Source organism: Lysobacter sp. A421 (genome assembly GCF_054052145.1).
In genome coordinates this window covers 1-229,806 of sequence record NZ_JBSVRL010000004.1, presented here as the reverse complement: position 1 = coordinate 229,806, position 229,806 = coordinate 1, and the positions used below count along the sequence as shown (strand labels likewise).

The window sequence follows — 229,806 nt, the reverse complement described above, 5'->3', positions numbered from 1 at the left end:
CTCGGCCCAGGCCGCGTACGACGCCTCGCAGGTCGGCCTGGAGGTCGGCACCCGCACCGTCCTGGACGTGTTGAACAACCAGCAGAACCTGTTCCAGGCACAACAGGCGTATGCACTGGCACGCTACAACTACCTGCAGCAGCGCCTGACCCTGGAACAGGCCGCCGGCACCCTGGACATCGACGACGTGCAGGACATCAACCGCCTGCTCACCGCCGACGCCGAGGCGCAGGTCCAGTCTCCAATCCGGCAATAGCCGACGCGGGCCGATCCTCGGCCGGATCGTCCCGCTCCGACGCGACCGGCGCCAGCGTCGGCTGCAGCAATGCCATCGTCCGTGCCAACGCGCCGCGCCCGGTCTCTACCAGCTTGCGACCATTGTCGGCCATGGCGCGACGCAATGACGGGTCATCCAGCAGCATCGACAGCGCCTGTTGCACGCCATCGACATCTGCACCGATACGCAAGGCGCCGGCGTTATCGAGTTGGCGGGAAATTTCGGCAAAGTTGTGCAGGTGCGGGCCCGTCACCACCGGGGTGCCCACCGCAGCTGGCTCCAGCAGGTTGTGGCCACCAATGGGCTGCAGGCTGCCGCCGACGAAGGCGACGTCGGCGCAGGCATAAAAGTGCACCAGCTCACCCATGGTGTCGACCACGAACACCACATCGTCCGCTCCTGGCAGCACTCCGCGCGAGCGTGTCGATACCTTCCAGCCGGCGGCGCGCGCATGATCGGCGACCACCCGGAATCGCTCCGGATGCCGCGGCCCCCACACCAGCAGCAGATCCGGAAACCGCTCGCGCAAGTGACGATGGATGGTGATCACCGCGGCCTCCTCGGCCTCGTGGGTACTCGCCGCGATCCACACCGGGCGATCCCCGCACTGCTCGCGGAACCCGGCCGCAAACTCGTCCAGCCCCTCCGGCACGGTCACGTCGAACTTCAGGTTTCCGACCTCGACCACCTGCTCGCTTCGCGCGCCCAGTCGCACGAAGCGCACCGCATCGGCCAATGACTGCGTCGCCACCATGGTCACCGTTCGCAGTGCCCGCCCCACCAGTGGTGCCAAAACCCGATAGCCGCGCAACGAGCGCTCCGACAGCCGCGCATTGAGGACGTAGACCGGTACGCCATGGTCACGGCAGCCGAACAGCAGGTTCGGCCACAGCTCGGTTTCCATGATCAAGCCCGCGCGCGGCCGATGGTGGCCGATGAACCGTGTCACCGCACCGGGCAGGTCATACGGCAGGTAGACATGCTCGACATCGTGGCCCCACAACGCGCGTACCCGCTCCGAGCCGGTCGGGGTAATGGTAGTCACCAGCAGATGCAGATCGGGGCGGCCACGACGCAGCGCATTGACCAGCGGTACCGCCGCGTTGACCTCGCCGACCGACACCGCATGCACCCACAATGTTTCCCGGTGGGGATCATCGTGGTAACGCGCATAGCGTTCGTTCCAGCGCAGCAGATAGCTGGGCTGGCGGAAACCACGCCAGATCAGGTGGTACACGGTGAGCGGCACCAACAAGTACAGCACGGCCGAGTACAGGCCGCGCAACAGGCGCTCGGTCAGCTCGCTTCGCATCGGCTCAGGATACTGCACAGGCAGCCTGATCCGGGCTGCGCCGGTAGAATCGGGCCATGCCCTCCTCCACTCCCATCAGTTCTCCCGTTTCCCCGGGCGCCGCCCCGCTCGGTCCGCGCCACTGGCCAACGTGGTTGCTGCTGGGCGGCCTGTGGCTCGTGGCGCGCATGCCGTGGACAGTGCAACGCGTCCTGGGTGCCGGCATCGGGGCCATTGCGTTGCGGCTGGCAACCGAGCGCCGGCGCGCGGCGGCCATCAATCTGCAGCTGTGCTTTCCCGAGCTCGATGCAGCCAGCCGCGACGTGCTGCTGCGTGAGGCCTTTCGCGACCTGGGCATCGGGTTGTTCGAATTTGCCCGTGCCTGGTGGGGGTCGGCGAGGCCGATGCGAAGTACCGTCCGGATCGAAGGCGTCGAATCCATCCAGGCGCTGCGCGCACAGGGACGCGGCGTGTTGCTGGTATCGGGCCACTTCCTGACCCTGGAAATGTGCGGCCGGTTGATGTGCGATCACCTGCCGCTGGCCGGTATGTACCGCCCCCATCGAAACCCGGTGATGGAATGGGCGGTAAAGCGCGGGCGGTTGCGCTATGCCAGTGCCATGTTCGCCAATGGCGAGTTGCGTCCGGCGATGCGCCATCTCAAGCAGGGCGGGATCCTGTGGTACGCACCCGATCAGGACATGCGCGGGAAGGACACCGTGTTCGCGCCGTTCTTCGGCGTGCCGGCAGCGACGATCACCGCGACCCACCAGTTCGCCCGCCTGACCGGCTGCGCCGTGGTGCCGTTCTTCCATCGTCGCGAGGGTGGCGACTATGTGTTGCGGCTGGGTGCGCCGCTGGAGGATTTTCCATCGGCCGATCCGGCCGCCGACAGTACCCGGGTCAATGCCGCGATCGAGGCCATGGTCCGCGAAGCACCCACCCAGTATTTGTGGATCCATCGACGGTTCAAGCGGCGCCCGCCCGGAATGCGGTCACCGTACCTGCCGCCGCAAACCAGCGAATCGCCTTGAGCCCGGACGCGGCCGCGCGCGACAGCCCAATCAGGGTCGTACAATCAGCGTCGTAGCGATCGATCGTGCTGGTCACCCACCGACAGCAAGCTGCCGGCGTACAAGGCGGCCAGCAGCAGGGTCAACCCGCCCCAGAAGGTCGAGTAGAACGCCAGGTGGGTGTTGATCGGGAACACGGTCACCACCAACGCCAGCATCGCCGGCCGGGCACGCTCGCGCGCAGCCGCATCGGCAAAGCTCCACGCGCGCCAGGCCAAGGCGACGCCGGCCAGCCATAACAGCAGGCCCAGACCACCGGTCTCGCTGAGTATCTCAAGCACGATCTGGTGCGCATGCAGCGCCGGACCCTCGCCCCATTGCGCGACCTCGCCGCTTTGCGGGTCGCAGGCCGGGAACGCCTCGCGAAAACCACGGGCGCCCACGCCGTTGACCGGATGGCGGCCGGCCATGCACACCGCCGCACCCCAGATCCGGGTACGTCCCGACAAGGCACGGTCAACGCCCTCCTGGTCGGCGGCAAATACGTGGGTGGTCCGCACCACCCGCTGTCGCACATCCGGTGACGCAATCCCCAACACCACCAGCATGAGCGCACCGAAGGCGAAGACGCCGAAGAGTTTCTTCCACCCAAGCAGGCGCCAGCCCGAGAGCACCAGTACCAACGCGTAGGTGAGCCACGACGCGCGCGAGCCAGCCAGTACCACCACCACCCCAACCGCTGCCGCCGTGACCAGCCAGCCACCAGTGCCGAACCGGCGACCGGCGGCGTACAAAAGAAACGGCGACAAACTGGCGATGACCAGGCCGAGCTTCAGGTTGCATGGCCCCAGGACGCCGCTCAGGCGATCCAGCCCCGCGACCTCCTTCGCGCTGCACATGCCGTAACCGCTGATGGCGTGCTTGATGGTGTCGATCCCAAAGAACAGCGGGCTGGTACCCGTCAGCGCCTGTGCCAGCGCATCCACGGTCCAGACTCCGATGATGATTGCCAAGCCACCAAAGGTGATCCGGCGGCCGCGCTCGTTGGCCACCGCCGACGCCACCAGCCACAGGAACGGCAAGTAGCGAAGATCGACAGCGGCTTCACGCATCGCGCGTCCCGGGTCGACCGCATCGAACGCGGAAAACAATTCCGGCAACCAGTAGGCGAAGAACAGCACACTGGTCAGCGCCCAGGCATGTCCGCTCAACAACGCGCTGCCGCCACGGAACCGGGAACCTACCAGCTTGATGATCGCGACCAGGGCGCCCAGCACCAGCACCCCTTCGGCATAGCCAGGCGCGGGCCACAAGATGACATAGGCCAGGATCCACGCGGGCGCCCAGCGCCAGCCCTGGACGGGCCCTTGAGCGGGGCCGGAATGACCGGCGCGACCGGATTGGGACGGCGTATCGATGGGGGTGTCAGTCAATGAGTTCGGCATAGACGGCCAAGGTGGCTTGCTGCATCGCGCGCAGCGTGTAGTGCGACAGGTCGTCCATCGTAACCGCTGGCATCGCGGCGGCTGTTGCCGGCGACCGCGCAAGCTGACACCGGGCCCGCTGAAACAGCTCGCGCTCATCGAACGCCGGGACCGCGCCCCCCGGTTGCAGTTGCTGCAGCAACTCGCCAACGCCGCCATGTGCCCAACCCAGCACAGGCCTACCGATCGACAGTGCTTCGATCACGGTGCGGCCGAAGGCTTCGGGCTTGCGCGACAGCTGCAACACCAGGTCACTGGCCGCGTACGCACGCGCGATGGCATCGGTGGGAGCGGTAAAGGCGATCGCTGCGCCGATACCCAGCGCAACGGCCTTTGCTTCCAGTTCCGCGATGTAGGCCTCCCGTCCCGGCTGACGTGCGCCGGCACACCACAGCCGCGCGTCCAGACCGTTACCACGCAGCTGCGCCAATAGCGCCAGTGCGTCCGCGTGGCCCTTCAACCGGGTACCGCGGCCGGGTAGCAACAGCAGCGGGCCCTCGCCCGCCAATGCCGGATGTTGCTTGGCCACCCACTCACGCGATGCCGGATCGAGTTGCGGCGCGCGCGGGAACCGGGCCGGGTCGATCCCGCGCGGGATTACCCGCAACCTGTCCGGATCGGTACCCGGATAATGCCGCAACACGTGCTTGCGCACCGTATCGGAGACGCAGATGACACGCTCGCCCCGGGTCATCACCTGGCTGTAGCGCGACGGCGAGTTGAGGCCATGCACGGTGCTGACCAGATGTGGCCGGCGGTCTGGCGGCATGCGGCGCAGCGCGAGCCGGGCCACCCAGCCCGGCAGGCGCGAACGCACATGGACAATATCCACATGCTGCCGGCTCAACAATGCCCGCAGCGGGCGCACCTGGCCCAGGGTCGATAATGATTTCCGCCCGATATCCAGGCTCACGTGTTCCGCCCCCAGCGCCTGCAAACGCGGCACCAGGCGCCCGCCAGCGGAGACGACTATCGCCCGGTGGCCCGCGTCTACCAGCGCGCCGGCAACTTCCAGCGCCGACAACTCGACCCCACCCGATTCCAGCGCCGGCAACAGCTGGACGACGGTCAACGGGCGCATGGGAGGATCAGTCGACCAGGACGAAGTGCGCGCCGCAGTAGGGACAATCGGTCTCCAGCTCTTCCTCGATCGGCATGTAGACCCGGGGGTGCGAGTTCCACAGCGCCATGGACGGCAACGGGCAACTCAACGGCAGGTCGGCCCGGGTGACGTTGTAAAGCCGCTCGGCGTTGGCCTGTGTGGGGTGGTCCTGGACTGCAGTCATGGCGGATTCAAGCCGATGCGAAATGGAAGGCCAGTTTACCAGTCAGCTGCGCCGGGCAAGTCGAACAGCAGCACATCGGCCGTCCGTGCGCCGCTCCCGACCAGTTGCAACAGCACCGATTCCTGGCTGAAACCCAGGGCATCCCCCGGGCCGAGTTCGCGACCATTCGCCACCACCTCGCCGCTGGCCACATGCAGCCAATAGCGACGTTTGGGATCAAGCGCATGCGACGCCGCCAGGCCTGGCTCAAGCTCGATCTTGTACAGTCGAGCGTCCTGGCGGATCGCGATACTGCCACTCGCACCATCGGGCGAGGCCAGCAGTTGCCAGCCTTCGCCGCTGGTCTCTTCCCGCAACGCGTGGCCCGGTGCCGCGTTGACCCGGTCAGGCTGCAGCCATATCTGCAGGAAATGCACCGGCTCGGTCGAGGAGTGGTTGTACTCACTGTGATCCACCCCGTGGCCGGCACCCATCCACTGCAAGCCACCTGCCGGGACCACGCCCTCGGCGCCGCTGCTGTCGCGGTGCGCCAGCGAGCCCGACAACACGTAACTTAGGATCTCCATGTTGCCGTGGTGATGGGTCGGGAAACCCGCACCGGGCGCGACGCGATCCTCGTTGATGACCCGCAGGACACCGAAGCCCATCCACTCAGGGTCGTAATAACTGCCGAATGAGAAGGTGTGCCGGCTGTCCAGCCAATCCACCTGCTCCGGCCCGTGGCCACGACTGTCGGAAGGGCGTTCGATGATCATGCGCGGAGGTTACTCCGCTGTTTCGATTTTGGGCACCGACGCCTCGGTGGTGATGCGGATGCGCACCTCATCGCTGACCGCCGGGGCGTACATGCCGACACCGAAATCGGTGCGCTTGATCACGGTGGTGGCATCAAAACCAATCGCCTGTTGCCCGCCCATGTTCTCGCCGGCCTTGTTGAGGGTCACATCCAGCACCACCGGCTTGGTGATGTCCTTGATGGTCAGCTCACCGGTGACCTTCAGTTTGCCTTCGCCGGCGGCTTCGACCTTGGTGCTCTTGAAAGTGGCCGCCGGGAAGGCCGCCATATCGAAGAAATCGGCGCTGCGCAGGTGCTCGTCGAAGTCGGCGGTGAAGCTGTCCAGGCCCGACATCGGCAGGGTCACCTGCACGCTGGATGCGGCAACGTTGTCGGCGTCATACACCAGCACGCCATCGGCCTGGCCGAAGTGCATGCTCGGATTGGAGAAGCCGAAATGGCTCCATTGCGCGATCACGTCGGTATGCGCGGGATCGAGCTGGTAGGTCACAGGAGCGGCAAAGACGGCGGTGCTGGCGGTGGCCAGGGCGGCAACAAGGATCAGTCGCTTGAACATGATGTAATTCCTCAAAATATCGGGTGGTATTGGGGGGGTATTGAAGCTATCGGCGCGCAGGACGTGCCGACTCACAGAATCCGCGCCGCCTCATCGAAGGGCAGTCGCGGCGAACGGGGAAACAACGCGTCGGTGTCGCCATGGCCAAGGTTGACCAGGAAGTTGGACTTGATCGCCGTGCCCTTGAAGAATGCCTCGTCGACCTTCGCGTTGTCGAAACCCGACATCGGGCCGGTGTCCAGGCCCAGCGCGCGCGCGGCAAGTATCAAGTAGGCGCCCTGCAAGCTGCCGTTGCGGAACGCCGCCGGGCTGCGGTTCTCGCGCGGGCCGTCGAACCAGCCCTTGGCGTCGGTATGCGGGAACAGGTACGGCAGCTTCTCGTGGAAGTCCTCGTCAAAGGCGACGATCACCGTGACCGGCGCGGCCATGGTCTTGGCGTGATTGCCCTCATCCAGCGCCGGGCCAAGCTTGGCCTTGGCCTCGGTCGATTTCACGAACACGAAACGCGCCGGACTCATGTTGGCACTGGTCGGACCCCACTTCACCAGCTCATACAGTTGGCGCAAGGTCGCGTCGCTGACCTCCCCTCCCAGCTCGTTGTGGGTGCGGGCGGTGCGGAACAACTGGTCAAGTGCCGGCTGGTCGAGCGCGTCGTGTCGGGTCTGGGGCATTTATGATCTCCATGGGATCGGACAAGTCTGAGTGGGAAAGCGGCGCCTGCCGTCATTGCCGCCGGTCGGTGGCCGCACTGCGGGATTGCCGCGTACCCGACAAGTGTATGGTCTCGATTATGCATTGCCATTGAGCGTTTTAAAACGGATTACGTACAAAAATGGAACGATTGAACCCCCAGGGATCCACCTGGGTCCTGACCGATGGTCACTCCGGCAACCTGCGCCAGGCCCACGCATTGGCGGCGGCACTGTCCCGGTCGGCGCGCGACTGGACGCTGCACGCCCGCGTACCCTGGCGGTGGACGGCACCACGTGGATCCATCCTGGCGCGCCGGGCATTCGGGCCGGACTTCGCCCAAGCCTTGTCCAAGCCACCGGAGCTGGCCATCGGCTGCGGCCGTCAAGCCGCACTGGCGACCCGGTTGCTGCGTCGGCTCGGGTCGCGCAGCGTGCAGATACTGGATCCACGGATCGCGACCCGCCATTGGGATCTGGTGATCGCCCCGGAGCATGACCAGTTGGAAGGCGACAACGTGATTCCGTTGCTGGGCAGCCTGCATCCGGTCGATGAGCAATGGCTGGCCGCCGCGCGACGCCGGTTCAGCGCGTTGGCGACCCTGCCGCAACCGCGGACCGCGCTGTTGCTGGGCGGGAGCAGTGCGCACGCACGATACGAGCCGGCGATGCTGGAGGCCATTGCCACCCGCGTGCAACGCTGCACGGAAGCCGAAGACGGTTGCCTGCTGGTTACGACTTCCCGGCGGACACCGGCGGAGTTGGCAGGCCGGCTTCGTCACCATGTCGCCGGCCGCAGCGGCATGGTCTGGAGCGGGCCCGGCGATGGTGCCAATCCCTATCCGGGCCTGCTGGCGTGCGCGGACCGCATCGTGTGCACCGCCGATTCGGTCAACATGCTGTCGGAGGCATGCGCAACCAATGTGCCGGTGTTCGTCGCCGGACTGGAGCAACTGAAGGGCCGGCCCCGGCGCTTCCTCGATACCCTGCTCGGCTCGGGCCGGGTGCGCCCGGTCGACGACACGATGGCGCCCTTTGCGGTGACCCCTCTGCGCGAGACGGCGCGCGTGGCCGCCGAAGTGCAGCGTCGGCTCAATCAGGATTAAATTCCGGCAGGATTAAATTCCAGCAGGATTGAATTCCAGGCCATGGCGCTGCACCGCGGCGCGGATCGCGCTGCGCGCCAGCTGGATGGATTCGTCCAGTGGCAGCCGACGCGCCCGGCGATCCAGGCTGCATTCCAGGCCGCGCGCCAGCAACGTGGCATGGGCCGCCTGGAGCGACGCCCGGGTCGGGTCGTCGAACACCGCGGCATCGTGCATCGCCTCGATCAAGCCCGACGTGTCGCGCGGCTGCATCAACCCGGGCGCCCCGTCGGCATGGTCCAGCACCAGCGCTTGCAACAGGAACTCCAGGTCCACCAGACCGGCCTCGCCCTGCTTGAGATCAAAACGTGCGCCGGGCGACCCGGGGCTCTCGCTGCGGTCGAGCTCGGCGCGCATCCGCACGCGCATTTTCGATACATCGGCGCGCACGGTCGCCGGATCACGCGGGCGCGCGAGGATGTCGCGACGAAGCTTGCCGAAGCTGGCACACAGGCCGGGATCGCCGGTCACGCATCGTGCGCGGACCAGCGCCTGGTGCTCCCAGTTCCACGCACGCTGGCTTTGGTACTCGGAGAAACTCGCCAGGCTGGACACCAGCAGTCCCTTGGCACCGTCGGGCCGCAGGCGCACGTCGACCTCGTACAGGCGACCGGCGACCGACGGGGTATCGAGCAATGCGACTACCTTCTGCGCCAGCCTGGCAAACCAGCGCGACGCGTCCAGCGGGCGCTTGCCATCGGACATCACGTCCTTGCCATGACCATCGCGGACATCGCCATCGCGCCCGCCGGGCTCGCTGCTGGTGTCGATGTCGTACAGGAACACCAGGTCCAGGTCGGACCCGAAACCCAGCTCCTCCCCGCCGAGGGAACCGTAGCCCAGCACCGCAAAACGGGCGCCCGGCAAGCGGCCGTGGGCACGATTGATCTCACCCTCCGCCAATGCCACTACCCGCCGTATGACACCGTCGGCCAGCCACGCCAGCTGGCCCGCGCTGGCACCGGCGGGTTGCCGGCCATCACGATGCGCCATGGCAATGCGGAAGCTCAGCGCCTGGCGCACTTCGTTCAACTTGTTGAGCACCGCCTCCGGCGCATCGACGGCGCTATCGTTGACGTGGTTGGCGACCGCGGTACAGGCGGCGATCAACGCCTCGCGGTCCGGCAACGGGCCGCCAATGCGGGCATCCAACAACTCATCAAGCAATAGTGGGTACGACGCCAGTCGCTCGGCCAGCAGCGCACTCTGGCTGACCACCTCGACCAGGCGCGCCAATGCGGCGGGCTGCTCATCCAGCAAGGCCAGGTAGGCGCTACGGCGCAGGATGTTGTGCAGCAGTGCCAGCATCCGGCGCAGACCAAGCAGCGGCTGGCTGGAGGTCGCAGCGCCCTGGACCAATGCGGGCAAAACCCGGTCCAGGCGCCCACGGGTAATGTCCGACAACCCCCGCACACCCAGGCTACGCGCGAAATCACGCAGCAATCCGTCCGCCTGCGCAGCATCGTCAAACCCGGCATCGGCCAACACCTGGGCATCGCCGGCTGTGGGCAAAGCCAGCCAGTAGTCGGCCAGCGCGCCCGGCGCCTGTTTGCGTTCACGTGGCGCCAGCAGCGCGTTGAACTCCTCGTTGATCACCGCGCGGTGACCGTCCAGCGCTTCATGCAAGCCATTCCAGTCCGCATAGCCCAGGCCCACCGCGATCCGGGCCCGGTCGCTCGCGTCGTCGGGCAACGCGTGGGTTTGCTGGTCGCACAGCATCTGCAGGCGGTTCTCAAGCCGGCGCAGGAACCGGTAGGCCTGGGCCAATGCGGCACCGGCCTCCGGTTCTATCTGGTGGGCTTCCACCAGCGCCGCCAACGCCGGTTGCAGCGCGCGCTGGCGCAATGCCGGCTCCCGCCCGCCACGGATCAGCTGCAGTGCCTGGACCAGGAACTCGACCTCGCGGATACCGCCGGGGCCGCGCTTGATGTCATCGGCCAGCTCCTTTCGCGCCACCTCGGCGGCGATGGTCGCCTTCATCGCGCGCAGGCCGTCGAGCGCTCCGTAATCGAGATAACGGCGATACACGAACGGGCGCAGCGTTTCCAGTAAGAGCCTGCCTGCCTCGATATCGCCGGCCACGGGCCGCGCCTTCTGCCAGGCGTAACGCTCCCAGTCACGCCCCTCGCGCTGGAAGTACTGTTCCATCGCCGGGAACGACCACGCGACCCGTCCGGCGTTGCCATACGGGCGCAGCCGCAGGTCGACGCGGTGGCAGAAACCGTCGGCGGTGACCTCGTCCAGCAACTTGGCCAATTGCTGGCCCAGGCGGGAAAACCAGGTTTCCGCCGCGAGCCCGCGCGCTCCGTCACTGGCCGCCAGCGTCCCCTCGCCGGGCTGGTCGTAGCCATAGACCAGGTCGACGTCGGAGCTGAAGTTCAACTCGCCGCCTCCCAGTTTTCCCAATGCGAACACGACCAGCCGCTGCACGCTGCCGTCCGTGTCGCGCACCACCCCGTGGTGGACGGAGAATTCCTGTTCCAGCGCATCCAAGGCGATTCTCAGGCAGGTTTCGGCCAGGGCTGTGCTGCCGGCCAATGTGGCATCGACGTCATCCATCCCGTGCACGTCACGCCAGATCAGCCGGGTCGACTCGGCGGTGCGATAGCGCCGCAGCAACGAGGGCCACTGGTCACGATTGTCGGCCAGCAGTTCCGGTACCGGCAACGGCACATCGCCATCGTCCGCCAACAGCCGGGCCAGCAGCGCGGGTTGTTTTGCCAGGGTGGCGATCGCAAAGTCGCTGGCGATCGCCACTCGCTGGCAACGCTGCGCCGCGCGCTCGTCCCACGTCCGGCCAATCGCCGCCTGGCTTGCCTGCAACTGCGCCAACGCACGTTCGACGGCCGGCTGGACGAGCTCGGCAACAGAAAGGGATATGGGACTCATGCCGGAATGATGGCATGCCGTCGGTCGACCTCCGCGCGCCATCACGGCAGACGCCACCTTCGCGACATCGACAGAGCGGCGCAACGCAGCGGAGCCGGCAGGGCGCTCATATCGACATAAGCAAACGTCATAAGAAATTACATCCATCCGCATAGACAGATATAAACCCAGCCTGCAAAGTCGGTCCGTCGGAAATCATGACGCACCGCAACACGCGTCACGGGGACTTCCGACCGTCACCCCACCTGCTGGAACTCACGATGAACTCCCATTCCAAAGCGACGCGTCACGCGTTGCGACCGGCACTTCTCACCCTGCTGATCGGCCAAGCGCTGGTGATGACCGCCTGGGCGCAGGAAGCTCCCGGCAGCGACAGCGCTGCCCTTCCCGACGCATCCAACGCCACCGTCAGCAACTCGTCGCCCATCGCCAGCGCGCCGTCCACCGCGTCATTGGCGACCCAACTGGATGCGGTGGTGGTCACCGGGTCACGCATCACGCGTCCGGATTACGAGGCCAGCAGCCCCACCACCACCGTCAGCCGCGAGGCGCTCAACCACACCGGCACCGTCACCATCGAAGCCGCCCTGAACCAGTTGCCGCAACTGGGCATCGGCGCCAACCAGACCAACGCGGCCTGGGGCGGGACCGGCCGCGCCAGCTTGAACCTCCGCGGTCTGGGTGCCCGCCGCAATCTGGTGCTGCTGGATGGCCGCCGCTTGCAGCCTTCCGACACGCTGCAAGTGGTCGACATCAACACCATCCCCAAGGCGCTGATCCGGGACATCGAGATCATCTCCGGCGGCGCATCGGCGGCCTACGGGTCGGATGCGATCAGCGGCGTGGTCAACGTCAAGCTCGACGAGCACTTCGAAGGCGTCGAACTGGACAGCCAGTACTCGGTCTACGAGCCCGGCGATGGCGCGACCAGGGACGTGTCGCTCACTGTGGGCGGCAACTTCGCCGACGGGCGCGGCAACGCGACGCTGTCGTTGTCCCATACCGAGCGCGACGGCGTGGACTACATGTCCCGCGCGTTCTTCCGCCAATCCCAGGGCGGCAGCGACTTCCGCCTGCCTACCGGAATCTACCGGCCCAGCATCAATCCACCCTCGCAGGCCGCAGTGGATGCGGTGTTCGACGGCTACGGGATCGATCCGGGCCGGGTGCCGGCGCAGTCGGTGCTGGGCTACAACGATGACGGCAGCCTGTTCTCCGCCAACAACGGCCCGCTGAACTACCGTGGCCCGGACGGGCTGCTGTTCAACACCGGCACCCAGCTCAACAACCTCAACCAGTTCGTGCAACTGCAGGTGCCGCTGGAGCGCCAGAGCGCGTTCGGCCGCCTGCGTTTCTCGATCAACGAGGACATCACTGCCTACGGCCAGTTCATCTACACCACCACCTCGGCCTGGGTCGGCGCCGAAGCGGGCAACGACGCCTTTTCGGTGCCGGTGAGCAACCCGTTCATTTCTGCCGACCTGCAGGCGATCCTCGCGTCGCGGGCAGATCCCGACGCACCCTTCCGGTTCGAGAAGCGCTTCCAGGCGGAAGCCGGGCCGCGAACCTTCGAGCGCGATTTCGATGTCCACCAGTTCCTGGCAGGCGTGAAGGGCACGCTGCCGGCGGTCGATGGCAGTTGGGACGTATACGCCTCCCGCGGCCGAACCCGGCTGCTGGAGGCGAACCGCGGCGCGGTGGTGGTTTCCGCGCTCACCTCACTGCTGAATGCACCCGATGGCGGCAAGAGCCTGTGCACGGGAGGCTACAACCCGTTCGGGCTGAGCGTGCTCTCGGACAGCTGCCGCGATTTCCTGGTCGCCACACCCCTCAGCCACACGGTGCTGGAGCAGGACGTGGTCGAGGCCAACCTGGAAGGCCGGCTGCTGTCGCTGCCCGCTGGCGATGCGCGCTTCGCCGCCGGACTGGGGTACCGCAACGATGCCTACGCCTACCAGCCCGATCGGCTGCTGCAGCGCGGCGACATCGTCGGCGTGTTCCGCACCGGGCCCAGCGCCGGCAGCAGCCGGGTCCACGAGATCTACGCCGAGACCCTGCTGCCCTTGCTAAGCGGACGGACGTTCGCCGAATCCCTCGACGTCGGCCTGGGCTGGCGCTACTCGGACTACCAGCATGCCGGCGGCGTGAACACCTACAAGGCCGACATCAACTGGGGCATCAACGAGCCGTTGCGGCTGCGTGGCAGCTACCAGCGCGCCGTGCGCGCACCCAGCGTGGGCGAGTTGTTCGTCGCGCCCAGTGTGTCGATTCCCAACATCGGGACGATGGCCAGCGGCGCCGGCGACCAGTGCCATGCCTTGAGCCAGGCGCGCACCGGGACCGATGCGGCGGCGGTACGTGAACTCTGCCTGCAACAGGGTGTCCCGGCCGGGTTGGTCGACACCTTCGACAACCTGCAGGACGAAGTGCTGGCCACCAGCTCCGGCAATGTTCTGTTGAAGCCGGAAACCGCCGACACCTACACCGTCGGCGCGGTCTGGAACTCGACCTCCTCCCGGCCACTGTGGTCCGGGCTGTCGGCGGCGGTGGACTACTACGACATCCGGATCAAGGACGTGATCGGCACCATCGACGCCACCCGGATCCTGGCGCGCTGCTTCAACCAGGACGGCGTCTCCAACCCCGCCTTGTCGCAGGCCAACGACAACTGCCGCCAGATCACCCGCGATCCGGTCACCGGCCTGATCACCAGCGTGGGCCTGCCCACCCTCAACCTGGGCGGCTACCGGACATCGGGCGTGGACGTGCAGTTCGACTGGCACGCCAAGCTGGACGCTTTGGGCTTCGACCGCGCCAACGGACGCCTGAGCGCGGGCTCGATCGTCAGCTACGTCGAGAAATTCGAACAGCAACTGGAACCGGGCGGGCCCGTATACGACTACGCCGGAACGATCGGCACGCTACCGCGCTGGAAGTCCGTCAGCCACCTGGAATACGACGACAGCGCGTTCACCGCCGGCTTGCGTTGGCGCCACCTCGGCTCGCAACAGCACGCATCGCGGGTGACAAATCCCGCCTCGACCACACCGGGCGTGGCCGCGCATGACTACTTCGACCTGTACGGCACCTGGCGCATCGACGGTACCTGGTCGATCCGTGGAGGCATCAACAACCTCGCCGACAAGGGGCCGCCACAGGTCGGGAGTTCATCGGGTTCCACCAACGCAAGCGTCTACGACATCTACGGGCGCCAGTACTACCTCAGCCTCAACGTCCGGCTGTAACCCCACCTCAACCACCACCACGAGAGAACAGGAAAAATGAGCATCGCCACCGCAAGAAAAACCCTCGTCATCGCCGCCGTACTGGGCTTCATCGGCACCTTCGGCCTGGGCGAGGCATCCGCCCAGGCCCAGAACGGCCGCGGCGTCGGCAAGAACCAGGTCAGCCTCTCCTACTACAAGACCCCGCCCGGCAAGCAGGATGAATGGCTGGCGCTGTACAAGCAGTACCACAAGCCGATCGTGCAATACGGCGTCGACCACGGCAACACCATCAGCTCGACCATCTACGCGGCCGGCAATCACTCGCCGGGCCAGCCCTGGGATATCGCGATCATCAGCATCAGCGACCCGACGAAGCAGCCGGCCGACATCTCGCGCGCCGAACTGATCAAGAAGCTCTACCCCAACCTGAAGGACTACGTCCGGGCCGAGAAGGAGCGCTGGTCGCTCACCATCGACCACTGGGACGAGCGTCTGGTGGAACTGGACCCCAACGAGGAGCCGTTCTCGGTCTACTTGCCGTTGACCACCACGCCACGCAAATAACCCCGTACAGCAAGCCGGACGCGCTCAGGAAGGGAGCGTCCGGCCCGCTGTCCGCGCCTTGCACCACGCCTGCCAATACAGCGGTTCGTGCGCCGGCACCTCGCCATCATTCAACGCACGCCGGAGTTCGTTGCCGGGGACATGCGGCATCAGGCTTGCGATCAACGCGTGGCTGTAGTCGCGCAGCAAGTGGTCACGCCGCAACAGGAGCCAGGTGGTGCAGGAAGGCCACAGTCCGTTTCCGGGCAGAGCCACCAGATCCCGGTCGTCGACCGTGACGGCCATCTCGGCCACGATGCCGACGCCCACTCCTTCGCGCACATAGGTTTTGATCAGATCGCCATCGCGGGCGGTCAGGGCGATCTGCGGCTCCAGGCCCACCGTACCGAAGGCACGACGCAACGAAGAGCCGGGTTCGCGGCTGGACTCGTAGCTCACCAGGGGATGCCGCGCCAGATCGGCCACCGCAAGACTCCGCTGCCGTGCAAGCGGATGGCCTGCCGGAACCAGCACCGCCCGGTCCCAACGATAGAGCGGCAGCGCCAGGTGGGCTTCCGGCGCCGCACCACCGGTGCTGATGATCGCCATGTCGGCCTCACCCCGAGCCAGGCGCGCCAACGATTCGGCATCGCCACCCGGGGCCAGGTGGACGGCAACACCGGGAAAGCGCTTTTTCAATCGCGACAACAGGTAGGGCAAGGCATAACGCGCCTGCGTGTGGGTCGTGGCGATACGCAGCTCGCCCTGCTCGTCGCGACGCAGGTTGGCCGCCAGCGCGTGGATGTTGGCGGCCTCGGCCAACACCCTGCGGGCGTGATCCAGCACACGCTCGCCGGCCGGCGTCAACGCCGCCAGGCTGCGGCCACTGCGCGTGAACAACTGGAAGCCCAACCCGTCCTCGAACTGCCTGAGCTGCTTCGACAGCCCGGACTGGGTTGCATGCATCCGCAACGCAGCCGCCGTAATGTTCAACCGGCAGTCGACGATCGCGACAAACTGGTGCAACTGGACCAACGTCATCAGCGCCTTCCTGGCATCCCGCCTTGATCGGCAGACAGCGATGATCCATCACCACACGGAGGCCATTGCCGCAGATGCTGCAACGCTGGGACGACGGCTTTGGCACGATCCCGTTCATCGTTGCTTCGCGGACACGACGCGGCATCCGACGACACGATGCGCTTGGCTGGATCACGCTCGACTGGATCAGCGGTTCCCCGGCTTTCGAAGAACCACTAAAAAGCCCGCCCCGGACGAACCGGTAACGGGCCTGCTCCCTCCCCCACGTCGGGATGCGGCCCAACTGTGAAGGAGTTGTTAGTCGGGTTGCACGCTGCAGTGCAAAACAGAACCAGCGGGTTCTGTATTACGACCGTCTGGAAACAAAAAGGCCCCACATCGCTGCGGGGCCTCTTGTCTTGCAGGCAGTGCCGGTGGAAAGGCTTAGAAGCCCATGCCGCCCATGCCGCCCATCCCACCCATGTCGCCGCCGCCACCCATCGCGGGCTCGTCCTTCTTCGGCAGCTCGCCCACCATCGCTTCGGTGGTGATCATCAGACCGGCGATCGACGCGGCATTCTGCAGCGCGGTGCGGGTGACTTTGGTCGGGTCCAGGATGCCGAACTCGAGCATGTCGCCATACTCGCCGTTGGCGGCGTTGTAGCCGTAGCTACCCTTGCCTTCCATGACCTTGTTGAGGATCACCGAGGCTTCTTCACCAGCGTTGATGACGATCTCGCGCAACGGCGCTTCCATCGCCCGCAGGGCAATGGCGATACCGTGGTTCTGGTCTTCGTTGTCACCCTTCAAACCGGTGATCGCGGCCAGCGCACGGATCAGGGCGACGCCGCCGCCCGGGACCACGCCTTCTTCCACTGCAGCGCGCGTGGCGTGCAGGGCATCTTCGACGCGGGCCTTCTTTTCCTTCATTTCCATCTCGGTCGAGGCACCGACCTTGATCACCGCCACGCCACCGGCCAGCTTGGCCACGCGCTCCTGCAGCTTCTCGCGGTCGTAGTCCGAAGAGGTCTCTTCGATCTGCGCCTTGATCTGCTTGATGCGCGCCTCGATGCCACCGGTCTCGCCGGCGCCGTCGATCACGGTGGTGTTCTCCTTGGAGATCTGCACCTTCTTGGCACGGCCCAGGTCGGCGATGGTCGCCTTCTCGAGCTGCAGGCCGACTTCCTCGGAGATCACGGTGCCGCCGGTGAGCACGGCCATGTCTTCCAGCATCGCCTTGCGACGGTCGCCGAAGCCCGGAGCCTTGACGGCGCAGACCTTGACGATGCCGCGGATGGTGTTGACCACCAGAGTCGCCAGCGCTTCGCCTTCCACGTCCTCGGCGACGATCAGCAACGGCTTGCCCGCCTTCGCCACGCCTTCCAGGACCGGGAGCAGGTCACGCACGTTGGAGATCTTCTTGTCGTAAAGCAGGATGAACGGGTCTTCCAGGTCGGCCTGCATCGACTGCTGGTTGTTGATGAAGTACGGCGACAGGTAGCCACGGTCGAACTGCATGCCCTCGACCACGTCCAGCTCGTTGTCCAGGCCCGAACCGTCTTCAACGGTGATCACGCCTTCCTTGCCGACCTTGTCCATCGCCTTGGCGATCAGGTCACCGATGTTGGCATCGGAGTTGGCCGAGATGGTACCGACCTGGGCGATTTCCTTGCTGGTCGAGGACGGCTTGGAAAGCTTCTTCAGCTCGGCGACGGCCTCGGTCACGGCCTTGTCGATGCCGCGCTTGAGGTCCATCGGGTTCATGCCGGCGGCGACCGCCTTCATGCCCTCGCGGATGAACGCCTGGGCCAGCACGGTCGCGGTGGTGGTGCCGTCACCGGCATCATCGGAAGTGCGCGAGGCGACTTCCTTGACCATCTGCGCGCCCATGTTCTCGAACTTGTCGGCCAGCTCGATCTCCTTGGCGACGGACACGCCGTCCTTGGTGATCGTCGGGGCGCCATAGCTCTTGTCGAGCACGACGTTGCGGCCCTTCGGGCCCAGAGTTGCCTTGACGGCATTGGCGAGCGTGTTGACACCGCGCAACATCTTGGAGCGCGCGTCTTCGCCGAAACGAATTTCCTTGGCAGCCATTGTCTAAAACCTCAAAAAACTAAAATTAGGGAAAAAGTAGTTGGCCGATATGGCCGGCAACACTCGGATCAGTCGAGGATCGCGAAGATGTCGTCTTCCTTCACCACCAGCAGGTCGGTGCCGTCCAGCTTGACCTCGGTGCCGCTGTACTTGCCGAACAGCACCTTGTCGCCGGCCTTGACCTTCGGGGCGCGCACGCTGCCATTGTCCAGGGTCTTGCCTTCGCCAACGGCGACAACCTCGCCCTTGATCGGCTTCTCGGTGGCGGAGTCCGGGATCACGATGCCGCCAGCGGACATCTTTTCTTCTTCCATGCGTTTGATGACCACGCGGTCGAACAGCGGCTTGATATTCATTTGCAGCAACCTCGTAGATGGTTGAAAAAATCGTAAAACGGTGGGATTTCGACGCTCGCGCCGACCCGACCGATACCGGATCAACTGCCAGCGCGCCCGACAAGCCGGGACTGCACACGAAGATGGGGCGTGCGGCAGGGCTTTCAAGGGCTCGTCCGCGGATTAATTGCCCACGGCGGCGGCAAGCTCCAAGCCGGCTTAATCCGATAAAGAAAAAGCGCGCCTCCCATGGGAAACGCGCTCTCCTGGTTCGGGAATGGCATCCAGCTCGGCGCATCCCTGCGCCCCTCCCTGACCTGACCCCCTCGTCAAAGCCAACTCCTTGTCGGCCAGCGGCAATATTGGCCGATTTTCGTCACTTTTGCCATAGGCAAACACTATCGGTGCTGCCGCCCGAGCACTATCCCGGGTCGTGACGGCGGGCAAAGGCCACCGCCGTCACGGACAGCCCGCATCAGTACAATCGTCCGCATGTCGGTCGTGATCGTTTATTGCTTAAGAACTCCTGGAGTTGATCGCGGTCGAAGCCGTCGGCGGACACGCCCCGTACCTGGCGTGGATCGCCGAACAGATAAATGATGACGATGACTGAACCGAACCCTTCGCCGCGCTGCATTCGACGCATGGGCAGGTGGACGACATGGGTCAGCGCCCTTGTCGTACTGGCGGCGCTGGCATTGCCCGCAGGTGCGGCGATCAATCCCGATGACCTGTTGCCGGTCGACGAGGCATTCGCGGTCAGCGCACGCGCCGGAAGCGCCGATGCGGTCGCCATCCAGTGGAAGATCGCCGATGGCTACTACCTCTACCGCCATCGCATCTCGGTGACCACCGACGCCGGTTTCGAGGCAAGGCCGCTGCAGCTGCCCAAGGGCCAGGCCCACGAAGACGAGTTCTTCGGCGAGGTCGAAACCTATCGTGACCGGCTCAGCGCCAGGCTGCCGGGCACGGCGGCGGCGGCCAGCACGACGTTGACGGTCAAGTACCAGGGCTGTGCGGACCTGGGCATCTGCTACCCGCCCCAGACCCGTACGCTGACGGTAGCGTTGCCGGCGCAGCCAGCGACACTGGACCCATCCGCCGCGAGCCCGGCAAACGCGGGCCCGGCAAACGTGGTGTCGCAGCGTTCCGGGAGCGGCCTGTCGAACACGATCAGTGCCAATCCGCTGCTGTCTGGCTCCCGATCATCGGGCTCGTTGCTTGGCGGCTGGACGAATAGCGGCACCGACCCGTTGCCACTACCGCCCGAGCAGGCGTTCGGCTTCGAGGCCATTGCCGGCGACGGGGACTCGTTGTTACTGCGCTTCACTCCTGCGAGCGGGTATTACCTGTATCGCGACAACACCACGCTGGCGTTGGCCGCAAACGACGCTGGCATCCGCCTGGGCAAACCTCAATGGCCGCGCGGGACGGACCACAGCGACGAACATTTCGGCGATGTCGTGGTGTATTTCGACCAGATCGACGTACCCCTGCCACTGATACGCCAACGCGCGGATGCGACCACGGTCGCGCTGACCGCAACCTTCCAGGGTTGCCAGAACGATGGCATCTGTTATCCACCGATGACGCGAACGGTCGAGGTGGCGTTGCCGACCGGCACGGTGGCCATCGCAACGGCTGCGGTAAAAGGGGCGAGCACCCCTGCCGACGCGCCTACCGTCAACGAAGTGGCCGCCGATATTCCGGATTCGCCGGTAGCGAGCAGTGCCGACCAGGACTCCAGGGCCGCGATCGGGACAGCCACCCCCGAGGCCGCCACGGCGGACGCCAATGGGTTTGATTCCCCCGGCAACACCGACGGTGCCGGTGCACCAGCAACCAACCAGCTACCGCAAGCGCAGGACAGCCTGCTGGCCGACGCTTTGTCGGGACCGAGCCGCTGGTGGGCGCTGCTGAGCTTCTTCGGATTCGGCCTGTTGTTGGCATTTACGCCTTGCGTGCTGCCGATGATCCCGATCCTGTCGGGACTGATTGCCGGCGCGTCCGCCGGCCACGACAAGGGTCTGGGGGCCGGGCGCGCATTCGGGCTGTCCTTCGTTTACGTGTTCGCCAGTGCGCTGGTGTTCACGGTCGCCGGCGTGGTGGCGGGGCTGGTGGGCGCGAACGTGCAGATTGCCTTCCAGAACCCGTGGGCATTGGGCACGTTCGCCCTGCTGTTTGTCGCACTGGCACTGTCCAGCTTCGGCCTGTACGAGTTGCAGTTGCCGTCGGGCCTGCGCAATCGGCTGGGCTCGCTGGCCGACCATCAGCGCGGTGGCTCACTGGCCGGCGTGGCCGTGATGGGCGCGCTGTCGGCGCTGATCGTCGGCCCCTGCGTGGCACCGCCACTGGCCGCGGCCGTGCTCTACATCGGCCAGACCCAGGACCCGGTATTTGGTGGTGCCGCGTTGTTCCTGCTGGCGATGGGCATGGGCGTGCCGCTACTGGCGTTCGGCGTCGCCGCCGGCAAGGGACTGCCGACCAGCGGGCCGTGGATGGTCGCGGTGCAGCGCGCGTTCGGCTTCGTGTTCCTGGGTCTGGCGATATGGATGTTGTCGCGGGTGCTACCCGACTCCTGGACCCTGGCGCTGTGGGGCTTGCTGTTGATTGCAGCGGCGGCGTCGCTGGCACTGGCGGCCACCAGACCCGCCGCCCGCGACGTGCTGCGAGTGCTGGGCTGGACCGCCGCCATCGCACTCGGCGTGGTCGGGGCGAGCCAGCTGGTCGGCTCGCTGGCCGGCAGCAGCGACCCGCTGCGTCCGCTCGACGGTCTGGCCTCGGGCACGGCGACGGAATCGCGCGAGCTGCCGTTCCGATTCATCAAGTCGGTGGCCGACCTGGAGCGCGAAGTCGCTGCCGCGCACGACGCCGGCCAACCGCTGCTGCTGGATTTCTATGCCGATTGGTGCGTGGCCTGCAAGGAGATGGAGAAATACACCTTCCCCGAGCCGCAAGTGCACACAGCGCTGGATGGTTTCGTCCTGCTCAAGGCCGATGTCACCGCCAACGACTCCACGGACCAGGCACTGATGAAGGCACTCGGCATCATCGGCCCGCCGGCCACGTTGTACTACGTCGACGGTGCCGAGAAACGCGAACTGCGGCTGTTCGGCTTCGAAAAAGCAGGCAAGTTCGCCGAACGCGCGCAAGTCGCACGTAGCTCGATGGGAGCTGGAACATGAAGTCCGGCACCCGGATCGTGTTGGTCGCGGTGGCCGCCGGCATCGTGGGCGCCGTTGCCGGGTTGTGGTTCAACGGTTCCGATCCGTTGCTGCGCAGTGATCTCGGCCAGCGCACCCTGCAGCAGGCGATCTCGGCCACGGCGCCGCCCGCGCCGGCCGGGCTTGCAGTCGCCAAGCGCGGCGAGACGATACCGACCTTGCAGCTGCCGGACCTGGACGGCCGCATCATCGAATTGCCAGCGGCGCACCTCGGCCGTCCCCAGTTGATCAACTTCTGGGCCAGCTGGTGTGGCCCGTGCATCGAGGAGATGCCGGAGTTGGACCGCTTTGCCGCCAGCCAAGCCGCGGATGGGACCCAGGTGGTCGGCATCGCGCTGGACGAAGCGGCCGCCGTGGCCGCGTTTTTGCAGAAGGTTCCAGTCAATTATCCGATCCTGATCGATGCCGCCGGACCGGCCGATTCCGGCGTGCAACTGGGCAATCTGCGAGGCGTGCTGCCGTATACGGTCCTGCTGGATGGCCAGGGCCGGCTCGTCAAGCAGAAGATCGGCCCCTTTCGGCCCGGCGAGATTGATCATTGGGTGCGCCAATAACCGCCGGGACAGCGGTATTCCCGAACCTTGGCATTTTTCAAACAGCCGCTTAATTTGCGACAACTTCGGCGAAACAACTGCGAACTTCTGGACAGCTGACCCGCGCTCCGCCACACTGCCGACCTTTCCGATAGCCGGCCCAACATGGCAAAATTGCTGCTCCTGCATGGTCCCAACCTCAATTTGCTTGGCGAGCGCGAGCCGGCCATCTATGGCAGTGCCACCCTGGCCGAGATCGATTCCCGCTTGCGTGCCACCGCCGTCGCCGCGGGGCATCAACTCGACAGCCTGCAGTCCAATGCCGAGCACGAACTGGTGGAACGGGTGCATGTGGCGCGCAGTGATGGCACCACGCTGATCCTGCTCAACCCGGCCGCCTTCACGCATACCAGCGTGGCCCTGCGCGATGCGCTCGCCGCCGTTGGGATACCGTTTTACGAAATTCACTTGTCCAACCCGCACGCCCGCGAGCCGTTCCGCTCCTACAGTTACTTCAGCGACCTGGCACTGGGCGTGGTCGCCGGCTTCGGTGCCGACAGCTACCGTTACGCCCTCGATGCCGCCTTGTTGCGGCTGGCGACCGCCTGAACCCCAGGCACACCGACCATTTATTCCGTCGCCTCGGCGGCACCCGATCAAACATCAAGAGGGCCCACCATGGACCTGCGAAAAATAAAGAAACTGATCGACCTGCTGGAAGAGTCCAACCTGGCCGAGATCGAGATCAAGGAAGGTGAGGAATCCGTCCGCCTGGCGCGCACGCCGCGCGGCGGCTTTCCGGCGGTTGCACCAGCGTATGCGCCGATGGCGGCTCCCCTGCCGCCGATGCCGATGGCCTCGCCAGTGGATGCCGCCACCGGCGGCAGCAAACCGGCCGACAGCGGCGCCGGATCGACTCCGGGGCAGGCGTTGCCCGAGGGCCACGTCGTGCGCGCACCGATGGTCGGTACGTTCTACTCGTCCCCGGCGCCGGACAAGCCGCCGTTCGTCACTGTTGGCCAGACCGTGGCCGCCGGCGACACCATCGGCATCATCGAGGCGATGAAGATGTTCAACCCGATCGAGGCCGACGCCTCCGGGACCGTGCTCAAGGTCGTGGCCGAGAGCGGCCAGCCGGTCGAGTTCGACCAGCCCCTGTTCGTGATCGGCTGAGGCCGGGTCGATGCTGGACAAAGTCGTCATCGCCAACCGGGGCGAAATCGCGCTGCGTATCCTGCGTGCCTGCCACGCACTGGGCATCCACACGGTCGCGGTGCATTCCACTGTCGATCGCAACCTAAAGCACGTGGCCATGGCCGACGAGTCGGTCTGCATCGGCCCGGCGCCGTCGACCGACAGCTACCTCAACATGGCTTCGCTGATCTCCGCGGCCGAAGTCACCGACGCCCAGGCGATCCACCCCGGCTACGGCTTCCTGGCCGAGAACGCCGATTTTGCCGAGCGCGTGGAGGAGTCGGGTTTCATCTTCATCGGCCCCAAGGCCGAGACCATCCGCCTGATGGGCGACAAGGTCGAAGCGATCCGCGCGATGAAAGAAGCCGGCGTGCCGTGCGTGCCGGGCAGTGGCGGCCCGCTGGGCGATGAGCCTCAGGCCAACATCAAGATCGGCCGCGAGATCGGCTACCCGGTGATCGTCAAGGCCTCCGGCGGCGGCGGCGGGCGCGGCATGCGCGTCGTCCACACCGAGGCCGCGCTGGTCACCGCGATCCAGACCACCAAGGCCGAGGCCAAGGCCGCGTTCGGCAACGACATGGTCTACATGGAGAAGTTCCTGGAGAACCCGCGCCACGTCGAGATCCAGGTCCTTGCCGACGGCCAGGGCGGCGCGATCCACCTGGGCGAGCGCGACTGCTCGATGCAGCGCCGTCACCAGAAGGTGGTCGAGGAAGCGCCGGCGCCCGGCATCAGCGACCAGCAGCGCGCCGACATCGGCCAGGTCTGCGTCGATGCCTGCATCCGCATCGGCTACCGCGGCGCGGGCACGTTCGAGTTCCTGTACGAGGACGGCCGGTTCTATTTCATCGAGATGAACACCCGCATCCAGGTCGAGCACCCGGTCACCGAGATGATCACCGGCATCGACCTGATCCGCGAGCAGCTGATGATCGCCAGCGGTCAAAAATTGAGCATCAAGCAGGAAGACATCGTGATCAACGGCCACTCGATCGAGTGCCGGATCAATGCCGAGGATCCGGAAACCTTCATGCCCAGTCCGGGCCTGATCCAGGAGTTCCACGCGCCGGGCGGCCCGGGCGTGCGCGTGGATAGCCACATCTATGCCGGTTACCGCGTGCCACCGAACTACGACTCGATGATCGGCAAGCTGATCGTGCACGGCCCCGACCGCGAAACCGCGATCGCCCGCATGCGCGTGGCGCTCAGCGAGATGGTGATCGACGGCATCAAGACCAACATCCCCCTGCACCAGCGCATTCTGGCCGACGTCGGCTTCCAGCAGGGTGGGCAGAACATCCATTACCTGGAAAAGCGGCTGAAGGAGCAGAAGGAAAAGTCGCTCTCGATCGTCTGATCGGGCTGTCGGGCTGTCGGCCCAGCGGGCTATCGCGGCTCGGCGGCCACTCCCGGTGCCGGCCGCTGCGTCCCCTCGACCGGCTTCACGCCGTCGCTCGAGGACACACTTACCACGGTCACGTATTCGCTTGAACCGTCGGGCCAGACCACCTTGAAGGTGCTGCCGGTCGGCAGCGCGGAGAACGGCGCGCCGCTGCTGGCCCGGTAAGCAGCGGCCACCTGCGCGGCTCCCGCCATCCGTTTATCCAGCGACGAATGCACCGAGGTTACCGCCACGGCCGACATCTCGCGGTAATCCTGTCCCAACACGTCGATCATGACCCCGGTGGCAGCGACGGAATACGCCGCGAGCAACAACGTCCAGAACATCATCTTGATCCTGCGCACGGTGGCTTCCTTCTTCATTTCGGCACCTTCTCCTCGCCTGTCAGCGAGTTGACCATTTCATTCACCACGTCCGCCCCCTGTCGCGGAACTGCAGCATCGAAGACAAAACTACGGAAATCCTGACCGGAATTCCGCGAACAGATCCCACCATTGGCGCACAGCGACGTCATCAACGTGCTGTCGGCGCTGCAATCCATTCCCAGCTCGCACGCGGCGACCTTCCAGGCCACCTCCGCCAGCTGGGTGCCCGCCACCTGCCCGGCGAAAGCCTGCTGGCCGCTGGCACGGATGCCCATCGCCGGCGACAGCGCAGCAAACGATTCCGGGTCACCGGAGCGCTGCACCCGCTCGACCAGGTCATGCCTGTACGCGTCGCTCGTTTCGAGCGGCTCGCCGATCGCCAACAGAGCCGCCTCTGCGGCGAGGCTGCCGGCCTCGGCCGCCTCGGTTGTCCCCACGAGGATCGCCGTATAGGACAGGTCATCGCGCGGCACGAACCGGGCACAACGCTTACCTGTTCGGGTTCGGGCGGCGACCATCGCCTCGGAGGTCCTCAGCTGCATCTCGCCGATCGCCTGCGTGTCACGGGCATAGTCGGCCGGAGCCATCGCATAAGCGGAACAGTATTCGTGTACCCGGCTCAGCATCCAGGCCGCTTCCGGATCCCCGGCCCGTACGGCGGGAGCCAGGGTGTTGGCATAGGCATACAGGTCCGGCGCGCTTTCAAGTTCCGCGCGGCGGCTGGACTTGCCGGGTAACGTGGCTCGGTGCGCCTGGCGACGCGGGTCGAGGGGGGCGTGATCGACGGGGGCTCGCTGCGCATTCGCGGGAACCGGAACCGGAACCGGAACCGCGATATCGGCCTCGACCGGTCCCGCGCCGGTGGAGGCGACCGTGCCTTCCCCACCTGGATACGCCAGGACCGCCGCCAGCAACAGCAACGACGCCAGGCAGAGCAGAAGCAGTTGGCGAGGCATTGCTGGCAATGGAACGGCGACTCCCTGGGTTCGGACCCGGCGTCATCTTAAATCAAACACCGATCGGCCGGTTGCCTGCGGCCGCACTACGCCCCAACATGCAATGTCCCACACCCACCCCGCCGGTATGCCTTTCCTCGAACTTACCCTGCCCTGCACCGAGGCCGACCAGCCCCGCCATGAGCGCGCGCTGGAAAACGTCGGTGCACTCGCGGTCACCTTGACCGATGCCAACGCCGACGCGCCCGACGAGCAGGCGATCTTCGAACCGGGCGTCGGCAAGACTCCCCTTTGGGGCGAATTGTCGCTGACGGCGTTGTTCCAAGGCGACGCCTTGCCGGAGTTGTTGCTGCATGCGTTGTCGGCCGCCGACGAAGGCATCGACTGGTCGCGCGCAACGTTCCGCGAGGTCGCCGACCAGGACTGGGAGCGCGCGTGGATGGACCAGTACGAGCCGCTGAAGTTCGGTCTACGTACCTGGATCGTGCCGTGGAACCACGATCTCCCCGATGGCGCGGATGCGGCCGACGCTGCGGTGGTGCGGCTTGATCCCGGCCTGGCATTCGGCTCCGGCACCCACCCGACCACCGCGCTTTGCCTGCAATGGCTGGACGGGCTCGCCAGCGACGGCGTGTTGCCCGGCGCGAGTGTCCTGGACTTCGGTTGCGGCTCCGGCATCCTCGCTCTTGCCGCACTGAAGCTCGGCGCTTCGCAGGCGACCGGGGTCGACAACGATCCCCAGGCGCTGACGGCCACCGCCGACAATGCCCACCGCAACGGGGTGGAAGCACGCCTGGCGGTGTACCTGCCCGAAGATGAGCCTGCCGGGACCCGCTATCCGGTGGTGGTCGCCAATATCCTCGCCACCGCGCTGATCGCCCTCGCCGACGTGCTCGCCGCGCGGGTCGCGCCGGGTGGCCGGATCGCACTGTCAGGCATCCTCGCCGGACAAGAGAACGAGGTCCTGGCCCGCTATGAGGCGGACTTCGAGCAACTGCAGGTTGCACAACACGAAGACTGGATCCGGATCAGCGGCGTCCGGCGCCGCTGATCCGACGGACAGCCCATGGCCATGGTCATAGTGATGCACCGGTCTCGCCGTTCGCCAGACCGTCCGCAAGCCAGTGCGGAAGCCGGCTTGCCAGTCGGTGTCGGCTAGACTGCGCCGATGTTCGTTCCGTGCCCACACTGTGGCTTCCTGGTTGCACTGATCGTCTCTGGCGCCGGTGCGCCGCAGCGTTGTCCACGTTGCCAGACTGAATTGCGAAGTGAAGCCCACTCGACCCGCCCCCCTCCAAGCGGCCCTGTCGCGCCGGCAACCAAAGCCTCCTCCCCGACCGCATCGAAAGCGCCAGCCGACACCGCTTCGATGCGCACTGGGCGCGGTCGCACAAAGCGGGGCATTCCCAGCTTTGCCCGCATCGCCTCACGGTCCCGGACGACTGGTCCTCATTGGCCAAAAATGCTGGGCGTGTCCGCGCTGGGCCTGTTGCTGGTGGCGCAACTGGTACTGGCGCAACGCAATGAGCTCGCCGCCAACGAGCGCTGGCGCCCGGTGATCGGCGCCATCTGTACCGCGCTGTGGTGTGATTTGCCCGCCTGGCACGAGCCGGGCGCATACACCATGCTGGCCCGCAGCGTGCAGCCGGCCCCCGGCAAGACCGGCGTACTCCGCGTCCGGGCCAGCTTCCGCAACGACGCGCGCTGGCCACAACCATGGCCCGCACTGGTGCTGAACCTGTCGGACATCAACGGGCAGCCCGTCGCCGCGCGCGTGTTCGACGCGTCGGAGTACCCGCATCCGGGTTCAGGCGATGCCCGCAGCGAGCTGGCGCCGGGCCAGAGCGCCAGCGTCGAATTGGAGATCATCGAACCGGCCGTGCCGGTCGTCGCGTTTGCATTCGACTTCCGCTGATGCGGAGAAAATCGATATGTTGCAGGGCAATCGCACGTTAGACTCCTAGGCCGTCGTCGTCTCGCGCCTCGCGATGGAAACACACGATGACGGACGCCACAGGATTTGGGGGACACCATTGAACGCTGCAAGCCGTACCGACTCTTCCCGTCCCGGGCCACGGGTGCCGCTGCGTGATCACGTTGCCACGTCGATCCGGCGCTACCTGGGAGACCTGGACGGTTGCGACAACGGCGATCTGTACGAGATCGCCCTGCGCGAGCTGGAAATCCCGCTGTTCGCCGAAGTGCTCGGCCATTGCGACGGCAACCAGAGCCGCGCGGCGGCGATGCTGGGTATCCATCGCGCGACCCTGCGCAAGAAACTGCGTGAGTACGGGCTGGCCTGATACCCGCTGACGCAAAGCGCGCTGACCCGTCGCCCGGCACTGCCGCCGGCAAGAGCGCTGCCGGCCGGACCAGTCGGGTGCCGGCCGGTATAATTAACGGCTTTCCCGACCAAAGCCTGCCGCCATGACCGCAACCTCCACGCCCGGCCCGGTGACCCACCATCCGGTCAAGATTCGCCGTGCCCTGTTGTCTGTTTCCGACAAGACCGGGCTGATCGAGCTGGCTCGCGCCCTCGTCGGCCATGGTGTCGAATTGCTGTCGACCGGTGGCACCGCGAAGGCGATCCGCGACGCCGGCCTGACGGTCAGGGACGTCAGCGATGCCACCGGTTTCCCGGAGATGATGGATGGCCGGGTCAAGACGCTGCACCCGGTCGTGCATGGCGGCCTGCTGGGCCGCGCCGGGACCGATGATGCGGTGATGGCCGAACACGGCATCGACGCGATCGACCTGCTGGTGCTGAACCTGTATCCGTTCGAGCGGGTCTCGGCCGACCCGGACAGCTCGATGGAACAGATCATCGAGAACATCGACATCGGTGGTCCGGCGATGTTGCGCTCGGCGGCGAAAAACTTCGCCCGCGTCGCAGTGGCGACTGATCCTGCCCAGTACGCAGCACTGGCCGATGAGCTGGAGATCAACGACGGCGCACTGTCGGCACGGACGCGCTTCGCGCTCTCGGTCACCGCGTTCAACCGCGTCGCCTTCTACGACGCCTGCATCAGCAACTACCTGTCATCGATCAACGACGACGGCAGCCGCGCCTTGTTCCCGGCGCAGAGCAACAGCAGCTTTGTCAAAGTCATGGACCTGCGCTACGGCGAGAACCCCCACCAGTCGGGCGCGTTCTACCGCGACCTGTGGCCGGTGCCGGGCACGCTGGCCACTTTCACCCAGTTGCAGGGCAAGGCGCTGAGCTACAACAACCTCGCCGATGCCGATGCCGCGTGGGAATGCGTGCGCCAGTTCGACGCCCCGGCCTGCGTGATCGTGAAGCACGCCAACCCCTGCGGCGTGGCGGTGGCGGCAAACAACGGCGACGCCTATGAGGCCGCCTTCGCGACCGATCCAACTTCCGCGTTCGGCGGCATCATCGCCTTCAACCAGACGCTCGACGAGGCCACCGCGAAGTCCATCCTGGACCGCCAGTTTGTCGAAGTCCTGATCGCCCCCGACTACGAGCCGGCCGCGCTGGATTACTGCAACAAGAAGGCCAACGTCCGCGTATTGAAGATTCCCCACGGCGACGGTCGCAACAACATCGACGTCAAGCGTGTCGGTTCGGGCTTGCTGATGCAGACCAGCGACATCCGCGAGGTGACGCACGACGAGCTCAAGGTGGTCACTCAGCTTGCCCCGACCGACGCCCAGTTGGCCGACCTGATGTTTGCCTGGCGGATCGCCAAGTTCGTCAAATCCAACGCCATCGTCTACGCCCGCGACCAGCGCAGCATCGGCATCGGCGCCGGCCAGATGAGCCGCGTGGTATCGGCAAAGATCGCCGGATTGAAAGCCGAAGAAGCCGGTTTGAGCGTGCCCGGCTCGGTAATGGCCAGCGACGCCTTCTTCCCCTTCCGCGACGGCATCGACGCCGCCGCGGCCGCCGGTATCAAAGCGGTGATCCAGCCCGGCGGCTCGATGCGCGACAAGGAAACCATCGCCGCCGCCGACGAGCACGGCATTGCCATGGTGTTCACCGGCGTGCGGCACTTCCGGCACTGATAGAGCTTTGCTGCGGAAGTTGGCGGAGGCCGACATAACGCTGCCTCAAGCGCAGCCAGCAGCTGTGGCTGGCGCCGCCGAGGCCGACCGCCCCACCAGAGCGCTCGGATGGCCCGCGAACAGCGCCATCAGATGATCATCAGTGGTTCGTCGGCCGCCCCGATGCGCCAGAGATCAGCCAATCACGCCACTTGGGAGTTCGACTCCACTCCTGTACGCCGAGTCAGCCGGGTGTCGTTGCCACGGTAATGCACGCGCCAGCGCAAGTAACCTTCCGGCTCCCATGAGCCCGGCGGGTTGATGCCCATGATCTCATTATCGAAGGGCCGGAACCCTGCGAACGAGTCATGGGCGTAATCGGCATAGAGGGTCGCCGAGGCCGGCGGCGTAGGAGGTGCCGCCTTGATCCGCTGAAGAACCGCCGGCGCCTCGGGCGCCAGGCAGTCATAGTCACGGGCAATGACGTGGCGTGCCAGGATGCCAAAGCCTGGAATGGTCCCCAACAAGGATTCAGCCGCGCGTGTTCCTGCTGATGGTGGGTTTTCCAGCGCATGGATGTCGGCAAGCAAGGTGGCATTGGCGCCACGTAGGTCATCGCAATCCCTCGCCGATGCGCGCTCAAACGCGGGCAGCCGCCCGTAATGGTGGCGCGCCTGATACCGCCAGACCAGGTACGGCAGCAGCCATTCGCGCAACGGCTTGCTGCCGCTGCTCTCGGCTCGCCAGCCGTCGTAGGCCGCCTGCAGCTCCGGCGCGATTTGGTAGGGGTCGTACAGTCCCTGCACGGCCAGTGTCTTGTCCAGCGGCACGCGTGCCGCGCGCGCGGCGGCATACATGTGATTGAGCGGTATCTGCGCCAGCTTCTCGGCATTGTCCGACCGCGGGCCGCGTCCCTGCTCCTGCGGCGTGTAACCGCCGCCGACATCCGAATGCATGCCCGGAAATACGAACTGGCGACAATTGGACGGCAACGCGCCCGATGGCGCACGCACCTCGTCCACCGGGAACGAGCCGCGGTTCTCGTGGGCGGCAATGTAGTGTTCGCAATGCCCGGCACGCCGGGGTATCCGCAGGTGCTCGTCGTCGGCCCAGTCCATGTGCCCATCGGTGAACGGCGTCGCCGAGGTCGGCACACCGACCGAGGCGACGGTATCGAACAGACCGACGAAGCGGATATGCGCCTGGACCCCGAACAGCCGGTTGCCCTGGAACAGCTCGTCCAGCCAATGGCAGAACACCCGTGCCTCGGCGGCACCGCGCGAGAAGCCGAAGACGTCGATGAAGACCTCGACCAGCTTGGGCTTGTCGGCCCGGGCAATTTTGTCTGCCAGCAGTGCACCCTGGGTTTGAAGGAATGGGCGACGCGCGCCGAGCCCGCTGGGCCAGTCGCTGAGCAGGCCGCCGCTGGTCATGCCCAATGGCCGCAGCACAAGGCGATGACGCTCAAGCATGCTGGGCTCCCGCCCTAGACCGCACAGGGCTTCGACGGCGGCGGGTTGGAACATGGGGCGGTCACGCTCGATGACTCGGTGCATCGCATTCAAGACCTGCAGCAGGCCGAACACAATGCGGCCCTCGCCGCCACCACCGAAACCCATCCCGAGATCCGCCGGCTCATGCTCACCGATCTCCGGAAACGGGGTGCCGACGCCGGGCACGTAGCTTCGGAAGAGGCCAGCCGTTGGATTTTCCGGATAAGCCGCCCAGAGCCGGAACACATTACTGTCTTTCCGTCGTGATTCCTGGGTACCGACGGTGCCGGGTTCCATCCAGCGGGCGTTGTTGCCCGTACCGTCAAAGAACAGCCCGATGTTGATCCGGACCTCGCATTGGTCGGCGCGGCAATCGCGTACCGGGCGCAATGCTCGGATGCCACCGACATCGCCCGGGTGCGTAGCGTTAGTCGACATAGTCCACGTCTCCTTCCTTGTGCCGCGTGGGGGCCACGCTGCGATCCTTGCCTTGGCAGGTTTGCTCCAACGGGTACTCGTGCCACGGATCCTTCTGCGGGATCGGAATCTTGATCGGGTAGGCCGATTCCGGATGCAGCGCTCCTGCAGGACCATAGGTGGAAGACACGACCCGGACGGAGCCATCAGCAAAAAAATGCACATAGAGCGCTCCGACCTCCTCGTAACGCTCCACCGGCACATGCGCGACGTACTCGTCGGCTTCGCAGTCGCGGAAGTTGGTCACGCCCCAGTTGATCCGCACCATCATGTCCGGACGCCACTTGCCGGGCAGTCGCGTGCAGCACATCATGCTGCCCCCTTTCCCGGCACTGCCACCGCCCTGACCATCGACAGCGAAAGATTGCACCGCGAGATGGCCGGGCAAATGGTCGATGCCGGTCAGGGTCGTCGCCACGGTGTAACTCTCTTCCTCGGCCTGCCCGGGCATGGCATCGCAGGCACCCAGCGTCAGGCAGAGCAGCGCACCCAGGATGGCGCGAACACGATATCGACGATCCGGAGCGTGGCGTGGCGTCATGGTGCAGTCTCCATCGGGCTCTCCCAGTTGTATAACGCGTCGGTATCGCCACCGCGCGAGAAGGTTTGGTCCACAAGATCGGCAAACGACGGATCGTCCAGTGCTTTTCCGCTGCTACGCACGGCCGCGTTGGCCACGGCCAGGCGCCATGGGAACGAGCGCATCCTGCGTTGCTCCAGGAAATTCAGTGCGCCGGCAACCCAGCCATGTCGCTGGCTGTCGTCGCCGCGCGCGGTCAAGGCGGGGTCGTCGGCGAGTACCTCGGCAAGCAGCTGATCGGGTGCGGCCAGGCGGAATAGCTGCCGCTGTTGCGCCTGGTCCAGGTAAAGCGGCGTTTGACCCGGCGCTACGTCCGGCCTCTGGAGTACGCGTGACCGCCCACGGCGGTCGCTGTAGCTCCACTGCTCAACCGGACCAAACAGCGCTGAAAGTTGCGCCGCGCTCAACACCTGCACCACCATCGAGAACGCGCGGGTGTCGGCGTAACGCAGGAAGTGTTGCGAGTACTCGTTGAGGTGCAGGTAACGCATCGCCACCAAGTGCCTGCCGAGCCACTCCAACGAGGCGGGCGACGTAAGCTCTGCAAGGGCATGGCGCGGTTTGCGAGCGTCGTTGAGCGCCGCGACCAGCGACGGCTCGATCGCGCCGTGCTCGACCAGCATCGGTCCGGTCCGGGCTGCCGTTTCGCCGAGATCGGCGTAAACCCGTACCGCGGAGGCACCTTCAAGCTGGGTGTGCTCGTCGTCGCGCAACTGCACACCGTCGAACAGGTAGTAGTGGCTCATGGCGTCAACGCTGCCCATCGGCAGGAACCAGTGGAGCACCCGTCGCAGCGGCCCGCAAGAAGCAACTGAGACAAAACTCGGACTCGCCGAACGCCGGCAACGGATAGTTGATGTTGGCCGGCCCCACAAACGATTTCTTCCCCGCATGCACGACGATATTGCCGGGGCAGGTGACGCTGATGTTGCCGCCTTCGATGGTGATGCTGGCGCCGCCTTCGGTGGCCAGGTGGATGGTCTTGCCGGCGGCCAGTTCGACTTCGGCGTTGGCGCTGATGACCTTGAGCTGGTCTTTCGACTGCAACTTGAGCTGGTCGTGCTGGGCTTGCAGGTGCAGCTCACCTTCGGCGGTGACCAAGGTCAGAGCCTGCCCCTGACTTGAGTCGGGTGGGGCCGCGCTGGGCTCCTTTGACTCCACTGCGCCGGCCAGCCAGCCGATGGCCTGGCCTGCGTGGATGCGCAGGTCGCCGGCAATGGCTGCATTGGTGGCCTGGCCGCTGGCGATGGTCAGGGTCTCACCGACGCTCCAGTGCAGGCTCTGACCGGCGACCAGGCCGATCCCGGCCGGGGCGGTCAGGCCGAGGATCGCGTCACCGCTGTGCGGGACGCGGTCTTTGCCGGCATTGGGCTTGCGGTTGCGGGCGTCGGCTTCGCCGGCGGCCAACCCGCTGCCATCGACGACGGTCTTGGCACTGGTCAGCAACGCCTTGAGCGGCGACTGGTCATCGATCAGTCGCGACTGACCGGGCTTGGCCTCGCCCTGATGAGCCGCCAGCCGGACGGTCTGGTGGGTGCCGGCGATGTCGCTGAAGGCGTGACCCAGCTGTTCGGCCTGCCGGAGCAAGGCGGTGGCGGCCACTTGCTCGCCGGCCGGGGCGTCGGGGTCGTTGGCGTAGGCGCTGACCCACAGGCCGCGCTGGCCGCGGATCGCGCCCCACTGGTCGGTGCGCAGCTCGAACCCTTCGCCGCGGAAGCTGCCGCGGTAGTTGTCGGCCTGGTGGATCAGGTGGCCGAGGTTGAGCTCGGTCGCACCATGGGTGGTTGCCAGCTGGAACCGCAGTTGGCCGTCGCTGTCGTCAAACACCAGGCGGTTGTGGCCGCTACCCCCAAACTCTTTGGACTTGAACCCCGACAGCGCCGCCGGGTTGCGGTGACCGTCCTTGTCGCCGCTCATGCCGTGCCAGGCCGGGGCGTTGCCACCGGCAAGGTTGGATTGGGCGCTGGGGCGATGGTCGCGGGCGTCGGCGTAAGTGTCGGTGTTGGACTCGGCCTCTTGACCGCCCGGCGTCGCCGGGATGCCGGCCTCACCCTGGCCGTTGTAGAGGCTGCCGACGATCACCGGGCGGTCGATGTCGCCGTCCAGGAAGCCGACCAGCACTTCCTGGCCGATCCGTGGCAGGAATTGGCTGCCGACACCCGGGCCGGCATAACGCTGACTCACGCGCAGCCAGCAGCTGTGGCTGGCGCTGGCGCCGTCGGCATCCTGCTGCCAGTGGAAACGCACCTTGATCCGGCCCAGCGAGTCGCTGTGCAACTCGCCGGCGCTGGCACCATCTGCGCCAACCACGATTGCGCTCTGGTAGCCCGGCGCGGTCGGCCGCGGGTTCAAGCGGGCACCGGTGTCGTCGGTCAGGATCGGCCGCCACGACAGGTCGCGCGGCACTGCGGTGAAGGCGTTGCCATAGCCGACGGCTTCGGCCCGCGCTTGCACCGCGGCCCAGGTGATGCGGGACAGGTCGGCGACCGGGCTGGCACCGGCGTCGCCGAACAGGCGGGCGGCGCTGTCGCGGACGGTGTCGGGCAGGTTATTGATGCCAGCCTGGTGGACGGCGACCAGCAGCAGCTCGTCGGGCGTCGTCTCGCCGTCGGTAGGTGCGTCGATGACGGCGAACCACTGGCCGGCGCGAAAGCTGCGCACGCTGGACTGGCCGAACCACTGGGTGGTCTGGGCGGCGCGGGCCTGGCCGATCAGTTCGGCGTAGCGGCTGGCCTCGGTCTGGTTGGCAAAGGCGTAAGCGCCGGACGGGTCGTAGTCCTCCAACATTGCCGCGCTATCGGTTGCCGCGCCCAGTGGCAGGCTGGCACTGAGACAGTGGCTCTTGTAGTCGTCGCTGAGCAGGGTCAGTACGGTCGACTCAACGCCGTGCGCAGTCCCGAGCGCCTGGATGGTATCGCTCGATTCAGTGGCATCGCTGCGGTGGAAACGGATGCCGTTGCCGGCCTCGGCAGTGGCGTCCTGCAAACCCTGCCCGCTGGCCGCGAACAGCACCATGGCGTGGCCACCGGGAGCGTCGACGGATTCTTCCAGCCGCCAACCGAGACCTTCCTCGGCCAGCAGACGGCTGATGAAGTCGAAGTCGCTTTCGCGGTACTGGCAGCAATAGCTGCGGGGGCGTACCTCGTTGAGGAACGGGCTGACCTCATCGCCGACCTGCCACGTTGCCAGCGGCGCGTAGTCGGTGAACACCGTCTCGACGATCTCGATCACGGTCTTGTCCTGGAACACCCTGCTGTGCCGACCCTGGCTCAGCAACCACGTCCATGGGACCAGGCACAGGCGGTAGCGGGCGAGGCCGCCGTCGGAACCGACGCACGTGGCCTCGCGGACCAGCCCGCTGCGCGGCACACGAGTGCCATCGGCACAGCGGGTCAGCAGGGTTGCGCGCTTGCCGAGCAGATCATCCAGCGGCAACTGGGCGTCGGTCGACAACAGGTCGATCCACCATTCATAACTCGAAGACAGCGACTCCCAACCCTGCCAGCGCTCGACGGTGAGCACGCCGGCGGACAGGCCGTCGAGTTCAAATGCATATAGCCGGTCTGCATCGGTGTACCGGGCCAACCCCGCCAGTACCGATTGCACCGCATCCATGATGTTCACGCCCGTCGCTCCTTGACCGGGGCACTGCCCCGACACGTCCTGTGTGGATGCGCAATCCTACCTCATGGACGGGACGGAGATTCTGTTATCTGGCTATGCGGTCCCGGCACGCATCGCTACCCGCGGTCCTTCCAGATCTCATGATCCACGCCATCACCGAGTTCGGGATAGTCGGCGATGTGGAATACCGGCGACTTGCCCGCGTTGAGCTGCCGGTCGTAGTCGCGGGTCAACTTGACCACCACGCCCGACAGCCCCAGCAGCGCGACCAGGTTGAGCGTCGCCATCATCGCCATCGCCGCGTCGGCCGCGTTCCAGACCAGTTGTACCTTTGAGTACACGCCCCACACGATCACCCCGAGCGCGGCGACCCGCAGCACGAACAGCCCGCGATCACCGCCACCGAGATACAGCAGGCCGCTTTCCGCATACGCGTAGTTGCCCAGGATGGTGGTGAACGCGAAGAAAAACAGCGCGATCGCCGCGAACCAGCTGCCCCACTGGCCGAAGAACACCACCAGCGCGTTCTGGGTGATCACCACCCCGTCGCCGCCGTCGGCCAGCACGCCCGACAACAGGATCATCAGCCCGGTCGCGGTGCAGATCAGCAAGGTGTCGATGAACACCCCGAGCGACTGCACCAGCCCCTGGCTGGCCGGATGGTGCGGCACCGGCGTGGCCGCTGCGGCGATGTTGGGCGCGCTGCCCATGCCGGCTTCGTTCGAGTACAGCCCGCGCTTGACGCCGTTGAGCATCGCCGCGGCCAGCCCACCCATCAGGCCGCCGGCCGCTGGCTCCAGGCCGAACGCGCTGCGCACCACCAGCGCCAACACCGCCGGCACCTCGGTGATGTGGGTGATCACCACCCACCCCGCCAGGCCGAGGTAGGCGACCGCCATGAACGGCACCACCCATTCGGCCACCCGCGCGACCGAGCGCACGCCACCGAAGATGATCAGCGCGGTCAGCAGCACCAGCCCGGTCGCGATCTGCGCCTGGCTGAAGCCAAACGCGAGATTCAGCGACTGCGCCATCGCGTTGGCGTGTACGCCACTGAAGATCAGCCCGTAGGAAAACACCAGGCAGACCGAGAACGCCACACCCAGCCACGGCATTTTCAGCCCCCGTGACATGTAATACCCCGGCCCGCCGCGGTACTGGCCGTCCTCGTCGCGGACCTTGTACAGCTGCGCCAGCGCGCTCTCGGCATACGCCGTGGCCATGCCGACCACGGCCACCATCCACATCCAGAACAATGCCCCGGGCCCGCCCAGGCTCAGCGCGATCGCGACCCCGGCGAGGTTGCCGGTGCCGACCCGCGAGGCCAGGCTGGTGCACAGCGCCTGGAACGGCGAGATGCCGGCGGCGTCGCCATCGGTACCACGGCCGATCACATGCAGCATGTGCGGGAACCGGCGCAGCTGCAGGAACTTCAGCCGCACGGTGAAATACACCCCGACTGCGAGCAGGCCGTACACCAGCACGTAGTTCCACAGCACCAGGTTGATCAGCTCGATCACCGGCGCCAGCAGCGCCTCGATGCCGCCGAGGATGAACTCCATCGCGATTTCCATTGTTGTCACCGAAGCGAGGGATGCTAGCAGCCGGCAATCCTCCCGCTCCGGTAAAATCTGACAAATCATCGAACCAGCCGATCGACAGACCCATCTACAAGGACCACGCAATGAAAATCCTCGTCATCGGTGCCGGCGGCCGCGAACACGCGCTGGCGTGGAAGCTCGCGCAATCACCCCGTGTCACCGAGATACTGGTCGCCCCCGGCAACGCCGGCACCGCGACCGAGGGCAAGTGCCGCAATGTGGATGTCGCAGCGACCGATATCGATGGCTTGCTGGCATTGGTCGAGCGCGAGGGCGTTGCAGTGACGGTCGTCGGCCCCGAGGCACCGCTGGTAGCCGGCGTGGTCGACCGTTTCCGCGCGGCCGGCCGCCGGATCTTTGGCCCCAGCGCCGCAGCCGCGCAGTTGGAGGGCAGCAAGGCGTTTGCCAAGGACTTCCTCGCCCGCCACGGCATTCCGACGGCGTATTACGCGGTGCATACCGACGTCGATGCCGCGCTGGCCTACGTCCGCGGGAAGGGCGCCCCGATCGTGGTCAAGGCCGACGGCCTGGCCGCCGGCAAGGGCGTGATCGTGGCGATGACACTGGCCGAAGCCGAGGCCGCCGTGCGCGACATGCTTGCGGACAATGCATTTGGTGCAGCCGGCGCGCGGGTGGTGATCGAGGAGTTCCTGGACGGAGAGGAGGCCAGCTTCATCTCGATCGTCGATGGCACCACCGCCTTGCCAATGGCCACCAGCCAGGACCACAAGCGCGTCGGTGATGGCGACACCGGCCCCAACACCGGTGGCATGGGCGCGTATTCGCCGGCGCCGGTAGTGACCGACGAGATCCACGCGCGCGTGATGCGCGAGGTGGTCGAGCCCACCGTGCGAGGCATGGCTGCCGACGGCATCGCGTTCACCGGCTTCCTGTACGCCGGGCTGATGATCGACCAGACCGGCGCCCCCAAGGTGATCGAGTTCAACGTCCGCTTCGGCGACCCGGAAACCCAGCCGATCCTGATGCGCCTGCAATCCGACCTGCTCGACATGCTCGAGGCCGCGATCGACGAGCGCCTGCACGAGGTCACCGCGCAATGGGACCCACGCCCGTCGCTGGGCGTGGTGATGGCCGCCGAGAACTACCCCGACACCCCGCGCACCGGCGACCCGATCAGCGAAGGGGATGTGCCCGATATCGCCGACACAAAAGTCTTCCACGCCGGCACAAAACTTGTCGACGGCCAAGTAGTAACCGCCGGCGGCCGCGTGCTGTGCGTGTGCGCGCTCGGCGACACCGTGGCCGCCGCGCAGGAACACGCCTACGAAGCGGTTGCGAAAATCTCCTGGGAGGGCGAGTTCCATCGCAGCGACATCGGCTGGCGCGCGATCAAACGGGGCGCAGCCAAGAGCTGAGCCCATTGTCCGACGGGTCATGCGCAGGAACGCGGCGCGCAGGGGTCACTCGGACCGCATCGCACTAGTTAGAGCCGGGTGTCCATCCGTCGCTTAATTACCCTACTTGCCAAACTCTTCCGGGCGAATTATCCTGCCGGCAATGGAGAAAAGGACGCCCCATTGCCGGCTGCCGGTGGTTAAAGCGCTGCTCGACGCCGGCAAAGTGCGCGCCACGTTCTCGGCCTTGTCCGGCGCCGCGGCGTTGGGACTGGACTTCGACGACATGCTTGCCATCGTGCATGAGCTTGCCCCAATGGATTTTTTCAAGAGTATGACGACGCATGCTGACCATAGGATCTGGCAGGACGTGTATCGACCCGCCACCCCGGTTCATGGTTTACCTGAAGCTGACGGTGATGGAGGACTTGTTGATCGTGTCCTTCAAGGAGTTATGAGCATGAAATGTCCATCGTGCGCTGCCAAACTGGTGCAGGACACCCGCGACCTGCCTTACATCTACAAGGGCGAATCAACCGTCATCGCAGCGGTGACGGGCGGGTTCTGCCCGGCCTGCGGCGAGTCGGTACTCGATGCGACGCAGTCGACTCGGGTCAACTTGGCGATGCTCGCGTTCAACAAGCAGGTCAACGCCGCGATTGTGGACCCGATGTTCATCGTCAACGTCCGCAAGAAGCTCGCGCTCGACCAGCGTGAGGCCGCCGAGATCTTCGGCGGTGGCGCAAACGCCTTTTCACGCTATGAGAACGGCAAGACCAAGCCGCCGCTCGCATTGGTCAAGCTGCTCAGGGTGCTGGATCGCCATCCCGAATTGCTGAGCGAAGTCCGGAAGGTTTGATCGTGTTCTCCCATCGTGGCACCTCCCAGCGGTACCACTGACTGTTCCGGAAAACCCGCATGTCGAACAACCAGTACGCATTGCTTGGACAACGCCGTTTCCTGCCGTTCTTCGCGACCCAGTCGCTGGGGGCTTTCAACGACAATGTCTACCGCCAGGCGATCATTGGCCTGCTGTTCTGGTTGGGGGTCAGCAGCGAGCAGAAGACGCTGTATACCAACCTGGCGCCGGCGCTGTTCATCCTTCCGTATTTCCTGTTCTCGGCATTGGCCGGACAGATCGCCGAGAAGACCGAGAAGTCGACCCTGATCCGCATCACCACGGCGATGGAGATCGGCATCATGTCGCTGGCGGCGGTCGGCTTCGTCTTGCAAAACATGACCGTGTTGCTGGTCGCGTTGTTCTGTACCGGCTTGCAGTCGACCCTGTTCGGGCCGGTGAAGTATTCGATCCTGCCGGCGGTGCTGCACCCGCGTGAGTTGACCGGCGGCAACGGGCTGGTCGAGATGGGCACTTCGTTCTCGATCCTGTTGGGGATGATCCTGGGTGGCTCGATCTTCGCCATGGCCGGCGCCAGCGGTCCGTGGGTCGCCGGCGCGGCCGTGATCACGCTGGCGATCATCGGCCACCTGGTCAGCCGGGCGATCCCCAAGGCCGGTGCCGGCGCGCCCGGGCTGAAGATCAACTGGAACCCGATCCCCGAATCCATTGCCGTGTTGCGCCTGGCCAAGAAGCAGTTGGCGGTGCGCAATGCGGTGCTGGGGGTGTCGTGGTTCTGGTTTGTCGGCACCGTGCTGACCTCGCAACTGCCGACCTACGCCGAGGTCAACCTGGGCGGCTCGGCGACGTTGTACATCTTCGCCCTGGCGTTGTTTTCGGTCGGTACCGGCGTGGGTTCGCTGCTGTGCGAGCGGCTGTCGGCACGGACGGTGGAGATCGGTCTGGTACCGCTGGGCGCATTCGGCATGACGGCCTTCATGCTCGACCTGTACTTCGCCCGTCCCGGCGCGGCGACGGTCAGCGGGCTGGATGTGCTCGGCTTCATGCAGCAACCGGGCAGCTGGCGGATCGTGGTCGACCTGCTCGGCATCGGCCTGTTCACCGGCTTCTTCGTGGTGCCGCTGTTCGCGTTGATCCAGAGCCGCACGCCAAAGTCGGAGATGTCGCGGGTGTTCGCCGGGCTCAACATCCAGAACTCGGGTTTCATCGTGTTGGCCGCGGTGCTCGGGCTGGCGCTGCAGCTACCGCCGTTCGAACTGGCCGGCATGCGCGTGCCGATGCCCGACCTGGACATCCCGCAGGTATTCCTGGCCTTGGCGATCGCCAATGCGCTGGTCGCGATCTGGATCTTCACGATCGTGCCCGAGTTCCTGATGCGCTTCCTGAGCTGGGTACTGGTGCGCACCTTGTACCGGCTTCGGGTGCAGGGGATCGACCACATTCCCGACGAGGGCGCGGCGCTGGTGGTGTGCAACCACGTCAGCTACATGGACGCGTTGCTGCTGGCCGCCTGCATCCCGCGGCCGGTGCGTTTCGTCATGTACTACAAGATCTTCAACGTGCCCGTCATGCGCTGGATCTTCCGCACCGCCAAGGCGATCCCGATCGCCGGCGCGAAAGAGAACCCCGAGTTGATGCAGCGCGCGTTCGACGAGATCGACGCGGCGCTTGCGGACGGCCAGGTGGTGGGAATATTTCCCGAAGGCCGGCTGACCAGCGATGGCGAAATTGCCGCGTTCAAGTCGGGGGTGGAGAAGATACTGGAACGACGACAGGTGCCGGTGATCCCGATGGCATTGCGCGGAATGTGGACCAGCATGTGGAGCCGGCGCGAAACACGTTTGGGCCGTATGCGTGTGCCGCGGCGCTTCCGCGCGCAGGTCGAAGTGGTGGTCGCTAGCCCGCTGGAAGGCGCCCACGTGGATGCGGGAGTGCTGGAGGCGAAGGTGCGTGCGCTACGTGGGGATGCCGCTTAGGACCCCCGGGTCCTTGCCCCGGCTTTGTCGCAAGCTCTAGCTCACGAAGCCGGCAATCACGAACAGCGCCAGCGCAGCGAGCCAGACCAGCAGGCAGCGCCAAACCAGGCTCATCGCGTCGTGCAATTCGGGCAGGGCCGCCACGCCCGGCCCGGCCTCATCGGCGTCATCGTCGATGCCGGCGGCGGGACAACCCAAAGCCGCTCCGTCGGCTACCTCTTCGGCCAGCTCACTTCGCACGCTGGCGCGCGCCGCGGCCCCGAGGAATCGGTTATCGATCCGCGCCGAGGCCCCTCCGCCGGAACGCCATGCGTCCAGCACGCTGTCAAAGTTTCCAACCAGCGCCAATGACAGGGTCACCAACTGTGCCACCGGCCATTCCAGCACGGCCAACCAGGTTCGCGCTCCACGCCGGGTCTGATCCGGCACCCGGGCGGCGACATCGCCGGCCGCCGACAGCACGCTCAAGCGATACAGCACCGCGCCAAACGGACCCAACACCAGGAACCAGAACAGTACGCCGAACCAGCGTCGCACCGCGCTGCGGAATACCGGCTCGACCAAACCCGCTCCATCCACCGGTGCATCGGCTTCCATGCCTGTCAGATTCGCAATGGCATCCCGACGGGCGGTCGAATCGGTCGCATCCAGGACTGCGCCGACATCGCGGTCCAGGTCACGTGGCCCCCATGCGTAGAACAGCATGGCAACGCCGAACAGCAGTTCGGCAGTACCCGCCAAGCGGCCTTCGAGCGAGAGTTGCAACAGCCCCACGATCAACAGCCCAGGCACCAGCGCCAACACGATGCCCCAGCGGCTGCGCCAGGAGCTCTGCTCGCCGAAGCGCCCGTTGAGCCAGCCAACCAGGTCGCCATACCAGGCGTGCTGACGTACCGCAGCCGCAAACGACGGCGCCAGGTGGCCGAGTACGAGCGCAACGACCGTGGCGATCAGGGCGATGGACATGTTGGCTTCCCTCCCAGCGTCGCTATGGCTGCGACCGAGTGCATTGATGCCTGATTCTAACGGGGAAACTCCAACGGCGAACCCGCTATCGGGATTGGCGACCGGGTGCAGGGTGGCGCATCCCGATCGGCGCGGGTACCGGTATCCGCGTCAGTCGCCCGACGCCGCTTCATCCATGGCGGCCAGCCAGTAATCCATCAGCCAGCGCGAGATCGAGATCGATGGCGATAACCGCAACCCTTCGCCGGTATCGTCATCGCCCGCCACCACGGCGGCCCGGATCTCCTCGACACTGAACCAGCGCGCATCCTCCAGCTCGTCATCAACCCGGGGCTCATCGGGATGGGCCAGCGCGATGAACCCCAGCATCAGTTGACCGGGGAACGGCCACGGTTGAGACGCCAGATAGCGCGACGCCCGCACGCGGACCGCGGATTCCTCCAGGACCTCGCGCGCAACGGTTTGCTCGAGTGATTCCCCCGGCTCCACGAACCCGGCCAGGACCGAGTAGCGCCGCGGCGCCCAACCCGCCTGCCGACCGAGCAGCAAGCGGGTGCCATCGGTCACCGCGACGATCACCGCCGGGTCGGTGCGTGGGTAGTGTTCCAGGCCACAGCCGCCGCAGCGGCCCAGCCAGCCGCCACGCGAAAAGCCGATCTCACCGCCGCATACGCCGCAATAGCGGTGTCGGGTGCGCCAGTGTTGCAACGCCCGGGCCTGGGCAAACACGCAAGCGTCGAACGCCGGCCACTGGGCGGCCGCGGTGCGCAGATCGATGCAATTGGCTGCGTTGGCGGCGGTCAACGCGGCATCGAGCGCAAACCAGCCGCGACCCTCTCCGTCCTTGCCCAGGAAAATCGCCGCACCAGTGCCTCCCGGGCCCTGGCTGAGGTCTTTGCCCAACGGGGCGTATAGCACGCCGTCGGCATCGGCCAGGGCCTGGCCATCATCGGTGAGCAAAATTACCCGTGCGTGCGCCCATAGCGCAGACAACGCTTCGGGATCATCACGCAGGTGATCAGCGCGGTCGAGCGCACCAGATGAGGACGGGTCGTCCCGCGTGGGGATGGCTTTTGCCTGGTTCCCGGTGGCGTCACCGGTGGCGAATGCACCCGCCTCGACGAATGCGAAAGGCGTGCGGGCGGCACTCACGCGGCGAACGAGGAACCGCAGCCGCAGGTGGTCTTCGCGTTCGGATTGCGGATCACGAACTGGGCGCCATGCAGGCTTTCGGTGTAATCGACCACCGCGCCCATCAGGTACTGCAGGCTCAGTGGATCCACCAGCAGCGTGGTTCCGTCGGTTTGCACGGCCAGGTCGTCTCCGGCCTGCTCCTCGTCGAACTCGAACCCATACTGGAAGCCCGAGCAACCACCGCCCTGGATGAACACCCGCAATTTCAGTGCCGGGTTGCCTTCTTCGGCCACCAGCTCGGTGACCTTGGCTGCTGCGGCGGAGGTGAATTGCAACGGGCGATCCAGCGATTGATAGTCCGGCGCGCTGTCGATGCCGGGTAACGGGATGATCTGGCTTTCCATGTGCTCAGGATGGGGGGTTCGACGGGTGCATTCAAGCCGGCGGCGCGAAAAGGTTCATTCCACCGTTGGCGCCTTCGCCGGTGGCACTGCCCCGGTCGCCTCCGCCCAGGTAAATGACTTCTCGACCTGCGCACCGGAACGGGGTTGCAACCGCACTGTTACCCGCACCGGCGTGAAACCTTCGGGCAGGAACACATCGCCCTGGACCTGCTGGAAATACTTGAAGGAAAATTCCACATCGTCGGCATCGGGCTGCTGGCGCAAGGCATCCCAGTCGACGGTCTGCAGCTTGTCATTGCGCGAGCCTTCGATGGACAGGCTCAGTTGCCCGCTGCTGACCGCGCCGCGGTTCAGGTTCTGGGTCAGGGTGGTCTGGAAGTGCCAGACGCTGTCGCTTTGCGGCTCCACCTTCAACGCGTGCACGCTCAGCCCACGACGTTGTGCGGTGGCACCTACCAGACGCTCGTAGAAGGCGACATCGGCGCGCAAACCGGCAATCTCCTCGTCGCGCTCGGCCAGGGTGCCTTGCAAGTCCCGGTTGGCGTCGCGGCTGATCTGGTCGGAACGGCCCAGCGTTGCGACCCGCTGTTGCAACCCCTCGACGCGCCCCTGCAGTTGCTCGGCAACATCCTCACTCACGGCCAGCCTGGTGCGCACGTCGGCGGATCCGGGCGCGAGTACCCGCCACAGCCCCCAGCCGCCAAATGCCAAGGCGAGCACGAACGCCACCATCGCGCCTATCCGCAAGCGGCGGCGCCAATCCGGGCGCGCTTGCACCTTGGTATCGGCGCCGGCTTCATCAGGGATCTGGGCAGATTCAGGCTCGGTCATGGGGGTCGCCGGCAGTTGCACGGCGACCAGATTACAACGTCACCCCGTGCCGGTCAGCCGCCGACCACCGCGAAATCGGCGGCTGTTTCGGTTTCATGCAGTTGGCCCCCATGCGGCTCGGTTGCCTGGGCTGCCGCCGCTTCCACGTGCAACAGCCGACCGGTGAGCACCGAGCCAGCAGTCATCTCGACCACCTTGTAGTACACATTGCCCTCCACCCGCGCCTTCGCGCCCAGCTCAATCCGCTCGCTGGCGTGGACATCGCCATCGATCCGACCGTTGACCACCATGACCGGCGCACGCACCTCGCCCTCGATGCTGCCGCTGTCGGCCAGGGTAAGCACGGCCTCCTTGCCCTCTTCGGCGATCACCTTGCCGACGACCCGACCTTCGATATACAAGCCACCACTGAAATGAAACTCGCCGTGGATCACCACGTGCGCGCCAATCAACGTGTCGATCTGGGCTGCTGGCACGGATTTGTTCTTGAACATGTCAGATGTCTCCGGTTTGCGCGGGCTGCACCCATGCCAGTGCCTGGTCGAACGAGGCATTCTCGCCCCGCAACGACACCCGCACCCGCTGAGGCGTGAAGCCCACGGGCAACATCACGCTGCCCTTGATCTGCTGGAAGTAACGGAATGAATACCCATGCGCGGGGGCGTCCTCGCGCTGGTGAAGCTCGTCCCAGGCGATCGACGTGAGTTTCCCGTCACGCACGCCATCGACGGAAAAACGCAATTTACCGGCACTGACCGTGCCACGCTCCAGACTCTGGGTCAGCACGATCTGGTAACGCCAGGTGCCGCCGCGCTCGGCAGTGAACTCGGCCGAATGCACACTCAGCCCCTTGGGCTTGCCGGTTGCCCCGGCCAGCCGCTCGTAAAAAGCCAGATTGGCCTGTAGGTCGGCGATATCTTCCTCGCGCTCGGCCAGCGATTGCTGGAGTTTGCGGTTGGCCGCGCGACTGATCTGGTCGGATCGCTCCAGCGTGGCCTGTTGCTGGCGCGACGCCTGCAACTGCTCCTGGACCTGGTGCAAATGCCCGCGACTCGACGTGAGCTCCGAGCTCAGGCCCGGCAGTATCGGCGTGGCATTCCAGCTGGTGGCCGCCCATAGCGCCGCCAGCGACAGCAGCCACGCCAACCCCAGCGCAGCCCACAGCTGCGTGCGGTGGCCGGGCCGATGCGGCACGATCACGTAACGAGAGTTGATTTTTTTCCCCATGGTGCAAAGGCGAGGATATCGCCGAAGTTCCCTATACTCGACCCGATTCTAGCGAGATTGCCCGATGACGGATGCGCACCTGTTCGCAGTTGGCATAGTTCTGGCCTGGTTGGCCGGCATTCGGGCCTACATGACCGTGTTCGGAGTCGGCCTGGCGGGGTTCTTTGGCTGGCTCGACCTGCCACAGGCGCTGGAAGTCACCACCTCGCCCTGGGTGATCGGCGTGTCCGGGCTGCTGGCGGCGGTTGAGTTTTTTGCCGACAAGATCCCTGGCGTCGATTCCGTCTGGGACCTGCTGCACACCCTGATGCGGGTGCCTGCCGGCGCGTTCCTTGCGGCGGCCACGCTGTCGCCGGACGGCAATCTCGGCGTCGGCGCGCTGGCCGCCGGTGCCAGCGTCGCATTGGCCAGCCACGCGCTGAAATCGGGTTCTCGCGCCCTGCTCAATACCTCGCCCGAACCGGTGACCAACTGGACCGCCAGCCTCACCGAGGACCTGACCGCCGTCGGCGGATTGGCGCTGGTGTTCAGTTACCCGTGGGTTGCGCTGTCGATCGTGGTGCTGGTCAGCGTGACCATGGCCACCGTGTTGTGGTGGCTATGGCGGACGCTGTTCCGGCGCCGGCCGAAAGGCCCGGTCGGGCCGGCGACGTAAGTCCATGGATCCCCGCCTTCGCGGGGATGACGAGCAAAAGCCGCCGGTCTGGCCGTTATCACTGGTGCTACGGCGCGATGATCAACTTTCGGTGCGCGTCAACAGGTAGTTCTGCTCGCCCAGGCGATCCATCAGGCTGAGGTGGGTTTCAATCCAGTCGACGTGCTCTTCCTCCGACTCCAGGATGTCGGCGAACAACTTGCGGCTGACGTAATCGCTGACGCTTTCGCAATACGCAATCGCCTCGCGCAGCACCGGCAGTCCGTCCATCTCCAGCGCCAAATCGCACTCCAGGACCTCGCGTGGGCCCTGACCGATGCGCAATTTCCCCAGTGACTGGAAGTTCGGCAAGCCGTCCAGGAACAAGATCCGCTCCGACAACAAGTCGGCATGCTTCATCTCGTCGATCGACTCGTGGTACTCGTGCTCGGCAAGTTCCTTCAAGCCCCAGTTCTTCAGCATCTTGGCATGCAGGAAGTACTGGTTGATCGCAATCAGCTCGTTGTAGAGCGCCTTGTTGAGAAACTCGATGACCTTGGCGTCGCCTTTCATGGGCCCGCTCCGTTGTGGGGATGCGACCACTGTAGACGCTTCAGACAGACGCTGACGGAATGCGAATCGAGTGCGCCCGCAGGCGAGAATCATTGCTCTGAGGGTGATATTGCAAAGCGCGTGGCGGCGTCAGGCGGCCCGGCGCAAGACCGGCAATGGCAGTTCACGTACGGCGTGGGCTTCTTCCAACAGACTCGTCGCCATCTCTACGCAACTGCCGCAGCAGGCACCCGCCCCGGTGCGCATGGTCAGCTCGGCCAGCGAGCTGCAACCTGCCTGCGCAGCCTCGCGGATGTCGTGGTCGGTAATTCCGTTGCAGATGCATACGTACATGCGGGCAAGGCCGCGCGGCGGCGGCAGGTTGGCAACCGGACTGGCTGCAATCCAATTCAACTACGAATGAGAATGATTGTCAATTCGACGGAGTTCCGCCGCCGCTATCGCCCCGCAAAGGGGATCTCAGGGGGCGGGTCCGCGGCCGTTGCCGATTCCACCCGCCATGCCCCGGACCCGGCAGCGGCACCGCCTGTGCGCCAGCCACATGCCGGGCAAATGGAGCCAGATGTTGCAATGCGCTGGCATACACGCCGCGCTTGAACATCACGACATGCTCCAACGGGTACCAGAAGTCGACCCAGCGCCAATGATCGAACTCCGGCTTGCTGGTCGCGTCCAACTGCAGATCGGTTTCCTGACCGGTCAACCGCAGCAGGAACCAGACCTGTTTCTGGCCAATGCAGACCAATCGATCGTTGCGGCGGATCGATCGTTGCGGCAGGCGGTAGCGCAACCAGCCCGGGGTCGCACCCAGCACTTCAACGTGCCGTGGCCGCAGCCCGGTCTCCTCGCGCAGTTCACGGTACATCGCCTCGATCGGCGTCTCGTCGGTGTTCATCCCGCCTTGCGGGAACTGCCAACCGTCGCGATGCACCCGGCGCGCCCAGAACAGGCGTCCGTCGGAATGCATCAGCACGATGCCTACATTGGGTCGATAACCGTCCGGATCGATCACGACGCGGACTCCTGATTTTATTTGACTTGCGTCACTGGTTCCGACTCTGCCACGGGGTTCGCGGTACGACAAGGGTGGAGTGGATGCGACCCTGCCCTCGTGCACGCCTGCGTATCTAGGGCTGCATCGACTGGCCCCAGCGCGGGTCATGGGTCTGTGTGGGGTCCAGGCCGCGGGGCATAGTCGACGCCTGCCCGTGGGAGAAACGCAATCCAAAGCTGTTGGCGGAGCCGACTCCCGATGACTGTTCGCGTCGCAGCAGGAACGACAGGCTCCATCCCGAGTCCAGATCGATATCCAGTCCGGCCCCAAAGGCCAGGGTGTCGTCGTTGTAGCTGCGCATGCCCAGCAGATAGTCCTGCGCCACCGGCAGCAGCACGTAGTTCAGCCGTGCGTCGCCACGGTTTTCCAGCGCCTGTCGGTACTCGACCGACCAGAACGGTCGCAGCGATCCTGCGGCGGTCTTGAACTGATGGCTGCCCTCCACGCCCAGCGCCAGCGTGCTGTTGTCAATCGTTTGCCGGTCGTAGGAAAGGTCGTAGATGCCCAGCCCGCGTTCACGGTAGGCGTCGAGCGTGGTGTGGCTCGCGTCGTAGCGGCCGTATCCGGCCAGGCGGCCGTGCTCGCCGGCGTGTTCGTAGCCAAAGGTCAGCCCGCCAAACAGCTGGTCGCCATCGCGCCTCGCCCGGGCGGTGGCATCGGCTACTGTGCTCCAGCGCCAGAGGTCGAAGTCCAGGCGTCCCAGTCCCAACTGACCGTCGACGAACAGGGGACCGTCGCCACGCCACAGACCGTAGAACGCCACGCTGCGCTGGCGCGCCTCCTGCTGCGAGGGTGAGTCATCGAAGTCGGTGTCGTTCCAGCCCAGGCCACCGGCCACGCCCAGCACCAGTTGTTCGCCGAACAGGCGGTCCACGCCGAGAGTCACGCCGTCGCTGCGGAAATCGAAGCCGTTGGCCCCGCCGCGGGTGTCGCGCTCGCCCAGCGATATCGTGCCGGCCATCCATAGGCCCCAGCCGTGCGCCAGGGCGGGCATGCCACCGGCTACTTGCTCCGCACCCAGCGACAGCCCCGAACCGTGGCCCGCACTCGCACTGAACGTCACGTTGTTGGCCGAAGGGTTACCGCGCCCGTCGCGCAGCTGACGCAGGCGGCCACGGACGTTGTCCTGCTGCGCATTGGCAAAGCGCACGCTGGCGTCCACCTGCGCCTGCAGGCCGCCCACCACTTCCGGGTCGAGCGTCGGGTCCGGGCGCGTCATCACGGCAAGGATCAGGCTCACGGTGCCCTTGGTGTAGTTGCCTTTCGCCGCCTGCGTGGCCACCAGCATGGTCGTACCGGTACCAACGATCGTCACCGTGGACCCGCTCACCGTCGCCACCTCCGCGTTGCTGCTCTCGAAGCTGAAGGCGCCGGTGCTGTCGCTGTCCGGATCGGGCAGGTCGAATGCGGGCTCGCCCAGGACCTTCTGCAGGTCCTCGATCCAGGCCAAAGTAGGCGTAGCTGCGGCGATCGCTACCTCGAGCGTGGCCTGCGCCGCCGGGGCGTAATCGTCGTTGCCGGCCTGGTCGGCGGTCAGCGCGCAGGTGCCGGCCGATTGCATCGTCACCGTGCTGCCGCTGACGACGCAGACCTGCGACGAAGTACTGGTGAAGACCACCGGATTGGCGGAGTCGCCACCGGTCGCCGATACCGCGAACGTGCCGCCCGATGCGAAGGTTGGCGCCTCCGGATTGGCGACGAATCCGGTAATCGCCTGCGCGGCCTTGCCGATCGCGATGGCCCGGGTCACGGTCGCCGCGGCCGCGTAGTCGTCGCTGCCCGCCTGGTCGGCGGCGATGGTGCAGGTGCCAGCCGACTGCATCGTCACCGTGCTGCCGCTGATGGTGCATACGGCCGCGCTCTGCGTGGTGTAGCTCACCGGCAACCCGCTGCTGGCGGTCGCCACCGGGTCGAGTGCAAATGTGCCACCGCCGACGAACGTCCTCTCCTCCTGCGCGTCGAAGGTGATCGTCTGGCTGCCCGCGCCAATGACGACATCCAGGCTCGCCTGCGGTGCCGGACTGTAGTTGGTATCACCGGCCTGGTCGGCGGTCAGGGCACAGGTCCCTGCCGATTGCATCGTCACCGTGTTGCCGCTGACGGCGCAGACGGTTGGCGTCGCCGTACCGAACAGCAGCGGATTGCCCGACGCGCCACCGGTCGCCGACACCGTGAACGTGCCCTCGGGCACGAATGCGGGCGCCGCGGGATCGGCGACGAACGCAGTGATCGCCTGCGCCGCCTGGCCGATCGCGATGTCCCGCGTCACCGTCGGCGCAGCGGCGTAGCTGGCATCGCCCGCCTGGTCAGCGGCGATGGTGCAGGTGCCGGCCGACTGCATCGCCACCGTGGTGCCGCTGATGGTGCATACGCCGGCGGTCTGGCTGCCGTAGCTCACCGGCAGCCCGCTGCTGGCCGTGGCCACCGGATCCAGCACGAACGTGCCGCCCGCAACGAACGCCTGCGCCGCCTGCGCGCCGAAGGTGATCGCCTGGCTGCCCGCGCCGATGACGACATCCAGGCTCGCCTGCGGTGCCGCGCTGTAGTTGGCATCGCCGGCCTGGTCGGCGGTCAGGGCGCAGGTGCCGGCCGACTGCATCGTCACCGTGCTGCCGCTGACGGCGCAGACGGTTGGCGTCGCCGTACCGAACAGCACCGGATTGCCTGATGCGCCACCGGTCGCCGACACCGTGAACGTGCCCTCGGGCACGAATGCGGGCGCCGCCGGATCGGCGACGAACGCGGTGATTGCCTGCGCCGCCTGGCCGATCGCGATGTCCTGCGTCACCGTCGGCGCGGCTTCGTAGTTCGCATCGCCCACCTGGTCTGCGGCAATCGTGCAGGTGCCGGCCGACTGCATCGTCACCATGGTGCCGCTGATGGTGCATACGGCCGCGGTCTGCGTGGTGTAACTCACCGGCAGGCCACTGCTGGCCGTCGCCACCGGGTCGAGTGCGAACGTACCGCCGGACACGAACGACTGTGCAGCTTGCGTGCCGAAATCGATGGTCTGCGCGCTATTCCCGACCAGCACGCCGCTCGTGTCGCCCACGGCATTGAGTGCCGGTGCAGCATCGTTCCCGACGGCGTCGCGCAGAGTCCCTCCGTTGGTCTCGATGGACGCACCCAACACCACGCCATCGTCGTCGCGGTCACCGGACTGAACGGTGTAACGAAAGAGAAGCGCGCTGGTCCCGGAGCCCGTCAGATAGCTCGCATATCGCGTGCCGGCACCCAGCGTCAATGCCAGGCGCGGGGTTCCTCCAGCCGTGTTGACGGTGAGGCTTTCGCTCATGTGGACGGTAAAGTCGAGATTGTCGTTCTCGAAGTAGCGGCCATTGGCCGGCACGGAAACCGACGTCACCGTCGGCGCCGTGTTGTCCACGGCATACGCCTGCCCGCCGGTAAAGCCGGCCGCGGCGTTGCCCGCGTCATCGATGATGCCCGTGCCGCTGCCATTGAGATCCAGCCGCAGGCTGCCGTCACCGGCAACGCCGTTGACGGTGACGGTGTAATCGCTGGAATCGGTGGTCGTGACGGAAGCGACGGTGCCTGCCGCCGTGCCGCTAGCGGCCAACGCGAAATCGGCCGCGTCCACGCCGGTGACGGCCTCGGAGAAGGACACCGCGTAACGCACGCTGCCGGCGTTGGTGGGGGAGGCATCGAGGCGGTCAATCGCCGTGACCACGGGCGGAGTGTTGTCGGCAGCCACAACAGTGAATGCGCCCGGCAGCGAGGAATTACCGGCATCGGTGGTGACGCTCACGTCGTAAGTGCCGGCGGCGAGACTGGCGGGCACGGTCACGGTGACCGTATCGCCCTTGTTCTCGGTGATGGTGGCCGCAACGCCACCGATGGTGATCGACAATTCAGTGTCGAAGCCATAGAGCGCCTGCCCGCTCAGCGTGACGCTGGTGCCGACCTCACCGCTGTCGGGACTCACGCTGGCCAGCACCGGCAGCGCCGATGCACAACTGATGGTGTAGTCGAACCCTCCCGTGTCGGAACTGAGCGAGATGCTGCCGGCACCTCCCGAGTAGTAGTTCCCGACTGTTTCCTGGAATGCGCCGGCATCGTCGAAGCTGGTGGAGATATCGGCGCCTGAAAAGTATCCGGTTGAACCCGCGGTGATATTGGAGATCTCGAACGAGACCGTGTCCCCGACGTTCGATGCCCACGAGACGTCATTGAGGTCGACACTGCCGCCATCGGCAACGCTGCCGCTGCGCGGCGTGCCGTCGGGATTGTTGATCACCTGGCAGAACGAGGATGCCGACGCCTGCGGAGCCCAGCAGGCAAGCCCAAGCAACCCCGGGATCAGTGCACTACGCAGCCATCCGGCCAGATCACGATTCATCGCATTCCCCTCCCCCAGTTGGTCCCTTAACCGTGGAGACGGTACCGACCCTGCCTGAGTCACGACTCCATCCGCGGTGCCGGCACAGCGGGCCGACGGTGGCTTTGCAATTTGCGTCGCATCACGCCTGTACCCGATGCGATGCGACGGAAATTGTAGCGTGGCGGGTTTGCTTGAACATGGGCGCAACGCACGGTTGCGGCAATTGACACACGGGCCGGAATCAGGAAGAATTCCCGGTTCTCCGCGCGGCTATGTAGCTCAGCCGGTTAGAGCACAGCACTCATAATGCTGGGGTCGGTGGTTCGAGTCCACCCATAGCCACCACGTGATGATCACCCTGGAGCGAGACCAGGGCACAGCCAACCCCGCGTAATTGCGGGGTTTTTTGTTTCCGCAAACCGAGACAAACGGCTGCCTCACCAGCCGCTGCATAGCGGCCGGGTGTGGGCGAGGCATGCATCCATGCCTCGCGATACGGGTGACTCCCGTCAGTAGCTACCCACCAAGTTGATGAACCAGCCCTTGTGGTCGTAATCAAAATTGGTCAGGTCATCGCTGAAGTCGGTGAAGTTGTAGCCGACGCCCAGCCGGAAGTGCCGATTCAGATCCCGGTCCAGACCGACCAACCAGCCTTGTCTGGTGCCGCCATTGTCGACATCCAGCCAGCGGTACTCCGCCAGTCCATGCCACTGCTGGATCAACTCGTAACGGATCTGTCCGGCAGCAAACGTGGTTGCCGAATCCGCCCAGGCACCGGTGCCGCGGCCGTAGCGCACTTCGCCTTCGCGACGGGCCAGCTTGGCGGCGAATTCCCAGTGCTGGTCGCGCTTGTACACGCCTTCCAGCGACAGCACCTGCGAGCGCTGGTCGTAGTCCGCCCCACCGACCTGGCCCAATGTGGACAGGTCGTAGAGGTAGGTGTAACGGCCGAACAGGCCCCAGCGGGTGCTGTTCCACGGACGGTAGGCAAAGCCCAGGTTGCCTTCCGCGAACCTGGCGCCGGCCTGCACGTCCAGCTTGTCGGTGGTCTCGGAGTAGTTCACGCGTGCCGCCAGGCTCAAGCTGTCGTTGACCTTGTGCATCAGCCGGTTGGTGGTAACCCACTGTTCGCGCTGCTCCGCACCGGTGTCACGCCGCCATTCCAGCTTGGTCTGCCAATCCGTGCCCGGCGAGCTCCGGCCACCGCTGACACTGACCGCACGACGATCGACATTGTCTCCATCGGCATTGGTCAGGTCGCCATCCTGCAGCGTGAAACCAAGGTTCCAGCCTTGCGCCGGATAGAAATCCATGCCGAACGTGTGGGCAAGACCCGAGGCGCTGGGCGTCTTCAGGAACTGGCTCTCGTTGAACATGTTGACCTGATTGGACAGGCGCCAACGCTGCCCCAGGGTCCAGCCATTCTGGCGATTGGCATTGAACAACGGGTCGTATTCGGTTCGATCGGTCGAATGGGTGTATGCGCCGTAAAGGCTGTGGTCCGGATCGATCCGATACTCGGCGTTGACCTGCGCGGCGTCGCCACGGTCACCGGTGCTGACCTCGGCCCCCACGGTGGACAAGTCCCCGAACAGGTACTTGCCGCCCACGATCAGCGCGTCGTTTGCCGCGTACTTGCCGCCATCATCGTCCAGCGTGAGTTGGCCGGTGCCATACAACTCCAGTGCGGTGCCGACACGTTGGCTGTACTTCAGTGCGCCCAGCACACCACTGATGTCACCCGTCACGCGATCCTCGTTGACTCGGCGGACTTCGCCGCTCAAGGTGCTGTCGTCGTTGATCCGCCACTCCGCGGTGAGCTGCGCCTGGGTCAAGGCTTCTGCACCGCGCTCGGCACGGCTGGCACGGGTGTAGATACCCAGGCTCGGATTGATTTGGCCAATCAGTTCCGCGCCGTACTCTTCGATCTGGCTACCGATGTCATGGCGCGACACCGAATAGCCGGCATCCACGCGACGCCACCAGGCACCCGTACTCCAGTCCTGTTCGGTGATACCCAGCTCCTTGAAGTTCAACCGCGCTTCGGCAGCACTGGCCTCGCCCTCGCGCGGACCTACCGGGTTGAGCTGGGTAAAGGTGAAGCCACCATTGTCGGAGAAGAAAACCGGCGCGCCGGTGGCTTCGGTCTGGCTGTGCTCCAGCTTCAGGTAGGTACCCTTTCCTGCCTGCAAGGTCAGGTCGACACCGGCCAAGGTGTAATCATCCCCGGCGCGATTCTCGTCGACGTGTGTCGCGCCGATTGCGACATGATCGCCGAACCAGTGCTTGCCACGGAAGCCGGCAGTGACCTGATCCGAATCGAATCCCGACGGCACCCATTCGTAGTCCACCATCAGGCGCTGCTCCAGGCCGTCCAGAGGCGCGTCACGCGTGAGGGTAGGACTGTTTTCAAGCGTGACCTGTGCCAAGGGTCGCGTCAGCAACAGTCGGCCCTGCAATTCGTCGATCTCGTAATCGGCGCCGCGCACCAGGTCGATGCGGTTCTCGACCCGACCGGTGGTCAGGTCGCGTACTTCCAGCACCACCACGTCCGAGCCGGGCAGCACATCGGTGTGCTTGAGGTAGTACAAGCTGCCGCCGGTACCGATGAATTCGCTGTGCCCCGGCGAAGTCTGCGCCTCGGACGCAAATACCCGCAGCTGGCTACCGGGGTCGCCCCAGGCGTTGTTACCCATCGATCGCCAATCCAGCGCCGCGCCGTACAGCGAACGCACGTACTGGGCGTACTCGGTCCCGGTGAAGCCGACACCGTAGTTGCCCCATAGCGCCTGGTTCTTGTCCCAGTCCGCACGCAGGTAGAAGCGTCCCATCGTGTCCACGTCACGATAGGTGGTGGAGTCATCACCGTAGACCGGGTAGTACATGTCCGGATCCAGACGACGGAAAATATCCTGCGGGTCGGCGTTGGTGAATCCACTGAACAGATGCTTCAGGTCACGCTGGGTGGTGTCGGCCTGGGCAGTGACCAGGTACTTTCCCGCAAACTTGCCCTTGCCATAAAACGCCAGGCGGCCATCACTGAGAATGTCGTCCTGGTAGCGGCGGTCATTGTCGAATGGCGTGGTGGACCCGCTGATGTTGTTCTCGGAGACGGTGATGTCCGCCAACGCCACCGCAAACAGGTACTTGCCTGACACCTCGACATCCAGCGTCTGCTTCAGCGTGTTGTCGGTTCCCTTCTGCAACTCCAATGCGAACGGGTGATTGCCTACCGGAGCCAAAAATTCGGCTACGAACTTGCGCTCCATATCGACCGGATAGGTATCGCCATTGATCTTCAGCGCGTAACCGTCGGGGAGGTCGCGCCCCTGGATGCGGATACGTGAGCCGTGGATCGGGATGTTCTGCTGGCGGAGCCCATTGGCGGCAAATACGCTGTCAACCAGACTCTGCATCTGCGCCTGTTCGGTCGTCATCGCGCTTCCCAGCGACTTCTCCACGTTGTCGCGGATCATGCTGGCACCACGCGCCGCTTCTTCCGGCGTGACCAGTTGCAGGGTGCGTGGCTGGGTCTCGTCGAAGCGCCCATCCTTGTCATAGGCACGCAAGACGTACACCAGCTCGTCGCCAGCACGGTGCTTGAACCGGGATGGAAGTTCGCCATTCCAGTCCATGTTGGACACGGCGGCGACATCGATCGGCAGTTGCGCAATCGGGTCGATCAGATCGCCATCGGCGGCGCGGTAGAGCGTCAGCTCGTAACGCTCGATGAAACTCGGGTAGTTGCTGCGGACGAAGAACGCCACCGGCTCGGTGATGCGGCGGCCATCAAAAGCCACCATCGATGGCGCCGATATCGACAGCTCGGGTTGGCCCAGCGTGGGATCTTCGGTCGCCCAGATAATGCCGCCATTGGGCAGCGTCATCGTGAACTTTCCCGCTACGGTGGCTTTGCCCGGCTGCTGCAGGCCGATCTCCACCCGGCGGTCCGGCTCCAGCGCATTCGACGAGGAGTGCAGGTCGGTACCGTGGGTCGCTGGCTCATCCAGGCCGCGGGTACGCAACTGGAACAACAGGACATCATCATCGCCGCGGCAGCTTTCATCACCGCATACAACGGTGCCTGCCGCAACATCGCTGTCGACAACCCCCGCTTCCTGCGCGGAAACCGATCCGGCCATGCCGGCCAGCAGGGTGATGAGAGCGCAATCCAACAGTTTCATTTTAATTTTCATGACTCGCCCCTCAGTTCTTGCCAGCAGCAGGGGCTGCCGAATCGTTGCTGGATTCCACACGCAACGTGGCGCGGACCTGGGGACTCAATCGCTCGGCTATGGCTTCGTAAACTGCTCTGGACCGACGCAAACCCAGGGCGGCGTTGTACTCAGCTGACGCACGCACGTCGGTGTGGCCTACCAGCACCACCGTCCCGCCCTCGCGGCGTTCAAGCTCCGCGGCAACCTGCGCAATCAGTGCGTTGAATTCCGGCCGGATCGTGGACTTGTCGGTATCAAACAACACCGTCCCCAGCAGGGTGTCATCGCCGTCAAAGCCAACCAGCCGGGTGCTGGCATCGTCCACATCGGCACGCACGCTGATCGATGTTTTTCCAGCCACCTGCTCGGGCAGTAGCTGCATCAGCGCCGCTTTCACCGTAGAAGCGCGTTCGAACGCCAGAGCCTCGCCACCGTTCGCATCAATCACCACTTCGCCGCCGTCGTATTGGACCAACTTGGTAGCCAACTCTCCGATTGCGGGCAGGTAGATATCCCGGAGTTGTGCGCTGCCGGGGCTGAACAACATCTCCTCCAGCATCATCTCGACCTGCTCTTCACCGCCAGGGATCTCCTCCACCGGCAGCTTCACACCGAAGTCGAAGCGCACTGGCAAACCCGGAGTGATACGCCGTACCAGCGGGTTGTCGGTGGTGAACTCCGCTCCCGGCGGCAACGTCGACGGATCAACCTTGAGGATAAAATTGCGGCCACGTGCCCAGTCGCCACCGGCGATTCCGGCCAGGTGATAACGACCGAACTGGTCAGTCTCGATCAACAGGCCTTCCACCGAAGCGATCCGGACTCCCGGGACCCCGCGCTCGTCGATACCGGTGTTGGTGATTACGTAATCCACCGCATAGCCAGCGTCGACCTGCGCGACACGACGCTCCACTACAGGCGCCGCGGCCGTCAGGCCCTTGGCGGCATCCCCGCGTTGCTCGACCGTAGTCTTGCCACCCGCATCCATCCGTACGGTGACGCCCTGCGCGCTGGTCATTACGAAGTCATTCGTGAAGCTCAGCTTGTCCAGTCGTTGGCTGATCACCACCCGATGGCTATCCACCGGGTCAGCCAGCGATCCACGCCCGCTGATCTCACCCACCCGGATGCCGTGAAGCATCGGCGAGCTGGCATCAGGCTCCGCTACCGGCCCCTGGCCACGGTCGACCGTGGTCGAGCCCGCGATATAGGCAGCCGGCGAGAAACCACCCTGCACATGCAACTTGGTCAGCGCGGCACCGTCCTGCCAGCCATCGCCGTCACGGTCATCAAACACCGTGCCCAGCAACAGGCTGTCATCCAGCACCGCGTCGGCGGTCAATGCGACTTCCGCGGTGGCGATGTTGGACAGCGGCTGTTCGCCATCGCCGGAATATGCCTGGGCCTGGTTGATGTGGCTGCCCGGACGGACACCCGCACCGACCCGCATCAGGTACACCAGCGTGGCGCGCTGGCCGATCGCGATATCCAGTCCCTCGAAGCGCAGCGGACTCTGACCGACGACCGTGCCGGCGTTGTCGCCATCAGCGACCGTCAGCGAACCCTCGACATAGCTGAATCCGGCCGGTGCCGTATCCAGCACCATCGCGTTGGCGACATCCACCACACCCGTGTTCTCCACGTTCAAGGTGTAACGGACCAGGTCACCAATCTTCACTTCCCGCACGCTGGCGGCCTTGCTCAGGCGCAAGGAAGCTTCACCCGTCACCGTGATCGTGACCGTCGCCTCGTCGCACACCGGAGTCGGTGTCGAGGCATCGCAGATGCGATAGACAAAACTGTCCTCGCCGGCAAAGCCCGGAGTTGGCACATAGCTGATGCTGCCATCCGGGTTGATGGTGATACTGCCATGGGACGGCGGGCTGACCTGGGTCACCGAGCCCGGATCCAGCGGGGCTCCGATGCTGGTGTCGTTGCCGGGCACCATGATCTTGACCGGCGTGCCCGATTTGGTGGTTTCGGCATCGTCGATCGCTTCCACCACGTTCGGCAAAATGGTGATTGTCACCGTCGCGATGGCGCAGTTTGACGGGTTGGCCGCCTCACAGATCTCGTACTGGTAGGTATCAGTGCCGGAGTACCCCGGTACAGGCGTGTAGGTAATCGTCCCGTCCGGGTTGACCACAACTTCACCGTGCTCAGGTTGAGCGATTACGGTTACCGACACGTCCTGCGGATTCTCGATCGGGGAACCGTTGAGGCTGTCGTTGACCAGCACTGACGTAGTCACCGGAGTGTTCTGCGGCGTGATGTCGCTGTTGTCGTCCGCGCTGATTTCCGGCACCACCACAGGCACTTCGATGGTTGGCTGGCAGGCCTCGGCGGTGGAGCCCACCGGGCAGGCTTTGCCATCGGTAATCACCGCGGTATTGACCACTACACCGGCAAGGGCATCCTCTACGGTCACCACATAGGCGCCAGTGAGTACGCATGCCGCACCCGGCTCCAATGTGCCGCAGGTGATCGTGGCGGGGACGATCTTGCTGTCCGCCACCGTCACGTCCGTCAACGTCACGTTGCCGGTGTTGGTCGCCGTCACGGCGTAGGTGATCGTGTCGCCAACGGTCACCGTGCCGCTGCCGTCCTCGTCGGCATTGCCGGACATCACCTTGTTCGACGTGATGGTCGGGTCGGCGTCAATCGGCGTGTTGGTCGTCGACGGCGGGCTATCCACCGGCGGCGGCGCGGGGTTGCCTGGCGTGACCGGCGGGGTGCCGGTCGCGGTCGCGGTGTTCACCACTTCACCCGCGTTCACGTCGGCCTGTGTCAGCACGTAGCTGCCGGTACAGGTCGTTTCCGCGCCCGGGGCCAGCGTCGTCACCGGGCACACCGCCGGCGTCGTCAGCTGGTCATCGTTGATCACCAGGGCGTCGATCGTCACGTTGCCGGTGTTGGTCACCAGGAAGCTGTAATCAATCGTGTCGCCCACGGCGTTGCCGCTCGGGGCGGCCGCGCTCTTCACCACCGTCATCGACGGGGTGCTGGCAATCGGCGTGTTCGTCGTCGACGGCGGACTATCCACCGGCGGCGGCGTCGGGTTGGACGGCGTGGTGGGCGGGGTTGCCTCGGCAGTCGCGCTGTTCACCACCTGACCTGCGTTCACGTCCGCCTGCGTCAGCACATAGGTGCCGGTGCAGGTCGTCGTGTCGCCCGGAACCAGCGTCGTCACCGGGCACACCGCCGGCGTCGTCAGTTGGTCATCGTTGATCACCAGGGCGTCGATCGTCACGTTGCCGGTGTTGGTCACCAGGAAGCTGTAATCGATGGTGTCGCCCACGGCGTTGCCGCTCGGGGCGGCCGCGCTCTTCACCACCGTCATCGACGGGGTGCTGGCGATCGGCGTGTTCGTCGTCGACGGCGGACTATCCACCGGCGGCGGCGTCGGGTTGCCAGGCGTGACCGGCGGCGTGCCGGCCGCAGTCGCGGTGTTCACCACCTGACCCGCGTTCACGTCCGCCTGCGTCAGCACATAGGTGCCGGTGCAGGTCGTCGTGTCGCCCGGAGCCAGCGTCGTCACCGGGCACACGGCCGGCGTCGTCAGCTGGTCATCGTTGATCACCAGGGCGTCGATCGTCACGTTGCCGGTGTTGGTCACCAGGAAGCTGTAATCAATCGTGTCGCCCACGGCGTTGCCGCTCGGGGCGGCCGCGCTCTTCACCACCGTCATCGACGGGGTGCTGGCAATCGGCGTGTTCGTCGTCGACGGCGGACTATCCACCGGCGGCGGCGTCGGGTTGGACGGCGTGGTGGGCGGGGTTGCCTCGGCAGTCGCGCTGTTCATCACCTGACCCGCGTTAACGTCCGCCTGCGTCAGCACGTACACACCCGTACACGTTGTGCTCTCTGCCGGCTCCAGGATCGTTGCCAAGCAGATCGGCTCCACGTCAAGCTTGTCGTCGATAACGACCAGATCAGTAAGCCGGGTATTCCCGGTATTGGTCACCAGGAAGCTGTACTCGATGCTGTCGCCCACGGCGTTGCCGCTCGGGGTGCCCGCGCTCTTGACCAAAGTAAGACTACTAACCGGTGTGGCTTCCGTCGGGGTGTCCACCGGCGGGCTGCTCGGCGTCGGCGGCGGGATCGCCCCCGGCGTGCCTGGCGGCACACCGGTCGCGGTCGCGGTGTTGGTCACGGTGCCGGCGGTCACATCGGCCGCGGTGATCGTGTAGGTGTTGTTGCTCGGCGCGCACGCAATGTCCGTATCACCGACTGCCAGGGTCGGGATCGTGCACACCAGGCCCGGCAGCATCGGATCGCTGACCACCACATCCGTCAGGTCCACCGTGCCGGTGTTGGTCACGGCAAACGTGTAGGTGATCACGTCACCTTCGTCACCGGCCACCGTGTTGCCATTGGTGTCCGCCACGCTCGCCGACTTACCCAGCGTGAAGTCCGCCACTGGCGCCCCCCCCGTCGGGGTGTCCACCGGCGGGCTGCTCGGCGTCGGCGGCGGGATCGCCCCCGGCGTGCCTGGCGGCACACCGGTCGCGGTCGCGGTGTTGGTCACCTTAGTCGCGGTCACATCGGCCGCGGTGATCGTGTAGGTGTTGTTGCTCGGCGCGCACGCAATTTCCGTCGCGCCCACCGGCAGGCTGGCGATGGTGCACACCAGGCCTGGCAGGTTTACGTCGCTGACGACCACATCCGTCAGGTCCACCGTGCCGGTGTTGGTCGCGGTAAATGTGTAGGTGATCACGTCACCTTCGTCACCGGTCACCGTGTTGCCATTGGTGTCCGCCACGCTCGCCGACTTGGCCAGCGTAAAGTCCGCCACCGGCGGACCCACCGTCGGGGTGTCCACCGGCGGGCTGCTCGGCGTCGGCGGCGGGATCGCCCCCGGCGTACCTGGCGGCACACCGGTCGCGGCCGCGGTGTTGGTCACGGTGCCGGCGGTCACATCGGCCGCGGTGATCGTGTAGGTGTTGTTGCTCGGCGCGCACGCAATGTCCGTCGCGCCCACCGGCAGGCTGGCGATGGTGCACACCAAGCCTGGCAGGTTTACGTCGCTGACGACCACATCCGTCAGGTCCACCGTGCCGGTGTTGGTCGCGGTAAATGTGTAGGTGATCACGTCACCTTCGTCACCGGTCACCGTGTTGCCATTGGTGTCCGCCACGCTCGCACTCTTGGCCAGCGTGAAGTCCGCCACCGGCGGACCCGCCGTCGGGGTGTCCACCGGCGGGCTGCTCGGCGTCGGAGGCGGGATCGCCCCCGGCGCGCCTGGCGGCACACCGGTACCGGTCGCGGTGTTCACCACCTCACCGGCGGCCACATCGGCCGCGGTGATCGTGTAGGTGTTGTTGCTCGGGGCGCAGCTCTGTGTATCACCGACCGCCAGGGTCGGGATCGCGCACACCAGAGTCGGCAGCATCACGTCGCTGACGACCACGTCGGTCAGGTCCACCGTGCCGGTGTTGGTCGCGGTAAACGTGTAGGTGATCACGTCACCTTCGTCTCCGATCACCGTGTTGCCATTGGTGTCCGCCACGCTCGCCGCCTTACCCAGCGTGAAGTCCGCCACTGGCGCCCCCCCCGTCGGGGTGTCCACCGGCGGGCTGCTCGGCGTCGGCGGCGGGATCGCCCCCGGCGTGCCTGGCGGCACACCGGTCGCGGTCGCGGTGTTGGTCACCTTAGTCGCGGTCACATCGGCCGCGGTGATCGTGTAGGTGTTGTTGCTCGGCGCGCACGCAATTTCCGTCGCGCCCACCGGCAGGCTGGCGATGGTGCACACCAGGCCTGGCAGGTTTACGTCGCTGACGACCACATCCGTCAGGTCCACCGTGCCGGTGTTGGTCACCGCAAATGTGTAGGTGATCACATCACCTTCGTCACCGGTCACCGTGTTGCCATTGGTGTCCGCCACGCTCGCCGACTTGGCCAGCGTGAAGTCCGCCACTGGCGGACCCGCCGTCGGGGTGTCCACCGGCGGGCTGCTCGGCGTCGGCGGCGGGATCGCCCCCGGCGTGCCTGGCGGCACACCGGTCGCGGTCGCGGTGTTGGTCACCTGACCCGCGGTCACATCGGCCGCGGTGATCGTGTGGGTGTTGTTGCTCGGCGTGCAGCTCTGCGTGTCACCGACCGCCAAGGCCGGGATCGTGCACACCAGTCCCGGCAGCATCGCGTCGCTGATCACGACGTCGGTCAGGTCCACCGTGCCGGTGTTGGTCACCGCAAATGTGTAGGTGATCACATCACCTTCGTCACCGGTCACCGTGTTGCCATTGGTATCCGCCACGCTCGCCGACTTGGCCAGCGTGAAGTCCGCCACTGGCGGACCCGCCGTCGGGGTGTCCACCGGCGGGCTGCTCGGCGTCGGCGGCGGGATCGCCCCCGGCGTGCCTGGCGGCACACCGGTCGCGGTCGCGGTGTTGGTCACCTGACCCGCGGTCACATCGGCCGCGGTGATCGTGTGGGTGTTGTTGCTCGGCGCGCACGCAATGTCCGTCGCGCCCACCGGCAGGCTGGCGATCGTGCACACCAGACCCGGCAGGTTTACGTCGCTGACGACCACATCTGTCAGGTCCATCGTGCCGGTGTTGGTCACGGCAAACGTGTAGGTGATCACGTCACCTTCGTCACCGGTCACCGTGTTGCCATTGGTGTCCGCCACGCTCGCCGCCTTGGCCAGCGTAAAGTCCGCCAATGCGACCTCGGTGATGACCGAGTCGCTGTTATCCCCACGCCTGTCCGTGGGTTCGCCAACCGTTGTATCGAGCACGGAATCGACTTCCACGACGGCGCTATTTTCTATATCCCCAGCCACTGTTGGTGCGATTGCACGAATGGTTATGACAACCGAGCTTCCCGCCGGCAGGCTCTGGATTGATCCCGTCACGACAGAGCCGGCGACCGCAGTACCCAGTACGCCGCAAACAGCGCCATTGAGGGCGCTGCCGCAAGTGAGATCGGCCGCGTCAATGGTCATTCCGGCAGGCAAGTTGTCAGTGAACTTCGCACCGGTGGCGGTGTGGGTACCGTTGTTGCTGATGGTCAGGGTGTAATCGAACTCCTCCCCAGCCCCCACCATTGCCGGCGCCGTCTTGACTACCTTCAGGTCGACGACACGGGGGATATTGATAATGTCGCAGGCAACGTTGTCGCCTTTGTTCGCCAGGTCGATGGTTGGCGGACTGGCCGGGTTATAGGGCCCGCTGGGCAACGCCGTGCTGGAAGCACCGCTATTGGTACAGCTGATCGTGCTGTCGTATTGCTCCAGCCTCGACGGGCTTCCGGCAACCATCACCTCTTGCAGCGTAATGGTGTTGCCGGGCATGACCGCTTGTCCGGTTACGTAGGGGTACTCGGTTGCCGCACCCGAGGTGACATTGCCATCCATCCGAACCATGTTGACGTTGGCAACGCTGTAGTCGAATTGATCCTGCGGCTCCATGCGGCCTTCCGGCAGCAGCTTGCGTACTTTCACGCCGCCCCAGCGCACCCCGAAGGCGAAGCCTTGATTGCCGCTAACGGCATGCAACTGGCCCACCACTGAGAATGGAGTGCCGGTTCGAGTCGTGGAAAAAACGGCCGCATTGGCGGTTCCGCCCTTTCCGATCAGGCGCTTGCAGTCGACAGCTCCTACGCCGCCACACCCAGTAGGCACCGTATTGATGGTCAAGTGGTTGCTGGGACTAGCTCCCAACCATTCGAGAAGTTGCAGGGGGGTTCCGCCCGCGACGACGCCAAAATCCAGCGACTCTCCGGTGTTGGTGCTCTCGCCGTCAGCGAGGATCAGCTCGAACGCATTGGTCTCCTCGACGCCCACCGGATTGAACAGCCGGATATCCTGCAGCGTCACGCTCGTATTGTTATTTCCATTGCCCTGCAAAACCGCCCTATTGGGCGTATAGATGGTGTAAAAATCGGTGTTTCCGCTGAATTGCGAACCGGTCCAACTCGGGGCCTGGACGGCAGCCAAGCCGTTCCCGCTCAGGTTGGCAACAACGACCGTGACCTGCATGGTCGAGCCATCCGGGAGATCGAATGTCAGCGGTGTCGAGCCATTGGCACCCAACGTGACACCGTCCAACTGCAGCCAGCAAATTTCGCTGACATGCTCACCATTCGAGTTGGGATCGGCCATACGGCATTCGTTGGCTGCGGTCGCCGGGGCCGCCAACCCCAGCCACAACAGCGTCCCAACCCAGGCGAGCGTCCAGCTGCGGCGTGCGGTCGACGGGGCGCTCCGCCGTAAAGCAGGCCTGCTCACTTGGAGTAACTTCCACGCTGCCGCGCGACAACTGGCAAAAAATCCACCGCCACAAAGAGACTTCCGAGCCATCACGCTTCACCCTGTTCCATCATTTTCGTTTGCTGCGCTCGCGCAACGTTATTTCGGCGGGCCAATTGGCCCGCCGAAAGAGGCTTTCCAGGGTTTGTCGAACCGCCCGACAGGCGCGAACTTCCATTTAGCACCACGATTCGTGGTGATTGCTTCCCGATTTGGGCCGGATATTAACCTAACTCGTCAGACAATGCCCTCGTCAGTCAGGCTGGTGTATCTGAAACGCCACCTATGGAAGCTTCAAAGCGCGTACGCCGTCCCTAAAGCTACGATCGTCCGACGCAAGCGATAGACCCATGCACCAGCCGACGCCGGGGTGAAAAGATCCGCGGCCAGCCCGATTCCCTGCGGGCGCGAGGATCGTGAGCTATACCCCACTGCCGAGTTGGTCTGACCAAACCCGCATCCGCAAGCCGAAGACGCTCTTTCCCGCAGTCATTTGACGCCGATCAAGGCGCGCGGCGAGGCCGCTGGATAGCCTGACCCGCATGTCCAGCCCCCTGCTCTTCGATGCGGCGCTCCTGCAGCGCTACGACCGGCCCGGGCCGCGGTACACCTCGTACCCGACCGCGCCGCAGTTCTCCTCCACCTTCGGTGAGGAGGCGCTGCGCGAGGCGGTGATGGCCAGCAATGGCGACCCGATCCCGCGCCGGCTGTCGCTGTACGTGCACGTGCCGTTCTGCATGAGCCCGTGCTTCTACTGCGGCTGCAACCGGATCATCACCCGCGACCTGGCTCGCGGCGAAACCTACCTGGTACGCCTCTACCGCGAAATCGCGATGACCGCGGCGCTGTTCGACCGCGACCGCGAGGTGATCCAGTTGCACTTCGGTGGCGGCACCCCGAACTTCCTGTCGCCGACGCAACTGGGCGAGGTGGTGGACTCGCTGCGCAGCCATTTCCATTTCTCCGACTCGCCCAAGCGCGACCTGTCGATCGAGCTGGACCCACGCTTCATCTCGCCGGCGGATGTCGGCGAACTGGCCGCGATCGGCTTCAACCGCGCCAGCTTGGGCGTGCAGGACTTCGACCCCACGGTGCAGGAGGCGGTCAACCGCATCCAGTCGGTCGCCGAGACGGTGGCGATCATCGAGGCCTGCCGAAAGCACGGGATGCGCTCGGTCAATGTCGACCTGATCTACGGACTGCCCAAGCAGAGTCTCTCCGGTTTCTCACGCACGCTGGACACGGTGATCCAAGCGCGGCCGGACCGGCTGGCGGTATACAGCTACGCGCACCTGCCCGACCTGTTCAAGGCCCAGGGACAGATCAACGAAGCCGACCTGCCCTCGGCCGACGTCAAGCTGGGGCTGCTGCAGTTGGCGATCGAGAAACTCACCGACGCCGGCTACTGCTATGTCGGCATGGACCATTTCGCCCTGCCCGACGACGATCTCGCCACGGCGCAGGATCGCGGCGGCCTGCATCGCAACTTCATGGGTTACACCACCCATTCCGACACCGACCTGGTCGGCCTGGGCGTCAGTGCCATCAGCCATGTCGGCGACAGCTTCAGCCAGAACCCGCGCGACCTGCCGAGCTGGCAGGTCGCGCTCGACGAAGGCCGGCTGCCGGTGTTCCGCGGCATGCGCCTGAGCGAGGACGACCAATTGCGTGCCGACGTGATCCAGCGCCTGATGTGCCAGGGCGAGATCCCGATCGACGCGCTGGAGCGGCGGTATTTGATCGACTTCCACGAATACTTCGCCGACGCATTTGAACAGCTGCAGCCACTGATCGACGATGGCTTGGTGCGGATCGAGCCACGACGCATCGTCGCAACGTCGCGCGGCCGGCTTTTGCTGCGTAACATAGCCATGTGCTTCGACCATTACCTGACCCAGCCCACCGCCTCGCCCCGCTTCTCCCGCGCCATCTGAGCGCAGCATGGAGGCGCGGGTGAGCCCGATCGCATTTCCGCGGCAGGATGCGAGCACGCTGGCCGATGACGGCGACGAGCTGACATTCTGCTCGACCTGCGCATTCTCCCAGGCGTGCCTTTCCGAGGGCATGGACAAGCGCTCGCTAGAAGACCTGCACGTACTGGTCGAGCATGTCGGCCCGTACCACGCCGGGGACCACATCTTCCGCGAGGGCGACCCGTTCGAGGCCATCGCGGCGGTGCGGGCGGGCACGGTCAAGACCTACATGATCGACCGCGACGGGCGCGAACACGTGCTGGGCTTCTACTTGCCCGGCGAGGTGATCGGCCTGGACGCGATCGATGGCGAGACCTATCCGTGCAATGCGGTCGCACTGGACACGGCGATGCTGTGCCGGTTCTCGTTCCCCAAGATCGCGGTATTGGCAACCAAGCTGCCCGGCCTGCAACACCACCTGTTCCGGCTGCTCAGCCGCGACATCGGCCGTGCAGCGATGCTGGCCGGCGACTGGACGGCCGACCAGCGCATGGCCGCGTTCCTGATCGGGCTGTCGCGACGACTGGCCGCGCGTGGCTTCTCGGCCAACCGGTTCCAGTTGACGATGGCGCGTACCGATATCGCCAACTACCTGCGCCTGGCGCCGGAAACGGTGAGCCGGGTGTTGCGTCGGTTCCAGAAGGATGGCCTGTTGCTGGTTGATCGACGCGAACTGGAATTGCTTGATCGCGACCGGCTCGAAGCGCTGGCCGATCCCATACTGCATCGCTGAGCTGCGTTGCCTTTGCCGCCGGTGATGTCCGGCGACGCAGCAACAAACTGCCGCCGGACTGGTATAAGCAAGACACGCCGAAGGGAATGGCGCTCCAAGCTTGACTCAAATCAACGTGCCCGCGCCGGCAACCGGCGAAGATGCGGCATCTGTCCGGAGAACGAGTGCTATGGAACCAAAAAGCGTGCTAATCACCAGGCGACTCTGGTGGGGCCTGGGGGCCCTGTTGGTCGTCAGCTTCGGCATCATGTTGTGGATCGGCAAGGACCTGTACCAGACGGCACCGCCGATGCCGGAACAGGTCGTGACCGAAAGTGGCGAGGTGGTTTACACCCGCGACGGGATCTTGACCGGCCGTCACGTGTGGCAAAGCATAGGTGGGCAGCAGAACGGTTCGATCTGGGGCCACGGCGCGTTGATTGCTCCGGACTGGTCGGCCGAATGGCTGCACCTGGAGGTCGTGGCCTGGCTGGATTTGCGCGCACAGTCCGAGTTCGGAAAACCCTACGAGGAGCTCGACGACAGCACCCAAGCCAAGCTGCAGGCGGAGATCAAACCGGAGATCCGTCGCAATACCTACGATCCCGAGACCGGCACCATCGTCATCTCCGACGAGCGTGCGCAGGCAATCTCGCAGGTCGCGGCGCACTACATCAGCGTGTTTTCCGCAGATCCGGCAACCGCGCATCTGCGCGAAGCCTACGCGCTGCGCGAGAACCCGGTGCCCGATGAGGAGCACCGGCGCCTGATGACCGGGTTCTTCTTCTGGGCGTCGTGGGCGACGGTGACCAACCGCCCCGACGACGTGAAGTCGTACACCAACAACTTCCCGCACGAGCCGCTGGTGGGCAACAAGCCGACCTCCAGCAGCTTCATGTGGTCGATGTTCTCGATCCTGTTCATGATTGCCGGCATCGCGTTGTTGGCCTGGCATTACGCGGCTTATCACGGCAAGGAAAAGCCACTGGTGCCGCCCGTCGAGGATCCGGTCGCCAAGATCGTGGTCACCCCATCAATGCGGGCCACGGCCAAGTACTTCTGGCTGGTGATGGCGTTGTTCCTGTTCCAGATCCTGATGGGCGCGACCACCGCGCATTACCAGATTGAAGGCCAGCAGGCCTACGGCTTCGAACTGGCGAACTACCTGCCTTACGCGGTGACCCGCAGCTGGCACACGCAACTGGCCATCCTGTGGATCGCAACCGCGTGGCTGGCCACCGGCCTGTACCTCGGCCCGGCGATCTCGGGGCATGAGCCCAAGTACCAGAAATTCGGGGTGAACTTCCTGTTCATCAGCCTGATCATCATCGTGGTGGGCGCCTTTGCCGGCCAGTGGTTCGCGGTGATGCAGAAGTTGGGGCTCGCCAACAACTTCTGGTTCGGCCACCAGGGCTGGGAATACACCGATATCGGCCGCTTCTGGCAGATCTACCTGTTCATCGGGCTGATGTTGTGGGTGGTCCTGCTGGGCCGCGCGCTGTGGCCGGCGATGCGTCGCAAGGACCAGACGTCCTCGATTGCCGGCTTGCTGTTCCTGTCCACGGTGGCAATCGGCCTGTTGTACGCCGCCGGCCTGATGTGGCGCGAGGACACCCATATCTCGATCGTCACCTACTGGCGTTTCTGGATCGTCCACCTGTGGGTGGAAGGGTTCTTCGAGGTGTTCGCGGTCGCGGTGATCAGCTTCATCTTCGTCAAGCTGGGGCTGGTGCGCGGCAAGTCGGCGACGATCAACGTGCTGTTCGCCACCATCGTGTTCATGTCCGGCGGCGTGCTGGGCATGTTCCACCATCTGTACTTCGCCGGCGTCACTACCGGCGTCATCGCACTGGGCGCCAGCATCTCGGCGCTGGAGGTGGTGCCGCTGGCGTTGATCGGACTGGAGGCCCACGAGACCTGGAGGAACAGCCGCGCCACGCCATGGATGCAACGCTACAAGTGGCCGATCATGTTCTTCCTCGCGGTCAGCTTCTGGAACCTGATCGGTGCCGGACTGCTGGGCTTCCTGATCAACACCCCGCTGGCGCTGTTCTACATGCAGGGCACCAACATCACCGCCGCCCACGGCCACACCGCGTTGTTTGGCGTGTACGGCATGCTGGGTATCGGCTTGATGCTGTACTGCCTGCGCGGACTGAGGCCCGAGCGGGTGTGGATGGAAGGACTGATCCGCAGCGGCTTCTGGTCGCTGAATATCGGACTGGCCCTGATGACCCTCCTGACCCTGCTGCCGATGGGCGTGCTGCAACTGGAAGCCAATCTGGAACACGGCTACTGGTATGCACGCTCGGCGGAGTTCATGAACCGCCCGATCATCGACCTGCTGGTATGGCTGCGGGTGCCGGGTGACACGGTGTTCGCGATCGGTGCATTCCTGATCGCACTGTTCGTGGTCTCGCTGTGGCTGGGCCCGCGTCCGGTCAACAAGCCCGCTCCGGCAGTGTTGGAGGCGGAGCGCAGCAGCTGATCCATAGCGGCAACGGGTAACACCAAGGGGCGACTTCGGTCGCCCTTTTTTTGGTTCTTCTCCCAACTGAGGGGAGAGGCAGCTCCGTCTCAGTAGGTCACCGACCAGGTCGCCATTGCGCCGGTCAACGTCTCGCCGTGTTCGCGACGCGCATCCAGGTTCAAGCCGAGTCTGCCACGACGACCGAACCGCGCGTCGAAGCCCAATCCGAACACACCCACGTCGCGGCCCAGTCCCTCGCCGCCGATCGGTGCCCACGCATCCACTGCGGAAAATCGCGCTTGGATATCCTCGCCCACCTGCGACAGCAGGTGCTGCCATTCTATCCGCGCACGCAGTGTCCACGCACTCCAGCCGAAGTTGACGTCCTGATCGAAGCGCGCGCCAAGCAGTGCCTGACTGGCGCGCAACGTCGAGTCGGCCGTGCTCAGGCCGAAACCCGCGGCACCCGACTCTTCGAAGCCGTCGCGATCCAGTTGCACGCTCTGCACGCCGGCGTACGGCGTTGCCCGGCCCGTGTTCCAGGAAAAGGTCAGACCCGCCTGTACGCCGGCCGTGAAGTAATGTTGGGTGTGGTCGGAATCGAGCCGGAATGCGTTCGTACCGATCAGCACGTCGCGCTGTGTCCAGCGCTGCATCTGCCCGAACGACGCAGCACCGAGCAGGTAGCCTCGGCCCAGGCCCCGGGTGGCATAGAGTTGACCCTCGGTCTGGCGGTTCTGCTCGCGGTCGCGGCGCTGCGCGTGGTACCCGGTACCGTCGCTCTGCGACAACGCCGCACCGATGGTGAAGCGATCGTCGCGCTGGACATCCACGCCCATCGCCCACCCTTGGGACTGCATGCTGAAACGTCCGAACTGGCGATGCGATTGCTGCGTGTCTGACCAGACGCCGGCACGGCCGTTGGCCAGTTCATCCACGCGCGACTCCAGTTTGCGACGGTTGCCGTCGATGGCCATCATCGCAAAGGTCATGTCGGCCCCATGGAGTTCGCCGGACAGACTGTCCAGCGAGTCCTGCAACACCTGCCGGCTGTCGATGCGCTGGAGCACGCCGGCCGCATCGGCAAACGTGTCGACCGGATGGTAACCCGCCGCTCCTGCCGGTATGGCGGCCATTCCGTTGAGCGTGTCGAGCGCATTGTCCACGCGCTGCGCGGCACTGAAGCTGGCGGGCGTGAAGTTCATGCCGCTCAGCGCCGTCGCCTGTACCTGCGTGACATCGAGCCAGACCCGGTTGGCGTCGTAACCGATGGTCGCTTGCAGCATCAAGCTCATGGGCGCATGGAGGCTGGAGAACACGCCGTGCACGCCGCCGTCGGCGACCAGTACCTCAGTGTTGCTTCGCGCCACATAGCCCGGTGCCGTGGCCGCGACGTACAGCTCGCCGTCGATGTTAGCCCGGCCTTTCACGTGCAGCGGCGCATTGCCCAGGTAGATCGAGTACCGGCCTGGCACGCGCAGTTCTAGGTTGCCTTCCAGCGTCGTGCTCGGCATCGGCCCGTTGTAGAGCACGCCATCGCTAACAACGTTGCCCTTGAATGTCGTTGGCTGTTTGGGGTTGTTGTTGGTGTTGATTGACAGATTGCCGTGGTTTTCCACATCGCCTTCGACTGTCACGTCCCAGGCATACAATTGCGTGCCCGCGTCGATGGTCACGTCCGCGCCCATGCGGCCGTTGATGGTCACCACGGAACCGTTGGTCAAGTGCAACGGACCGGTGAACGTGTTGTTGCCGCTCAGGCTGAGCCAGCCGTCGCCCGAGGTGCTGATGCCGCCGCCGCCAGAGATGTCGTTCCACCAGGTCATCTGTTCGCCATAGGGCAGCCACACATCCATGTCGCCCCAGTCGAGCCGGCCGGGACCGCGCAGCGCTTTCTCGACGTTGATCAGTCCCTGGCCGAATATCGGATCCGGCCCCGGCACGCCCAGATCAGTCGCCGTGCCCAACAAGATATCGCGGACCTGTTCGCCGCTGATCAGCGGGAACGCCTGCCACACCATCGCCGCCGCACCGAGCACCAGCGGTGACGCTGCCTGTGTACTGGTCATTGACCAGTAGCTGGGGTTGCCTGCCGTATCGGCGTTGCCGACCAGCGTCACGTCGCCCGGTGCCACCACGCAGTAGTCCATCGCCACGCCGCAGCCGTTGGAGTATGCAGCCAGACGATCGGGACGCGCCGTTTCCACAGCGGCGACGGTGATCCAGTGCTCCGAAAGCGATGCCGGCGCACCGGGTAGGCTCGGCAGGCTCGCCATCTGAGTCGGATCAGCGTTGCCACCATCACCTGCGGCGAACACCACCAGACCGTCGTACGACGGCGAATCGGCCGACCAGTCGACGTAGGCCTCGAACGCATCGAACAGGCGCTGCGTGATGGCCGGGGCCTGCCATCGGAAATTGCCGTCCCAAGTGAAGCCCGCTGCGCGGGTGAATGCACTCTTGCTGGCTAGCCCGCGTTCGAGCGCGCTGATTCCGTCTTCCACGGTGGGCTGGCCGAACGGATTTCCGTCGGTGGGACGATCGGGGATGATCCGCATCACGTGCAGGTTCGCGTCGGGCGCGGCACCGCCAGCCCAGTCACCCTGTGGGCTGCCGATGGCGACCAGGGCGGTTGATGTGCCGTGGCCGTTGGCATCGTCCTGTTTGTAGTCATTGGTGGACCAGTCGACCAGGTCAGAACCGTTCCCCCACCACAGGTGCTGGTCGAGGGCCGGGTGGCCGCCCCGTGCGCCCGAGTCGTACAGGGCGATGAACTGCCCGTTGCCGCGATTGCCGTTCAGATGCGCGGAGACGGCATTGATGACCTGCAGATGGGCGGCACCATTCATCGGAGGCTCCTGTAACCGCGTGGGCATCACCAGTTCGCCCGCCGGCAACAACGGAGCGGGGGCAGGCGGCACCGGCGGCTCAACGGGGGGCGTAGGCGTCACCGGCGGCTCAACGGGGGACGTAGGCGGCAGCACGTCGGGTGGCGTGGGAAGCTGTCCCGCGGGCGGCGGATCGCTGCGCACACCCCCACCGCCACCGCCACACCCGGCCATCGTCAGCGCAAGGCTCAGCATCACCGCCCGAGCCATCGGCTCGCGCAAAAATTTCTTTTTCATGTCGCCCCCGAACGGCCCACCCCCACTCCCCAGCAGGATCCTTGAGCCGTCGAACGCGTGATTTAACCATGGGCCAAGCGCTACGTCCATGCGCCGTTGGCGCGCGGCCCACGCCACTCATAAGATGCAACGCATGCCACGTTGGCCCCGTCCCTCATCGCGTGGATGGCCTACAGTCAACCGCTTTGGAGAATGTCGACCTGCCAGAACATCACGAAAGGTGGCTACCTGCTCACATATGGGCGTCAACAAGAAGAGTCATGGCACTCCAATTGCTTCGTAATGGTCGCCCTGCGACGTCGCGACAGCGATACCAGGCATCTGGCGCACGGTCGCCGCAGTAAGTCCAACTCGTACGCAGCTACTGGCTGCTCGATCGATGCACCAGCGGCGCACAACTCGGTGCTCCCCAGCCGCGGGCTGACCTGGATCAATGCCCCGCCGTCGCCGACGCGCCAGACTCCGCCCATGAACACCCGAGCGCATCGCCTTTCGCCCCGCCTGCTGGGCACCGCCCCGCACCGGCTGATGTTCTTCATTGGTGCGACCAACGTGCTGATCGCAATGGCGTGGTGGGCCGCATGGCTGCTGGCGGCGCGCTGGCCGGCCTGGACGATGCCGCAGTCGCAGCCGTATGCCGGCTGGGTCCATGCCTTCGTCATGCAATACCAGGTGCTGCCGAGCTTTTTCTTCGGCTTCCTGCTGACCACCTTCCCAAAATGGCTCGGCCTGCCGGAGATTGATCGCTGGCGATATATCCCGGTAGGCCTGGGTCTCTTCGGTGGCCAGATCGCGACGCTGCTGGGCGCACTGGGCTGGGAGGCCGGCGTCGTCATCGGCATGTGGATGACCGCAGCTGGCTGGCTGGTTGGCCTGCTGACCCTGGGGCTGCTGTTGTGGCGGGAAAAGGGGGTCACCTGGCATGCACGGTCATGCTTCGCGGCTTTGCTACTGGGCTTTATCGGCGTACTGGCGTGGGGCGCATTCCTGCTTGGCGCATCATCGGCATGGCTGTTCGCCAGCATCAAGATCGGCAGTTTCGGATTGCTGCTGCCGGTGTACCTGACCGTTGCCCACCGGATGTTCCCGTTCTTTGCCAGCCGCGTCGTGCCGGGCTACCAGCCGTGGCGACCGATGTGGCTGCTGGGAGTGTTCTGGCCGCTGGTGCTGGGTCATCTGGCGCTGGACCTGCTGCACGCCTACAGCTGGTTATGGCTGGTCGACCTGCCCCTGCTGGCCTTGACCACCATGATGCTGTGGCGCTGGTGGCCGCGTGGCAAGCAACCGGGCCTGCTGTCGGTGCTGTTCATTGGCCTGGCGTGGCTGCCAATCGCCTTCGCACTGTATTCGGCGCAGAGCATCATCCACGCGATGACCGACGTCTACTGGCTTGGGCGCGGTCCGGCGCACGCGCTGTTCGTCGGCTTCTTCGGCAGTGTCCTCATTGCGATGGTGACCCGGGTCACCCAGGGCCATGCCGGCCGCGCGCTGGAAATGTCGGGCGTGGCATGGTTCGCATTCATCGCCATCCAGGTCGTGACTGTCATGCGGGTCGGCGCCGAGGTGTTGCCCGATGCCGGCGCATGGCAGGCTGTGGCCGGGCTGGGCTGGCTGGTCGCTTTCGTGCCCTGGGTGGCGCGGATCGGACGCATCTACCTGAGTCCCCGCGCAGATGGCAGGCCGGGTTGACGGCCAGCAGCCACCGTCACCACGACCGTCGAGGATTCCCCGTGATCGAGTTCTACCCGCAAATCAAGAGCATCCACGTCGCCATGGCGCTGATCAGTGGCGCGATCTTTGCGCTGCGCGGCGCTGGCGTACTGGCCGGGATGCGCTGGCCGCACTGGCTGGTCGTGCGCTGGACCAGCTATACCGTGGATACCGCGCTGCTGACCGCGGCGCTGATGTTGTTGACGATCCTGCCCGGCGCGCTGTTCGCCAATGGCTGGCTGACAGCGAAGTTGCTGCTGTTGGTGGTCTACATCGTGTTGGGCGTCATGGCGATCAAACGCGGACGCACGCGGATGGCCAAGGCCGGGTTCTACGTAGCCGCGCTGCTGACCTTCGCGATGGTGTATTCGATTGCCCGCGCGCATAGCCCCTGGGGATTCCTGTATGGAATTATCGGCTGACCTCCTGGCAATCAGCGGCAGAGGTGACGACGGTATTCCCGTCGCGACAGCTCTGCCCGTTGGCGACCTGCCTGCGGACAGGTCGGTCGCAGCAGTCCCCGCCGGCACCGACCCGGACCGGCCACTGCTGGATGCGCTGTTCCTCGGCCCGTATGGCGAGAACGACGCCTTGCTGGAAAAACTCATGGTCGAGTTCCTGCGCGACCATGTGTACTGGCGGCGCAACTTCCACCCCGAGGATCCACCGGCGATCCCGACCCACGCGGCCCAACATCCGGACTATCAGGCCTTCGAGGCACGGCTGCGACGCGAGCTGCACCAGTTGTCGGCATCGTTGAAGCGCTCGGTGCCGTTCCACAGTCCACGCTATATCGGCCACATGGCCTCCGACCTGCTGCTGCCGGGACTGGCTGCGCAGATGCTGACCCTGCCCTACAACCCCAACAATGTCAGCGAGGATGCCGCCCCGGTCACCATCGACCTGGAGGTCCAGGTCGGCCTGCAACTGGCGCGGATGCTGGGCTATCCGGACGACACCACGCGCCCGGACTGCGCGTTCGGGCACCTGACCTCCGGCGGCACCGTCGCCAACTACCAGGCGCTGCGACTGGCGTTGGCGCTGAAGGCGTTTCCGGTCGCGTTGCGTGCCGCCGGCGTGCCGGATCTGTCACTGCCGGCCACCGACTGGGCCGCCTTCAACCTCGGCCCGGCGGCGGGTATCGAGCTGCTCGAACAATGGCAGGCGTGGCTGGCCGCACAGCCGTCACGCGAGCGTCGTCACTGGCGCGACGCGGTGCAGACGCAGCGACTGGAGCACCTGGGTCTGGTCGAATTCTTCGCCCGTCACCGCGATTTACGCGTGCCGGTGGTGCTCGCCCCGGTCACCGCGCATTACTCGTGGAGCAAGGGGCTGAAGCTGCTCGGCCTGGGTCGCGACCAACTACAACTGTTGCCCGAGCGCGGCATGCGGTTGGACGCGGACGCGCTGGAAGACGCATTGCAACGCTGCGAACGCGAGCGCCAGCCGGTGTTGATGACAGTCGCCGTACTTGGCACCACCGAGTACGGCACGGTCGATCCAGTGGATGCCGTGGTTGCCGCGCGCGATCGCGCACAGGCGCGAGGACTGGGCTTCAGCGTGCATGTCGATGCCGCCTGGGGTGGCTATCTGGCGACCCTGTTTCGCAATCCGGACGGCAGTCTGCGCAGCCTGGCCGAGGTGCGCACTGGCTTCAGGCAATTTCCGCTGCCGGAAGTACACGCCGCGTTCGCCGCGCTCGGACAGACCGACTCGGTCACCGTGGATCCCCACAAGCTGGGCTACCTGCCCTATGGCGCGGGCGCCTTTATCTGCCGCGACCACCGCGCGACGGCGTTACTGGCCGAAGCTGCCGACTACGTGTTCCACGACACCCGCGCCACCGATTACCTGAGCCGCTACCGCCGGCTGGGCCAGTTCGTGCCGGAGGGCTCCAAATCCGGTGCCGCGGCCGCTGCGGTTTACGTCACCCACAAAGTGTTGCCGCTGGACCACGCCAACTTCGGCCGGTTGCCGCGCCAGACCGTGCTGGCCGCCGAGGCATTCCATGCCCGCACGCACCATCTGGCTACCGAGCTGGAAGGCATCGCCCACGTGCTGGTGCCGTTCGCGCCCGACAGCAACCTGGTCTGCGTGGCGATCAACCCCGCCGGCAACCGCGACATCGCCCGCGCCAATGCCTTCGTACGTCGGATCCATGACGAATTGCGCGCCGATTCCAGCCAGCCGCTGCAGCTCAAGCAGTTCTTCGGCTCGATGACCACCCTGCAGCCCGAGGCGGTGGGCACGGCGGAGATGCACCGCATCCTGTCGGCACTGCGCATCGACCCGGACACGCTGGGCGACGGCGCCAATGACGCCGATGACGACCGCCTGGTGATCCTGCGCCACACGTTGATGAACCCGTACCTGATCGACCACGAGAACGGCATCAGTTACATCGACCTGTACCTGGCCCACCTGGGCCGGCGCATCGGTGCGTTGCTGGCGGAGGCGTCACCATGAGTCCGGACTCCTTCCACCCCGGCCCGGCGTTCGGCTCCAGCGACGAGCCGCCCGGGCGCCACTACGACACCGACGCACAGCGCTCATGGACCGGCCAGGCCCTGTCGCGGTTGCGGCAGGAAGCTGCTCGTTCGGCCGATACCCACCTGTTACGGCTGGAGTTCCCGGGCTTTCCGGGCATCGAGTTCTACTTCAAGGACGAGGCGGCACACCCGACCGGCAGCCTGAAGCACCGCCTCGCACGTTCGCTGTACCTGTATGCCCTGTGCAACGGGCGGCTGCATCCGGGCCAGCCGGTGGTGGATGCGTCCTCGGGCAGCACCGCCATCTCCGAGGCGTGGTTCGCGCGATTGCTCGGCTTGCCGTTCACCGCGGTGATGCCGGCGGCCACCGCGCCGCGCAAGATCGCCGATGTGCAGGTGCTGGGTGGCCATTGCGACCTGGTCGACGACCCTTCGCAGGTCTACGAGCGCGCCGCCTGGCATGCTGCCAACGGTGCCTGCCATCTCGACCAGTTCGGACTCGCCGAACGTGCGACGGACTGGCGCGGCAACAACAACATCGCCGAGTCGATCATCGGCCAGCTGGCCCGGGAGCCGCATCCCGAGCCGGCATGGATCGTCTGCGGCGTCGGCACCGGCGGCACCTCGGCGACGATCGGCCGCTACCTGCGCTACCGCGCCCTGCCAACCCGTCTGTGCGTGGCCGAGCCAACCGGAAGTGCATTCGTACACGGCTGGCATGCGCGCGACCGCACGGTCGTTGGCAGCCAGCCGACCGTCATCGAAGGCATCGGCCGACCGCGGGTGGAGCCGGGCTTTCTGTTCGAAGTCGTCGACGACGTGGTCGAAGTGCCCGACGTCGCCTCGATCGCCGCAATGAGCCTGCTGGAAGAACACATCGGCCGACGCTACGGCGGCTCATCGGGTACCAACCTGGTTGCCTGCCTGCAGTTGGCCACCCGGATGCGTGCCGCAGGCGAGTGCGGCAGCATCGTCAGTCTGTTGTGCGATCCGGGCGAGCGTTACGACCAGACCCTCTACGACCCGGACTGGCTGTCGCGTAGCGGGCTGGACCCAAGCGCTGCGGAAGCGGCCTTGCGCGCGACGCTGGCCACCGGCGAGTGGCACCCGACGGTCTGAACAACGCAGTGGAGCGGTTGCAGACCCCAGCCCGAAGACGATGGCACTTGATCCGCATCAGGGCACGACGCTGACGCAGCGACGAGGCTGTCGCCACCCCTGCTTGCGGTGCCCTCATGGCCGACCACGATCTGCGTACGTTCCTGTCCCGGCTGGAGCGCTCCGGCCAGTTGCACCGGGTATCGGCATCTGTCGATCCGGACCTTGAGTCCACCTCGCTGTGCCTGCGCGCGCTGCGCGAAGGCGGGCCGGCGCTGTTGATGGAACACCCCGTCGGCAGCGCGCATCCGCTGCTGGGCAACCTGTTCGGGCACCGCGACCGGATCGAGGCCGCGCTGGCCGGGCGACCGCTGGCAAGCCTGCGCGAACTGGGCCAGCTACTGGCGGCGATCAAGGAACCACGCTGGCCGTCGAGCCTGAAACAGGCGCTGTCCACCTGGCCCGAACTGGCCCAGTTGGCCCACGTCGCCCCGCAGCGCGTTCGCGAAGCCGCATTCGAGCACGAGACGCTGGAGGGCGAAGACATCGATCTGTCGCGACTGCCGGTCCAGCGCTGTTGGCCGGACGATGCGGCGCGCCTGATCACCCTGGGCCTGGTGATTACCCGCGGCACCCGCAAACCGCGCCAGAACGTGGCGATCTACCGCATGCAGGTGATCGGCCCGGACCGGGTGATCATGCGCTGGCTGCCACACCGCGGCGGCGCGCTGGATTACGCGGACTGGCAAGCGGCGCATCCCGACAAGCCCTTTCCGGTGCTGGTCGCGATTGGCGCGGACCCGGCGACCACGCTGGCCGCAGTCGCGCCGGTACCGGACACGCTGTCGGAATACGAATTCGCCGGCCTGCTGCGCGGCCAACGCACGCGCATCTGGCACAGCCAGCGCACCGGACTGGACGCTCCGGCCGGCGCGGAGATGCTGATCGAAGGCGTCATCCATCCCGGCGACACGGCACTGGAAGGCCCGTTCGGCGACCACACCGGCTACTACAACGCCGCCGACCACTTCCCGGTGCTCACCATCGAGCGCCTGCACCTGCGCAGGGATGCGATCTACCAAGGCAGTTACATGGGCCGCGCACCGTTCGATGAACCCTCGGTGCTGGCGATTGCGCTCAACGATGTCTTCGTGCCGATCCTGCAGAAAGTGTTCCCGGAGATCGTCGACTTCTTCCTGCCGCCCGAAGCCTGCTCGTACCGCATCGCGGTGGTCAGCATCCGCAAGCAGTACGCGGGTCACGCGCGCCGGATCATGATGGGCGTGTGGTCGTACCTGCGCCAGTTCACCTACACCAAGTTCGTGATCGTCACCGACGAGGACATCGACGTGCGCGACTGGTCGCAAGTGGTCTGGGCGATGTCCACCCGGGTCGACCCGGCGCGCGACACGATGCTGGTGGAGAACACGCCCATCGACTACCTCGACTTCGCCAGTCCGGCACCGGGACTGGGCTCCAAACTCGGCTTCGACGCCACCAACAAATGGCCCGGCGAGACCACTCGCAAATGGAGCCAGCCGATCCGCCTCGACCCTGACATCGAGCAGCGGGTCGACGCGCTGTGGTCCGGGATTCGTGGTTGATCACTACTGCGACCGACCTACCCGGCCACCACCTGACCCAGATCAACGACGCCCCCGTCACAAGGGGCGACGATCCCGGCGATCTCGACGACCGCGGAGTGCCCATGCAACTCGTATGTCCCGCCGGCAACCTGCCGGCCCTGCAGGCCGCGGTCGATGCCGGTGCCAACGCCGTCTACGCCGGCTTCCGCGACCAGACCAACGCCCGCGCCTTTCCCGGCCTGAACTTCTCCGACGAGGAATTGCGCTGCGGCATCCGTTACGCCCACGCCAAGGGCGCGAAGGTCTACCTCGCCCTCAACACCTATCCCGACAGCGTGCGCCTGGGGCAATGGCATGCCGCGGTCGAAAAGGCAGCCGAGTTCGGTTGCGACGCGATCATCGCCGCCGAAATGGGCGTGCTGGATTACGCCGCGCGCACCCACCCCGACCTGGCGCGGCACCTGTCGGTGCAGGGATCGGCCACCACCGAACCGGCGCTGCGTTACGCCTACGAGCGCTTCGGCATCGCCCGCGCTGTGTTGCCGAGGGTGCTGTCGATCCAGCAGGTGGAGCGCCTGTGCGAGCGTTCGCCAGTGGCCATCGAGGTGTTCGCGTTCGGCAGCCTGTGCATCATGGTCGAAGGCCGTTGCCAACTCTCCAGTTATGTCACCGGCGCATCGCCCAACCGGCACGGCGTGTGCTCGCCGGCGAAGTTCGTGCGCTGGGACGAGTTCGACGACGGCAGCCGTACCGCGCGGCTCAACAACGTGTTGATCGACCGCTTCCAGCCCGAGGAGCCGGCCGGATACCCGACCGTGTGCAAGGGTCGGTTTGATGTCGGCGGCGAGACCTTCCACGCGTTGGAAGAGCCGACCAGCCTCAACACCTTGGAGCTGCTGCCGCGGCTGGCGAAAGGCGGTGTGGTGGCGCTGAAGATCGAGGGTCGCCAGCGCGGCGTCGCGTACGTCGGCTCGGTCACCCGCACCTGGCGGTCGGCACTGGACCGGTACCGCGCGAACCCCGATGCCTGGGCGTTGCAGCCGGACTGGCAACGCACGCTGTCGGGCCACGCCGAAGGCCACCAGACCACGCTCGGCCCGTATCACCGTGCCTGGCACTAGTGCAGGACTGAGCACGCATGTTCTTGAGGCAACCCGGATGGCGAAACACATGAAGCTGAGCCTGGCACCGCTGCAGTATTTCTGGCCCCGCGAGCGCACGCTGGCGTTCTATCGCGAGGTTGCCGGCTGGCCACTGGAGGTGATCTATCTGGGCGAGACGGTCTGCAGCAAGCGCCGCGAGCTGGGCACGCGCGACTGGATTGCGCTGGCCGAGGAGCTGGCCGTCAGTGGCAAGCAGATCGTGCTGTCGAGCCTGGCGTTGATCGAGGCCGAGTCCGAGCTCAGCGTGCTGTCGCGACTGGTCGAGCACGGCGGCTTCTGGGTCGAGGCCAACGACCTGTCCGCTGTACAGATGTGCCGCACCGCCGGCCTGCCGTTCGTCGCCGGGCCGACGCTCAACATCTACAACCACCGCGCACTGGCGATGCTGATGGAGGACGGCCTGCGTCGCTGGGTACCGGGCGTCGAGCAGGGCGAGCAGTTGATCGGCGAACTCAAGGACGCCCTGCTCGCTGACGGCATCGCGATGCCCGAGCTGGAAGTCACCGTCTGGGGCCGGTTGCCGTTGTCGTACTCCGCGCGCTGCTTCACCGCGCGTGCGCTGGACGTGCCCAAGGACCAGTGCGGCTTCCGCTGCATCGACTACCCCGACGGCATGCCACTGGACACCCGCGAGGGCAACGCCTTCCTGCGCATCAACGGCATCCAGATCCAGGGCGAGGAAACCGTCGACCTCGGCCCGGAACTGCCCTCCCTGCGCGCACTCGGCGTCGACCTGCTGCGGATCTACCCGCAAGCCGAAGGCTGCCGCGAGGTGGTCGAACATTTCGACCTCGCCCGGCAATCGATGACGCCGCCACCCCGCAGGGGAGCGCGCAACGGCTTCTGGCATGGGGAGCCGGGAATGCGGCCGGAGCATATGGAGATTGCGGCCGGGTAGCGGGTAGTAGGCGGCTTTATCAAAAGGGGATGTCTGCTTTTGGCGGCGGTTTCAACAGGTCACATCAACCTGCTTTTCTCCCCAAACACCCGCGCGCCCAACCGCGGGCGACGGGCTGCGGGGGAATTGCGTAGAGCGGCCATGGATGGCCGCGGCCGCGAGTCAGCCATGAATGGCTGACCGAGCGGAAGAGCAATCCCCCGCAGGCCGGCGCACGCAGCCCGCGCCCTCATCAAAGCTAAGCCGTTCTCACAGCGCCAGGAAACCCGGCCTCCAGAAAGCAAAACGCGCCGCCCTCCCGGGCGGCGCGCTTGAATCACCTGTCAGTCGCAGCCGCCGCAGCGGCTCTTCCTCACACCCGCGCGAACACCAGGCTGCCATTGGTGCCGCCAAAGCCGAAGCTGTTGGACATCACCGTGTCCAGCGTCGCGGCGCGGCTTTCGCGCACGATCGGGAAGCCTTCGACCTTGGGGTCCAGGCTCTCGATGTTGGCGGAGCCGGCCATGAAGCCGCCCTGCATCATCAACAGGCAGTAGATCGCCTCGTGCACACTGGCCGCACCGAGTGAGTGGCCACTGAGCGCCTTGGTCGACGACAACGGCGGCACCTTGTCGCCAAAGACATTGCGCACCGACTGCAGCTCGACCACATCGCCCAGCGGGGTCGAGGTGCCGTGCGTGTTGAGGTAGTCGATCGTGCCAACCTCACGGCCGCCGAAGCCGGCCAGCGCCATCTGCATGCAGCGCACCGCGCCTTCGCCGGACGGGGCCACCATGTCGACGCCGTCAGAGGTCACGCCGTAACCGACCAGCTCAGCGAGGATGTTCGCGCCGCGCGCCTTGGCGTGCTCGTACTCCTCCAGCACCAGCATGCCGCCACCGCCGGCGATGACGAAGCCGTCGCGGCCGATGTCGTACGGGCGTGATGCGGTCAGCGGAGTGTCGTTGTGCTTGGTCGACAGTGCGCCCATCGCGTCGAACTGGGCGGTCATGCCCCAATGCAGCTCCTCACCGCCGCCGGCAATGATCACGTCCTGCGCGCCATGGCGGATCAGGTCGGCGCCGGCGCCGATGCAATGGGCCGAGGTCGCGCAGGCGGCGGAAATCGAATAGCTCAGGCCACGGATGCCGAATGCGGTCGACAACGTCGCCGACACGGTCGAACCCATCGTGCGCGGCACCATGTACGGGCCGACTTTGCGCACGCCGCGGTTGCGCAGCAGATCGCCGGTTTCAATCTGCCATTGCGGCGAGCCGCCACCGGAACCGGCAATCAGCCCGGTGCGCACGTCGTGTACCTGTTCGTCGCTCAGACCGGCCTGGGCAATCGCATCGCGCATCGCGACATAGGCAAAACCGGCGGCATCGCCCATGAAGCGCTTGAGTTTGCGGTCGATCTGTTCGGTCAGGTCGATCTGCGGCTCGCCAGCCACCTGGCTGCGCAACCCCAGCTCGGCATATTCGGGGATGAAACGGATGCCCGGACGGCTGTCGCGCAGCGAATCGGAAACGCTGGCCAAGTCATTGCCCAGGCACGAAACCACGCCCATCCCGGTGACGACTACGCGTCGGTCGGATGCATGCGCCATGCTCAGAAACCCTCCGTTGAGGTAAACAATCCAACCCGCAGGTCGGACGCATTATAGATCTCGCGGCCGTCGACCAGCGTTCGTCCGTCGGCGATGACCAGCTCCAGCTTACCGCGCATGACCCGGCGGATATCCAGCTCGTACGTCACCAGTTTTGCGTCCGGCAGCACCTGGCCACTGAACTTGACCTGGCCCACGCCCAGCGCACGGCCGCGGCCCGGCGCACCCAGCCACGGCAGGTAGAAACCGCACAGTTGCCACATCGCGTCCAGACCGAGGCAGCCGGGCATGACCGGATCGTTCTCGAAATGGCAGGGGAAAAACCACAGGTCGGGGCGAATATCCATCTCGGCGCGGACGAAGCCCTTGCCGTACTTGCCGCCGTCGGTGGTGATCTGGGTGATGCGATCGAACATGAGCATCGGCGGAGCAGGCAGGCGCGCGTTGCCGGGGCCGAACATCTCGCCGCGGCCGCAGGCCAGCAACTGCTCGTAGTCGAAGGAAGAAGGTCGAGTCATGTGTTCACGCAACGGGGGAAACCTTGGATTTTGCAGGTTTGGCGCGAAAATTGTATTGACGCGCATCAACATCACACTTCCATACTAATGCGTATGTAGGCGTGAATCCTTGCTCCGGGTAGATTCTGGCGGTATCCGTCCGTCTCAGGCGGCTTGGCTGGTGGATGCAGTTGCGGCGCAATCACTGCGCCAATGCGCGCCCACGCTGGATTGTCGATCCAGCGCCGCCCTCAGGATCGCGTTGGCCAGCCGCGCCTGCCAACCGGCTGTTTCCAGAGCTTCCATCCGGGTAATGGCCTCACGCAACCGGTCGGCCGAACGCGCTGGGCCGGCCGCATGCCACATCAACGCGCGCAGCCCATGCAGGCCATCGGCAGCCAGACCCGGCCCGCGCTCGATTGACACGGCCTTTGCGACGACGCCCCTGCTTGCACCCACCGCGCTGGCATCCGCCGCACGACCGGAGGCCAGATGCGCGCCGAGGCGGCGGCCGAACACCACGCCCTCCAGCAGCGAATTGCTGGCCAGCCGGTTGGCGCCGTGGACGCCGGTGCAGGCCACCTCGCCCACCGCATGCAGGCCCGGCAGGCTGGTCCGGCTGAGATCGTCAACCGCCAGGCCACCCATGTGGAAATGCGCGGCCGGGGTAACCGGGATCGGGCTGACCCGCGGGTCAATACCGTGGGCGATACAGGCCGCCAGAACGGTCGGGAACTCGCATTGCCAGCAGATCCCCAGCCGACGCGCGTCCAGCCTGACCAGTCCGCCATCGCGCCGGGCCTGCCAGACCCGGCGCGCCACCACGTCGCGTGGGGCGAGATCGCCCAGCGGGTGCACGCCATCCATCAACGGCTGGCCCGATGCATCCAGCAACCGTGCGCCGGCGCCGCGCAGCGCCTCGGTGATGAGCGGCAGCGACTTGGCGCGCACGTCCAGCGCGGTGGGATGGAACTGGATGAACTCCAGGTCGCGCGGCTGTGCGCCCGCGGCCAGCGCCAGTGCCAATCCCGCGCCATCGGAGCCGGCAGGGTTGGTGGTCCGCGCAAACAGGCTGCCGATGCCACCGGTCGCCAGCACCACGGCGTCGGTGTCCACCCACGCGCTGTGGTCTCCGTCCCGCAGTCGCACGCCGCCCACGCGGCCTGCGCCTAGCCGCAACGCGTCCACATCCACGCCCCCACGCCACTGGATGTGTGGTGCACGCGAGGCCGCCGCCGACAATGCGGCCATCACACCGGCGCCGGTTGCATCGCCGCCAGCGTGCACGATGCGGGCACTCGTGTGCCCGCCTTCCCTCCCCAACATCAGTCCGGCGCCATCGCAGTCGAACGCCACGCCCAGCGTCGCCAGCCACGCCACCGCATCGGCCGCGCCGGCGGCGAGCGTGCGGACCTGCGCCGTCTCATTGCATGACGCCCCAGCCGCCAGCGTGTCCCGGACGTGCGACTCGACACTGTCACCCGCCCCGAGCGCGGCGGCGATACCGCCCTGGGCCAGCATGCTGGCACTGTCTTCGACGCGTGCGCCGCGACCCAGCAGCAACACCGGTCGTGGTGCGGCGGCCAGCGCGGCGCACAGGCCGGCGATCCCGGCACCAACGACCACTACCGGCGCGCGCTTCCTCATCAGATGCGCTCGCGCCGGCCCACGACCAGCATCCGGTCCAGCGCGGCGCGGGCGCGGGCGGCCACCTCGGGCGCGATCACGATTTCGTGCTTGAGATCGCGCAGGCAGGCATGGATGTTCTGCAGCGTGATCCGCTTCATGTGCGGGCACAGGTTGCAGGGCTTGATGAACTCGACCTGCGGAAACCGGTCGCGCAGGTTGTCGGCCATCGAGCATTCGGTGACCATCGCCACCCGTGCCGGTTTGACCTTTTCCAGCCACTGGCCCATCGCGCTGGTGGAGCCGACGAAATCCGCCTCGGCCAGCACCTCCGGCGAGCACTCCGGGTGGGCGACCACCAGGGTGTCGAACTGTTCGCGGGTGTGCCGCACCTGCTGCGAGGTGAACTGGTCGTGCACCTCGCAGGTGCCGTGCCAGAGCACCAGCTCGACGTCGGTCTGGCCGGCCACCCATTTCCCCAGGTACTGGTCGGGCAGGAAGATCACCTTGTCGGCGCGCATCGACTCGACCACCTGCACGGCGTTGGCCGAGGTGCAGATCGCATCGGACTCGGCTTTGACCGCCGCGGAGGTGTTGGCGTAACTGACCACCGGCGCGCCGGGATGGCGCAACCGCAATGCGCGCACGTCAGCGGCGGTGATCGACGACGCCAGCGAACAGCCCGCGTCCATGTCCGGCAGCAGCACGGTCTTGTCGGGCGCCAGGATCTTCGCGCTCTCGGCCATGAAGTGCACCCCGCACATGACGATCAGGTCCCCGTCGCAATCGGCCGCCGCCTGGGCCAGCGCCAGCGAGTCGCCGGTGATGTCGGCCACGCCGTGGAAGATCTCCGGCGACTGGTAGCTGTGCGCCATGATCACCGCGCCGCGCTCGCGCTTGAGCGTGTTGATCGCGTCGACCCACGGCAGGTGGATGGGCACTTCCAGACAGGGGATCAGGCGTTCCAGTTTTTCCACCAGCGGCGCGTACTCGGTTTCGAGTTCGGGCCGCCAGCGCGGGTTGGCGAGGGCTGCGGCGTGGTTCATGGCATCCAGAAGTGAAAAGTGGTCAGGCGGCGCGACCGGCCGCATGCGCGGTCCGGGCTGCACGGGCGAAGCGGGCGCCGCGATTGAGGCCGATGCGCAGTCCCAGCGGCACCGATTCCCACGGCAGCCGCTCCAGCAGGTTTCGCGCGGTCAGGCCCAGCTCGGTATCGCCGGTCAGTACCAGCCGACGCTGGAAGAACAGCGTGTCCGCGTCCTCCAGCCGACTGGCGAGCAGCAGCAGGTCGGTGGCGGTGCCACGCACGCTGGCCTCGGGCGCGTCGTCGGTGACCACCAGCTGGGTACCGCGCTGTTCGATCACCCAGAGCAGTCCCAGATCGACAACCTGGATGCCCAGCCGGCGACCCTGCATGAAATCCAGCGTGCCGTCGGCCAGCGGCACCGCCAGCACGCGCTGCATCGCCCGTTCCAGCAGCCACCGCTGGGTGCGCTGCGGCACCACGCGCAACAACGGAGCCATCCGCGACGGCGGCGGAATCAACCGCAGCAGCATCGGATGGCGAGGGGAGGAAGTGTTGTGTGCGGAGGTGTCGTGCATGGCAGGGGCGATGATGCGGTCAATGCCCGGTTGCGGGCCTTGATCCAGATCAGCTGCAAGGCCTTGTTGCCGGCAGGCGTGATTGATCGCGACGGAAGTCATCGCCTGCGCGGTCGCAGCGGGCAGCCCGATCCGCGGCGCCAGCCACTGCGCACGCGCATGCACCCGCGCCTCGCGGCCCGCGTCGCGTCCGGGCACGCCGGCGCGCCGCTTGATTCGCGCGGCATGGCACGCCAGCCGGCCGCGACCGGCCAGCAACACGAGCATCGCGTCATCAATGCCGTCAATGGCCCGGCGCACCCATGCCAAGGGCGCCGGGTGGAGGTCGCCGGCCTGACCCGTCCCTACCGGCCTATCGTTGCACTCGATCATTTGGCTGGCTCCCGTTGTCAGTGGCGGCGCAAACGGACGACCGCTCCACGACGGCCAGCAGAACATGCACGGCCAGCGGCGCTCCTGACCTACGTCAAGTCATCTACGTCAACCCGCCGTCAACCCGTGCTCGCATCCCAAAGCACCGCGCCGGACACCGCCAATCGCGCACTTGCCGGCGCGCGCCTAATGCGCCAGTCGCCCCAACGTCGCCAGCGCCGAGCGCACGCGCGCATCCAGCGGATGTCCGCAATTGAGGCGCAGGCAGTGGCCGAAGCCGCGGCTGGCGGAAAACATCGGCCCCGGTGCGATGCTGATGCCCAGTGCGGCGGCGCGTTGCTGGATCGCCAGCGCGTCCGCGCCCTGGGGCAATTCCAGCCACAGGAAATATCCGCCAGCCGGCCGTGGCACCCGCGTGCCGCGCGGGAAATGTCGCGCTATCGCTTCCAGGTAATCCGCCTGTTGCTCCGCCAGGGTCTTGCGCAGGCGCCGCAGGTGGCGATCAAAACCACCGCGTTGCAGATACTGAGCCAGCGCGACCTGGGTGGGCACGTTGGTGTTCAAGGTGGTGGTCAGCTTGCGACGGGCGACACGCCGGGCAAACCGGCCCGGCGCGGCCCAGCCGATCCGGTAACCCGGCGCCAGGCTCTTGGAGAACGAGGAGCAATGCAGCACCAGGCCTTCCCGGTCGAAGGCCTTGGCCGGCAGCGGTCGCTGCGGGTCGAAGTACAACTCGGCGTAGACGTCATCCTCGACCAGCGGGATCCGGTGACGCGCCAGCAATGCGACCAGCGCGCGCTTGTGATCCTCCGGCATGCTTGCCCCAAGCGGGTTCTGGAAGCTGCTCATCAGGCAGCATGCGCTCGGCGAGTGGCGGGCGATCGCCACCTCCATCGCCGCCAGGTCGATGCCTTCACGCGGGTGGGTCGGCACCTCGATCGCGCGCAGGCGCATCCGCTGCAGCATCTGCAAAGTGGCGTAGAAACACGGTGATTCCACCAGCACCGCGTCGCCGGGTTCGGTCACCGCGCCGATGCAGAGGTTCAGCGCTTCCATCGCGCCGTTGGTGATCACGATCTCGTCGGCGCCCACGTGCATGTCGGCCAGCAGGTAGCGCAACGCGATCTGCCGCCGCAGCTCGGCGTTGCCCGGGGTCAGGTCGTCGACCGTGCTCCACGGGTCCAGGTGGGTCGCGGCGGACGCCAGCAACCGGCCAATGCGGTCCAGCGGAAACAACAGTGGACTGGGGAACGCCGACCCCAGCGGCACCACGTCGCGCGACATCGAGGATTCCAGCACCTGGAACACCAGGTCGCTGACGTCCACCGCGCGCGACTCGCCATCAGGCTGCGAAAGCAGGTCCGCCTCCGGCGGCCGCATGACGGCGGCGCGAGTGACGTAGTAGCCCGAACGCGGCCGCGACTCCACCAGGCCACGGGCTTCGAGCAGGTAATAGGCCTGGAAAACGGTCGCTGGACTGACCTTGCGCGCCGCACTGGCCTGGCGCACCGACTGCAGCCGGTCGCCAGGTTTCAGCAGGCCCTGGTGGATCGATTCGGCAATGTCGTCAGCAAGCGCCTGATACAGCGTCATCGCAACTCCCGATGTCCCTGGCCAAAATTCCGGCAAAGCTCGCGGAACTGAACGGAGCCATCTGATACGGTCATTTGGTCGATTTTTGAGTCTACGCCAACTGATCCGGTCGCCCTATCCTGACCCGTTGAACTGGATGTCCCATGACTGGAGCCCCGACGGGGGACGACCGCCGATGAACCCGCTAGTCGAACTCAACCTTGCCTTGATCCTGTTCGTGCCGTGGTTTTCGATCCTCGCGGTGCTGTTCTGGATCTACCCCCGGCAGCCGCGTACCCGGGCGCGAAAACTGTTCGATGTCACCAGCCTGGTAATCGCCACCGGCCTGGCCGCGTACGGCATGTATTGGGGCTTCAACGACGCCACTGCGATTCACGGCGGCATGTGGAAGCAGGTGGTCGCCACCATGTGCGCCTACACCATGTTCCTGCTGGTGATGACCGTCGCGGTATGGCTGCGCCATCGCTGGCTGCGGCGCATTCGCCTCGGCGGGTCGCGGCAGCCAGAACCGGCACCTGCGCAGGCAGCCGTGCGGGAGCCGACGCCATGAAACGCGCCCGCATCCTCGGCTTCCTCCGGTGTGATCATCTACAATCGCGGTGCCAACCCCTGGCTCGATCCCGTCTGAACCGGACGGCAAACACATGGCCAACGCGCCGACAGGCATTCCCGTTATCGATCCACACGGATCGCACGTGATCGCCTGCACGGCCATGACCGTGGTCCCGCTTCACCCAATTGACCCAGATCAACTATCCACACGCTGATCCCGGGGAAAATACGTGCTTACAAAATGGAAGGTCTCCTGAATGTCTGTGCATGACGATGCCGTGGCAATGCCGGCTGACACCGGTGATTCCGCGCTGGCCGCGCCCCGCGGTTACTACAACGACAAGGTGGTCCACCAGTTCGTGGTCGCGACCATGTTCTGGGCCATCGTCGGCATGGCGGTCGGCGTGTTCATCGCCGCCCAGCTGTATTGGCCGGCGCTGAACTTCGACACCCCCTGGTTGAGTTACGGACGGTTGCGGCCGCTGCATACCAACGGGGTGATCTTCGCCTTCGGCGGCTCGGTGCTGTTCGCCACCAGCCTGTACGTCGTCCAGCGCACCTGCCATGTCCGGCTGGTCTCCGACAAGCTGGCCAGCTTCGTGTTCTGGGGCTGGCAGGCGGCGATGGTTGGCGCGGTGATCACCCTGCCGCTGGGCATCACCCAGAGCAAGGAATACGCCGAGCTGGAATGGCCGCTGGACATCCTGATCGCACTGGTCTGGGTCGCTTACGGCTGGCTGTTCTTCCGCACCATCGCCAAGCGCCGGGTCAAGCACATCTATGTCGCCAACTGGTTCTACGGCGCCTACATCATCGGCGTGGGCTTCCTGCACGTGGTCAACAACCTGGTGCTGCCGGCCAGCCTGACCAAGTCCTACCCCATCTACAGCGGCGCGGTGGATGCGATGGCGCAGTGGTGGTACGGCCACAACGCGGTCGCGTTCCTGCTGACTGTCGGCTACCTGGCAATGATGTATTACTTCGTGCCCAAGCAGGCGCAGCGGCCGATCTACTCCTACCGGCTGTCGATCGTGCATTTCTGGGCACTGATTTCGGTCTATATGTGGGCAGGCCCGCACCATCTGCATTACACCGCCCTGCCCGACTGGGCACAGTCGGTCGGCATGGTGTTCTCGGTGATCCTGCTCGCCCCCAGCTGGGGCGGCGCGATGAACGGCCTGCTGACCATGTCGGGGGTATGGCACAAACTGCGTACCGACCCGATCCTGAAATTCCTGATCGTCGCCATCAGTTTCTACATGATCGCGACCTTCGAAGGCCCGTTGCTGTCAATCAAGACCGTCAACTCGCTCAGCCACTACACCGACTGGACCATCGGCCACGTCCACGCCGGCACCCTGGGCTGGGTGGCGATGATCTCGTTCGGCTCGGTGTACTGCCTGTACCCGAGATTGATCGGGGCGGCAAAGATGTACTCGACCAAGATGATCGACTACCACTTCTGGCTGCATACCATGGGCGTGGTGTTCTACATCGCCTCGATGTGGATCGCCGGCATTACCCAGGGCCTGATGTGGCGCGCCACCAACGCCGATGGCACCTTGACCTACAGCTTCGTGGAAGCGCTCAGCGCGACCTACCCGTACTACCTGGGCCGCCTGCTGGGCGGACTGATGATCCTGGCCGGCACCTGCCTGATGGCCTGGAACCTGTGGCGCACCCATCAGAGCGTGCGTGCGTTGGCAAACCATCCGGTGCTGGCACCGCACCCGACTGCGGCGCGCGGCTGAGGACGAAGAAATGAGTTTTGGTCACGAGAAAATAGAAAAAAACATCGCCGTGCTGGCTATCCTGACCGCGATTGCGGTGTCATTGGGCGGCCTGGCCGAGATCGTGCCGATGATGTATCAGGCCGAAGCGATCGAACCGCTGCCCGGGGTCGAGCCGTATCCCGCGCTGGCACTGGCCGGACGCGATGTCTATGTCCGCGAAGGTTGCTACAACTGCCACTCGCAGATGATCCGTACACTGCGCTTCGAGACCGAACGCTACGGCCACTATTCGCTGGCCGGCGAGTCGGTTTACGACCGCCCGTTCCAATGGGGGTCCAAGCGTACCGGTCCGGACCTGGCCCGGATCGGCGGGCGTTATTCCGACGACTGGCATCGCGTTCACCTGACTGACCCGCGTGCGGTGGTACCCGAGTCCAACATGCCGGCGTTCCCGTGGCTGGAGGAAACCGCCGTGGATGGCGCGGAGATCGCCGGCCGCATGAAGACCCTGCAGCGTCTGGGCGATCCCTACACCGATGAGCAGATCGAGCAGGCCGCGGCAGACGTCGCCGGCAAGAACGAGCTGGACGCAGTGGTGGCCTATCTGCAAGGCCTGGGCATCCACGGCCCGAAGGGAGGCTGAGCCATGCTTTCTGGAATCATCACCGTCGCCCTGATGCTGCTGTTCCTGGCCATCTGCTATTGGGCGTGGCTACCGGAACACAAGCAGGCATTCGACGCCACCGCACGTCTGGCCCTGGACGACACGCCCACAGATACCAGGCACGACGCTGACGGCGACAACAAAAACGAAAACGAAAACCCAGTGGAGCCACGCCCATGAGCACTGGCTGGTCGTGGTACCTCATCGCCCTTACGGCGCTCAACATCCTTGGCGTGGCCTGGTTGCTGTGGTGGACGTCCAAGCGCCGGCCCGGCGACCCCAAGCCGGAGGAGACCAGTCATTACTGGGACGAGGACATCACCGAATACAACAAGCCGATGCCACGTTGGTGGATCCAGGGCTTTTTCATCTCCATCGCCTTCGGCATCGGTTATCTGATCTGGTACGGCGGTCTGGGCAACTACGAGGGCATCAGCGGCTGGAGCTCGCAGGGCGAGCATGCCCAGGACAAGAAGGTCTGGGATGCGACGCTTGATGAGACTTTCCGTCCCTACAACGGTCTGCCGATCGACCAACTCGCCGCCGACCCGGTCGCGCGTGAGCTCGGCCGTTCGATCTTCGCCAACACCTGCGCCACCTGCCACGGTTCGTCCGCGCGGGGCGCCATCGGCTACCCCAACCTGAGTGACGACATCTGGCACTGGGGCGGAGCGCCGGAGCAGGTCCTGCAGACCGTGCTGGATGGTCGCGACGGGGTGATGCCGCCATGGGGCAAGGTATTGACCGGCATGGGCGGGGACAACGCGGTCGACTACGTGATCGCCTACGTGCGCGTACTTGGCACGCCCGAGCAGTCGGTGCAGAACAACTACCTCGCCGCGCAAGGCAAGAAGCTCTACGACGGCGTCTGTGTCGCCTGCCATGGGGTGGAAGGCAAGGGCAATAGCGAGCTGGGCGCCCCGGACCTGACCGACAACTACTGGATGTACGGCGACAGCAACGCCAGCCTGCGCGAGACCATCGTCAACGGACGCCATGGCGTCATGCCGGCGCACCGCGACTTGCTGGGTGAAACCCGCACGCGTCTGGTAGCCAGCTATGTCTGGTCGTTGTCCAACCCGCCCGCCGCCGATGCCGCGCCGGCGACCGACGAGGCGTCATTGTGAACCTGTCGACGACGCCCCCAATCGACCATCCGCCGCGTCCGATGGTGCAGCGGATCGGCGCCATTCTCTGGCCCAGCTTCTTTGCCGCCTGCGTGGCGACGATGGTGTTTTTCGCCTTCGTCGACCCGTTGGAACTGTGCGAGATGACCTTCCCGAACCTGACGATCAACCGCGGGCTCGGCTATACGGTCGGCGGCCTGATGTTCTGGTTGGCGACGGCGTCGTCCAGCCTGTTCACCTGGCTGCTGCTGCGTCCACCGAGCCGCTTCAACAGATCATTACCCCGGGAGTAGAAGTTTCGCGGTGAGCAGAAAAATTGACATCGATTTGCTCGATGGCGGAGAGTCGCTCTACGTCAAGGAACGCAAGGTGTACCCGCGGGATGTATCGGGTCGACTCGACCGGTTGCGCAAGATCTCGGTGTTCTGGCTGCTGGGAATGTATTACGTCTTTCCGTGGCTGCAATGGGACGACCGCCAGGCCGTGCTGTTCGACCTACCCGCGCGCCAGTTCCACATCTTCGGGCTGACCTTCTGGCCGCAGGACTTCACTTTCCTGGCGATGCTGCTGATCATCCTGGCGCTGGTGTTGTTCTTCGTCACCGCGCTCGCCGGCCGGGTGTGGTGCGGCTATGCGTGCCCGCAGACCGTGTGGACCGAGGTGTTCCTGTGGATGGAGCGCTGGACCGAGGGTGACCGCGCCAAACGGATGAAGCTCGATGCCGGCCCGTGGAACCGCGACAAAATCCTGCGCAAGGGATCCAAGCACGTGCTGTGGGTGGTTTTCGCACTCTGGACCGGCTTCACCTTCGTCGGCTTCTTCACCCCGATCGTCAGTCTGGCTGAACGCACCTGGCCGCTCGACTGGAATGGCTGGGAGACCTTCTGGGTGCTGTTCTACGGGGCAGCGACGCTGGGCAACGCTGGCTTCCTGCGCGAACAGGTCTGCAAGTACATGTGCCCGTACGCGCGCTTCCAGAGCGCGATGTTCGATCGCGACACCCTGATCATCGCCTACGACCCGATGCGCGGCGAGCCGCGTGGCCCACGCCGGCGCGGCCTGGGCGACGTCATCTCCCGCGGCCGCGGCCTGCTCGACAAGGCGCTTGCCTATGAACTGGTATTCCGCGCCAGTGGCCACGACGCGGCCGGAAACGCCATGGTGGAGGCGCGCGAAGACGCAGGCCTGGCCAACGACGCCACATTTACCGCCAGCCTGGATCACCCGCTGACCCGGCCGGAGATCGACACCGCCGGCGACTGCATCGACTGCACCATGTGCGTGCAGGTCTGCCCGACCGGCATCGACATCCGCAACGGCCTGCAATACGACTGCATCGCCTGCGGTGCGTGCATCGACGCCTGCGACGACGTCATGGACAAGATGGGCTACCCGCGCGGCCTGATCCGCTACTCCACCCAGAACGCCATCGATGGCAAGCCGACCCGGATCCTGCGCCCGCGGATGTTCGTGTATGCGGCGCTGTTGCTGGTACTGGTGGTCGGCTGGGGCTGGGGCGTTGCCGCCCGCAGCCCCTTGATCGCCGACGTGCTGCGTGACCGCAACGCCTTGTACCGCGAGGTCAGCGATGGCATCGAGAATGGCTACACGCTCAAACTGGTCAACAAGACCAACCAGCCGCAGGAGTACCGTGTGAGCCTGGACGCGGCCACCGACGGGATGGTCTTGCGCACCGGCCCGCAGAGCGTGAAAGCCGGGGCCGCCGCGGTGGTATCACTGCCGTTGGCCGTTACCGCGCCGGCCACCATCACCGGCCGCCACGATCTGCGATTCGTCATCGAATCGGCCGACGGCAGCACCCGCGAAACCGTAGACAGCAGTTTCTTTGGACCCCAGTAATGAGCACTCCCGATTTCCAACCGAATAAGCCTCCCCGCAACAAACCTGCCACCGACGAACCAACCGGGGGCAGCCGATCGCCTTGGCGCCAACCGATCGTCTGGTTGGTGATTGCCTTGCCAACCGTGGTCGTGGTGGCCAGCGTGGTGATGATTTTCATCGCCAGTGGCGAGGGCTACAGCGACCAGGTCATCGATACCGTATCGCGTACCGCGCAAATCCAGACCGCCGACCTGGGACCGGATGCGATCGCGCAACAGGAGAAGCTCAGCGCGATCGTGCGCATCGATACCGAGCAGGCATTCATCGAGGTACTGCCGGTCAGTGGCGACTTCGACCGTGCCGCACCGCTGCAGCTGACCCTGATCCACCCCACGCGTGCCGCCGTCGACCAGGTGCTGCTGCTGCAACCGGGCGAGCTGGGCTGGCGCCTCCCGACCACCATTGATGCCAGTCACGACTGGAAACTCCAGTTGGAGCCCCAGGACGCACGCTGGCGGTTGAAGGGCCGGCTGCCCAAGGGCCAACTGGCCGCGAACCTGCACCCGTCGTTGCAGGCGCCCTAGGTCATGCAATGGCGGTGGCATTGACCCGCGCCGTGCCGGCTCGCAACGAAGCGTTACTCGCCGATACCGACGGCTGCTACCACTGTGGCGAAGTCTTGCCTGCCAGCCCGGCACGGGTCGATCTGGACGGGGCAACGCGCAGGTTCTGCTGCGACGGCTGCGCCGCCGCCGCGCAGTGGATCCGCGAAGCCGACCTGGGCGACTACTACCGGCTGCGCAGCGAACACGCCGGCCGGGTCGGTGTCGAACCGGTCGACCTGTCGGTGTGGGACCGCGACGAGCTGCTGTCCGAGCATGCCCACGACATCGACGGCGGCCGCGAGATCACCCTGCTTACCGACGGCATGCGCTGCGCGGCTTGCGCGTGGTTGATCGACCGCGTGCTGGCGCGCGAGCCGGGCGTGCTGGAGGCCGGCGCCAACGCCGTCACCGGTCGTATCCGGTTGGCCTGGGATCCACGGCTCACCAACCTGTCGCAACCGTTGCAACGCCTGGTCACCCTGGGCTACCGGCCCTACCTGGCCAGCGGCGAGGCGCGCGAGCGTGCCCAGCGGGCACAACGCAACCGTGACTTGATCCGGATTGGCGTCGCCGGACTGGGCTCGATGCAGGCCATGATGCTGGCCGGCTCGCTGTACCTGGACACCAACGGCAGCATGCCGCTGCCGACCCGCGACTTCTTCCGTTGGCTGACCTTCCTGGTGTCCACCCCGGTGGTGTTCTACGCCGGCTGGCCGTTCATCGCCGGCGCCTGGCGCGAGTTGCGCCATCGCCAGCTGGGCATGGACACACTGATCGCCGGCTCCACCCTGCTGGCCTACTTCGCCAGCGTGGTCGGCACCATCCGCGGCAGCGAGCATGTCTGGTACGACGCGGCGGTGATGTTCGTATTCCTGTTGCTGGTCGCGCGGATGCTGGAGCAGCGTGCGCGCCGGATTGCCAGTGCCCAGGTCGATGCATTGGCGCGGGCACGCCCCGCATTCGCGACCCGCGAGTTGGCCGACGGCAGTCGCGAATCGATTCCACTGGCCGCGCTGGCGGTCGATGATGTCGCCTGCGTGGCGGCCGGCGAAGTGGTGCCGGCCGATGGCGAATTGCTTGATGGCCACGCCCGCTTCGAGGAAGCGCTGCTGACTGGCGAATCCAGCCCGGTCGACAAACAGGCCGGCGCAACCGTGTACGCGGGCACCGTCTGCCGCGAACGGCCGGCGCGGTTGCGGGTGACCCGGACCGGCAGCGCCACCCGCCTGTCGCAACTGGCGCGGCTGGTCGAGCAGGCCCAGTCGCAACGGCCGGCACTCGCACGTGCCGCCGAGCGCATCGCCCACTATTTCGTCGCCGCGCTGCTGGTCGCTGCGGTGATGGTCTACTTCGGCTGGCGCGCCTACGACCCCTCTCGCGCGTTCGAAGTCACCCTCGCCCTGCTGGTGATCAGCTGCCCGTGCGCGTTGTCGCTCGCGGTGCCAACGGCACTGACCGCCGCCCATGGCGCGCTGGCCCGGATCGGCGTGCTGGCGGTGCGCGAGAACGCCCTGGATCGACTCGCCAAGGTCACCGACATAGTGTTCGACAAGACCGGCACGCTCAGCGATGGGCGCCCGGTGCTGGCGGGCATCGAGACCTTCGGCGGCATCGACCGTGATCACGCCCTGCGCATCGCCGCCGCGCTGGAACGCGACAGCGGCCATCCGATCGCATTGGCGTTTGCCGCGGTCGCCGATGCGCCGCATGCCCGCGACGTGCAGGCGGTCCCGGGCCAGGGCATCGAAGGCGTCGTCGATGGCGAACGCTGGCGGCTGGGCCAGGCCGGCTTTGCCGCCAGCACCGAGGATGACGGACGGCTGTGGCTCGGCAACGGCAAACGTGCGGCGGCACGGTTCCAGCTGGCGGAGTCGGAGCGCACCGATGCGCGCGCCGCCGTGTCGCTGCTGGGCAACCAGGGACTCACGGTGCACCTGTCCAGCGGCGACGCCGCCGAGCCGGTGCGGGGTTTCGCACAACGGGTGGGGATCGACCAGGCGCATGCGCGGCAGTCCCCGGAGGACAAACTCGCCTTCGTTCGCGAGCTGCAACAACGTGGCCGCGCGGTGGCGATGGTCGGCGACGGGCTCAACGACGCACCGGTACTGGCCGGTGCGGATGTATCGCTGGCGATCGGAGAAGGCGCGGCACTCGCCCAGCGCGCCGCCGACCTGGTGCTGACGGGGCACTCGCTGACACGTGTGCCCGAGGCAATCGCGATTGCCCGCCGCACCCGTCGGGTCATCCGCCAGAACATCAGCTGGGCATTGGGCTATAACCTGCTGGCACTGCCCTTGGCCGCCGCCGGCATGGTCACGCCGTGGATCGCCGCGCTGGGGATGGCGGTGTCATCACTGATCGTCACCGCCAACGCGTTGCGGCTGACCCGGTCGCCTGCACCGGGCGACGCGCCGACACCTGCCCTGGCCACCGCGGACCTGCACCCATGAACATCCTGCTGTTCCTGATCCCCGTCAGCATGTTGGCCCTGGGCGTGGCGCTGTGGGCGTTCATCTGGGCGGTCAAGCGTGGCCAGTTCGAGGACCTGGATACCCCGGCACTGGATATCCTGCGCGAGGACGAGCACGACCGCGTCGCACCCTTGCCACCTCCGGCCACTGGCACCGCTGATGATATCGATATCGATGCTGTCGCGCCGGCAGACGGCCGCCGTACCGGCGACGGCCGGCAAGCTGACTGACCATGCCGATTGACTGGCTCACCCTCGGCGCCGCCCTGCTCACCGGACTCATGGGCGGCGTGCATTGCGCGGCGATGTGCGGCGGCATTGCCACCGGGTTCTCGGCGATGGGGCCGAAGGCCAGCTGGAAGTATGCGATCGAACCAAACCTGGGCCGGGTGCTTGGCTACACTGCGGCCGGCGCGATTGCGGGCGGCATCGGTCACGGCATCGTCGACCTGGCCCGGCTGGATTGGCTGGCGTGGGGGTTGCGCGCTGCGGTCGGACTGGTCCTGATCGTGGTCGCGGCGCGGCTGCTGGATCGCAAGGGCCGGCTGGCGTTCCTGTCCGGGCCGGGCACCGGCGCGCTGTGGTCGAAACTGCGACCGTTGCAACGGCGGCTGCTGCCCGCCAACACCAGCGCAAAACGGATCGGGCTGGGCATGTTGTGGGGCTGGATGCCATGCGGCCTGAGCACCACCATGCTGGCCGCAGCGTGGCTGCAGGCCGATGCTCGCAACGGTGCGTTGACGATGGCCGCGTTTGGCCTTGGCACACTGCCGTTGATGGTGTCGCTGACCTGGTCCGGGGCGCGGTTGGGCCAGCGCCTGCAGCGTGGCGGCTGGCGGCTGGGCGCGGGCTTGCTGGTACTGGCGGCGGGCCTGTTGACGCTGGCCTCGCCGTGGCTGATGCAGGTGCCGGCGATGCATGGCCTGCTGTCTGCGCTGGGCTGCCTGCCGCGCGCGACCTGAGTCCGTCCCCGCCGCACCAATACCGCCCGAGCACCAACCGCGGCGATACAATGACGCATGGATATCTTCAAGATTTTTACCCTGGAGGCTGCGCATCACCTGCCCAACGTTCCCGAAGGACACAAGTGCGCGCGCCTGCACGGCCACTCCTTCCGGGTCGAAATCCACCTGGAAGGCGAGCCTGGTGCGGAAACCGGCTGGGTGGTCGACTTTGCCGACGTCAAAGCCGCCTTCCAGCCGCTGTACGACCAGCTCGACCACAACTACCTCAACGACATCGAGGGTCTCGACAACCCGACCAGCGAGCGCATCGCGATATGGATCTGGGATCGGCTCAAACCCGCCTTGCCATTGTTGAGTGAAGTGGTGGTGCACGAGACCTGCACGTCGGGCTGCCGGTACCGGGGGTAAAAGCTGAACGATATTCAGCTTGCGGATTGATCGATGTTGCATCGCAACATATGGGCAGTTATGCTGCAACGCACAAATCGACAAATCTCTTGTCGACGCCAGCAGGAGCCTCCCGCCATGTACCAGCAATTCAACGAGCAGTTCGCCGCCGCCACGCGTCAGTTCGCGGATGCCGCGGCCCAGGTCAACCGCCTCGCGATCGAAAATGTCGAAGCCGTATTCGGCCTGCAGATGGCCGCGATCGAAGACCGCGCCAATGCCACCTTTGCGTTCCTCGGTGAAGCCGCCGAAGTGCGCGACGCCGACGGCCTCAAGAAGATCTGGCCGAAGGGCGTGCAGGTCGCCCGCGAGAACGTCGAGCGCGGCGTCGCCATTGGCCAGGAAGTGATCGGCCGCACCACCAAGGCCAATGAGCAGATCAGCGACATCACCAAGTCGCAGCTCGAAGCCACCGCCAAGACCACCCAGGCCAATGCCGAGAAAGTCGCCAAGGCCGTGACCGAGAAGGCCGAGTCGTTCACCAAGGGTGCGACCAAGGCTTCCAAGTCCAAGTAAGTCTCTCTCTCCAGCTACGGCCGGAACACGAAACCCGGAAGCGCAGGCTTCCGGGTTTTTTGTTGCCCGCCGATCAGGCCGGGAGCACGGTATCGGGCAGTTGCAGGTGCCCGGCCAGGGCAGCGGGATCAGGCTGGGGTCGATGGGGCAATCGTCCCCAGCACGGCATTGGCAGGCGATCGCACAGCGTCTGGAAGTTGTCGTCGATGCGCGCCATCGCCGGATCCACTTCATTGGCGATCCAGCCCAGCAATGGCACGCCATCGGCCTGGATCGCCCGCACGCTCAGCCGCGCATGGTTGATGCAACCCAGCCGCAGACCCACGACCAGCACGACCGGCAGGTCCAGCGCGCGGACCAGGTCGAGCTGATCCAGCCGTGCCGACAACGGCGCGGCCCAGCCGCCGACGCCTTCGACCACCACCGTGTCGGCCTGCGCCGCCAGCCGCGCATGGGCGTCCAGCAACGGTGCCAGTTGCAACTCGACGCCCTCATCGCGCAACGCCAGTTCGGGCGCAATCGGCGATTGCAGTGCAAACGGATTGATGTCGGCATACGCCGGTCGCGGGTCACTGGCGGCCTGTAACAACAAGGCGTCCTCGTTGCGCCAGGCACCGTCAATGAACCCACAACCGCTGGCCACCGGTTTCATCCCGACCGCGCGCCGGCCGCGTGCGCGCAAGGCGTGCAGCAAACTCGCGCTGGCGACGGATTTTCCCACCCCGGTGTCGGTACCGGTGACATAGAAACTACGGATATCCATGGCCACATGGTAGTCCCGGCCCACCGACATCACCGCTGCTAGACTGGAACCATGTTCAATCCCACCTCTCTGTCCGGCAGCAAGCCGGAACAATATGCCGACCTTGCGGCCCAGGTCCGCGCCCTGCTCGCTGGCGAGCGCGACCGGATCGCCAATGCGGCCAATTTGTCGGCGCTGGTGTATCACGCACTGCCGGCGCTGAACTGGGTCGGATTTTATTTTTTCGATGGTCGCGAACTGGTGGTCGGGCCATTCCAGGGCCAGCCGGCCTGCGTGCGCATCGCGCTCGACAGGGGCGTGTGTGGCGCGGCGGCATCCACTCGCAAGACCCAACGCGTTGCCGACGTCAATGAATTCGAAGGCCATGTGGCCTGCGACTCGGCCTCGCGATCGGAACTGGTGGTCCCGCTGTTTCGCGGCGATGAGCTGATCGGCGTGTTCGATATCGACAGCCCGCAGACGAACCGCTTCGACGCGGACGACCAAGTCGGGATGGAAGCCATTGCACGGATATTCCTGGAGTCGCTGGAATGAAGGAGAAGCTGCGCAATATCGGGCCCAAATCCAGTGCCTGGTTGCGGCAGGTCGGCCTGCACAGCCGCGACGAGCTGGTCGAACTCGGTCCGGTCGAGGCATTCATGCGGGTCAAGCGCGCGGGTTTCAAACCGACCCTCAACCTGCTCTATTCCCTCGAGGGCGCGCTGCTGGATTGCCATTGGCAGGATATTCCCGAACAACGCCGCGACCAGTTGGTCGCCGCCGCCGAAGCGGCCACCGGCCAGTTGCCGCCGCCCCGGCACAGTCCACCGGCCGGCCCGGTCACCACGACCGTGTTGACCGCCGACACTGTGCCCGCCAGGCCCGACCCGGACGCGCCCTATCGGCGCAACTACTGAGCCGCCGCGTTGCCGCCACCCTTTGCGCTGGCCACCGCCGATCGCTTAGACTGCGCACGCTTCGAGGTGACCCGGCGGCGTCCTGCCAAGGGGTTGAAACGGGAAGCCGGTGACACCGCCAACGCGGTCACCCCGGCACTGCCCCCGCAACGGTAAGCGAGCCCAGCCGCGGCTCACCGCCACTGTGTGGCAAGTCTCCTGGGACTTGCAGGCATTCATCAAGAATGCTGCATGGGAAGGCGCCACGGCCGGTGTCGACAACGACACCACTCGCGAGTCCGGAGACCGGCCTGGATGCAGGGTTTCGACCCACTATTGGTTGCGATGCGGCGGGCATTGCGGCGACAACGCCGGTGCCCGTCCGACCGTTTTCGCAACAACTCCCCTCCAAGCAGCTTCCCCAAGCCCGGCACGGCGATTTCCGTGCGCGTTGGAGAACCATCGATGCAGTCCCGTTCGCTGTCCCTGGCCGTTGCGGCCGTTCTTGTCCTGCCTGTTGCCGCCTTGACGGGGCCGGCCCACGCCGCCGGCGCGCCCCTGCTCGAAGCCGCTCCGCAATCGGCCACCGATCTCGATGGCGTGGTGGTCACCGCCACCCGTACCGCGATCGACGTCGACACCGCACTTGCTCCGGTCGAGGTGATCGACCGCGCCGAGATCGAGCGCAGCCAGGCCCGTTCGCTGCCGGACCTGCTGCGCGGCCGCGCCGGCGTGTCGATGTCCAACCAGGGTGGCGCCGGCAAGCTGACGACGCTGTTCCTGCGCGGCAGCGAGTCCGACCACGTCGTGGTGCTGGTCGACGGCATCCGGATCGGGTCTGCCACCTCCGGCCTGGTGTCGCTGCAGAACCTGCCGCTGGCGCTGGTCGAACGGGTCGAGATCGTCCGCGGGCCGCGCTCCAGCCTGTACGGCAGCGAGGCGATCGGCGGAGTGATCCAGATCTTTACCCGTCGCGTTGGCGATGCCCCGGGCTACGCGCCGCGCCTGCACGTCGGCGGCGGCAGCCACGGCGCGCATGAGTACGGCGTCGGTTTCGGCGGACGCAACGAGCGCACCTGGTTCGGTGTCGATTACCAGTTCCAGCGTACCGAGGGCTTCAACGCGTGCAGCGTCGCCGCCCCGGACCCGTTCGCTGCTGGATGCTTCATCGCCGCGCCGGAACCCGACCTGGACGGCTACATCCAGAACGCACTGGCATTGCGCGGCGGCATCGACCTCAACGACGCCTGGCAACTCAGCGCGGTGGCCTTGCGCAGCGAGGGGGAGAACGACTTCGATGGCGACTTCACCAACCGCTCCGAGACCGTGCAGCAGGTGGTCGGGGGCAGCGTGCGCTGGCGACCGTCCGACACCCTGCAGTTGAAGCTGACTGCCGGCCGCAACGTCGATGCCTCCGAGCAGTTCAAGGACAGCGTCAACCTCGGCAATTTCGACACCGACCGCGACAGTGCCAGCCTGCAGGGCGACTTTGGCATCGGCGAGCAGCAGGCCATCACCGCCGGCGTCGACTGGCTGCGCGACCGGGTCGCCGGCAGCACCACCTATGACGAGAGCGAGCGCGGCAACCGTGCCGCGTTCGCGCAGTACCAGGGACGCTTCGGCGCGCAGTCGCTGCAGGCCAGCGTGCGCCGCGACGACAACGACCAGTTCGGCGGCCACACCACCGGCAGCGCGGCCTGGGGCATCGATTTCTCCGATAACTGGCGGCTCAGTGCCGGCTACGGCACCGCGTTCAAGGCGCCTACCTTCAACGAGTTGTACTACCCGTTTTTCGGCAATGCCGAGCTGCGTCCAGAAGAATCGAAGAGCGCCGAACTCGGCCTGGGCTGGAGTGGCGACCGCTTCGATGTCCGCCTCGACGCGTTCCAGACCACCGTCGACGACCTGATCGCGTTCGATGCCGCTATCGGCTTGCCCAACAACATTGATCGCGCACGCATGCGCGGCGCCGAACTCGGCATCGACACCGAGCTCGCACAGTGGCAGGTGGCCGCCAGCGTCAGCTTCCTGGACACCGAGAGCCTGACCGGCTTCCAGGCCGGCAACGACCTGCCACGCCGCGCCCGCGAGAGTGCCCGTCTCGACCTCGACCGCGCGTTCGGCGACTTCCGCATCGGCCTGACCGGCATCGCCGAAGGCGCGCGTTTCGACGACGTCGCCAACACCCGCCGCCTGCCCGGCTACGCGACTCTCGACCTGCGCGCCGAATACGCGTTGACCAATGTGCTGACCCTGCAGGGCCGGCTGGCCAACGTGTTCGACCGCGACTACGAGACCACCTCGTTCTACAACCAGCCGGGGCGCGAGTGGTTCGTGACCTTGCGTTACGCGCCCGCGCAGTAGGTCCAGGGAAAGCCTGAACACCCCCGCTGTCGCCGGTCATCCCCGCGAAGGCGGTCGTCCCCGCTTTCGCCGGTCGTCCCCGCTTTCGCCGGTCATTCCCGCTATCGCCCGTCATCCCCGCGAAGGCGGGGATCCATGGACCTGGATTCTCAAGCACTTAACGTCCATGAATGACCAGCCCTTTGGGCTGTTGTGGAGCGCTTCCCGCCTTCGCGGGAATGACGGCGGTTGTTACTCCACCGTCACCGACTTGGCCAGGTTTCTCGGCTTGTCCACGTCGGTACCGCGTGCCAATGCCACGTGGTAAGCGAGCAGTTGCACAGGGATGGTGTGGATCACCGGCGAGAGCACGCCGACGTGGCGGGGGGCGCGGATGACGTGGACACCCTCGGAGGGGCCGAACTGGCTTTCCTCGTCGGTGAACACGAACAGCTCGCCGCCGCGGGCGCGGACTTCCTGCATGTTGGACTTCACCTTCTCCAGCAGGCTGTCGTTGGGGGCGATCACCACCACCGGCATGTCCGCGGTCACCAGTGCCAGCGGGCCGTGCTTGAGCTCGCCGGCGGGGTAGGCCTCGGCGTGGATGTAGGAGATTTCCTTGAGCTTGAGCGCGCCTTCCAGGGCGATCGGGTAGTGCACGCCGCGGCCGAGGAACAGTGCATGTTCCTTGGGGGCAAACCGCTCGGACCAGGCGATGATCTGCGGCTCCAGGTTGAGCGCGTGCTGGACACTGCCGGGCAGGTGGCGCAAGGCGTCGAGGTACCCGGCCTCGCGGGCCTCGTCGAGGCGCCCCTGCAGCTTGGCCAGGGTCGCGGTCAAGGTGAACAGCGCGACCAGCTGGGTGGTGAAGGCCTTGGTCGAGGCGACGCCGATCTCGGCGCCGGCGCGGGTGTAGTAGACCAGCCGGCTGGCGCGCGGAATGGCGCTCTCAGGCACGTTGCAGATCGACAGGGTCTTATCGTGGCCGAGCGACTTGGCGTATTTCAGCGCCTCCATCGTGTCCAGCGTCTCGCCCGACTGCGACAGGGTGATGATCAGGTGCTTCGGGTTGGCTACCGCGTCGCGGTAGCGGTACTCGCTGGCAATCTCCACCGAGCACGGCAGCCCGGCGATCGCCTCGATCCAGTAACGCGCGGTCAGGCCGGCGTAGTAGCTGGTGCCGCAGGCGAGGATCTGCACGCCTTCGACGCCGGCCAGCACTTCCGCCGCGTCCGCACCGAACAACTCCGGCGAGAAGCCGTCGGCGTCGATTACCCCTTCGATGGTGTCGGCGATCGCGCGCGGCTGTTCGTGGATCTCCTTCTGCATGAAGTGGCTGTAGGGGCCGAGCTCCAGCGACGCCAGCGACACGTCCGACAAGTGCACCTCACGCTCGACCGGTGCGTGGTCGGGGCCAAATACCTGCACCGCATCGCGGGTGATCTCGGCGGTGTCGCCTTCTTCCAGGAAGATGACCTTGCGGGTCGCCTGCAGGATCGCGGAGACGTCGCTGGCGATGAAGTTCTCGCCCTCGCCCACCCCGATCAGCAGCGGGCAACCCATGCGTGCGGCGATCAGGCGGTGCGGTTCCTTGCGGCTGACCACGGCCAACGCGTAAGCACCGTGCAACTCCTGCACCGCGGCCTGCACCGCGTGCAGCAGATCCTTGCCTTGGGTGAGGAAGGAATGGATCAAATGGGCGATGACCTCGGTGTCGGTCTGGGACTCGAACTCGTAGCCCATCGCGATGAGTTTTTCGCGCTGCTGGTCGTGGTTCTCGATGATGCCGTTGTGCACCAGCGCGACGCCGTGGCTGACATGCGGATGCGCGTTGGCTTCGGTCACTCCGCCATGGGTCGCCCATCGGGTGTGGCCGATGCCGAGCTGGGCGTGGAAGCCCTCGGCCAGGGCGGCACCTTCCATCTGTGCGACCCGGCCGGTACGGCGCACCCGGCGCACATCCTGACCGTCGATCACGGCAATGCCGGCCGAGTCGTAGCCGCGGTACTCCAACCGCTTCAGGCCTTCGATCAGGACCGGAACCACATCACGATCCGCGATCGCACCGACAATTCCACACATGGCTAGAACTCCTGCAGGTAGCGGCACAGTTTAGCCGGGACCGGGCCGGAATATTGGCCGGGGCTTTATCACCCCACGGTCGTCCGGCCGGACGCGGAAGACCGTCCGCCGGACGCCAAGCGACGATGCATTTCGTTTTGATATCAATTGGTTACGCGTTGGCATGGAACCTGCGTGAGTGTTGGTAATCACCCAAGGCGAATCCATGAGCATCCGCGACACCTCCGCGCAGGACCAACCCGTTTCCAGTGCTTCCGGACAGGCGCGCAAGCGTCGCAACCGGTTGCTGGCCGTCGTCGCCGCAATTGCCGTCGTGTTGCTGGTTGTCTGGCTGGTATCGAGCTGGAGCGCGGGCAGCCGGTCGTACGACGCTGGCCGCGTGCGTATTGCCGAGGTCACCCGCGGCGACCTGGTGCGTGACATCTCCGCCGACGGCCGGGTGATCGCCGCCAACAGCCCGACCCTGTACGCGATCGCCGGCGGCACCGTCACCCTGGACGTGGTTGCCGGCGATGTGGTGAAGAAGGGCGCCGTGCTGGCGGTGATCGACAGCCCCGAGCTGCTCAGCGAGTTGGCCCAGGAGGAGGCGACACTGGCCAGTCTGGAGGCCGAGGCCAGCCGCGCCACGCTGGATGCGCAGATCGCACGCTCCGCCGCACGCCAGAACCTTGATCAGGCCGGCATTGATCGCCAGGCCGCCGAGCGTGACCTGCAGCGCAACCAGCACGGCTACGACGGCGGTGCGGTCGCGCAGATCGATGTCGCCCGGGCGCAGGACGACCTCAAGAAGGCCGAGATTGGCCTGGACCATGCGCGCCGCGAGTTCACCCTGCAAGGCAAGGGCGCCGGGCTGGACAGCCGCAACAAGCAACTGCTTGCCGACCGCCAGCGCGCGGTCGTGTCCGAGTTGCAACGCCAGGTGGATCTGCTGACCTTGCGGGCGCCGTTCGATGGCCAGGTCGGGCAGGTGCTGGTGGACCAGCGTGCCAACGTCGCCGCAAATGCTCCGGTGCTGGGTGTGGTCGACCTGACCCGGTTCGAAGTGGAGATCAAGGTGCCGGAAAGCTTCGCCCGCGATCTGGCCATCGGCATGCCGGCACAACTGTCCGGCGGTCGCGGCGAGTACCCGGCCAAGGTGTCATCGGTGTCGCCTGAAGTGGTCAATGGCGAGGTCACCGGCCGCCTGCGCTTCACCGACGAGCAGCCACCGGGCCTGCGCCAGAACCAGCGCATGCGCGCACGGATCCTGCTCGACACCCGCGACAACGTGCTGCAGGTCGAACGCGGACCGTTCCTTGAGCAGGGCGGCGGCACCCGCGCCTACGTGATGGACGGCGACATCGCGGTGCTGACCCAGATCCGCACCGGCGTCAGCAGCCTCGGTGCGGTCGAGATACTCGAAGGCGTACAGCCTGGCGACCGCATCGTGGTCTCCGGCGCCGACCAGTTCGGCGACGCCGAGCGCGTCGTCATCAACTAACCAATTATCACCTGCAAGGAACAATCCCATGCTCGACATGCGCCAGGTCACCAAGGTCTACCGCACCGAACTCGTCGAAACCCACGCGCTGCGATCGCTCGACCTGCACGTACGCGAAGGCGAGTTCGTCGCCGTCACCGGTCCGTCGGGCTCGGGCAAGACCACGTTCCTCAACATCGCCGGGTTGCTGGAAACCTTCAGTGCCGGCGTCTACAAGCTCGATGGCGAGGACGTAAGCACCCTGTCCGATGATGCCCGCAGCAAACTGCGCAACCAGAAAATCGGCTTCATCTTCCAGAGCTTCAACCTGATCCCGGACCTCAACCTGTTCGACAACGCCGACGTGCCATTGCGCTACCGCGGCATGCCGGCGGCCGAGCGCAAGCAGCGCATCGAGGCGGCGCTGGCGCGGGTCGGCCTGGGCTCGCGGATGAAGCACTACCCGGCTGAGTTGTCCGGCGGCCAACAGCAACGCGCCGCGATCGCACGCGCCCTGGCCGGCAGCCCGCGCCTGCTGCTGGCCGATGAGCCCACCGGCAACCTGGACTCGCAGATGGCCCGCGGCGTGCTCGAGATGCTCGAGGAAATCAACGCCGAAGGCACCACCATCGTGATGGTGACCCACGACCCGGAGCTGGCGGCACGCGCACAACGCAACGTGCATATCGTCGATGGCATGGCGACCGATATCTCGACCAACCACGGCCTGGCACGGCCGGTCGAGACAGCTCCTGCCACTGCGGGCGACTGAGGCAAGCCAATGTTCGGCTACTACCTGAATCTGGCCCTGCGCAGCTTCCGCCGCAACAAAATGATGACCGCACTGATGGTGCTGGCAATCGGTTTGGGCATTGGCGCCAGCATGACCATGCTGACCGTGTTGCACGTGATGTCCGGTGATCCGTTACCGCAACGAAGCGCGCAGCTGTATTACCCGCACATCGATCCGCTGCCTCTGGTTTTTCCTCCCAACGGTGGTTGGAATCCGGCGGACAACTTCACCTGGCCCGACGCGATGGCCCTGCTCAAGGCGGATCGCGCGCAGCATCAGGCGGCGATGTCCGGCGGCCGGGTGCTGGTACATCCTGCACAGGCCGATGCACGGCCGTTCTTCGCCGCGGGTCGATACGCCACTACAGATTTCTTCGCCATGTTCGGCGTGCCGTTCCTCCACGGACGCGGCTGGTCACAGAGCGGAGACGATGACCGCGCGCGCGTCGTGGTGCTGACGCAATCGCTGGCCCACACCCTGTTCGGCGAGACCGACGGTGTCGGCCGACTGGTGCGCCTTGGCGAAAACGACTTTCGAGTGATCGGCGTGACCACCGACTGGCAGCCGCAGCCAAAATTCTATGCCGACGCCAGCGCCAGCGCGTTCGGCCAGGCCGACCAGTTTTTCCTGCCGCTATCGACCGCACTCGATATGGATCTAGACGTGAACGGAAACATCTCCACCTGGGTCGAAGGCGATGCCGACCGCAGCGGCCCGGCGACTTCGTGGCTGCAGGTGTGGGTGCAACTTGATACGCCGGCGCAGGTCGCGGCCTACGGGCGCTTCCTGGTGGATTATTCTGCGCAACAGAAAGAGCTGGGCCGTTTCGAGCGCCCGGCAAGCAACGCCAAGCTGTACAGCCTGGTGCAATGGCTGGATCACCAGAACCTGGTGCCCAGCGACGTGCGCTTGCAGATGTGGCTGGCGCTGGGATTCCTGTTGGTGTGCCTGATCAACATCGTCGCCCTGTTGCTGGCCAAGTTCCTGCGGCGCAGCGGTGAGATCAGCGTGCGCCGCGCGCTGGGCGCGAGGCGGCGCGACATTTTTATGCAATTCGGAATGGAGTCCGCAGTGATCGGTGTGGCCGGCGGCGTGCTCGGTCTGGGGATCGCACAACTCGGGCTGTGGAGCGTGCGCCAGCGTCCGGACGACTACGCCCAGCTTGCACAAATGGATCCGGCCCTGTTACTGGGCACCGTCGGACTGGCCGTCACCGCCAGTGTTCTGGCTGGCTTGCTGCCCGCCTGGCGCGCGTGCCGCATTGCGCCGGCGCTGCAACTGAAAACCCTGTGAGGCACGCCACGATGCAACTTCGCCCCCTCGTTTCCAGTCTGCGACACCACAAACTCACCGCGAGCCTGTTGGTGCTGCAGGTGGCGTTGACCTGCGCCATCGTCTGCAACGTGGCGTTCATGATCGCCGACCGCGCCGGCCAAATGCTGCTGCCGTCCGGTGTCGCCGAGAGTGAGCTGTCGATGCTCGGCAGCACCAACATCGACCCCAATGCCAATCTGCAAGCTGCGCACAGCGCCGATCTGGCCGCGTTGCGCACCATTGCCGGCGTGCACAACGTGGTCGCGGTCAACTCGTTGCCATTGAGCGGCAGCATCGACAGTTACGGTGTCTGCGCCGACACGGACGCGATGAAGCGCGCGATGGCGACGCGTGGGATAGTCGCCGGCTGCTTCCAGGTCAGCGAATACAATGGCAGCCCCGGCGAAATTGACGCGCTTGGTCTGCAACTGGTGGCCGGGCGCGACTTCCTACCCGATGAATACGTCATCGGCGACGAGGTGCCAAGCGCCGTCGTCAGCCGCAGTCTCGCCGATGCCATGTATCCGGACGCGCAAGCCGTCGGCCAGACGATGTACACAGGCCCGAACCGCAGCGTGCGTATCGTTGGTGTGGTCGACACGTTGCTGGCACCGCGGTTGGGTAAGCCGGCGACGGATCAGCACACCATGCTGTGGCCGAAACTGCCCAATCGCAGCCGCGTAACCTACGTATTGCGCAGTGCGCCGGAAGACCGCGAACGCGTGCTGGACGAAGCGGTGAAGACCCTGACCCGAGTCAACCCGCAACGCCTGATCGACGACGACTCCGTGCGCACGTTCACGCAGATACGGGCCGACTACTTCCGCCGCGACACCGCCATGATCGGCCTGCTGCTCGCCGCGGCGCTCGGCTTGTTGTTCGTTACTGCGCTGGGGATCACCGGCCTCGCCAGCTTCTGGGTGCAGCAACGCACTCGCAACATTGGCATACGTCGCGCCGTCGGTGCCACGCGCGGGGATATCCGGCGCTATTTCCAGATCGAGAACTTCCTGATCGTCGGTGGTGGTGTTTTGGTCGGACTGGCCTTGGCCGTGCTGTTGAACCTGACCTTGATGCGCTACTACGAACTGTCACGGCTACCGCTGTACTACCTGCCAATCAGCGCAGCGATGTTGTGGGCGCTCGGCCAGCTGGCGGTGCTGTCCCCGGCCCGGCGCGCGGCGTCGGTGCCGCCGGCGATAGCGACACGCTCGGTGTTGTAAGGCGCTACCCCTTCACCCACAACCTTCCTTTCACGCACTGCCCGAGGCCACCACGATGTTCCGCAACAGCATGTTCGGCTACTACTTCGACCTCGCCTTGCGCAGCTTCCGCCGCAACAAGGTCCTCACCGCGCTGATGGTGCTGGCCATCGCGCTCGGCATCGGTGCCAGCATGACCACGCTGACGGTGTTCCATGTGTTGTCGGGCGATCCGCTGCCGGGCAAGAGCCATACGGTGTTCTATCCGCAGATCGAACCGCGCTCGATGGGCGGCTACGTCGCGGGCGAGGAGCCGTCGGATCAATGGACCCGTTTCGACGCGGAGGCGTTGCTGCGTGACGCCAAGGGTGATCGCCAGGCGATGATGTCCGGCGGCGCGGTGGCCGTCGAGCCGCAAGTCGAGGGGCTGGCGCCGTTCTACGCCAACGCGCGCTACACCTCGGCTGACTTCTTCTCCATGTTCGAGTTGCCGTTCGCCCAGGGCAAGGGCTGGGGCGCCGCCGAGGATGCCGCCGATGCGCGGGTCGTGGTGATCTCCGGGCCTCTCAACGAGAAGTTGTTCGGCGGCGGCAACAGCGTCGGCAAGACCATCCAGTTGGACCAGCTGACGTTCCAGGTGATCGGCGTCCTCGACGAATGGCGACCGACGCCGCGCTACTACGACCTGACCAATGCCCGCTATGGCGAGGCCGAGCAGGTGTTCCTCCCCTTCTCCACCTCGCGCGCGCTGGAATTGATCACCCGCGGCAATATGAACTGTTGGGACCCCGCCGGCGGTGCCGCCCAGGATGGCGACAATTACTCGATCAACGCCCCGTGCGCCTGGATCCAGTACTGGGTCGAACTGGAGACCCCGGAGAAGGTCGAAGCGTACCAGCGCTACTTGACGAATTATTCCGATCAGCAGCGCGCCGCGGGCCGCTTCGAGCGCCCGACCAACGTGCGCCTGCGCGACGTGATGGGCTGGCTGGACTACAACGGCGTCGTGCCCGGCGACGTGCGCCTGCAGGTGTGGCTGGCGATGGGCTTCCTGCTGGTGTGCCTGGTCAATACCGTCGGCCTGCTGCTGGCCAAGTTCCTGCGCCGCTCCACCGAGATCGGCGTGCGCCGGGCGCTGGGGGCCTCGCGTCGCGCGATCTTCGCCCAGTGTCTGGTCGAGGCCGGGACGATTGGCCTGGCCGGCGGCGTGCTCGGTCTGGGGCTCGCGCTGCTGGGGTTGTGGGCGGTTCGCCAGCAACCGACCGGTTACGCCGAGCTCGCCCAATTGGACCCGGCCATGCTGCTGCTCACGTTCGTCATCGCGGTCGTCGCGAGCCTGCTGGCCGGCATGTTGCCGGCCTGGCGCGCCTGCCAGATCGCCCCCGCCATCCAGCTCAAGAGTCAGTGAGGCACACCATGGCCGATATCCGCCCCATCCTGTCGACCCTGCGTCGGCACAAGACCGCCGCCGCGCTGATCGTGCTCGAGGTCGCGCTCAGCTGCGCGATCATCTGCAACGCGGTATTCCTGATCAACGACCGGCTGCAGCGCATGGACCAGCCGAGCGGACTGGTCGAGTCCGAGATCGTCCGGCTGCAGCTGGCCGGTATCGGCCGCGACGACAACGCCGAGGCACTCAGCCGCGCGGACGTCACCGCATTGAGCGCCATTCCCGGGGTCAAGTCCGCCGCGCTGACCAACCAGCTGCCATTCGGCAACTCCTCGTGGAACAGCTCGGTCAACCTGATGGCGGACCAGCAGGTCCCAACCCTCAATGCCGCAACCTACCTGGGTGACGAGCAATTGCTGGAAACGCTCGGCCTGCGCCTGGTGGCCGGCCGCGACTTCAACCCCGACGAGTACATCGACTGGGAGGCGTTCAACACGCCGAACTCGGGCATCCAGGCGCACTCGGTAATCCTCTCCCGCGCGGTCGCCGAGCGGCTGTACCCGGGGGAGAACGCCATCGGCAAGCGGCTCTATACCTGGGGCAAGGATCCGATCCGGGTAGTCGGCGTGGTCGATTATCTGATCAGGCCCAATGAACAGGGCGGCTCATCGGAGGTCCAGCTGTCGCTGATCCTGCCGATCCGTGTGCCGTTCACGCTGGGCAGCAACTACGTGCTGCGCACCGATCCGGATCGACGCGAAGAAGTGCTCAAGGCCGCGGTGGCGACGCTCGAACAGGCCAATCCGAACCGGATCCTGATGGACCACGAGACCATGGAAAAGAGCCGCGCCGACTATTACGCGGCCGACCGTGCCATGGCCTGGTTACTGGCCGCCGTCATCATCGGCCTGCTGGTGGTGACCGCACTGGGCATCGTCGGGCTGGCCAGTTTCTGGGTGCAGCAGCGCACCAAGCAGATCGGCGTGCGCCGTGCACTGGGCGCAACCCGCGGCCAGATCCTGCGCTACTTCCAGACCGAGAACTTCATCCTTGCCACGGTCGGCATCGTGATCGGAATGGCGCTGGCCTACGGCATCAACCTGATGCTGATGGAGCGTTACGAGCTGGCGCGGCTACCGGCGATCTACCTGCCGGTCGGCGCGATCGCGCTATGGCTGCTGGGGCAGATCGCGGTGTTCGGGCCGGCCCGGCGCGCGGCCGCGGTGCCGCCGGCGGTGGCCACGCGCAGCGTTTGACTGCGGCCTCCAGTACGCTTGCCCGATGCCCACCATCCTCGTCATCGATGACAACCCCGCCGTCGCCACCGCGCTGGAGGTGCTGTTTTCGCTGCACGAGATCGACACCTGCGCGGCAACCAGCCCCGAAGACGGGCTCGCCTTGCTCGACCGGTCCCCGGTCGACCTGGTCGTGCAGGACATGAACTTCCGCGCCGACACCACCTCTGGCGAAGAAGGCATGGCGCTGTTCGGCCAGATCCGCGAGCGTCACCCGGACTTGCCGGTGATCCTGCTGACCGCGTGGACGCACCTGGAATCGGCCGTCGACCTGGTCAAGGCCGGCGCCGCCGACTACCTCGCCAAGCCGTGGGACGACCGCAAGCTGCTGGCCACGGTAAACAACCTGCTGGAGTTGTCGGAGGCGCGGCGTGAGCTGCGGCACCACCGCCAGGGTGAGCGCCGTCGCCGCGATGCACTGGCACGCGACTATGATCTGTGTGGGCTGGTCTACGCCGATCCCGCCAGCGAGAACGTGCTGTCGCTGGCCTGCCAGGTCGCACGCTCCGACCTGCCGGTGCTGATCACCGGCCCCAACGGCACCGGCAAGGAGAAGTTTGCCGAGATCGTGCACGCCAATTCAGCGGTGCGCGACGGCCCATTCGTCGCGCTTAATTGCGGTGCGCTACCGGGCGAGTTGATCGAGGCGGAGTTGTTCGGCGCCGAAGCGGGCGCCTACACCGGCGCGAACCGTGCCCGCGAGGGCAAGTTCGAGGCCGCCGACCGCGGCACGCTGTTTCTCGACGAGATCGGCACGCTGTCCCCGGCTGGCCAGGTCAAGTTGCTGCGGGTGCTGGAAACCGGCCGCTTCGAGCGCTTGGGCGGCAACCGCGAGCGCAGCGTCAAGGTGCGCATCATCAGTGCGACCAACGCCGACCTGCCGGCACTGATCACCGACGGCCGCTTCCGCGAGGACCTGTACTACCGGCTCAACGCGATCGAGCTGAAACTGCCGGCGCTGGCGGACCGGCCTGACGACATCCTGCCGCTGGCGCGCCATTTCCTGCCGCCAGGCAAGCAACTCGATACCGGCGCCGAGCATGCCCTGCTGGCCCACGCCTGGCCGGGCAACGTGCGCGAACTGCGCAACACCCTGCAACGTGCCGCGCTGCTGGGTCGCGGCCAGCGCATTGTCGCCAACGACCTCGGCCTGCCCCCACCTGCGGCCGGCAGCCCCACGCGCGGCGCTGCAGCCATCGTGAACGATGAACCCGACCGCAGCCAGATCGAAGCCGCGCTGGAGCGCAATGGCGGTGTACTGGCGCAGGCGGCGAGCGAGCTGGGACTGTCGAGGCAGGCGCTGTATCGCCGCCTCGACCGGCTCGGCATCAAGCGCGACTGAACCGCCATGAGCTGGCTACGGCGACTACCGATCAGCCTTGTCTTCACCTTGTTGGCGCTATTGCATGCCGCCGGCGTCACCGCGCTTGCGCTGTGGTTCACGCACTGGCTGCCGCAGCCGTGGATGGCCTGGGCGCTGTCGCTCGCCATTGATCTGCCGTTGCTGGCGTACCACGTGCGGCGTGTCTTCGCGCCGATGAAGTCGCTGTTCCGGGCCCTGGCCGGGACCGTCGCCAGCTACCGCGACGGCGACTACAACTTCAGCCTGGTATCGAACGTGCATGGCGAACTGGGCGAACTGGTGCAGGCCCACAACCACCTCGGCGACACCCTGCGTGACCAGCGGCTGGCGCTGGTGGAGCGCGAGCTGTTGCTGGACACGATGGTGCAGAACACGCCGGTGGCGATGCTGCTGGTCGACCCGTCGCGCCGGATCGTCCACGCCAATCTCGCCGCCCGCACGCTGCTCGGCGAAGGTCACAAGCTGGAAGGGCAGTCGTTCGACGCGTTGGTATCGCGAATGCCCGACGCACTGCGCGACGCCCTGGAACGCGGCGGCGACGGGATATTCACCGTCAGCGATGACCCGGGCGACATCAACCAGGGCAGCGACAACGGCAACGAGGAGATCTATCACCTGAGCCGGCGTGAGTTCCGCCTCAACGGCCGCCGCCACGAGCTGGTGCTGTTGCGTGCGCTGACCGCCGAGCTGCGCCGTCAGGAAGTGCAGACCTGGAAGAAGGTGATCCGGGTCATCAGCCACGAGCTCAACAACTCGTTGGCACCCATCGCTTCGCTCGCCCACTCGGGCGCCGAGCTGCTGCGACGTGGCCAGTACGAACGGCTGCCGACCGCCTTCGCCACGATCGAGGAGCGGGCCCGGCACCTGGAAGGCTTCATCCGCGATTACGCCCACTTCGCCAAGCTGCCCGCGCCCCGACGCGAGCCGGTGGCGTGGTCGCGCTTCATCGAGCAATTGCGCAGCCAGGTGGATTTCGCCACCGACGAAGGCGGCATCGACGGCATCGCCCGCCTGGACGCGGCGCAGCTGGAACAGTGCCTGCTGAACTTGCTGAAGAACGCCCACGAGTCCGGCTCGGCACCCGAAGATGTCCGCCTGTCGCTACGCCGCATGCCCCAGGCGTGGCGCATCGACGTGCTTGACCGCGGCAGTGGCATGAACGAGGCGGTGCTGGCCAACGCGCTGTTGCCGTTCTATTCGACCAAACGCCATGGCACCGGTCTGGGATTGGCCCTGGCACGCGAAATCGCCGAAGCCCATGGTGGCCGCGTCGCGCTGCTGAACCGAGAAGGTGGCGGGCTGTGCGTGACGTTGCTGATCCCGGACGCAAGGAGTCCGTAGCTGCCCATCTGCGTATGGCCACAGGGAGCGGTCAACCCGCGAGGGGCAACTCTACTTTTTCTTCGGCCGCTGCCAGCCCTCGACCACCGACTGCCGCGAACGCGCGACGCTGAGCTTGCCCGCGGGTGCCGTGCGCGTGATCACCGAACCGGCGGCAATCGTCGCCTGCTTGCCGACCGTCACCGGCGCGACCAGCGAGGTGTTGGAGCCGATGAAGGCGCCGTCCTCGATCACCGTGCGCGATTTGTTCACCCCATCGTAGTTGCAGGTGATGGTACCCGCGCCAACATTGACGCCGCTGCCGATCACCGCATCACCGAGGTAACTCAGGTGGTTGGCCTTGCTGGACACGCCCATGGAGGTGTTCTTGATCTCCACGAAATTGCCGACGTGGGCGCCGTCAGCCAGTACCGTGCCGGGGCGCAGCCGGGCGAACGGTCCAATCGTCGCCGCCCCTTCGACCACCACGCCGTCAAGGTCGCAATGCGCACGCACCTCGGTACCCGGGCCGAGCTTGACGTTGCGCAGGCGACAGAACGGCCCGATGCGCACGTCATCGGCCAGCTCGACCGTCCCCTCGAACACCACGTCGACGTCGATCTCGACGTCACGACCCACGCTGACCTCCCCGCGCACGTCGACCCGCGCCGGGTCGGCCAGTCGCGCACCGGCCACGCACAGCGAGCGGGCGGCACGCAGTTGGTAGGCGCGTTCAAGTTGCGCCAGCTGCCACGGATCGTTGGCACCCTCGACCTCGATAGGATCGTGGACGTGGACCATCTCGGCGGCGCTGAACTCCTCGGCCGCCGCGGCAAACACGTCGGTCAGGTAGTACTCGCCCTGTGCATTGTCGTTGTCCAGGTGCTCCAGCCAGCGACGCAGCGGCTCGCCATCGGCCACAAGGATGCCGCTGTTCACGGTGCGGATCTCGCGCTGCTCCTGGTCCGCATCTTTCTGCTCCACGACCCGGGCCACGTTGCCCTCGGCATCGCGGATGACCCGCCCATATCCGTTCGGCTCCTCGAGCTCGGCCACCAGGACCGCGAGCCTACCGGACACCGCAAGCAAACGACGCAGGGTCGTCAGCGTGATCAGCGGCACGTCGCCGTACAGGACCAGCACCCGCGCATCCATCGGCACCGCCGGCATCGCCTGCTGCAATGCATGCCCGGTGCCCAGGCGCAGGGACTGCTCTGACCAGGTCAGGTCCGACTGCAGGGCGAAAGCATCACGCAGCTGCTGCCCGCCGTGCCCAAACACCACATGGATGCCTTCCGCGTTCAACGCCCGGGCGGTATCGATGACGTGACCCAGCATCGGCTTGCCGGCGACCTGCTGCAGCACCTTGGGCCGTGCCGACTTCATGCGTTTGCCTTCGCCGGCAGCGAGGATAACGACGTGCAATGGGGGGGACATGCGGACTCCAGGTTGCAACGTGGTTTGCAGCCGCAATTCTATCCGGCCGGAGCGATCCAGGGCGAGTGACGCTCCTGCTAGGATGCCGCGGTGCCCAACCTGTCATCGCTCCCTGCTCGTCGCACCCCGCCTGCCGCGCGCCAATGCGGGGTCGTGGCTGTGCCCCGTGCGGTCATTGCTCCATGAGCCTGTCGCGCGAAGGCAGGCACTACCTGATGATCGGCATCGTCCAATGGCTGCTCGATTGGGCGGTAATGGTGGCGCTGAGCCATTACGGGATGCCGGTGGAGCCGGCGAACGTCGCCGGCCGGATCAGCGGCGCGCTGCTGGGCTTCTGGCTCAACGGCCGGATCACCTTTGCCGGCGACCACACCACCGTCGGCAAGCGGCAGTTCTTCCGGTTCCTGCTGATGTGGATGTTGACCACCGCGATCAGCACCTGGTCGCTTGGCGCGATCAACCAGATGGCCGGACTGAAATGGGCGTGGTTGGCTAAGCCGGGGGTGGAAGTCGTGCTCGGCGGCGTCGGCTTTTTGCTTTCCCGGCATTGGGTGTATCGACGCTGACGCGGCTGGTTGGCGCATTGTTAATGCGCCCTACCGTCCCGGACACGACGACGCCGGCACGGGGCCGGCGTCGGGCATTGCTGTCGCGGGAATCGCTGCCTAGTGCTTCATGTTCTTGCGCAGCCGCTCCAGTGCCTGCAACTGGACGGTAACCTCGGCCAGTCGCGCCTGCGCCTCGGCAATCTCCATCGGTTCGCCACGGCCGGAAAGAATCCGCTCGGCCTCTTCCTTGGCGGCGCGAACGGCGGCTTCGTCGATGTCCTGGGCGCGCACGGCGGTGTCGGCCAGCACGGTGACCACTTGCGGCTGCACTTCCAGGATCCCGCCGGTGACGGCGAAGTCCAGTTGCTCACCGCTCGGCAGGGTCACCACCACCTTGCCCGGCTTCAACCGGGTGATCAGCGGGGCGTGCCTGGGCGCGATGCCGAGCTCGCCGAGCTCGCCGGTCGCCACCAGCATGGTGGCTTCGCCGCGGAAGATCTCTTCCTCGGCGCTGACGATGTCACAACGGAACGTGCTGCTCATGGACATTCTCTTTGTTCAATGAATCAGGCTGCTTCGCCGATGATCTTCTTGCCCTTCTCGACCGCGTCCTCGATGCTGCCGACCATGTAGAACGCCTGCTCCGGCAGGTGGTCGTACTCGCCATCGACGATGCCCTTGAAGCCACGGATGGTGTCCTTCAGCGGCACGTACTTGCCGGGCGAGCCGGTGAACACTTCGGCGACGTGGAATGGCTGGCTGAAGAAGCGCTCGATCTTGCGCGCGCGCGATACCGCCTGCTTGTCTTCTTCGGACAGCTCGTCCATGCCCAGGATCGCGATGATGTCCTTCAGTTCCTTGTATTTCTGCAGGGTCTGCTGGACGCGCTGGGCGGTGTCGTAATGCTCGTTGCCGATCACGTTCGGATCCATCATGCGCGACGTCGAGTCGAGCGGATCAACCGCCGGGTAGATACCCAGCGAGGCGATGCTGCGCGACAGCGCGACGGTGGAGTCAAGGTGGGCGAAGGTGGTCGCCGGCGACGGATCGGTGTAGTCATCGGCAGGCACGTAGACGGCCTGGATCGAGGTGATCGAGCCGGTCTTGGTCGAGGTGATGCGCTCCTGCAGCACGCCCATCTCCTCGGCCAGGGTCGGCTGGTAGCCCACCGCCGACGGCATGCGGCCGAGCAGCGCGGATACTTCGGTACCGGCCAGGGTGTAGCGGTAGATGTTGTCGACGAAGAACAGCACGTCGCGGCCCTTGCCCGACTCGTCCTTCTCGTCGCGGAAGTACTCGGCCATGGTCAGCCCGGTCAGCGCGACGCGCAGGCGGTTGCCCGGCGGCTCGTTCATCTGGCCGTAGACCATCGCGACCTTGTCCAGGACGTTGGAGTCCTTCATCTCGTGGTAGAAGTCGTTGCCCTCGCGGGTACGCTCACCCACGCCGGCGAACACCGACAGGCCCTCGTGCGCCTTGGCGATGTTGTTGATCAGCTCCATCATGTTGACGGTCTTGCCGACGCCGGCGCCGCCGAACAGGCCGACCTTGCCGCCCTTGGCGAACGGGCACATCAGGTCGATGACCTTGATGCCGGTTTCCAGCAGGTCGTTGGCCGCGGCCTGCTCTTCGTAACTCGGTGCCTCGCGATGGATTTCCCAGTTCGCGGTCGCCTCGACCGGACCGGCTTCATCGATCGGCCGACCCAGCACGTCCATGATGCGGCCCAGCGTACCCAGACCGACCGGCACCGAGATGCCCTTGCCGGTGTTGGTCGCGATCAGGTTGCGCTTCAGTCCGTCGGTTGAGCCCAGCGCGATCGCACGCACCACGCCGTCACCCAGCTGCTGCTGCACTTCCAGCGTGATCTCGGTGTTGTCGACCTTCAACGCGTCGTAGACGCGCGGAACGGATTCGCGTGGGAACTCGACGTCGACGACGGCACCGATGATCTGAACGATCTTGCCCTGGCTCATGATGTTTCCTCGTATCTCTGAATGCTGCTTGCGGATCGCAGGTCGCGGCCGCGGGATGTTGGATTGGAACCGTTGTGATGCCGGTCAGACCGCTGCCGCACCACTGACGATTTCGGAAATTTCCTGGGTGATCGCCGCTTGCCGTGCCTTGTTGTAGACCAGTTGCAACTCGTCCATCAGCTTGTTCGCGTTGTCGGAGGCGGACTTCATCGCGACCATGCGAGCGGCGTGCTCGGAGGCCACGTTCTCCAACACCGCCTGATACACCAGCGACTCGATGTAACGGGTCAACACGTGATCCAGCACGGTCTGCGCATCGGGCTCGTAGATGTAGTCCCAATCGTGCCGGGACACCGGCGCGTCCGATGGCGGCAGCGGCAACAGCTGCTCGAACGTCGCCTGCTGGGTCATGGTGTTGACGAAATCGTTGTAGCAGACGAACACGCGGTCGATGTCGCCGCCGCTGTACCCGTCCAGCACCACCTTGACCACGCCGATCAGCTGCTCCAGCTTGGGCTGGTCGCCCAGATGGGTGACGGTGGCAAGCATGTTGACCTTGACCCGGCGGAAAAACACCGAAGCCTTCTGGCCGATGGTGACCACGTCGACCTCGACGCCCTGCTGCTGCCAGTTGCGGATCTCGCCCAGCAGCTTGCGGAACAGGTTGTTGTTCAGCCCACCGGCCAGTCCGCGGTCGGACGACACGATGATGTAACCGACGCGCTTGGGATCTGCGCGCTCGGTCATGTACGGATGCTGATAATCGGAGTTGGCCTGGGCCAGGTGCCCGATCACCTGCTTCATCACCCGCGCATACGGCCGCGATACCTTCATCCGCTCCTGCGCCTTGCGGATCTTGGAAGCCGAGACCATCTCGAGCGCGCGCGTCACCTTGCGGGTGTTCTGCACGCTCTTGATCTTGGTTTTGATTTCACGTCCGCCTGCCATCGTCTTGTCCGCCTTACCAGGTGCCGGTTTTCTTGAACTCTTCGATGCCCTGCTTGAAGGCCGCCTCGATCTCGTCGTTCCACGCGCCGCTGGTGTTGATCTTGCCGATCAGCTCGCCCTGGGTGTTGGCAAAGTGCGCGTGCAGGCCTTCCTCGAACGCCAGCAGCTTGTTCACCGCGACGTCGTCAAGGTAACCCTCGTTGACCGAGTAGATCGACAATGCCTGGTTGGCGATCGACATCGGCAGGTACTGCTTCTGCTTCATCAGCTCGGTCACGCGCTGGCCGCGCTCAAGCTGCTTGCGGGTCGCCTCGTCCAGATCGGAAGCGAACTGTGCAAACGCCGCCAGCTCACGGTACTGGGCAAGCGCGATGCGGATGCCGCCCGAGAGCTTCTTGATGATCTTGGTCTGCGCCGAGCCACCCACGCGCGACACCGAGATGCCGGCGTTCACGGCCGGACGGATACCGGCGTTGAACAGGTCGGTCTCCAGGAAGATCTGGCCGTCGGTGATCGAGATCACGTTGGTCGGCACGAACGCGGACACGTCGCCGGCCTGGGTCTCGATGATCGGCAGCGCGGTCAGCGAACCGGTCTTGCCCGTCACTTCACCGTTGGTGAACTTCTCCACGTATTCCTCGGACACGCGCGCGGCGCGCTCCAGCAGGCGCGAGTGCAGGTAGAACACGTCACCCGGATACGCTTCGCGGCCCGGTGGGCGCTTCAGCAGCAGCGAGATCTGGCGGTACGCCACGGCCTGCTTGGACAGGTCGTCGTACACGATCAGCGCGTCTTCGCCGCGGTCCATGAAGTACTCGCCCATGGTGCAACCCGAGTAGGCGCTGATGTACTGCATCGCCGCCGACTCGGACGCGGTCGCGGCGACCACGATGGTGTGGTCCATCGCGCCCTGCTCTTCCAGCTTGCGCACGACGTTGGCGACCGAGCTGGCCTTCTGGCCGATCGCGACGTACACGCACTTGATGCCGGTACCCTTCTGGTTGATGATCGCGTCGATCGCCATCGCGGTCTTGCCGGTCTGGCGGTCGCCGATGACCAGCTCGCGCTGGCCGCGGCCGATCGGGATCATCGAGTCGACCGACTTGTAGCCGGTCTGAACCGGCTGATCGACCGACTTGCGCCAGATCACGCCCGGGGCGACGCGCTCCACCGGCGCGGTCAGCTTGGCGTCGACCGGACCCTTGCCGTCGATCGGCTCGCCCAGCGCATTGACCACCCGGCCCAGCAACTCGGTGCCGATTGGCACTTCCAGGATACGGCCGGTGGTCTTGGCCACGTCGCCTTCGCGCAGGTTCTCGTAGCCGCCCAGCACCACGGCGCCGACAGAGTCGCGCTCCAGGTTAAGGGCCAGCGCGAAGATGTTGTTCGGCAACTCGATCATTTCGCCCTGCATCACGTCGGCCAGGCCGTGGATGCGCACGATGCCGTCGGCCACCGAGGTGACCGAGCCTTCGTTGCGCGACTCCGCGGACAGCTTGACCTTCTCGATGCGGGTCTTGATCAGTTCACTGATTTCGGACGGGTTGAGCGTGGTTTGCATGGGTGTTTCCCTTGTGCCCGGCGCGCGCGCCGGAAGTAAACGATGATTCGTGGATGCGACTGGGGTCGGTCAGTGGGCCAGGGCCGATTGCAGCCGCGACAGCTTGCCTTTCAGCGATCCGTCGATGACCACGTCGCCGGCGTCGATCACCGCGCCGCCAATCAGCGACTCGTCGATCGCGGTTTCCAGCTCGACCTCGCAGTCGAAACGTTTCTTGAGCGCGACCCGGATCAACTCCAACTCGCCTGCCGGCATTTCGCTGGCCGAGGTGATCCGCGCCTTGACGAGGTTCTCCGACTGCGCGCGCAACTGCTCGAACAGCCCGGCGATCTCGGCCAGCAACGGCAAGCGGTTGTTGTCGGCAAGCAGCCCGATGAACTGCCGGAACTCCTGGTTCGCGCCGTCATCGGCCAGCAACGCGATCGCGTCGCCGGTCGACAAGCGTGGGTGCTTCAACAATGCCTCTACCGTCGGGTCGGCGGCGACACGGGCGGCGAGCCCGAGCGCTTGCGACCAATCGGCGGCGTGGCCGTCATTGCTCGCCGCCGCGAAGGCGGCACGCGCATAAGGGCGGGCGAGGGTCACGTTCTGGCTCATCGCTTGTGGCCTCTGGTCAGTGGCTGGCTCAAAGCTGGCTGGCTCAAAGCTGGGCTGCGAGTTCGTCGAGCAACGCCTTGTGGGCATTGGCGTCGATTTCGCGATGCAGCAGCTTCTCGGCACCGCTGATCGCCAGCGACGAGACCTGCTTGCGCAAGTCTTCGCGGGCACGGTTCTGCGCCGCAAGGATCTCCGCGTCCGCCAGCGCTTTCTGGCGCGTGGCTTCGACCATCGCATCGGTCCTGGCCTGCTCGATGATCTGGTTGGCGCGATGGTGCGCCTGCTCGATCACCTCGTTGGCCTTGGTCCGGGCTTCGCGCATGGCAGCGTCGACGCTGTGCTGCGCTTCGGCCAGGTCGTGTTGGCTGCGCTCGGCAGCCGCAAGGCCTTCGGCGATTTTTTTCTGGCGTTCTTCGATCGCCCGGTTCAGGGGCGGCCAGATGAACTTCATGGTGAACCAGATGAGCAACGCGAACGAGAGCATCTGGCCCAGGAAGGTCATGTTGATATTCATGACAGCTCCGTAGGGACGCTGCGGGCACGAAGGCCCGGGAGAGCCGCCCGGAAACCCGGACGGCTCAGGGAGTCAAAACCGTGGATCAGGCAGCACCGACCGCGCTCAGCAGCGGGTTGCCGAAGGCAAACAGCAAGCCAACCGCCAACGCGATGATGAACGGGGCGTCGATCAGGCCGGCCAACAGGATCATGCGGCCCTGCAGCATCGGCACCAACTCGGGCTGGCGCGCGGCCGACTCGAGGAACTTGCCACCCATGAGCGCGATGCCGAGGCATGCGCCGATGGAGCCCAGACCGACCATCATGCCGATCGCGATCGCGGTCATGCCCTGCAAACTGGCGATAAATTCCATGGTTTTCTCCTACTTGTATGTGTGATTCGAACTGGCGGAAGGATGAAGCAATGAGGAACTGGGAAATCGGGAACTGAAAAACGGGAGTTGCCGGATCAATGACTCTCGTAGGCGCTGGCGATATAGACCACCGAGAGAATCATGAAGATGAAGGCCTGCAGCAGCACGATCAGGACGTGGAACACCGCCCAGGCGAAGTTGAACAGTACGCCCGGCACGAACATCAGCAGGCTCCCGCCGAGCATGCCGGCGATCAGCATGAACACCAGCTCGCCACCGTACATGTTGCCGAACAGTCGCATGGCCAGCGATACCGGCTTGACCGCGTACTCGATGACGTTCATGCCCAGGTTGACCGGCAGCAGGATCGCCCGGGTGACCTTGCCCTCGGCATGGAATGGCGAGGTCAGCAGTTCCTTGCCGAAACCGAAGCCACCCTTGGCCTTGATCGAGTGGTAGAAAATCAGGAAGAACACGACCAGCGAGATACCCACGGTGGTGTTCAGGTCGGCAGTCGGCACCCAGCGGAAGTAGGTGTGGCTGGCCACTTCGGCACCGGCGACCACCTGGATGGCCATGCCGGGGGTATCCAGCGGCAGCAGGTCCATCGCGTTCATCAACACGACCCACATGAAGATGGTCAGCGCCAATGGCGTCAGCGAGCTGCGATCACCGTGGAAGTTGTCTTTGACCTGGTTGTCGACGAACTCCAGGATGATCTCGACGAAAGCTTGCCCCTTGGAGGGCACGCCGGAGGTCGCCTTGCGTGCGAAATAGCCGAACCATGCAATGAATATCAGCCCCAGCACCAACGACACGGCCCACGTGTCGATGTTGAAGCCGCCGCCTACCAACTCGATCGTGTTCTGCTCGAGATGGTGCTGGATGTATTCGTTCAGGCCGCCAGAGCCGGTCTGTTCACTCACGAAGGACACCTTTCCGTTTCAGGATTTGGGCCGGCACGAAGGCCAGCGTCGCCGCTACTACGCCGGCCAACATCGGCAGCGGCGGTAACTTCAACCCGGCCAAGCCGAGCGTGAATACTGCAAACACCACCAACCACTTCAACAAAACGCCTGCCAGCAACCGTCCCATGACCGCGCCAGCCGGTTGAACCCCGCCGCCCAGCGCAACCAGTGCCGCCACCACGCTGCCGACCGCAACAGCACCACCACCGACAAGGGCGCCGAACGCCGATGGCGCACCCTGCATCAGGAAAATCAGCGCAACCAACACCGTCACGCCAGCCTGGAAGGCGATGACGCGCGATGCCAGTCGGCGACCTGCGAACATTGGATCTTGCACGCTTGCCTGTCGTCCGGGGAGTGGGCATGAAGAACGCCCGATGAAGCCGCCGAATTATAGAGGGCGCGGATGGTTGCGGCAACTGCTAGCGGTCACCGTCCCCCAACAAGACCCGGATCCGCATTCAGCTTCGAAGGTCGGGCGTCGTGGAATCCACCTGAATGGGGACCGGGATATGGTGGAAAGCGGGGCAACTGCGCGGCTGCGGAACCTTTGTCGCGGGCGCGGGTCAGTATCTCTGCCCGACCCCGTCGTCTCTCTCTCCTCGTCAAGGCAAAAAAGTAGCGACGGGCTCGAAGCCCCGGCCTGATCCGCCGGGGCTTCATCTTTTTCACCGGGCTGGACGACGAGCGCCGGTCGGCTCAGCCTTTCTTCGACGCGCCCTTCTTCGGGATATACAGATCGGTGATGGTGCCGTCGAACACCTCGCTGGCCATCGCCACCGACTCCGACAGGGTTGGATGCGGATGGATGGTGTGGCCGATGTCGCCGACTTCGCAACCCATCTCGATCGCCAGCGCGATCTCGGCGATCAGCTCACCTGCGTGTACCCCGACGATGCCGCCGCCGACCACGCGCTGGGTCGCCTCATCGAACAGCAACTTGGTGAATCCCTCGGTACGACCGATGCCGATCGCGCGCCCGGACGCCGCCCACGGGAACTTGCCGACACCGATCTTCAGGCTCTTGTCCTTGGCCTCGGTTTCGGTCAGGCCGACCCAAGCGATTTCCGGGTCGGTATACGCCACCGATGGGATCACACGCGCCACCCACTCCTTCTTTTCGCCCGCGGCCACTTCCGCGGCCAGCTTGGCCTCGTGGGTGGCCTTGTGGGCGAGCATCGGGTTGCCGACCAAGTCACCGATGGCAAAAATGTGCGGCGCACTGCTGCGCATCTGGCGGTCGACGGGAATGAACCCTCGATCGGTCACCTCCACCCCGGCCTTCTGCGCATCGAGCTTGCCGCCATTGGGCGCGCGGCCGACGGCGACCAGCACCCGGTCGTAGAGACCGGGATCGGGCACGCTGCCACCTTCCGCTGCCGGCTCGAAGCCGACCTTCAGGCCCTTCTTCTGCGCCTCGACCTTGGCCGCCTTGGTCTTCAGGTGGACCGTTACGCCCTGTTTCTTCAGCCGGTCGGCCAGTGGCTTGACCAGGTCCTTGTCGGTGCCGGGCATCAACTGGTCCATGAACTCGACCACGGTGACTTCGCTGCCCAGCGCGCGATAGACCGTTGCCATTTCCAGTCCGATGATGCCGCCACCCACCACCAGCAGCTGTTTCGGGATATCGGCCAACTCCAGCGCGTCGGTTGAATCCATCACCCGCGGGTCGTCCCACGGGAAGCCCGGCAGCTTCACCGCCTGGCTGCCGGCGGCAATGATGCATTGCTTGAAGCTGACCAGCTGCGGCTTGCCATCCTCGCCCTGGATCTCCAACTCGTTGGCGGAAATGAAGGTGCCGACGCCCGTGATCACGCGCACCTTTCGCTGCTTGGCCATGCCGGCCAGACCCTTGGTCAGCTGACCGACGACGTTTTGCTTGTAGCCGCGCAACTTGTCCAGCGCGATCTTCGGCTTGCCGAAGTCGATCCCGAAATCACCCGCATGCGCGGCCTCGTCGACCACTGCAGCGGCGTGGAGCAGGGCCTTGGACGGGATGCAACCCACGTTGAGGCAGACGCCGCCCAATTGCGCGTAACGCTCGACCAGCACGGTATCCAGGCCCAGGTCAGCGGCCCGAAACGCCGCGGTGTACCCCCCCGGTCCCGCGCCAAGCACCAGCATCGCGCATTCGACATCGGCTTTACGGCCAGACGCGGGCGCGGCTGGCGGCGCGGTCGGTGACGCTTTTGGAGCGCCCTCACCCGCCGCGCTGCGCGCGTCGACCTCTCCCGCGGGCGGGAGAGGTGACTTGTCGCCGGTGTCGGCGGCCGCCGCTTTCGCATCCTTCGGTGATGCGTCTGCCTTGGCATCTTCGCCCTTGCCGTTGCTCCCGGCCTCGCTCCCACCTTCGGCCTCGGTTTCAATCACCGCGATTACGGCGCCGTCGGCCACGGTATCGTCGACCTTGACCCGCAGCTCCTTGACCACCCCGGCGACGCTGGATGGCACCTCCATGGTGGCTTTCTCCGACTCCAGCGTGACCAGACCCTGATCGACGGCCACCGTGTCGCCGACCGCGACCAGCACCTCGATCACCGGCACGCCGTCGTAATCACCGATGTCGGGAACCTTCACTTCAATCTGTGCCATGGCTGTGTCTCCTTATTGGCCGCGCGAGGGGTCGGGCGCAGCGGGATGTTGATTGGATTCGGGAAAGATCGAGTCGCGTGCGTCGTTGTTCGCCAGCGTCACGCGCTCGGCCGCCGTCAGGACGGTCTCCGCTGCCTGGGGGTCCGGGCTCGAAATCCGCTGACCTCGCAGCAGGGCAATAGCGTCCTCGCCGCTGAGGCCGAACACGCTGCGCAGGTGGAGGTCGCGCTGCGGCAATGGAATCTCGATCCCGTGGCGCTTGAATGCGGTGTCCAGCTCCCACAGGTAGGCGGCCTTGATCGCGGCGTTGCGCTTGGTCGCCTCCTCGGTCAACCACACCGCCAGCAGGTATTCGACCGCGCCATCGCCGAAATCGGCCAGCCACACCTGCGGCCGGTGCCGGCCCTCCATCGCCAAGGTGAACGGCACCTTGGCGGCGGCTTCCAGAGCGGCCTTCTTGACCAGTTCCTTGTCGACCCCGTAGGCGACCTTGAACGGCACGCGCATGCGGCGCAGGACGTCGCGGTGGGTCCAGTTGACCACGCGCCCGGTCATGAACTCGGCGTTCGGCACCAGGATGTCGATGTTGTCGTTGGTGATGATGCGGGTCGCGCGCATGTTGATGTCGCGCACGGTGCCGCGCACGTCGGCATCGAGCTCGATGAAATCGCCGACCTTCAGTGACTGATCGAACAGCAGCACCAGCCCGCCGATGAAGTTGGCGAAGATCTCGCGCAGCCCGAACCCCAGGCCGATACCGAGCGCGCCGGCAAACACCGCGAACTCGCCGATTGGCACGCCGGCCAGTTGCAGCGCCAGCATTACCCCAATCAGCAACAGCAGGTAGTGGGCGACCCGCGCGACCGTGTACAGCGCCGCGTGGTTGACGTTCTGGCGCTGCTTGCCATAACGGACCAGCGTGCGTCGCAACAGCATCGACACCAGCAGCGCGCCCAGCACCGCCAGCACCGCCGCGACCAAGCCGCCAACGGTCAGCTGGAAGCTCGACAGACTGATCAGCTGATACTCAAGAATGGGTTGCAGGCCCAGCCAGCCCTCCCGCGTGGCCGCATCAACCGAGTCGACCACGCGGCCACCGGCGTGCTCGATCCGCTCCGCGGGCGTGCTGGCTTGCACGGCCTGGCTCAGCCAGCCTCGCGCACGGATCGCCCGGGCCCGGTCACAGCAGCATCCGGCGCATGTCGGCGAGGATCTTCGCCATATAGCTGGTGAAACGTGCGGCAGCGGCGCCGTCGATCACGCGGTGGTCGTAGCTCAGCGACAGCGGCAGGGTCAGGCGGGGGACGAACTCCTTGCCGTTCCAGACCGGTTTCATGTCCGAGCGCGAGACACCGAGAATCGCCACTTCCGGGGCGTTGACGATCGGGGTGAATGCAGTGCCGCCGATGCCGCCCAGCGAGCTGATGGTGAAGCAGCCGCCGCTCATCTGGGCCGGACCAAGCTTGCCATCGCGCGCCTTGGCGGCGAGCTCGCCGGTCTCGGCGGCGATCTGCATCACGCCCTTGGTGTCGCAGTCGCGCACCACCGGTACCACCAGTCCGTTGGGGGTGTCGGCGGCAAAGCCAATGTTGAAGTACTGCTTCAACACCAGGTTCTCGCCGCTGGCGTCAAGGGAGGCATTGAAGTCGGGGAACTTCTTCAGTGCACTGACGCTGGCCTTCATCAGGAACGCGAGCATGGTCAGCTTGGTCGCGCCGCCCTTGGCAATGGCTTTCTCGTTTTCCTTGTTGAGGCTGACGCGCAGCGCTTCCAGCTCGGTGATATCGGCATCGTCGAACTGGGTGACGTGCGGGATCATCGCCCAGTTGCGCGACAGGTTCGCGCCGGACAACTTCTGGATGCGGGTCAGCGCACGGGTTTCGGTCGCGCCGAACTTGCTGAAGTCGACCTTCGGCCACGGCAACAGGTCCAGGCCGCCACCACCCGCCGCCACACCACCGGCACGGCCTCCCTGCATCGCGCCCTTGACGAACTGCTGCACGTCCTGCTTGCCGATCCGCCCGCCCCGCTGGCTACCGGTCACCTGCATCAGGTCGACGCCCAGCTCGCGTGCAAACAGGCGCACCGCCGGGCTCGCGTACGCGACTTTGTCCGGCAGCAACTCATCGGCATCAAACACCACCGGCGGGGAGCGCTGCGTCGTGCCCTGGCCAGCCGCTTCAGTGTCGCGCGCGTCGGCGATCTCGCGTTGCGCCAGCTTGTTGGGCGTGCCCACCTCGGTGGGCGGTACGCTGGTCGCCGTCTCCGCCGCCTTGGTGCGCTGCTCCGGTGCGGCAGGCTCGGCACGGGGCGGCTCGTTGTTGGCGGCGGTTTGATCGGGTTCTTTGGCGCTGTCGGCAGCTGCCTCGGCAACTGGTTCGATCAGCGCCACCACGGCCCCTTCGGTGACTTCGTCGTCCAACTTGACCTTCAGCTCACGGATGACCCCGGCAAAGGGAGAGGGCACTTCCATCGTCGCCTTGTCCGATTCCAGCGTGACCAGACCCTGGTCGACTTCCACCGTATCGCCGACGGCAACCAGCACCTCGATCACCGGCACGCCGTCGTAACCACCGATATCGGGGACCCGTGCTTCCTTCAACTCAGCCATGTTCGGCTCCGCCATGCGCGAAAGCCATATTGTGGCTGTTGCGGGCCGTACGCGCCAATGTTTGGCCCACCGCGCGCGACACTTCACCGCACTACCCGAGCCACTCCGACGCCCGGGCCGAACGGCTGCCGCGCAGACGCCAGCACGCGGTGCAGCGGCGGTTCAGGACCAAAAACATTGCTGTGCCAATGGGTTGCCGCAGGGTTTCAAGAAAGTTCCCCGGCCCTGGCACGGCAAGCCAAGTGATGTTCATTCCCGGCTGGCTAGGGTGGCGCGGCCTGGCCAGACAAACGGCCGGGCTCCCCCACAAGTCACAAGAACTTGGAGAACCACATGATTCGTTTTCGCCATTTGAGCATCGCCCTGTTGGGCACCATGGCCGTCGCTCCAGCCGTCGCTTTCGCGCAGGACGTGGACCAGCAAACTGTCCAGGACAGTTACGCCACCCAGACCACCAATACCGACGCGAAGCCTTGGGCGATCGTGGGCGGTTTCGCGCTGAGCGAGCCGACCAGCAACCCGACCATCGCCGGCGAGCGCAGCAAGCTCGACGGCGGCACGGCAGCCACCCTCAGCGCCAGCTACTACGTCACCGACAACATCGCGGTTGAAGCCTGGGGCGCGGCGGACAAGTTCGACCACCGCGTACGCAACGCCAACGGCGGCAAGATCGGCAGCGTGGAATCGCAGCCCTACGCGGTCAGCGGCCAGTATCACTTCGGTACCAGCGAGCAGGTGGTGCGCCCGTTCGTCGGCCTGGGCTACTACGAGGCCAATTACGACGGTGAAACCGCCGAGCCGACCGGTGCCCTGGCGGGCCAGCGCATCGGCGTGGAAACCGCCAAGGGCGCCATGGCGACCGCCGGTGTCGACGTCAAGTTGAGCCCGCGCTGGTTTGCCCGTGCCGACGTGCGCTACCTGCACGGCGATTCGGACGTGATGCTCGATGGCCAGAAGGTCGGCAATGCCGAACTGAACCCGGTCGTGGCAGGACTTGGTCTGGGCGTGCGCTTCTAATTAGTCGGTCAGCCGACACTCTGCGTCTCCGGTCGCGGCCCTACCAGGCCGTGACCGGATTGGCGTGCTGCAGCACTGATGCGCCGTCTGCCAGCCAAGGTCGCACCGCATTCACGGCGCCTTACCGTCGGATCGCTACGGTAAGCCACAGGCGGTCCCATCCACACTCCGCCAGGAGCCCCCATGACCACCAAACTCGAAAAGCCCGTCCGCCGGGAGATCATCGTGGATGATCGCGCCTACACCCTGACCATCGACCCATTGGGTCTGAAGTTGGTCGAGAAGGGCCATCGCAAGGGCCAGGAGCTGCTCTGGACGGATCTCGTCAATGGCGATGCCGCCATTGCCGCTGCGTTGCAGGGAAGTCTCGCCGGCAACTGAGGCATCGTTCGATGTGGCGGTTTGCAACGCGATTTTACGTTGCCATGACAAGGCCGGACTGAATTGTCGCGGCACGGAGAAAGCCGTGCAGAACCCACCCCCTATCGCGTCCCCTCAACCCCGTTCGTCCCTGGCTTGCTGCCAGGCCGGCATTGGATCGATGGCAGCGTTGACCTTCTCGCTGCTGGCGATATCCATGGCGATTGGTTGCAAACCGGCGCCGGCACCGCACCCCGACACGTCGGCGGCGACGCCCAGCCGCCCGGTCCCCACGCTGGGTCCGGACGATGCCGTGCCGCGAGTTCCCGGAAACGCGAACTCCGCCCCGCCCGGCTCCAGCCACCCCGAGGTACCGGCCGAGATCTCGGCCAGCAACCCGACCGACCCCTTGCCGCTGACGGGTACCAAGACGGCCCCCGCGGAGCAACCGAAGCCCGACGAGCACTGAGCTGACTGGCGCATTGTCAATGGCGCCCTACGGGTGCTCGGCTTCGGCGTGCACCCGCTCGCGGCGCAGCATGTACAGCCCGCTGGCGACGATGATGCCCGCGCCCAGCCAGGTCACCGCGTCAGGCAGCACGCCCCAGATGCTCACGTCGAGCAGCACGCCCCAGACCAGCGCGGTGTATTCCAGCGGCGCCAGCAACGACGCCGATCCAGTCCGGAATGCCTCGGTGATCGCATACTGGCCAATCGCGCCGGCCAATCCGACCCCAGCGATCACCCAGCCATCTTCCAGCCGCAGCGGCACCCAGTTTGGCCATGCCAGCGCGCCGGCGCCCAGGGCCAGCATCACCAGCAGCCAGACGATCATCGACGCGCTTGAATCGGTCCGCGCCAGCACCCGCACGGTGATCGCGCTGACCGCATAGCCGGTGGCCGCGAACAGCACCGCCAACGCCGCCCAGCTGAGCATGCCCTCGCCGCTGGGGCGCAGCAGCACCAGCATGCCCAGCAGCCCGATCGCGATCGCGGTCCAGCGGCGCGGGCCGACGTGCTCGCCCAGTATCGGCACCGACAAGGCCGTGATCAGCAGCGGCGCGACGAAGAAGATCGAGTACGCGGTGGTCAGCGGCAGGCTGCGCAAGGCGAACGCGAACGACGCCATCATCGCGATGCCGATCGCGCCACGCAGCAGGTGCAGCGACCAGCGCACCCGCAGCAGCGGCGCCAGGCCGGTAGTCGCCAATACCCAGACCAGGATGAACGGCAGTGATGAGGCACCACGCAACGAGGCCACCTGCATCGCGGGATAGATCCCGGCCAGCTGCTTCAAGCCCGCATCCATCAGCGCGAACGCTGCAACGGCCACCAGCATCATCAACGGCGCCGGCAGGCGGGGCGGCAAGGCAGTCATGGGGGACGTTCATCGGACGGCGGGCCGCCAGCATAACCGGCCGAGACCCGTCGCCCGGCAAGTTTTCCTACCCTGCGCTACCCTTCCTCATCATCCATTCCCGGAGCCCGCCATGCCCTCCTTCGACATCATTTCCGAAGTCGACAGCCACGAACTCACCAACGCCGTCGACCAGGCCAGCCGCGAGCTCACCACGCGCTTCGACTTCAAGGGCGTGGATGCCAGTTTCAGCCTTGACGACGAGGTGGTCAGCCTCACCGCGCCCAGCGAGTTCCAGCTCCAGCAGATGACCGACATCCTGCGCGCGCGCCTGATCGCCCGCGGCATCGACGCCCGCTGCCTCGAGTTCGGCGACGTGGAAACCAACCTGGCCGCCGCGCGGCAGAAGGTCACCGTCAAGCAGGGCATCGAGCGCGAGTTGGCGAAGAAGATCCAGGCCACCCTGAAGGACGCCAAGCTCAAGGTCGACAGCCAGATCAATGGCGAGAAACTGCGCGTCAACGGCAAGAAGCGCGACGACCTGCAGGCGGCGATGGCGCTGCTGAAGGGGACCGAGTTCGAACGCCCGCTGCAGTTCGACAACTTCCGCGACTGACGTGACCGGCGACGTCGCCCTTGCTGACCCGCCCCCCATTGACGTTGCCCGCCGCCAACCATGTCCGCCGACATCCCTGCGATGACTCATGAAGACCCGATCACCGCGACCCGCAACTGGCTGCAACGTGCGGTGATCGGTCTGAACCTGTGTCCGTTCGCCAAGGCGGTGCAGGTCAAGGACCAGATCCGTTACGTGCTCAGTGAGGCGGACACGCCCGATGCGTTGCTGGAGGAGTTGGCGGCGGAGCTGAACTGGCTCAACGATACCGATCCTGATGTGGTCGACACGACTCTGTTGATCCACCCGCGGGTGCTGGCTGACTTCTACGACTACAACGACTTCCTCGACCAGGTCGACGTCGCCATCGACGCGCTCGGTCTGGAAGGTGAGATCCAGGTCGCCAGCTTCCATCCCGATTACCAGTTCGCCGGCAGCGACATCGACGATCCTGCGAACTGCACCAACCGTTCCCCTTACCCGATGCTGCACCTGCTGCGCGAGGCCAGCGTGGAGCGCGCGGTGGACGCATTCCCGGATCCGGATGCGATTGTCGAGCGCAATATCGACACGCTGGAAAAGCTGGGTGTCGACGGCTATTGGCGGCTGCTGGAGGCGTAGGGTTTCGTCTTGTGGTGTGGTGCCGCCGCCGCCCGAAAAGCATCGCCGCCGCTCGATTGTGAATCGGGGGAACTGCTGCATCCTTGAAAAGCTCGCTTCGGGGGGAGCGCCGCCCTGGATGGGTATTGCTCCTCGGCTCGGTCGGCCATCCATGGCCGACTCGCCGCCGCGGACATCCATGTCCGCTCTACGCAATACCCATCCAGGACGCCGCATCGGCCAGTGATTGGCGTGGGGTTTGTCGTCATCCCCGCGAAAGCGGGGATCCGAGGACTTTAGGTGGGTTGATTGCAACGTTCCCGGGTTGCTCGCTTTGCTCGACCGCAGCACTTGCTTCTTCACCCCAAGCCATCGACCGATCAGCGGGAGGCGGGGTGTGGGGGTATTGCGGAAAGCAGGCCATGGGTGAGCGGGGCCCGTTTGCGCGGCATTGCCGCGCGGGCCACGTGAACGCCCGGCGCGCTGCGCCGGGCCGGACCGCGAAGCGGGCCTGCGACCCCGAGTCAGGGTAGGACGCCCTGACCGAGGGGTGGAGCAATTGCCCCCACGGCCCGCCTCCCGCAGCGCGAAGACAACCGAAGCCGCTCTTTTGGCTTTTGTCGCTAATCAAGTCGTCAGAAGCAATGGCTCTGGATTCCCGCCTTCGCGGGAATGACGAGCAAGATCCGGGTTGTTTCAGATCTTTCCCAGCGCTGTTCTGACGCCTATCCGTACCGCATCGATATCAACCAGCAGCGCCAAACAACCGGTCCAGATCGTCCGCTCCCAGCACCCGCCACTCCCCCGCAGGCAGCCCGTCCAACTCCAGGCCGCCGACGCGGCTGCGGTGCAACGCCTCGACGTGGTTGCCGACCGCAGCGAACATCCGCCGCACCTGGTGGTAGCGGCCTTCGGTCAGGGTCAGGTGTGCGGCGCGCGGGCCGGTCACTTCCAGAAGCGCGGGTGCGAGCGTTGTGGTTTCCGATTCCAGCAGCAAATCGCCGCTGGCGAACACCGCCGCTTCATCGCCACGCAGGTCCTCGGCCAAGGTCGCATCGTAGACTTTGGCGAGCCGGGCCTTGGGCGAGACGATCCGATGCAGCAACTGGCCGTCATCGGTCATCAGCAGCAGTCCGCTGGTGTCGCGGTCCAGCCGGCCTACCGACGACAACGATGGCGCACGCAGCCGGAAGCGCGGCGGCAGCAGGTCGTAGATGACCCGGCCGCGGTCCTTGGTCGAGCAGGTGTAACCAACCGGCTTGTGCAGCATCAGCGCCAGACCAGCAGGCGGGTCCAGCGGCTCATCATCGACCCGGATCGTGTCCCGCTCGACCTTGTCGTCCGCGTACAGCACCTCGCCGGCCGCATCGGTGATGCGTCCCTCGCGGAACATCAGCGAAACCTGCTTGCGGCTGCCGTAACCCAGGTTCGCGATCAGCTTGACCAGTTTCACCGGGACTGCCTGCGCAACTCGCCGCGATTGAATGGCCTCGGCTTCGGTTCCGGCTTGGCGGGCAGCGCTTTTACCGCCTCGATGATCTTGAAACCGTCGTTCTGGGCCACCGTGCGCACGCTGCCGAAGCTGTCGTTCAACACTGATTCGTATGGCAGGTGGCGGTTGGCAACCAGCCACAGCCGGCCCCCGGGCTTCAGCGCCTCGGCCGCGACGACGATGAAACGACGACCGATGTCCGGCCGGTCGGCCCGGCCCTGGGTGTGGAACGGTGGATTGCTGACGATCACGTCGTACTGCTTCGGCAGGCCGGCGGTGACGTCGTGCCAATGGAAGCCAAGGGCGGCTGTCGTTTCCACTGCGGTGAGGTTGGTGCGGGCCAAGTCCAGCGCGCGCCCCTCGGCCTCATACAGGTCGATTGCGGTGATCCCCGGGCAACGTGCAAGCAGCTCTGCCGACAGGTAGCCGAACCCCGCGCCCAGATCGGCGGCAACACCGGTCAGGTTGCCCGGCAACTGCCCGGCGAGCAAGGCCGAGGCCGGGTCGATGCGATCCCAGGCGAATACCCCCGGACGACTGGTGAAGCGGTCGTCGGCGATCCGGCGTGGTGCATCCAGGCCCTGCCATTGCGCCAGCAGCGTGGTGTCGAGCGACGCCGCGCTGTCGTCCACGTGCAGCGGCGCGGTCCAGAACACCCGGCACTTGTTTTTGGTCAGGTTGCCCAGCGCGCCCGCCAACTTGCCCAGGTCGTCCTGGGCGGAGCGCGCACCCTCGTTGTTGCTGGCGCAGGCAACCACCCGCCCGCCGGGGGCGACATGCTGGACCGCGCGCGCATACAGCGCGCGGGCCTCGTCTCGCTGGCGCGGTGGCAGCACCAGCACCAACGGGTAGCGCGTGTCATCGTCGGGCTCGACCAGTGCCAGGCCCGCGTGCTGCAGTGCGTCGGCGTCGGGCTTGAAGCTCTGTTCGCACACCAGGCCGGGCAACGGCCGCTGATGCAAGGGCTGGCCATCCCGGGCGCGCAGGAACAAGACGCCACCGCTGTCCGGCCACGACAACAGGCCTTGCGCGAACGGCAACAACAGGGTTTCCAGTGCGGGATCGTCGCTAGCCACGTCGCTTATTCACTACTTGGGGAAGGCGCGCAGTCTAGCGCGGCCCAACCATCACGATCCTCCCAGTCAGGCAGCGGTGCGCGCCACACCCCCATTTTTCGCCACGGCAACGGAGTGTTCATTGCCACGCAACACTCGTCCAGCCATTCTGGGGTCTGGATCCACACCGGAGCAGCACGTATGCGCGCACTTTTCGTTGGCGGCACCATCGACAACAGCGAGTTGGACATCGACGGCGAGCCGCCGATCCATTACCCGGAAAATACCGGTGCCGGTCGGCCACGCTACCGGCTGCATCAGATCGGAAAGCGCGATGGCGCTGTGGCTTATGCGGTCTACGCCGCGCCCGAGATGGCCGCCGATGAGGTGAAGCGCATCATCGACGAACGCGACTACGCAAGGCGCTTTTCCGCCACCGAGCAGATATCGCAGCAGTAGCCTCGGCGGCCACCCCGGAGCGTCATTTCCACCGTGCCCGGCCAGCGGAGGCCGGGACCGGGCCAGTCCGACACCAACATCACCCTTGCAGTTCGCGCAAGGTCACCGAAGGCGGCGCGTCCAGCACCTTGCGGGTGGCAAACATGCCGGCCGCCAGCGCCGCCAGCATGCCCAACAGGGCGCCCACGGCCGCCATGCCCCAGTTGGCCTGCCACGGCAGGTCAAACACGCGCACGGCGATCACGCCGGCCAGCACCGAGGCGGCCACCGCAGCCACCACGCCTGCCAGCAAACCGATCGCGGCAAACTCGGACGCCTGCGCCAGCCGCAGCTGACGCCGGCTGCCGCCCAGCACCCGCATCACCCCGCCCTCGAGCAGGCGCTCATCCTGGCTGGCGCTGACCGCTGCCATCAGTACCAGCAGCCCCGCCAGCACCGAGAACCAGAACACCACCTCGACCACGGTCGAGACCTGATCGGCGATATCCCGGACCTGGGCCAGCACCGCATCGATATCGATCACGCTCAGATTGGGAAACCGGGCAACCAGATCCGCGGTAAAGCGCGGGTGCGCCGGCGATACGCTGACCGCGGTGATGTGGCTGGCGGGAAACCCGTCCAGCGCGCCGGGCGAGGCGATCACGAAGAAATTGGGCCGGAAGCTCTCCCAGTCGACCTCGCGAAAGCTGGTGATGGTGGCGCCCAAGCGCTGGCCGGCAATGTCAAAGACCACCTGGTCGCCGATCTGCCAGCCCAGCGATTCGGCATAACCCTGCTCCACCGACAACTCCGGCGCGGCAGTAGGCGTGGCGCCCCAGAAGCTGCCGGCGACGACGCGGTTGTCATCGCGCAACGTGGCGGCGGTAGACAGGTTGAACTCGCGATCAGCGCGGCGGCGTGAGCGCCCGCGGTCACCGTCAGCGGCTTCGCTGGTGTCGGGGCCTGCATCGTCGCTCGACCTGTCGGCAAGGTAATCCTCCCCGGAGACCGGTTCGCCGTTGTGCGTAAGCAGGCGCCCGCGAACCATCGGGTACAGCGTCGGTGCGGCAAGGCCCTGGTCGGTGATAAATGCGCGCACCGGATCGACCTGGCTGTCCTGCACGTTGATGATGAAGCGATTGGGCGCCTCGGCGGCCAGTTGCAGTTGCCAGCGGTCGAGCAAGTCGGTACGCACGAAGGTCAGCAGCAACAGCGCCATCAACCCGAGCCCGAGCGAGGCGATCTGGGCGATGCTGGTGGCGGGGCGACGGCTGACGTTGGCTAGCCCATAGCGAAAGCTCCCGCGCAAGCGCGAACGCAGCCGCCGCAGCAGCACGATCAGCCCCCAGGCCAGGATCGCCAGCACCGCGAAAGTGACCACGATGCCGACCAGCATCGCGGTGCCGAGTACGGCCGAACCGGCTTTCCACCACAGCAGCGCGCCCAGGCCGATCAACCCGGCCAATGCCACCAGCCAGGCACTGGGCTCGGTCGGGTCGAGGTCGCGACGCAGCACCCGCAGCGCCGGCACCCGGCGCAAGGCGAGCACCGGCGGCGCGCCGAACGCGAGCAGCACTAACAAGCCGACCCCGTAACCCTGCAACGCCGGCAGCCAGCTGGCGGGCGGAATGGTCATGCCGAGCACCGGCGCCAGCCACAAGCCGACACCCCATTGAAGTGCGAATGCCACGGCAACGCCGATGGTACTGGCGAGCAGCCCGAGCAGCACCAGTTCGCCGATGTGGACGCCGGCCAGGACGCTCTGGCTGGCACCGAGACAGCGCATCACCGCGGTGCCCGACAAATGCCGTTCACTGTGCTGGCGTGCGGCCATCGCCACCGCAACGGCGGCCAACACCACCGACACCAACGTCGCCAAGCCGAAGAAGCGGCTGGCGCGATCCAGCGCGGAGCGGATCTCCGGTCGTGCATCGCCGGCGGTTTCGAGTCGCTGGCCACGGGCCAGCGCCGGTTTGGCCTCGCGTACGAAGCGCTCGACCTCGCCCGCCTCGCCGGCCACCACCAGGCGGTAGCCGATCCGGCTGCCTTCCTGCACCAGGCCGGTCGCCGCCAGGTCATCAAGATTGAGGAACACCTTGGGCGCAACGTTGAAGTAGTCCAGCGCCGCGTCCGGCTCGGCGACTACCAGTGCCGACAGGGTCAGTTGCAGTTCGCCGAGGCTGACCCGGTCGCCGATATCTGCGTCGAGGACGTTGGCGCCGGCGCGACTCAGCCAGACCGTGCCCCGCGCGGGCACTGCCGCTGCATCCCGCTCGATGCCATCGGCCGCGACGATGCGGAACGTCCCGCGCAACGGAAAACCGTCGCCGAGCGCACGCAAGTCACCCAGCCGCAGCCGCGCCTCATTGCCGTCGCCGACACCGACACCGATCATGGTGTTGAGCTCGACCGTGTGGGTGCGCTGCAATCCGGCCGCCGCCTGTTCGATTGCCGCACCGATCGGCGCATCGCCACGCACCACGGCGTCACCACCGAGCATCCGGTTGGCCTCGATCGCCATGGCACGGTCCGCGCGATCGGTGATGAAACCGACCGCGGTCACCGCCAGTACCGCCAGCACCAACGCGGCCAGCAGGATGCGCACATTCCCCGACCTGAGGTCACGGCGCATCTGTCGCCAGGCCATCGCCAGCAGCTTGACCGGTCCCAGACCGGGTCGGGCATTGATTGAGGCGCCGTTGCGAGGCCGGCTCACGCGACGACGCGCTCGTCGGCGACCAACCCGCCGCCATCCAGCCGCAGCCGGCGGCTGCAACGTGCAGCCAGGTGGTCGTCGTGGGTGACCAGCACCAGCGTGGTGCCGGCCTCGGCGTTGAGCGCAAACAGCAGGTCGATGATCGACTGCCCGGTGTGGCTGTCGAGATTGCCGGTCGGTTCGTCGGCAAACAGCAACGAGGGCTCGGTCACGAACGCGCGCGCCAGTGCCACGCGCTGCTGCTCGCCGCCTGACAGTTGCCGGGGGTAGTGGTCCAGCCGCTCGCCCAGGCCGACCTTGCGCAAGATGGTCTGCGCCGGCACTTCGACCTCGGCATCGCCGCGCAACTCCAGCGGCAGCATCACGTTCTCCAATGCCGTCAGGGACGGCAGCAGCTGGAAGTTCTGGAACACGAAACCGACCTTCTCGCCCCGCACCCTTGCCCGTCCATCCTCATCCAGCGTCGACAGCGACTCGCCGTCGAGGGTGACGCTGCCGCTGCTGGGGATGTCGAGACCCGCCATCAACGACAGCAGGGTGCTCTTGCCGGAGCCCGACGCGCCGACAATGGCGACCGTGTCGCCTTGGGCGATGGTGAAACCGATGCCATCGAGGATCGTCAGTGGCCCGGAGGGCAATTGCACCCGCTTGCCGAGCCCGATAACGTCGAGCGCGGCGGGTACGGAAGTGGCAGGCATTGATACGCTGGCAAGCTGCGAAACGCGGTGATCGGCCATGATGGATCCTGTGGCGGCGCCCTTGCCGCGCGCATGGCGGCAGCGACAGGAGACGGATGGATGAATGGTTTGGCGAGCAACGTGACGTGCCACCCGAGGCACAGATATGCGGCATGGCGGGGTTTGATTCAATGTGCCATCGGTTTGGCCGCGATATTGCTGGCCGCGGTGGTACTTGCCAACAGTCTTCCCGCTCATGCTGCGCCGGCCGCTCCAGTTGGTACTGCGGGGGCGGATGACAGCCGTACGGTGCTGGTGATGGGCGACTCCCTGTCGGCCGCCCATGGCCTGTCCGCCGCCGAGGGCTGGGTCGCCCTGACCGCCGACCGCATCGCCGAGCGCAAACCCGGCTGGCGGGTGGTCAACGCCAGCATCAGCGGCGAAACCACCGCAGGCGGCGCGGCGCGGATCGTCGATGCGCTGGTACGCCATCGTCCCGAGGTTGTCGTGATCGCGCTGGGTGCCAATGATGGCCTGCGCGGGCTGCCGACCGACCTCACCGCAGCCAACCTCGCCCGCATGATCGGTGCCGCCCACGGCGCCGGCGCGAAAGTGCTGCTGATCGGCATGCAGATGCCGCCGAACCTGGGGGCGACCTATACCAAGGCATTCGAGCAGAACTACCGCACCCTGGCCGAGCGCTTCGATGTCGCCCTGCTGCCGTTCCTGCTGGAGCCGATTGCCCTTGATCGCGACGCCTACCAGGCCGACAACCTGCACCCGGTGGCCGCCGTGCAGCCCCAGTTGCGCGACCACGTGTGGACGAAGTTGGCGCCGTTGCTCGACTAGCGTCGCGATGTGACCGTCCCCTTGACGATTACAGGGACTGCTTGCCGGTGAGGATGGGATAGGGGTTGATCGCGGTGCCTTCCCACCAGCGTTTCTCGGGGCCGAGCACGAAGATCGCGAAGTGCAGGTGCGGGGCGTCCTCGCTGGCGTTGCCGGTGCTGCCGACGTAGCCGATCACGTCGCCGCGCTTCAGCACCTTGCCTTCCTCCAGACCGGCGGCGTAGCGGTCCAGGTGGGCGTAGTAATAGGCGTAACGGCCACTGGGTTCGAACTGGTAGATCGTCAGCCCACCCGGGACGCTGGTAAACAGTTTTTCCACCTTGCCAGCGGCCGCCGCCAGCACTGGCGTGCCGCGCGGCGCCATGATGTCGATTGCCTCATGCACCCGGGCCTGCCCGCGGGCGTCGTCGAAAGTGTTGTCGAGCTGGGTCGGTTTGATGCCCTGCACCGGCACAACCAGTTCCGCGCCGGTGGTGGCCTCCGGTGGCGTCGGTGTTGATGTCGATGTCGATGTCGATGTTGTGGGTGTGGTTGGAGTTGCGGTTGGGAGTGATGCCGCGGCGGAGAGCGTCGGCGACAACGGCGGTGCATCGAGCCGTGACGCCGGCGGCGCGACCGGTTGCCGCACGGGCGCGGTCGACGACGACGCGGTGGCCAGCGCGGATGGCGTTTGCGTGGCGGGTGCGGGCTCAGCATGCTGGCTGCGTTCGCGCTCGAACATCACCGCTGCGTCCGTATCGGCGTCGTCCCAGGTCATCACGAAATACACGGCGTTGGCCCCAATCAGCAGCCCGGCGAGGAACACCAGCAGCGCTTTCATCGGCCACCCCTGCGCTTGGTGACCAACCGCATCGTCGTGGTCATTCGCGCAACACCGCCTGCGTCCCCGGGGCCACCGCCTCGGCCAGCGCGCGGGCGCTCCAGTTGGTCATGCGGATGCAGCCGTGCGACTGGGTCTTGCCGATCGTCGACGGCACCGGGGTGCCGTGGATGCCGTAGTGCTCCTTCGACAGGTCGATCCAGACCACGCCGACCGGGTTATTCGGGCCGGGTGCGATCTCGGCCTTCTGGTGGCTCGGATCGGCATCCCAGAACAGGTCGGGGTTGTAGTGGAACGGCGGGTCCTTGGCGACGCCCTTGATCGTCCACTCGCCGATCGGCAGCGGGTCGTGCGAGCTGCCCATCGTGGCCGGCCATTGTGCGAGCGTCTTTCCGGCGTCGTCGACCAGCATCACCACCGCGTCGGACTTGTCGACCACGACCTTGCCGCCTTCCGGCAACGCGGTCGTGGCGACATTCGGCACCAGCCAAGTGGCGCCCGCTTCAGCCGCGGCGCCCGGGTTGAGCCGCTGCAGCAGCGCCGGGCTGGCGTGGAAGCGTTCGCCCAGCGCCTCGAGCGCGGAACCGTAACCGAGATGGTCGAGCGCGGCCTTGGCTTCCATGTCGGTCGGGATATCCACGAACGGTCCAGCGACATCGGCGGCGGTCACGGTGTACTGCATCAGCGCATCGTTGCCGTCACCGTTGAGCGCGGCCCAGGTTTCGGTATCGATCGTGCCGGTTGGATCGAGCTCGCGGCTGCGCTGGAAGCCTTCGATCGCGCGGCGGGTGTTGGAACCGAACGCGCCATCGATCTCGCCCGGCGAGAAGTGCGCGCGGTCGAGCAGGATCTGCGCACGCAGCACTGCCGCGCTGGCGGCGTCGACGTCGGATCCCACGGGGGCCTGGATGGTGGCGTCGTTGACACTGGCGGCATCCAGCCGATCGGTTTCGGTGACCCGCGTTGTCGATGCCACTGCCGGCGCCTTGGTGTCCTGCGTGTCCTGCGCGCTTGCGACCAGCGGAGACAGGGCCAGCGCACAGGTCAGCACCCACCATCGGCGTGGGTGGACATGGATGGAGGTGGACGGATGCGGGTCTGAAGTCACGGCAATCTTCCGTTATCGATTGCCTTCGATCCTGCTGGAGCCTTGTTCGCGGTTGCGTGAAAACCGATCGCCAGCCTTGCTCGCAACTGAAGCGATCGCCCCGTCCGGCTCACCCTCACCCGCACAGCCGAGGAAGCGCGAGCCCTTGAGCCACTGCATGTCGGGGTAGTAGGCGAACAGCAACTGGCCGCCCTTGAGGCTGTCGATCACCTCGCGGACGACGCCGCTGCGCACCGCCGGACAACCGAAGCTGCGACCCAGCCGTCCCTGCCGCAGCGCCTGCGCCGGGTCGACGTAATCGGCGCCGTGGATCACGATCAAACGCTCGCGCGCATGGTCGTTGATGCCGGGCTCCAGGCCATCCATCCGCAGCGAGTAGCCGTGGCCGCCGATGTAGGTCTCCGCGGTGCTGAACAAGCCCAGGCTTGATTGCAGGCTGCCCTCGATGTTGGAGAACTCGGTCGCGAGGTTGGCCCCGCTGTGCTTGCCGTGGGCGACGTGCTCGACGTACAGCAGGCGCGCATCGGCCAGCGCGAACACCCACAGCCGCGGCTCGGTCGATGGCCGCGAATAGTCGATCACCGCCAGCCGCTGGACCGGGTCCACCGTGCCACTGCCGACCGCGCACTGCTGCGCCTGCACCGCGAGTGCCAGCACCCCCGGATCGGCCTCCGGCGCGGCGCGCGCGAGGCGTTCGGCGAGCGTGGGTTGCGGCGGCACGGGCACCGGCGGCGGCACCACGGTGGACGTCACCGCGGGCTCGACCGGTGGGGCGCTGGTGCAGCCGGGCAACAATGCCACCAGCAGCACCGTGGACAGCCATGACACGCGGCGGACCACCGGGCGCGGCGACGCCAGCTTTGTCGAGCGCGAATACATGCTTCACATTTTATCGACACGGGCATTTACGCGACTGAACAGCGCTGAACGAAGTCAGTCCAGCGAAACCAGCTTCTGACCGGCCGCCTTTTCCCAGCCTTCCCAGGGGTCCCTGCGCAGGCTTTCCGCACGCCGCAGGGCGCGCGCCATGGTGTAGTCGGCCCCCGATTGAGCGCGGCCGAGTTCCTCCCAGCGCAATGGCATCGCCACCCCCGCGCCGGGGCGCGCGCGCAGCGACCAGCTGGCGACACTGGTCGCGCCACGCCCGTTGCGCAGCCAGTCGATGAAGATCACCCCGCGCCGCTTGGCCTTGGACGCGGTGGCGACGTACTTGCCTGGCGCGCGGGTGGCCATCGCATCGGCGAACGCCCCGCAGAACGCCTTGACCCCGGCCCAGTCCGGCCCCGGCGCGATCGGCACCACCACGTGCACGCCCTTGCCTCCCGTCAACCGCAGGAAGCTGGCCATGCCGATCTCCGCCAACCGGTCGCGCACGTCGCGCGCACCGACGCGGACCTCGCTCCACGCCACGCTCTCGCCGGGATCGAGGTCGAACACCAGCCGGTCGGGGCGTTCGATATCGTCGATCAGCGCCCCCCACGGATGCAGCTCCAGCGTGTTCATCTGCACCAGGTCGAGCAGACCGTCGGCGTCCTCGATGTAGACGTAGTCCTCGTGACCGCCGCCCTTTTCCCTGATCGCCACCGCGTGCACCGCGTCACCCAGGGCGTTGGCATGGTGCTTCTGGAAAAAGCACTGGCCGCTCAGACCTTCGGGGCAGCGCAATAGTGAAAGCGGACGTCGCGCGACCTCGGGCAACAGCCGTGCGGCGACGGCGCGGTAATAGTCGGCGACCTGCTGCTTGGTGATCTTCTCCGCCGGGTAGACCAGTTTATCCGGGCTGCTCAGCCCGCCAGTGCCCTTGGTTTCCACTTGCTTTTCCACGTCCTTCACCTCTTTGTCCTCGCGCAGGCGCAGGAAGCTGGCCTGGCGCAGCAGACCCTCCTTGCCCCATCCGCGGAATGCCAGTTCGGCCACCAGTTGCGGCGCGACCCAGGTCACCTCGCGCGGTGAAAACGGGATGTGGCCGGGCAAGGTCACCGTCGGCTCCTTGCGTGCCAGCTTGCGCAGGCGTGCGGTCATCGCGCGCAACTGCGCATCGGTGAAGCCGCTGCCCACCCGGCCGACGTACTTCAGCTGCCCCGACTCGCGGGTCGCCATCAGCAACGAACCAAAACCCACCCGCGACTGCTTGGGCGCAGTGAAGCCGACGATGACGAACTCGTCGGTCTGCGCGTGCTTGGCCTTGAGCCAGCTGCGCGAGCGTCCCGGCGTGTAATGCGCATCGATCGCCTTGCTGATGATGCCTTCCATCCGCTGGGCCTTGCTGGCGGCGAACACCTCGGCGCCATGGCCGACGATGTGCCGGCTGTAGGCGAGCGTTCCGTCCGCCCCGATGCTGGCCAGCAGCTTTTCCAGCAACGCCTTGCGATCCTCCAGGCGGGTGCCGGCAAGGTCGACCCCGGCCAGCGTCGGCAGGTCGAACAGCACATAGCGCAGGGTCGCGTTGGCGGTGCCCTCGATCGTGTGTTGCAGCGCGCTGAAACTGTTGCACCCTTTCGCATCGAGCGCGATCAACTCGCCATCAAGGCTGGCTTCCGTCATGCCGAGCGACTCCAGCGCGGCGACGATATCGGGATAGTCGGCGGTCCAGTCCAGGCCGTTGCGCGAGCGCAGACTGGCCTTGCCGGCGTCGATCCGGGCCAACAGCCGATAACCGTCCCATTTCAGCTCGTGCAGCCAGTCATCGCCGGCCGGAGGCGACTCGCGCAGGGTCGCCAATTGCGGGGCGACCTTGGTGTCGCCGTGCAGCGGCCTGGCGCCGGCCAGCGCGGTGGCGCGCGCGCTCCAGTCGATCTTGCGTCGGCGGGGCGAATTCTTCGCGGACTTCTTCGCGGGCTTCGCCGGAGCCGAAGGTCGCCGTCCCTTCCAGCCCGGCGGGGTCGCGCCCTCGACCAGGTCATCGGATTCCAGGTCGGCCGCGTGCTCGTCGTTGCGCTTGATCAGCAGCCACTGCGGCTTGCTCGCCGGCTTGGCGGTGCGCACCAGCTTCCAGCCGCCGCCGAGCTTGCCACCATGCAGGACGAAGTCGATCTTGCCGGCCGCCAGCGCCTCCAGCGGGTTGCCATCGCAACTCCAGACGCCGTGGTCGAACACGTCGACGTGGCCCGCACCGTAATGACCCTCGGGGATGTCGCCCTCGAACGAGGCGTACTCCAGCGGGTGGTCCTCGACCTCCACCGCCAGCCGCTTCTCGCCGACCCGCAGCGATGGCCCCTTCGGCACCGCCCAACTTTTCAACGCGCCGTCCATCTCCAGCCGGAAGTCGTAGTGGCGGACGCTGGCATGGTGCAGCTGGACGACGAAGATCGGCCGCTTGCCGCGCCGGCGCCGGGCGTCATCAGCCGGCTCGGGCGTGGCGTCGAGTCGGCGCTTGCGGGCGTAGTCGCGCAGGCTCATGCGGACGGCGGCCTAGGCGGCCTGGTTGCGTTTTTTCACCGTCTTCTTCGCCGCCTTCTTCGCCGCTTTCTTCGCGGCCTTTTTTGCCGGGTTCTTCACGGCGGATTTTTTGGCGGTCTTGCCGGTGGCCTTCTTCGCCACCGACTTCTTCGCCGGGGTGCGTTTGTTCCTGGCGATGCTTTGCTGCAGCAACTCCATGAAGTCGACCACGTTGGTGGCGGCGTGCTCCTCGACCTCCGGTTCCTCGTCGCCGTGGTGGACGACGCCCTTGTCCTTCATCCGCTTGGCGATGACCTCGTGCAGGCGATGGCGGAATTCGTCCTGATAGCTTTCGGGCTCCCAGTCGCCCGACATGGTCTCGATCAACTGCTCGGAGAACTTCAGCTCCTTGGGCGTGATCCGGTAATCCCCGGCCTTGCCTTCGGGGATGCGGTACTCGTCGATGTCGACCAGTTCCTGCGGGTAGCGCATCATCAGCAACAGCAAGGCATTGCCCTGCGGCATCACCGCGCACAGGCTCTCGCGGGTGCGGATCACGACCCGCGCAATACCGATCCTGCCGGTGCTGGCCAGCGCTTCGCGCAGCAGCACGTAGCCCTTCTCGGCCTTCTTCGCCGGCACCAGCACATACGGTTTCTCGAAGTACTGCGGGCCGACCGAGGCGACATCGACGAACGCCTCCACCTCGATCGCATCATGGCTTTCCGGTGCCGCCGACTTGATGTCGCCCGGGTCCAGCACGACGTAGTTGCCCTTGTCGTATTCGAACGCCTTGACGATGTCCTTCCAGGCGACCTCCTCGCCGCTGTCCGCATTGACCCGCTCGTACCGGATCGGGGTGTTGTCCCGCGCGTCGAGCATGCGGAACGAGATGTCGGTCTTGCGTTCACCCGACATCAGCGACACCGGGATGTTGAGCAAGCCGAACGACAACGTTCCAGACCAGATGGGGCGGGCCATGACGGGCTCCTGCGTGGCGACGGACGGTGGGCCATGGAGTATTGAAAGTCCGGCGTGACGCGCGTGTCGAGTCCGCCAGGCGCAGGCAATCGCTTCGTGCGGCCCCGTTCACTACGACGTTGCGCTGTCGAAGCTAGGGTTGGACTGGAACCCCACTCGAGCTATCAACATGTCCCGCATCGCCTATCGGGTCCACACCGCACCTGACGAAATCACCCGCCTTCAACAACTCATCGCGCAGCTGACCGGCGGCTCACAGGTCGCATTGCAGATGGAAGACGGCACCGAGGTCCTGGGTATCGTGGTGGTGCAGCCCAGCGCCCAGGCGTTCTTCGATCACGATGGCACCGAAGGCACCAACGCCATGGTCCGCCTGGTCCAGCCCGCGATGTACCAGCCCGAGCGCGCCGGCTGGCGTGACGTCTGGGTGGACCGGATCCAGTCCATCAACCGGATCGACCCATGCCCGATCGAACCATGCCCGGTGTTGCCAGGCTGATCAGTGCGACCTGCGAGGTTTCCGGACGGGTCGGGGCGCGGCCGCACCCAGCAACATCCGGGTAACGCCATTGGTCCAGCCAAACCCGTCCTGCAACGGGTACTCGCCGCCACCGCCGCCGTGAATGCCATCGGGAGTGGCGGTAATCATGTATTTCTCGACCAGCTTGCCTTCGCGCCGGTACAGACCGGTGACGGTCGCCAGCCAGCGCCGGCTGATCTCGCGCGACAACCGGGTCTCGCCATAATCGGCCAGTCCGCGGATCGCCAGCCACTGCAGCGGTGCCCAGCCGTTGGGCCGGTCCCATTGCTCGCCGCTGAAGTTGCGGGTGGTGGCCAGCCCCCCGCTTTCCAGCAGGTGCTGGCGCAGGCTCAGCGCCACGCGGCGGGCTTGGCCGGGGTTGGCGATGCCGACAAACAACGGCGTGGCCATGGCCGCGCTCAGCAGCTGGCGCGGCACGCCGTCGGCCCAGTCATAGTCCAGGTAGGTGCCGTGCAGGTCGCTCCACAACCAGCGATCAATCGCATGGCGCCGCGCCCGGGCATGGTCGTCGAACTCGGCGGCACCGGCCTCATCGCCCGCCGCCGCACTGAGCTCGGCAATCTGCTCCTCCAGCTTGTGCAGGAAGGCGTTGAGATCCACCGGAACGATCGCGGTGGTGCGGATGCTGCTCAGCGCACCATCCGCGCCGCACCAGCGTGAGCTGAAGTCCCAACCCGAGGCCGCCGCCGCGCGCAGCTCCCGATAAACCTCGTGAGCCGGACGCACGCACGTACGCACGGTGCTGACGTCTTCCAGCCATGACTCCTCGCGCGGCGTATCGCGGTCATCCCAATACCGATTGAGCAGCGTGCCGTCTTCCAGCCGCACGCAATGACGATGCGCTTCCCCGGGGCGCAGGTCCTCGCAGCCGCTCATCCAGTACGCATGCTCGCGGCGCAACCGCGGCAGGTAGGCCAGCGCCGAGCGCACGCCCTGCTCCTCGAACAATTCGGTCATCAAGGCAAAAACCGGCGGTTGCGAGCGGCTGAGATAGTAGCTGCGGTTGCCGTTGGGTACGTGGCCGTAGCTGTCGATCAGGAAGGCGAAGTTGTCAGCCATGTGCCGCAACAGGTCGCGGCGCCCGCTGGCCGCCAGCCCGAGCATGATGAAATAGGAATCCCAGTAATACATCTCCGCGAACCGCCCGCCCGGCACCACATAGGGGTTGGGCAGCGGCAGCAGCGAGGAGCGCACCGGGTGCTCGCGCGGCTGCCGGTTCAGCACGTCCCACAGGCCGTCGATATGCTCCAGCAGCGGGCGCTCGGGATCGGCGACGTACTCGCTGTGGTGCGGAGGCTCGGGGGTGAAGTATTCACCGACGAAGTCGGACAGATCAAAATCCGGCGTTCCCTGGCGCGCCCGATAGGCTTCCAGGATGGTCTCGGGTGCATCACGCGGCGCGCAGTCGACGAAGGTCTTGCTGTCGGCAAATACCCGTCCGCCCTGCACCGCCACGAACAGTTCCTGGTACCGATCAGCCGGGGTCAGGGTATCGGCCGGAGCGATCTGCGCGACCCGGGCCTGGCTGCGTTGCTCATCATCGATCGCCGCTTGCGGCGGCGGGGAAGCGTGATCCTGCGGTCGCATGCATGCTCCGTCCGGCGAGGAGTCCCCCAGCCTAGGGCGGTAACCGTCAATGCAGTGCGACAGACACGTAAAGAAAAACCCGGCCGAGGCCGGGGGCACTCCCAAAAGAAAACCCGGCCGAGGCCGGGTTTTCCTTGTATCTCGTGTGGTCGCCGAGGCGACAACAGTTGATCGACGCTTAGACAGCTTCTACCGCGTCAGCCTGCAGGCCCTTCTGGCCCTGGGTGACGGTGAAGGTGACCTGCTGGCCTTCCTGCAAGGACTTGAAGCCCTGACCCTGGATCGCGCGGAAGTGAACAAACACGTCCTCGCCATTCTCACGGGAAATGAAGCCAAAGCCCTTGGCATCGTTGAACCACTTGACGGTACCGGTTTCACGGTTCGACATTTTCTTGCTCCTTGGAACAGTTTTTTTGAAATACCGCTTGCGCGGCGGTTGTGCTGATTGCAAGGAGTAAGCGAGGTGCAACGATGTAGCGGATCAAGGATCTACAGCATCGGGCCACGATTCACGGTGACCCTGACAAACAGCAAGCGCACCGTAGCGGCACTGGCGATGGATTGCAATACCCCTGTCCGGCTCGGGCGCGTTTCGTTCACAATGGCATCCCAGTGATCACTCCCGAACCACGCTTGGCCGCCATTTTGGCCGTCAGCCCGCCCATCCAGAGCCATCCTCATGACTGACCCGCAGACCCCACCCGACCGCCTTGCCGCCAACCCGCGCAGCCCGTACTACGACGCAGAGCCGTTCGAGCGCGGCATCGGCATCCGCTTCAACGGCGAGGAAAAAACCAACGTCGAGGAGTACTGCGTCAGCGAAGGCTGGGTGCGCTTGCCGGTCGGCAAATCGCTGGACCGCCGCGGCAATGCGATGACGATGAAGTTCAAGGGGACGGTTGAGCCGTATTTCATGGATGCCGAAACCCCGCCAGCGGAATGACATGCCCGGGGCGGCGGCCGATCAGGCTTCCGGCCCCGACCCAGCGCTCAAGCCATCGCGGTGTCCAGCACCATCATCAACACGAAGCCCACCATCAATCCGGTGGTGGCGAAGTTCTCGTGACCCTGCCGGTGTGATTCAGGGATGATCTCGTGGCTGACCACGAACAGCATCGCGCCAGCGGCGAAACCCAGCCCCACCGGCAGCAGCAACGGCATGCTCATCAGCAGGCTGGCTCCCAATACCGCGCCAACCGGTTCGATCAAGCCGGACGCCATGCCGACCCACACCGCACGCTTGCGGTCGTAACCCGCCGCAATCAGCGCGATCGCCACCACCAGCCCCTCCGGAATATCCTGCAACGCGATGCCGGTTGTCAGCGCCAGCCCATGCTGGAACTCAGACGCATAAGCGGCGCCGATGGCCAGGCCTTCGGGCAGGTTGTGCAGGCAGATAGCGAACACGAACAGCCAGGTACGCTTGAGCCGCGTTGATGCCGGCCCTTCCGGACCCTTGATGAAGTGCTCATGGGGGATCAGCCGCTCCAACGCCATGATCAGCGCGGCGCCCAGCAAGATCGCCGCGCCCACCATCCATCCGGCGCTCCAACGGCCCGCGCCGGCGTCACGCGCGGCCTCAATCCCCGGCAGCACCAGCGAGAACGCACTGGCGGCCAGCATTACCCCGGCGCCAAAGCCCAACAAGGCATCTTGGGTGCGCTGCTCGATGCGGCTGGCGAACCACGCCGGCAACGTGCCGACCGCCGTCGCGGCCGCGGCCACCGTGCCGCCAGCCAACGCTGCGAGTACCGGATTTGCCTCAAGCGTGGACAGGAGCATCGTCGCCTCGTTGGTTCATTCCCGACCGCCTTGCGGATGAGCCGACAACGGATGGCGGCGACGATGGTTGCCGGAGCCTGCCAGCGAGCTTGCAGCGTACGACGGTTCACGGGTTGGATAAAGTTCACATTGCCAGCTTCCGGGGCCCGGGTCCTTTACGCTGGCAGTCCTGCCCCCAAGGCTTGACCCATCCGATGCAGCTGCGAACCGTCAACACGACCCGCTATGTCACCCCGTTGCGCGAGGGCGGCTCGCTGCCGGCCGTAATCGAAGCCGACGACGAGGGCATGTATGTGCTCAAGTTCCGCGGCGCCGGCCAGGGCCCCAAGGCATTGGTGGCCGAACTGGTGGCCGGCGGCATCGCCCAACTGCTGTCGTTGCCGATCCCCGAGATCGTGCTGGTGGACCTGGACCCCGAACTGGCTCGCACTGAACCCGATCCCGAGATCCAGCACCTGATCCGCGCCAGCGCAGGCCTCAACCTGGCACTGGACTACCTGCCGGGCGCGATCAACTTCGATCCGGTCGCCGACCAGCCGGCAGCCGACCTGGCCTCGCGCATCGTCTGGTTCGATGCCTTCACCAGCAACGTCGACCGCACCTGGCGCAACACCAACCTGATGACCTGGCACGATCGGCTGTGGCTGATCGACCACGGCGCGGCGCTGTACTTCCACCACGGGTGGGACGGCTCCACCGCCAATGCCGGCAGCGCCTTCCCGATGATCAAGGAGCACGTGCTGCTGCCGCTGGCCGACTCGATCGCCCATGCCGATCACGAGCTCGCGCCCCACATCACCCGCGAGGTGCTGGAGGCGATCCTGGCCGCCGTCCCGGACAGCTGGCTGATCGGCGACGGCCGGCTGGCCGAGCCGGATGCGCACCGGGCCGCCTACGTCGAGCACTTCCTCCAGCGGCTGGCGCAACGCCAGCGCTTCGTCGAGGAGGCCATCCGTGCACGACGCTGAACATGCAGCAATGGACCCGCGGCCCCTGCACACCTACGACTACGCGGTGATCCGGGTAGTGCCGCGGGTGGAGCGCGAGGAGTTCATCAATGTCGGCGTGGTCCTGTCGTGCCCGGCGACCGCGTTCCTGCAGGCCCGCATCGAATTGGACGAGTCCCGACTGCTCGCGCTGGCCCCGTCGATCGAACTGGCCTCGGTGCAGCGCCACCTGTCAGCGTTCACCACGATCTGCAGCGGTGGGCCAGGCAGCGGTCCAATCGGGGCGCTGCCGGCGCGCGCACGCTTCCACTGGCTCACCGCACGGCGCAGCTCGATGATCCAGACTTCACCGGTGCACCTGGGCCGCTGCACCGATGCCGCGGTCGCGATCGAGCACCTGCTGGCGCAGATGGTGCGGGTGTTGCCGAAGCCGCCGGTCAGGCCTTGAGCTTCCAGCCGGTCTTGAATATCCACCACACCGCGACCAGACACGCCGCCAGGAACCCCAGGATCACCGCGACACTGATCCCGACATCGACGTCCCCCGCTCCGTAGAAGCTCCAGCGAAAACCACTGACCAGGTACACCACCGGGTTGAACAGAGTGATCGTCTGCCACACCGGTGGCAGCATCTTGATCGAGTAGAACGCACCGCCCAGGAAGGTCAGCGGCATCACCACCATCAGCGGGATCACCTGCAGCTTCTGGAAGTCGTCGGCCCACAGCCCGATGATGAAACCGAACAGGCTGAAGGTAACCGAGGTCAGCAGCAGGAAACCCACCATCCAGAACGGATGGGCAATCTCGTAGGGCACGAACACCCGTGCAGTGATCAGGATCAGGATGCCGACCAGCACCGACTTGGTCGCCGCCGCGCCGACATAGCCCAGCACCACCTCGACATAGGACACCGGCGCCGACAGCAGCTCGTAGATGGTGCCGGCCCATTTGGGCATGTAGATCCCGAACGAGGCGTTGGAGATGCTCTCGTTGAGCAGTGACAGCATCAGCAAGCCGGGAATGATGAAGGCGCCGTAGCTGACCCCGTCAATGTCACCCATGCGCGAGCCGATCGCCGCGCCGAACACCACGAAATACAGCGAGGTCGACAGCACCGGCGAGGCGATCGACTGGGTGATGGTGCGGAAGGTACGCGCCATCTCGAAGCGGTAGATCGCGCGGACACCGTGGATATTCATGCGCGCGCCTCCGCGGTTTCCACTGACCGGCCCGCATTGGAACGCACCAGGTGGACGAAGATTTCCTCCAGCGAGCTCTCGCTGGAGTGCAGGTCCTTGAAGTCGATGCCCTGCTCTGCCAGCTGCCGCAGCACGCTGGCGATGCCGGTGCGCTCGGACTGCACATCGAAGGTGTAGACCAGCGACGCGCCATCGGCCGCCAGTTCCAGCGGCAGCGCCGACAGGCCCTCGGGGATGCGTTGCAGCGGCTCCTGCAGGGTCAACGTCAGCTGCTTCTTGCCGAGCTTGCGCATCAGCGCGGCCTTGTCCTCGACCAGGATCAACTCGCCCTTGAGGATCACCCCGATGCGGTCCGCCATCTGCTCGGCCTCCTCGATGTAATGGGTGGTCAGGATGATGGTGACGCCCTGCTCGCGCAGGCGGTGGACCATCTGCCACATGTCGTGGCGCAGCTCGACATCGACGCCGGCGGTGGGCTCGTCGAGGAACAGGATCTGCGGCTCGTGCGCCAGCGCCTTGGCGATCAGCACGCGGCGTTTCATGCCGCCCGACAGCGCCAGGATCTTGCTGTCCTTCTTGTCCCACAGCGACAGTTCGCGCAGCACCTTCTCCAGGTGCGCCGGGTCGGGCGCCTTGCCAAACAGGCCGCGGCTGAAACGCACCGTCGACCACACACTCTCGAACGCATCGGTCGACAGCTCCTGCGGGACCAGGCCGATCTTGCCGCGTGCCGCGCGGTAGTCGGCGACCACGTCGTGGCCATCGGCCAGCACCGTACCGCTCGTCGGGTTGACGATGCCGCAGATGATGCTGATCAAGGTGGTCTTGCCGGCACCGTTGGGGCCAAGCAACGCGAAGATCTCGCCCTTGCGGATGTCGAGGTTGATGCCCTTCAGCGCCTGGAAACCGGAGGCGTAGGTCTTGTCGAGGTTGCGGACGGAGATGATTGGTTGCACGCGTGTTCCCGTGGCGGCGCCAGTGACGGTGATCGTAGCGCCATGTGGAGTGCAGGTTAGCGGGCTGCGGGCTGCGGTTAAACCCCGGCCCGGAGGAAGCAACATCCCGCCCACGGGACACTCGGCGTCGCCCGGCTCAAACCGCGGTTCAAACTGCGGCTCAGACCGTCGGCTCAGACCAGATCCTGGCCCTTGCGTCGCGCCGCCCGCGCATCGCGATACACGCCAACGCCCATCACCACCATCGTCACCAGCACGATCAGCGGCCACACCAATACGTAGGCCGTCATCAGGATGTCACGCATGCAGCACCTCCGTTGTTGTCCATGTCGTCATGCCTGCGCGCCGCCGTCATCGGTCTGGAATGCGGTAACGCGCTGCTTGATGAGCTCGAAATCAAACTCGTGCGGGTTGCGCATGCTGATCACCGTGCATACCAGCGTGCTGACGCCATAGGCGTTCAACGAACTCAGCAGCACCGTGTAGTCGCGCAGGAAGCCCAGCATGAACGGCATCAGTCCCAGCGCCGCAAGCCCGCCGACCGCAAGGCCGATGCGTTTGCCGAAGAATCCGAACGCCATCAACCCCAACACTACGCCGGCCCCCAGCGCAGCGAAGACCTCCAGGACCAGCGCGACCACGCCTTCAATCGGTACCAGCTCGAAGCGCGACACGATGAAGAACACCAGCGACACCGCCACGGCGGTGGTAAACGCACGATTGGTGACCCGCTTCCAGTAGAAACTGGCGATCACCGGGAACACGATCGACCCCCACAACGCGCCGACAAACACCAGCAGGTCGAGGATGTCGATCCGGAAGCTGGCGAAGGCCAGGCCGGCGGTGGTCGCCACGACCATGGTGATCCGGCCGACCCACAGCATCGTGGCCGGGTTGACCTTGCCACGTGCGAGGTTCTTGCCGTAGATGTCGGTCATCATGATCGACGACAATGCCGCCAGGTCGGAGTCGGCCGTGGACGACAGCGAGCCGATCACCATGATGAAGAAGATGCCGATCATGAACGGCGACAGATAGGTCGACGCCATCTGCGGGATCAGGTTGTTGTGGTCGCCGTCGGCGGGCCCCATGCCGATCATCAGCGCGATCACGCCGATCATTCCCAGACCGATCACCGTCGCACCGTAGCTGACAGTGGCCATCAGGAAGGTCGGTTTGATCAGGTCCTCGCGGACCGCGAACAACCGCTGGGCAATGGTCTGGTTGCCAATCGCGTACGCAAGCACGGCGACGAAGTACGGCGCACCCTGCTCCAGGAATGCCTGGCGCGAGAAGAAGCTGCCCTGCTCGGCACTGATCCGGTCCCAGCCCTGGGTGAACACTTCCGTCCCGCCGGCGCTGAAGAACACCAGCGGGATGATCAGTGCCGCCGCGCCCAGCATCGCCGCGACCTGGATCACATCGGTCAGCAACGAGGCGCGGAAGCCCGACCACAGCGTGTATGACAAAGTGCCGATCCCGGCAATGAGCACGCCATGCACGAAATCCAGCGGCGACAGTATCGCCACCAGCGCGCCGGCGGCGGTGAAGTTGGCCATCAGGCTGATGATGCTGCCGACGATGTTGGAACCGGCCAGGATCAACTGGCTGGAGCGGCCGTGCCGGGCATGCATGATCTCGGCGAGGGTGTGCGCTTCGGGCGCGACCTCACGGAAACGGCGTCCGAACGGGTAGATGAAGAGAATCATCAACGCGCCCCACAAACCGTAGTGGATCGGCCCGGAAATACCGTACTTGTAGCCCGACGTGGCCGCCGCATAGAACGATGCCGCCCAGATCCAGGTCGCGGTCATGCTGGCCGCCGAAACACCGAAACCGACCGAACTGCTCGATGTCATGTAACCGTCGACGTTCTCCTTCTTGTGCCCGATCCGGGTGGAAATCAGGAACGTGCCGCCGTAGAAGGCCAGCATCAACAACAACACGGTGGACGTTTGCAACTGATGGAACTCGAACGCGGGAACGGCCAATGCTTCCTCCGATGACAGCAGGCCGAGGGCCGCTGGGTGAGACGCAGGAGCCAAACCAAAACCGAACCACACAAGCGCCGCAAAGGCGCACGTGGGATTGGAATCAAGTCCGTGATGACAGGGAATGACCACCTGTCCAGCTGCGTCATTGAGCAACCCGGCCCTGCCGCAGCGGGCAGTCATGTGCGCGGATCGCAACGATGTGAAAGGCAAACCTTAACAGAGCGCGGCAGCGAACTCGAACCCGGTGGCATTGCCCGGAGCCCACGCAGCCATGTGCAACGATAGCCGCATGATTTCCTTCATCGTCCCGGCCCATGACGAAGAGCGGTTGATTGCTGCCACCCTGGACGCGATTCGCAGCAGCGCGAGCGCCATGGGTGGGCGGTTCGAGGTCATCGTCGTCGACGACGCCTCCAGCGACCAGACCGCCAACATCGCCACCGAGCATGGCGCGCGGGTGATCCACGTCTCTCATCGACAGATCGCCGCTACCCGCAACGCCGGTGCAGCCGAGGCGCGCGGCGAATGGCTGTTCTTTATCGACGCCGACACGTTGATCAACCCCGACTACCTGGCTGCCGCGCTCGCCGCGATGCGGCGCGGAGCGGTCGGCGGTGGCGCGGGCGTGAAGCTGCTCGGCAAGGCGGCGCTGCACGAGCGGGTCGGGCAGGTGATGCTGATCCATATATTCCGCTGGGTGGGCGTTACCCCGGGCTGCAGCCTGTTCTGCACCCGCGCCGCGTTCGATACGGTCGGCGGTTTCGATGAGACGTACTACGCCGGCGAGGATGTCGCGATGGGCCGTGCACTGGCCCGACACGGACGTCTGGTGATCCTGAAGGAGGTGGTGATGACCTCGGCGCGCAAGTTGCGCACCCATACCCTGGGCGAACAGTTGCGACTGCTGGCGCGGTTCCTGTGGCGTGGCCGGAAGATGCTCCGGTCACGCCACGAACTGGGCATGTGGTACGGCAAGCGGCGGGACGAGCCTTGAATGCGACCGGCGGAAAACTTTATGTAAAGCATGCTTGACATATGCGATGCCCGCTCCTACTGTCAGTGTCAAGCACCCTTTACACAAACGGAGCCGCCCATGCACCCGCTGATCCCACTTGCATTGCTTTCCCTGTTGGCGTTGCCCGCAGTCGCCCGGCCGGCCGCCGAAATGGCGGTGTCGACCGATCGGGTGGCGGTGTCGGCTGATCAAACCTTCACCATCGGCACCTTGCGCGTGCAACAACACGGCGCCAGCGGCCAGCCAGTGGTCCTGATTCCGGGCTTGGCCAGCGGAGCATGGGTCTGGGACGACACCATCGCCCACCTGCGCGACTCCCACGTGGTCTACGCAGTGACCCTGGCGGGCTTTGACGGTGTGCCCGCGCCGCAGGGTGATGAAAGCTATTTTGATCGCGCTGCCGAATCACTGGTCGAGCTGATTGACTCGCGCAACCTCGAGCAGCCGGTGCTGATCGGCCACAGCCTCGGCGGCACGCTGGCGCTGGATATAGCAACCCGCCACGCCGACCAGCTGGCCGGCGTCGTTGCCGTCGACGGCCTACCCGTGTTCCCCGGGTTCGAGCAGCTGGCTGCCAGCGACCGACAGGCCCATGCGAAACAAATCGGCGCGCAGATGGCGGAGGCCAATGCCGAGCAGTTCCAGGCCATGCAACTGGGCTACATGCAGACCATCGGGGTGATTGATCCGGCCCTGGCGATGAAAACCGCGGCCTTGTCTGCGCGCAGCGATCCTGCCGCGACTGGGCGCTACGCCGCCGAAGACCTGGCGCTCGACCTGCGCGACCGGCTATCGGCCGCGACGGTGCCCATCCTGGAGATATCGCCCTACAACGCACCGGACTTCAGCGCCCCGCCAATGGTGATGAGCGAGACCGAGAAGGTCGATTACTACCGGCAACTGCTCGCCGGCGCGCCGCAGGTGGACGTGGTGTCCATCTCCCCGTCCCGGCACTTCGTGATGCTCGACCAGCCACGGAAGTTCCTCGAGACCGTGGATGACTTCCTCGCCACACTGGTGTCGCCATGACTGTATGGAACAAGCTGACCAATCGCCGCTTCATGCTGGCTCTCGGCCTGGCTGCGACCAGCGTAGGCATGGCACTGATCCTAGGTGGATGGCTGATCGACAGTCAGACACTGCTCCACGGGGGGTTGATCTGTGCCGGCACCGGCGCAATCTGGCTGGTGTGCGCACGCTGGACCACCACCGACCGCATGCGCACTGTTGATCGGCGCTATGCGCGTGAGTTCTTCCTCGCCATGGGAAGCTACATGGCCATCATGCTGCTGGTCTGGCCAATGCTCGAATACGTGCAGGGCACAGCGGCGCGGACCCTGATCGCCCTGTCTCCGATCCTTCCAGTGGTGTTCATCGGTCGGTCGGTGATGCGTCGGGTTCGCGACGGCGATGAGCTGGAGCAGCGGGTATTCCTGGAGGCTGCGGCCATCGCCGGGTTGACGGTCGGCGTACTGAGCATGGCCGCCGCTTTCCTGCAGACCGCGGGTCTCGTTCAAATTCACGCCGGCTTGATGTGGGTACTTCCCGGCCTGTTTGTCGTATTCGGCATTGCGCTGTGGTGGACCAAACGACGGTATCGCGAAGAATGAAAAACCACCTGCGCACGTTGCGTAATCAACAAGGGTGGTCGCAAGCCCACCTGGGCGAGCAACTGGATGTGTCGCGACAGACCATCATCGCGATCGAGACCGGCAAGTACGATCCCAGCCTGCCGCTGGCGTTCAAGATTGCGCAGTTGTTCGACTTGCCGATCGAATCGATCTTTATTCCCGGGCCGTGACCGGATCAACCACGGCAGCGATCAGCCAAACGGATCGCTGCCCGGACGCAGTTCGATGTCCAGCGCGTGCGCCAGTTCCTGCATCGCCTCGTCGTCGCTGCTCAGGGTGATCCAGCCCGCGTGCATGTCGTCTTCGCCGGACGGCCCGCTGGCGGCGTTCCAGGTCCACAGGCTGTAGCCGTATTCACGCAGCCGGTCATAGGCCACCGCCATCAGTGATGGCACGTCGGCGTCGGCCAGGAAGTCCTCGTCACTGGCATCCTCCACGCCCCAGTCGACGCTGAGGTTCCAGCGCGCGGCCAGCTCGGTGATGGTATCGATGAACGACACCGCATCGGCTTCATCGACGTAGAACCCGGCCTTCCAGTCGACCACGTCCTTGAGCAGCCAGACCGGCTCGGCCTGGTCCGGGTCGGCCTCGTCCAGCGCTTCGCGGTACTCGGCGAACTGCTGCAAGGCCGAGTCCTCGTCGCCGGGGTTGATCAACAGCAGCAGTTGCCAGACCAGCGCCTCGGGTGTGTCGTCGGCATCCGGGTCGATGCCGGCGCTGGCCCGGGAGCTGTTGGCGAAGTTGTCGTCGGGGTCGTATTCGGGGTCGTTGGCATTCATTGGAGTGTTCCGCGAGGGGGCCGGGGGAATCGTGACACGCCCGGTGGTGGACGCAACGTCATCTCGCTAGTCGCCGCCACCCGGGGGATCCGCGCAAACGGCCGCGCGCGCCAGCAACAGCACGCGTTCGCGCTGGTTGCGAGTGAGCGAAGCAGCACGCTCGAACTGGTGGCGCGCCTCGTCGTGGCGACCAAGTTTCCACAGCAGGTCACCACGCACGGCCGGAAACAGGTGGTAGCGAGCGAGCAGTGGCTCGCTGTCCAGTGCATCGGTCACCGCCAACCCCGCCGCCGGGCCGTAGGCCATCCCCACTGCCACCGCGCGGTTGAGTTCAACCACCGGCGACGGCGCCACCACGGCGAGTGTTGCGTACAACCCGGCGATGCGTTCCCAGTCGGTGTCGGGGGCGGTCGGTGCCCGCGCATGGCACGCCGCAATGGCGGCCTGTAGCGCATAGACGCCGTGCTCGCCGCCGATTCTTTCGGCGAGCTCCAGCGACGCGAAGCCACGGCCGATCGCCAGCCGATCCCAGCGGGCACGGTCCTGCTCCAACAACACGATCGGCTCACCCGATGGTCCCAGCCGCGCTTTGGCACGCGAAGCCTGGATCTCCATCAAGGCCAACAAGCCGTGCACTTCCGGCTCACCCGGCGCCAGCCCGGCCAGCACCCGGCCCAGCCGCAGGGCCTCGTCGCACAGCGCCGGTCGCATCCAGTCATCGCCGGCGGTCGCCGAATAGCCCTCGTTGAAGATCAGGTAGATGACCCCGAGTACCGATGCCAGGCGTTCGGGCAACTGGTCCTTGCGCGGGACCTCGAACGGCACCTGCTTGGCGGTCAGGGTGCGCTTGGCGCGCACGATGCGCTGGGCGATGGTCGCCTCCGGCAGCAGGAAGGCACGCGCGATCTCATCGGTGCCCAGCCCGCCAAGCAGGCGCAGCGTCAGCGCGACCTGGGCATCGGTGGACAGCACCGGGTGGCAGGCCGTGAACACCAGCCGCAGCAGGTTATCGCCAATGTCGTCGTCCAGGCGTCGGTCGCTGTCCGGGCGGTCCATGTCGCGGCCCTCCAACTCGTGGCCGAGCTGCTCATGCTTGCGCTGCTGCAGCTGGTGGCGGCGCAGGCGGTCGATAGCGCGGTGCTTCGCGGTCGCCATCAGCCAGGCACCGGGGTTGTCGGGCACACTCGATTCCGGCCAGCGCTCAAGCGCAGCTACCAAGGCGTCCTGCGCCAGCTCCTCCGCTATCCCGACATCGCGCACCATCCGCGCGAGGGCCGCGATGATCCGCGGCGCCTCGATCCGCCAGACTGCCTCAATCGCGCGGTGGGCGTTACGTCGTGGGTCGTGATCGGTCATGACAACCGATCAGAGCACCGCCGCCGCCATGCCACAAGTGCGGACCGCGAACCCACCAGGCCGGACTGGTCAGGAATCGCTATGAAGGATCTCCCAGAGAAGGTCGTTTACCGGATTCCTGCAAGCCTGGTTACACCGCCAATCGTTCACGCAGCCTTTGCTCCTGCTCGCGCAATCCGGGAGTGAACTCGGCGCCAAAATCTTCCGCCTCGAAGACCTGGCGGATCTCGATCTCGCAATCTCCCTCGTGCGGATTCGGGCAGCGCTTGACCCATTCGATCGCCTCCTGCAACGAGTGCACCTGCCACAGCCAGAATCCGGCAACCAGCTCCTTGGTCTCCGCGAACGGACCATCAATGACCCGCCGCGAACTACCGGAAAACCGTACTCGTGCGCCCGTGCTGCTGGGCTGCAAGCCCTCGCCGGCAAGGAGAATGCCCGCCTTCGCCAACTCCTCGTTGTAGCGGCCCATCTCGGCCAGCCGTTGCTCGTCCGGCATGACGCCGGCCTCGGACTGCCGGCTCGCCTTGACCATTACCATCACTTTCATGTCGTTTTTCCTCACTCGTGGATGAGGCACCCAATGGAGCCGCGGCTCGGTCACCAGGTGCGCTCTTGCAAATACGACGAACCGGAAGGCGGGGAATCGACAGGAGGGCAAAACTTTAAACTGGAGACCCAGCCACGGCGCACACGCCTGATCTCCGGCATGATGCAGCCGACTCCCCACAGGACGAATTCATGCAATTCCTGCTGCTTGTCTACAACGACGATACCGAGATCGACGCATTGCCCGAGGGCGAGTTCGATACCCGGATGCGCGACTGTTTCGTCCACGCCGACGCGTTGCGCGCCCGTGGCCAACTGATCGAATCGCAGCAACTCGAGTCCGCCAGGAAGGCCCGGTCGGTGCGTATCCGCAATGGCCGCACCACCGTCGTCGATGGTCCTTTCGCCGAAACCAAGGAAGTCCTGGCAGGCTTCAACCTGATCGAAGCAGACAGCTTGGACGAGGCCGTCCGCATCGCGGCGGAGCTTCCCTGGGCACGCACCGGGTGCATCGAGGTTCGCCCAATACGCGACATGGCTGCCGTGAGCCGGCAGGTCGGCGCCTGAGGCTGCGCGCTATGGCCGCAGCAAGGCCCGCTCGCTGCACCAAAGCTCGCTCGCGCTGGCGACCAACGCCTGGTACTTGCGTGGCGGCACGGTCTCGGTAATCGCGTACGCGGACAGCGCCGTGTCGCGTTGCGCGGCAAGTGCAGCCAGGGTGCCGTTGGCGTTGATCAGCCGCGCGACGATCGGCTGCGTGGCGCCTTGGCCTCGACGCAGCACCACCCCGACTTCCCGGTTCGCCAGCCGCACCGGGGTTCCCGGCGGAAATACACCGATCTCCCGAACCAGCAGGATTGCCAACCCTTCATCAACGGCCTTGCCACGCTCCAGGAACAGGCTGCGCAGGGCGTGCCGCGCATGCACCGCTTCGCGATAGGCACGTGGGCGCACCATCGCCGAATAGATATCCACAATCGCCAGCTTTCGCGCGCCACGGCTGATCGCGTCGCCCGACAGGTGGTTGGGATAGCCACTGCCATCAATGCGCTCGTGGTGTTGCAACACAGCGGCCAGCCAGACCGGATCCTCCACCCCGGCCGCTTGCAACAGCTCAACGCCGGCCTGCGGATGGCCGGCAATCACCAGGCGTTGGTCAACTGACAGCTCCGATTCCTGTCGGTTCATGGCGGCGGCAAACGGACCCATCGCGACGTCATAGCTCAATGCGGCAGCGACGACCGGCAGGCTCTCATCCTCATCCCAACCACGCGCGCGCACCAGCAACTCGCACAGGGTCGCCGCATGCAACAGCCGCGCCACATGGCCGTCATCGCCGACTTCCAGCTGCATCGCTGCCAGAGCCGCATCGGCGTCGCGCGCGACCAGGCCGCGCAGGCGCCGCGCAAGCTCAAGCAACTGCTCGCCCAAAGCGTCGCCCTCACGCATTGCCAGGTGCCGGTGCAGCACTTTCAGCTCATGGCGCAGCACTTGCATTTCGCGAAACACCGGAGGCTCCGGCTCGGCCGGGGGGCCCGCCGGCGCAATCTCGTCGAGTTGCAACGCCTCATCGGCCTGGTCGGCGGCGTGATCGAACTCCGCCACCAGCACGCCTGCGTTGGTCTCGGTGTCGGGCACCAACATGCCGCGCTCCAACACCACACTCAGCTGGTCCGGGCTTGCCAGCACCATCCCCTGCACGAACAACAGCTTGCCCTCGCGGTCGTATACCGACCACGGCAATGGCAAACCAAGCTCCACTTCATCTGCAACGACCGGACGCACGTGCACCCCCAACGGCCCGCCGGATCGCCGGGCTTCGGTACGTTATCGGTCGTCTTGGCCGGAGCTTTAACTTCCGCTCGGCGCAAGGGTTGCTGGCCGCACCCGGGCCGCCAGCAGTAATCCGAGCACGGCCAGGCTGCCGGTTATCGCAAATCCCGACAGATACGCCGCAATCGGCGAACGTGCCAGCAAGGCGGCGAACAGGGACCCGCCCACGGCCAACATGGTGGCGGTGAACAAGGCGTCGCACAGCTGCAACGCCGAGGCATTGGCGCCCTGTCGCTCCGGCGGCGACAGTTCCAGCGTCAGTATCGACAGGCTGGGATACACCGTGCCCATGCCCAGCCCGGCAACCACCCAGCCGGCCATCGCGACCTGGAGCGGCACCGCCGGCATCACGGCCAGTGCGACGCAAGCCACGCCCAATGCGATCAACCCCATGCCGACCTGCAACAGGCGCGCTGGCGAAGGATCGATCAGCCGTCCACGATTCCACGAGCCCAGCGACCAGCCAATCGCGCCGATGGTCAATGCCAGCCCGGCCCAGGTCGGCGACAGGCCGCGCTCGCGGGTCAGCAACAACGGCAGGAATATCTCGGTGCCAAAGAAGGCCGCCGAGGCAATCCCGCGCAAGGCGATGACGGACGGAAGCCCGCGGCCGGCGCGCAAGGTGCCGGCGGGGAGCAGCTTGACCATGCTGGCCAGCAACCCGACACCGGCAGCACCCAACAAGACGATCGCCAGCCAGTCACGTCGTTGGCCGGCGTAATGCAGCAGCAACGCGCTCACCGCCGCGACCACCGCCCAGGCGATCCGTTGCCGGTTGCCGCTGGCGTCAATGGACGTTTGCTGCGGCAATGGACCCATGCCACGCAAGGCCGGCAACACCATGGCAGCGGCCAGTGCGGCAACAAAAGGGACCAGCAGGAATACCCAGCGCCAACCCAGGTGCTCGACTATCAGGCCGCTGATGGTCGGCCCGATGATCGCCGGCAGCACCCACGCCGCCGCGAACGCGGCGAAGATTGGCGCGCGCATTTGCGGTGGATAGGCCCGTCCCACCACCACGTACAAGGCGACCGACATCAGCCCGCCGCCAAAGCCCTGGATCACCCGCCCCACCAACAGCACCCACATCGTCGGCGCCAGGCCAGCGATCACCAGACCGATGCCAAACCACACGATGCCGTGTTTGAGCGGCGCGCGCGGGCCGCTGCGATCTGCCCAGGGGCCGCTGGCAACCATCCCGACCACCGCCGCGGCCAGCGTGCCGGCAAAGGCCATCGCGTACAGCGACAAGCCATCCAGCGCCTGTGCCACCACCGGCATTGCGGTGGCCACGGCCAGCGCCTCGAACGCATAAAGCGCGACCAGCGATACCGCGCCCAGCGTCAGCGCCCGATAGCGCGGGGCAAACAAGCTCTCCGGAGCTGTAGTCACCGGTCGCCGGTGTGCGTGGCGGCTCCACGGAATGCGGTGTCGGCAGGGAATTGGGCCCGCGCAGGCAGCGACGACGGGACCACCGTATTCGGCGACTTCGGCGTCGACTGGTCCATCGCCTCGGCAGCGCCACGTTGTGCGGCCTTGTGCGGGATCCGCCACAGCTCGGCGGGGTCGTAATACGACGAGCCCCGGGTCCAGCGCGAATTCCCCGACTTGCCCTCTTCGGCAATCTCCAGGCGATTGTCACCGCGGGTAGCGTGGAGCGGCGTCCACAAGCCTTCCGTTGCGTTCGCGGACAGACACACGAAGTAGGTTTGCGCATCGACGGCATCGGCCGGCTCAACGGTGTGGCTGGCACCAAACTTGAGCAGGGTGTCCGGAAACATGTGGAGTGCCAGTCCGGGGGAGTGGATATGGGCCATGGTGCTGGGTCCTGGTAACAAGGCGATCATCGGATCGCGGGGGCTCGTGGCACGCACCACTGGTGAGGGTCGTGGTCGACAACCGATGGTAATGGTTCCGTTCCCGCTCGGCACACTCCGCACAATCACTGCCGGCGGGCGCTCCTATAATGACGGGCTCGACGGCACGGCCGCCCTCGCCCCTTGCAGGCGCCCATGACTCCCCCTACCCCGCGCGAGCACGCACCTGACGTTCGCCTGCCGCTATGGCGCGGTCGCGGCCTGATACTGCTCGGCATCGCGCTGTCGGCGCTGAACTTGCGCACCGCAGTCACCTCGCTGACCCCGCTGCTGGACAGCCTGGGGCAGACGCTGGATTTCGGCCCGACCATGACCGGGGTGTTCGGCATCGTGCCCACCGCGGCGTTTGCGGTGTTCGGCGTCGCCACCCCGGCCATCGCCCACCGTCTGGGTCTGGAGCGCACCGCCTTGCTGGCGATGCTGCTTGCCGCCGCCGGGTTGCTGGCGCGTGGTTTTGTCGGCGGGACCGGTCAGTTGCTGCTGACATCGGCGATCGCCCTGTCGGGCATGGGCATTGGCAACGTGGTGTTGCCGCCGCTGGTCAAGCGCTACTTCGCCGATCGCGTTGGCTGCGTCAGCGCGATGTACATCACGATGCTGCAGATGGGCACCATCCTGCCTGCGCTGACCGCGGTACCGGCCGCCAATGCGCTGGGTTGGCGCGTGTCGCTGGGCGCGTGGTCGCTGGTCGCGGTCGCCGCTGCGTTGCCCTGGGCGATCACCTTGTACCAGGAGCGCCACGGCCGCTCCGCCAAAGCCCATGCGCTGGCATCGGTCCGCGACCAGGCGATCACGGCAGACGATGCGGCGCCGGAACTCGCCGCTCCCCCGGCGTCCGGCCGCGTCTGGCGGTCACCGGTGGCATGGGGAATGGCTTTGATGTTCGGCATGACGTCGCTCAACAGCTATTCGATATTCACCTGGTTGCCGGCCGTGCTGGTGGATGCCGGCGGCAGTCCATTACTGGGCGGCACGATGGTCGGGCTGTACTCCGCGTTCGGCCTGGTCAGCGGCTTCGCGATGCCGGTCATCGCGGTGCGGGTGCGCAACCCCTTCCCCATCGTGATCCTGTGTTGCCTGCTGCACCTGTCCGCGTTCGCCGGGCTGCTGCTGGCGCCGATGACCTTGACCCTGCTGTGGGTCGCATTGCTGGGGCTGGGGCCGAGCACGTTTCCGCTGGCATTGACACTGATCAACCTGCGCACCCGCACCCCCGCGGGCTCGGCCGCGCTGTCGGGTTTCACCCAGGGCGTGGGTTACGCGTTGAGCTGCGCCGGTCCGCTGCTGTTCGGCCTGTTGCACGATGTGTCCGGTGGCTGGCTATGGCCTTTTGCGTTCCTGAGCACGAGCCTGCTGGCGCTGGCCGCTGGCGGCTACCTGGCGTGCAAGCCGCGGATGCTGGAAGACAGCTGGTAGGCGCGGCAAACCCGTCACCAGGGCAGTTCACTGCCATTGGCATGCCAAAACGTGCCGGTCTGCTCCAGGCCGAGCGTGTCCAGCCGTTCGACCAGCTGCCCGGCCGCATGCTCCGGACTGACCTCACCACTGCCGCCCACCATCTCGGTGGCGACGAAGCCAGGATGCAGCAGGAACACGGCGATGCCGCGCGGGGCAAGGTCCACGGCCAGGGATTTACCGATCGCGTTGACCGCCGACTTGGACGCGCGATAACCGTAGCGACCGCCTGAGCCGTTGTCGGCCACCGAGCCCATGCGGCTGGTGATGATGCCGATCTTCGCGCCTTCGCCCAGATGGCCCAGCAACGCCTGCGTTACCCGCAACGGCCCCATCGCATTGACCTCGAACTGCCGGCGCATGTCTTCCCATCCGGCCGCGTCGATGTCGCCCAGTGCCTCGCGGGTCATGATGCCGGCGTTGAGCACCAGCACGTCGATGCGCGTGTCGCCCAGTCGCTGCGCCAATGCGGTCAGGGCCGCATCATCGGTCACATCGACCCCGGCCTCGACCTGCGCACCGGTCGCCTGCAGCGCATCGCTGGTTTGGCGGCAGGCCGCAATCACACGATCGCCACGGGCAGTGTAATGACGGGCGAACGCAAGACCGATGCCGCGATTGGCACCGGTGATCAGGACGGTTTTCATGTCGGACTCCTTGTTGTCATGCCACAGCCATGGTGGCGCTGCTGCCGACAATCAAGGCGGACACGCTGGCGGCCGCGCGACCACGGCGCTCCATGGCGGGCTCAACCGCGCTTGAGCAGCAATTCCAGCATCCGGCGGAAGCGCGCCCCGTACGGCGGATTGAGCAACCCGCCACCGTTGAAGCGGGCCTGATGGAACACCGGCTTGAGGTGGGAAAACCGCAGGAACCCGGCTTCACCGTGATAGCTGCCCATGCCGGAGGCTCCCACGCCGCCAAACGGCAGGCCGTGCTGGGCGATGTGGAACAGCGTGTCATTGACGGTAACGCCGCCGGCCTGGGTTCGGGTCAGCACCTGGTCGACACGGGAGCGATCCTGGTCGAACACATACAGTGCCAGCGGGTGCGGCCGCGCGCCGATGTAGGCAATCGCTTCGTCCAGCGAGTCATACGGCACCAATGGCAGCAGCGGACCGAAGATCTCCTCACGCATCACCGCCATGTCGTCGATGACCCCACTCAGCACCAGGGGCGGCAACAGCCGGCGGGCGGGATCCGCCGGCACCGCGCTCAACGGATGGACCCGCGCGCCGGCCGCCACCGCACCGTCGCGCAATGCGGTCAGGCGCTGGTACTGGCCGTCGGAGATGATGCTGGCGTACTGCCCATTACGCTCCAGCTGCGGATACATCCGCGCCATCACGTCACTGGCAATGTCGATAAACTCGCCAATGCGCGCGCGCGGCAGCAGCACGTAATCGGGCGCGATGCAGGTCTGGCCGGCGTTGACCACCTTGCCGAACACGATGCGCTCGACCGCATGCTCGAAGCGCGCACCGGGGCCAATGATCGCGGGCGACTTGCCACCCAGCTCCAACGTTACCGGGGTCAGGTTGGCACCCGCCGCACGCATCACGTGACGGCCAACCGTGGTCGAACCGGTGAACAACAGGTGATCGAACGGCAAGGCGGAAAACGCTTGCCCTACCGACGCATCACCGTTCACCACCGCCACCTCGTCGTGCTTGAAATAGCGGCCAACCTGCTCGGCGAACAGCGCCGAGAAGTGCGGCGTGGCTTCGCTCATCTTCAACATCACCCGGTTGCCCGCTGCCAGCGCATCCAGCAACGGTCCAACGGCGAGGTACAAAGGGTAGTTCCACGGCACGATAATCCCGATCACGCCCAACGGCTGCGGCCGCAGCTCGGTACGCGCCGGCAGGAACGCCAGGCCGGCCCAGCCACGCCGCGGCCGCATCCAGCGGCGGCCATGGCGCAAGGCGTGGCGGATGCCCGACAAGCCGGGGTAGATCTCCAGCAGGTCGGTCTCCTGTCCCGGACGCTGCCCGAAATCGGCATCGATGGCATCGGAAAAAGCTTGCCGCTGGTCCTGCAGCATCGACTGCAACGCTCGCAGACGCCCGGCGCGAACCGGCCACAAGGGCAACGGATCAACCGCTTGCGCCGCTCGCATTCGCTGCAATATCCCGTTCATGGCCGGCGCCTGCTCGCTCATGGCTGATCAGAAGCTGGCCCGGAACTCCACGCCCCACATGCGCGGCAAGGTGATGGACGCGTACGGAGTGCCGAACACCGCGGTGCTCATGTTGCTTACGCCGGTGACGTAGCGTTTTTCAAACAGGTTGTTGACGTACAGCGCGACACCCCAGTGATCGCTCGGGGAGTTCCACTCAACGCGTGCATCGGTGCGCTGCTGGCTGGCGCCGACATCGAAGTTCGGACTGACCTGGCAAGTGCCTTGCAACTGGGAGTCGCGGTTGCAACGCGAGTCGCCCCGGAATGCGTGGTTGACACTGGCCTCGACGGTACCTCCCGCCACCTCGCTCCACGTATAGCCGAGCCCCGCGGCGAAGGAGAACTTCGGCTCACCGGTGGGTTGGCCCGACAAGTCGATACCAGACGGTGCCACCGCGTCGCTGTAGGTCGCATCGATATAGGCACCGGTGAAGCTCATTCGCAGCGCTTCCACCGGCTTCCATTGCATCTCGACCTCAAACCCCTGGGCCTGCTGGTCGGTGCTGTTGACCAGGTAACGCGGCACGCCGGAGCCGGCGGTATTGGGGTCGAGCGTCAGCGACTGGCGATTGCTGTACTTGTAGTAGTACGCCGTGCCGTTGAGCAGCAGGTTGTAGTCGGGAAAGACGGTCTTCATGCCAGCCTCGTAGTTCCATACCTCCTCTGGTTCGAACCGAGAACCCACCTGCACCGCGTTGTAACCACCAGCCTTGTAGCCCTTGGTCACCGAGACGTAGCCCATCACGTCCGGGCTGAACCGGTAGTCCAGCACCACGCGCGGGCTGAGGTCACTCCAGCGGTTACTGAGCTGGACCGGCACCCCGACCGCGTCGGTGAAGATGATGTTGTTGCCAAACATCGCCAGCGCGTACTGCGCTTCCGGTGGCAGCATGGCCAGCACCCCGGCATCCGCCAGCCCCTGGACCGTGGCATCGAACGCATCCGCCCGACGCGGCATGTTGTACCAGGAGAAGTCTTTCTCATCGCGCGTGTAACGCAGGCCGGTGGTCAGGTTGAGACGGTCGCTCAGGTGCCAGATCACGTCTCCGTACGCGGCGTAGGCCTTGAACTCACCGGCATTGCTGATTGCCTCCGCCCATGAATGACCCAGCAGCGAAAACGGCAACCCCATTGCGGCCAGTCCATCGCTGATGTCGGCCAGCGGATGGCCCGCGCCCATGACGTTGCCGGCCAGGGTGTCGATGCCATCGGTGAAAACGTTGGTCTGGCTCGTTTGGCGCGCATCCTCGGTGTAATAGCTCGCACCAGCGACCCAATCCATCAGCCCGGTATTGCCGCTCAGCTTGAACTCCTGGTACCAGCTGCGGTTGCTCTCCAGGTTGGCGGTATCCAGGTAACTGACGATGTGGTTGGTACCGTCGTAATCGCCACGATTCTCGGTATCGAACTGCCGCCACGCCGTGGTCGACTCCAGGTGCCCCCACATGAAGGAATGGTCGACCTTCAGTGTGACGCCGTCGTACACCCGGTTCTCGGTTGCCCCCACGGCATCGTTGTAAAGCGGAGCGTGCAACGGGTTCACGTAGTCCACCGGATTGGGCGGATAGGGCGGACGCTCATACGGGTCATCCGACAGCGCAACAAGGCCGATCGCCGGCTTGGGCAGCTGGTCGAGCTCCTCGTGATCCCATGACAGCAGCGCGCGGGTGTTGTCAGTCAGGTTCCAGCGAAACGTCGCGCGGGTGCCGAAGTCATCATCGGCGCCATAGCGTTGCCCGCTGGCGGCATCGGTGATCCAGCCATCGCTGGTGTTGCTGTAGGCGCTGACGCGCAGCGCCATGTCGTCATTGATCGGCGCGTTCAACAGCCCATCGAAATACTGTCGGCCGAAGTTGCCAAATCGCGCGCGTGCACGGCCCTCGAACTTGTTGCCCGGTGGGTTGGTGATGATGGAAATTGCGCCAGCAGCCGCATTGCGACCAAACAATGTGCCTTGCGGCCCCTTCAGCACCTCGATCCGCTTCACGTCGTTGAACGCGAGCAGGGCGGCGCCGGAGCGGGCGGAGTAGACGCCATCCACATACACGCCGACCGCCGACTCGGTACCGATGCCAAAGTCGTCGGTGGAAATGCCGCGCAACTGATAGCCCGGCTGGGTTGGCTGATCACCGCTGACCACCAGGCCCGGTACGAACAGGCTCATCTTGCTCAGGTCGGTCGCCGCCAGCGCATCGACCTGTTCGGCAGTGATGATCTGCAATGGGATCGGTACCGATTGCATGACCTGTTCGCGACCCTGCGCAGTCACCACCACCGTATCGAGCAACGTGGCCTGCGATTCCCGCGGTGCGGCATCGACCGTCTGGTCAGCAGCCACTGGATCGTTCTGTGCCGGTAATGGCTCGGCGGCCACGGCGCTGGTGCAGACCAGCACGCCGCCAAGTCCCGCGAGCACATGGCCGAGACCGACCGTCAACAGGCGCTGGCGCAATGGCCGTCCGTCGCTCCGTGATTTGTGTGTCATGAGCCTGCGTGCAGCACGTGGTTGTGTGGTCATTGCGGTGATCTCCCCAACATCATGTGGTGGCGTCGATGCGCCGTTTTCCGCGTCATGCCGACGCTGATACGCCGCGTCAGGGCTGCGTCTGGCAGTTCCCGGGTTGTGCGGCAATCCATGCCCGGATCAGCGCCACGCCTTCTTCGTGTGAGGTGCTTCGCCCCAACTCCGGCATCATCACGCTCGGTTCGGTGGCCACCATGCGGTAGGTCAGGATCGACTCATCCGGCTTGCCCGGCACGATGTCGAACCGGTGGTTGCCGGTGCCACGACCGGCGGCGACCGGTGGCTTGCAGATACCGATATGGCGGTCATTGGGTTGGTCGATACCCAGCGACAAGCCCGTGGTGTTGGCCGACCCTTCCGGGTTGTGGCAATGGCTGCAGTTGATATCCAGATAAGCGCGCGCACGCGCGTCCAGAGGCGCCGCGGGATCGGACCAGTCCGCATTGCGCGGCGCCTGCGTGGCATCCGGTGCCCCCGTCAGGTAGCCGACCCTGGTCAGGTATTCCAACTGGTTTGCCGCCCCGTCGACGTAATCGAAATCACGATTGAGGTGCCGTGCCCTGGGCCCAATCGGATGGATCTGCCGATCCACCCAGTCCTGCGCATGGCAGCTGGCGCACTGGCTTTCGTCGGGCACCACGTAGGTAAAGTCCTCGTGCGCGCCCTGCCCACTCACCAGGGTCAGCGGCACCAACGCGCCGGTACGGGCCAAGTTGGCGTCAGTCTGCGCGTCGTTCCAGACATAGGGGATCGCATCCCAGCCATCCGGGCGACGCACCAGGATGCGCGTCTCGATCATGCGCACCTGATCCAGCTCCAGGCCACTGGCGTTGGCCGGCGTGTCGTGGGTGCGGGCGACATCACTGAACCCGCCCCCCACCGAGCGCGGGTAGTAGAACGTCTTGCTGATCACGGTGCCGACCGGAAAGTCGAAACTGTCGCTTGGCTCGTACGTGGCCTGGACGCCCTCGGGCATCCAGATCGTTCGCAGCTTGTGTGCGTAGTCGGTGAACAGCGGCGTATTGAGGTCGTATGGCACCACGCCATCGTTGAGCTGCAGCCGGTCGCCGCGCACCTCCACCACATGCCACTGGCTCAGCAGCTCCGGCTGTCCGTCAGCGTGATAGGTCACTGGCGCCATGCCGCGCTGGCAGGCCGCCAACATCAACAGTCCGCCCAGCAACACGACACGATTCAACCAACCATCTGGGCACAAACGGTTTCGCATTGTCGGCGCCCTATGCCGTCGGCATCGGGTCGAGCACCACCGCCGGCAGTTTCGGCAGGGTGCAATCGTACGGCGTGGTGTCGGTACTGGGGCTCTTGTATCCGTTCGGCCCATCGGCATTGATCACGCCGACATCGCCGTTCTGTACACAGAACCGGTCGTCTGGCGGCGGCAGCCCGTCCACCAATGTCGCTGTATCGACGTAGCCATCCCACAGGATGTCGGGGAAGTGCCCGTTGATGCCATATACGGCGGTCTTCAATGCCTTGAACTCGAGCCCGTCCGGCGACTCGCCACCACCCTTGAAGGTGTTGTCGTAGATGTAGATGCCCTTCGGATACGGGTTGTAGTCATCCGCCACGCCACGGTCAGTGTAGTAATTGGTGGAGAAATAGCTGGAGATGATGACGTTCGCTGTCCGGTGGTCGGCAATGTAGTTGTCGAATATCTCCACCTTGTCGTTGGAGTTCACCACCACCCCCGAACCGGCCGGGACACTCGCCACCGCGGCACCCTTGGCGGCGAAGTTGCCCAGGTTGTTCTCGAAGATCTTGTTGTTGAACACGCGGGTGCTGTGACCGGACTGCTCGATATTGGGCATGTTGAACACCAGCACGCCGCCGGTGTTGTTGGTGGCGACGTTCTCGTAGACATCGGCGGCGATCGAGTTCTCGATCTCGATGCCGGCCACGTTCTGCTCGGCACGGTTGCGCCGGACGATGATGTTCTCCGACTGACCGACATAGATGCCCGCATCGGAGGCGGCGATCGCCACGGAATCCTCGATCAGTACGTTTTGCGTCTTGACCGGGTACAGGCCGTACGCGCCGTTGGTGGTCTTGGGACCGCCCGTCCATTCCACCCGCACGCCACGGATGGTGATGTTGCGGCCCTGGTTGATCTTCACCGCATCGCCCTTGGTGTCCTCGAACGCGATGTTTTCCAGGGTGAAGTCACTGGCATTGACCAGCAGGCCTTCCGGGCCAACCACCTGGCCCTTGAACGACAGCACGGTCTTGTCCATGCCGGCACCGCGGATGGTCACGCCATCGGTACGGAGGCTGAGACCGCGCGTGAGCGAGTAGTGACCGGCCGGAATGTCGATCACGGTGCCGGGCGTGGCATCCATCAATTGCTTCTGCAGGTCCGCCTGGAAACTGGCATCGGCGGCGCTGGGTGGTGGCGCTTCCGGTTCGCTGCCGCATCCGGCGAGCGCCGTGCACATGGCGATGGTGACAAGCAAATGGCGCATGGTCGCTGTACTCCCCGTTCAAACGATATGTCGGCCGTGCCGCCGAGATCGCGGCGCATACCCGACTGTCCCGCAATCGCCACCACGGGGGGAGGGCCGGACAGCCGCATAACGGGGGGCAAATCGGCCAACACGGCCGAAATGATGCCGGCTTCAGGCCGCCTGGCGGGCCTGCTGCGGCGCGAGCCCGGTCCAGCGCTTGAAGGCACGGCGGAATTCACGCGGGTCCTCGAAGCCCACCTCGGCACCGATCTCGGCCACGCTGAGCGTGCCGGCCTGGAGCAATTGCAACGCACGCTCGGCGCGCACGCGGTCGTGGATCTCGCGGAACATGCGCCCGCTTTCCGCTAACTTGCGCCGCAGGGCGCGTTCACTGAGATTGAGTGTGCGTGCCACGTCGGTGAGCTTGGGCGGCTGACGCAACTGGCTGCGCAACAAGCGCTCCACCGCAGCGACGACTTCCTGATGCGGCTCGCCGCCGTCGGGCGTACGTTGCTGCTCGCACAGCGCCAGCGCCTGTTTCGCCGTCAGCGGGTTGTAGCCGGGCAACGGGTACCCCAGCCAGTCGATGCCGAGCACCAGACGGTTGCGCTCGGCACCAAACTCCAGGTCGCACTGGAACACGTTGGCGTAGCCGGCAACATGATCCGGTTCCGGATAGCTGAACTCCACACGTAGCGGCCGCAGCTGCGGACTGACCAGCTCGCGCGAGATCATCACCGAACTGGCAAACAACTCCTCACAGAAAAATGGCAGCAATTCCAGGTCGCCAAACAGCGGCGTGGCGACCAGCGCCACCGCTTCCTCGCTGACCGCCTCGAAGGACAGGTCGAGCAAACAACCGCAGATCTTGTGATAACGAATGCCCGACTGCATCGCCTCGCCGAACGTGCGCGAGGTCATCATCGCCAGCCCGAGCAGCCCGAAGCCCCCGATGGTGCCGTCACCGCCAATGCGCAAGCCGGCGTCAGGCACGTCCAGCGCCTGCAATGCGCGTCGTATGAAAGTGCTGGCCTGCCGGTACGACACGCGCAGGGCGGGGTCGGCAATCTGCGCTCGGTCCAACGCCAATCCGGCAAACCACGGCGCACTGTCAACGCCATGGGTGTCGGCCAGCTGGGCCAGGAACAGCAGCTTGTTGGATGGGAATTCTGCGGCGGTATACCGGGCTTCCTCATTCGGATGAAAGCCGATGCCGAGATTCGGGAGGCCGATCATGTCGGCAGGTCGTGCCATCGTGTACTCCCTCCAGCGCATGCGCCCGACCGTAACCGGCCGGCTGTGACCAGTATCAATCCCCTTTCTACCACGGACGTGCCAGCAGCTGTCAGCATTCACTGCCGCGTCGCCGTCGCCGCCTGCCATGTCCCAGTCCTGGCGCCACCGGCAACGACAATCAAGGCGCTTGGCTGGTGGTCCGACGGGCATCGCATGTTTTGGGTTCGCGGTGCTAACACCAAACTGCCGGACTGCATGTCCGTTCGGCAATCATTTCCACAGCGAGCAAGGCTTCAGTATTCTCTGTCTGACAGGTCATTCGTCTTCTCGTCAAAGATCAACGAAGGATCGCCAGCGGCCTGCTGCTCTTCAGCGGTGCCGGCCAAAGTGCAGAGGGAATATGCACCAACTTGAGGGGAGATTTCCGGATGACTGGGACATCGAAGCGGAAGGTATTGAAGCGCACCGGCTGGACGCTGCTGGGTCTTGCAGCAGTCTTTATGGCAGCGGCATTCGTGGCACTGTCATGTGCGCGGGTCGAGATGACTGCCGGTGGTGCTCACACCCGATTACTGGTGCCTGTCGTGCGCGGCGCCATTGGTGTACGCGTGTACTCGGGTACCGGAGAGAACGTCGCTATCCCCGGCTTTCTGGCCGGCCCGGTGGTTCGCCGCGGCATTGATGGAACCTGGTCGGCGACCTGGTTCTGCGAGAACGCGATACAGCACGCGAAAGGCCACGAGGATGCATTGCAGGTCGCATGCGCCGGCAAGACGCATGACTTTCCGCTGGCTACCGCTCCCGTAGCGGACGCTGTCGCGCCGATGCCAGGCGAGCTGGTGGTGCTCAGCGATATCGAGGGCAACAGCGAGTTCCTTGAGGCTGCGCTACGCAAGCTTGGCGTAGTCGATGCATCCGGCGAGTGGGGCTTCGGCGCCGGTCATCTGGTGATACTCGGCGATTCGGTGGATCGCGGGCGCGAAGTCTTCGCGGTCCTGTGGCGCCTGCACGGGCTTGCGGCGCAAGCGCATGCGGCAAGCGGCGCGGTGCATGTGCTGCTTGGCAACCATGAGCAATACCTGCTGCGTGGCAATATCTCGCGGGCCCACCCCGAGTACCGCTACGCCCTGCAACAACTTGGCGGCTATGCACAGGCGTTTGCCGATGACAACGTGCTTGGTGAATGGTTGCGCGACCAACCGGTAGCTCTGAAGCTCGGCCGCGTGTTGTTCACCCACGCAGGCATTTCGCCGGAGGTGGTGAATTCCGGCCTTTCGGTCGACGCACTGAACCATGCGATGCGCGATTACTGGCGTACCGCCGGCTCGGCTGCCGAAAACCATTCCGCTGCACTGGACGCAGTACTGGGGCTCGAAGGCGTCACCCAGTATCGGGGTTATTTCCGCGCATCCAAGGACAAGTACCCGGCCGCGACACAGGCGGAGGTGGAGCAGATGCTCACGCACTACGATGCCGAACGGATTGTCGTCGGCCACACCCTGGTCGAAAAGGTCACGTACCCGTACGACGGACGGGTTGTCGCCGTCGATGTCAATGATCCGGATGCGCAATCCGAAGTACTGGTGTTCAGCCATGGCGAGCCGCGCGCCGTCGACATCGGCATCCCGCGTGGGTTGCAACCGGACGCCTCCAGGCGACTGCGCGGGTTCAGCCTGTTCGACGCAGGCGATCGCCACCTGCTGGCATCGATATATCGCGCCAACCGTGCACTGTCGCGCATCCCTTATCCGTATTGACGCGTGTAGCGAGCACGCCTCAATCCGGTAACAATGGCTCGATACCCCCACAGGAAGCACTCCATGATCCAGCGTTTCGATACCGGTCCCCGCATGTCCAAAATAATCATCCACAACGGCGTGGCCTATCTCTCCGGGCAGGTGCCCAAGGACGCCAGCGCCGACATCACCGGGCAGACCGAACAGGTGCTGCAGGCCATCGATGATCTGTTGCAGCAGGCTGCGACCGACAAGGCGCACATACTGCGTGCGGACATCTACTTGGCGGACATGGCCGATTTCGGTGCCATGAACGAAGCCTGGGAGAAGTGGGTACCGCAAGGCGCGACGCCAGCGCGTGCCACGGTGCAAGCCGGGCTCGCCAGGCCGAACCTGAAAATCGAGATCGTGATCATCGCCGCGGTGCCGTGATCAAGCGGATCCACACTGTCATTATTCACGGCCGCGTCGCGGTCGCGCCGCCACCAACCCAGGGCAACTCCAATGGCCATGTCGGAAAGTGATATCCAGGCAGGCTGGATCTACCAGACCAGCCACCAACAGCAACGATTGGTGCTCGGCTGGGACCGTGACGGTCGCGTCGTCTACTGCTCCAAGGGCAAGGACGCGGAGGCGCCGTTCCAGAACTGCCACGTCCGCATCACCACCCGGAAGTTCGCCCAGCGCGCCATTGGAAAGCTGCGCCAGGTCGACGACGTGCAGCCTTATATCGTGGCCAACAAGGCGACCACCGTGGTGGTGCCGCCCGCGCGCCCACGCCCCGGCAACGTCAACCCGGGCGTGTGAACAGGCGTTCGGCGCTATAACAGGACATCGCAAGCATGGATAGAACGCCTGCCGAGTGTATGTAAAAATTACTTGACATGCTTTCGAGGCAAGCCTAGGCTCTCGCATGTAATGTTTCTTTGACATTACGCGATCGCCTCACTGGAGCCTAGTCATGAGCATCACGTTCCGCGAAAAGAGCCTGTGGCTCTTGCTGGTCAGCCTTTGCGCCGCGTTTGGCATCTACTTCGCATTCGCTCTGCCGAATGCGTCGCCGCAGGTCAAGCCCACGGAGATTGCGGCGTTCATTGGCATAATTGTTGTGCTCGTTGTCGTTCAAATCATTGGCCACGCCCTGCTCGGAATTGCGAGCCGTCGCGAACTCGCAGCGAACATACAGACCGACGAAAGGGACGCATGGGTTCGTCTCAAGGGTACCCAGCTGGGTTCCTACGTGTTGGCGGTTGGCGTTTTCTTCTCGCTCTGCGTGGGGGTGTTCGTAAGGGGCAACTTCGCCTTCGTCCATGTGTTGCTGGCGTTCTGGGTCCTGGCACAAGCTACGGAGTACGCGACCCAGCTGGTTTTGTACCGGCGGAGCTGACCCATGGGAAAAAAGACACGCAAGCTCAGCAACAAACTGCGCGAGCTGCGGCAGAGTCATGACGATATGACGCAATTGGACCTCGCAAACCGCGTAGGCATCACGCGCCAGACGGTCATCTCCATTGAGGCAAATCGCTACTCACCGTCCTTGGAGGTGGCATTCATGATCGCTCGAACTTTGGGGCTAGGAATCGAAGATGTGTTTCAGTTTGACGGCGATGCGGGCCAACATTTCGCTGCAGCCGACCGCCATCCCACTACGCGGGCTCCCGGCGGCTGAGGCCAGGCGTTAGGCCTCATCTCACTTTGGTAGCAACCATGAAAAACAATCAGTTTTCTATCATTGGCTTAGTTTGTTTTGCTGCCGTAGCAACAGCATGCTCGGCCTCTGAGCCGAAATCTATTTCTGAATGGACTGTTCGACCTTCTTCTGAATTATCAATACCTCGTGCAGCCCATCAAACCACAGCCATATCCCCGACTCTAGTGCTGGTGACTGGCGGATGCAGCGGTAGTGGATGCACTCCGGTTGAACGGTCTGCCGAACTGGTTCATATCGAGACTGGGCGTTCTGAAGTTACGCAACCTATGAACGAAGCCCGAGTTGCACACGCTGCAGCGTTACTCAAGGATGGCAGAGTCTTGGTTGCCGGAGGATGGACTGGCGACATGGCAACCGCTTCCGCCGAAGTGTTCGATCCACAACATCGTTCTTTCTCGCCCGTTCAAGCAATGGCGACAGCAAGAATGGACGCTACTGCGACACCGCTACTCAACGGGTCCGTACTGGTCACCGGCGGCGCAAGCGCTACCAATCTTCCTATTTCTCATGCAGAGGTTTTTGACCATACACAAAACCGATTTGTCGCAGTAGGCGCCATGCATGAGGCCAGAGCGCATCATGCTGCTGTCCGCATGCAAGACGGACGCGTGTTGGTTGTTGGCGGTCAACGTGGACGCAACCTCGCGACCAACTCGGCTGAGATCTACGACCCGGCCACAGAAGCATTCACTCTGTCAGGATCCATGCGACTGCCAAGGTGCAAACATGCAGCTGTTCTACTTAAAGATAGCCGTGTGATGGTAATCGCGGGATCCAGTGATTGCGATGATCGCCGCCGCCTCGCACAAACGGAAATCTATGACCCAAGCACAGGGCAGTTCACCGCCGGGCCACCCCTATTGAACCCTCGGTACAAGATAGTTGATGCCACCACTGTACTGCCTTCCGGGGAAGTTGTTGTAGCGGGCGATGCAACCGACGTTGAGATATGGACACCTGGAACACCCGCATTCATAAAGGCAGGCGAAAGTATCGACAATGGTCTTGCCTTCAGTACCGCAACCCATTTACCCAATGGGAGTGTGCTCATACTAGGTGGCTACGACAACGACATTCGCCCGACCGCACAGGCATGGGTCATCAGCCGCACCAGAGCAGCGGATAATCCCAATTGATGCTTAACAATTCATTCAAGCCGAAACCGCTTCGCGGTTCGGCTTAACTCAGGCGCTAGGTAGCAGGGGAAAGCATGTCGCGAACTGATGCACGACGCAGGCTGATATTTGCTTTTTCACCACTCGCACTTGTCGCTATCTGTGCTTCCATCCAGCTCATAGCGGGACGCTACGTCGGTGTATGGGCATGGGTTCCAACCATGCTTGGCTTCTGGCTGGTCATTGCGTTTCTGCTGCACAATTACCCAGGCTCGCGGCCGCGGCAGAGATTTCAGCGCGCTTCTGGTTCACGGTTTTGGTCAATTCTCGCACTGTTGGCTGGCTTGCTCTCCTTGCATGGCTTTCTAGGCAGCTGGACCCTACTGGACAACACCCAGCTAATTGCCGCATGGCTTGTATTCGCTTTAATCAATCCGTGGTTCGAGGAGTCATACTGGCGTGGTCTGCTCATTGACTCCACGGCTTCGTGGGGCAAACTCGCTAGCTTGCTGTATTCATCGGTATGGTTCGCTGCGAGTCACCCGCTCGTCTGGGGGATCTACTCACTCCCACTTCGCAAGCCCGAGGCAGTTGGGGCACTCTTGCTCGTTGGGCTAATCTGGGGCTTGGCGTATCAGCGCACTGGCAGTTTGCGTTGGTGCGTGGCCGGGCACATCCTAGCCAACCTGCTCGGGCTTGCCGCCCTCGTTCTGCTCAATATATATGATCCAACCATTAGGTAGCGAGCTGCTGCCTAACAATTCGTTCAAGTCGGGTTAACTCAGTTAGGGCTTATCGGGGGCGCCGCTGGTGTTGCACTTACTTTTTTAACCCGCGGTGCCTAACGCCTGAGTTAAGCCATAGACGGAACTCTACGTTACTGCGTGTGTGCCGACGCTGACGCAATCCCGACTGGCATCCATTGCGGGTCAAATGTCCACCGAAGAGCAATCGGGGTTGCCAGCTCCGCATTATTTCCATGCACAGCTCCCAAGGTTAGCTGAGAGCGCCAACGTAGCGCGGGCGGCGCGTGGATTTTCAATACTTCTACCGCGCGTCGGAACGCATCCTTCATCTTGTCGTTCTCGTTGCTGCCGAGGCTGAGGAACAGATCGTTCTTCAACGATGGGCTTTCCTGCAAGAAGTGATCGAGCCGTATCACCATTTCACTATCATCGCGCCACAAGGCCGGACTATTTGCAAAGTATGCATTGAATAGCGGTGGATTTTCTGTAAGCGCGTACACGACGAAAAGGCCACCCCGCGAGTTTCCCGCAAGTATCCGTGTGGATGAGGTGCGATAGCTTCTGTCGATTTCCGGTATAAGCTCGCCCCTCACAAATGCAAGGAATTTATCAGCGCGTCCTTCGGGGCTATTTTTGTCATCAAGGTCTTGCTGCATTCCAGGAGGCGTGTAGTCGCGCTGCCGTCCTTTGCCGCTGATGTTTGGAATGCCGACAACGATAACTTCCGGTGTTACGCCAATCCGTGCCATCAAGGCGGCCGATGCTGCGGTGTGCAGATCCTCCGAGGATCCATCGAGAACATAGATCACCGGGTAACGCTGTTTGGGCGCGTGATTATAAGATTCTGGCAAGTGCACCAAGTATTGGCGCTGCTCTCCAAGCGTATCCGATGAGATGGTCTCTTGCTCAACCGACGCATCAAATACTGGGCGTTCAAATACATACAAACTCGCAAACCAAGTGATGACCGCGGTAAGAACCGCCGTTAACGGCAAGGCCGCAAATATCCATTTCTTCATGAGCTTGTGTCTCGATATTGCGAATGACGGACCAAGCCTAGTGCCGGCTAAAGTTAGTTGGCTACCAGCGTGCGACAAAATGGCCGAGCGGATGGATAAAGCGGTGAATACGGCGACGAAGGGTCGTGCTGCCTAACAAATCATCCAAGCCGACGCCGCTTCGCGCCGCGGCTTAATTCAGCAACTGTCTTGTGATTAGTCGGGTCAAGCCTAATCAGACCCTCCGCACGCCGCTCCAGCGATAGCCCGTGGCTGCAGCCGACGGTCGGCGCAATGGCTTGTGCACTTTGCGTCCAGCCCTCGTCGACCCTAGGCTGGCAGGAATCCCCCTGCCGGTTTGCCTGCCATGTCCCACCAGCCCACTCCCACGTTGCTCTCGTTGGCCCTGTCCGCACTGCTCGCCGTCGGCCTTCCCGGCTGCTCGGCCGAGCAACCGGCAACCGACGCCACCACAGACGCTGCCAACACGGACACCGCAGGTGCCGGGGCAGCCGCCCAGACCGATGCCAAGGCCCCGGTGTTGGGCCGCTTCGGCTTTGATGCCGCTGGCATGGACCGCGAGGTAGCGCCGGGCGACGACTTCTTCGAGTTCGCCAACGGCACCTGGGTCGACACCACCGAAATCCCGGCCGACCGTTCCAGCTTCAACAGTTTCACCCGCATCCTGATCGACAACGAGAAGAACGTCCGCAAGATCATCGAGGACGCCGCCGCCGACACCGCGGCCACGGGTGAAACCCGCAAGATCGGCGACACCTACACCGCGTTCATGGACCAGGCCGGAATCGAGGCCAAGGGCGTCTCGGCGATCCAGCCCCGGTTGGACGCGATCGCCGCGATCAGCGACAAGCTCGCGCTTGCGACCGAGTTGGGCAGCCAGCTGCGCGCCGATGTCGACCTGCTCAACGCCACCGATTACTACACCGACCGGTTGTTCGGCCTGTGGGTCTCGCAGGACATTCACCAGCCCGACCGCACCGCGCCCTACCTGGTACAGGGCGGACTGGGCATGCCCGACCGCAGCTTCTATCTGGGCGATGGCCGCATGATCGAACTGCGCAAGGCGTACCAGGCGCACGTCGCCAAGGTGCTGGAGCTCGCCGGGATGGATGAGGCCGCCGCCAAGGCCGAGCGCATCGTTGCACTGGAGACCGCGATTGCCCGCGCGCACGCCACCCGGGAGCAATCCAACGACGTCGAGGCCGGCGCCAATGCCTGGACCGCTGCCGACTTCACTGCCAAGGCGCCGGGTCTGGATTGGGAGGCGTTCCTGCAGGCGGCCGACCTGGGCGAGCAACACGATTTCATCGTCTGGCAGCCGGACGCGGTTGCCGGCATCTCGGCGCTGGTGGCCTCGCAGCCGCTGGACACCTGGAAGGACTACCTCGCGTTCCATGCGCTCGACCGGAATGCCGCTTACCTGCCCAAGGCCTTCGGCGACGCGCACTTCGCGTTCCACGGCAAAACCCTCAATGGCACGCCGGAGCAACGCGCGCGCTGGAAGCGCGGCATCAGCGTCACCAACGATGCACTCGGCGAGGCGGTCGGCAAGCAGTATGTCGAACGCCATGTCAGCGCCGCGACCAAGACCCGCGCCGAGGCGATGGTCGCCAACATCATCGCCGCGTTCGGCAAGCGCATCGACGCGCTGGAATGGATGAGCCCGCAGACCAAGGCCGAAGCCCGCGCCAAGGTCGCCGGCCTCACCGTCGCAGTCGGCTACCCGGACACCTGGCGCGACTACACCGCGCTGGAGGTGAAGCCCGACGACGCGCTGGGCAACGCACAACGCGCAGGCCAGTTCGAGTACCAACGCAACCTGGCCAAGCTCGGCCAAGCGGTCAACCACGACGAGTGGTACATGCTGCCGCAGACGGTCAATGCGCTGAACGTGCCGCTTGAAAACCGGCTGATCTTCCCAGCCGCGATCCTACAGCCGCCGTTCTTCGATCCCAATGCCGACGACGCGGTGAACTACGGCGCAATCGGTGCGGTCATCGGCCATGAGATCAGCCACAGCTTCGACAATCTTGGCGCGCTGTTCGACAAGGACGGCAAGCTGCACAACTGGTGGACTCCGGACGACCTGGCCCGCTTCGACGACGCCGGGCAGGCACTGGCGCAGCAGTTCAGCCAGTACCAGGCGTTCGACGATCTGTCGGTCAATGGCAAGCTGACCCTGGGCGAGAACATCGCCGATGTCGCCGGCCTGGCCACCGCCTACGACGCTTACCACCTGTCACTGGATGGCAAGCCGCCGCAGACGCTGGAAGGCTTCAGCCCCGACCAGCGGTTCTTCCTCGGCTTCGCGCAGGCGTGGCGCGGCAAGTACCGCGAGCCGGCGTTGCGCAACGCCATCCTCACCGACGTCCACGCCCCCGGCCGATTCCGCACCCAGACCGTGCGCAACCTGGATGCGTGGTACCCGGCGTTCGAGGTCGAACCAGGCCAGGCGCTGTATCTGGCGCCGCGGGACCGGGTAAAGATCTGGTGATCGGAAGAAACCAGATGAACTTCGCCAGAAAACTGCTTGCCCGTTTCAAGGGCAATGCGCGTGCGGCCTTCGTCGCCGGACACGCTGCCCAGGCTTCCCGCGCGGGCAGCGTCGAGCCAGCCGCCGCCCGCGCATCGGTCACCCCCGGGCTGGCAGGGACATTCACCAGCCACTCGTTCACCAGCGACGCCGGCACCCTTGACTACAAGTTGTACATCCCCAGTGGTCACCTCGGCGCCAATGGTCCACCGGCGCCGCTGGTGGTGATGCTGCATGGTTGCAGCCAGTCGCCCGATGATTTCGCGGCAGGCACACAGATGAACCGGCTCGCCGATGTGCATGGCTTCCTGGTCGCCTATCCGGAACAGTCGGCCGCGGCGAACATGAACCGGTGCTGGAACTGGTTCCAGCCCGAGCACCAGAAATACGGCCGCGGCGAACCGTCACTGATCGTCGGCATCACCGAACAGGTCGCATCAGACCATCACGTCGATCCGGAACGGATCTTCGTCGCCGGCCTGTCCGCGGGCGGCGCCATGGCCGTGATCCTGGGCGAGTGCTATCCCGACATCTTCGCCGCGGTTGGCGTGCATTCCGGCCTGGCGTTCGGCGCCGCCGATGGCTTGATGTCCGCGTTGTCTGCGATGAAGTCCGGCGCCAGCGGGTCGCGCAGCGGTTCAGCCGTGCAACGCGATGCGCACCGACCGGTACCGACGATCGTGTTCCAGGGCGACGCCGACCACACCGTGGCCCCAAGCAACGCCGATCTGATCGTCCGCGACGCGACCGCATCCGCCATCGAGCCGCTGACCGCGACCACCGAGAAAGCCCTGATTCCCACTGGGCGCTCCTACACCCGCGAGGTGTTCAGCGATCCCGCCGGGCATCCACAGGTCGAGTACTGGCGCATACACGACGCCGACCATGCATGGAGTGGCGGCAGTCCGCAGGGTAGCTATACCGATCCCGCCGGGCCCGATGCCTCGGCGGAGATGGTGCGGTTCTTCCTCCAGCAGGGCTGAGATGGCCTGAATAAATAGATTCGGAAGAACACGCTTTTCACGTCGTCAAACCTATGGATGGGAGACTGGGTTGCGCTCCCTAGATCTTGAAATCGTCATAGGCGACTTGCTCCTCGGCAATGCCCAAACGGGTCAGCAGGCTTCGGGTGGCAGCAAGCATCGCCGGGGGCCCGCAAAGGTAGAACTCGCAGGACTTCAGATCAGGATGCTTTTGCAACAGCCCTTCATCGGTGGCTTCGTGCACCAACCCCCTGATCAAGCCTGCGCCATGCTCTGCGGCTTCGGACAGCACCAGGTGCCATGTGAAGTTTGCATGCTTCCTGGCCAGCGTCTCCATCTCCTCGACATAAGGCGCCTCCCGCATGTTGCGCGCGCCGTACCAGAAATGGATGCGCTCTTCCGCGCCGGCTTCAAGCAGCGAGTGCACCATCGCCCGCAGGGGCGCCATCCCGGCCCCGCCGCCAATGAATACCTTCTCCTTGGCGCCGGGCTTTATCGCGAAGTCGCCGAATGGACCGCTGAAGCAGACATGGTCGCCCGGCTTCAGTGAGTAGAGATAGGTCGATCCCTTACCGGCGGGCTGTCGCCTCTTGTCCTGTCGCCCGGGGCTGAACCGCGCAAGCAGAGTCACATTCCCGGCCGTCTTTTCCATTGGAAGAGACAGTGAATACGAACGGCGAACCGGTTCCTTGCAGACCAGATTTTCGGGCAGGTTCAAACCGGACCAGTCCTCACGATGGTGCTCCGGATGATCCAGGTTGTTCCGTTGCAGGCGGTAACCGGGAACATGGACCTGCAGATACGCGCCAGGCTGGAACTCCGGTCCCAGCGGCACCTCCGGCGCCAGTACGAACTCACGCAGGAAGGGAGTCACTGCCGTGACGCTGACCACCTTGGCGACGCGTTCGGTCCATAGTGCGGCGCCCCCGGCCACCTCGATCTGGCCGTCCGATTTCACCGGCAGGTTGCAGGCCAGCCGATAGCCAGACCTGAGACGGCTCTCATCAATATGCATTCGATCGGCACTGGTCGGAGGCGGTGCATGGCCACGCACACGCACCACGCACAGCCCGCAACTCTGGCCACCCCCACAGTTGGAGGGCAGCTGCAGTCCGTTGCGTCCCAGCGCGAGGTACACCGTGTCACCGGAGTGCGATTCCACGGAGCGCAACTTGCTCCCGTCGGCGCCGTACACCGTCAGCTCGCGCCGTGGCCGCCAACGGGCCGGAATGAACTCGCCAAGACGGAAGCTGGCGATGAACAGCCAGATGCCGGACAACGCAAGCCACAGCCCGCCCGCACCAGCCATCACGATGAGCGGGTTATTGAAATCCTGCTGCCTCGTGTAATCCATGAAGTGCAGCATCATGGCGAAATCAAACAATCGCCACGTGTCATTCCGTCGCTCCAGGATGGCTCCGTCCTGGCCTGACAGATACAACGTGGTCGCATCATCATCGGTGAACGCAACGCGCCATATGGGCCTGGTGTGACCACGGACCTCCCAGGTGACTTCCGGCATGAGTTCCGGCAACGCGGCGTGTCCATCACCCACGTAATCCCGGGCGGCAATGGCGGCGACATCCGCCGCCGTCACCGGCACCGGGCTTCCGTCCCGGATATCCGCAAGCCAGCTGCTGGTGCCGTCGCTCAGGCGATAGACCGGCTGCGCGGCCAGCCAGTGGGACTCGACCACCTGGACCGGACGATTTTCCCCGGCGACGATGATTGCCGGGGAGATCGCCGCTTCCGGCCACGGTCGCGACTGGGCCGCGGGTGCCAGATGGTGCAGGTTGTTCACGGTCGCGGTGTCCAGCAGGCTCATGACCAGCGCGCTTGCGGTCCAGATCACGAATTGCAGACCGATGATCAGGCCGACCCACTTATGCAGTTTCTGGATCCAGGGAGTCATGCCGCCGACCTCCTGCGAAAACTGTAGAACAGCAACCACACACCGCTGAGCATGAACAGGAGCCCCACGGATGCAGCAACGCGAAGCAACGTGTTGTTGACGTCCGAGCGCTGCTCATAGTCCATGATGTGGAGCATCCAGAGGAAGTCGAACACCCGCCAATAGGTGTGCCGGGTGGCCAGCAGTTCTCCCGTCTGTGGCGAGAAGTACAAAGCGGTATTGCCGCTGTCTCCGAACTTCGCCTGCCACATCGGCACCGGTCGAGTACCCACCTCTTGCGGCGCCTTGTCGAGCAACTGCAGCGATTCCAGCAATCCATCGCCCTGATAGGTCGACAGCGCCAGTTGCCGCGCCTTTTCCTCGTCAATCGGACCGAGCAACCGGCCAGTGCCTGCATCGACCAGGTCCACGCCTCCGGCATGGTTGACCTCGTAGACCGACTCGCCAAAAAGCTGCTTGAGACGAAAGCCGTTCATCGCCGGGTACCGCGCGGCAATGACGGCGGGATCGATCAGGGTGCTCTGTTTCGGGAGCGGCTGGACCGCCACGTGATTGAGGTGGTCGCCATGGATGAAGTCGATCGACATGGCGGTCATGTACAGCCCGCCTATCGACCACAGCAGCGCCTGCACGCCGATGACCAAGGCGATCCACTTGTGGGCCCGACGGGCCCAGAATGCGGGTTTCATAGTTGATTCCTGACGGATGCCGCGAAGAAGGGAACGTCACCCTCTCCGGCTTGTTCGCCGGAGAGGGTTGAGCTGATCACCAGCGGTAGGTGAACTTCGCGTTCCAGCGACGACCGAGCAGGTCGTAGCTCATCGTGTCGGTGTTCGCATCGGTGTAGCTCTGGATGAACGGAGCCTGCTTGTCCCAGAGATTGTCGACGCCAAAAACGATGTCGGAAGACTTGTTGAACGAATACTTTGCCTGCGCGTTGTGATAGCTCACGCTCGGCGCATGGTCTCCGATATCTCCCTTCGAGGCGTTGATGTCATCCGCCTTGCCGATGTACTGGATGCTGTAGGAACCCGACCACGGCCCCTGCTCCAGGGTCAGCGAGCCGAACGAGCGCCACTGGGTATAGCTGCCGCGACCCCCGGTGATTTTTCCGGCGTACTGGATCTCTTCCGCGGAGGGAAACGGACGCACGTCGTAATTCTTCAGGTAGGACGTATCCAGGCTGAAGCTCGCCCGCAAACCCGCCAGGTCGAACTGGTAAAGGGCCCCCATATCGATGCCTGAGACACGCTCACTGGCCGCGTTCACCGGCTGGGCAGACAGGTAGTTGATCTCGCCGGTGAGCGGATTGCGGGTGAAGTTGGACGCGCTGCAAAACTGATGGGCAAGCCCGGGCGTGTTGTAACAAACTGCCAATTTGGTGGATCCGGGAATTCCCTGGATCGCGTTGTCAATCTTGATGTTGAAGTAGTCCAGCGTAAGGGTGAGGTCGTCCACGAATGTGGGCATCCAGACCGCACCAACCGTCAGCGTTTCCGCATCCTCCGGTTTCAGATTGGGATTGCCGCCAACCGTGGTCTGGATCGCTTTGCCCAGTTGCGTATAGCCCGCTGGCACGCCCGATGCTTGGCAATTTTGATAAACCACCGAGGAGGAAGGCAGGCTGGCCCATCCGCTGCAGGGATCGGTGGTAGTCAGGCCCCCTTCCGAAACGCCGCCAAACAGCTCCGGCACATTGGGAATTCGAAACGCCGTTGAATAGTTCGCGCGCATTTTCAGCGATGGCACGAGCTCCCAGTCCAGACCGACCTTGTAGTTGGTGTCTGCTCCGAAGATGTCGTAATCGGAGTAGCGAAACGCCGTGTTCAACGTCACAGACTGCGCGAGGAACTTGTCCTGGAGGAGCGGGATCGCGATCTCCACGAATGCCTCTTTCGCGGTGTACTCACCAGCGATTGGATCCTGCCGGTTGGTGTTGGCCATGCCAAGCACGGTCAGCGGATCCGGGTCGCGCCACCCGCTTTCGCGGCGGACTTCCACGCCAGTCGCCATGCCCACCCAACCGGCAGGCAGCTCGAACAGCTGGCCGCTCACGTTCGCGGTGAAGCTCTTCTGCTCGTTTCCACCTACGTCGCGCGAGGTGTACAGAATGTAGTCGAGCACCTCTTGGGAGACATCGCCGTACCCCAGGTAATCACCGCACGGGACGGCTGCACCCGGTGCATTGCTGCACAAGGACGTGTCCATGGTGTTGTCGAAGCGATCCAGGTTGGCGACGCCGGTGGAACCGTCGTCGCCCGTGTTGCGGCCCCAGTTGATCGCCATCGACCAGTCCCAGTAGGTCCCGATGCCACCCTCCACGCCGAGTACCGTGCGAAACGTGTTCACGTCCTGATAGAACTCGCGGTTGCCGCCTTCTTTCAGGCTGCGCCGCTGCAACAGGATGTCCTGTCCGGTGGGGTTGGTCGGATGATTTGCTGAGATATTGATTGGGCGGTAGATCCCGAGCGTGCCGGGCGTCGCCAACTGATCTGACTGGCGGTTGGTGTACATCAGCTCGGCAAAGCCCCGGACATTGTCCGTAAGTGCGTAGTCGCCGAACGCGCTGAAGCTCAGGCGCTTGATCGGATTGACGGCATTGAGCGCCGGATAGGAGTTCTGGTTGTGCTTCTCCGGCGAATAGGCCTCGTAGAAGTCACCGTCACCGTTGGGGTCCTGGTTGAAGTTGATACGCGTGCCATCGGGCAACAGCGCACGACCACCGATGGTGCTCGAGCTGCCCACGCATTCGAGCTTCCCGTTGACTTCGCCCAAGCCGCACGGGGCGCGGTCGGCCATGTTGACCGCGCCACTCTCGGAATAGTTGATAGCAGCCATCAACGAGCCTCGATCCGAGTTCACACCCCACGCCACATCCACGGCGCCTTCTTCGCCGTCCTGCTGGAACGTTTGGCCATAGCTGACGGATGCTTCGACTCCTTCGAAATTCTTCTTGGTAATGATGTTCACCACGCCAGCCACGGCGTCGGCACCGTAAATGGCGGACGCGCCGTCCTTGAGCACTTCGATGCGCTCGATCAGCGCCACCGGAATAATGTTGAGGTCGACCGAGCTGTTGGCTCCGGTGCCGCCATTCACGATCCGGCGGCCGTTCAACAGGACCAGCGTGCGGTTAATGCCCAATCCACGCAGATTGACCTGCGTCGTCCCGTAACCGTTGCCGGCCCAGTACGCGTTGGTCTGGCTGCCGGCAAATCCGGCCGATGCAGGCAAACGCTGCAACAGGGTTTCGACGGAAATGGCACCCGAGCGCTCGATGGTCTCGGCATCGATGACTGTTACCGGGCCGACGCCCGAAATCGCCGCACGCTTGATGTGGCTACCGGTGACCGTGACGGCATCCAGTGTGGTCGCTGATGATGGCTTCCCTTCGTCTGCGGACTGGGCGGATGCGGTGGCGACGATGCCGGCGGACAGCAACGCGCCGACCGCCAGCGCGAGATGATTGCGCTTACAGAACATGGTGAACTCCCAAACGGTAATTTTCAGAACTTGTCGGCAAAAGGTTGGGGCGGCGTTGAGAACCAGGACCCGCAACAAAGAGGCCGCCACGAAGGCAGCCGGACAAGATCAACCAATGGGAGGTCGAAAGAGCGAGGACGATGCACCTTGAGCGACCGTTGTCAGGTTGCCAGAGACCTGCACGAAACCGATCCAGAAGGCGTCGGTCGAGATACCTCTGGCCAGTGCCAGGGTAACGAAGCCGCAAGCACACTCACACCCGTTATCGCTGCAACCGCAGTCTTCGTGCGAAGCGTCGGAAGGAGTGGTCGAGGTGCTGTCTTCACAGTCCGACACGGCAACCGCGTCCGGTGCGTGATCTGCCCCTTCATGCCCCGCGCTGGGGACATAAGTGTCGGCATGGTGGACAGCAGCGACCGCCATCGTGCTCTTTTGCCACGCCATTGCACTGCCGTCGAGGCAGAACGCCAGGACGACCATGCAACGAAGCAGTAGCGAAAAATTGCGCATCGGAAGTAGCGGAACCTCAGTTGTCTATACCACCAAGTACCACGACCCAAGAGAGGGTGTCAACCAAACTCCACATGAAGTCTCCAAATCCGTGCGATTGGTTTCTACGTGTCTTCCACAAGATGTATAGACATGCCATGCTGAGTTCATGGAAAAGCCACAACCCGAATACGCAAAGCTGAAGCAGTACATCCTCGGCCAGATAACGAGCGGTGTCTGGCCACCACACAGTCGGATCCCGAGCGAAAACGACCTGGTGCTCCAGTTCGGTGTTTCACGGATGACCGTGAACCGCGCGATCCGCGAGCTCAGCGATTCCGATGTGGTCATCCGGGTGCAGGGAGTCGGGACGTTTGTCGCCGTCCCGAAAGTCGAGTCGCCGATGTTCGAAGTCCGGTCGATCCGCGACGAGATCCGCGCGCGCGGGCAGCTCCATGTGGTCAGCGTTCTGGTGCGCGAAACCATCGAAGCACGGGCACCGTTGGCGCGGGAATTTTCCTTGCCGGCAAGCACTGAACTGTTTCATTCGCGGCTACTTCACCTCGCGGACGGCAAGCCCCTCCAGCTCGAGGATCGCTTCGTCAATCCCGCCAGCGCGCCGGAGTACCTGGAGGTCGATTTCACGCTCGAGACCCCGCACGAATACCTGACCCGCACGGCACCGCTGGAGCGGACCGAACACACGATCGAAGCCGAGCTGGCCAACAAGGGCACCGCCAAATTGCTGCAGATCAGCGCGGGCGATCCGCTGCTGACCTTGAGCCGGCGGACCTGGTCGCGCGGGCGGGTGGCCAGTTTCGTACGTCTTGCGCATCCCGCTGCCAACTACCGCTTCGTTGGCACTTTCCACGTGGGCAACGCGCCCCATTCGTGATGGAGTTATCGATGGATACTGGTCTCAGCCCGGCTGTCTCGGGCCCGCGCACTGTGCGCAGTCCCCGGGGCACCACGCTGTCCTGCAAGTCATGGTTGACGGAAGCGGCCTACCGGATGCTCCAGAACAACCTGGACCCTGAAGTCGCCGAGCGTCCCGACGAGCTCGTGGTCTACGGCGGCATCGGCAAGGCGGCACGTGATTGGCCCAGCTTCGACCGCATCCTGTCCTCTCTGCGGGCACTGGAAGCCGACGAGACCCTGCTGGTCCAGTCGGGCAAACCGGTAGGCGTATTCCGGACCCATTCCGACGCGCCACGAGTCCTGCTGGCCAACTCCAACCTGGTCCCGTATTGGGCGAACTGGGACCACTTCAATGAGCTCGATCGCAAGGGACTGATGATGTACGGCCAGATGACGGCCGGCTCGTGGATCTACATCGGGTCCCAGGGAATCGTGCAGGGAACCTACGAGACTTTTGTCGAACTGGGACGTCAGCACTACGAAGGAGACTGGTCGGGAAAATGGATCCTCACCGCTGGCTTGGGGGGGATGGGCGGTGCCCAACCACTGGCGGCGACCCTGGCCGGCGCGAGCTGCATCGTGATCGAGTGCGAGGAGGCGCGGATCGATTTTCGATTGCGCACCCGTTACCTGGACCGAAAGGCCCATTCCATCGAGGAGGCGCTGGAGATCGTCGAAAACGCCACGTCGCCGGTGTCGGTGGGTCTGCTCGGCAACGCAGCGGAACTGCTGCCCCGCTTTGTCGAACTTGCCCGGCTAGGGCGAGCCACACCGGCGGCGGTCACGGACCAGACCTCGGCGCACGATCTGATCAACGGATACCTTCCCTCCAACTGGTCGACGGCGCAGTGGCAGGCCGCACGCACCGATGCTTCCGCGCACAAGGCATTGCAATCAGCCGCCGCCGCTTCGTGCGCCGAACACGTGCGCGCAATGCTCGATTTCCACCGCATGGGCGTGCCGACGATCGACTACGGCAACAACATCCGCCAGGTCGCCCTGGAGCAAGGGGTCTCGGACGCGTTCGACTTCCCGGGCTTCGTCCCGGCCTGCATCCGGCCGCTGTTTTGCCAAGGCAAGGGACCCTTTCGCTGGGTGGCGTTGTCGGGGGACCCCGAAGACATCTATCGCACGGATGCCAAGGTCAAGGAGTTGTTCCCCGACGATGCCCACCTGCACCACTGGCTCGACCAGGCGCGTGAGCGCATCGCATTCCAGGGCTTGCCGGCACGCATCTGCTGGCTCGGCCTGGGACAGCGCCATATCGCCGCCCTGGCGTTCAACGAGATGGTGCGCACCGGCGAGTTGAAGGCTCCCGTGGTGATCGGCCGGGACCATCTCGACTGCGGCTCGGTGGCCAGTCCGAACCGGGAAACCGAAGCGATGCGCGATGGCTCCGACGCGGTCTCCGACTGGCCGCTGCTCAACGCGATGCTGGCGGTTTCGGGAGGCGCTACATGGGTGAGCCTGCACCATGGCGGCGGCGTCGGCATGGGCTTTTCCCAGCACTCCGGCGTGGTGATCGTCTGCGACGGGACCGAGGAGGCCGACAAGCGGCTGGCCCGTGTGTTGTGGAACGACCCCGCCACCGGCGTCATGCGCCATGCCGATGCCGGCTACGACGAGGCACTGACGTGCGCCCGGGACAACCACCTCAACCTGCCATCGATCACGGGATGACCAACGCATGCCCATGCTGACCCCCGGACAGATTCCGCTGTCCCAGTTGCGTTCCATCGCCCTGCAGTTTGCTCCGGTTTCCCTTCCGCCGACGGCAAAGAGCCGGGTCGACGAGGCGGCCCGCACGGTCGCGGCCATCGTCGCCGCCGGCGCGCCGGCCTACGGGATCAATACCGGATTTGGCCTGCTTGCCAGCATCCACATTCCGCCCGACCAGCTGGAACAACTGCAGACCAACCTCGTGCGCTCGCATGCCGTCGGCGTCGGGCGCTTGCTTGACGACGACACCGTCCGCCTGATCCTCGCGCTGAAAATCGCCTCGCTGGCGCGCGGGCATTCCGGGGTGCGCTGGGAACTGCTGGAAAGCATGGTTGGGCTGTACAACGCGCAGGTCTGGCCATGCATCCCGGCCCAGGGCTCGGTCGGCGCCTCCGGGGATCTGGCCCCGCTGGCCCATCTGACCCTGGCCCTGATGGGCGAGGGATCGGTCCGCATCGACGGCGAAGTCGTGCCCGCCGATGAGGGTTTGCGCCGCGCCGGTTTGACACCGATCCGGCTGGGCGCCAAAGAGGGCCTGGCGCTTCTCAACGGCACCCAGGTTTCCACCGCCATCGCGTTGGTCGCCCTGTTCCAGGCGGAACAGGCGTTCGCCGCCGCGGTGCTGGCCGGCGCCTTGACGGTCGATGCCGCCCGCGGCTCGGACACGCCATTCGATGAGCGCATCCACGCGTTGCGCGGCCAGCCCGGTCAGATCCACGTCGCCCGCCTGTACCGCGACCTGCTCCATGACAGCGCCATCCGTGAGTCCCATCGAACCGGTGACTCCCGCGTGCAGGATCCTTACAGCCTGCGCTGCCAGCCGCAGGTGATGGGCGCGTGCTGGGATCTGTTGAAGCAATCGGCGAACACCTTGTTGATCGAGGCCAATGCGGTTTCCGACAATCCGCTGCTGTTTCCGGACACCGGCGAAGTCCTGTCCGGCGGAAATTTCCACGCCGAGCCGGTCGCCTTTGCGGCCGATCAGATCGCCATCGCGACTTCCGAGATCGGCGCGCTTTCAGAGCGCCGCATCGCACTTCTGGTTGACGCCCACCTGTCGGGCCTGCCGGCATTTCTGGTCGAAAACCCGGGCATCAACTCCGGTTTCATGATTGCCCATGTGACCGCGGCAGCACTGGCCAGCGAAAACAAGACCCTGGCGCACCCCGCCAGCATCGACTCGATCCCGACATCGGCCAATCAGGAAGACCACGTCAGCATGGCCACGTTCGCGGCCCGCAAGGCGGGCGATGTGGCGATCAACGCGCGCCGCATCGTCGCCATCGAACTGCTGGCGGCATGCCAGGGAATCGACTTCCTGCGCCCGCTGCGCTCCTCTGTCCGGCTAGAACAGGCGTTCGACCTGATACGCACGGTCGTCCCCCGGTATGACGAGGACCGCTACTTCGCCCCCGAGATCGCGGCGGCGGACACGCTGATTGCCAGCGGCCAGCTCGCTGAGCTGGTACGCACCGAGTTTCCGGACGAGCTGGGCTGATGGACTTATGAACTGATGGAAAGCTGGCACGGTCGCATCGATGACGAAGCGGACCCCGAGACCTTCCGCTGGCACCAAGTCGTGCGTCCAGTGGAACGCCACGCCGCCCCGGGCGTCGCTCTGCTGGGATTTGCCAGCGACGAAGGCGTGCGCAGGAACAACGGCCGGATCGGCGCGGCACAAGGCCCATCGGCATTGCGACAGGCCCTGACCAACCTGCCTGTCACCCACTCGCGCCCTCTGTATGACGCAGGTGACATCGCCTGCACCGACGGCGATCTCGAAAGCGCGCAACAGCGCTACGCCGACCGCATGACTGAACTGCTCGCGGATGGCCACTTCCCGGTCGGCATGGGCGGTGGGCACGAGATCGCTTTCGCCAGCTATCTGGGATTGGCGAACAGCCGCGATCCCGGTCGCATCGCCATCGTCAACCTGGATGCGCACTTCGACTTGCGCGACAGCCCGATCGCCACCTCCGGAACCCCGTTCCGCCAGGCCATCCAGCACGCCGAAAAGCATGGCATCGCGCTGGATTACTTCTGCCTCGGGGTCAGCAACGCCGCCAACACACGTCGCCTGTTCCACACCGCACGGGAGACCGGCACGCGGTTCCTGATGGATCAGGACATGACAGCGGCCAACTCCGCCGCGCAGGTCGAACAACTCCTGCAGTGGCTACAACCGGCCGACTCGATCTATCTGACCCTTTGCCTCGATGTCCTCCCGCACGCGGTGGCGCCCGGCGTCAGCGCTTCCAACGCCCGGGGCGTGGCCATGGAGGTGCTGGAACCGTTCATCGCCGCCATTGTGGGAACGGGCCGGGTGAAGGTCTGCGATATCGCGGAACTGTGCCCGCCACTGGACCGGGACAATGCCACGGCCCGGGTCGCTGCCCGCCTGATACACGGACTGGTGCAGTGAATACCCATTCACCGGCGGCTTCGCTGAGTGTTCTGCGATCCTCCCAGACCGCCGTCGACCGGCGGTTCATGAAATACCCAGCAACGCCAGCGTGTTCTGGTTAAAGTAACCGACCATGTCGCTCCAGCACCTACTACTGCGTGTCCTGCTCTGCATCGCCCTGATCCTCAATGGATCGGGACTCGCGGTGGCGGCGACACAGATGCAGGTGCAACATGCGGCCACGGTCGCTTCGACGACGCCGGATTCAGCGTCCACTCCGGACGAGCACACGACCTGCGCAGAGCACTCGGCACCGGCAACTGCTGCGACCGAGGCACCGCTTGGAGACCACCCTGCCACGGCGGATTGCTGCACAGGTACGGCATGCGATGTCGCTTGCCCGGCAGGGTTGCTGGCGACGCTGACGGTACCGGTGCAGGAGTGGCGAATGGCGCCGCACGTCCTGGCAGCTCGGCCGGCCCTGGCCGACCATCCGGCCCCCGCGCTTCACAACCGATACCGACCTCCGATCCGTTGAGTCCGGGTGCCCTTGTCCGGCGCCCGCTTCTGCCTGCCTGACGACGCGCTATCTATCGATGCCGACGCGGCAGATGCGGAGATGTTCCGCCCTCCAGCGGAGCTCCGACTTCCCCGAATTCACGGAGTGTTTCCATGTCCACCGATTCTTCCGGGCTCCCCCCGGCGGCGCCCTCCCGACGTCGTTTTGTCACCGGGCTGGCCGCTGGCGGCCTCGCTGCCGGCATGGGGCTTTGGCGCTTGCCGGCGCTTGCCGCCAGCGGCGCTGCCCAGACCCTGCAGACCCTGAGCGGCACCGACTTCGACCTGTCCATTGGCGGCTCGATGGTCGATTTCACCGGCCGCGCCCGCCCGGCCGTCACCGTCAATGGCACGTTGCCGGCGCCGCTGCTGCGCTGGCGCGAAGGCGACACCGTGACCGTACGCGTGGCCAACCGCCTGCGCGATGCGTATTCGTCGATCCACTGGCACGGCATTTTGCTGCCGGCCAACATGGACGGCGTGCCCGGCCTGAGCTTCGACGGCATCGCGCCGGGCGAAACGTTCACCTACCAATTCCAGCTGCAGCAGTCCGGCACCTACTGGTACCACAGCCACTCGATGTTCCAGGAGCAGGCCGGGCTGTACGGCCCGATCATCGTCGAGCCGCGCGCGCCGGCCCCCTACCACTACGACCGCGAGCACGTGGTGCTGCTGTCGGACTGGACCGACATGGATCCGACCGCGCTGTTCCGGCGCATGAAGAAGAACGCCAGCTACGACAACTACTACCAGCCCACCGTCGGCGACTTCGTGCGTGATGCGCGCAGTGAAGGTCTGTCGGCCACGCTGCGGGACCGGATGATGTGGGGGCAGATGCGGATGACGCCGTCCGACATTTCCGACATCAACGGCCACACCTACACCTTCCTGATGAACGGCACCGCGCCGGCCGGCAACTGGACCGGCCTGTTCCGTCCGGGCGAGAAGGTCCTGCTGCGCTTCATCAACGGCTCGGCAATGACCTATTTCGACGTGCGCATCCCGGGCCTGAAGATGACCGTGGTCGCCGCCGACGGGCAGTACATCCACCCCGTCACCGTCGACGAGTTCCGCATCGCTGTGGCCGAGACTTTCGATGTACTGGTCGAGCCTTCGGGGGCGGATGCCTTTGCGATCTTCGCCCAGGACATGGGCCGTACCGGCTACGCGCGCGGCACCCTCGCAGTGCGCCAGGGCCTGCAACCACCGGTGCCGCCGCTGGACCCGCGCCCGTTGCTGACCATGGACGACATGGGGCATGGCGGCATGGACCACGGCAGCATGGGTCACGGCAGCGCGGGTGATGCCGACACAGGGCATGCGGCCATGGGGCACGCCGGCCACGACATGCAGGCGATGTCCGGCATGGACCACTCGGCGGGCGGCATGCAGCAACACCCCGCCAGTGAAACCGGCAACCCGCTGGTCGACATGCAGGCGATGTCACTGGCACCGAAACTGGACGACCCCGGCATGGGGCTGCGCGACAACGGCCGCACGGTACTGACCTACGCCGCGATGAAGAGCCTGTTCGACGATCCGGACGGCCGCGAGCCCAGCCGCGAGGTCGAGCTGCACCTGACCGGCCACATGGAGAAGTTCGCCTGGTCGTTCAACGGCCAGAAATTCGCCGATGTCGAACCGCTCCGCCTCAACTACGGCGAGCGCATGCGCATCGTGCTGGTCAACGACACCATGATGGGCCACCCGATCCACCTGCACGGCATGTGGAGCGACCTGGAGGACGAGAACGGCGACTTCCATCTGCGCAAGCACACCGTCGATATCCCGCCGGGCACCAAACGCAGCTATCGCGTCCGCGCCGACGCCCTCGGCCGCTGGGCCTTCCACTGCCACCTGCTGTACCACATGGAAGCGGGAATGATGCGCGAAGTGAGGGTCGAGGAATGAGTCGGTCTCTTTTCACCTCCACCACGGTGATGGCGCTCGCGCTGGGTCTGGCTCTGCATGGCACTGCCGCTGCCCAGGATCATCACGACCACGCCGAGCCGACGCCGGTTGACCATTCGGCAATGAACCACGGCGACGATGCCAGTCAAAAGGACATCGACCACGCGGCCATGGATCATGCCGCGATGGGGCATGGCAGCACGGATCAATCCCCACATCACCCGGCCACTGCATCACCTGCCAAGACTTCCGATCACTCGGGCATGGACCATGGCGCGATGGACCACTCGACCATGGATCACGCCGCGATGGGGCATGGCGCGCCACCACAGACGGAACCGATCACGCCGATTCCCACGGTAACCGATGCCGACCGTGCGGCCGCATTCCCGGTGCTGACGCTGCCGATGAATCATGCGCCCGAGATCAACCGCTACGTGGCGTTCAACCGTCTGGAAGCCTGGGATGCCCAGCCAGGCACGGGACAACTCTGGGAAGCTCAGGTCTGGGTGGGCAGCGACCTCAACCGGCTGTGGCTGCGCACCGAGGGCGAGCGCATCGGCGGCAAGACCGAAGCGGCCGAACTGGAAGCCTTCTACGGACGCAGCGTGTCGACCTGGTGGGACGTCCTGGCGGGCATCAAGCACGATTTCAACCCGGGTGGCTCGCAGACCTGGGCGGCCTTCGGAGTGCAGGGCCTGGCACCCTACAGGTTCGAGGTCTCGGCCACCGCCTACGTCGGCGAGTCGGGCCAGACGGCGGCCAACGTGGAGGTCGAGTACGAACTGCTGCTGACCAACCGGCTGATCCTCCAGCCGCTGGTCGAGGTAACGGCCTTCGGCAAGGATGACCCGGCACGAGGAACCGGTTCCGGGTTGAGCTCTGTGGAGGCCGGTATACGCCTGCGTTACGAGATCGACCGGAAATTCGCCCCGTATATCGGCGTGGTCCACGAACGTGTGTTCGGCAACACGGCGGACTTCCGTCGCAGCGAGGGCGAGGACTCCCGCGATACCCGCCTGGTCGCAGGCGTGCGGATCTGGTTCTAGCCGCGGCGAACAACCACTGCAGCCTCCACCCACGAGCCTTCACCTATCACGATACAAGTGAGAAACACGCATGAAACGCAACCAACTCGTATTGACCATCATCGCGCTAGCCTCTGCGCATGCTCTCACCGCCTGCGCGCAAGCGCCCGACAACAACACTGCGCCGGCATCGTCGCCGACACTGTTCACCCACTCCGCATCGGACGTCTCCGCGCAAAGTCCGGTGCCCGCCCAGTCAGCCCTGCCGTTGATGGTCGTCAGCAAGAGCCCCAATTGCGGCTGTTGCCAGTTGTGGGTGGAGCACATGGAACACGCCGGATTCACGGTCCAGGTCGTGAATACCCACAACGTGAATGCGATCAAGGAGCGGGTGGGCGTTCCGTATGGCAAGGGCTCCTGCCATACCGCGGAAGTGGACGGCTATTTCGTCGAAGGCCATGTCCCGGCGGATGACATCAAGCGGCTGCTGACGGAGCGGCCGGAAGGCAAGGGGCTGGTCGTGCCCGGCATGCCGGCCGGCTCACCGGGAATGGAGCTGCCCGACGGCCGCGTCCAGCCCTATGTCGTCGAACTCGTCGCCCACGACGGCAGCACGTCCGCGTTCGCCCACCACGCGGATTGACACGCTCAGTCGATTGCAGCGCGCTGCCTCGGCGGTCCCTGACCGGAGTCCGCCGCAGGCTCGTGCTTGCGGTCGAAACAATGGCGACCGGCCGCGTGATTCCACTCGACCCCGCCCCGTGGCTGACCGACTGCAGTGCGGGCGGTGTCGGTGCTGAAGTTCGCGCAGAGACGATAACCGCGCTCACCGGTGACCTGGTAGTCGTACGTCGCGCCGTCCACCGGGTCGCGCGGGACCTGCTGCCCCGGCAGGCTTGCCAGGGTAGCGATATCCGGTGGCAGTGCGTCGTGCTGCCGTGCATACAAATCGACCAGTTGGACGATTTGCTGCAGGTCCTGCACCCGCTTGCTGTCCAGAGTCACCTCGCGCTGCGCCGAGGGTGAGCGCATCACCGTGATCGCCGCCCCCACGGTCAACACAACGACGACGGTGGCGACGATCGCCAACCAGCGACCCGCCCGCGGCTGCCCGCTACCCACTTGCTGGCCCGCACTCATGACGGCTTCTCCTCGCGGCGCAGATCCAGCAGGTAATAGCCGAAGATGGTGCCGGAAATCACGCCCACCACCAGCACCTTGAGCACGAAGCGCACCGACAGCTCTCCGCTCAGCAGGCTGTAGACCAGGGTGATCAGGTCGCCGATCAGGATCCCGGCCGCGAGAAACAAGGTCAGGTAGGTCAGCCAGCGACGCACCAGCGACTGCCGGTTAACCGGGCTGCGCGCCAGCTCCTTGCCCAGGTGGCGCGCGACAAACAGGAACACCGGGAACGCGATCACCAGCGATGCCACCGACCAGCGCATGGACTGGTCAATCTGGCGAACCGCGTAGCCCGAATCGGCCGGATCCGGGAACGCCCGGTTGATAAAGTCGAACAGCAGCCCACCCAAGTGATACGCCGACACGTACAGCGTCGCGAACAGGACCAGGTAGAGGAACGCTTCGCGCGCCGAGAGATACGGTCGCGGCCGCGGTACCGGCACCGGAAACTCGACATCGGCATACGCAGCCAATGCGCTGTGCGACTGCTCCGGCGGCCATCCGGCCGAAGTGAGGGCGGCCTCGATCGCATCCCTGGACTCCCCCTTGGCGAGGGCGTCGCGTACGAACAGCTCCAGATCGTGCGTTGCGTTGGCCAAGGTGATCTCCTGAAGTCAGTGGTGTCCAGCCGTGCAAACTAGCAGGGTAGTCCGCGCGGAGTCGACAACCAGACACGATTACCCCCGCTTCGTCGCCGTAGTTCCGGTTTCGTCGCAATCCTTGTCGCTCCCACAGCCGGGCTCGCTATGCTCCGACCCAGTCCAAAGCCGTGCGGGAATCACCGTGATCAGAAGCACCTTCTTCGTCCTCCGCCTTGCCATCGTCTGGATGCTGGCGATCTTCCTGTTCGCAGGACTGTGGTCCGAACTGCCGCTGATTGGCTGGCTGGAGTGGCCGATCGTGCTGGGCGGCATGGTCATCATGGCGTTGGTGGTCACCGGCGCGATCTCGCACCTGGGGCGGGTACGGCTGATCGCCGGGCACATCGACAAGGCCACGCTCGGCAACCGCCAGCGACGGCAGGTCGAGATCCCGCTGGAAGCCGGAGAAGCCTTTGACCTGGTCGATGCGGCGATCCGGGAGTTGCCGCGCATCCAGAGCGTCGAAAGCGCGCGCGACAGCCTGCAGGTCCGGGCCAAGGTCAAACGTCCCGACATCTACGGCGAACGTCCACTGGGACGCTGGAATCCGATGTTGTGGTTCGGCATCCCACGCAACCAGATCCTTGCGACCGTCACCCCTGGCGACGACAGCGGCAGCGTGACCCTGATCTGCGAGCCGGAAAGTCCCGCCTGGAGCGACTGGTTCCTGGTCGACGACGGCACCAACTTCGAAAACGCCGAGGCGATCACCCGCGCCATCACCCGCCGCATCGCCGAGGGCCGTCGCAACGAGCAGGCCGCCGCCGCCCAGACCTCGACCGAGAAGGAACTGACCGTCGCCAAGCTCAGCCTGTTGCATGCACAGGTCGAGCCGCACTTCCTCTACAACACGCTGGCCAGCGCGCAGTTGCTGACCCGCAGCGACCCGCCGGCGGCAGACGACATGCTGGGCCATCTCATCCAGTACCTGCGTCATTCGCTGCCGCGCACCGATGACGAGCTGTCGACCCTGGGTGCGGAGCTGGAACGCGCATTGGCCTACCTGGAGATCCTCAGGATCCGCATGGGCGCGCGCCTGTCGGTGCAGGTCGATGTACCCGAGAACCTGCGCGCCACGCCATTGCCACCGATGATGCTGCAAACCCTGGTGGAGAACGCCATCAAGCACGGGCTGGAGCCACGGACCGGCGGCGGCACGGTGTGGATCCGCGCACGCCGCAGCGAGGAATCGGTGGCGGTGACCGTGGCCGACGACGGCGACGGTTTCAACACCAAAACCAGTGGCACCGGCATCGGCCTGAAGAACGTGCGCGAACGCCTGCGCCTGATCTACGACACCAACGCAGCGTTGACGGTGATTGCCAACTTCCCCGCCGGCGTCGCCGCTACCCTGACCGTCCCTGCCGGCACCGCACAGGACTCCCGCCATGTCTGATCCGGGCAACACCGGTACCTGCATCGTTGCCGAAGACGAAGCGCTGCTGCGCCAGTCACTGCTCGACCAGCTCCGCCACGCATGGCCGCAACTGCAGGTGCTGGCCGAATGCGAGGACGGCGCCAGCGCGCTGGAGGCCCTGGCAGAGCACCGGCCCGACGTCGCCTTTCTCGACATCCGCATGCCGGGTCTCAGCGGCCTGGAGGTCGCGACGGCCGCCGCGGAAGTCAGCCCTGACACCCAGATCGTGTTTGTCACTGCATACGACCAGTACGCCATCGACGCCTTCGAGCGCGGGGCGATTGACTACCTGCTCAAACCCATCACCCCGGCGCGGCTGGCCGCCACCGTCACCCGCTTGCAGGCGCGCACCGGCAACAACGACGCCGCCACGCTGGCCGCACTGGTGGAACGGCTGGGCCCGGTCCGCCCGCGCGACGACCTGCCCCCGCCATTGACCTGGATCACCGCCAGCGCCGGCCGCGAGACCCGTCTGATCCTGGTCGATGACGTCGCCTACTTCCGCGCCGACCACAAGTACACGACGGTGATGACGGCCGAGGGCGAAGCCCTGTTGCGCACGCCGATCAAGGAACTGCTCACGGTGCTGGACACGACCACGTTCAAGCAGATCCACCGCTCCACCATCGTCAACCTGAAGGCCATCGCCGGGATCGTCCGCGATGACAGCGGCCGCGGCGTCGTCCGCCTCAAATCGCGGCCCGAGACCCTGGCCGTCAGCGCACCGTTCATGACCCTGTTCCGGCATATGTAATCGAGGTGATTTATGAAATTCATGGCCCTGGTCTATTTCGTGCTGTCGTTGTTCGGCTGCGACATCGGCGGCAGTACGTATGTCACCCGCGCCACCGTCGACGGCACCGACACTCTCTATAGCCAGGCCACCACTCAGGCCGGCGTGGCGCGTTTCGAATGCCTGCGCAGCGCCAGCGGTGCGTGCCACTACACCGTGTTCCCGCGGGAGTGTCCGCCAGCGTCCGGGCCGACGAGTCCGCAGCTCGAGCGCTGCGAATCCAAGCCAATCGAGCGCTTCACCGTCGCAAAAGGCGAGAGCCGCCAGATCGCAGGCCTGCAGGGTTTCCGGTTGTGCGTGAGTGCCGGAGACGAAGTCCCCGAGCTGGGTTGCGACCCGCCCAAAGCGATCGCGAAGCAATGACCGGACAACGAAACCTCGTCCCTTTGGTCATGCCTTCACCGGAGGCCGCACCATCCAATCCGGCCAACGATCGCATCACGTCATTCCATGACATCAGCTTCTGGCGATTGTGCTGGTGTTCCCTGTTACTGCTCATCGTGCCATTCGGGTTGTTCGCCCAGGAAGCAACGGGGGTCGGTCTGGCACCATTCCACGCACCCGACCCGGTCAACGGCGTCCAGATGCCCGGCTTCGTGTTCTACCCTTCGGAACAGCCGGTCGAAACAACCACGGCTGTCGGTCCCTACAACGTCGCCGCCGCGTTCGATGCACCGCCATTGTCAGGGGCGAAGCCGCTGGTAGTGATTTCGCACGGCAACGGGGGATCCAACCTCGGGCATCACGATCTTGCGAGCTACCTGGCCGGCCACGGCTTCATCGTCGCCACCCTTGAACACCCCAAGGACAACTTCCACGACCAGAGCGGAGTCGGCACCTCGTCGGTGCTGGTCGGCCGGCCGATCCAGATAGCGGCATTGATCACCGTGCTGCTGGAAGACCCGCGCTGGGGCCAGCTGATCGACACCGATCGCATCGGGGTGGCGGGGTTCTCGGCAGGCGGCTACACCAGCTTGCTGATGGTGGGCGCCGTACCGCGATTCGAGCGTTTCATCAGCTATTGCAACAGACACCCCACCGACCGCGCCATATGCGATGCGGCAGATCGGATCAAGGCAAAGACCGCCAGTAAATCACGGACCATCGCCGACTTCATGCAAACCCAGCAAAACGACCTGAAGCGATGGGGCGACACCAAGGATCCGCGCGTCAAGGCGGCTTTCGTCATGGCGCCGTTGAGCCTGATCTTCGACAATTCCGGGATCGCGGCGATTGACCGTCCGGTATTCCTCTACTACGCCCAGAACGACCGCGTGCTGCTGCCATCGGAGAACGCGCTGCACATCAAACCGCTGATCCGCACGCTGACTGACAGCTCCATGGTGCCGGGGGCGGATCATTGGGTGTTCATGTCGCCCTGCTCGCCCGAACTGGCCAGGGATGCCGCCGAAATCTGTAGCGACCCTCCGGGCGTCGACCGCGACAAGGTGCATCGGCAAACCAACGCCGACGCGCTGGCGTTCTTCCGGCTGACCCTCAATGCCGGCAGTGACTGAGGGTCGTTGCCCATCGCGAACGGGCTATCGCGTCCGAATCCGGCGCGCAACGCCCCGGCCGCTCCACTAACCTGCCCGTCCACCCTCACCTGGACGCCGCCATGGCTTACCGCATTATCGGGCTCTCGCCCGCCCCGTTTGAACACCTGTTCGGACTGCCCGACCTGCAGTTGGCAGAGCATGGCGCCCAACGCTGGATCGCGGACGCGGACTCCCGTCTACCCGACCGGGTGGAGATCCGCGATGCCGCGCAGGGCGAATCGCTGATCCTGGTCAACTACGAACATCAGCCCGCTGCCACCCCGTACCGCGCGGCTCACGCGATCTTCGTGCGTGAAGGCGCCTCGACCGCTTACGACCGTACCAACGTCGTTCCCGACGCTCTGCTTACGCGGATGCTGTCGCTGCGCGCGTTCGACGCGGCCCACATGATGGTGGCGGCCGAATTGGTCGATGGGCGGGACACCGAGTCCTCCATAGCGCGGCTGTTCGCTGACCCACAGGTGAGCTATCTCCAGGCCCATTACGCCACCCGGGGATGCTATGCCGCCCGGATCGAGCGAGTACCCGCCGTTGCCTGATAGCCCTGCCCGTTCCAGCGCGCCGCAGCCCATGCCTCGCGGCGGGCCGCGTCGTGGAACGTCCAGGCGACGAACCGGTTGATCCTATTAGCGCGTCACCTGCTGACCACCATGGTTCTCCTTCATTCGCCGCTCAACAGGCTTCATTAATCCGAATTGATGACATAGGATTACCCCAGGATCAGGAAGACGATGGGTGGCATCTTTCCGGGGAGGGAAATGCGCCTGCGCCGATAGCGGCAACTCATCCGTGTCCGACTGTGCGATCGCCAATACATCACCAGGGGAAATCACGCGATGAAACTGCGCTCGGTACTGCTGGCCGCTCTGGCCTTGGCTGCAACTGTTGTATTCCAGGCGCAGGGCGCTGCGGAAGAAAACCCGATTGGTGAACTTCCGTGGCAACTCGGCCCCGCCAAGGCGACCATCGCCAATCGCGCAACCATCGCCTTACCCGATAGGTATGCCTTCCTTGGCGCAGGAGACACCAGAAAACTCAACGTCCTGCTGGAGAACCCAGCAAGCGGAGTCGACGAGTACACCATCGCGCCGGACGACCTGAGCTGGATTGCATTCTTCAATTTCAGCGAAACCGGCTATATCGAAGACAACGAATCGCTGGATCCCGACGAGATTCTGATCTCGATCCGCGAGGGAACCAAACACGGGAATATTGAGCGTCGCAAGAATGGCTGGGACACGATGCAGATTCTCGGCTGGAGCTTCAAACCCCAGTACGACGAACAGCTCAAGACGCTCGAATGGGCCGTTCTGGCCGAAATGGAAGGGTCTGGCAACCAGATCGTGAACTACAACACCCGGCTGCTGGGTCGTCGCGGCGTCATGGAGGTCGTGTTGGTTGCCAGTCCCGACGACCTGCACGCCTCGATTGCCGAGTTCAAACAGCTCCTGCCTGGCTATCACTACAACGCCGGCGAGAGGTATGCGGAGTACCAGCCCGGCGACCGGGTGGCTGCCTACGGCCTCGCTGCCCTCATCACCGGAGGCGCTGCCGCAGTCGCATCAAAGAAAGGTTTTTTCGCCGCTATTGCCGTGTTTCTTGCCAAGGCCTGGAAGCTGGTGATTGTGGCCTTCATCGGGATCGGCGCCGCTCTGCGCAAGATTTTCGCCGGCAAGTCGGACAAGCAGTCGTAAAGGCCCATCGCCTTGGAGGTCATTCTCGTGCTGGGCGCCTTCGCGCTCTACCTGCAGGACTCGATGATGCTCCTGCATTACGACGAGGCGACCTTCCTGCAGACAAGGAAAGGCTGGACCACCTCGATCGGGGCTGATGCGCAGCTGGTCGGCCGCCACCTGTTTGTACCCAATCCGCTGACGCCTACGCGTGCGGTATTCCGTACCAGCTGGCTGGACCAGGCTCACGCCCAAGACAAGGAGCACTGGCCGGCCTTGCGTCATTTCCTCGCGGCACTCGAATCATTAAAACCGGTGTGCCACGCCATGTTCACGCTGCTCTTCGTCGTGCTGCCGTTGCTGCTGTGGTGGTATCCCCACCCACTGGCACTGCTCGCCTTGTTGGCCCTGATGTACCTATGCGCCAGTTTGCTGGCCTGGCAGATGTGGCGCTATCGTAGGGTGTTGGGACTGGACCGGCGGAGCGTACTGGCGTGGGGATTCGAGGCTCTGGCGTGCCCGCCGCTTGCCATCAACCTGGTGCGCAAGATCTGCCTGCATCGCGGCCTCCATGCGGACCCGATCCGGGCGGAAACGCACCTGTGCTCGCCGATCGAATCACGCCTCCTGCGTAACCAGATCGACAAACGCCTGACCGACGCCCTCTCACTGAGCAGCGAGGACGATCCGCACTACCCCGCATTGCACACCTATCGTCAACGGTTTGAAGGAAAGCAGTCATGACTGGTGCCGAAAGCGTGGTGATCATCCTGGCCGGCATACTGGGCTACTGGCTGGTTGCCGTACTCGTCCCATACCTGCGACGGGACGCGTCGCCCGATGAGCCGGTGATCCCGGCCGAGCCGGACAATGACCCAACCCGTCCTTGGCATGAAGTCCTCGGCGTCGATCTGCAGGCCGACCGGCAAGAGATTTCTGAGGCCTACAAAAGACAGATGAGCCAATACCATCCGGACAAAGTCCAACAACTCGCCCCTGAAATCCGAGCTCTTGCCGAGCAACGATCGAAAGAGATCAATCAAGCGTTCGACACGGCAATCAGACTGCGGAAGTGACTGCCTGATACAGATCCACGCCAATCGAGCGCTTCGCTATCGCAAAAGGCGAGAGCTGCCAGAGGCGATGGTTAAGCTATGACGTCTCGCCTCGCTGCTTGCAGGGACCTGATAGGGTCTTGACCCTTCGAATCACCAAGGACGACAGCCCGATGAAACCCCTCATGATGATTTGTGCCGGCACGGTGCTGGCGCTTGCGGGTTGCGCAGCAACTCCCTCAAACAACGCGGCGGTCTTGGAGATCGGCGACGAGGAAATCCAGAACTACTGGATCCCGACAAGCGAAATCGTCTCGACACGGCTGGAAATGGCGGACGTCAGGGTCAGGGCACGTTCCGGTGCACCGCGCGCGATGGCGCATACCGTCGAGGTCACCTACGTCATCGGCGCCGATGGCAAGGTTCGGGGCGCACGCGTGGTTTCCACCGAGCCGGCAAGCGCCAACGGGCAATGGGCGGTCGCCGGAGTGTCTGCCAGCTCATACGAACCCGCGCCCGGCAACAGCGCTCGCGTCCCCGTCCGCATGACCCACACGATGACGATGACCCTGCTGGACGCGCCGCCCGCCACCCATTGAGCGCAAGTGCCTAACCGCGCGGCGCTTTCCAGCGCGCCGCCGCCCATGCCTCGCGGCGGGCCGCGTCGTGGAACGTCCAGGCGACGAACCGGCTTTGCTTGCTGCCCTGCGCCATCGCTACCTCACGCACTTCCTGTGCGCCCGCCTTCCGGAGTTGGCGGCGCACGTCGGCCAGATGCTCGGACTTCGCCACCAGGCTGCTGAACCACAACACCTGCTGCGCGATGGCGGCGCTCTCGCGGATCATCCGACGGATGAAGGAGGCTTCGCCGCCGGTGCACCACAACTCGGTCGCCTGGCCGCCGAAGTTCAAGGACGGGCCGTCGCGTCCCGGCGCCGGTTTGCCGAGCTGCTGCCACTTGCGCCGGCTGCCGCTCGCGGCCTCCTTCGCGGAGGCGTGGAATGGCGGGTTGCACAGGGTCAGATCGAACCACTCATCGGGACGCAACAAGCCGGCGAATACCTCACCTCGCCCGGGCTGGTGACGCAACTCGATGGCCTCGTCCAGACCGGGATTCGCCTGCACGATGGCGGCGGCCGAGCGCAATGCGATGGCATCGACCTCCGAGCCGACAAACCGCCAGCCGTACTCGCCATGGCCCAGCAGCGGGTAGATGCAGTTGGCGCCCACGCCGATGTCCAGCGCGTATACCGCCGAGCCGCGCGGGACGACGCCGCCATTGGCCTCGGCCAGCAGATCCGCCAACCCGTGCAGGTAATCGGCCCTGCCCGGGATTGGCGGACACAGGTAGCCGTCGGGGATGTCCCAGTGCGCGATGCCGTACTGGGTCTTCAGCAGGGCGCGGTTCAAGGCGCGCACCGCTTGCGGATTGCCGAAGTCCAGGCTCGTCTCGCCCGCGGGCGTGGTGATCAGGAAGGCTGACAACTCCGGGCAACCGGCCGTCAACAGCGCGAAATCGTAGCGGCCTTGATGGCGATTGCGCGGGTGCAGCCCGACAGGCGCCGAGCCGGATCGTGGCGGCGGCATCAACCGTCGGCCCTGCGATAGCATTCCCGGCAGCCTTGGTACCCAACGTCACCGATTGCAGCGCTCACTGGTCGTGATCCCCGGAAGCCGTGTCGTGCTCCACCGCGGCGCCGAGCCGGAAGCGACAGGCGTCGCCGCCACGCACCAGGCATTCCAGGTGCTGCACCTGGTGCCCACTGGCTGCCTCCATGAAAGCGATGTCGAAACGGCACACCTCCGGATGATTGCGGGCCAGTTCGTGGAATACGCAGTTGTAGGCTTCGACCTGCATTTCGCCGTCGCGGCGGATTGCCTGCGCCTCGTAGCCCAGCGCGTCCAGTTGCTGCGCCAACGTCTTCGCAGCGTCACCCGTGTCGTTGGCGGTGTCGGTAGCCGCAGCCTGGTGACCCAGCTCGCGTCCCATCTCCACCAGCATCGTTTGCACCTGCGCGGGCCCGGCGTCGGTGTACAACCGTTCCAGCACTTTGGTTGCGATCAAACCGTAATTGCGCGGGAACAACTCGCGCCCCGCCATCGTCAGAAGGTACCGCGCCTGAGGGCGGCCGCCGCTCGCCCGCGCCACGCCGTGACACACGAATCCACCCGCCAGCAACGCAGTGAGGTGCTGCCTCACTGCGTTGTGACTGATGCGCAGCGGTTTGCACAGCTCTTCGACCCCGAGGCCCTGCCCGGCCGGCAACAGCGCGCGCAACAGCTTTTGCTGGGTGGCGCCGAACCGGTGCAGGCCGCTCATGACTCAGCTCACCTTGTCCGGGAACTGTTTGGCAATCGCGCCCGCCAGCGCATCGGCGATTACGTCCATGTGCGCCTGCATGGCGACCCAGGTCTGTGCTTCGGCATCCATGTCGCCGGCCATGATCTCCCGGGTCTGCGCGTCGTGATGGGCGGCGTGGGCGAGCAGCAGCCCGTTAACCGCGTCGACCGGCAGGTTCGGATTGGCGCCGGCCAGGAACGTGGCGATCTCGCCAGCGTTGGCGACCAGGTCATCCATCGCCGCGCTCGCCCCGGCGGTATCACCTTGGAGGTTGGCGTCGGTCAGCGCCTTGACGCCACCCCAGTGGCCACCGAGCAGGCGCAGCATTTCTTCACCGGCGGCGGCCCCATAGAAACCCGCCACCGCGTCGGAGAGTGCCTTGGCGTTGTCGACGACCGCATTCGCAGCGAGGTCTGCGGCGGCGGCATCATCGGCTTTCACGGCGAGCGCATAGTTGCGCGTCGCGACCACGTGGCCGTGCCACAACCCGCGCAGGGCCGCTTGCAGCTGCGGCGCTGCGGGCGCGGCCTCGGCCTGCGTCGCGGTGGTTGCCGCCAACGCGGCGGGTGTCGTCGTTGCGTGCTCGTGCGCCTGGACAGGTGAACCGGCGCACGCGAAGCCGGCCAAGGCGAGGGAAACAACGGTCGAGAGCAGTAAGGGTTTCATGGTCAAGGCTTCCAGTGTCTGGCCGCAGGAGTACGGCAACACAAAGCGTGCCCGGTTTTCACAGTAACTCAATTTGAATATGTGTAAAGCTCATGCAGCGTCGAAATTGCTGCATCTTGCTGGGGTGAAACGGCTGGCACCACACCTGCAAGAGGCAGCGAACGTAGCAACGTGTCTTCAGGCGTCGCGGCGCGGAAGCGTCCAGTCCGGCCGGATGAAGTGGCAGGTGTAGCCCTCGGGATAACGCTCCAGGTAGTCCTGATGCTCGGGTTCGGCTTCCCAGAAGTCGCCTACCGGCTCGACCTTGGTGACCACCTTGCCGGGCCACAGGCCGGAAGCATCGACGTCGGCGATGGTGTCCTCGGCAACCCGCCGCTGCTCGTCGGAGGTGGTGAAGATCGCCGAGCGGTAGGAACTGCCCAGGTCATTGCCCTGCCGGTCCGTCGTGGACGGGTCGTGGATCTGGAAGAAGAACTCCAGCACCTCGCGATAGCTCAGCTTCGACGGGTCGAAGGTGATCTCGATCGATTCGGCATGGCTGCCGTGGTTGCGATAGGTCGCGTTGGGCACATCGCCGCCGCTGTAACCGACCCGCGTGGAGATCACGCCGTCATAGCTGCGAATCAGATCCTGCATGCCCCAGAAGCAGCCGCCCGCCAGGACGGCACGTTCGGTACTCATTTCACGTCCTCCACCTGGTCCAGCCAGGCCTCGTAGCCCGCCGCCGCCATGTCATCGCGGTGGATGAACCGCAGCGATGCGGAGTTGATGCAGTAACGCAGCCCGCCATGGTCCGACGGGCCATCGGGGAACACGTGCCCCAGGTGGCTGTCGCCGTGCTTGGAGCGCACTTCGACGCGCGTCATGCCGTGGCTGTCGTCGTGCACCTCGTTGACGTGGGCCGGCTCGATCGGCTTGGTGAAGCTGGGCCAGCCACAATCGGAGTGGAACTTGTCGGACGAGGCGAATAGTGGCTCGCCAGACACGATATCGACGTAGATGCCCGGCGCCCGGTTGTCCAGGTACTCGCCCGTACCGGGCCGCTCGGTGCCACTTTGCTGGGTGACCCGGAATTGCTCCGGCGAAAGCTTCGACAGGGCATCGGGGTTCTTGCTGTACACACTCATGGGCTTCTCCTGCAAGCAACTCCCGGGCGCAGGCCGACAGGCGCGTCGGTTGCGGGGGAACCCTACCTAGATGGTGGCATCCGCATCAATTCCAACACCCGACTTGATCAGCCGATTTGCGTAGGCACAGTATGACGGCACGCCGTGCAGGCGCCACTCAACGGCCGTCAAGCCCCTTGCGGCCTTTACAGCAACCACTCGATCGGCAGCACCGACATCACCGCCACCGCGGCACGATCGAGAAAATTGGTGCCCGGCTCCTCGTCGTGCACGATTTGGTGACCGTCGCGCATTTCCACCCACTGCAACTCGCCATCGTCGCCAATGCGGAGACGATAGGCATTGGCCGGAACCTGCCGCGAAAACAGGTCCTCGATCTGGCCGGCCAGCACCGGACTGTCGATCACGAAACCCATCTCGGTGTTGAGTCGATCCGAGCGCGGATCGAAGTTGAACGAACCGATGAACGCGTGCAAACCATCCAGCGAAAATGTCTTGGCATGCAGGCTGGAGGCGGAACTGCCCGGCAGACCGCGATCCCTGAGCTGGGATGACACCGTCTTGCGCTTCATCTCCCACACGGTGACCCCGGCCTCCAGCAGCGGCTTGCGGCGCTTGGCATAACCGGAGTGCACCGCGGCGACGTCCGTGGCCTCCAGTGAGTTGGTGAAGATGCTGACCTCGACACCCCGCCCGACCAGACCGGCGAAATAATCGACCCCGTCCGCACCGGGGACAAAATACGGCGACACCAGGTACATCTCACTCATCGGCGTGCCGATCGCCTCACGCAGGCGCGTGGTCAGCAGGCCATCATCTCCGGCGCGCCCGAGTCCCTTGGCCGGGTCGTCACTGACCAGCCGCGTCGGCGCCCATTCGATCGGCAAACGTGCGGCCAGCAAGTCACTCACGAACGCAGACGAGGTGATTGCCTCCAGGTACTCCTGCGCCGCCGGATCGCGCGCCACCGCCACGGCATCCTGGCTGAGCTTGTCGAGCAAGGCCGGATCGGCCGGCGCGAGGATGCGATCGGCCGGGTAGGACGAGGCACTGGCCCAGTAACGATCGAAATCACGCGATACGTCGTCGACCACCGGCCCGACCGCAAGCACGTCCAGGTCGGCGAACAGCAGCTCGCCGTCCACATCGAAGTACTCGTCGCCCACGTTGCGGCCGCCGATGATCGTGGCCTGGTTGTCGGCAGTGAACGACTTGTTGTGCATGCGCCGGTTCAGCCGTGCGAAATCAGTGAGGTAACCCAGCCAGCGCAAATCCCGGTTGACGAACGGATTGAACAACCGCACCTCGATGTGCGGATGCGCGTCCAGCGCGGCCAGCCGCCGGTCCAGACCAACGGTGTTGTTGTCGTCCAGCAACAGGCGCACGCGCACGCCACGGTCGGCAGCGCGATGGACAGACTCGAACAGCAACGTGCCCGACAGGTCGTCATGCCAGATGTAGTACTGGATATCGAGCGTGCGCTCGGCCGCATCCGCCAGCAGGAAGCGCGCGGCGAACGCATCGCGCCCCTCGATCAACGGCACGACGCCGGAAGTCCCGGGATGGGCCGCGACGCGGGAGGCGATGGCACGCCCCAACCGGGTATCGGCCGTGTCCGTCAACGTGGTCGAGACGCTGCGCCCGCCGAGATCGGGAAGCTCTTCGTGGCCCCACAATAGGATGCTGATGGCCAGAAGCACCGCCGCCAGCAGGATCCAGCGCGCGATGGGCTTTCGCGAAGGCCGCTTAGTCCCGGCCTGTGGGTTTGATATAAATTTCTCCATCATTTACATCAAATTTACAGGACGACAGAAGATCGGCTCACGCTGCCTGCTTGTTCTGCATTTCAGGCAGGAGTCTTGTCGGCGCGTGACGTGAGGAACGCTAGAAATCCAGCCGCCAGCAACACGGCGGCGCTCACCACGAACGTGGTCGCATAACCACTCGTGTCGAACAGCACGCCGCCGACCGTCGAGCCCAGCGCAATGGACAGCTGGATCACCGCCACCATCAGCCCGCCACCGGCCTCGGCGTCGTCCGGCAGTGTCCTGGCCACCCATGACCACCAACCAACCGGCGCAGCCGTGGCCAGTAGACCCCAGAGACCGAACAGCACCGCCACGCCAACGAGCCAGCCGCCGAACGCGACCAGCGCCCCGGCGATCACCGCCATCAGCAGTGGAATCACCACCAGCGTGCCGTAGAAATTCATCTTCAGCGCGGTACCGATGACCGCCGTGCCGATGAGTCCCGCGACACCGATGATCAACAGGATGAAGGACAGCGTGGTCACGTCCACCAGCGTCACCATCTCGAGGAACGGCCGCACGTAGGTGAACAGCACAAACTGCCCCATGAAGAAGGCGCCGACCGCCAGCATGCCGAGGGTGACCAGCCGCCGCCTGAGCAGCCTGAAGACGTTGCCGGAGCCCGCCGTGCGCGGGCCGGGCGGCATCGACGGCAGGCTGATCCATTGCCAGACAAGCGCGATCAGCGCGATCGGGACCAGGCACAGGAACGCGCCGCGCCAACCGATGACGCCGCCCAGCCACGCACCCAGTGGCGCGGCCACCACGACCGCCAGCGCGTTGCCGCCGTTGAAGATGGCCAGCGCCTTGGGCACCTGGTCGCTCGGCACCAGCCGCATCGCCACCGCCGCAGACAGCGACCAGAACCCGCCCACGACCACACCGATCAACGCACGGCCAATCATGTAGGTCAGGTACCCCGGCGCCAGCCCGACGATGAGGCCCGAAGCGCACATGAGCCCGGTCAACACCAGCAAGAGCGTCTTGCGGTTCATGGTGCCGGCGAGCGTCGAGATGGACAGGCTGGTCAGCACCGCGAAGGCGCCGGAGATGGCGATCCCGTAGCCGGCCCAGCCTTCGCTGATCCGCAGATCGGTGGCGATCGGCGTCAACAGGCTGACGGGCATGAACTCCGAGGCGATGAGCGCGAACACGCACATCGTCATCGCGAAGACGCCGCTCCAGTAAGCGGGTTCCGCCCCGGCCTGCTCCGCCGTGGGCGTGTCGCTGGCGGGGTTGCCGGGGTTAGCGGGATCGGCGGATGTCCAGATTGCCATCGATGGACGTGTGCGTATGGATGACGACGTAGGGCTTGTCCATTGTTCACTCCTCGTGGGGTGGGACCAAACAGTCTGCGACTGACGCACTGCGCTGATTAGATACTTTGACTTCATTGCACCTATTAGCTGAACTTATAAAAAAATAGACCGGTGGAACTGCCGCCATGGCCAGGCGCAACCTCGAGGGGGCGTGCGTCTACGTGGTGCTGCGGTAGCTCAGTCGACCAAAGTCCGACAGGCTGCTAGAGGCGGATGAAGTCGAGCAACGGGCTGAAGTCGTGTTCATCGGCGGCGCGCACCGCCGCCAGATAGCGCGCGCGCACGTCGGCCGCTGGCAATGACGCGCCCCAACTCAGTGCGGGCGCACCCTTGGCGCGCAGGAAAAGGTCGGCCATGGCGCGCGACGTGCGGCCGTTGCCGTTTGGGAAAGGATGGATGAAGGTCAGGCGGTGATGCAGCCGTGCGGCCTGCTCGTCAAGCGGATAGCTCCCGTATTCCTGCCAGCCAGCGACCTCGTCGAAGAGCTGTCGCACTGCCATCGTGATGCGCGCAGGATCGATCCCGATGTTCCGCTCGGTCGTCCGGTACTCGCCGGCCCACGTCCAAACTTGGCCGAACAACCGGGCATGCAGCTCGCGAAGGAACAGGTCCGACGCGACCTCGGCACCTGGCCGGACCTGCGACTCGGCCAACTTCATGCCGGCGATGATATTCATGGCCTCCGCGGCATTGAGGTCGGCCCGCGTCGCGACGAACGATGGCTTCAGCCCTTGGGCCTCGTCGGGGTCGAGCGGCGTCTGCCCATCCTCTTCCGGGTCCATCCAGGACCGCATCGCATCGGGCGGTGTGCTCAAGTCGGATCCCAAAGGCGCTCGTCGGGGAACTGCTGCTCGATCTCGCGCACGAGCTGGCTCGGCAGGTCGTCGAGCGATACCGCCTGGTTCTCCATCGCCATCGTGTGCAGCGCCCGGCTCTTGAGCCACGAGGCCGCCAGCTGCATCCGCCGCTCGATGACGGTCTGCTCCAGCGGGCGCCGTGGCACGAGGGCGACCACGAGCTCGCAGTCGAGCGCCTCGGCGGCGCGCGCGAGCGACTCGATGGTGAGCTTGCCCTGCGCCTCGCCACGCTCGAGCTGCATCACCCGTTTCTCGCCCACGCCCATCCGCCGGCCGAGCTCGCGGCGCGGCATGCCCAAGGCCTCGCGGATCGCGCGGATCCAGCCGCCGCGGGGCGCGGCGCGGGTGGACAGATTCAGGGGTCTAAGGGCGGCGAAGCGCTCGTCCAGCCGCTTTCTCGCCAGCTGTCGCATGGGACGGGTCGTGGTCATGGATCCTCCGCTATACAGATATGGCGGTTCAATGGTCACTACAGGAATAAAAAAGTTCCGCTTCGGTGGAGATGAAATGAACATTAATATAGCATATGAGCTCCTTGGGATGTCATAAATATGTAGCCTGGTGACCCCGTTTTTCTGACCCCGTTTTTCTATTAGCTCCACTCATCAATAGACCGGTGGAGCCGCGGCCATGGCCAAACGCAACCTCAAGCCAGGGCGCTGGCATCGTCCAGGCTGGCGATATCGGTCGCAGTCAGCGTCAGTCGGGTGGCGCGGATCAGGCCGTCAACCTGCTCGACGCTGGTGGCGCTGGCGATCGGCGCGGTCACGCCTTCACGCGCGATCAGCCACGCCAGCGCGACTTCCGCCGCCTTGGCATTCCGCGCCTTGGCCACCGCGTCGAGCGCCGCGAGGATGCGCAGGCCGCGCGCATCGAGGTACTTCTCGACGCCGCCGCCGCGCACGCTCTTGCCCAGGTCGTCCTTGCTGCGGTACTTTCCGGTCAGGAACCCCGACGCCAGGCTGAAGTAGGTGATAACCCCCAGCTGTTCGGCCATGGCCACATCGCGCAGCTCGCCGTCGTAGCCCGCGCGATCGTAGAGGTTGTACTCGGGCTGCAACACGTCGTAGCGCGGCAGGCCAGCGTTGCCGGCAACATCCAGGGCTTCCCGCAGCTGCGCCGCACTGTGGTTGGAGGCACCGATGGCGCGCACCTTGCCCTGCTTGATGAGGGTTTCGTAGGCGCGTAGGGATTCTTCCACGGGCGTCTGCTCATCGGGATAGTGGCTGAGGTACAGATCGATGCGATCGGTCTGCAGCCGGCGCAGCGAGTCCTCTGCGGCGCCCACGATGCGCTTGGCCGACAGGCCGCTGCGATCCGGCCCCAGCGGCGAGCCGACCTTGGTGATGAGCACGACCTTGTCGCGGCGCGAAATATCGGCCTTGAACCACTGCCCAATGATGGTTTCCGATTCACCGCCCTCGTTGCCCGGCACCCAGGCCGAATACGCATCGGCGGTATCGATGGCGTTGAGTCCCGCACCGATGAAGCGATCCAGCATGGCGAACGACGTGTCCTTGTCGGCTGTCCAGCCGAACACGTTGCCGCCAAAGACCAGCGGGGCGATCTGCAGGCCGGTCTTGCCCAGGGTGCGTTTGGCCGGGGGAGTGGCGTTGCTTTGAGTTGTCATGATCCGGTTGTTCCTGTTGTGCGGAGAGGCTGGCCGGCGGCGCCGGTGACTGCGATGGTCATGGGGATTCGCTCCGTTGATGGGGGGATGCGACCAGTGTAGGACTTACACCAATTCCTCTTGGCCGCCTCCCCCTCGCGCGAGGGGCTCAAGCACGTCACCAGCCGCTGGGGCGTGCTGGTGCTGGAGACCCGCGTCCGCCGCTTCGCCTATGAAGTGATCCCGCCGCGCGTGGAATACCGGCTGACGCCGCTGGGCCGGGAGGCCGCGGAGAAAGTCAGGGCGCTTGCGGACTGGATCGAAGGGAGCCTGCGCCGGATCCTGCAGGCGCAGGAGCAGCGGAACCGGGAACGCGCGCAGGCGTAAGACAGCATGCAAGCGCGCACCTCCGGCACTACGAACAAAGGCGGCGAACAAAGGGGCCAGAGGAAATATCGGATTCAAACAGATATCTCCTCTGGCCCCTTTGTTAGTGCCATCCACTCTCTTGCTGCGAGAAGATGACCGGGAGCACCACCGATCAGCCTGGCGCAAGGTCCGCCTTCGGCCAGCAGCGCGCGTTCGCCAACGCCAACTAATCCGACTCGCGACGCGGGTTCGGCTTGAATGAGCTGTTAGCCGGCAGCGCCTTACTCATCCTTGAGTTTGCTATTGGGATGCCCGTGACAACTACCGTCTGGCGCTCATCCACTAGAAATCCGTGCTTGGTGAAGAACCCCTCTGCGGAAAGGCTCACAAGAGCGGACAGCTGCGACAACTCGCGCTCGGCCGCAACTTCATGGACATGCTGGATAAGTGCGCTTCCGATGCCTCGTCCAGAAGAGTCTCCTGATACGAAAAAGTGATCAATGTAGCCAGACGCCTGGAGATCCGCGTAGCCAACTACTCGACCTTCAATTGTCGCAACGAACGGACGCAGGGCCGTGATCTTGCTTATCCACTTCTGCTGGTCGTAGGCAGCAGGCGCCCAGGCATCGAGTTGTTCTTTCGTATAGAAGTCGCAGGCAAGCGTATGAACGGACGACATGAATACACGCCGAAGTTCCATTTCCTCGCCCGGAATGAAATCGCGGATAAGCATGCTCTACTGGCTAACACCTTATGTCTTGAGTTTCCCCTAGCCTAAGCGCCGAGAGCCCGGCGTGCGCGCCCGATAACGCCTCGGTGTCAGACCACCGTAATTCAGCAGGGGCCGTACGCCGGATCTCGCGCCCTGCGCCCGAACAGTTGATCGAGGTTTCCCTCGAACCGATAAGCGTGGGCCTCAGGCGCGATGCTCTCGACCGGCCAACTGTAACGGAGAACGGACATGACGGCAGTAGGGATCGATGTGGGTAAAGGCGCTTTGGATATTGGTGTGGATGGACAGACCGGCGTCGCCCGGTTTCCCAACACCCGAGCCGGGATTGCCAAGATCATCAAGCGCCTGGTGGCGTTGGGTGCGTCCAGGATCGTGGTGGAAGCCACCGGCGGTTACGAAGAGCCGCTGTTGGACGCCTGCTGCGATGCCGGGCTGTGGATTGCACGGGTGAATCCGCGCCAGGCCCGCGACTTCGCGCGTGCCACTGGCGAGCTGGCCAAGACCGATGCCATTGATGCGCGTTTGTTGGCGTTGATGGCCCGGATGTTCGCAGATCGCCTCCGCCGGTACGTCGCCCCGCCGCCGTGGCAGCGCGAGTTGCGCGACTGGCTGCGCCGACGGGGCCAGGTGGTCACCCTGCTACAAGCCCAGAAGCAACAGGCGGCGATGGCATCGCCATCGGTTCGTAAGCTGGCCACTCGCACCATCGCCGCATTGGTCCGCGAGCTGGCGGCGATCGAGCGCACCATGAAGGCACTGATCCAACAACACGCCACGCCCGCGCTGCGCTCCAGCAAGGGACTCGGTCCCGTGTTCCAGGCGACCGCGCTGGCGCTGCTGCCCGAGCTTGGTCATCTTGATCGCCGGCAGATCGCCAAACTCGCCGGCGTGGCACCGATGAACCGTGACAGCGGGCAGGGCCAGGGCAAGCGTCGCATCCGTGGCGGGCGCGCCCCGGTACGCGTTGCGCTCTACATGGCCACGCTGTCGGCCGTGCGCTGGGATCCGATGATGAAGGCGCACTACCAGCAACTGCGTGCACGCGGAAAGTTGGGCAAGGTCGCGCTGGTGTCCTGCATGCGCAAGCTGCTCGGCATCATCAATGCCAGGCGGCGCGATGAGCTGCGTGCGGAGGGTCTAATTATGGCTTGACCCGACTAATCACAAGACAGTTGCTGAGTTAAGCCGACCTGCGTAGCGGAGCCAACAACATGGCAAGCTTTACCTGCCATGTTGTTGGTGTAGCGAAGCGGGTTCGGCTTGAACGAATTGTTAGAGCCCTGCGAGCCACGGCTTCAGTGACGGAGAGACTACCGTAAATGCTCCGCTCCAATTGTCGCCGGGGCCATGGCCATTCGGGTCGAATTTGAGCACGCGGCAGTTCGGGTCTGCCAAGTCCAAGCGGTAGTGGATAGCGCAGCCGACATGCAAGAGAGGCAGCAGTGCTACTGGCCAAGTCCAGGTCGGATCTTCGGGGTCTGGTGTGCGCCAAGTGCGATACAGGTTAAGCGCTGTGTCGCCAAGATCAGTGATGTGCCCAGAACTGATGCCGAGTAGCCCGTACTTCGGCCCAAAGCCGCCGTTGCCGCGGGCAGCGTACAGCTGCAGCAAAACAGCCGGAAGTTTGTGGCCCAGTTCGCTTTCAGCAGCGTCGATCTCTCTTAAGTAAACCCGACCCCGTTCTTGCAGGTGAGACGGCCCGCACACGTCGCAGCTAGTTATCCGCGCGAACATGTGTCGCCAGAAAGACTCCCGTTACCGAATCCTTTTCGGACATGACATGCGTCGGGGTTCCTTGTGCGACAACATGTCCGCCGTCGCGACCGGCGCCTGGACCCATGTCGATAATCCAGTCGGCGCGCGCGACGACATCGAGGTTGTGCTCGATCGCGATCACGCTCGAGCCGTTGTCTACGAGCCGGTCCATCAGGGCGATCAGCCGGGCGACATCGGACATATGGAGGCCGGTAGTTGGCTCGTCGAGGACGTAGGTCTGGCCGCTGTTCTGGAGTTCGGTCGCCAACTTGATCCGCTGACGTTCGCCACCCGACAGCGTGCTGAGCGGTTGGCCGAGCGTAAGATAGCCCAGGCCCACTTCGACGACGCCCTCGAGCGGATCGCGTACATCGGGCTGGTCGTCGAAGAACGCGATCGCGCCTTCTGCAGTCAAATTCATCACCGCATCAATCGCCATGCCGCCGTATGTCAGCGCGAGTACGTCGTCGCGGAAGCGCCTACCGTGGCATGTCTCGCAAACGCTGGTGATCGAATCCATGAACGCGAGGTCGAGGGTGACTTCGCCAAGACCACGGCATGCCGGGCAGGCGCCCGTCGAGTTTGCGCTGAACAACGAGGCGCTGACGCCGTTCTCCCCAGCGAACAGGGCCCGGATCGGATCGAGCACGCCCGTATAGGTCGCCATGTTCGATCGAATCGAGCCCGTGAGCGCCCCTTGATCAACACAGACGATATCGGGGTGTTGGCGTATCAGCACGCCGTTTATCAGGCTGGTCTTGCCCGATCCAGCGACGCCTGTGACCACCGTCAGAACACCGCGCGGAATGTCCACGTCGATCGCCGCCAGATTGTTGAGTCTGGCCTTGCGGATGCGGAACGCGCCATCAGGCATTCGCACCTCGGTCTTCAAGGTAACACCGCCGCGCAGGAACCGGCCAGTCAGCGTTTTCGCCTTGGCGAGCGCAGCCACGGTTCCCTCGAAAACCACCGTGCCTCCGTGCGTTCCTGCACCCGGCCCCATGTCGACCACATGGTCGGCGATGGCGATGACGTCCGGGTCGTGCTCGACCACCAGCACCGTGTTGCCTTTGTCGCGCAGCCCGACGATCAACCTATTGAGCTGATGCACGTCGCGCGGATGGAGGCCGATGCTCGGTTCGTCGAGGATATAGGTCATGTCGGACAGACTGCTGCCGAGATGACGGACCATCTTCACGCGCTGCGATTCGCCGCCCGACAGCGTCGAGGTCTGCCGGTCGAGGCTGAGGTAGCCGAGCCCGATCGCGACAAGACTTTCTAGATGTGCGACGGTCGCCGCCACGATCGTCACAGCCCGCGGATCGCCGATGACGCGGACAACCGGGATCAGGTCCGCGACCGACAGCGCCGCAAACTGGCCGATGTGGCGGCCTGCGATCCTCGAGCTGAGGATTCTGCGATTGAGCCGATAGCCCTTGCACTCCGGGCAGCGGCCGCGCGTCGCGACCCGCGCTACCGCCTCGCGCTCATCGGGTTTCAACTGCTCTGGCGACTTCTTAAGGTACCCTCGGGTGAAGCGATCGACGACGCCTTCATACTTCGAACTGTTGTACCAGTCGGCGGGCGGATCCTTCAGCACCATCGGCGCTTGGTGCATCAGCAGCCGCCATTCGGCTTTGGTGTAGCGGGCGAGTCGCTTGTCGTTGTCGAATAGTCCCGAATTGACGTAGCGTTTCCACCGCGCGCCACCGACATTGAAGCCGAGGAAGGTGAGCGCGCCCTGGTTCAGCGACTTGGTGCGATCGACCAGTTCTTCCCCGTCGACGGCCACAACGGTGCCGAGGCCCAGACAGGTCGGGCACATCCCTTCAGGATGGTTGAACGAAAAGACCGAAGATTCGCCCACGGGAGGCGATCCGATCCGCGAGAACAGCAACCGCAGCAAAGCATAGATGTCGGTCGCGGTGCCAACGGTCGAACGCGCATTGCCGCCGATCCGTTTCTGATCGACGATGATCGCCGGCGACAGGTTTTCCAGCGCATCCACATCGGGCTGACCGTAATGCGGCAAGCGGTTGCGAACGAAGGCGGGAAAGGTCTCGTTCAACTGACGTTGCGATTCAGCGGCAATCGTGTCGAAGACCAACGAAGACTTGCCCGACCCCGAGACGCCGGTGAACACAGTGATCAGCTTCTTCGGGATATCAATACTGACATTGCGCAGATTGTTCTCACGCGCACGGACGACCCGCATGACGTCGTTTCGATTTGGACGAGGAGCCGTCATCTAGCGTCGCGCGCGGTGCTTGGCTGCATCTGAATGCCGCTTGTCGTAGAACTGGTCAACCACGTACATCCAGCGCGTCCGCTTGACTGAACTGTCAGGTTGTACGTTACACAAGTGAGGCTCTTGGGCACCAGCAAGGGCAACGACCGCACCTTTGCTCACTTCGTATTACAAGTTGTGTAATGCAACGCTGGAGTTAAGCGGCGGCGTAGCCGTCCGTTATTGCTAGTACCCGAGACGAACGGCTTTGATTTCGGTAAACGCTGACAAGCCAACATGGCCATTTTCTCGGCCATAGCCCGATTGCTTGAAGCCCCCGAAGGGCAGCGTCGCTTCTCCGCCGCCCCCGTTCACGATCACTTGGCCGGATTCCAGCAGCCGGATAAGGGTGTGGGCTGTTCGCATGTCGCGGGTCCAGAGTTTGGCCGACAAGCCGTACTGGGTGTCATTGGCCAATCCGGCGACGGCTTCCAGTGGCGCCCCGTCGTCGAAAGCATTGACCACTAGAACGGGCGCGAAGATTTCCTCGCGCGATGCGCGCATGCCCTGCACGGTGTCTACAAGAATCGTTGGTTCGAAAAAATAGCCGGGCCCAGTGCGAGCCCGTCCGCCACGCATGGCCCGGGCGCCAGCCGCGACGCTGTGCTGGACGATGTCAAGGGCCCGGGCACGCTGCTGCGCTGAAATCATCGGCCCCATGTCACTCGAAGCGTCATAGCCCGGCCCGATACGCAACACATCCATTGCCTGCCGGAGCCGTTCGAGAAAAGGCTCATAGACCGAGCGCTGCACGAAGACGCGGGAGCCGGCTGCACAGTACTGGCCGCTTTTGAAAGTGATCTCGGCAACGATTGCCCGCGCGGCCTTGTCCAGGTCCGCGTCGGCGAACACCAGCACCGGCGACTTTCCGCCGAGTTCCAGCACCACTCGCTTGAGATTGCTGTGCGCGGCCGCCGCCATGATCGATTTGCCGACGGAAGTTGAGCCGGTGAAGCTGATCATGTTGACGTCGGGGTGTTCCGCGAGCGCCTGGCCTGCCGATGCGCCGATACCGGTGACAATATTGACTACGCCGTCCGGGATGCCTACTTGGTGGCACAGTTCGCCGAGCCGCAAGGCCGTCAATGGCGCCAATTCTGCAGGCTTGACGACGGTCGTGCATCCTGCGGCCAACGCGGCGGCAACTTTTTGCAACACCATGAGGAAGGGCGCGTTCCATGGCGTGATGATGGCGGCGACGCCGATCGGCTCGCGCAGGAAATAGTCCATCGCTGGCACACCCGTCGGTTGCATTGATACCTCGCCAGCCACCTTGGTGGCCCATCCGGCGTAATCGCGCAAGGAGCGGATGCCCAACGGCAAATCGCCGCCTTCAATTGAGCGTACGGTATGACCCGCGTCCAGCGACTCCATCAGGGAGAGCTCCACCTGCTCTTGTTCAATGGAATCGGCGAGGGCGAAGAGCATCGCGGCGCGGCGGGAAGCGGGCAAGCGCGACCAGGGTCCCTGGCGAAAAGCCGCGCGCGCGGCCGCCACGGCATCGTCGATGTCCCTGTCGTCACCTGCCGCCACCGCGGCGAGCTGGCTACCATCGGCCGGGTCGTCCACTTGTAAGATCTTCCGCGAGCGCGACTGTCTCCAGCGCCCACCGATGAGGATCTGCGGCGTCTGCGCGGCAAGCTTGGCGCGCAATGCCGCCCGTGCCTCACTGGTGTCTATCGATTCGATTTCGCCCATGACATGCCCAACAGACAGTTGACCTGATCAACATTTGACCCAAATCGGTTGATAAAGTCAACTAGCTACTTAACCGCAGCAGAGCCTTTCACCACCCGGCGCAGAAGCCGGCTGAGTTGCGTTCGTTCCTTCGCCGTTACTCCCCCGACCATTGAAGCGGCCACCTCCGATCGCAGGTGCTCTGCTTGTTCGTAAGATACCGAACCCTCGGGCGTAATGCGCAGACGCCCGCGCCTCAGGTCCGGTTCGTTTGGCAGGCGCGCGATGTCGCCTCGTTCCAGCAGCACTTTGACAACACGCGCGATCTGCGCCTTGTCACGGCCGCTCTCGCGAACGATGTCGCTCTGGGTGCACCCGGGGTGGCGCGAAACAAAGCGCAGCGTCCGCGCCTCCATTGCGGCCAACCCGATCCCGGCGTCCTTCAAGGCACGCTGCATGCCTGCGGTTGCCTGATGTGCAATCGCATTGATTAAATCCAGTATCTCGATGTCTTGATCAAGCGGCATGTCATTCCTATCAAGGCGCGGGGCGTTCAGGGTGTTGGTCCAGCGAACTCGTGCGCCGCCCTTCTAAACCCCATTGCTCAGTAACGTGGTTAGGCTGACTTTACAGTGATTGCACCAAGCCTTTACCCGTCAGATGGGCGTTGACGGCCGCCAGGAGCGGAGGGGCGAGCGCATGCGCCTATTGCAACGACGCTATGAATGGAGCGTCCGTGGCTTGAGCTTGGCCGCGAATAGCGAACATGTGTTTCCTGATGCCTAGTGAACGCACATGTCTCCAGTGGACCTGCCACGCGTGACGTGATTGGCGCAGCCGCCAAACCGATCGGACGCTTCCCTGGAGCATTGCCCCAGAACCTTGGCGTTGAACTCCGTACCGAAGAACGGGGTCGGGTTGAGTTACCGGCCCTTACTGCACGAAAGAAGTAAACCCGACCCCGTTCTTGGGGCGACAGCAAGTGCCATTCCCTGTACGTTTTCAGTCTTCATGAGGCGGGCAGCTTCAGCGTCAATCGCCGCCGTCCCAGGCGGCGTCGACTCCGGCGGAGAAGTTGCGCAGCTGGTAAGCATGACCAAGACAAATAGTGAAATTATCAGTCTCATGCGGATAGCCCTAACGCCTGAGCTCAGCCGCCGACAGACCGCATAGCGGGATGGCGGTCGGCTGCAGCGATTTGTTGGGCGCCACTTCGAGCAACTGTGGCATCTTGTGCTGACATTAACCCAAAAGTCGCTGCTACTTTACCAAAGCAGCGCCCGTGCGTTGATTTGCTAATTCCGCTTCGAAATTTTCGCGTGCCTCTTTCGCGTAGCCGCGACATCCTGTGGGGTCAGACCAATGCATTCACATCGCCTTGTTTGCGATTGGCCACGCGTGCCCAGAAATGTACCGCGCCGGGATGCGGATTGAGCGCGATATCGCAAGGCAACGTCGCAACCATCGCGAAGCTGTGCTCGAAATCCTTGACGATGTCCCGGTACTTTGAATTCTCAACCAATTTGTAGCCGGGCGCCGACAGGCTACCGATGTCCACCATGTGCAGACAGCGCTTGTCCTCGCACGACATCCACGTCAAGGTCATATTGCCCTTGGTGTGCCCGGGTGTTGCATGTGCGGTCAACATCAGGTCACCAAGCTGCAAATGCTCGCCGTCTTTCATCGTGCGCACCACATTCACCGGCGGGAATGGAAACTTGTCGCCGTATTCCGGGTCGCCGCGACCACCGCGTTCTAGCGCTGACGTATCCGCGGCACTCGCAATGACCTGTGCGCCCGTGTCATGCGCGAGTTGCGCGATGCCGCCCGCGTGATCGAAATGCGCGTGTGTATTGAGGAGAGAGTTCCTACGCAAAAGTGGACACTCTTTGGTTAGGCAGCCAAGGCTTCGAACTCGACGGGAGAGCGATAGCCCAGTGCTGAGTGTAAGCGCTTGCTGTTGTAGAAATCGATGTAGCTGCGCACGGCAGCTCTGAGCTTGGTCTCGCTGGTGAAGTTCTGGCGGTGGTACATGTCGGACTTCATGGATTTGTTCCACGATTCCATGTGCGCGTTATCGGTCATGCGATGCGGGCGGTTCACGCTCTGCACCAACCCGGCGCTGGCCAGCGCCTGCTTGAAATCGCTGGCCAGAAACTCCACACCGCGATCACTGTGCAACAGCGTGCCGGCGGGCGGCTTGCGTTGGCGCAAGGCGGCGGCCAGCGCCCGACGGGTGAGGCGAGCCGTTCGGTCCGAGCCCAGCGACCAGCCCAGCAACCGTCGCGAGTAGCGGTCCATGACCGTGGCCAGGTAGCGCCACGTGCTCGACACTTTCAAGTACGTCACGTCCGTGACCCACACCTGATCGAGTCGATCCACCTTTAGCTCATGGACGTGATTGTCGACGCTGGAGAAGAAGCGATCCACACCCGGGCAGCGTCGATACAGGTCGGCCAAGCAGCCTCGCACGGCGTTGTCTCGCATCAATCGCTCGATCCGACGGCGTCCGACCGGCTCGCCCTCGTTTTGCAGTTCCCTGTGCACGCGCGGGCTGCCATAGGTCTGCCGACTGTCATCATGGATCTGGCGAATCTTCCCGAGCAGGCGCACATCCTCCAGGGTCCGTGGGCTGGCCGATCGCGCCATGCGTAGAACCCGCTCGTGCTGACGCCATACAGTCGGCACAACAACCTCACGGAGTGGAGGTCCTGCTGCTGCTTGATGAAAGCGAAGACGTCACCTTTCGACCGGAAGTGAATGCGATCGCTTTTTTTAAAAGGTCATGCTCGAGCTTCAGCCGCTCGTAGGCCTTCTTCACGCGGCGCAGCTCCTTGAGCTCTGCCGCCACGGCCTTATCCACCGCCACACCCTTCGTCATGATCACACCCTCGCGCGCCTGTTTGCGCCAACGAGACAGCATGAAAGGATGGATGTAAGGCGATGCAGCAACATCCTGTACCGCGACTCCGGGCAACTGGCTCAAACGGACGGCTGTCGCCTTGAAATCATCGGTATATCGGTAGGTGGTTCGCGGACCTGGTTTGGGCATGGTGAGGACTCCTGAAGTGGTAGTTCAGGGTGTCCACTAAAGCGTAGGAACTATCCTATCCGTTCGGCTTGAATGAATTGTTAGGCGCCAACCGACGTTGCGACCCTGGTGGGTGCCCACGCGCCAAGTGTGCGATCTAAAGTGACCCGATCGCAATCGCCACCAAGCACGTGAAGCCGATCAGAAACGCCGTAGTGCGCTGCCACGTCCTCGCTGCTCGATCCGTCGCCAGAACGTAGCCCGAGACAAGGACAAGTACCAGCAGGCCAGCCAGCGCCGCGACAAGCGTCCACGTGGCCGCGTGCCAGATAAGCGGATTTTCGGGAAACGTAAAGAGGACGCCAACTGCAGCCGTAGCGACGCCGACGGCGACCAGAATGAGTGAGCTTGTGGATACGAACTTGCGCATTGCTGCCCTTGGCGCCTAACGTTTGACATGAGCGGCAGCCGAAGGGCGCAGCCCTTTGGATGTCCGCTCGATGGAATGGTTGGGCGTCACTGGCGATCCAAGCAGCCACATAACTTCTTCATGATTGATCTACCAAACACATGGAAGGCACGGCGTTGCCCTTGAAGCGGGGCAATTGCACGTCCGAAAACGGCGA

The 229,806-nt window shown here is 65.1% G+C and carries 204 protein-coding genes, 1 tRNA gene and 1 riboswitch (1 of these 206 only partly in view); of the genes, 99 read left to right on the top strand and 106 right to left on the bottom strand.

From position 1 onward, the window contains the following. A protein-coding gene (locus ACW7G6_RS12440) for a TolC family outer membrane protein (RefSeq protein ID WP_456979948.1) crosses the window boundary here: on the top strand, positions 1–256 show its 3' end. It extends 1,172 nt beyond the left edge of the window; the window shows 256 of its 1,428 coding nt (coding positions 1,173–1,428); its start codon lies off the left edge, out of view; its stop codon occupies positions 254–256. On the opposite strand, the gene waaA is transcribed toward ACW7G6_RS12440, so the two are convergent. After that, positions 210–1,589, bottom strand: a complete 1,380-nt coding sequence (waaA, locus tag ACW7G6_RS12435) for a lipid IV(A) 3-deoxy-D-manno-octulosonic acid transferase (RefSeq protein ID WP_456979949.1) — start codon at positions 1,587–1,589, stop codon at positions 210–212. The two genes, ACW7G6_RS12440 and waaA, sit on opposite strands and share 47 nt — an antisense overlap. A 74-nt stretch (positions 1,590–1,663) precedes the next feature. Here waaA and lpxL point away from each other — a divergent pair, with 74 nt between their 5' ends. Then, positions 1,664–2,602, top strand: coding sequence for an LpxL/LpxP family Kdo(2)-lipid IV(A) lauroyl/palmitoleoyl acyltransferase (gene lpxL / locus ACW7G6_RS12430; RefSeq protein ID WP_456998389.1), 939 nt, complete (start codon positions 1,664–1,666; stop codon positions 2,600–2,602). A gap of 44 nt (positions 2,603–2,646) precedes the next feature. Here lpxL and ACW7G6_RS12425 read toward each other — a convergent pair whose 3' ends face one another. The 6 genes from ACW7G6_RS12425 to ACW7G6_RS12400 all read right to left on the bottom strand — a co-directional run bounded on the left by ACW7G6_RS12425 (position 2,647) and on the right by ACW7G6_RS12400 (position 7,374). Then, positions 2,647–4,026 (bottom strand): O-antigen ligase family protein, encoded by a 1,380-nt coding sequence (locus tag ACW7G6_RS12425; protein WP_456998379.1) that lies wholly within the window; start codon positions 4,024–4,026, stop codon positions 2,647–2,649. After that, positions 4,007–5,146, bottom strand: a complete 1,140-nt coding sequence (locus tag ACW7G6_RS12420) for a glycosyltransferase (RefSeq protein WP_456998378.1) — start codon at positions 5,144–5,146, stop codon at positions 4,007–4,009. Before ACW7G6_RS12420 ends, ACW7G6_RS12425 begins: the two co-directional genes overlap by 20 nt. Before the next feature lie 7 nt (positions 5,147–5,153). Continuing rightward, positions 5,154–5,351 carry a zinc-finger domain-containing protein gene (locus ACW7G6_RS12415; protein WP_456979952.1) on the bottom strand — a complete coding sequence of 66 codons (198 nt, stop codon included), beginning with the start codon at positions 5,349–5,351 and terminating at the stop codon, positions 5,154–5,156. Positions 5,352–5,386: 35 nt separating this feature from the next. Then, a complete protein-coding gene (locus ACW7G6_RS12410) occupies positions 5,387–6,106 on the bottom strand; it encodes a pirin family protein (protein ID WP_456979953.1) in 720 nt (239 codons plus the stop codon). Positions 6,107–6,115: 9 nt separating this feature from the next. Further along, entirely contained in the window at positions 6,116–6,703 is a 588-nt protein-coding gene (locus tag ACW7G6_RS12405; RefSeq protein ID WP_456979954.1) for a YceI family protein, read from the bottom strand. Between the two features lie 71 nt (positions 6,704–6,774). Next, the gene (locus tag ACW7G6_RS12400) at positions 6,775–7,374 is read right to left on the bottom strand and encodes a malonic semialdehyde reductase (protein ID WP_456979955.1); all 600 of its coding nucleotides are present in this window, start codon (positions 7,372–7,374) and stop codon (positions 6,775–6,777) included. 161 nt (positions 7,375–7,535) lie between these two features. On the opposite strand from ACW7G6_RS12400, the gene ACW7G6_RS12395 reads away from it, so the two are divergent. Beyond that, positions 7,536–8,498, top strand: coding sequence for a mitochondrial fission ELM1 family protein (locus ACW7G6_RS12395; protein WP_456998377.1), 963 nt, complete (start codon positions 7,536–7,538; stop codon positions 8,496–8,498). 12 nt (positions 8,499–8,510) lie between these two features. Here the strand turns inward: ACW7G6_RS12395 and glnE are convergent, their stop codons facing one another. Then, the gene (gene glnE / locus ACW7G6_RS12390) at positions 8,511–11,426 is read right to left on the bottom strand and encodes a bifunctional [glutamate--ammonia ligase]-adenylyl-L-tyrosine phosphorylase/[glutamate--ammonia-ligase] adenylyltransferase (protein WP_456998376.1); all 2,916 of its coding nucleotides are present in this window, start codon (positions 11,424–11,426) and stop codon (positions 8,511–8,513) included. Positions 11,427–11,686: 260 nt separating this feature from the next. On the opposite strand from glnE, the gene ACW7G6_RS12385 reads away from it, so the two are divergent. Continuing rightward, positions 11,687–14,671 (top strand): TonB-dependent receptor plug domain-containing protein, encoded by a 2,985-nt coding sequence (locus ACW7G6_RS12385; protein WP_456998375.1) that lies wholly within the window; start codon positions 11,687–11,689, stop codon positions 14,669–14,671. 36 nt (positions 14,672–14,707) lie between these two features. After that, positions 14,708–15,217, top strand: a complete 510-nt coding sequence (locus ACW7G6_RS12380; protein WP_456979959.1) for a hypothetical protein — start codon at positions 14,708–14,710, stop codon at positions 15,215–15,217. Between the two features lie 24 nt (positions 15,218–15,241). On the opposite strand, the gene ACW7G6_RS12375 is transcribed toward ACW7G6_RS12380, so the two are convergent. The 3 genes from ACW7G6_RS12375 to groES all read right to left on the bottom strand — a co-directional run bounded on the left by ACW7G6_RS12375 (position 15,242) and on the right by groES (position 18,666). Further along, the gene (locus ACW7G6_RS12375; protein WP_456998374.1) at positions 15,242–16,237 is read right to left on the bottom strand and encodes a LysR substrate-binding domain-containing protein; all 996 of its coding nucleotides are present in this window, start codon (positions 16,235–16,237) and stop codon (positions 15,242–15,244) included. Between the two features lie 423 nt (positions 16,238–16,660). Beyond that, complete coding sequence (gene groL / locus ACW7G6_RS12370) at positions 16,661–18,310, bottom strand: chaperonin GroEL (protein WP_456989717.1); 1,650 nt, start codon at positions 18,308–18,310, stop codon at positions 16,661–16,663. 68 nt (positions 18,311–18,378) lie between these two features. After that, positions 18,379–18,666 (bottom strand): co-chaperone GroES, encoded by a 288-nt coding sequence (gene groES / locus ACW7G6_RS12365; RefSeq protein ID WP_456963359.1) that lies wholly within the window; start codon positions 18,664–18,666, stop codon positions 18,379–18,381. Positions 18,667–19,289: 623 nt separating this feature from the next. Here groES and dsbD point away from each other — a divergent pair. The 5 genes from dsbD (at position 19,290) to accC (ending at position 24,953) form a co-directional block, all read left to right on the top strand. Next, on the top strand, positions 19,290–21,830 hold the full coding sequence (dsbD, locus tag ACW7G6_RS12360) for a protein-disulfide reductase DsbD (RefSeq protein ID WP_456998373.1): 2,541 nt from the start codon (positions 19,290–19,292) through the stop codon (positions 21,828–21,830). Continuing rightward, positions 21,827–22,423 (top strand): redoxin family protein, encoded by a 597-nt coding sequence (locus ACW7G6_RS12355; protein WP_456979963.1) that lies wholly within the window; start codon positions 21,827–21,829, stop codon positions 22,421–22,423. Before dsbD ends, ACW7G6_RS12355 begins: the two co-directional genes overlap by 4 nt. A 144-nt stretch (positions 22,424–22,567) precedes the next feature. Next, complete coding sequence (locus ACW7G6_RS12350) at positions 22,568–23,011, top strand: type II 3-dehydroquinate dehydratase (protein WP_456979964.1); 444 nt, start codon at positions 22,568–22,570, stop codon at positions 23,009–23,011. A 69-nt stretch (positions 23,012–23,080) separates the two neighbouring features. Next, on the top strand, positions 23,081–23,575 hold the full coding sequence (gene accB, locus ACW7G6_RS12345) for an acetyl-CoA carboxylase biotin carboxyl carrier protein (protein ID WP_456979965.1): 495 nt from the start codon (positions 23,081–23,083) through the stop codon (positions 23,573–23,575). Positions 23,576–23,585: 10 nt separating this feature from the next. Next, on the top strand, positions 23,586–24,953 hold the full coding sequence (accC, locus tag ACW7G6_RS12340) for an acetyl-CoA carboxylase biotin carboxylase subunit (RefSeq protein ID WP_456979966.1): 1,368 nt from the start codon (positions 23,586–23,588) through the stop codon (positions 24,951–24,953). Between the two features lie 29 nt (positions 24,954–24,982). Here the strand turns inward: accC and ACW7G6_RS12335 are convergent, their stop codons facing one another. Together ACW7G6_RS12335 and ACW7G6_RS12330 are read right to left on the bottom strand one after the other, a co-directional pair. Continuing rightward, complete coding sequence (locus ACW7G6_RS12335; protein WP_456979967.1) at positions 24,983–25,360, bottom strand: hypothetical protein; 378 nt, start codon at positions 25,358–25,360, stop codon at positions 24,983–24,985. Further along, positions 25,357–26,319, bottom strand: coding sequence for a hypothetical protein (locus ACW7G6_RS12330; protein WP_456998372.1), 963 nt, complete (start codon positions 26,317–26,319; stop codon positions 25,357–25,359). The genes ACW7G6_RS12335 and ACW7G6_RS12330 overlap by 4 nt, the downstream gene beginning before the upstream one ends. Before the next feature lie 127 nt (positions 26,320–26,446). On the opposite strand from ACW7G6_RS12330, the gene prmA reads away from it, so the two are divergent. The 4 genes from prmA to purH all read left to right on the top strand — a co-directional run bounded on the left by prmA (position 26,447) and on the right by purH (position 30,345). Beyond that, positions 26,447–27,370 (top strand): 50S ribosomal protein L11 methyltransferase, encoded by a 924-nt coding sequence (gene prmA, locus ACW7G6_RS12325; protein WP_456998388.1) that lies wholly within the window; start codon positions 26,447–26,449, stop codon positions 27,368–27,370. Positions 27,371–27,781: 411 nt separating this feature from the next. Then, the gene (locus tag ACW7G6_RS12320; RefSeq protein WP_456998371.1) at positions 27,782–28,234 is read left to right on the top strand and encodes a DUF3426 domain-containing protein; all 453 of its coding nucleotides are present in this window, start codon (positions 27,782–27,784) and stop codon (positions 28,232–28,234) included. A gap of 118 nt (positions 28,235–28,352) precedes the next feature. After that, positions 28,353–28,622: a DNA-binding transcriptional regulator Fis gene (fis, locus tag ACW7G6_RS12315; protein WP_456979970.1), complete on the top strand. Its 270-nt coding sequence runs from the start codon at positions 28,353–28,355 to the stop codon at positions 28,620–28,622. A gap of 124 nt (positions 28,623–28,746) precedes the next feature. Beyond that, complete coding sequence (gene purH / locus ACW7G6_RS12310; protein ID WP_456998370.1) at positions 28,747–30,345, top strand: bifunctional phosphoribosylaminoimidazolecarboxamide formyltransferase/IMP cyclohydrolase; 1,599 nt, start codon at positions 28,747–28,749, stop codon at positions 30,343–30,345. 182 nt (positions 30,346–30,527) lie between these two features. On the opposite strand, the gene ACW7G6_RS12305 is transcribed toward purH, so the two are convergent. From ACW7G6_RS12305 to ACW7G6_RS12285, 5 genes are all read right to left on the bottom strand, one after another. Next, a complete protein-coding gene (locus tag ACW7G6_RS12305) occupies positions 30,528–32,255 on the bottom strand; it encodes a T6SS phospholipase effector Tle1-like catalytic domain-containing protein (RefSeq protein ID WP_456998369.1) in 1,728 nt (575 codons plus the stop codon). Beyond that, entirely contained in the window at positions 32,245–32,835 is a 591-nt protein-coding gene (locus ACW7G6_RS12300) for a DUF3304 domain-containing protein (RefSeq protein ID WP_456998368.1), read from the bottom strand. The genes ACW7G6_RS12305 and ACW7G6_RS12300 overlap by 11 nt, the downstream gene beginning before the upstream one ends. Continuing rightward, complete coding sequence (locus ACW7G6_RS12295) at positions 32,832–33,638, bottom strand: DUF4123 domain-containing protein (protein WP_456998367.1); 807 nt, start codon at positions 33,636–33,638, stop codon at positions 32,832–32,834. Before ACW7G6_RS12295 ends, ACW7G6_RS12300 begins: the two co-directional genes overlap by 4 nt. Then, positions 33,625–36,489, bottom strand: a complete 2,865-nt coding sequence (locus ACW7G6_RS12290) for a type VI secretion system Vgr family protein (protein ID WP_456998387.1) — start codon at positions 36,487–36,489, stop codon at positions 33,625–33,627. The genes ACW7G6_RS12295 and ACW7G6_RS12290 overlap by 14 nt, the downstream gene beginning before the upstream one ends. Before the next feature lie 125 nt (positions 36,490–36,614). Further along, the gene (locus ACW7G6_RS12285; protein WP_456998366.1) at positions 36,615–38,072 is read right to left on the bottom strand and encodes an alanine/glycine:cation symporter family protein; all 1,458 of its coding nucleotides are present in this window, start codon (positions 38,070–38,072) and stop codon (positions 36,615–36,617) included. 110 nt (positions 38,073–38,182) lie between these two features. On the opposite strand from ACW7G6_RS12285, the gene purD reads away from it, so the two are divergent. The 3 genes from purD (at position 38,183) to ACW7G6_RS12270 (ending at position 42,289) form a co-directional block, all read left to right on the top strand. Next, a complete protein-coding gene (gene purD / locus ACW7G6_RS12280; RefSeq protein ID WP_456998365.1) occupies positions 38,183–39,475 on the top strand; it encodes a phosphoribosylamine--glycine ligase in 1,293 nt (430 codons plus the stop codon). 106 nt (positions 39,476–39,581) lie between these two features. Next, on the top strand, positions 39,582–40,313 hold the full coding sequence (locus ACW7G6_RS12275; RefSeq protein WP_456998364.1) for a type II toxin-antitoxin system MqsR family toxin: 732 nt from the start codon (positions 39,582–39,584) through the stop codon (positions 40,311–40,313). Positions 40,314–40,372: 59 nt separating this feature from the next. Next, a complete protein-coding gene (locus ACW7G6_RS12270; RefSeq protein WP_456998363.1) occupies positions 40,373–42,289 on the top strand; it encodes an MFS transporter in 1,917 nt (638 codons plus the stop codon). A gap of 36 nt (positions 42,290–42,325) precedes the next feature. Here ACW7G6_RS12270 and ACW7G6_RS12265 read toward each other — a convergent pair whose 3' ends face one another. The 6 genes from ACW7G6_RS12265 to ACW7G6_RS12240 form a co-directional block, all read right to left on the bottom strand. After that, on the bottom strand, positions 42,326–43,255 hold the full coding sequence (locus ACW7G6_RS12265) for a cobalamin biosynthesis protein (protein ID WP_456998362.1): 930 nt from the start codon (positions 43,253–43,255) through the stop codon (positions 42,326–42,328). 150 nt (positions 43,256–43,405) lie between these two features. Then, on the bottom strand, positions 43,406–44,323 hold the full coding sequence (gene nudC / locus ACW7G6_RS12260; protein WP_456998386.1) for an NAD(+) diphosphatase: 918 nt from the start codon (positions 44,321–44,323) through the stop codon (positions 43,406–43,408). Positions 44,324–44,403: 80 nt separating this feature from the next. Next, positions 44,404–44,793, bottom strand: a complete 390-nt coding sequence (erpA, locus tag ACW7G6_RS12255) for an iron-sulfur cluster insertion protein ErpA (protein ID WP_456963341.1) — start codon at positions 44,791–44,793, stop codon at positions 44,404–44,406. 54 nt (positions 44,794–44,847) lie between these two features. Continuing rightward, on the bottom strand, positions 44,848–45,624 hold the full coding sequence (locus ACW7G6_RS12250; protein ID WP_456998361.1) for a DUF6776 family protein: 777 nt from the start codon (positions 45,622–45,624) through the stop codon (positions 44,848–44,850). A 53-nt stretch (positions 45,625–45,677) separates the two neighbouring features. After that, the gene (locus ACW7G6_RS12245; RefSeq protein WP_456979982.1) at positions 45,678–46,118 is read right to left on the bottom strand and encodes a bactofilin family protein; all 441 of its coding nucleotides are present in this window, start codon (positions 46,116–46,118) and stop codon (positions 45,678–45,680) included. A 1-nt stretch (position 46,119) separates the two neighbouring features. Then, complete coding sequence (locus ACW7G6_RS12240; protein ID WP_456998360.1) at positions 46,120–46,851, bottom strand: DUF6776 family protein; 732 nt, start codon at positions 46,849–46,851, stop codon at positions 46,120–46,122. Between the two features lie 64 nt (positions 46,852–46,915). Between ACW7G6_RS12240 and ACW7G6_RS12235 the strand changes: the two genes are divergently transcribed. Beyond that, positions 46,916–47,506, top strand: coding sequence for a DUF4126 domain-containing protein (locus ACW7G6_RS12235; protein ID WP_456979984.1), 591 nt, complete (start codon positions 46,916–46,918; stop codon positions 47,504–47,506). Between the two features lie 81 nt (positions 47,507–47,587). On the opposite strand, the gene bfr is transcribed toward ACW7G6_RS12235, so the two are convergent. From bfr to ACW7G6_RS12215, 4 genes are all read right to left on the bottom strand, one after another. Continuing rightward, positions 47,588–48,058 carry a bacterioferritin gene (gene bfr, locus ACW7G6_RS12230; protein WP_456963336.1) on the bottom strand — a complete coding sequence of 157 codons (471 nt, stop codon included), beginning with the start codon at positions 48,056–48,058 and terminating at the stop codon, positions 47,588–47,590. Between the two features lie 129 nt (positions 48,059–48,187). Next, entirely contained in the window at positions 48,188–48,391 is a 204-nt protein-coding gene (locus ACW7G6_RS12225; protein ID WP_456980146.1) for a bacterioferritin-associated ferredoxin, read from the bottom strand. Positions 48,392–48,470: 79 nt separating this feature from the next. After that, positions 48,471–49,070, bottom strand: a complete 600-nt coding sequence (locus ACW7G6_RS12220; RefSeq protein ID WP_456979985.1) for an RNA pyrophosphohydrolase — start codon at positions 49,068–49,070, stop codon at positions 48,471–48,473. A 115-nt stretch (positions 49,071–49,185) separates the two neighbouring features. Further along, on the bottom strand, positions 49,186–53,469 hold the full coding sequence (locus ACW7G6_RS12215; RefSeq protein WP_456979986.1) for an autotransporter domain-containing protein: 4,284 nt from the start codon (positions 53,467–53,469) through the stop codon (positions 49,186–49,188). 250 nt (positions 53,470–53,719) lie between these two features. Between ACW7G6_RS12215 and ACW7G6_RS12210 the strand changes: the two genes are divergently transcribed. Beyond that, positions 53,720–53,796: transfer RNA gene (locus ACW7G6_RS12210), tRNA-Met, on the top strand. A gap of 164 nt (positions 53,797–53,960) precedes the next feature. On the opposite strand, the gene ACW7G6_RS12205 is transcribed toward ACW7G6_RS12210, so the two are convergent. Together ACW7G6_RS12205 and ACW7G6_RS12200 are read right to left on the bottom strand one after the other, a co-directional pair. After that, on the bottom strand, positions 53,961–57,635 hold the full coding sequence (locus ACW7G6_RS12205) for a hypothetical protein (RefSeq protein ID WP_456979987.1): 3,675 nt from the start codon (positions 57,633–57,635) through the stop codon (positions 53,961–53,963). 22 nt (positions 57,636–57,657) lie between these two features. Beyond that, positions 57,658–65,772: a DUF7507 domain-containing protein gene (locus ACW7G6_RS12200; RefSeq protein WP_456998359.1), complete on the bottom strand. Its 8,115-nt coding sequence runs from the start codon at positions 65,770–65,772 to the stop codon at positions 57,658–57,660. A 689-nt stretch (positions 65,773–66,461) separates the two neighbouring features. Between ACW7G6_RS12200 and hemN the strand changes: the two genes are divergently transcribed. The 3 genes from hemN to ACW7G6_RS12185 all read left to right on the top strand — a co-directional run bounded on the left by hemN (position 66,462) and on the right by ACW7G6_RS12185 (position 71,092). Then, a complete protein-coding gene (hemN, locus tag ACW7G6_RS12195; protein WP_456998358.1) occupies positions 66,462–67,853 on the top strand; it encodes an oxygen-independent coproporphyrinogen III oxidase in 1,392 nt (463 codons plus the stop codon). 7 nt (positions 67,854–67,860) lie between these two features. Further along, positions 67,861–68,625, top strand: coding sequence for a helix-turn-helix domain-containing protein (locus ACW7G6_RS12190; protein ID WP_456998357.1), 765 nt, complete (start codon positions 67,861–67,863; stop codon positions 68,623–68,625). A 169-nt stretch (positions 68,626–68,794) separates the two neighbouring features. Beyond that, the gene (locus ACW7G6_RS12185; protein ID WP_456979991.1) at positions 68,795–71,092 is read left to right on the top strand and encodes a nitric-oxide reductase large subunit; all 2,298 of its coding nucleotides are present in this window, start codon (positions 68,795–68,797) and stop codon (positions 71,090–71,092) included. A gap of 89 nt (positions 71,093–71,181) precedes the next feature. Here ACW7G6_RS12185 and ACW7G6_RS12180 read toward each other — a convergent pair whose 3' ends face one another. Continuing rightward, positions 71,182–74,199, bottom strand: coding sequence for a S8 family peptidase (locus ACW7G6_RS12180; RefSeq protein ID WP_456998356.1), 3,018 nt, complete (start codon positions 74,197–74,199; stop codon positions 71,182–71,184). Positions 74,200–74,667: 468 nt separating this feature from the next. On the opposite strand from ACW7G6_RS12180, the gene ACW7G6_RS12175 reads away from it, so the two are divergent. The 7 genes from ACW7G6_RS12175 (at position 74,668) to ACW7G6_RS12145 (ending at position 83,143) form a co-directional block, all read left to right on the top strand. Further along, positions 74,668–75,888, top strand: coding sequence for an NnrS family protein (locus ACW7G6_RS12175; protein WP_456979993.1), 1,221 nt, complete (start codon positions 74,668–74,670; stop codon positions 75,886–75,888). A gap of 41 nt (positions 75,889–75,929) precedes the next feature. Then, positions 75,930–76,331 carry a SirB2 family protein gene (locus ACW7G6_RS12170; RefSeq protein ID WP_456998355.1) on the top strand — a complete coding sequence of 134 codons (402 nt, stop codon included), beginning with the start codon at positions 75,930–75,932 and terminating at the stop codon, positions 76,329–76,331. Continuing rightward, entirely contained in the window at positions 76,315–78,375 is a 2,061-nt protein-coding gene (locus tag ACW7G6_RS12165; protein ID WP_456979995.1) for a pyridoxal phosphate-dependent decarboxylase family protein, read from the top strand. Before ACW7G6_RS12170 ends, ACW7G6_RS12165 begins: the two co-directional genes overlap by 17 nt. After that, positions 78,372–79,517: a PLP-dependent cysteine synthase family protein gene (locus ACW7G6_RS12160; RefSeq protein WP_456979996.1), complete on the top strand. Its 1,146-nt coding sequence runs from the start codon at positions 78,372–78,374 to the stop codon at positions 79,515–79,517. The genes ACW7G6_RS12165 and ACW7G6_RS12160 overlap by 4 nt, the downstream gene beginning before the upstream one ends. A gap of 116 nt (positions 79,518–79,633) precedes the next feature. Continuing rightward, positions 79,634–81,100 (top strand): UbiD family decarboxylase, encoded by a 1,467-nt coding sequence (locus ACW7G6_RS12155; RefSeq protein ID WP_456979997.1) that lies wholly within the window; start codon positions 79,634–79,636, stop codon positions 81,098–81,100. 104 nt (positions 81,101–81,204) lie between these two features. Then, the gene (ubiU, locus tag ACW7G6_RS12150; RefSeq protein ID WP_456998354.1) at positions 81,205–82,203 is read left to right on the top strand and encodes a ubiquinone anaerobic biosynthesis protein UbiU; all 999 of its coding nucleotides are present in this window, start codon (positions 81,205–81,207) and stop codon (positions 82,201–82,203) included. A gap of 49 nt (positions 82,204–82,252) precedes the next feature. Then, positions 82,253–83,143 (top strand): U32 family peptidase, encoded by an 891-nt coding sequence (locus tag ACW7G6_RS12145; protein ID WP_456979999.1) that lies wholly within the window; start codon positions 82,253–82,255, stop codon positions 83,141–83,143. Between the two features lie 352 nt (positions 83,144–83,495). On the opposite strand, the gene fabB is transcribed toward ACW7G6_RS12145, so the two are convergent. From fabB to ACW7G6_RS12115, 6 genes are all read right to left on the bottom strand, one after another. Next, complete coding sequence (gene fabB / locus ACW7G6_RS12140) at positions 83,496–84,731, bottom strand: beta-ketoacyl-ACP synthase I (protein ID WP_456998353.1); 1,236 nt, start codon at positions 84,729–84,731, stop codon at positions 83,496–83,498. Between the two features lie 2 nt (positions 84,732–84,733). Continuing rightward, positions 84,734–85,249 (bottom strand): 3-hydroxyacyl-[acyl-carrier-protein] dehydratase FabA, encoded by a 516-nt coding sequence (gene fabA / locus ACW7G6_RS12135; protein ID WP_456963259.1) that lies wholly within the window; start codon positions 85,247–85,249, stop codon positions 84,734–84,736. Positions 85,250–85,393: 144 nt separating this feature from the next. Further along, positions 85,394–86,875 (bottom strand): L-aspartate oxidase, encoded by a 1,482-nt coding sequence (nadB, locus tag ACW7G6_RS12130; protein WP_456980001.1) that lies wholly within the window; start codon positions 86,873–86,875, stop codon positions 85,394–85,396. Beyond that, entirely contained in the window at positions 86,875–87,900 is a 1,026-nt protein-coding gene (nadA, locus tag ACW7G6_RS12125; RefSeq protein WP_456980002.1) for a quinolinate synthase NadA, read from the bottom strand. The genes nadB and nadA overlap by 1 nt, the downstream gene beginning before the upstream one ends. 22 nt (positions 87,901–87,922) lie before the next feature. Then, positions 87,923–88,828 carry a ubiquinone anaerobic biosynthesis accessory factor UbiT gene (gene ubiT / locus ACW7G6_RS12120; protein WP_456998352.1) on the bottom strand — a complete coding sequence of 302 codons (906 nt, stop codon included), beginning with the start codon at positions 88,826–88,828 and terminating at the stop codon, positions 87,923–87,925. A gap of 186 nt (positions 88,829–89,014) precedes the next feature. Beyond that, positions 89,015–90,421 carry an aminotransferase-like domain-containing protein gene (locus ACW7G6_RS12115; RefSeq protein WP_456998351.1) on the bottom strand — a complete coding sequence of 469 codons (1,407 nt, stop codon included), beginning with the start codon at positions 90,419–90,421 and terminating at the stop codon, positions 89,015–89,017. 175 nt (positions 90,422–90,596) lie between these two features. Between ACW7G6_RS12115 and ACW7G6_RS12110 the strand changes: the two genes are divergently transcribed. The 13 genes from ACW7G6_RS12110 (at position 90,597) to ACW7G6_RS12050 (ending at position 101,342) form a co-directional block, all read left to right on the top strand. Then, on the top strand, positions 90,597–90,971 hold the full coding sequence (locus tag ACW7G6_RS12110; RefSeq protein ID WP_456980005.1) for a hypothetical protein: 375 nt from the start codon (positions 90,597–90,599) through the stop codon (positions 90,969–90,971). 286 nt (positions 90,972–91,257) lie between these two features. Then, positions 91,258–92,724 (top strand): cytochrome-c oxidase, cbb3-type subunit I, encoded by a 1,467-nt coding sequence (gene ccoN / locus ACW7G6_RS12105; protein WP_456980147.1) that lies wholly within the window; start codon positions 91,258–91,260, stop codon positions 92,722–92,724. A 10-nt stretch (positions 92,725–92,734) separates the two neighbouring features. Continuing rightward, entirely contained in the window at positions 92,735–93,349 is a 615-nt protein-coding gene (ccoO, locus tag ACW7G6_RS12100) for a cytochrome-c oxidase, cbb3-type subunit II (protein ID WP_456980006.1), read from the top strand. Between the two features lie 3 nt (positions 93,350–93,352). Continuing rightward, a complete protein-coding gene (locus tag ACW7G6_RS12095) occupies positions 93,353–93,550 on the top strand; it encodes a cbb3-type cytochrome oxidase subunit 3 (RefSeq protein ID WP_456980007.1) in 198 nt (65 codons plus the stop codon). Beyond that, a complete protein-coding gene (gene ccoP / locus ACW7G6_RS12090) occupies positions 93,547–94,497 on the top strand; it encodes a cytochrome-c oxidase, cbb3-type subunit III (RefSeq protein WP_456980008.1) in 951 nt (316 codons plus the stop codon). Before ACW7G6_RS12095 ends, ccoP begins: the two co-directional genes overlap by 4 nt. A 41-nt stretch (positions 94,498–94,538) precedes the next feature. Next, a complete protein-coding gene (locus ACW7G6_RS12085; RefSeq protein ID WP_456980148.1) occupies positions 94,539–94,790 on the top strand; it encodes a hypothetical protein in 252 nt (83 codons plus the stop codon). A gap of 10 nt (positions 94,791–94,800) precedes the next feature. Beyond that, positions 94,801–96,357: a 4Fe-4S dicluster domain-containing protein gene (locus tag ACW7G6_RS12080; RefSeq protein ID WP_456998350.1), complete on the top strand. Its 1,557-nt coding sequence runs from the start codon at positions 94,801–94,803 to the stop codon at positions 96,355–96,357. Further along, entirely contained in the window at positions 96,357–96,923 is a 567-nt protein-coding gene (locus ACW7G6_RS12075) for a FixH family protein (RefSeq protein ID WP_456998349.1), read from the top strand. Before ACW7G6_RS12080 ends, ACW7G6_RS12075 begins: the two co-directional genes overlap by 1 nt. 8 nt (positions 96,924–96,931) lie before the next feature. Next, entirely contained in the window at positions 96,932–99,394 is a 2,463-nt protein-coding gene (locus tag ACW7G6_RS12070; protein WP_456980011.1) for a heavy metal translocating P-type ATPase, read from the top strand. Further along, a complete protein-coding gene (gene ccoS, locus ACW7G6_RS12065; protein WP_456980012.1) occupies positions 99,391–99,645 on the top strand; it encodes a cbb3-type cytochrome oxidase assembly protein CcoS in 255 nt (84 codons plus the stop codon). The genes ACW7G6_RS12070 and ccoS overlap by 4 nt, the downstream gene beginning before the upstream one ends. A 2-nt stretch (positions 99,646–99,647) precedes the next feature. After that, positions 99,648–100,376 carry a sulfite exporter TauE/SafE family protein gene (locus ACW7G6_RS12060; RefSeq protein WP_456980013.1) on the top strand — a complete coding sequence of 243 codons (729 nt, stop codon included), beginning with the start codon at positions 99,648–99,650 and terminating at the stop codon, positions 100,374–100,376. A 57-nt stretch (positions 100,377–100,433) separates the two neighbouring features. Then, positions 100,434–100,787: a 6-carboxytetrahydropterin synthase QueD gene (queD, locus tag ACW7G6_RS12055; protein WP_456998348.1), complete on the top strand. Its 354-nt coding sequence runs from the start codon at positions 100,434–100,436 to the stop codon at positions 100,785–100,787. Positions 100,788–100,904: 117 nt separating this feature from the next. Then, on the top strand, positions 100,905–101,342 hold the full coding sequence (locus tag ACW7G6_RS12050) for a phasin family protein (RefSeq protein ID WP_456980015.1): 438 nt from the start codon (positions 100,905–100,907) through the stop codon (positions 101,340–101,342). 73 nt (positions 101,343–101,415) lie between these two features. Here ACW7G6_RS12050 and bioD read toward each other — a convergent pair whose 3' ends face one another. Continuing rightward, the gene (gene bioD / locus ACW7G6_RS12045; RefSeq protein ID WP_456980016.1) at positions 101,416–102,105 is read right to left on the bottom strand and encodes a dethiobiotin synthase; all 690 of its coding nucleotides are present in this window, start codon (positions 102,103–102,105) and stop codon (positions 101,416–101,418) included. A 51-nt stretch (positions 102,106–102,156) separates the two neighbouring features. On the opposite strand from bioD, the gene ACW7G6_RS12040 reads away from it, so the two are divergent. From ACW7G6_RS12040 to btuB, 3 genes are all read left to right on the top strand, one after another. Continuing rightward, entirely contained in the window at positions 102,157–102,639 is a 483-nt protein-coding gene (locus tag ACW7G6_RS12040; protein WP_456980017.1) for a GAF domain-containing protein, read from the top strand. After that, positions 102,636–103,001: a TfoX/Sxy family protein gene (locus tag ACW7G6_RS12035; protein WP_456980018.1), complete on the top strand. Its 366-nt coding sequence runs from the start codon at positions 102,636–102,638 to the stop codon at positions 102,999–103,001. Before ACW7G6_RS12040 ends, ACW7G6_RS12035 begins: the two co-directional genes overlap by 4 nt. Positions 103,002–103,048: 47 nt before the next feature. Beyond that, positions 103,049–103,309, top strand: a riboswitch (cobalamin riboswitch). Positions 103,310–103,445: 136 nt separating this feature from the next. Continuing rightward, positions 103,446–105,344, top strand: coding sequence for a TonB-dependent vitamin B12 receptor (gene btuB / locus ACW7G6_RS12030; protein WP_456980019.1), 1,899 nt, complete (start codon positions 103,446–103,448; stop codon positions 105,342–105,344). A 231-nt stretch (positions 105,345–105,575) separates the two neighbouring features. Here btuB and glmS read toward each other — a convergent pair whose 3' ends face one another. Further along, positions 105,576–107,405, bottom strand: coding sequence for a glutamine--fructose-6-phosphate transaminase (isomerizing) (glmS, locus tag ACW7G6_RS12025; protein WP_456980020.1), 1,830 nt, complete (start codon positions 107,403–107,405; stop codon positions 105,576–105,578). A gap of 205 nt (positions 107,406–107,610) precedes the next feature. Here glmS and ACW7G6_RS12020 point away from each other — a divergent pair, with 205 nt between their 5' ends. The 8 genes from ACW7G6_RS12020 to ACW7G6_RS11985 all read left to right on the top strand — a co-directional run bounded on the left by ACW7G6_RS12020 (position 107,611) and on the right by ACW7G6_RS11985 (position 117,562). Beyond that, on the top strand, positions 107,611–108,885 hold the full coding sequence (locus ACW7G6_RS12020) for an efflux RND transporter periplasmic adaptor subunit (RefSeq protein ID WP_456980021.1): 1,275 nt from the start codon (positions 107,611–107,613) through the stop codon (positions 108,883–108,885). A 28-nt stretch (positions 108,886–108,913) separates the two neighbouring features. Next, a complete protein-coding gene (locus ACW7G6_RS12015; protein ID WP_456980022.1) occupies positions 108,914–109,636 on the top strand; it encodes an ABC transporter ATP-binding protein in 723 nt (240 codons plus the stop codon). A 9-nt stretch (positions 109,637–109,645) separates the two neighbouring features. Beyond that, positions 109,646–110,950 (top strand): ABC transporter permease, encoded by a 1,305-nt coding sequence (locus ACW7G6_RS12010; RefSeq protein ID WP_456980023.1) that lies wholly within the window; start codon positions 109,646–109,648, stop codon positions 110,948–110,950. A gap of 11 nt (positions 110,951–110,961) precedes the next feature. Next, positions 110,962–112,194: an ABC transporter permease gene (locus ACW7G6_RS12005; protein ID WP_456998347.1), complete on the top strand. Its 1,233-nt coding sequence runs from the start codon at positions 110,962–110,964 to the stop codon at positions 112,192–112,194. A gap of 70 nt (positions 112,195–112,264) precedes the next feature. Continuing rightward, positions 112,265–113,581: an ABC transporter permease gene (locus tag ACW7G6_RS12000; protein WP_456980149.1), complete on the top strand. Its 1,317-nt coding sequence runs from the start codon at positions 112,265–112,267 to the stop codon at positions 113,579–113,581. A gap of 8 nt (positions 113,582–113,589) precedes the next feature. Continuing rightward, positions 113,590–114,819, top strand: a complete 1,230-nt coding sequence (locus ACW7G6_RS11995) for an ABC transporter permease (RefSeq protein WP_456980025.1) — start codon at positions 113,590–113,592, stop codon at positions 114,817–114,819. Positions 114,820–114,844: 25 nt separating this feature from the next. Then, entirely contained in the window at positions 114,845–116,200 is a 1,356-nt protein-coding gene (locus ACW7G6_RS11990; RefSeq protein WP_456980026.1) for a sigma-54-dependent transcriptional regulator, read from the top strand. A 6-nt stretch (positions 116,201–116,206) separates the two neighbouring features. Continuing rightward, positions 116,207–117,562: a sensor histidine kinase gene (locus tag ACW7G6_RS11985; RefSeq protein ID WP_456980027.1), complete on the top strand. Its 1,356-nt coding sequence runs from the start codon at positions 116,207–116,209 to the stop codon at positions 117,560–117,562. A 51-nt stretch (positions 117,563–117,613) separates the two neighbouring features. Here the strand turns inward: ACW7G6_RS11985 and glmU are convergent, their stop codons facing one another. After that, on the bottom strand, positions 117,614–118,978 hold the full coding sequence (gene glmU / locus ACW7G6_RS11980) for a bifunctional UDP-N-acetylglucosamine diphosphorylase/glucosamine-1-phosphate N-acetyltransferase GlmU (RefSeq protein WP_456980028.1): 1,365 nt from the start codon (positions 118,976–118,978) through the stop codon (positions 117,614–117,616). 182 nt (positions 118,979–119,160) lie between these two features. Between glmU and ACW7G6_RS11975 the strand changes: the two genes are divergently transcribed. After that, positions 119,161–119,544: a GtrA family protein gene (locus tag ACW7G6_RS11975; protein ID WP_456980029.1), complete on the top strand. Its 384-nt coding sequence runs from the start codon at positions 119,161–119,163 to the stop codon at positions 119,542–119,544. Between the two features lie 99 nt (positions 119,545–119,643). On the opposite strand, the gene ACW7G6_RS11970 is transcribed toward ACW7G6_RS11975, so the two are convergent. The 12 genes from ACW7G6_RS11970 to ACW7G6_RS11915 all read right to left on the bottom strand — a co-directional run bounded on the left by ACW7G6_RS11970 (position 119,644) and on the right by ACW7G6_RS11915 (position 131,648). Further along, positions 119,644–120,069: a F0F1 ATP synthase subunit epsilon gene (locus tag ACW7G6_RS11970; protein ID WP_456980030.1), complete on the bottom strand. Its 426-nt coding sequence runs from the start codon at positions 120,067–120,069 to the stop codon at positions 119,644–119,646. A 23-nt stretch (positions 120,070–120,092) separates the two neighbouring features. Continuing rightward, on the bottom strand, positions 120,093–121,502 hold the full coding sequence (gene atpD / locus ACW7G6_RS11965) for a F0F1 ATP synthase subunit beta (RefSeq protein WP_456980031.1): 1,410 nt from the start codon (positions 121,500–121,502) through the stop codon (positions 120,093–120,095). A gap of 84 nt (positions 121,503–121,586) precedes the next feature. Continuing rightward, complete coding sequence (gene atpG / locus ACW7G6_RS11960; RefSeq protein WP_456980032.1) at positions 121,587–122,450, bottom strand: F0F1 ATP synthase subunit gamma; 864 nt, start codon at positions 122,448–122,450, stop codon at positions 121,587–121,589. A 13-nt stretch (positions 122,451–122,463) separates the two neighbouring features. Next, entirely contained in the window at positions 122,464–124,011 is a 1,548-nt protein-coding gene (gene atpA, locus ACW7G6_RS11955; protein WP_456980033.1) for a F0F1 ATP synthase subunit alpha, read from the bottom strand. Between the two features lie 69 nt (positions 124,012–124,080). Next, positions 124,081–124,608 (bottom strand): F0F1 ATP synthase subunit delta, encoded by a 528-nt coding sequence (locus tag ACW7G6_RS11950; protein ID WP_456980034.1) that lies wholly within the window; start codon positions 124,606–124,608, stop codon positions 124,081–124,083. A 43-nt stretch (positions 124,609–124,651) separates the two neighbouring features. After that, positions 124,652–125,122: a F0F1 ATP synthase subunit B gene (locus tag ACW7G6_RS11945; protein ID WP_456980035.1), complete on the bottom strand. Its 471-nt coding sequence runs from the start codon at positions 125,120–125,122 to the stop codon at positions 124,652–124,654. A gap of 85 nt (positions 125,123–125,207) precedes the next feature. Next, positions 125,208–125,477 (bottom strand): F0F1 ATP synthase subunit C, encoded by a 270-nt coding sequence (atpE, locus tag ACW7G6_RS11940; RefSeq protein ID WP_456980036.1) that lies wholly within the window; start codon positions 125,475–125,477, stop codon positions 125,208–125,210. Positions 125,478–125,572: 95 nt separating this feature from the next. Beyond that, on the bottom strand, positions 125,573–126,403 hold the full coding sequence (gene atpB, locus ACW7G6_RS11935; protein WP_456998346.1) for a F0F1 ATP synthase subunit A: 831 nt from the start codon (positions 126,401–126,403) through the stop codon (positions 125,573–125,575). After that, positions 126,396–126,770, bottom strand: coding sequence for a hypothetical protein (locus tag ACW7G6_RS11930; protein WP_456980038.1), 375 nt, complete (start codon positions 126,768–126,770; stop codon positions 126,396–126,398). Before ACW7G6_RS11930 ends, atpB begins: the two co-directional genes overlap by 8 nt. A gap of 374 nt (positions 126,771–127,144) precedes the next feature. Further along, positions 127,145–129,037, bottom strand: coding sequence for a dihydrolipoyl dehydrogenase (gene lpdA, locus ACW7G6_RS11925; RefSeq protein WP_456998345.1), 1,893 nt, complete (start codon positions 129,035–129,037; stop codon positions 127,145–127,147). A 12-nt stretch (positions 129,038–129,049) separates the two neighbouring features. Further along, positions 129,050–130,174: a mechanosensitive ion channel family protein gene (locus ACW7G6_RS11920; protein WP_456998344.1), complete on the bottom strand. Its 1,125-nt coding sequence runs from the start codon at positions 130,172–130,174 to the stop codon at positions 129,050–129,052. A 43-nt stretch (positions 130,175–130,217) separates the two neighbouring features. Continuing rightward, positions 130,218–131,648 carry a dihydrolipoyllysine-residue acetyltransferase gene (locus ACW7G6_RS11915; RefSeq protein ID WP_456998343.1) on the bottom strand — a complete coding sequence of 477 codons (1,431 nt, stop codon included), beginning with the start codon at positions 131,646–131,648 and terminating at the stop codon, positions 130,218–130,220. A 333-nt stretch (positions 131,649–131,981) separates the two neighbouring features. On the opposite strand from ACW7G6_RS11915, the gene ACW7G6_RS11910 reads away from it, so the two are divergent. The 3 genes from ACW7G6_RS11910 (at position 131,982) to ACW7G6_RS11900 (ending at position 133,494) form a co-directional block, all read left to right on the top strand. Beyond that, positions 131,982–132,665 carry an OmpW/AlkL family protein gene (locus ACW7G6_RS11910; RefSeq protein WP_456998342.1) on the top strand — a complete coding sequence of 228 codons (684 nt, stop codon included), beginning with the start codon at positions 131,982–131,984 and terminating at the stop codon, positions 132,663–132,665. 183 nt (positions 132,666–132,848) lie between these two features. Continuing rightward, a complete protein-coding gene (locus ACW7G6_RS11905) occupies positions 132,849–133,046 on the top strand; it encodes a hypothetical protein (protein WP_456963218.1) in 198 nt (65 codons plus the stop codon). A 160-nt stretch (positions 133,047–133,206) separates the two neighbouring features. Next, a complete protein-coding gene (locus ACW7G6_RS11900; protein WP_456998341.1) occupies positions 133,207–133,494 on the top strand; it encodes a hypothetical protein in 288 nt (95 codons plus the stop codon). Positions 133,495–133,521: 27 nt separating this feature from the next. Here ACW7G6_RS11900 and ACW7G6_RS11895 read toward each other — a convergent pair whose 3' ends face one another. Further along, positions 133,522–134,403: a DMT family transporter gene (locus ACW7G6_RS11895; protein ID WP_456998340.1), complete on the bottom strand. Its 882-nt coding sequence runs from the start codon at positions 134,401–134,403 to the stop codon at positions 133,522–133,524. A gap of 112 nt (positions 134,404–134,515) precedes the next feature. On the opposite strand from ACW7G6_RS11895, the gene ACW7G6_RS11890 reads away from it, so the two are divergent. Continuing rightward, the gene (locus ACW7G6_RS11890) at positions 134,516–134,998 is read left to right on the top strand and encodes a YajQ family cyclic di-GMP-binding protein (RefSeq protein ID WP_456980045.1); all 483 of its coding nucleotides are present in this window, start codon (positions 134,516–134,518) and stop codon (positions 134,996–134,998) included. 60 nt (positions 134,999–135,058) lie between these two features. After that, positions 135,059–135,619 carry a DUF1415 domain-containing protein gene (locus ACW7G6_RS11885; protein WP_456998339.1) on the top strand — a complete coding sequence of 187 codons (561 nt, stop codon included), beginning with the start codon at positions 135,059–135,061 and terminating at the stop codon, positions 135,617–135,619. A gap of 724 nt (positions 135,620–136,343) precedes the next feature. On the opposite strand, the gene ACW7G6_RS11880 is transcribed toward ACW7G6_RS11885, so the two are convergent. After that, on the bottom strand, positions 136,344–137,051 hold the full coding sequence (locus ACW7G6_RS11880; RefSeq protein ID WP_456980047.1) for a pseudouridine synthase: 708 nt from the start codon (positions 137,049–137,051) through the stop codon (positions 136,344–136,346). Beyond that, positions 137,048–138,166 (bottom strand): class I SAM-dependent methyltransferase, encoded by a 1,119-nt coding sequence (locus ACW7G6_RS11875; RefSeq protein ID WP_456980048.1) that lies wholly within the window; start codon positions 138,164–138,166, stop codon positions 137,048–137,050. The genes ACW7G6_RS11880 and ACW7G6_RS11875 overlap by 4 nt, the downstream gene beginning before the upstream one ends. A gap of 180 nt (positions 138,167–138,346) precedes the next feature. On the opposite strand from ACW7G6_RS11875, the gene ACW7G6_RS11870 reads away from it, so the two are divergent. Further along, entirely contained in the window at positions 138,347–138,604 is a 258-nt protein-coding gene (locus ACW7G6_RS11870) for a hypothetical protein (RefSeq protein WP_456980049.1), read from the top strand. A 79-nt stretch (positions 138,605–138,683) separates the two neighbouring features. Here ACW7G6_RS11870 and ACW7G6_RS11865 read toward each other — a convergent pair whose 3' ends face one another. Beyond that, entirely contained in the window at positions 138,684–141,299 is a 2,616-nt protein-coding gene (locus tag ACW7G6_RS11865) for an ABC transporter permease (RefSeq protein ID WP_456998338.1), read from the bottom strand. Continuing rightward, entirely contained in the window at positions 141,296–142,036 is a 741-nt protein-coding gene (locus tag ACW7G6_RS11860) for an ABC transporter ATP-binding protein (protein ID WP_456998337.1), read from the bottom strand. Before ACW7G6_RS11860 ends, ACW7G6_RS11865 begins: the two co-directional genes overlap by 4 nt. A 258-nt stretch (positions 142,037–142,294) precedes the next feature. On the opposite strand from ACW7G6_RS11860, the gene ACW7G6_RS11855 reads away from it, so the two are divergent. Continuing rightward, positions 142,295–142,825: an arylesterase gene (locus ACW7G6_RS11855; RefSeq protein ID WP_456998336.1), complete on the top strand. Its 531-nt coding sequence runs from the start codon at positions 142,295–142,297 to the stop codon at positions 142,823–142,825. Positions 142,826–142,853: 28 nt separating this feature from the next. Here ACW7G6_RS11855 and ACW7G6_RS11850 read toward each other — a convergent pair whose 3' ends face one another. Genes ACW7G6_RS11850 through ku form a run of 5 tightly spaced genes read right to left on the bottom strand, consistent with a single transcriptional unit; the run spans position 142,854 to position 149,112 of the window. Then, complete coding sequence (locus tag ACW7G6_RS11850) at positions 142,854–143,645, bottom strand: M23 family metallopeptidase (protein ID WP_456998335.1); 792 nt, start codon at positions 143,643–143,645, stop codon at positions 142,854–142,856. 40 nt (positions 143,646–143,685) lie between these two features. Further along, positions 143,686–144,753, bottom strand: a complete 1,068-nt coding sequence (locus ACW7G6_RS11845; RefSeq protein WP_456998334.1) for a L,D-transpeptidase family protein — start codon at positions 144,751–144,753, stop codon at positions 143,686–143,688. A gap of 12 nt (positions 144,754–144,765) precedes the next feature. After that, positions 144,766–145,632 (bottom strand): murein L,D-transpeptidase catalytic domain family protein, encoded by an 867-nt coding sequence (locus ACW7G6_RS11840; RefSeq protein ID WP_456998333.1) that lies wholly within the window; start codon positions 145,630–145,632, stop codon positions 144,766–144,768. A gap of 54 nt (positions 145,633–145,686) precedes the next feature. Continuing rightward, positions 145,687–148,152 (bottom strand): DNA ligase D, encoded by a 2,466-nt coding sequence (ligD, locus tag ACW7G6_RS11835; protein ID WP_456998332.1) that lies wholly within the window; start codon positions 148,150–148,152, stop codon positions 145,687–145,689. A gap of 12 nt (positions 148,153–148,164) precedes the next feature. Then, positions 148,165–149,112 carry a non-homologous end joining protein Ku gene (gene ku / locus ACW7G6_RS11830; RefSeq protein ID WP_456998331.1) on the bottom strand — a complete coding sequence of 316 codons (948 nt, stop codon included), beginning with the start codon at positions 149,110–149,112 and terminating at the stop codon, positions 148,165–148,167. Positions 149,113–149,281: 169 nt separating this feature from the next. Between ku and ACW7G6_RS11825 the strand changes: the two genes are divergently transcribed. Beyond that, on the top strand, positions 149,282–149,611 hold the full coding sequence (locus ACW7G6_RS11825; RefSeq protein ID WP_456998330.1) for a DUF3247 family protein: 330 nt from the start codon (positions 149,282–149,284) through the stop codon (positions 149,609–149,611). Here the strand turns inward: ACW7G6_RS11825 and treF are convergent, their stop codons facing one another. Beyond that, on the bottom strand, positions 149,612–151,240 hold the full coding sequence (gene treF, locus ACW7G6_RS11820) for an alpha,alpha-trehalase TreF (RefSeq protein ID WP_456998329.1): 1,629 nt from the start codon (positions 151,238–151,240) through the stop codon (positions 149,612–149,614). It abuts the gene before it with no gap. A 178-nt stretch (positions 151,241–151,418) separates the two neighbouring features. Continuing rightward, complete coding sequence (locus ACW7G6_RS11815) at positions 151,419–151,628, bottom strand: cold-shock protein (RefSeq protein ID WP_456963202.1); 210 nt, start codon at positions 151,626–151,628, stop codon at positions 151,419–151,421. A 291-nt stretch (positions 151,629–151,919) separates the two neighbouring features. Here ACW7G6_RS11815 and ACW7G6_RS11810 point away from each other — a divergent pair, with 291 nt between their 5' ends. Then, complete coding sequence (locus ACW7G6_RS11810) at positions 151,920–152,183, top strand: DUF3297 family protein (protein WP_456980059.1); 264 nt, start codon at positions 151,920–151,922, stop codon at positions 152,181–152,183. 47 nt (positions 152,184–152,230) lie between these two features. Here ACW7G6_RS11810 and ACW7G6_RS11805 read toward each other — a convergent pair whose 3' ends face one another. Next, the gene (locus ACW7G6_RS11805) at positions 152,231–153,022 is read right to left on the bottom strand and encodes a ZIP family metal transporter (RefSeq protein WP_456998328.1); all 792 of its coding nucleotides are present in this window, start codon (positions 153,020–153,022) and stop codon (positions 152,231–152,233) included. A 200-nt stretch (positions 153,023–153,222) separates the two neighbouring features. Here ACW7G6_RS11805 and ACW7G6_RS11800 point away from each other — a divergent pair, with 200 nt between their 5' ends. Both ACW7G6_RS11800 and ACW7G6_RS11795 read left to right on the top strand, forming a co-directional pair. Further along, entirely contained in the window at positions 153,223–153,990 is a 768-nt protein-coding gene (locus ACW7G6_RS11800) for a HipA family kinase (RefSeq protein ID WP_456980151.1), read from the top strand. Between the two features lie 10 nt (positions 153,991–154,000). Beyond that, positions 154,001–154,417, top strand: coding sequence for a DUF3037 domain-containing protein (locus tag ACW7G6_RS11795; RefSeq protein ID WP_456998385.1), 417 nt, complete (start codon positions 154,001–154,003; stop codon positions 154,415–154,417). Here ACW7G6_RS11795 and ACW7G6_RS11790 read toward each other — a convergent pair. The 4 genes from ACW7G6_RS11790 to ACW7G6_RS11775 all read right to left on the bottom strand — a co-directional run bounded on the left by ACW7G6_RS11790 (position 154,407) and on the right by ACW7G6_RS11775 (position 158,115). Further along, a complete protein-coding gene (locus tag ACW7G6_RS11790) occupies positions 154,407–155,168 on the bottom strand; it encodes an ABC transporter permease (protein ID WP_456980061.1) in 762 nt (253 codons plus the stop codon). The two genes, ACW7G6_RS11795 and ACW7G6_RS11790, sit on opposite strands and share 11 nt — an antisense overlap. Next, a complete protein-coding gene (locus tag ACW7G6_RS11785; RefSeq protein ID WP_456980062.1) occupies positions 155,165–156,124 on the bottom strand; it encodes an ABC transporter ATP-binding protein in 960 nt (319 codons plus the stop codon). The genes ACW7G6_RS11790 and ACW7G6_RS11785 overlap by 4 nt, the downstream gene beginning before the upstream one ends. A 173-nt stretch (positions 156,125–156,297) precedes the next feature. Next, a complete protein-coding gene (locus ACW7G6_RS11780) occupies positions 156,298–156,429 on the bottom strand; it encodes a putative transporter small subunit (RefSeq protein WP_456980063.1) in 132 nt (43 codons plus the stop codon). Between the two features lie 27 nt (positions 156,430–156,456). After that, a complete protein-coding gene (locus tag ACW7G6_RS11775) occupies positions 156,457–158,115 on the bottom strand; it encodes a sodium:solute symporter family protein (protein ID WP_456980064.1) in 1,659 nt (552 codons plus the stop codon). A 292-nt stretch (positions 158,116–158,407) separates the two neighbouring features. On the opposite strand from ACW7G6_RS11775, the gene ACW7G6_RS11770 reads away from it, so the two are divergent. From ACW7G6_RS11770 to ACW7G6_RS11755, 4 genes are all read left to right on the top strand, one after another. Further along, positions 158,408–159,112, top strand: coding sequence for a glycosyltransferase (locus ACW7G6_RS11770; RefSeq protein WP_456980065.1), 705 nt, complete (start codon positions 158,408–158,410; stop codon positions 159,110–159,112). A gap of 99 nt (positions 159,113–159,211) precedes the next feature. Continuing rightward, positions 159,212–160,162: an alpha/beta fold hydrolase gene (locus tag ACW7G6_RS11765; RefSeq protein WP_456980066.1), complete on the top strand. Its 951-nt coding sequence runs from the start codon at positions 159,212–159,214 to the stop codon at positions 160,160–160,162. Next, positions 160,159–160,743 (top strand): hypothetical protein, encoded by a 585-nt coding sequence (locus ACW7G6_RS11760; RefSeq protein ID WP_456980067.1) that lies wholly within the window; start codon positions 160,159–160,161, stop codon positions 160,741–160,743. The genes ACW7G6_RS11765 and ACW7G6_RS11760 overlap by 4 nt, the downstream gene beginning before the upstream one ends. Continuing rightward, positions 160,740–160,934, top strand: coding sequence for a helix-turn-helix transcriptional regulator (locus ACW7G6_RS11755; protein ID WP_456963192.1), 195 nt, complete (start codon positions 160,740–160,742; stop codon positions 160,932–160,934). The genes ACW7G6_RS11760 and ACW7G6_RS11755 overlap by 4 nt, the downstream gene beginning before the upstream one ends. A gap of 21 nt (positions 160,935–160,955) precedes the next feature. On the opposite strand, the gene ACW7G6_RS11750 is transcribed toward ACW7G6_RS11755, so the two are convergent. From ACW7G6_RS11750 to ACW7G6_RS11740, 3 genes are all read right to left on the bottom strand, one after another. Further along, positions 160,956–161,543, bottom strand: a complete 588-nt coding sequence (locus tag ACW7G6_RS11750; RefSeq protein WP_456998327.1) for a DUF6630 family protein — start codon at positions 161,541–161,543, stop codon at positions 160,956–160,958. 66 nt (positions 161,544–161,609) lie between these two features. After that, entirely contained in the window at positions 161,610–162,899 is a 1,290-nt protein-coding gene (locus tag ACW7G6_RS11745; RefSeq protein WP_456980069.1) for an RNA polymerase sigma factor, read from the bottom strand. Between the two features lie 130 nt (positions 162,900–163,029). Continuing rightward, complete coding sequence (locus ACW7G6_RS11740) at positions 163,030–163,449, bottom strand: YciI family protein (RefSeq protein ID WP_456998326.1); 420 nt, start codon at positions 163,447–163,449, stop codon at positions 163,030–163,032. Between the two features lie 191 nt (positions 163,450–163,640). Between ACW7G6_RS11740 and ACW7G6_RS11735 the strand changes: the two genes are divergently transcribed. Continuing rightward, positions 163,641–164,015, top strand: coding sequence for a YciI family protein (locus ACW7G6_RS11735; RefSeq protein WP_456998325.1), 375 nt, complete (start codon positions 163,641–163,643; stop codon positions 164,013–164,015). Between the two features lie 9 nt (positions 164,016–164,024). On the opposite strand, the gene ACW7G6_RS11730 is transcribed toward ACW7G6_RS11735, so the two are convergent. From ACW7G6_RS11730 to ACW7G6_RS11720, 3 genes are all read right to left on the bottom strand, one after another. Continuing rightward, the gene (locus ACW7G6_RS11730) at positions 164,025–165,233 is read right to left on the bottom strand and encodes an HD-GYP domain-containing protein (RefSeq protein ID WP_456998324.1); all 1,209 of its coding nucleotides are present in this window, start codon (positions 165,231–165,233) and stop codon (positions 164,025–164,027) included. Between the two features lie 66 nt (positions 165,234–165,299). Then, positions 165,300–166,673: an MFS transporter gene (locus tag ACW7G6_RS11725; protein WP_456998323.1), complete on the bottom strand. Its 1,374-nt coding sequence runs from the start codon at positions 166,671–166,673 to the stop codon at positions 165,300–165,302. After that, positions 166,670–167,098, bottom strand: coding sequence for a hypothetical protein (locus ACW7G6_RS11720; RefSeq protein ID WP_456998322.1), 429 nt, complete (start codon positions 167,096–167,098; stop codon positions 166,670–166,672). Before ACW7G6_RS11720 ends, ACW7G6_RS11725 begins: the two co-directional genes overlap by 4 nt. 195 nt (positions 167,099–167,293) lie before the next feature. Here ACW7G6_RS11720 and ACW7G6_RS11715 point away from each other — a divergent pair, with 195 nt between their 5' ends. Continuing rightward, positions 167,294–168,574, top strand: a complete 1,281-nt coding sequence (locus ACW7G6_RS11715) for a CynX/NimT family MFS transporter (RefSeq protein WP_456998321.1) — start codon at positions 167,294–167,296, stop codon at positions 168,572–168,574. A 14-nt stretch (positions 168,575–168,588) separates the two neighbouring features. Here ACW7G6_RS11715 and ACW7G6_RS11710 read toward each other — a convergent pair whose 3' ends face one another. The 6 genes from ACW7G6_RS11710 to ACW7G6_RS11685 form a co-directional block, all read right to left on the bottom strand. Further along, positions 168,589–169,260: an SDR family oxidoreductase gene (locus ACW7G6_RS11710; protein ID WP_456980076.1), complete on the bottom strand. Its 672-nt coding sequence runs from the start codon at positions 169,258–169,260 to the stop codon at positions 168,589–168,591. Positions 169,261–169,361: 101 nt separating this feature from the next. Continuing rightward, entirely contained in the window at positions 169,362–170,753 is a 1,392-nt protein-coding gene (locus ACW7G6_RS11705; protein ID WP_456998320.1) for a coniferyl aldehyde dehydrogenase, read from the bottom strand. Between the two features lie 27 nt (positions 170,754–170,780). Further along, complete coding sequence (locus tag ACW7G6_RS11700) at positions 170,781–173,279, bottom strand: TonB-dependent receptor (RefSeq protein ID WP_456998319.1); 2,499 nt, start codon at positions 173,277–173,279, stop codon at positions 170,781–170,783. 109 nt (positions 173,280–173,388) lie between these two features. Further along, positions 173,389–174,516, bottom strand: a complete 1,128-nt coding sequence (locus ACW7G6_RS11695; protein WP_456998318.1) for an SO2930 family diheme c-type cytochrome — start codon at positions 174,514–174,516, stop codon at positions 173,389–173,391. A 40-nt stretch (positions 174,517–174,556) separates the two neighbouring features. Continuing rightward, positions 174,557–175,798, bottom strand: a complete 1,242-nt coding sequence (locus ACW7G6_RS11690; RefSeq protein WP_456998317.1) for a parallel beta-helix domain-containing protein — start codon at positions 175,796–175,798, stop codon at positions 174,557–174,559. A 153-nt stretch (positions 175,799–175,951) separates the two neighbouring features. Continuing rightward, positions 175,952–177,034 carry an AraC family transcriptional regulator gene (locus ACW7G6_RS11685; protein ID WP_456980081.1) on the bottom strand — a complete coding sequence of 361 codons (1,083 nt, stop codon included), beginning with the start codon at positions 177,032–177,034 and terminating at the stop codon, positions 175,952–175,954. Between the two features lie 410 nt (positions 177,035–177,444). Here ACW7G6_RS11685 and ACW7G6_RS11680 point away from each other — a divergent pair, with 410 nt between their 5' ends. From ACW7G6_RS11680 to ACW7G6_RS11650, 7 genes are all read left to right on the top strand, one after another. Further along, positions 177,445–178,773: a metallophosphoesterase gene (locus tag ACW7G6_RS11680; RefSeq protein WP_456998316.1), complete on the top strand. Its 1,329-nt coding sequence runs from the start codon at positions 177,445–177,447 to the stop codon at positions 178,771–178,773. Positions 178,774–178,836: 63 nt separating this feature from the next. Then, the gene (locus ACW7G6_RS11675) at positions 178,837–179,184 is read left to right on the top strand and encodes a RidA family protein (RefSeq protein ID WP_456980083.1); all 348 of its coding nucleotides are present in this window, start codon (positions 178,837–178,839) and stop codon (positions 179,182–179,184) included. A 72-nt stretch (positions 179,185–179,256) separates the two neighbouring features. Beyond that, entirely contained in the window at positions 179,257–179,559 is a 303-nt protein-coding gene (locus ACW7G6_RS11670; protein WP_456998315.1) for a hypothetical protein, read from the top strand. A gap of 154 nt (positions 179,560–179,713) precedes the next feature. Then, entirely contained in the window at positions 179,714–180,139 is a 426-nt protein-coding gene (locus ACW7G6_RS11665) for a hypothetical protein (protein WP_456998314.1), read from the top strand. A gap of 3 nt (positions 180,140–180,142) precedes the next feature. After that, positions 180,143–180,421: a helix-turn-helix transcriptional regulator gene (locus ACW7G6_RS11660; RefSeq protein WP_456998313.1), complete on the top strand. Its 279-nt coding sequence runs from the start codon at positions 180,143–180,145 to the stop codon at positions 180,419–180,421. Between the two features lie 38 nt (positions 180,422–180,459). Beyond that, positions 180,460–181,599: a hypothetical protein gene (locus ACW7G6_RS11655; protein ID WP_456998312.1), complete on the top strand. Its 1,140-nt coding sequence runs from the start codon at positions 180,460–180,462 to the stop codon at positions 181,597–181,599. 74 nt (positions 181,600–181,673) lie between these two features. Further along, a complete protein-coding gene (locus ACW7G6_RS11650; RefSeq protein WP_456998311.1) occupies positions 181,674–182,321 on the top strand; it encodes a CPBP family intramembrane glutamic endopeptidase in 648 nt (215 codons plus the stop codon). Positions 182,322–182,455: 134 nt separating this feature from the next. On the opposite strand, the gene ACW7G6_RS11645 is transcribed toward ACW7G6_RS11650, so the two are convergent. Beyond that, on the bottom strand, positions 182,456–183,343 hold the full coding sequence (locus ACW7G6_RS11645) for an alpha/beta hydrolase (RefSeq protein WP_456980088.1): 888 nt from the start codon (positions 183,341–183,343) through the stop codon (positions 182,456–182,458). Between the two features lie 346 nt (positions 183,344–183,689). Here ACW7G6_RS11645 and ACW7G6_RS11640 point away from each other — a divergent pair, with 346 nt between their 5' ends. Together ACW7G6_RS11640 and ACW7G6_RS11635 are read left to right on the top strand one after the other, a co-directional pair. Beyond that, on the top strand, positions 183,690–185,837 hold the full coding sequence (locus ACW7G6_RS11640; RefSeq protein WP_456998310.1) for a M13 family metallopeptidase: 2,148 nt from the start codon (positions 183,690–183,692) through the stop codon (positions 185,835–185,837). A gap of 14 nt (positions 185,838–185,851) precedes the next feature. Further along, complete coding sequence (locus ACW7G6_RS11635) at positions 185,852–186,859, top strand: extracellular catalytic domain type 1 short-chain-length polyhydroxyalkanoate depolymerase (RefSeq protein WP_456980090.1); 1,008 nt, start codon at positions 185,852–185,854, stop codon at positions 186,857–186,859. A 79-nt stretch (positions 186,860–186,938) separates the two neighbouring features. Here the strand turns inward: ACW7G6_RS11635 and ACW7G6_RS11630 are convergent, their stop codons facing one another. The 4 genes from ACW7G6_RS11630 to ACW7G6_RS11615 all read right to left on the bottom strand — a co-directional run bounded on the left by ACW7G6_RS11630 (position 186,939) and on the right by ACW7G6_RS11615 (position 192,764). Further along, positions 186,939–188,771 (bottom strand): 2Fe-2S iron-sulfur cluster-binding protein, encoded by a 1,833-nt coding sequence (locus ACW7G6_RS11630; RefSeq protein ID WP_456998309.1) that lies wholly within the window; start codon positions 188,769–188,771, stop codon positions 186,939–186,941. Then, positions 188,768–189,460 carry a PepSY domain-containing protein gene (locus ACW7G6_RS11625; RefSeq protein WP_456980092.1) on the bottom strand — a complete coding sequence of 231 codons (693 nt, stop codon included), beginning with the start codon at positions 189,458–189,460 and terminating at the stop codon, positions 188,768–188,770. Before ACW7G6_RS11625 ends, ACW7G6_RS11630 begins: the two co-directional genes overlap by 4 nt. 76 nt (positions 189,461–189,536) lie before the next feature. Then, positions 189,537–192,344: a TonB-dependent receptor gene (locus ACW7G6_RS11620; protein ID WP_456998308.1), complete on the bottom strand. Its 2,808-nt coding sequence runs from the start codon at positions 192,342–192,344 to the stop codon at positions 189,537–189,539. A gap of 18 nt (positions 192,345–192,362) precedes the next feature. Further along, positions 192,363–192,764: a CopL family metal-binding regulatory protein gene (locus tag ACW7G6_RS11615; RefSeq protein ID WP_456998307.1), complete on the bottom strand. Its 402-nt coding sequence runs from the start codon at positions 192,762–192,764 to the stop codon at positions 192,363–192,365. Between the two features lie 148 nt (positions 192,765–192,912). Between ACW7G6_RS11615 and hutC the strand changes: the two genes are divergently transcribed. From hutC to ACW7G6_RS11575, 8 genes are all read left to right on the top strand, one after another. Continuing rightward, the gene (gene hutC, locus ACW7G6_RS11610) at positions 192,913–193,638 is read left to right on the top strand and encodes a histidine utilization repressor (protein ID WP_456998306.1); all 726 of its coding nucleotides are present in this window, start codon (positions 192,913–192,915) and stop codon (positions 193,636–193,638) included. An 11-nt stretch (positions 193,639–193,649) separates the two neighbouring features. Further along, complete coding sequence (hutU, locus tag ACW7G6_RS11605) at positions 193,650–195,341, top strand: urocanate hydratase (protein WP_456980096.1); 1,692 nt, start codon at positions 193,650–193,652, stop codon at positions 195,339–195,341. Between the two features lie 7 nt (positions 195,342–195,348). Next, positions 195,349–196,878, top strand: coding sequence for a histidine ammonia-lyase (hutH, locus tag ACW7G6_RS11600; protein ID WP_456998305.1), 1,530 nt, complete (start codon positions 195,349–195,351; stop codon positions 196,876–196,878). A 15-nt stretch (positions 196,879–196,893) separates the two neighbouring features. Then, on the top strand, positions 196,894–197,802 hold the full coding sequence (gene hutG, locus ACW7G6_RS11595) for a formimidoylglutamase (RefSeq protein ID WP_456998304.1): 909 nt from the start codon (positions 196,894–196,896) through the stop codon (positions 197,800–197,802). Positions 197,803–197,917: 115 nt separating this feature from the next. After that, positions 197,918–198,322 carry a CopL family metal-binding regulatory protein gene (locus ACW7G6_RS11590; RefSeq protein WP_456980099.1) on the top strand — a complete coding sequence of 135 codons (405 nt, stop codon included), beginning with the start codon at positions 197,918–197,920 and terminating at the stop codon, positions 198,320–198,322. A 134-nt stretch (positions 198,323–198,456) separates the two neighbouring features. Beyond that, positions 198,457–200,253: a copper resistance system multicopper oxidase gene (locus tag ACW7G6_RS11585; protein ID WP_456980100.1), complete on the top strand. Its 1,797-nt coding sequence runs from the start codon at positions 198,457–198,459 to the stop codon at positions 200,251–200,253. Next, positions 200,250–201,302: a copper resistance protein B gene (locus ACW7G6_RS11580; protein WP_456998303.1), complete on the top strand. Its 1,053-nt coding sequence runs from the start codon at positions 200,250–200,252 to the stop codon at positions 201,300–201,302. Before ACW7G6_RS11585 ends, ACW7G6_RS11580 begins: the two co-directional genes overlap by 4 nt. 70 nt (positions 201,303–201,372) lie before the next feature. Continuing rightward, positions 201,373–201,924, top strand: coding sequence for a DUF411 domain-containing protein (locus ACW7G6_RS11575; protein ID WP_456998302.1), 552 nt, complete (start codon positions 201,373–201,375; stop codon positions 201,922–201,924). Between the two features lie 5 nt (positions 201,925–201,929). On the opposite strand, the gene ACW7G6_RS11570 is transcribed toward ACW7G6_RS11575, so the two are convergent. Together ACW7G6_RS11570 and ACW7G6_RS11565 are read right to left on the bottom strand one after the other, a co-directional pair. After that, positions 201,930–202,421, bottom strand: a complete 492-nt coding sequence (locus ACW7G6_RS11570) for a hypothetical protein (protein ID WP_456998301.1) — start codon at positions 202,419–202,421, stop codon at positions 201,930–201,932. Beyond that, positions 202,418–203,062 (bottom strand): DUF5671 domain-containing protein, encoded by a 645-nt coding sequence (locus ACW7G6_RS11565; protein ID WP_456980104.1) that lies wholly within the window; start codon positions 203,060–203,062, stop codon positions 202,418–202,420. The genes ACW7G6_RS11570 and ACW7G6_RS11565 overlap by 4 nt, the downstream gene beginning before the upstream one ends. A gap of 184 nt (positions 203,063–203,246) precedes the next feature. On the opposite strand from ACW7G6_RS11565, the gene ACW7G6_RS11560 reads away from it, so the two are divergent. The 9 genes from ACW7G6_RS11560 (at position 203,247) to ACW7G6_RS11520 (ending at position 210,200) form a co-directional block, all read left to right on the top strand. Further along, the gene (locus tag ACW7G6_RS11560) at positions 203,247–204,500 is read left to right on the top strand and encodes a sensor histidine kinase (RefSeq protein ID WP_456980105.1); all 1,254 of its coding nucleotides are present in this window, start codon (positions 203,247–203,249) and stop codon (positions 204,498–204,500) included. Further along, positions 204,493–205,275, top strand: coding sequence for a LytR/AlgR family response regulator transcription factor (locus ACW7G6_RS11555; RefSeq protein ID WP_456998300.1), 783 nt, complete (start codon positions 204,493–204,495; stop codon positions 205,273–205,275). Before ACW7G6_RS11560 ends, ACW7G6_RS11555 begins: the two co-directional genes overlap by 8 nt. Positions 205,276–205,287: 12 nt before the next feature. Continuing rightward, entirely contained in the window at positions 205,288–205,677 is a 390-nt protein-coding gene (locus tag ACW7G6_RS11550) for a hypothetical protein (protein WP_456998299.1), read from the top strand. A 29-nt stretch (positions 205,678–205,706) separates the two neighbouring features. Continuing rightward, entirely contained in the window at positions 205,707–206,831 is a 1,125-nt protein-coding gene (locus ACW7G6_RS11545; protein WP_456980108.1) for an alpha/beta hydrolase family protein, read from the top strand. A gap of 101 nt (positions 206,832–206,932) precedes the next feature. Then, a complete protein-coding gene (locus ACW7G6_RS11540) occupies positions 206,933–207,412 on the top strand; it encodes a DUF1203 domain-containing protein (RefSeq protein WP_456980109.1) in 480 nt (159 codons plus the stop codon). Between the two features lie 297 nt (positions 207,413–207,709). After that, a complete protein-coding gene (locus ACW7G6_RS11535) occupies positions 207,710–208,567 on the top strand; it encodes a DUF2167 domain-containing protein (RefSeq protein ID WP_456998298.1) in 858 nt (285 codons plus the stop codon). A gap of 27 nt (positions 208,568–208,594) precedes the next feature. Further along, positions 208,595–209,290, top strand: coding sequence for a hypothetical protein (locus ACW7G6_RS11530; protein WP_456998297.1), 696 nt, complete (start codon positions 208,595–208,597; stop codon positions 209,288–209,290). Beyond that, positions 209,287–209,622, top strand: coding sequence for a J domain-containing protein (locus ACW7G6_RS11525; protein WP_456998296.1), 336 nt, complete (start codon positions 209,287–209,289; stop codon positions 209,620–209,622). Before ACW7G6_RS11530 ends, ACW7G6_RS11525 begins: the two co-directional genes overlap by 4 nt. A gap of 164 nt (positions 209,623–209,786) precedes the next feature. Further along, positions 209,787–210,200 carry a hypothetical protein gene (locus ACW7G6_RS11520; RefSeq protein WP_456980113.1) on the top strand — a complete coding sequence of 138 codons (414 nt, stop codon included), beginning with the start codon at positions 209,787–209,789 and terminating at the stop codon, positions 210,198–210,200. A 10-nt stretch (positions 210,201–210,210) separates the two neighbouring features. Here ACW7G6_RS11520 and rlmF read toward each other — a convergent pair whose 3' ends face one another. The 10 genes from rlmF to ACW7G6_RS11470 form a co-directional block, all read right to left on the bottom strand. Next, entirely contained in the window at positions 210,211–211,188 is a 978-nt protein-coding gene (gene rlmF, locus ACW7G6_RS11515) for a 23S rRNA (adenine(1618)-N(6))-methyltransferase RlmF (protein WP_456998295.1), read from the bottom strand. Between the two features lie 64 nt (positions 211,189–211,252). Next, complete coding sequence (locus ACW7G6_RS11510) at positions 211,253–211,921, bottom strand: helix-turn-helix transcriptional regulator (protein WP_456998294.1); 669 nt, start codon at positions 211,919–211,921, stop codon at positions 211,253–211,255. 3 nt (positions 211,922–211,924) lie between these two features. Then, positions 211,925–212,608, bottom strand: coding sequence for a hypothetical protein (locus ACW7G6_RS11505; protein WP_456998293.1), 684 nt, complete (start codon positions 212,606–212,608; stop codon positions 211,925–211,927). A 177-nt stretch (positions 212,609–212,785) separates the two neighbouring features. Further along, positions 212,786–213,289: a peptide-methionine (S)-S-oxide reductase MsrA gene (msrA, locus tag ACW7G6_RS11500; protein WP_456980117.1), complete on the bottom strand. Its 504-nt coding sequence runs from the start codon at positions 213,287–213,289 to the stop codon at positions 212,786–212,788. After that, entirely contained in the window at positions 213,286–213,735 is a 450-nt protein-coding gene (gene msrB / locus ACW7G6_RS11495; protein WP_456998292.1) for a peptide-methionine (R)-S-oxide reductase MsrB, read from the bottom strand. The genes msrA and msrB overlap by 4 nt, the downstream gene beginning before the upstream one ends. 185 nt (positions 213,736–213,920) lie before the next feature. Continuing rightward, positions 213,921–215,435 carry a phospholipase D family protein gene (locus ACW7G6_RS11490; protein WP_456998291.1) on the bottom strand — a complete coding sequence of 505 codons (1,515 nt, stop codon included), beginning with the start codon at positions 215,433–215,435 and terminating at the stop codon, positions 213,921–213,923. Between the two features lie 146 nt (positions 215,436–215,581). After that, entirely contained in the window at positions 215,582–216,937 is a 1,356-nt protein-coding gene (locus ACW7G6_RS11485) for an MFS transporter (RefSeq protein ID WP_456998290.1), read from the bottom strand. Positions 216,938–217,065: 128 nt separating this feature from the next. Continuing rightward, entirely contained in the window at positions 217,066–217,677 is a 612-nt protein-coding gene (locus ACW7G6_RS11480) for a mobile mystery protein B (protein ID WP_456998289.1), read from the bottom strand. Further along, positions 217,674–218,150 carry a mobile mystery protein A gene (locus ACW7G6_RS11475; RefSeq protein WP_456980125.1) on the bottom strand — a complete coding sequence of 159 codons (477 nt, stop codon included), beginning with the start codon at positions 218,148–218,150 and terminating at the stop codon, positions 217,674–217,676. Before ACW7G6_RS11475 ends, ACW7G6_RS11480 begins: the two co-directional genes overlap by 4 nt. 215 nt (positions 218,151–218,365) lie before the next feature. Next, positions 218,366–219,349 carry an aldo/keto reductase gene (locus ACW7G6_RS11470; RefSeq protein WP_456980126.1) on the bottom strand — a complete coding sequence of 328 codons (984 nt, stop codon included), beginning with the start codon at positions 219,347–219,349 and terminating at the stop codon, positions 218,366–218,368. A gap of 120 nt (positions 219,350–219,469) precedes the next feature. Here ACW7G6_RS11470 and ACW7G6_RS11465 point away from each other — a divergent pair, with 120 nt between their 5' ends. Beyond that, the gene (locus ACW7G6_RS11465; RefSeq protein WP_456980127.1) at positions 219,470–219,715 is read left to right on the top strand and encodes a winged helix-turn-helix transcriptional regulator; all 246 of its coding nucleotides are present in this window, start codon (positions 219,470–219,472) and stop codon (positions 219,713–219,715) included. Positions 219,716–219,923: 208 nt separating this feature from the next. Here the strand turns inward: ACW7G6_RS11465 and ACW7G6_RS11460 are convergent, their stop codons facing one another. Then, positions 219,924–220,430: a GNAT family N-acetyltransferase gene (locus ACW7G6_RS11460; protein WP_456980128.1), complete on the bottom strand. Its 507-nt coding sequence runs from the start codon at positions 220,428–220,430 to the stop codon at positions 219,924–219,926. 228 nt (positions 220,431–220,658) lie between these two features. Here ACW7G6_RS11460 and ACW7G6_RS11455 point away from each other — a divergent pair, with 228 nt between their 5' ends. Then, positions 220,659–221,582, top strand: a complete 924-nt coding sequence (locus ACW7G6_RS11455; protein ID WP_456980129.1) for an IS110 family RNA-guided transposase — start codon at positions 220,659–220,661, stop codon at positions 221,580–221,582. 120 nt (positions 221,583–221,702) lie between these two features. On the opposite strand, the gene ACW7G6_RS11450 is transcribed toward ACW7G6_RS11455, so the two are convergent. From ACW7G6_RS11450 to ACW7G6_RS11420, 7 genes are all read right to left on the bottom strand, one after another. Continuing rightward, entirely contained in the window at positions 221,703–222,164 is a 462-nt protein-coding gene (locus ACW7G6_RS11450) for an SMI1/KNR4 family protein (protein WP_456980130.1), read from the bottom strand. Beyond that, entirely contained in the window at positions 222,145–224,400 is a 2,256-nt protein-coding gene (locus ACW7G6_RS11445; RefSeq protein WP_456980131.1) for an ATP-binding cassette domain-containing protein, read from the bottom strand. Before ACW7G6_RS11445 ends, ACW7G6_RS11450 begins: the two co-directional genes overlap by 20 nt. A gap of 258 nt (positions 224,401–224,658) precedes the next feature. Beyond that, complete coding sequence (locus tag ACW7G6_RS11440) at positions 224,659–226,170, bottom strand: aldehyde dehydrogenase family protein (RefSeq protein WP_456998288.1); 1,512 nt, start codon at positions 226,168–226,170, stop codon at positions 224,659–224,661. Between the two features lie 65 nt (positions 226,171–226,235). Beyond that, positions 226,236–226,676 (bottom strand): MarR family winged helix-turn-helix transcriptional regulator, encoded by a 441-nt coding sequence (locus tag ACW7G6_RS11435; RefSeq protein WP_456980133.1) that lies wholly within the window; start codon positions 226,674–226,676, stop codon positions 226,236–226,238. 827 nt (positions 226,677–227,503) lie between these two features. Continuing rightward, the gene (locus tag ACW7G6_RS11430; RefSeq protein WP_456980134.1) at positions 227,504–228,025 is read right to left on the bottom strand and encodes an MBL fold metallo-hydrolase; all 522 of its coding nucleotides are present in this window, start codon (positions 228,023–228,025) and stop codon (positions 227,504–227,506) included. Between the two features lie 17 nt (positions 228,026–228,042). Then, positions 228,043–228,798 (bottom strand): IS3 family transposase, encoded by a 756-nt coding sequence (locus ACW7G6_RS11425; RefSeq protein ID WP_456980135.1) that lies wholly within the window; start codon positions 228,796–228,798, stop codon positions 228,043–228,045. Between the two features lie 46 nt (positions 228,799–228,844). Further along, the gene (locus ACW7G6_RS11420) at positions 228,845–229,201 is read right to left on the bottom strand and encodes a transposase (protein ID WP_456998287.1); all 357 of its coding nucleotides are present in this window, start codon (positions 229,199–229,201) and stop codon (positions 228,845–228,847) included. Between the last annotated feature and the right edge of the window lie 605 nt (positions 229,202–229,806).

What these genes read in the sequence shown, in the direction of transcription:
- waaA (WP_456979949.1), bottom strand. Translation starts at nt 1,589, where the DNA reads ATGCGAAGCGAGCTGACCGAGCGCCTGTTGCGCGGCCTGTACTCGGCC.
- ACW7G6_RS12425 (WP_456998379.1), bottom strand. Translation starts at nt 4,026, where the DNA reads ATGCCGAACTCATTGACTGACACCCCCATCGATACGCCGTCCCAATCC.
- ACW7G6_RS12420 (WP_456998378.1), bottom strand. Translation starts at nt 5,146, where the DNA reads ATGCGCCCGTTGACCGTCGTCCAGCTGTTGCCGGCGCTGGAATCGGGT.
- ACW7G6_RS12415 (WP_456979952.1), bottom strand. Translation starts at nt 5,351, where the DNA reads ATGACTGCAGTCCAGGACCACCCCACACAGGCCAACGCCGAGCGGCTT.
- ACW7G6_RS12410 (WP_456979953.1), bottom strand. Translation starts at nt 6,106, where the DNA reads ATGATCATCGAACGCCCTTCCGACAGTCGTGGCCACGGGCCGGAGCAG.
- ACW7G6_RS12405 (WP_456979954.1), bottom strand. Translation starts at nt 6,703, where the DNA reads ATGTTCAAGCGACTGATCCTTGTTGCCGCCCTGGCCACCGCCAGCACC.
- ACW7G6_RS12400 (WP_456979955.1), bottom strand. Translation starts at nt 7,374, where the DNA reads ATGCCCCAGACCCGACACGACGCGCTCGACCAGCCGGCACTTGACCAG.
- ACW7G6_RS12395 (WP_456998377.1), top strand. Translation starts at nt 7,536, where the DNA reads ATGGAACGATTGAACCCCCAGGGATCCACCTGGGTCCTGACCGATGGT.
- glnE (WP_456998376.1), bottom strand. Translation starts at nt 11,426, where the DNA reads ATGAGTCCCATATCCCTTTCTGTTGCCGAGCTCGTCCAGCCGGCCGTC.
- ACW7G6_RS12385 (WP_456998375.1), top strand. Translation starts at nt 11,687, where the DNA reads ATGAACTCCCATTCCAAAGCGACGCGTCACGCGTTGCGACCGGCACTT.
- ACW7G6_RS12380 (WP_456979959.1), top strand. Translation starts at nt 14,708, where the DNA reads ATGAGCATCGCCACCGCAAGAAAAACCCTCGTCATCGCCGCCGTACTG.
- ACW7G6_RS12375 (WP_456998374.1), bottom strand. Translation starts at nt 16,237, where the DNA reads ATGACGTTGGTCCAGTTGCACCAGTTTGTCGCGATCGTCGACTGCCGG.
- groL (WP_456989717.1), bottom strand. Translation starts at nt 18,310, where the DNA reads ATGGCTGCCAAGGAAATTCGTTTCGGCGAAGACGCGCGCTCCAAGATG.
- groES (WP_456963359.1), bottom strand. Translation starts at nt 18,666, where the DNA reads ATGAATATCAAGCCGCTGTTCGACCGCGTGGTCATCAAACGCATGGAA.
- dsbD (WP_456998373.1), top strand. Translation starts at nt 19,290, where the DNA reads ATGGGCAGGTGGACGACATGGGTCAGCGCCCTTGTCGTACTGGCGGCG.
- ACW7G6_RS12355 (WP_456979963.1), top strand. Translation starts at nt 21,827, where the DNA reads ATGAAGTCCGGCACCCGGATCGTGTTGGTCGCGGTGGCCGCCGGCATC.
- ACW7G6_RS12350 (WP_456979964.1), top strand. Translation starts at nt 22,568, where the DNA reads ATGGCAAAATTGCTGCTCCTGCATGGTCCCAACCTCAATTTGCTTGGC.
- accB (WP_456979965.1), top strand. Translation starts at nt 23,081, where the DNA reads ATGGACCTGCGAAAAATAAAGAAACTGATCGACCTGCTGGAAGAGTCC.
- accC (WP_456979966.1), top strand. Translation starts at nt 23,586, where the DNA reads ATGCTGGACAAAGTCGTCATCGCCAACCGGGGCGAAATCGCGCTGCGT.
- ACW7G6_RS12335 (WP_456979967.1), bottom strand. Translation starts at nt 25,360, where the DNA reads ATGAAGAAGGAAGCCACCGTGCGCAGGATCAAGATGATGTTCTGGACG.
- ACW7G6_RS12330 (WP_456998372.1), bottom strand. Translation starts at nt 26,319, where the DNA reads ATGCCTCGCCAACTGCTTCTGCTCTGCCTGGCGTCGTTGCTGTTGCTG.
- prmA (WP_456998388.1), top strand. Translation starts at nt 26,447, where the DNA reads ATGCCTTTCCTCGAACTTACCCTGCCCTGCACCGAGGCCGACCAGCCC.
- ACW7G6_RS12320 (WP_456998371.1), top strand. Translation starts at nt 27,782, where the DNA reads ATGCTGGGCGTGTCCGCGCTGGGCCTGTTGCTGGTGGCGCAACTGGTA.
- purH (WP_456998370.1), top strand. Translation starts at nt 28,747, where the DNA reads ATGACCGCAACCTCCACGCCCGGCCCGGTGACCCACCATCCGGTCAAG.
- ACW7G6_RS12305 (WP_456998369.1), bottom strand. Translation starts at nt 32,255, where the DNA reads ATGTCGACTAACGCTACGCACCCGGGCGATGTCGGTGGCATCCGAGCA.
- ACW7G6_RS12300 (WP_456998368.1), bottom strand. Translation starts at nt 32,835, where the DNA reads ATGACGCCACGCCACGCTCCGGATCGTCGATATCGTGTTCGCGCCATC.
- ACW7G6_RS12295 (WP_456998367.1), bottom strand. Translation starts at nt 33,638, where the DNA reads ATGGGCAGCGTTGACGCCATGAGCCACTACTACCTGTTCGACGGTGTG.
- ACW7G6_RS12290 (WP_456998387.1), bottom strand. Translation starts at nt 36,489, where the DNA reads ATGGATGCGGTGCAATCGGTACTGGCGGGGTTGGCCCGGTACACCGAT.
- ACW7G6_RS12285 (WP_456998366.1), bottom strand. Translation starts at nt 38,072, where the DNA reads ATGGAAATCGCGATGGAGTTCATCCTCGGCGGCATCGAGGCGCTGCTG.
- purD (WP_456998365.1), top strand. Translation starts at nt 38,183, where the DNA reads ATGAAAATCCTCGTCATCGGTGCCGGCGGCCGCGAACACGCGCTGGCG.
- ACW7G6_RS12270 (WP_456998363.1), top strand. Translation starts at nt 40,373, where the DNA reads ATGTCGAACAACCAGTACGCATTGCTTGGACAACGCCGTTTCCTGCCG.
- ACW7G6_RS12265 (WP_456998362.1), bottom strand. Translation starts at nt 43,255, where the DNA reads ATGTCCATCGCCCTGATCGCCACGGTCGTTGCGCTCGTACTCGGCCAC.
- erpA (WP_456963341.1), bottom strand. Translation starts at nt 44,793, where the DNA reads ATGGAAAGCCAGATCATCCCGTTACCCGGCATCGACAGCGCGCCGGAC.
- ACW7G6_RS12250 (WP_456998361.1), bottom strand. Translation starts at nt 45,624, where the DNA reads ATGACCGAGCCTGAATCTGCCCAGATCCCTGATGAAGCCGGCGCCGAT.
- ACW7G6_RS12245 (WP_456979982.1), bottom strand. Translation starts at nt 46,118, where the DNA reads ATGTTCAAGAACAAATCCGTGCCAGCAGCCCAGATCGACACGTTGATT.
- ACW7G6_RS12240 (WP_456998360.1), bottom strand. Translation starts at nt 46,851, where the DNA reads ATGGGGAAAAAAATCAACTCTCGTTACGTGATCGTGCCGCATCGGCCC.
- ACW7G6_RS12235 (WP_456979984.1), top strand. Translation starts at nt 46,916, where the DNA reads ATGACGGATGCGCACCTGTTCGCAGTTGGCATAGTTCTGGCCTGGTTG.
- bfr (WP_456963336.1), bottom strand. Translation starts at nt 48,058, where the DNA reads ATGAAAGGCGACGCCAAGGTCATCGAGTTTCTCAACAAGGCGCTCTAC.
- ACW7G6_RS12225 (WP_456980146.1), bottom strand. Translation starts at nt 48,391, where the DNA reads ATGTACGTATGCATCTGCAACGGAATTACCGACCACGACATCCGCGAG.
- ACW7G6_RS12215 (WP_456979986.1), bottom strand. Translation starts at nt 53,469, where the DNA reads ATGAATCGTGATCTGGCCGGATGGCTGCGTAGTGCACTGATCCCGGGG.
- ACW7G6_RS12205 (WP_456979987.1), bottom strand. Translation starts at nt 57,635, where the DNA reads ATGAAACTGTTGGATTGCGCTCTCATCACCCTGCTGGCCGGCATGGCC.
- ACW7G6_RS12200 (WP_456998359.1), bottom strand. Translation starts at nt 65,772, where the DNA reads ATGGCCGATCCCAACTCGAATGGTGAGCATGTCAGCGAAATTTGCTGG.
- hemN (WP_456998358.1), top strand. Translation starts at nt 66,462, where the DNA reads ATGTCCAGCCCCCTGCTCTTCGATGCGGCGCTCCTGCAGCGCTACGAC.
- ACW7G6_RS12190 (WP_456998357.1), top strand. Translation starts at nt 67,861, where the DNA reads ATGGAGGCGCGGGTGAGCCCGATCGCATTTCCGCGGCAGGATGCGAGC.
- ACW7G6_RS12185 (WP_456979991.1), top strand. Translation starts at nt 68,795, where the DNA reads ATGGAACCAAAAAGCGTGCTAATCACCAGGCGACTCTGGTGGGGCCTG.
- ACW7G6_RS12180 (WP_456998356.1), bottom strand. Translation starts at nt 74,199, where the DNA reads ATGAAAAAGAAATTTTTGCGCGAGCCGATGGCTCGGGCGGTGATGCTG.
- ACW7G6_RS12175 (WP_456979993.1), top strand. Translation starts at nt 74,668, where the DNA reads ATGAACACCCGAGCGCATCGCCTTTCGCCCCGCCTGCTGGGCACCGCC.
- ACW7G6_RS12165 (WP_456979995.1), top strand. Translation starts at nt 76,315, where the DNA reads ATGGAATTATCGGCTGACCTCCTGGCAATCAGCGGCAGAGGTGACGAC.
- ACW7G6_RS12160 (WP_456979996.1), top strand. Translation starts at nt 78,372, where the DNA reads ATGAGTCCGGACTCCTTCCACCCCGGCCCGGCGTTCGGCTCCAGCGAC.
- ACW7G6_RS12155 (WP_456979997.1), top strand. Translation starts at nt 79,634, where the DNA reads ATGGCCGACCACGATCTGCGTACGTTCCTGTCCCGGCTGGAGCGCTCC.
- ubiU (WP_456998354.1), top strand. Translation starts at nt 81,205, where the DNA reads ATGCAACTCGTATGTCCCGCCGGCAACCTGCCGGCCCTGCAGGCCGCG.
- ACW7G6_RS12145 (WP_456979999.1), top strand. Translation starts at nt 82,253, where the DNA reads ATGAAGCTGAGCCTGGCACCGCTGCAGTATTTCTGGCCCCGCGAGCGC.
- fabB (WP_456998353.1), bottom strand. Translation starts at nt 84,731, where the DNA reads ATGGCGCATGCATCCGACCGACGCGTAGTCGTCACCGGGATGGGCGTG.
- fabA (WP_456963259.1), bottom strand. Translation starts at nt 85,249, where the DNA reads ATGACTCGACCTTCTTCCTTCGACTACGAGCAGTTGCTGGCCTGCGGC.
- nadB (WP_456980001.1), bottom strand. Translation starts at nt 86,875, where the DNA reads ATGAGGAAGCGCGCGCCGGTAGTGGTCGTTGGTGCCGGGATCGCCGGC.
- nadA (WP_456980002.1), bottom strand. Translation starts at nt 87,900, where the DNA reads ATGAACCACGCCGCAGCCCTCGCCAACCCGCGCTGGCGGCCCGAACTC.
- ubiT (WP_456998352.1), bottom strand. Translation starts at nt 88,828, where the DNA reads ATGATCGAGTGCAACGATAGGCCGGTAGGGACGGGTCAGGCCGGCGAC.
- ACW7G6_RS12115 (WP_456998351.1), bottom strand. Translation starts at nt 90,421, where the DNA reads ATGACGCTGTATCAGGCGCTTGCTGACGACATTGCCGAATCGATCCAC.
- ACW7G6_RS12110 (WP_456980005.1), top strand. Translation starts at nt 90,597, where the DNA reads ATGAACCCGCTAGTCGAACTCAACCTTGCCTTGATCCTGTTCGTGCCG.
- ccoN (WP_456980147.1), top strand. Translation starts at nt 91,258, where the DNA reads ATGCCGGCTGACACCGGTGATTCCGCGCTGGCCGCGCCCCGCGGTTAC.
- ccoO (WP_456980006.1), top strand. Translation starts at nt 92,735, where the DNA reads ATGAGTTTTGGTCACGAGAAAATAGAAAAAAACATCGCCGTGCTGGCT.
- ACW7G6_RS12095 (WP_456980007.1), top strand. Translation starts at nt 93,353, where the DNA reads ATGCTTTCTGGAATCATCACCGTCGCCCTGATGCTGCTGTTCCTGGCC.
- ccoP (WP_456980008.1), top strand. Translation starts at nt 93,547, where the DNA reads ATGAGCACTGGCTGGTCGTGGTACCTCATCGCCCTTACGGCGCTCAAC.
- ACW7G6_RS12085 (WP_456980148.1), top strand. Translation starts at nt 94,539, where the DNA reads ATGGTGCAGCGGATCGGCGCCATTCTCTGGCCCAGCTTCTTTGCCGCC.
- ACW7G6_RS12075 (WP_456998349.1), top strand. Translation starts at nt 96,357, where the DNA reads ATGAGCACTCCCGATTTCCAACCGAATAAGCCTCCCCGCAACAAACCT.
- ACW7G6_RS12070 (WP_456980011.1), top strand. Translation starts at nt 96,932, where the DNA reads ATGGCGGTGGCATTGACCCGCGCCGTGCCGGCTCGCAACGAAGCGTTA.
- ccoS (WP_456980012.1), top strand. Translation starts at nt 99,391, where the DNA reads ATGAACATCCTGCTGTTCCTGATCCCCGTCAGCATGTTGGCCCTGGGC.
- ACW7G6_RS12060 (WP_456980013.1), top strand. Translation starts at nt 99,648, where the DNA reads ATGCCGATTGACTGGCTCACCCTCGGCGCCGCCCTGCTCACCGGACTC.
- queD (WP_456998348.1), top strand. Translation starts at nt 100,434, where the DNA reads ATGGATATCTTCAAGATTTTTACCCTGGAGGCTGCGCATCACCTGCCC.
- ACW7G6_RS12050 (WP_456980015.1), top strand. Translation starts at nt 100,905, where the DNA reads ATGTACCAGCAATTCAACGAGCAGTTCGCCGCCGCCACGCGTCAGTTC.
- bioD (WP_456980016.1), bottom strand. Translation starts at nt 102,105, where the DNA reads ATGGATATCCGTAGTTTCTATGTCACCGGTACCGACACCGGGGTGGGA.
- ACW7G6_RS12040 (WP_456980017.1), top strand. Translation starts at nt 102,157, where the DNA reads ATGTTCAATCCCACCTCTCTGTCCGGCAGCAAGCCGGAACAATATGCC.
- ACW7G6_RS12035 (WP_456980018.1), top strand. Translation starts at nt 102,636, where the DNA reads ATGAAGGAGAAGCTGCGCAATATCGGGCCCAAATCCAGTGCCTGGTTG.
- btuB (WP_456980019.1), top strand. Translation starts at nt 103,446, where the DNA reads ATGCAGTCCCGTTCGCTGTCCCTGGCCGTTGCGGCCGTTCTTGTCCTG.
- glmS (WP_456980020.1), bottom strand. Translation starts at nt 107,405, where the DNA reads ATGTGTGGAATTGTCGGTGCGATCGCGGATCGTGATGTGGTTCCGGTC.
- ACW7G6_RS12020 (WP_456980021.1), top strand. Translation starts at nt 107,611, where the DNA reads ATGAGCATCCGCGACACCTCCGCGCAGGACCAACCCGTTTCCAGTGCT.
- ACW7G6_RS12015 (WP_456980022.1), top strand. Translation starts at nt 108,914, where the DNA reads ATGCTCGACATGCGCCAGGTCACCAAGGTCTACCGCACCGAACTCGTC.
- ACW7G6_RS12010 (WP_456980023.1), top strand. Translation starts at nt 109,646, where the DNA reads ATGTTCGGCTACTACCTGAATCTGGCCCTGCGCAGCTTCCGCCGCAAC.
- ACW7G6_RS12005 (WP_456998347.1), top strand. Translation starts at nt 110,962, where the DNA reads ATGCAACTTCGCCCCCTCGTTTCCAGTCTGCGACACCACAAACTCACC.
- ACW7G6_RS12000 (WP_456980149.1), top strand. Translation starts at nt 112,265, where the DNA reads ATGTTCGGCTACTACTTCGACCTCGCCTTGCGCAGCTTCCGCCGCAAC.
- ACW7G6_RS11995 (WP_456980025.1), top strand. Translation starts at nt 113,590, where the DNA reads ATGGCCGATATCCGCCCCATCCTGTCGACCCTGCGTCGGCACAAGACC.
- ACW7G6_RS11990 (WP_456980026.1), top strand. Translation starts at nt 114,845, where the DNA reads ATGCCCACCATCCTCGTCATCGATGACAACCCCGCCGTCGCCACCGCG.
- ACW7G6_RS11985 (WP_456980027.1), top strand. Translation starts at nt 116,207, where the DNA reads ATGAGCTGGCTACGGCGACTACCGATCAGCCTTGTCTTCACCTTGTTG.
- glmU (WP_456980028.1), bottom strand. Translation starts at nt 118,978, where the DNA reads ATGTCCCCCCCATTGCACGTCGTTATCCTCGCTGCCGGCGAAGGCAAA.
- ACW7G6_RS11975 (WP_456980029.1), top strand. Translation starts at nt 119,161, where the DNA reads ATGAGCCTGTCGCGCGAAGGCAGGCACTACCTGATGATCGGCATCGTC.
- ACW7G6_RS11970 (WP_456980030.1), bottom strand. Translation starts at nt 120,069, where the DNA reads ATGAGCAGCACGTTCCGTTGTGACATCGTCAGCGCCGAGGAAGAGATC.
- atpD (WP_456980031.1), bottom strand. Translation starts at nt 121,502, where the DNA reads ATGAGCCAGGGCAAGATCGTTCAGATCATCGGTGCCGTCGTCGACGTC.
- atpG (WP_456980032.1), bottom strand. Translation starts at nt 122,450, where the DNA reads ATGGCAGGCGGACGTGAAATCAAAACCAAGATCAAGAGCGTGCAGAAC.
- atpA (WP_456980033.1), bottom strand. Translation starts at nt 124,011, where the DNA reads ATGCAAACCACGCTCAACCCGTCCGAAATCAGTGAACTGATCAAGACC.
- ACW7G6_RS11950 (WP_456980034.1), bottom strand. Translation starts at nt 124,608, where the DNA reads ATGAGCCAGAACGTGACCCTCGCCCGCCCTTATGCGCGTGCCGCCTTC.
- ACW7G6_RS11945 (WP_456980035.1), bottom strand. Translation starts at nt 125,122, where the DNA reads ATGAATATCAACATGACCTTCCTGGGCCAGATGCTCTCGTTCGCGTTG.
- atpE (WP_456980036.1), bottom strand. Translation starts at nt 125,477, where the DNA reads ATGGAATTTATCGCCAGTTTGCAGGGCATGACCGCGATCGCGATCGGC.
- ACW7G6_RS11930 (WP_456980038.1), bottom strand. Translation starts at nt 126,770, where the DNA reads ATGTTCGCAGGTCGCCGACTGGCATCGCGCGTCATCGCCTTCCAGGCT.
- lpdA (WP_456998345.1), bottom strand. Translation starts at nt 129,037, where the DNA reads ATGGCACAGATTGAAGTGAAGGTTCCCGACATCGGTGATTACGACGGC.
- ACW7G6_RS11915 (WP_456998343.1), bottom strand. Translation starts at nt 131,648, where the DNA reads ATGGCTGAGTTGAAGGAAGCACGGGTCCCCGATATCGGTGGTTACGAC.
- ACW7G6_RS11910 (WP_456998342.1), top strand. Translation starts at nt 131,982, where the DNA reads ATGATTCGTTTTCGCCATTTGAGCATCGCCCTGTTGGGCACCATGGCC.
- ACW7G6_RS11905 (WP_456963218.1), top strand. Translation starts at nt 132,849, where the DNA reads ATGACCACCAAACTCGAAAAGCCCGTCCGCCGGGAGATCATCGTGGAT.
- ACW7G6_RS11900 (WP_456998341.1), top strand. Translation starts at nt 133,207, where the DNA reads ATGGCAGCGTTGACCTTCTCGCTGCTGGCGATATCCATGGCGATTGGT.
- ACW7G6_RS11895 (WP_456998340.1), bottom strand. Translation starts at nt 134,403, where the DNA reads ATGACTGCCTTGCCGCCCCGCCTGCCGGCGCCGTTGATGATGCTGGTG.
- ACW7G6_RS11890 (WP_456980045.1), top strand. Translation starts at nt 134,516, where the DNA reads ATGCCCTCCTTCGACATCATTTCCGAAGTCGACAGCCACGAACTCACC.
- ACW7G6_RS11885 (WP_456998339.1), top strand. Translation starts at nt 135,059, where the DNA reads ATGTCCGCCGACATCCCTGCGATGACTCATGAAGACCCGATCACCGCG.
- ACW7G6_RS11870 (WP_456980049.1), top strand. Translation starts at nt 138,347, where the DNA reads ATGCGCGCACTTTTCGTTGGCGGCACCATCGACAACAGCGAGTTGGAC.
- ACW7G6_RS11860 (WP_456998337.1), bottom strand. Translation starts at nt 142,036, where the DNA reads ATGGCCGATCACCGCGTTTCGCAGCTTGCCAGCGTATCAATGCCTGCC.
- ACW7G6_RS11855 (WP_456998336.1), top strand. Translation starts at nt 142,295, where the DNA reads ATGGGCGACTCCCTGTCGGCCGCCCATGGCCTGTCCGCCGCCGAGGGC.
- ACW7G6_RS11850 (WP_456998335.1), bottom strand. Translation starts at nt 143,645, where the DNA reads ATGAAAGCGCTGCTGGTGTTCCTCGCCGGGCTGCTGATTGGGGCCAAC.
- ACW7G6_RS11840 (WP_456998333.1), bottom strand. Translation starts at nt 145,632, where the DNA reads ATGTATTCGCGCTCGACAAAGCTGGCGTCGCCGCGCCCGGTGGTCCGC.
- ligD (WP_456998332.1), bottom strand. Translation starts at nt 148,152, where the DNA reads ATGAGCCTGCGCGACTACGCCCGCAAGCGCCGACTCGACGCCACGCCC.
- ku (WP_456998331.1), bottom strand. Translation starts at nt 149,112, where the DNA reads ATGGCCCGCCCCATCTGGTCTGGAACGTTGTCGTTCGGCTTGCTCAAC.
- ACW7G6_RS11825 (WP_456998330.1), top strand. Translation starts at nt 149,282, where the DNA reads ATGTCCCGCATCGCCTATCGGGTCCACACCGCACCTGACGAAATCACC.
- treF (WP_456998329.1), bottom strand. Translation starts at nt 151,240, where the DNA reads ATGCGACCGCAGGATCACGCTTCCCCGCCGCCGCAAGCGGCGATCGAT.
- ACW7G6_RS11815 (WP_456963202.1), bottom strand. Translation starts at nt 151,628, where the DNA reads ATGTCGAACCGTGAAACCGGTACCGTCAAGTGGTTCAACGATGCCAAG.
- ACW7G6_RS11810 (WP_456980059.1), top strand. Translation starts at nt 151,920, where the DNA reads ATGACTGACCCGCAGACCCCACCCGACCGCCTTGCCGCCAACCCGCGC.
- ACW7G6_RS11805 (WP_456998328.1), bottom strand. Translation starts at nt 153,022, where the DNA reads ATGCTCCTGTCCACGCTTGAGGCAAATCCGGTACTCGCAGCGTTGGCT.
- ACW7G6_RS11795 (WP_456998385.1), top strand. Translation starts at nt 154,001, where the DNA reads ATGGACCCGCGGCCCCTGCACACCTACGACTACGCGGTGATCCGGGTA.
- ACW7G6_RS11790 (WP_456980061.1), bottom strand. Translation starts at nt 155,168, where the DNA reads ATGAATATCCACGGTGTCCGCGCGATCTACCGCTTCGAGATGGCGCGT.
- ACW7G6_RS11780 (WP_456980063.1), bottom strand. Translation starts at nt 156,429, where the DNA reads ATGCGTGACATCCTGATGACGGCCTACGTATTGGTGTGGCCGCTGATC.
- ACW7G6_RS11770 (WP_456980065.1), top strand. Translation starts at nt 158,408, where the DNA reads ATGATTTCCTTCATCGTCCCGGCCCATGACGAAGAGCGGTTGATTGCT.
- ACW7G6_RS11765 (WP_456980066.1), top strand. Translation starts at nt 159,212, where the DNA reads ATGCACCCGCTGATCCCACTTGCATTGCTTTCCCTGTTGGCGTTGCCC.
- ACW7G6_RS11760 (WP_456980067.1), top strand. Translation starts at nt 160,159, where the DNA reads ATGACTGTATGGAACAAGCTGACCAATCGCCGCTTCATGCTGGCTCTC.
- ACW7G6_RS11755 (WP_456963192.1), top strand. Translation starts at nt 160,740, where the DNA reads ATGAAAAACCACCTGCGCACGTTGCGTAATCAACAAGGGTGGTCGCAA.
- ACW7G6_RS11750 (WP_456998327.1), bottom strand. Translation starts at nt 161,543, where the DNA reads ATGAATGCCAACGACCCCGAATACGACCCCGACGACAACTTCGCCAAC.
- ACW7G6_RS11745 (WP_456980069.1), bottom strand. Translation starts at nt 162,899, where the DNA reads ATGACCGATCACGACCCACGACGTAACGCCCACCGCGCGATTGAGGCA.
- ACW7G6_RS11740 (WP_456998326.1), bottom strand. Translation starts at nt 163,449, where the DNA reads ATGAAAGTGATGGTAATGGTCAAGGCGAGCCGGCAGTCCGAGGCCGGC.
- ACW7G6_RS11735 (WP_456998325.1), top strand. Translation starts at nt 163,641, where the DNA reads ATGCAATTCCTGCTGCTTGTCTACAACGACGATACCGAGATCGACGCA.
- ACW7G6_RS11720 (WP_456998322.1), bottom strand. Translation starts at nt 167,098, where the DNA reads ATGGCCCATATCCACTCCCCCGGACTGGCACTCCACATGTTTCCGGAC.
- ACW7G6_RS11715 (WP_456998321.1), top strand. Translation starts at nt 167,294, where the DNA reads ATGACTCCCCCTACCCCGCGCGAGCACGCACCTGACGTTCGCCTGCCG.
- ACW7G6_RS11710 (WP_456980076.1), bottom strand. Translation starts at nt 169,260, where the DNA reads ATGAAAACCGTCCTGATCACCGGTGCCAATCGCGGCATCGGTCTTGCG.
- ACW7G6_RS11705 (WP_456998320.1), bottom strand. Translation starts at nt 170,753, where the DNA reads ATGAACGGGATATTGCAGCGAATGCGAGCGGCGCAAGCGGTTGATCCG.
- ACW7G6_RS11700 (WP_456998319.1), bottom strand. Translation starts at nt 173,279, where the DNA reads ATGACACACAAATCACGGAGCGACGGACGGCCATTGCGCCAGCGCCTG.
- ACW7G6_RS11690 (WP_456998317.1), bottom strand. Translation starts at nt 175,798, where the DNA reads ATGCGCCATTTGCTTGTCACCATCGCCATGTGCACGGCGCTCGCCGGA.
- ACW7G6_RS11685 (WP_456980081.1), bottom strand. Translation starts at nt 177,034, where the DNA reads ATGGCACGACCTGCCGACATGATCGGCCTCCCGAATCTCGGCATCGGC.
- ACW7G6_RS11680 (WP_456998316.1), top strand. Translation starts at nt 177,445, where the DNA reads ATGACTGGGACATCGAAGCGGAAGGTATTGAAGCGCACCGGCTGGACG.
- ACW7G6_RS11675 (WP_456980083.1), top strand. Translation starts at nt 178,837, where the DNA reads ATGATCCAGCGTTTCGATACCGGTCCCCGCATGTCCAAAATAATCATC.
- ACW7G6_RS11670 (WP_456998315.1), top strand. Translation starts at nt 179,257, where the DNA reads ATGGCCATGTCGGAAAGTGATATCCAGGCAGGCTGGATCTACCAGACC.
- ACW7G6_RS11665 (WP_456998314.1), top strand. Translation starts at nt 179,714, where the DNA reads ATGAGCATCACGTTCCGCGAAAAGAGCCTGTGGCTCTTGCTGGTCAGC.
- ACW7G6_RS11660 (WP_456998313.1), top strand. Translation starts at nt 180,143, where the DNA reads ATGGGAAAAAAGACACGCAAGCTCAGCAACAAACTGCGCGAGCTGCGG.
- ACW7G6_RS11655 (WP_456998312.1), top strand. Translation starts at nt 180,460, where the DNA reads ATGAAAAACAATCAGTTTTCTATCATTGGCTTAGTTTGTTTTGCTGCC.
- ACW7G6_RS11650 (WP_456998311.1), top strand. Translation starts at nt 181,674, where the DNA reads ATGTCGCGAACTGATGCACGACGCAGGCTGATATTTGCTTTTTCACCA.
- ACW7G6_RS11645 (WP_456980088.1), bottom strand. Translation starts at nt 183,343, where the DNA reads ATGAAGAAATGGATATTTGCGGCCTTGCCGTTAACGGCGGTTCTTACC.
- ACW7G6_RS11640 (WP_456998310.1), top strand. Translation starts at nt 183,690, where the DNA reads ATGTCCCACCAGCCCACTCCCACGTTGCTCTCGTTGGCCCTGTCCGCA.
- ACW7G6_RS11635 (WP_456980090.1), top strand. Translation starts at nt 185,852, where the DNA reads ATGAACTTCGCCAGAAAACTGCTTGCCCGTTTCAAGGGCAATGCGCGT.
- ACW7G6_RS11630 (WP_456998309.1), bottom strand. Translation starts at nt 188,771, where the DNA reads ATGACTCCCTGGATCCAGAAACTGCATAAGTGGGTCGGCCTGATCATC.
- ACW7G6_RS11625 (WP_456980092.1), bottom strand. Translation starts at nt 189,460, where the DNA reads ATGAAACCCGCATTCTGGGCCCGTCGGGCCCACAAGTGGATCGCCTTG.
- ACW7G6_RS11615 (WP_456998307.1), bottom strand. Translation starts at nt 192,764, where the DNA reads ATGCGCAATTTTTCGCTACTGCTTCGTTGCATGGTCGTCCTGGCGTTC.
- hutC (WP_456998306.1), top strand. Translation starts at nt 192,913, where the DNA reads ATGGAAAAGCCACAACCCGAATACGCAAAGCTGAAGCAGTACATCCTC.
- hutU (WP_456980096.1), top strand. Translation starts at nt 193,650, where the DNA reads ATGGATACTGGTCTCAGCCCGGCTGTCTCGGGCCCGCGCACTGTGCGC.
- hutH (WP_456998305.1), top strand. Translation starts at nt 195,349, where the DNA reads ATGCCCATGCTGACCCCCGGACAGATTCCGCTGTCCCAGTTGCGTTCC.
- hutG (WP_456998304.1), top strand. Translation starts at nt 196,894, where the DNA reads ATGGAAAGCTGGCACGGTCGCATCGATGACGAAGCGGACCCCGAGACC.
- ACW7G6_RS11590 (WP_456980099.1), top strand. Translation starts at nt 197,918, where the DNA reads ATGTCGCTCCAGCACCTACTACTGCGTGTCCTGCTCTGCATCGCCCTG.
- ACW7G6_RS11585 (WP_456980100.1), top strand. Translation starts at nt 198,457, where the DNA reads ATGTCCACCGATTCTTCCGGGCTCCCCCCGGCGGCGCCCTCCCGACGT.
- ACW7G6_RS11580 (WP_456998303.1), top strand. Translation starts at nt 200,250, where the DNA reads ATGAGTCGGTCTCTTTTCACCTCCACCACGGTGATGGCGCTCGCGCTG.
- ACW7G6_RS11575 (WP_456998302.1), top strand. Translation starts at nt 201,373, where the DNA reads ATGAAACGCAACCAACTCGTATTGACCATCATCGCGCTAGCCTCTGCG.
- ACW7G6_RS11570 (WP_456998301.1), bottom strand. Translation starts at nt 202,421, where the DNA reads ATGAGTGCGGGCCAGCAAGTGGGTAGCGGGCAGCCGCGGGCGGGTCGC.
- ACW7G6_RS11555 (WP_456998300.1), top strand. Translation starts at nt 204,493, where the DNA reads ATGTCTGATCCGGGCAACACCGGTACCTGCATCGTTGCCGAAGACGAA.
- ACW7G6_RS11550 (WP_456998299.1), top strand. Translation starts at nt 205,288, where the DNA reads ATGAAATTCATGGCCCTGGTCTATTTCGTGCTGTCGTTGTTCGGCTGC.
- ACW7G6_RS11545 (WP_456980108.1), top strand. Translation starts at nt 205,707, where the DNA reads ATGCCTTCACCGGAGGCCGCACCATCCAATCCGGCCAACGATCGCATC.
- ACW7G6_RS11540 (WP_456980109.1), top strand. Translation starts at nt 206,933, where the DNA reads ATGGCTTACCGCATTATCGGGCTCTCGCCCGCCCCGTTTGAACACCTG.
- ACW7G6_RS11535 (WP_456998298.1), top strand. Translation starts at nt 207,710, where the DNA reads ATGAAACTGCGCTCGGTACTGCTGGCCGCTCTGGCCTTGGCTGCAACT.
- ACW7G6_RS11525 (WP_456998296.1), top strand. Translation starts at nt 209,287, where the DNA reads ATGACTGGTGCCGAAAGCGTGGTGATCATCCTGGCCGGCATACTGGGC.
- ACW7G6_RS11520 (WP_456980113.1), top strand. Translation starts at nt 209,787, where the DNA reads ATGATGATTTGTGCCGGCACGGTGCTGGCGCTTGCGGGTTGCGCAGCA.
- rlmF (WP_456998295.1), bottom strand. Translation starts at nt 211,188, where the DNA reads ATGCCGCCGCCACGATCCGGCTCGGCGCCTGTCGGGCTGCACCCGCGC.
- ACW7G6_RS11510 (WP_456998294.1), bottom strand. Translation starts at nt 211,921, where the DNA reads ATGAGCGGCCTGCACCGGTTCGGCGCCACCCAGCAAAAGCTGTTGCGC.
- ACW7G6_RS11505 (WP_456998293.1), bottom strand. Translation starts at nt 212,608, where the DNA reads ATGAAACCCTTACTGCTCTCGACCGTTGTTTCCCTCGCCTTGGCCGGC.
- msrA (WP_456980117.1), bottom strand. Translation starts at nt 213,289, where the DNA reads ATGAGTACCGAACGTGCCGTCCTGGCGGGCGGCTGCTTCTGGGGCATG.
- msrB (WP_456998292.1), bottom strand. Translation starts at nt 213,735, where the DNA reads ATGAGTGTGTACAGCAAGAACCCCGATGCCCTGTCGAAGCTTTCGCCG.
- ACW7G6_RS11485 (WP_456998290.1), bottom strand. Translation starts at nt 216,937, where the DNA reads ATGAAGTCAAAGTATCTAATCAGCGCAGTGCGTCAGTCGCAGACTGTT.
- ACW7G6_RS11475 (WP_456980125.1), bottom strand. Translation starts at nt 218,150, where the DNA reads ATGACCACGACCCGTCCCATGCGACAGCTGGCGAGAAAGCGGCTGGAC.
- ACW7G6_RS11470 (WP_456980126.1), bottom strand. Translation starts at nt 219,349, where the DNA reads ATGACAACTCAAAGCAACGCCACTCCCCCGGCCAAACGCACCCTGGGC.
- ACW7G6_RS11460 (WP_456980128.1), bottom strand. Translation starts at nt 220,430, where the DNA reads ATGCTTATCCGCGATTTCATTCCGGGCGAGGAAATGGAACTTCGGCGT.
- ACW7G6_RS11455 (WP_456980129.1), top strand. Translation starts at nt 220,659, where the DNA reads ATGACGGCAGTAGGGATCGATGTGGGTAAAGGCGCTTTGGATATTGGT.
- ACW7G6_RS11450 (WP_456980130.1), bottom strand. Translation starts at nt 222,164, where the DNA reads ATGTTCGCGCGGATAACTAGCTGCGACGTGTGCGGGCCGTCTCACCTG.
- ACW7G6_RS11445 (WP_456980131.1), bottom strand. Translation starts at nt 224,400, where the DNA reads ATGCGGGTCGTCCGTGCGCGTGAGAACAATCTGCGCAATGTCAGTATT.
- ACW7G6_RS11440 (WP_456998288.1), bottom strand. Translation starts at nt 226,170, where the DNA reads ATGGGCGAAATCGAATCGATAGACACCAGTGAGGCACGGGCGGCATTG.
- ACW7G6_RS11435 (WP_456980133.1), bottom strand. Translation starts at nt 226,676, where the DNA reads ATGCCGCTTGATCAAGACATCGAGATACTGGATTTAATCAATGCGATT.
- ACW7G6_RS11425 (WP_456980135.1), bottom strand. Translation starts at nt 228,798, where the DNA reads ATGGCGCGATCGGCCAGCCCACGGACCCTGGAGGATGTGCGCCTGCTC.
- ACW7G6_RS11420 (WP_456998287.1), bottom strand. Translation starts at nt 229,201, where the DNA reads ATGCCCAAACCAGGTCCGCGAACCACCTACCGATATACCGATGATTTC.